The sequence below is a fragment of the Exiguobacterium sp. E17S genome (assembly GCF_057772545.1).
Window position 1 is genome coordinate 1,146,356 of record NZ_JBYLRU010000001.1, and the last position, 230,686, is coordinate 1,377,041.

The window sequence follows — 230,686 nt, forward strand, 5'->3', positions numbered from 1 at the left end:
GTAATGGACGCCGATGGAACATATCAGCATCAACTTGTGTCGAATGGCTAAAATCTTCATAAAAATCACGTGTCAGTTCATGGACAGAGTTCGTTCCATATAAGAAAGCATTCACTTCGAAATTCAAATGAAAACTACGTAAATCCATGTTCGCTGTCCCAATCGTTGCGATGGCGTCATCAACGACGATAACTTTCGAGTGCATGAATCCTTTATTGTACTCGTAAATTTTTACACCAGCTTGTAGCAAATCATCAAAATAAGAACGGCTCGCATAAAATACGATTTTATGATCCGGGAAGCTCGGTAGTAGAATACGGACGTCAATCCCTGCCATTGCAGCTGTCTTCAGCGCTGTCATGAGATCTTCGTCCGGTATCAAATACGGGGAAGCAATATAGACCGATTCACGCGCTTCCGTGATGAGCCCGAAGTAAAGTGATTTCATTGCCTCATATGGCTCATCAGGACCGCTCGCAATGATTTGAACACCTCCTGTTGCTTCTTCAACGTACTCAAGTGGCTCCATGTAAAACGGTGTAAACAGCCGTTCACCGGTCATGTAATACCAGTCTTGCAAAAAAATCAGTTGGAGTTCAGAGACAGCCTCTCCCCTTACGAGAAGATGGGTATCACGCCAAAAACCAAAATGTTGATCACGACCGATATACTCGTCGCCAATGTTTATTCCACCCGTAAATGCAACCGTTCCATCGATGACGACGATTTTCCGATGATTCCGGTAGTTTGATTTACTCGAAATAAACGGTAAGACGACGGGGAAAAACGCACGAACCTCAACACCAGCTGCCTGCATCTTCTTGAAATAATGTTTATCCGTCGAAAAACAACCGACGGCATCATAAAGAAAGCGGACCTCGATTCCTTGCTTAGCCTTTTCAATCAACGCTTCCTGTAGCTGAAGCGCAAGTTGATCATCGCGTACGATATAGTACTCCAAATGAATATGATGCTGTGCTTGACGAATCTCTTCTAAAAGAATCGGAAACTTTTCCTGACCATTCGTCAAGATTCTTGTATGTGTATTATACGAAATCGGAAGGCGACTGATTGAATCGATAAGTGTCACAACTTTTCCATAACGTCCTTCTTGGAACACTGATTGGTGTACCCCTGCCTTAAACTGGGTACGATACTTAATGTAAGACTCTTCATCAAGCATTGCCTTCAGTCGAAACATTCGTTTTCGGCGGTAGTTCTGACCAAATGTGAAATACACGAACACGCCAACGACAGGCAATGCCATCATGACGAGTGCCCAGACGAGCGTTCGTTCTGGGTTTCGATTTTCGAGTAGAATGATGACAAACACGCTCATGACGACCAAGATGATGACGATGGACAGCCAACCTACCATATAGACACTCCAATAGTAGGATAAAAAGGCAATCAAGCCGATGGTCAAGATGAGGGTCATGAGAAGTTGTACACGTCGTAGCATGAATCCCCCTCCTTTTATGTAAGTAGTACTAATTGTATTTAAACTGATGACAGAAAGGAAGCGTTTAAATGGGTACGTATATCATTACTGGTGCAACAAGTGGAATTGGTGAGGCAACTGCCCTTCAACTCATTCGGGAGGGACATACTGTCCTTGCGATTGGTCGTAATGAAGAAAAAGGATCCTCGCTTGAAGCAAATGGAGAAGGACGTTTATATTTCTTCCCTGTCGACTTAACTGATTCCTCTGCAATCGATGCGTTCTTTGAAGAAACACAAGAAGATTTCCCAGAAATCGATGGTATTTTCAACAATGCAGGTACTTTCGGTAAACCCGTCGCACCTGAACGTGTCTCCGATCAACAAAAAGAAGTGTTCCAAGTGAACTATCACGCACCCGAACGAATCATCCAACTTGCGACGAAACGCTTTTCAAAAGGTGCTTCCATCGTCAATAATAGCGCCATCGTAGGTCATGTTAAGTTTCCAGCAATGCTACTGCCTTACGCTTCATCTAAGAGTGCTTTACTGACGCTAACAAAGACATACGCCGCCCGCTTCCATGGTAAGTACCGATTTAATGCTATTTGCCCGGGACCAGTCGATACAGCGCTCAGTCATGCCTTATATGGCGGGAAAGATAAATTTGACCTCGCAATGAAACATCATCTTCGAGGCGAGCCTGCACAACCTTCTGAAATCGCTGAGGTCGTTTGTTTCTTACTATCAAACAAAGCGAGTTACATCAACGGTCAAGCGCTCATCGTAGATGGAGGCTATACCCTCACTTAATACCAGAACAAAAGGAGGTATCACGATATGTGATCCTCCTTTTCCTCGCACTTTTTCTGACCTTAGTTCGGAAAATGTTTCCGAATGAACGGAAAGACATCTGAAGCAATGATCTGTTTCCCGTATTCAGCTACAGGATGTATCGTTTGTTCGCTGAACTGGAGATACTCTGCGATTAAACTCATGACGTTTTCTTGCGCTTCTACGTTCACATCATCTTCGAAATGAACATGCAGTAAATAGAGTCCATCTTTTTGATAAAGCGCTGTTTCAAGTTCTGCGAATACAGGAGCATTCGCATATTGGCTGAGCGCGATGATATGTTCGAAATCGCGAGTTTCAAATAAAACATCTTGGCTTAACTCTGTATCTTTATCTTCTGTCTCAGACATCGCTGATCGTAAAAGTGAATCGAGTTCGTCTTCATCGACTTGCTCACCATCAACTGCATTTTTCGCGATCGTTACAGTGACTTCAAGACCTTTTTCAAATGCTTGCACTTGTATCCATAGTGGACCTTCGAAGGAGATGGACTCTTTTTCATTCGCTTCGTCCATCATCTGCCAGAATAACTGTTCTCCCCGTTCCCGGTTATACCAAATCTCATCTCGGGCAAAACCACGGCGTTCGATGTCGGTGTACGTGATGAAGAACTTGACCGTATTGTCATTGACGCGTTCGATTTTCAAACTGTCCACTCCTTTCTTCTCGTTCCTTATCTAGAATACGAACGAGGACATGACTTGGATTCATAGTTTTGAATCCGAAGGATATATTTCTATTCCTTTGTTATCTTTATTTTAACCTTTTTTATCGGTAACAAAAAGCACACTGCTCACGAAGCAGCGTGCTTTTCAAAATTACTCGTTTACAAGACGCTGTGCTTCCAAAAGTTGGAATGTACGCACCTTGCGCGGTAAGAATCGACGGATTTCATCCTCGTTGTATCCCACTTGAAGGCGTTTTTCATCAATCAAGATTGGGCGACGCAATAATCCCGGATATTCTTGAATCAAATCGTATAGATGCTGCAACGATAAGTTTTCAACGGAAACATCGAGTTTCGAGAAGACTTTTGAACGTGTTGAGATAATCTCGTCCGTTCCATCTTCCGTCATACGAAGAATCTGTTTGATTTCATCGAGCGATAATGGTTCTGAAAAGATATTACGTTCAACGAACGGGATTTCATGTTCTTCAAGCCACGCGCGTGCTTTCCGACAAGAAGTACAACTTGGTGAAGTATAGAGTGTTACCATTGAAAAACATCCTCCCCCTGATTTAACATCATTCAATACCTATGTGAATAAGCAGATATTGATGATGGTTCTATTACTTGACAGTTTACATCTAATAAAGCAGAAAACCTAGCTTTTTTATAAAGATGAAAGAACTTTTCGTAAAAAAGCTTGTTAAAGCCACCACGTGGCTTTAACAAGCTGGCGTGTGATCAAATGGCTGAGAAATCGTCTCTTTTGCTTTAGGAAGTTTCATTTCTTTCAGTTTTTTCTCTAAAATATCCCGCAAAAGGCGCTTCTTCAGCTTTTTCTTCTTGTCACGTTCTTTCATATTCCGACACCCCAATCGGCCCGAAACAGAATTAACAACCTACGAAAGCGAAATAATCATCTTCTACATTAGTAAGTATACCACGTAAACTAAAAATCTATTCCTACTTTAAGCAATTAAATATGTGAGATTGTCGATTGAGGAATGAAAAACAGTTGCAATTTCTTTCAAATTTCTGTAGAGTGTATAGAAATATCAACGCTCAGAAAGGAGTTTTTCATTCATGGCATTAACACTCGTTACGATTCTCGATCATCCGATCGCTCAAAAATATTTATCTCGTTCTGGCTTGAATCATGCGATTTCAGTAGCGGAACGCGCACTGACGCTTGCTACGAAACGCGGCTTAGATGCTGACACTGCTACGAAGGCAGCACTCTTACATGATATCGGTCATTACGAATGGTATACCGATGGCACTTGGAACTATGATTTATATCGCCAAAATGATATTCATGCCATTAAAGGAGCTGAACGTGCTCACAAACTATTGATTCGCCTTGGTGAAGAACCAGCACGTGCAAAAGAAATTGCTCTCGCTGTTCTTTTGCATACGGATTCTTATCTTCCACCAGGTGCGATCAATCGAACACCTCTTCAACAACTTGTCCATGATGCGGATACGCTGGAAGAACAGCCGGGCGGACTCCATCATTACGAAAAAATTGACTTTGAAGAAGCCATGCGTCGTCTTGATGCAATCGATGCAGTCGTCCATCGATTTGCTCATCTACCGCGTATCGCATCAGAAAATTAAAAGGCATTTCCACGATCAACGTGGAAATGCCTTTTTGCTTTAACGATTATACGAGTTGCGCTTGGTACGCTTCAAGTTCTGCATCCGTCATCGAAACGAAGTGACCTGGCTCGATTTCACGAAGTGGTGGAATGCTCGAATCTTCATCCGATTTCCCAACCGGTCCACTCGTCGGACGATCAAAGATGATCCGTTTACGTGTCCGCTCGTGCTCTGGATCCGGAAGCGGAATCGCAGATAAAAGTGACTTCGTATAAGCATGAACAGGATTCTCATACAGACGATCCGCATCACACAATTCAACGAGGTGACCCTGATACATAACACCAATCCGGTCTGAGATATACTTAACCATCGATAAATCGTGGGCGATGAACAAGTATGTCAAACTGCGATCACGTTGCAGTTTTTTCATCAAGTTGACGACTTGGGCTTGAATCGATACGTCGAGTGCTGAAATCGGCTCATCCGCAATGATGAAGTCCGGCTCTACAGCAAGTGCGCGTGCGATACCAATCCGTTGACGCTGACCACCTGAGAACTCGTGCGGGTAACGACTCGCATGTTCTTTCGTCAAACCAACAGTCTCAAGCAAATCATATACACGGTTATTGCGCTCTTCTTTTGAGTTTGCTAAACCATGAATATCGATTCCTTCAGCGATGATATCACCAACCGTCATCCGTGGATTTAACGATGCATACGGATCTTGGAAAATCATTTGCATTGCACGGTTGAATTTCAATTTGTCTTTACGTGATTTCTTACCATGAACGTTTTCACCTTTGAAGATGACTTCGCCGTCTGTCGCTTCGTATAAACCAATGATCGAGCGACCAGTCGTAGACTTACCACAGCCTGACTCTCCAACGAGGCCAAGTACTTCGCCTTCGTAGATATCAAATGAAAGTCCATCAACCGCTTTAACGACGCGTCCACGTCCAATATTGAAATGTTGCTTCAAGTTTTTTACTTCAAGTAATTTATTACGGTTTTCCATTATTTCAGACCGCCTTTCAGAAGCGATTTTGAGAACACGCTGTCCGGACGGTATTTTAACGCCAAGTCACGGATTGCAGCGGGTGGTTCAACGTATGGAGCTTGTGGATGTAGCAACCACGTCGCCGCTTCGTGTGTATCTGAGATTTTGAAGAAAGGTGGTTCTTTCTCGAAATCAATCTTCATCGCGTATTTATTACGCGGTGCAAACGCATCACCGACTGGTGGATGCATCAGGTTCGGTGGAGTTCCTGGAATCGCAGGAAGGTCTTGCGAACGGTCATCAGATGGACGCGGCATTGAACCTAGTAGTCCCCAAGTATATGGATGACGCGGCTCATAGAAGATCTCATCTACTGTACCTTTTTCAATCAATTTACCAGCATACATGACAGCTACACGGTCAGCCATGTTCGCTACAACACCTAAATCGTGCGTAATGAAGATGATTGCTGTACCCGTTTTTTGCTGAATGTCTTTCAATAACTCAAGAATCTGAGCTTGAATCGTAACATCGAGGGCAGTCGTCGGCTCATCGGCAATCAATACTTTCGGATTACATGCAAGTGCGATTGCGATGACGATCCGTTGACGCATCCCACCCGATAATTGGTGCGGATATTGTTTCAGACGCGCTTCTGGATTCGGAATTCCTACGAGTGTCAAAAGTTCGAGTGTACGCTTTTTCGCTGCGTCGCCTGTTAAGCCTTGGTGACGTTTTAATCCTTCAGCGATTTGTTTATAGATCGTCATCGTCGGGTTAAGTGATGTCATCGGATCTTGGAAGATCATTGCGATATCACGACCACGGACTTTTTGCATTTCTTTATCGGAAAGCTTAACAAGGTCACGACCTTCAAATAAGATTTCACCTTGTGTGATTTCACCTGGTGGGTTTGGAATCAAACGCATGATTGCTTTTGAAGTAACCGATTTACCAGAACCAGACTCACCAACGATTGCGAGTGTCTCGCCTTTTTTTAAATCAAACGATACACCGCGGACGGCTTGTACCGTCCCGGCATACGTATGGAAAGCGACATTCAGGTCGCGAACAGATAAAATAGTTTCCATTGTGAATGAGCTCCTCTCTAGTTTCCGTTAGCGTCGTAAACGTGGGTCGAACGCATCACGCAGTCCATCTGCCAACATATTGAAGCTGACCATGAGGAGTACGATGACCGTCGATGGAACAACGAGCAAGAATGGGAACGTTTTGAGTTCTTTGTACCCTTCGTTGATCAATGTACCGAGTGACGGTTGTGGTGGTGCAAGTCCTAAACCGATGAAGCTTAAGAACGCTTCGAAGAAGATCGCACTTGGAATCGTGAACATGAGTGAGATGATGATCGTTCCCAAGGTATTTGGAATCAAATGTTTAAAGATCAATCGTGCGCTAGAAGCACCAAGTGTTCGTGCTGCAAGTACGAATTCTTGGTTCTTTAGTTTCAGGATCTGACCGCGAACGAGTCGGCTCATACCGATCCAGCCAGTGATTGTCATTGCGAGAATGATCGTCGTAATACCTGGTTCAAGGATGAGGATGAACAGAATGATCAAGATCAAGTTTGGTACACCTGTCAAAATCTCTGCGATACGTTGCATGATGTTATCGACACGCCCACCGTAATAAGCAGAAATTCCACCGTATGTGACACCAACGAGAACATCGATGAGTGCTGCCATCAAACCGATGAATAACGAAATCTTTGTTCCTTCCCAGACACGTGACCAAAGATCACGACCGAGGTGATCCGTACCAAACCAAAAGTTTTCTTTTACTTGTTTTTGTTCATAGAAATCAATCGGTGTATCTCCAAGTGTTGCCATACCGTCAAAACCTGCCCACTCTAAACCAGTAATTTTAGGTGGGAGTTTAGCTTGCGTGATTGTTTGGGTATAAGGGTCATTACCAGACAAAGCAGGTCCGACCAATGACATGATCGCGATGATGATGATGACAGCAAGTGAGAGAATTGCCGCTTTGTTCTTGCGTAGACGCATCCAAGCATCTTGCCAGAAGTTTAAGCTTTTACCAGCAAGGCGTTCCCCTGCTTGTTCATTGAACTCAACGTGTTGGAACAGCGATGAATCAAACTGTTCTGCTTTTGCATTTGAATTTTGTTCAGCCATTATTTGTTACCCCCCAAACGAATCCGTGGATCAACGACACCGTATAGTAAGTCGACGATCAAAATCATAAGAATGAAGACTGCTGAGAAGAATAATGTCGTACCCATGATGACCGTGTAGTCGTTTTGTGTAATCGACGATACGAATAACTCACCAAGTCCTGGTACAGCAAAAATTTTCTCGATGACGAGTGTTCCCGTAATCAACGCTGCTGTCATTGGTCCAAGAATCGTGATGGCAGGAATCAAGGCGTTCCGAACCATGTGTTTCCAAGTAATCGACTGACCATCTAGGCCTTTCGCTCTAGCTAACGTGACGTAATCCTGACCTGTAACTTCTAACATCTCCGTTCGGACGAATCGAGCAATCGAGGCTGTGACCCCAAGTGATAACGATATGGTCGGCAAGATGGTATGCGCCGGGCTTTCCCAGAACGCGACTGGCAAAACGCCCCATTTCACGCCGACATAGTACTGAAGGAGTGAGGCGAATACGAAGGACGGTACCGAGATTCCGATAACCGATACGAACATCGCACCGTAATCGACAACTGAGTTGTGACGAAGTGCCGCGATGACACCAAGTACAAGTCCAAGCAATACACCAAGAATCAATGCTTGAATTCCGAGTTGAGCCGATGGTCCGATCCGTTCAGCAATTAAATCCGTAACTGGACGGCTATCGTATTTGAATGATACCCCAAGGTCTCCTTGGAACAAGTTGACCATGTACGCTGCGTAGCGTTGTGGCAGTGGATCATTCAAGTTGTACTTATCCCGAAGTATATTCAACTGTTCAGGAGAAAGTTTCTCCTGGTTTTGGAACGGTGAACCTGGTAGCAGATCCATCAGGAAGAAAGTGAACGAAGCGATGAGTAAAAACGTCAGTACGCCGTAAACTAGGCGTTGAGCTAAATAACGGCCCATAAGATGGCACCCCCTATAAAGATTTTCTGTTTTTTTCGAAACATCAATAAAATCAGTATGACCCACAATTGTCGGAACATTCAAGAATTTTGTTATAAAAATTTAAAAATTCTTTTTTTATTGTGCTTTGATTTGATGTTCGTTTGGATGTTTTTCTAATTTCATCCAATAGTCAGAATTTTTCGTTTGATTCCATTATACTTTGCTAACAAAGTAATTAGAACTACTTTTTTACGAAACTTTCACATTTTCGATAAAAATGAGTTTCCATTCATAAAAAGTAGTATAAAACAGGAGCGTACCCGAACTGATCAGGGGACGCTCCCATTCTCGATTACTTAATATCAACGTATTTGTATTGGAAATCTGCTCCGAACAACTGACGGTTGAAATCTTTAACCGTCGGACGGCTCAAGTATGCAGAACCAGCTTGATAGATTGGCGCGATGGCTTGATCTTTTTCAATCAATTGTGCTTCCGCTTGTTTAAAGAGATCAAGACGTTTATTTAAATCAGACTCTTCATTTGCTGCGTTCAACAATTTATCATAAGCTGCAGACTTGTAGTTGACGTCGTTTTGGCTGTTCGTTGATTCGAAGATGGAAAGGTTAGACATTGGATCTTGGTAATCCGGACCCCAAAGTGAGTAAGAGATTTGGTAATCTCCTTTTGTTTCAAGATCGAGTTTGTTTTTGAACGGTTGTTGTTTGATTGAAACAGTAACGTTCGGAAGATTTTTCTCGATCTGACCTTTCATGTACTCACCGATTTTCTTCGCATCTTCACTATCGAACGACAGAAGTTCAATCGTCGTTTTCTTATCGCCGTTTGCTTTTTTCCAAAGATCTGCTGCTTCTTTTCCATCGCGGTCGAACCAGTTGATGTCGCTCGTATAGTCTTTACCAGACGCATCTTTGACGAATTCCTTTGGAATGAAGCTTGTTGTTGGAATCGAACCGTTCGCAAGAAGCGTATCTGTGATTCCTTTTGGATCGATCGCACGAGCGATCGCTTTACGTGCATCGACATCTTTCATCGTCGCATCTTCGTTATTGAATTTTAGATAAGCGATCGAAGAACGAAGCGCTGTCTTGAATTCAGGCTTCGATTTGTAAGCTTCAACTTGCTCTGAAGTCAAAACTGCGTAATCGACATCGTTTGAATCATAAAGATTTACTACTGTCGAATTATCTTTAACGACACTGATTGTAACTTCGTCGAGTTTGACAGCATCTTTATCCCAGTAGTTATCGTTTTTCTTCAGGACACGTTTTGAATCCGTTTTCCAAGATTCCCAAACGAAAGGACCGTTATAGAGTAATTTATCTGGTTTAAGCGAGAAGTCTTTTTCATTCTTTTTGTAGAAGTCTTCACTGATCGGTGTGTACGTACCGAACGATGTCAGTGAGAGGAAATACGGCGCTGGACGCTCGAGTTTTACTTCTAATGTTTTGTCGTCAAGTGCTTTAACACCGAGTTCGTCGACAGCTTTTTTACCTTGTGTGACATCAGCGCCGTTTTTTAACGTGTCAAAGATGTACGAGTAACTAGATGCTGTTTTCGGATCAGCAGCACGTTTCCAAGCAAATTCGAAATCTTGTGCTTTGACGGGTGAACCATCTGACCATTTTGAGTCGCGAAGTGTGAACGTATACGTCAAGTTATCACTTGAGATATCTGTTTTTTCTGCAAGTGCCGGAATCGCTTTTCCGTCTTTATCGAGACGGTAAAGACCTTCCATCGTGTTCCCGATCATGTTGAAAGCAACAGAATCCGTAGCCTTCGCTGGATCGACTGTCGTAATGTCAGAAGTATCCGTTAAACGTAGATTTTTCTTTCCGTCTGTTGAACCTGAATCACTGTCTCCGCCACCTGTCGAACATCCAGCAAGCACTGCGCTTCCTGCAAGCATGACTGATAATGCGAGACCGACTGTTTTTTTCTTCATCGGTAGGTCATCTCCTTTTCAATTTCCAAGTTGCCATAATGCCTATGACATCAATAACGTCCCGCCGAAACTGCAATGTATTCCCCAAAATGCATTGACCTAGTTTCAAAAACTTAAACGAAGTGATAAATTGATTTTATGTGAGAATAGCATTAACGTCAAGTAAATAGTCACACTATTTGCTATTTTGCATCATTCGTCTGTTACCGATTCGTAACAGGATTAAAAGTTTCGTATACTAAGATTATCAATGCATTAAAGGGGGATTTTCATGCGATCGACCTATTTCCGACCGGTCATCATTGCGGTCATTCTGTTGTTAATTTATACGATATGGGCGACTATCATCGATTCGACGCACGGTATTTTATACCATCTATCCGGTGGGTTGTTCATTGGAGGCTTTTTGCTTATGGCAATCGGATTCTTTTCCAACATGTCGGCTAACGGCTTCTTCCGTGGAATGACAGCTGGATTTAAAAAACAACGGGAAGCGAAGCTTCGAGAGATTGATGGCGATTACTACGAAGAGGATGACGAAGAGGAAGAAGTCCTCCGTAAAAAGCAAAATCGGGCTTCTGCCCGAACGAAACCCTATGTTTCTAGTGGTATTATCTTCATCATCGTATCGCTGATCATCTCTTACTTTTAATCGAAATCACCGTGACGTACCTTCTATCGTATGGTAAACTTAAGTGAATTAAACAAGAAAACACGACGACAAAGAGTAGTAACTTAGATACATCCCTCTCAGAGAGTCCATGGTGCTGGAAATGGACAGGTGATGCCTACGTGAATGGACTTTCGAGTGGCTGATTCGAATCAAGTAGAGTCAGATGGGTTTGCCCATTACAGCAAATTGAGCGGCTATGCGAATAGCAACTTGGGTGGCAACGCGATGAATCGTCCCTTGATTTTCAAGGGGCGTTTTTTATTTTGATTTTATTATTTGGAGGGATTTCATTATGAAAACGATTTTCTCAGGTATCAAACCAACGGGAACAGTAACACTCGGAAATTACTTAGGTGCGATGAAACACTTCGTTAACTTACAAGATGGTCATGATGCGTATTATTGTGTCGTTGACTTGCACTCGATCACGGTCGATATCGATCGTGTCGAACTGATGAACAATACACGTGCACTCGCAGCTCTTTATATCGCAAGTGGTCTGAATCCAGAAAAATCAACAATCTTTGTTCAATCAGAAGTCAAAGCGCATGCACAACTCGGCTGGATGTTGACGTGTCTTTCTGGAATGGGTGAACTAGAGCGTATGACACAGTATAAAGATAAATCACAAGGAAAAGACCGAATCGGTGCAGGATTGTTTGTCTATCCGACACTCATGGCAGCTGATATCCTACTCTATGATGCGGAACTCGTTCCAGTCGGTGATGATCAAAAACAACATATTGAGTTAACGCGTGACTTGGCTCAACGTTTTAATAGTCGTTACTATGAGACGTTCACATTACCAGAACCAATCATCGCTGAATCAGGAGCACGAATCATGAGCCTGACGACGCCAGACAAAAAGATGTCAAAATCTGATCAGAATCCGAAGGGCTTCATCTCGATGCTTGACGCACCAGAAGTCATTCGTAAAAAAGTAAAATCAGCCGTCACGGACTCAGAAGGGATCGTCAAATTCGATCGGGAAAATAAACCAGGTGTATCGAATTTGCTTGAGATTTACTCACTACTCGCTGGCATCTCGATTCCAGATCTCGAAACCAAATACGAAGGTTCGAACTACGGAACATTTAAAGCAGATGTCGCGGAAGCGATCATTTCGGAACTCGAACCGATTCAACAACGCTACTATGAGTTGATTGATTCTGAAGAGCTCGATCAGATTCTCGACGCTGGACGAGACCGTGCTGAAGCCGTTGCTGCTAAAAAACTCGCGAAAATCGAGAAGGCAATGGGACTACAACGGAAGCGTGCCAAAGTAAAAAAATAAGTCTTACTCCAAAAGAGATCGGAATGCTCCGGTCTTTTTTATTGCCGCAAACAAAAAACTGCTTCCGAATTAAATCGGAAGCAGTTTTTATTTTGCTTATTTTCCTTCGATTGAAGCCCATTTGTACGAGAAGTCTGCGCCGAAGTTATGCTCGACGACTCCTTTGACGTATGGTTTAACGAGGAATGCACGTCCACGCTGATAAACAGGTGAGATCGCTGCAGAGTCGAGAAGGATTTTCTCAGCTTCTTGCAATTCAGACCAGCGTTTTGCTGCATCTGTTTGTGTTTGAGCATCTTTGATGAGTTTATCGTACTCTTCATTTGACCACTTACCACGGTTGTATGGTCCGTCTGTCAAGAAGAGATCGAGGAACGTCATTGGATCTTGGTAGTCAGGTCCCCAGCCCGCGAGCGAGAATTGGAAGTCCCCTTTATTTTCAAGATCAAGTTTGTTTTTGAATGGTTGTTGTTTGATTGTGACCTTCATACCTGGAAGGTTTTTCTCAAGTTCACCTTTCAAGAACTCACCGATTTTCTTCGAATCATCGCTATCATAGTTCAAGAGCTCAAGATCAACCGATTTTTGACCAATTTCTTTGAGACCCTCTTCCCAAAGTTTTTTCGCTTCGTCAGCATTGAATTCATTGAATCCAGGGTACTTGTCGCGGAAATCTTTTCCGTCAGCATCTTTCGCGAAATCTTTTGGTACGAGATAGTTCGCTGGAAGTGATCCGTTTGCGAGGATGACATCCGTGATCCCTTTTTTATCGTAACCCATGTCGATTGCGCGACGGATTTTTTCGTTATCAAGCGCTTTTACCTTCGTGTTGAGGTAGAGGTAGAAGATTGTTGATTCACCTTTTGTTTTGAATTCTTTATTATCTTTGAACTGGGCAACGAACTCAGATGTTAAACCTGTGCGATCGATATCACCTTTTTCGTACAAGTTAACGCCTGTCGCTGTCTCTTTAACGACCTTAACGTTGATCGTTTTAAGTTTAACGGCATCTTTATCCCAGTAGTTATCGTTTTTGACCATTTTCCAGCCTTGCTCACGTGTCCACTCTGTTAATTTGAATGGTCCGTTATAGAGCGACTTGTCTGCAGTCGAACCGAAGTCTTTCCCGATCTTCTTCGAGAGTTCTTCTGATTTCGGCATGAATGGACCGAATCCAGTGAGTCCGAGGAAGTAATCTGCAGGTGCTTTTAACTTAACTTCAAACGTTTTGTCGTCGATTGCTTTGACGCCGACAGCATCACGCTCGCCTTTTTTCGTATTGTACTCTTCTGCACCTTCGATGTTGTAGAAGACGTATGCATACTGTGAAGCGTTCTCCGGGTTGAGAACTTCTTTCCATGCATATTCGAAGTCTTTAGCTGTGATTGGAGTACCGTCAGACCATTTCGCATCACGTAATTTGAACGTGTATGTTAATTTGTCATCTGAGACTGTATGACTTTCAGCGATACCTGGCGTTGGTTGCTGTTTGTCATCAAGACGGTAAAGACCTTCCATCGTGTTGTTCAACACGTTGAATGAAACCGAGTCTGTTGAAGTCGTCGGGTTAAGTGTCGGGATATCCGAACCTTCGATCAAGTTAAGTGTTTGATCACTAGATTTTTTGTCTGAACCTGTGTCGCCCGATTTGTCGCCTGAATCCGTTGTCGAACAAGCTGCGAGGAACGCACTTGATACGAGAGCTACCGATGTAGCTAAAGCAAAACTTTTCTTCTTCATGTTACGATGACCCCCCTAGGTTTCTAAAAAATGATACTGTCAGGTTTTTGACCGAAAAAAAAAGAATTACTATATTCGAATCAAACCCTTCGTTACAAATAGTTTACAATGTTCTGATAATTTTGCAAACCTTTTATCCGATTTTTCTAAATATTTTTTCAAAAAAGACTGGGACCTCACGAAAAAATGGTCCCAGCTCAGTGATTATTTTAGTATTTTCATTGCGCGAAGTAGGTATTCCGGTCCATAAATCGGTACTTCGATTCCTTGAATAGTATCAGAAACATATAATTTCTCTGTCGTCTGATACAAAGGAACGATGACGGCATCTTGATTGATCAACTGTCTTTCAGCTTGATGATACAATGCCTGTTTTTTCTTCATATCTCGTACCTGCCGTGCTTTTTCGATCATTTGATCGTACGTGTCGGATTGATAGTTTACGGAATTCAACGGATTATCTGAGACGAACTGATTCAAATATGCAAGTGGACCTGGATAATCCGGCATCCATCCCGTTAACGTCATCGCGTACTGAGCCGACTGTTCTTTATCGATCTTCTCTTCAATCGCAACGGGTTTAAGAACGATATCAATATCAGGCAACTGTCTCTCAAGATACGTCTCAAGTTGTTGGCCAATCCGCTTCGCCTGTGGGTCCTCGAAGTTCAGCATCTCGATTCGTTGTTTCTTCTGTTGTTTACCATTTTCTTTTTTTACTTGTACCGGTTCTGTCATTAATACATTCGTATCTGTGACGACGAATCGATTCGTCGGAATGCCTGCATATCCTAAAGGAAGTTGAACGGACTCTTTTTCCATCAAGGCGTAAGCAATTCGTTTTCGGAGTGTCTTTTCGCGGAAGGCTTCATTTCTTTGATTAAATGCGATATAAAAGACACCGCTCCGCTTTTTTTGATAGGTTGGTCGAGAGACTTGATCTTCTTGTGTCTCGACACTCTCTTGTAACGGAAGAATCGCTGCTTTACTGTTCTCATACGTACTCCATTGCGTCTGATGATCAGAGATGATGCGACTTTTCACTTCCTCGACTGTGACAACATTTTGTTGATGATACTGGTTGTTTTTCTTGAGCGTATATCCGTTTTTCGACATCTGTTCTAGTGTAAACGCACCATTACCCGTGAGGTCTTGCCACTTCTTAGATTCGGGTTGTGGATAAAAGACGGACATCGCGAGTAATTCTTTTAGATTCGAAACCGGCTGATTCAGCGTGATGACAAGTTGGTCGCGTCCTTTCGCCTTTACACCTAAACGCTCTGGCTTCATTTTTCCGTCATTGACGGCACGTCCATTTTCAAACACTTCAAATAAAAAACCATAAGGAGAATTCGTTTTATTAGCTGCGACACGTCGGAAACTATCGACAAAGTCTTGTGCCGTGATCGGCTGACCCTGCGCATTTTTCGTTTGTTTGAGTTGAATCGTATACGTCAGACGATCCTTTGAGACTGACATATCCTGTGCTAATCCTCTACGGACGGATGTCCCAGAAGTAAAGACGTATAACCCTTCATACAGTTGTGCTAACAGTGTCTGAGAACGACTATCCGTCGCTAACGCAATATCGGATGTCTTCGGAAGTGATGATTCAATTAATTCAACCTTCACTGCTTGTGACTCCTGATCTGTTTTCGTTTTTTGAGATGATGATAGACGGTATATGAGCGTACCACTAAGACCAATCAATAAAAATAGGATCAGTATCATGATTGATGTTTTTCTTGTGATGTTAGTCATAAACGACTCCTTTCTGCGTCAAACACGCATTTCTCTATTGAATCAGAAAATCAGCAAAAAAGCGACCCCCTCGTTTTTCCAAGGGAATCGCTTAAGCTTAAGCTTCGTAACGTTTGAAGACGAGTGATGCGTTGTGTCCACCGAACCCGAGCGAGTTGCTCAGGGCGTAATTCAATTCGACGCTCCGTGCACCTTCCGTCACGTAATCAAGATCGCAGCCTTCACTCGGCTGTTTGAGATGAATCGTCGGGTGAACGGTTTGTTCTTGTAACGATTTGATCGTCGCAATCGCCTCGACGCCACCAGCGCCACCAAGTAAGTGACCAATCATCGATTTCGTCGAGTTGACGACGAGTTGTTTTGCCTGTTCACCGAAAACACTGTGGATTGCTTTTGTTTCAAGAATGTCGTTCATCGGTGTGCTCGTTCCGTGTGCATTGATGTATCCGACTGCTTCTGGTGCGATACCCGCATCTTGGATTGCCATTGCCATCGCACGCGCTCCACCGTCTCCATCTGGATCTGGAGCTGTGATGTGGTAGGCGTCAGCTGTTAATCCATACCCACTGACTTCAGCATAGATTTTTGCGCCACGTGCGACCGCATGCTCGTACTCTTCAAGAATCAAGATGCCTGCCCCTTCTCCCATGACGAATCCATCACGTCCTTCGTCAAACGGACGGCTTGCTGTCTCAGGATCGTGATTCGTTGACATCGCTTTGTTGGAACAAAAACCAGCAAACGCTAAGTTCGTGATTGGTGCTTCCGCTCCACCAGCGATCATGACATCTGCATCGCCCCGTTCGATGACACGAAGTGCTTCCCCGATGGCATTCGTTCCTGAAGCACATGCAGTGACGGAACAGTTATTCGGTCCCTTGGCTCCGGTATAGATCGATACCTGACCGCTTGCCATGTTCGGAATCATCATCGGAATGAAGAACGGGCTGACACGACGGTGTCCACGCTCGAAGTAAATTTTTGCTTGTTTCTCGATTGTCTCAACGCCACCGATTCCTGATCCAATCCAGACACCTGCACGTTCAGCAATCGACTTGATATCAATTCCAGCATCTTTTACAGCTTCCATGCTTGCGACAAGTGAGTAATGAACGAAGCGGTCCATCTTGCGTGCTTCTTTCGCCTCGATGAATTCTGTCACGTCGAAGTTCTGCAATTCGCCAGTGACCTTCGTTGGATATTCATCGATATCGAGACGCTCCATCGGTCGAATCCCGTTCGTTCCTTCTTTTAATGCTTCCCAGAATGTATTGGCATCGTTCCCGATTGGTGTCAGTGCTCCGATTCCTGTGACTACAACGCGTTTTCTCATCATCTTATGTGTTCTCTCCTTTAGTCCAAGTAATGTATGCTGCTCCCCAAGTCAATCCGGCACCGAATCCAGCAAGTACGAGCTTCGTACCAGGTGTCAGGCGTCCTTGTTGACGTGCTTCTTCGAGTGCAAGTGGGATTGAAGCAGCCGATGTATTCGCATGCTCATCGATGGTGACGATGACTTTCTCTTGCGGTATATGCAGCCGTTCGCACGCTGCATCGATAATTCGCAGGTTTGCTTGATGCGGGATCAAGATATCGATGTCTTCGAGCGTACTATCCGCTTTTTGAATGACTTTTTCAACGATTTCCGGTAATTTGCGAACAGCGAACTTAAAGACTTCACGACCATTCATTTCGATCGGTCCATCGATGTCCTTAAATAATAAATGTGCTCCGCGTCCATCTGTTCCAAGTTCAAAGGCATTAAGACCCGCTTGCTCAGTTGGTCCGATGACGACTGCCCCTGCACCGTCTCCAAATAAGATGGCAGTTGACCGGTCTGACCAGTCGACGATACTCGACATTTTTTCAGCACCGATGACGAGCGCATGTTTTCCTTCGACTGTTGCTAACATGCTAGCAGCTGTTTGTAATGCAAAGATGAAACCACTACATGCCGCACTAATATCGAATGCAGTCGCTCCTCGTGCTCCAAGACGCTCTTGAACGATACAGGCAGTAGATGGAAACGCCCGTCCTGTTGCCGTTCCGACGACAATCAACCCGATGTCCTCTACTGTCAATCCAGCATCATCAAGCGCTTTCTGAGCAGCTTCTGTCGCTAAGTCAGTGACATCCACATCATCGGCTGCAATCCGTCGTGCCCCGATTCCTGTCCGTGTCCGAATCCATTCATCGCTCGTATCGAGCGTCGTTGCTAATTCATCGTTCGTCACGCGGCGTGACGGCAAAGACGTTCCTAATCCTACAATCCCGATCTTCATAAGGCATCCCCTTTTGTTATTAGTATCTGGTACTAATATAAAGCGTTAAAATGCTTTTGTCAAAGAAAAAAGGAAGAGCATGGTCTCCCGTGCCCTTCCCCATACCTCATTCTGCTAACGTCCGTACGACTTCCATGACCATTTTAGCGGAATTGATTGACGCAATCTCGAGGAACTCATCAAACGAGAGTGACGCTTCTTCATTGGCGCTATCTGAAATCGAACGCGTTACGACGAACGGAACACCGAACTGATGACAGACTTGTGCGATTGGTGCTGCTTCCATCTCGACGGCTGCGACTTCTGGGAAGTGCGCCTTGATTTGAGCAGAGCGCTCTGAATCGTGGATGAACGAATCACCTGTCGCAATCAATCCATGAACGACGCGAATTGCATCCATCCGCTCGATGACGGCTTCTGCTGTCGCAACAAGCTTCGGATCTGCTTGATAGGCAGCTGGCATTCCAGGTACCTGTCCATATTCGTATCCAAATGCCGTCACGTCGACGTCGTGATGTCGCACTTCTGTTGAGACGACGACATCCCCGACCGTTAACCCTTCCTTGAATCCGCCTGCTGAGCCTGTATTGATGACAGCACTTGGTTTGTAGTGGTCCAGCAATAATGTCGTCCCGATCGCAGCGTTCACTTTCCCGATTCCTGACTTCAAGATGACGACAGGAACGCTATTCAAGAGCCCTTCATAAAAATGATAGTTTGCGATGACTGTATCTTTACGTTCTGATAACTCATTACGCAATAAGTTGACTTCCTCTTCCATTGCGCCGATGATTGCGATTGGCATAATTCATTCCTCCATCAAACAGAAAGCCGGATTGCTCCGGCTCCTGTGTTCTTTATTTGATCGATGTAATTTTTACTGCGTATTCGCCGCCTGGTGCTGGTACAGAGACTTGATCTCCGACTTGGTGCCCCATTAAACTTTTCGCGATTGGTGATTCGTTCGAGATTTTACCCGTGAACGGATCTGCTTCGGCACTACCGACGATCGTGTACGTATCTTCTTCGTTATCTTCGACACTTAAGAAAGTGACTGTCGTTCCGATACTGACGACCGAGATATCCTTCTCTTCTTCTGAGATGATGGCAACATTACGAAGCATCTCTTCAAGTTGAGCGATCCGGCCTTCGACCATCGCTTGCTCTTCTTTTGCTGAATCGTACTCTGCGTTCTCTGAAAGGTCACCGAACGAACGGGCGATCTTGATGTTCTCGACGACTTCTTTCCGGCGGACTGACTTCAATTCATTCAATTCATTTTCAATGTTCGCTTTACCTTCAAGCGTCATGTAGTATTGCTTTTCTGCCATTTTTGTCACGCTCCTTTTTATTCCACTAGTATAGTATATTCACATCTTTTTTGGAATCAATATCCTCTTTGATCGAGTGCTGAACGATAATCAAGAATCGCTCGAATCTTCGTCACGAGTAAATCGATCGCGACATGATTCTCGCCGCCTTCCGGTACGATGATGTCCGCATACCGTTTTGTTGGTTCACAGAACTGCAGATGCATCGGACGAACGACGTTCGTGTACTGCTCAACGACTGAGTCGATTGAACGTCCACGTTCGTTGATATCGCGTTGCATCCGACGCAGAATGCGAACGTCCGCATCCGTATCGACGAACACCTTGATATCCATTAGTTCCCGTAACCGTTCGTCTTCAAGCGCTAAAATTCCTTCTACGATGATGACATCGCGTGGTTCGAGACGAATCGTTTCTTGTGCCCGTGTGTGGGCGACATAATCATATACCGGTTTTTCAACGGCAATGTTTTCACGGAGCGACTGAATGTGCTCGATCAACAGACCATTATCAAAAGCGAACGGGTGATCATAGTTTGTCTGATACCGCTCCTCCATTGATAAATCACTTTGATCTTTATAATACGCGTCCTGCTCAATCATGACGATTGATTCACTTGGGAACGCATCGACGAGTGAACGTGCCACCGTCGTCTTCCCTGAACCCGTTCCGCCCGCTACACCAATTACTACCGGTTTTTGCATGTCATTCGTTCCTCCATCATTTCGACTTTTTCCGACTGACGGATACACCGTCACCGAGCGGAAAAATCGTCGTATCGTATTGTTCTTGTTCCATCATCCAGACCGTGAATTCCTTGACGAGACGCACGAGTCGACGTCTTCTTCGATCGAATGTCTTCGGATCGGACTCGAGGACATCTCCGTGTAAGAAGAGATTATCCGTATAGAGCACGCCGCCCTCAGGAATGAGTCGCCCATATCCTGCAAAGAATTTTTTATACTGTCCTTTAGCTGCATCAATGAAGACCGCATCGAACTGGTCTTCAAGCGTTTCGGCTAATTCTACTGCATCACCAAAAATGATGTCAATCCGGTCCGCCACATCTGACCGGGCGATGAAGGTTTTTGCTTCTTCATACCGCTTCGCATTTCGTTCAATCGTCGTAATACGCGCATCCGGTAGCGCACGCGCCATCCGAATCGCACTATATCCGATTGCAGTTCCGACTTCTAGAATGCGCTTCGGTTGTTGTAATCGCAGGAGCGATAACAAGACCTCGGAACCTGTCAGTTCGATGATTGGTATATGATGTTCTTCCGCATAACGCTCCATTTCTTCTAACAGAGCATCTCGAGGATGAATCATTGATTCGACATAGGTCGTGAAATCATTCACGCCATTCACTCCCTCTTCCGCATAAACAGGTTGACTTGAAGCGAACTTCCCGCTTCAACCCAACCCGTTGCTCATTGCTCTTTACTCGCTTCGTATTCCACCCATTCCGGCTTATACTTAACGACGTTTCGTTGATGTTCTTCATATGTCTCTTCGTATAGAATCTGTCCGCGTGGATGTTTATCACTTGGTGGACGAGCGAAGAAATAGACATATTTTGTTTTATTCGGATTTAACACGGCAAGTACCGAATCTTTACTGACCGTTGAAATCGGACCGATCGGAATGCCTTCGTACTTATACGTATTGTACTTCGAATTATTCTCGAGATCCTTCAGCGTCGTTAAGGCCGTATTTTCACCTGTGCCATACCAAACCGTTGGATCCGACTGTAACTTCATGCCGTCATCCAATCGATTTTTGAAGACACCAGCGATTTCACGACGATCATCTGGTGTCGCCGCTTCACGCTCGACCATGGAACCGAGACTGAGTACTTCATGGAAGGTCATGCCTGATTTTTGAATGGCATCCTCATTCTCATCGTAGACTTTTTCTGTTTCATCGAGCATCGTCTCGACGATTTGATCAATGCTTTTTCCTTTATCAAATTCATATGTTGCTGGGAAGAGGTACCCTTCAAGTGCATACAAGACACCATTCTTCTTCACTTCATCCGTCAACATCGGATATTTTTCAATCATGCTGTCGATGAATGTCGCATCCGTCAATTCTTCACGGACCGTCTCTTCCTTGAAGTTCGTTGCTTTCGCGATCAAAGCAATTTGACGATCCATCGTGATGCCTTCAGGTAACGTGATTTTCACATCCGCTGCCTTCATGACCGTTCCCGTCTTTAATTCATTGATGATTTCATCCGGGGACATGGCTTGTGACAGTGTATACGTACCCGCCTGGAATGACGATTCATTCTTGTAACGGACGTAGTAACGGAAAATCGTCTCGTTTGCAATCAAGTCTTTTTCCTTTAGTAAAGAAGCAATCGAACTCGTCCCTGCTCCTAAAGGAATTTCGACTTTGACGGATTTCGTCGCTGTTTCATCGACTGGTTCAAGCGCATTTTTCAAAAAGACATAGACGACCGCACTGGCAACTAGAAAAATCGTCAACAATACAGAAAGGATGATTAGCGTAATCCGGCGTGATGTCCGGCGTCGCCTTTTTTCGATTTCAGCATTTTGCTTCCATTCGTTCTCCATCGGTTCCTCCTTCTTCTCTTAAAACAAGGTGACATCGTAAGAGAAAGTCTCTTACGACGTCACCTGTCATGAGTCGGGTTAGTCTAACTGGTCTTCGAGCGTGTTAAAGACTTCTTCGATTTCATCCCAAGTCGCTGTATCGTCTTCATCGATTGGTACGAGGTTGAAGTCGTTATCTCCATCACCGTATTCGTCGAGTTCGTAAACGAAGATGTCGACTTCTTCTGCTTCGTCATAGTCTGCTCCGATTGGCTCGAGGAAGATGTATGTCTTGCTCGAACGTGGGCTTTCATAACGCAGACGTTCTACGAATTCGAAATCATTTCCTTCGCCGTCCGGAATTACGTAACGTGTTGGTTCATTCTGTTGCATCAGTGATCCGCTCCTTTAACGCAAGCTCGAGTTCATCCCAAGTTTGCTCATCATTTTCATCGATCAGGCTCAATTCGAAATCATCTTCGCCTTCTCCATATTCATCGATCTCACAGATGATCAGATCATCTGCTCCTTCGTCAGGGTTACCGATCATTTCAAGAAACAGATAGGTTTTTCCTGTACGTTCACTCGAGTAACGGTACCATTCTTCGAAAAGATGTTCGCCGCCCTCTTCATCTGGAAAGAGATACTGACGTTTTTCTTCAGCCATCGGTTTCTCCCCCTTCATCGGTTCGTCCGATCCAAGTACGATTGCAGGATCATGACGGCAGCCATCTTATCGATGACTTGTTTACGCTTTTTACGGCTGACATCGGCATCGATCAGCATCCGTTCTGCTTGCATCGTCGTCAACCGTTCATCCATGAAGACGACTTCAAGCCCGGTATGCTGTTCGATTTCCTTCGCAAAAGCTTCACTTGCTTCTGCGCGGGGACCGATGGAACCGTTCATGTTTTTCGGAAGACCAATGACTAGGATTTCGACATTGTATGTCTTCATGATGACATCGAGCCGTTTGAAGGCTTCTGGGTAATCCGGTTCCGTCCACTTGACCGTCTCGACGCCTTGCGCCGTCCAGCCCATCAAGTCACTGACCGCTACCCCGATCGTCTTCGAACCGACATCTAGTCCCATTGCACGTTTCATTTTGAATTTCCACTCTCCGCCAAATAAGATTTCACGAGTTCTTCGAGCAATTCGTCGCGTTCAATCTTACGAATTAAATTACGTGCGTCATTATGACGAGGAATGTAAGCAGGATCTCCTGAAAGGAGATAGCCGACGATTTGGTTGATCGGATGATATCCTTTTTCTTCTAAAGCATGATAGACCGTCAACAACACATCACGTGTCGCTGCTTTGTTATCGTCTTCCGGAAAGTTGAATTTCATCGTTTGATCCATCTGACTCACGTTCATCACCTCTTTCATATACACTACGTTTCTATTATGCCAGTGATTGCACGTATTGTGAAGCGTACGCGAGTGCTTCTTCTAATTTCGACGCATCTTTTCCGCCAGCTTGAGCCATGTCAGGGCGACCGCCACCGCCACCACCGCAGCGTGTTGCGACTTCCTTGATCAATTTACCAGCATGATAGCCTTGGTCGATTAAATCTTTTGAGACGCTTGCGACGAGATTGACTTTCTCACCTTGCGCACTTCCGAGAACGATGATTGCTGATCCAAGTGAACTCTTCAACTCGTCCATCATACCGCGAAGGGCGTCCATATCTGAGACGTCGACACGTTTCGCAAGCACACGCACACCGTTGATTTCCTCAACATCGTCCTTGAGCGAAGCAGCTTCGATGTTCGCGAGTTTTGCTTGCAACGATTCATTCGCCCGTTCCGTCTCACGGAGCTGTTGTTGCAGTGCTTCGATGCGAACAGGAACTTCTGTCGTCTTCGTCTTCAAGACAGCTGCTGCTTGTTCGAGTGTTTCCAAGTGTTGATTCATGACACGATACGCGCCTGCACCCGTTACCGCTTCGATTCGGCGTGTACCTGCACCGATACCCGACTCTGAAACGATCTTGAACAAGCCGATTTCTGCTGTGTTCCCGACGTGGATACCGCCACACAACTCGATTGAGTATGTGCCTGCTGAGACGACACGGACCGTTTCACCGTATTTCTCACCGAACAATGCCATTGCGCCTTTTGCTTTTGCATCGGCGATGTTCATCTCTTCGATATCAACCGGTAGTGATGCCCAGATTGCTTGGTTGACGTCTTGTTCAATCTTCGTCAACTCTTCTTGTGTCACTGCACCGAAGTGTGAGAAGTCGAAACGAAGACGATCTGGAGAAACGAGTGATCCCGCTTGGTTGACGTGTGTTCCGAGCGTATCTTTCAATGCTTTATGAAGCAAGTGTGTTGCCGTATGGTTTTTCGTGACGGCTTTACGCTCTGCTGCTTCGACTGTTGCAACGACGTCTGCCGCTTCCGTTGCGATCCCTGTACGAACGATGACCGTATGCAAGTTTTGACCGTTTGGTGCTTTTTGAACATCTTTGACATCAAGAACGAAGTCTTTGCCTTCGATTGTTCCTGTATCCGCGACTTCACCACCACTTTCAGCGTAGAACGGTGTGATGTCGAGAATGACTTGTGCTTCTTCACCAGCAGCGACTTCTGTGACTCGTTCTCCATCATGCACTAAAGCGATGATTTTCGCATCCGCCTTAAGGTCGGTATAGCCGACGAACGTACTTTTATCTTTTAGCGTCGAGAGGACTTCCGATTGCTGTTGCATCGAACCACTCTCTTCACGCGCTGCACGTGCCCGCTGACGTTGTGCATCCATCGCTAGTTTGAAACCTTCTTCATCAACAGACATCTGATGATCTTCCGCATACTCGACTGTCAATTCGAGTGGGAAACCATACGTGTCATACAGACGGAACGCATCTTCACCACTGATGACATGCTCACCGTTTGCCTTAGACGTCTGAGCGACTGTGTTCAAGATTGCAAGACCGTCATGCAGTGTCTCGTGGAAACGTTCTTCTTCGTTTTTGATGACACGCTTGATGAAGTCTGCTTTTTCTGGAACTTGTGGGTAGAAGTCGACCATGACATTCCCGACCGTATCGACGAGTTCATACATGAACGGACGCTCGATTCCAAGCATCTTCGCATAACGAACCGCACGGCGTAGTAAACGACGAAGGACATATCCGCGTCCTTCATTCGAAGGAAGCGCACCATCACCGATCGCGAATGATACGGTACGGATGTGATCTGCGATGACTTTGAATGCTACATCGAGTTTCGAATCATCACGGTAGATTTTACCGCTGATCTCTTCTGTTTTGTGAATGATCGGCATGAACAGATCCGTATCGAAGTTCGTCGGCACGTCCTGCATGACACATGCCATCCGTTCAAGTCCCATTCCTGTATCGATGTTTTTACGTGGAAGTTCCGTGTAGTTGCCGTGTCCATCGTGGTTATACTGACTGAAGACGATATTCCAGATCTCGAGATAGCGTTCGTTTTCGCCACCTGGATAGAGTTCTGAATCGTTCGGATCGTCTCCAAAAGCAGGTCCACGGTCGAAGAAGATTTCCGTGTTCGGACCAGATGGACCTTCACCGATTTCCCAGAAGTTATCTTCAAGTGGAATGATCCGTTCAGCCGGTACGCCGAGTTCAAGCCAGATTTGACGCGCTGCGTCATCTTCCGGGTGAATCGTGACCGAGAGACGTTCCGGGTCAAGACCGTACCAGTCATCACTCGTCAAGAGTTCCCAGCCCCATTTGATCGCATCTTCACGGAAGTAATCACCGACAGAGAAGTTTCCGAGCATCTCGAAGAACGTATGGTGACGTGCTGTTTTCCCGACGTTTTCGATATCGTTCGTCCGGATTGATTTTTGTGCGTTGACGATACGTGGATTATCAGGAATGACACGACCATCAAAATACTTCTTGAGTGTCGCAACCCCTGAGTTGATCCACAAGAGCGATGGATCCTCGACCGGTACGAGTGAAGCACTCGGTTCGATCGCATGCCCTTTGCTTTGGAAGAAATCAAGATACATCTGACGGATTTGTGCACCCGTTAATGGTTTTAGAGCTTTCATGAACAGTTACCCCCATTGGTTTTATTTGGACGCAAAAAAGCGATGCCTTCATCCCTGAAAAGGGACGAAAGCATCGCTTCCGTGGTACCACCCTCGTTCGTAAGCAATCCATTGCTTACCTCGAACATCTGATAACGGGGATGACCCGCAGGTGTTTACACCCGACTCCGGAAGGAGCTTCAAAGGAACTCGAGAAAGTGATTGCAGCAGACTCACTTCTCTCTGGACTCGAGTTTTCCTTTTACTTATCTTCCATCAACGTGTTACGTCCATTCATCTATCGTGATTATTACCTATCGCACAGCATCCGTCAAGTCTTTGTCACACCACCGAGTCGTTCAATCAATCGTGTTCGGCGCCGAGGCTCTTCTTCTTGTGACGCTTTATGAAACGCTCGTGGGTCGCCGAACAATAATAAACTCGACTTCGCACGGGTGACCGCCGTATAAATCAAGTTTCGGGAATGCTTGAATGCCCCCGTGAAATAGACCGGCATCAAGACGATCGGAAACTCGGACCCTTGTGCCTTGTGAATCGTAATCGCGTAGGCATGCGTGAATTGATCCCAGTCACTTCGGTTGTACTCGACTTCCGTCTGGTCGAAGCGGGCGATGATCTTATCCACCTTGTCGACGTTTTCTTTGGCGAAGAAAATATTGACGATTTCGCCGATATCTCCGTTATAGACGTTCTCTTCCGCATTGTTGACGAGCTGAAGAATCTTATCCCCGGTCCGGTAAATCCGCGTCCCTTGTTTGACTTCGCGTTTCTTTGGTTCCTCCGGATTGTAGACGCGTTGCAAGGCGACATTCAGTTCGTCGATTCCGACCTGACCACGGTAAGTCGGTGCCAGAACCTGAACATCGAATTTCGAATACCCTTTTGCAAGTGCTTTTTCCGCGAAGGCTGAGATGCCGCGTAACGTCTCTTGCGGAGACGCGGTGTAAAAGCGACGATCCGCAAGTGGTGATAACAAATCAGCTGACGTCGTCCGGTTCTTCAAATCGTGCGCGAGCCGTAAAATCGAAGAATCTTCCGCTTGGCGATGGACGACGTTCAAACGAACGACGGGAATCCCTTCCGTATCCATCAAATCTGCCAGCACCTGCCCTGGACCGACGGATGGTAACTGATCGCGGTCACCGACGAATAAGATTTTCATGCCGTTCGGCACAGCACGGAGCAGACTTGATAACAAGTAGATATCAATCATCGACGACTCATCGATGATCAGTACTTTTCCCGTGATCGGCTGATCTTCATTCAGCTGAAAGTTCGTTCCGTCATACTTCAATAGACGATGAATCGTCATCGCTGGGACGTCCGTTGCTTCCGATAGACGTTTAGCGGCGCGTCCGGTCGGTGCGACAAGAACGTACGGATAGACATCCCCCGTCTTGACGCGACTTTTCTCAAGCGGCCAATCATGAATTTCTTGGAGGGCATGTAAAATTCCCTTGATGACGGTCGTCTTACCGGTACCGGGTCCACCTGTCAGAACCATTAACGGTGCTTTGACCGCTAACTCGATCGCTTCCCGCTGTTGCGCCGCATATTCCATGCCAAACTGTTCTTCGAGGTGCCCGATTGCTTCAAGGATCGTCGCGACATCGACTTCCTGTTCGGCACCGTTCGCCATGACACGCGCGAGTTCCTTCGCCGCCCGAACTTCCGCATAAAAGATCGTCGGTAAATACAGACAGCCTTCTTCGAGCTTGACCTTATCTTCAGCGAGCAACAGTTCAATCGCTTGTTCTAGCCGTTCCCCTGGGTCTTCACCAAGCAACCGGGGCGCCCGTTGCAATAGCGAGTCGACTGTCGCAAAGGCATGTCCCTCTCCTGCTTCTTGTTCTAATATGTGCATGATCGAAGCAGCGACGCGCTCCGGGTGTAATCCGACAAGTCCAAGATGTGATGCAATATGATCGGCTGTCTTAAAACCAATCCCATTCACTTCATACATCAAGGAATATGGATTCTCTCGTATTCGCGCCATGGCGTCCCCTTCGTAAGCAGCATAAATCTTTGCCGCTAGCTTCGGTGTGACATCAAATGGCGCTAGAAACAGCATTAACTGATCGACACCGTATAACGTGGCGAGTCGACTCAATATGATGTCAGCTTGTTTTTGTTTTAACCCAGGCACCTGATTCAGTACCCGTTCATCCTTCAAAATGAGATCCACTGCCTCTTCTCCGAGAGCATCGACGATATTTTTCGCTGTCTTCGGACCAATGCCGGTGAACGAACCATTCGTCAAGAAGCGGATCGTCGCATGTTTTGTCATCGGAACCGATCGACGAATCAGCTCCGCCTTCAGTTGTTTTCCGAATCGGGGGTGATCAACGAGACGACCGAATGCTTGATACGTTCCTCCGAGTTCGATTCCAACTCCTGTACCCGTGATGACGAGCTCGGTTTCTTTCAGTTCAAAGTTCTTTTCTTTGACGGCGACCAATACAATGGAGTGTGCTTCTTCTTCAGAAGAAAAGAGCACACGTTTGACGCGCCCGACGACTTGATGGGGGTGCTCCATCACTCCACCTTCTTTCTCTCTTTTTCATTCGCTGCTTTCATCATAGCATTCGTTTACCGGATTTTAAATCAGGGAAAGATACCCTGAAACATTTCGTTAAGAGGAGGAGTTTAAGGATGGCACGTTTACCGATTGCAGGATTGTGTGAATTAGTACTTGAAGTCGAGGATATGGATCGTGCGGTCGGCTTTTGGAATGGGACACTAGGCATTCCAGTCGTCGAGCAATGGGCTCCTGAGGACGCTGAACCGAGCAAAGAACAATCTAAGCAAGACGGGGTTTGGGCAACGTGGCTCTACATTGGCGGTAACACTCGACTCGGTCTGTGGCTGAAACGGGACTTTACGATGGAAGAACGGACCGTCAAACACTTACCAGTGTCCGAATGGGACACGTTGTACGATGAAGGTGGTGTCCATGTCCACTGTGCTTTTTACGTTGAGAAGGACGAGTTCCAGCAAGCCTTGAATCAATTGCGGGAAGCATCGATCACCGTAAAGCTCAGAGAATGGGACGAACAGGAGACCTCGAATCAAAAAGAGCATTCTGCTTATTTCAAGGATACGGAAAATAACGTCATCGAACTGTACACGAAAAACATGGATGAAGCCTATGAAGACTTTTCCGGTCCACCACTTCGTGTCATCCGTGAAGTTGGGAATTAAATAGCATAAAAAAGACGACTCCAGGCGGAATCGTCTTTTTTATATCAGTCTGCTTGTTTTAATAACGCATCCATCTTCGCTTTCGCGTCCCGCGCAAGGGCGTGTTCCGGCTGGTAGGCAAGAACGGCTTCGAGTTCTGCATAACAGGCTTCCTGTTGACCAAGGAAAGCAAGGGCAATCGCATAATTGTATCGTGCATCTGTATGCGTTTCGTCAAGCATCAAGACGTGCTCGAACATCTCGACCGCTTCTTCCAACTTCTCGTTTTGCGCTAAGGCAAGTCCGTATTGGAATGCGATCTCGATATCGACACCGTTTAGTTCTGACGCACGCTGTAAACGGGGCAACCCGCGGACTGGATCACCGAGTTTTTGATACGTCATCCCAAGCATGAAATGGAGATCCGCGTCGTCAAGTCCATATAATAACGCTGCCCGCAATGATTCCTCTGCTTCGACGAGTTGATCGGCAGCAAAGAACAGCGCCCCTTTTGCATAATAGGCACTCGCAAACGTATTATCGATCATCAGTGCCCGGTCATAAAAACGAAGGGCACGATCAGCGTCGTTCATCGATTGGAGTAATGTTCCAAGATTGACGTACGCTGTCGGATCTTTTGGATTTTCTTCGATCGCGTCGTTAAACGCTTGCGCTGCTAATTCATAATTTCCAGCTTCTAGATGCCGGAATCCTACTTCATTATAGTTCATCTTCTTTTGCTCCTTACGCTAGATAAGCGAGGCGTTCGCCTGCTTTATAGGCTGCATCGATCGTCGCACCACCAAGACAGATATCCCCATCATAGAACACGACTGCTTGTCCTGGTGTGATTGCTCGTTGACGCTCATCAAATGAAACATCGAGTCCATCTTCGAGGACACGAACCGTGACGGCTGTATCTTGTTGACGGTAACGAAATTTCGCCGTACAACGGAATGTCTCACCGACCGGACGCTCAGATGTCCAGCTGACATCTGAAGCAAGTAATCCTTCCGAATACAACAATTCGTTATGGAATCCTTGATCGACATAGAGGATGTTCTCCTCTAAATTTTTCCCGACGACGAACCAAGGCTCTCCGTCGCCACCGATACCGAGTCCATGACGTTGCCCCATCGTATAGTACATCAATCCATCGTGACGTCCCATGACGTTGCCGTCAAGCGTCCGCATCTCACCGGGTTGCGCCGGTAGATATTGACCGAGGAACTGTTTGAAGTTCCGCTCCCCAATGAAGCAAATGCCTGTTGAATCTTTTTTCTTCGCCGTTGCGAGGTTCGCTTCTTCTGCGATCCGGCGCACTTCTGATTTTTCCATATGACCGATTGGGAACATCGCCTTCGCGATTTGCTCTTGCGACAATTGATTCAAGAAATACGTTTGATCCTTGTTCGTATCCACGCCTCGAAGCAATTTGTGTTCTCCGTCCTCATAGACGGCACGCGCATAGTGTCCTGTCGCGACGAAATCGGCACCAAGACGCATCGCGTGATCGAGGAAGGCTTTGAACTTGATTTCCTTGTTACACATGACGTCCGGATTCGGTGTCCGACCGAGTTTATATTCATCGAGGAAGTACGTGAAGACTTTATCCCAGTACTCTTTCTCGAAATTGACCGCATAATACGGAATGCCGATTTGGTTGGCTACGGCGATGACGTCTTCATAATCTTCCGTCGCCGTACAAAAGCCGTTTTCATCCGTGTCATCCCAGTTTTTCATGAAGATCCCGATGACGTTATAGCCTTGCTCTTTTAATAAATGAGCCGTCACAGAAGAATCGACACCGCCCGACATCCCAACGACGACTGTCGTTTCACTCGGGGCTTTCGCTCGTGTATTCATTTACTTCACCTCTTAGTTAATTCTGAAACGATTTTACGACATCTTGCAAGGCTTGTGCGAGTAGTTCGACTTGCGTGACCTCATTTCCGTGACCAAAACTGATCCGGACCGATGCCCGTGTTCGTTCATCTTCGCCATACATCGCCGATAAGACATGCGAAGGTTCGACGGATCCTGCCGTACATGCACTCCCGCTCGATACGGCCATCTGACGCATATCGAGCATGATCAAGAACGGTTCGATCTCAATCTGCGGGAAGTAAAGATTGAGGACATTCGGTAATCCTTCCACACCATTGACTTCGTAAGTGACGCCACTTTCATCCAAACGCGTTAGCAAAATGCTACGCAGTTGTTTGATGTGGTCCTGTTGTTGATCACGCTCTGCTACCATCAGTTCGAGCGCTTTCGCTAAACCGACGATTCCCGGTACGTTCTCTGTACCAGCACGACGCTTGCGTTCCTGTTCTCCTCCGAACGTTTGAGGCGCTAACTTCACACCAGTCCGTACATACAACAATCCGATTCCTTTTGGACCATTGATTTTATGACCAGACGCGGATAAGAGATCGACCTGTAACGCTTCGACATCGATTGCTTGTTTTCCGAACACTTGCACCGCGTCCGTATGGAACAAAATACCGCGTTCTCGTAAAAATTGACCGAATGCCGCAATCGGCTGAATCGTTCCAACTTCATTGTTGCCGAACATGATCGAGACGAGTGTCGTATCTTCCCGTACCGCTTCTTGCAAGGTAGCCATTGAGACGACGCCTGTATCTGGAACATCGAGATACGTGACGTCATAGCCTTGTTTTTCGAGTTCTTCGAACGCATGCAATACAGCATGGTGCTCAAACCGTGTCGTAATGAGATGACGCCCTTTTTCACGCGCCGCCTCAGCCGCACCGAAAATCGCATAATTATCCGATTCCGTTCCACCACTCGTAAAAATCAGTTCGGTTGGTTTCGCGTTCAATTCTTGTGCGATCTGCCGGCGTGCTTTGTCAATTGCTGCACGAGCAGACCGACCAGCCGCGTGGACACTTGATGGGTTGCCGTACTGTTCGAGCAAATAAGGCGTCATCGCCTCAAGGACTTCCGGACGCATCGGCGTCGTCGCCGAATGGTCAAAGTAATTCATTCGTTTTCACCTCTCAAATATAGAACATGTATCCTGTATCTTCTTCCGCTAAGTCTTGTAGCGTTGTTGAATCGAGTACTTGATCGACTGCTTGCTGGATTTTATCCCAAAGTTTGCGCTTCGTGACCTCGTCACACGCATCGCCTTCGACGACCACGAGTGGTCCTTCAAGCAGACGGATGATTTCACCCGCTGTGATGTTTTGCGCTTCACGACCGAGCTTATACCCGCCGTAAGCACCACGGACACTTTTGACGAGACCTCCATTACGAAGGGGGGCAATCAACTGTTCAAGATAATGCTCAGATAAGTCATACATCTGCGCGATTTTTTTAGGGATAATGGTTTAGATTCAGCTTCTTTCGCGAGTGCGATCATGATCGTCAGACCATATCGTCCTTTCGTCGAGATTTTCATCATGCGAAGGATCATCCTTTCTAGTATAGTAGTAGCTAAAAGTGGAAGGAGCGTATGTGTATGGCACATTTATTTGAATCCCAGTCACCTGCCGGACCGCTCGCGAATCGAATGCGTCCGCAGAATCTGGATGAAATCGTCGGACAACGCCATCTGATTGGAGAGACGACGCTCCTGCGGCGTGCCATCTTAGCCGATCGTCTCGGAACCGTCATTTTTTACGGTCCACCCGGAACCGGTAAGACGACGCTCGCGCGTGTCATCTCTAGTTATACGAAATCAGCGTTCGAGCAATTGAACGCGGTCACAGCGAAACTGGAACAATTACGGGAAATTCTAAAAGCGGCCGAAGCCCGTCTTCAGTTCGAGGATCAAAAAACGATTCTCTTTCTCGATGAGATCCATCGATTCAATAAGATGCAACAAGACGCCCTACTTCCGGCGCTTGAAGCAGGTACGATCACGTTGATCGGGGCGACGACTGAAAATCCGAGTTTTGAGGTCAATGCCGCTCTCCTGTCGCGGGCAACGGTTTTTCGTTTCGAACCCCCGACGGCAGATGACTTACGGATTGTCCTCGACCGGACCCTAAAAGACGAAGAGCGTGGTCTTGGCAAATATCCGATCACGATCACGGATGACGCGATCGATCATTACGTCAAGTTGTCGGATGGCGATTACCGGGCATTGTTGAATGCGCTTGAACTCGCCGTCTTAACGACACCGGAAATCGATGGTCAGATCACGATCGATCTCGCTGTCGCCGAGGAATCGATTCAACAAAAAGCATTGAAGTACGATAAGGACGGCGATCGGCATTATGATGTCATCTCCGCCTTCATCAAATCGATTCGGGGTTCCGATCCCGACGCTGCGCTCTACTGGCTCGCTGTCATGATTGAAGCGGGCGAAAGTCCGCGCTTCATCGTACGGCGTCTCTACGTCCATGCGGCAGAAGACATCGGTCTGTCTGATCCGCAAGCGTTATTGATGGTCGATGCCTGTGCACGCGCGTGCGAGTACGTCGGTTTCCCTGAAGCAAGGATTCCGCTCGCTGAAACCGTCTTATATCTCGCGACGGCACCGAAATCGAATGCTGTCATCTCAGCGATCGATCAAGCATTGACACTCGTCCGTCGTTCAGACGGTGGTCCGGTACCGCCGCACTTGCGCGATGCCCATCATCCAGGGGCAGCAGCACTTGGAAATGGCGTCACCTATCAGTATCCGCACGACTTCGAACATGCCTATGTGCCACAGAATTACTGGCCCGAGAACCTTGCCCGGACAAAACCGGTCTTTTATCGTCCGAGCCCACGCGGTTTTGAGAAACAACTGCAAGCTCGACTTGATTTTTGGAACAAACAAACAGCCACACATCAGAAAAAGCGACCATAAGGTCGCTTTTTTTAACGAACGCGTTCGATCGTCACGCCGGCTTCACGGACAATCTCGTTGATGACGTAGCTCGCTGCGATCAATCCACCAACTGATGGAACGAACGCATTTGAACTTGGCGGCATCTTTGCCTTACGAATTGCAGCCGCATCGTTTCCGACGACTTGACGGACTTCTTCGATGATCTTAACGGGCGGTTCATCGGAGAAGACGACAGGAACACCTTTATGGATGCCGGCTTTCCGAAGTTTCGTCCGAATGACCTTCGCTAACGGATCATAACTTGTATCTTTGATGTCAACGATCTTGATGCGTGTCGGATCCATCTTGTTCGCCATCCCCATGCTTGAGATGATCGGGATGTTGCGTTTCTTACATTCCTGAATCAAGTGAATCTTGAACGATACCGTGTCCGATGCATCGATGACATAATCCGGCTGCTGTTCGAAGAACGACTCGAATGTTTCTTCATTGTAGAACATCTTCAAGCGAACGATTTCAAGATCCGGATTGATTAACGCAAGACGTTCTGCCATCGCATCGACCTTCGGTTGACCAACCGTCGGAAGCAAAGCATGGATTTGTCGGTTGACGTTCGTGATGTCAATATCGTCTTTATCGACGAGAATTAAACGACCTACACCACTGCGGGCAAGTGCTTCTGCTGAGAACGATCCAACACCACCGATACCCAGAATAGCGACGGACTTGGATGCCAATGCGTCAAGTCCAGTTTTACCGATTGCTAGTTCATTACGCGAAAATTGATGTAACATCTCATAACCTCACAATACTCATACTGTTTTACTCGGAATTATATCATAAAAAAAAACGTCATGCGACGTGTCAAACAACAAAATAATAAGACGATGGGACCCGAAGTGCCGTGTCGATACCTTATTTTTGAACCTGCTGTGCAGGTGGGTGTCTTATCCGATTCCTATTCGTACGTCCTCCTGCTGTGTTACGAGGCATGTACTACTAGTTGGAACGTCAAACTCCCTATCAAAAAAGAGTGGCTCAAAGATAAAAGGCGGCTCTCGTACAATTCAGGAACCCCATCTGATGCATTTAATATAGCATCCTCCCCTCTGAAATGCAACTACTTCCCACTCCAGAAAAAGATGCTTTTTTCAGGTCCAACGTTTCGTGAACTGTTGCTTCGGATCATATCGTTGTTGTTGGAATGCGGGATCGAATCGTGGTGTGCGTGTTGCATTTCCGACACCCGCGATGAACGCCCAGTTGCCATAGTTCGAAGCGACATCATAGTCGATCAACTGCTGTTCGAAATATCGCGCTCCGATACGCCAGTCCTGCTTTAATTCATGAATCAGATAACTGGCAACGATCTGCCTGCCGCGATTCGACATCCATCCCGTCTCGCGAATCTCGTTCATGAAAGCATCGACGAACGGCACACCGGTCTTTCCTTCTATCCAACGTTCGACAGCTAGCTGGTCCGCCTTCCACGTGTATTGACCTTCTTGTAATCCACTCGCACGGAACAGACGGCTTCCTGTCTCACGCATCGTCAAATGGAAGAAGTCACGCCATAACAGTTCGAAATACAACCAGTACGTCGATTCATTCGCTCCTTTTTTTCGCTCGGCTTCCTGCAATTCAGCCATGACGCGACGCGGTGAGAGTGACCCGTTCGCTAGCCAGGCAGACAGCTTCGAAGAATCATTTCGTAAGAACCCATTCCGTGTTTCTTTATAGGTGAATACAGGCTCAGAAAGGTATTCCTGAAGGCGCGCTCTTCCTGCTGACTCTCCACCACGGAACGGGAACGCGATTTCGGGATTCGCTTCGACCGATTCTTCTTTTACTAACTGAATACCGGTTGGTGGATCGAGTGGATCGTAGAAGGTCCCTTTCGCCTCGACACGTTTTCGAAATGCCGTAAAGACACGCTTTAATTCATCACTTCCGATATCTTCCCGTCGATGTAATGTCTGTGTCTCAAAAGAACGGACGGCATACTTGTCTTCGATATACTGTTCACTTGCCACTTCTTCTGTGCCGGTCATCTTATGGAAATAGACGGTATCATCCGCTTGGAGATAAGAATCGAGTGTCTCATTTATCTCCCCTTCTACTATATCTAACGCAATCCCGATTTGAGACAGATGATCTGCTAGGCTCTCTAATGTCTCTTGTTCGAACCGTGCTTGTTGTGTACCTCTTTTAAAATCGCGTTTCTTTTGGTCTTTAACGTATACGGCACGAATGACGTCATGTTCTTCACAGGCACTCCGAAGTGCCTCATGATCATCGACACGTAAATCATGACGATACCAAACGACTGCTCCCATATTGATCGACTCCCTTCTACTTATACTATGACCCGACCAAGGTAGATAGAAAACCACTTGATGTGCCGATGAGGTTTTAAGACGTTGTTTTCGTGGAATATGATTAGTACAACAAATCAGAGGAGTGAATGAATCAATGGCAGCAAAACGCGGTAAACTCAGAACATTAATGACGCTCGTAACGACGGTTGGTCCAATCGTCTATAAATTCTATAAAAAACAGCAGTCGAAAAAATCAATCAACAATCCTAAATAAAAAATGGACGTCTCCTTATCGGAGCGTCCATTTTTTAACGTTTACTGACCCCTTCACTCGCCTCTACATAAAACCGCCATGGATAGGCTGTCGCTTCTCCTGCGTTCGGAATACCGATCCGTGTCGTCTGGACGATCGCATCGACCGGGTCAGCAACAAGTCGGAAACGGGTTTGATAGAGATCCTGACCTGAATCCGCTGTCGTGAGACCGAATCCTTGGCACAGTTTCGCTGGTCCATTGACGAGATTACGTCGTTGCACCGCTGTCAACTCTGCGTAGGAACAACCAAAACGACGTTCCGCGACGAGGTCGTGCCCACTGATGATTTCCGCACCTCGTAGCAACAGTCCGTATCCTTCCCCTTCATGTCCACAAACGATATTCATGCAGTGATGCATACCATATGTGAAATACACATAGAGATGCCCCGGTGGACCGAACATCGGTGCCGTCCGTTTCGTTGGTTTTCCGGAAAACGAATGCGCTGCTTGATCGTGAGGACCGAGATAGGCTTCGACCTCGACGATCCGCATCGTCACCTCATCGACTGTGATCTGTGTTCCTAAGAAGTCTGGACCGACTTCAACCGGAGACCGTTCAAAAAAGTGTCGTTCCATCCGTTCATCCTCCTTCATGAAACAAGCGAATCTCCCATACCGGAAGATTCGCTTGTCGTATCTTAAGATTGTTTGACCGCTGTTCGAATCGAGAGATCGTTTAATTGTGCATCCGAGACTGGGCTTGGTGCTGCCGTCAACAGATCGCTTGCTGATGCTGTTTTCGGGAAGGCGATCGTATCACGCAAGTTCGAACGCCCTGCGAGTAACATGACGAGACGGTCTAGACCAAGTGCGATACCCGCATGTGGTGGTGTTCCGTATTCGAATGCTTCCATCAAGAAGCCGAACTGCTCGTTTGCTTCTTCTTCTGTGAAGCCAAGCAACTTGAACATCCGCTCTTGGATATCCCGTTCGTAGATCCGTTGTGATCCACCGCCGAGCTCGTATCCGTTCAAGACGAGGTCATACGCGACGGCGAGGACTTTTCCAGGATCCGTCTCGAGCAATTCGAGATCTTCGCGACGTGGCATCGTGAACGGGTGGTGGTTCGCGTAGAAACGACCTTCTTCTTCTTCGTACGTGACGAGTGGGAAGTCCGTCACCCAAAGGAAGTTGAAGATCGACTCATCGATCAAGTCCAGTTCCTTCGCTAACTTCTGACGGAGCGCACCTAAGCTGTCTGCTACGATCGATGCTTTTGCTGCGACGAACAACAATAAGTCGCCTGCTTCCGCATCTGTCGCCGCTGTCAGGCGAGCAGCTGCTTCTTCGTCGAAGAACTTCGCGATTGGACCGTTCAGTCCGTCTGCTGTCACTTTGACCCACGCGAGACCTTTTGCACCGTAGATCGCCGTGAATTCTTGTAACTTATCGATGTCTTTACGCGAGAAGCGCTCAGCTGCACCCTTGACGTTCAAGGCTTTGACTTCGCCACCTGCTTCTAGTGCCATATCGAATACTTTGAATCCTGCCCCTTTGACAGCTTCCGCGACATCAATCAATTCGAGACCGAAGCGTGTATCCGGTTTATCCGAACCATACCGGCTCATCGCTTCTGCGTACGGCATCCGTGGGAATGGTGTCACGATGTCTTTGCCAAGTGTTTCTTTCATGACACGCGTCATCATCGATTCCATCATCGCATATAAGTCTTCGATGTCCATGAAGCTCGTCTCGATGTCGACTTGCGTGAATTCAGGTTGACGGTCTGCCCGTAAGTCTTCGTCACGGAAACAACGTGCAATTTGGAAGTACCGCTCAAAACCAGACACCATCAGCAATTGTTTGAACAATTGCGGTGATTGTGGCAAGGCATAGAACTCACCTGGGTGAACACGACTCGGAACGAGATAGTCACGTGCGCCTTCTGGTGTTGATTTCGTTAAGATTGGTGTCTCGACTTCCAAGAAGTCTTGCTCATCGAGGAAGTTCCGCATGATGTTCGATGCTTTCGAACGGAGACGGAATGTCTCTTGAAGCGACGGACGACGCAAGTCAAGATAACGATATTTAAGACGTAAATCTTCTGACGTCTGCTCTGCTTCTTCACTGATCGGGAATGGTGTCATCTTCGCTGCATTTAAGATGACGACTTCATCCGCGACGACCTCGACTTGCCCAGTCGGGATGTTCGGGTTCGGATTCTCACGGGCGATGACGTGTCCTTTGATATCGAGGACATACTCCGAACGAATCGATTCCGCAAGGCGGTGTGCCTGCTCGTTTTCCGGTTGGAAGACGATTTGGACGATACCACTCCGGTCGCGGAGATCAAGGAAGATCAATCCTCCTAAGTCACGTCGTTTTTGAACCCATCCTTTAAGTTGAACGTGTTGTCCGATGACTTCTTCTGTCACCTGACCGTTCATATGCGTGCGTCCGATCATTGTGCTTCCTCCTTTAATTTCGCGACGATCGTATCAGCGACTGCTGATAACGGAACGTCCGTCTGTTCCCCTGTAGCCATGTTCTTCAGCGCTGCTGCACCACGCTCAACTTCTTCATCCCCGAGGATAACCGTATAGCGTGCTTTCAAGCGATCGGCTGCCTTGAATTGTCCTTTGAACTTTCGACCGAGATAATCCCGATCCGCGACAAGTCCTTCGAGACGCATCAATTGTAGGAGACGTGTTGCTGTCTTTTCGACTTCGTCACTGCCTTGCGCGACGATGAAGACATCGATTTGATCGTCGACTGGCGGTAAGACGTTCTCATTCTCAAGCGCCATTAATAAACGCTCGATGCCGATTCCAAATCCGATACCCGGTGTTGCCGGTCCACCGATCTGTTCGACGAGACCGTTGTATCGTCCACCACCACATAATGTCGTGATCGCTCCGAAGCCTTCTGCTTCTGACATGATCTCGAATGCCGTGTGATTGTAATAATCGATTCCGCGGACGAGCGTTGGATCAACGACATACTCGATGCCGAGTGCATCTAAGTGAAGCAGTACTTCATCGAAGTAGGCTTTTGATGCCGGGTTTAAGTAATCGAGAATCGATGGTGCCGTTGCCATACTCGGGTGATCGCGGTCGACCTTACAGTCAAGGACACGAAGTGGATTCGTTTCGAGACGGTTCTGACAGTCCTGACACAACTCGTGAACGACCGGTTTGAAGTGATCGACGAGTGCTGCCCGGTGTGCGGCGCGACTTTCGTTATCCCCGAGTGTATTGATGACGAGCTTGAGGTGCTTCAATCCGAATGAACGGTAGATGCTCATCGCGAGACTGATGACTTCCGCATCGATCGCTGGTTGTTCACTACCAAGTGCCTCGACTCCATATTGGTGGAGCTGACGGAAACGACCTGCTTGCGGACGTTCATAACGGAACATCGGTCCAATGTAGAACAATTTCGTCGGTTGGTTCGGTGAACCGAACAGCTTGTTCGTCACGAATGAACGAACGACAGCAGCCGTTCCTTCTGGACGTAACGTCAACTGGTCTTTTCCGCGTTTCTCAAGCATGAACATTTCTTTTTGAACGATATCCGTCGTCTCACCGACGCCACGTTTGAAGAGTTCTGTCTCCTCAAAAATCGGCGTCCGGATTTCCTTATAGTTGTAACGCTTACTGATATCACGTAATTGTTGTTCGATGTACTGCCAGCGTTCGACTGTTCCTGGAAGGACATCAAACGTACCGCGTGGTAATTTCATCTCAAATTCCTCCTTTTTTGAATACAAAAAAGTCCTCGTCCGCAAAGGGACGAGAACTTGAAGATCCCGTGGTACCACCCTGGTTGTCAAATCACATTTGACCACTCGGTGCAGTTAACGCCTGCGTACGACCTTCCCTACTATCAGTTCAGGAAGATACCTCGGAAGGGTCTTTCATCGAGTTCGTCTGTTCGCCCTTCCAGCCAAGGGGCGACTCTCTAAGCAGACAAGGTCTTGATTACTCCTCTTCGTCTTCGGTCGTATGAATCATTTGGTTACGTCTAATATTGCCTCGTCTCTCGGTTCCTGTCAAGCGTTTGCTTCTTTTTCAAGAATCAATGTCACCGGTCCATCATTGACGAGCGCGATATCCATCATCGCACCGAACTGACCTGTCTCGACCGTCAGTCCTTGCGCACGAAGACGTTCATTGAACGCTTCATACAATTCGTTGGCAAGATCCGGTTTCGCCGCTTCCGTGAACGCTGGGCGACGTCCTTTTTTGACATCACCATACAGCGTGAACTGCGAGACGGATAGAATCTGACCATCGACATCTTGCAACGAGCGGTTCATCCGTTCTTCTTCATCTTCAAACACGCGGAGTCCTGCGATTTTATCAGCTAACCAGTTCACCTGATCGATCGTGTCTTCGTGCGTAACACCGACAAGCAAGAGAAAACCTTGCTTGATTTGACCGATGACCTCCTGATCGACTGTGACACTTGCTTCTTTGACTCGTTGTAATACGACTCGCATGACTCATCCGCTCCTTACGTCATCATGACGCGATGCACAGCATACACGTCAGAGATTTGTTTGATCCGATCGACGACTTTTTGTAAATGGTTGACGTTGTTGATCGCGATCGTCATCGTGATTTTGGCTTGTTTACTGTCGTCGCCTTTCCCGCTGACGGCAACAATGTTCGTATTCGTCGCAGATACCGACTGCAGGACATCGTTCAATAATCCAGCCCGGTCGAATCCAGAAATTTCGATTTCGACGTTATAACTCTTAACGGCTTTGCCTTCGTGTTCCCACTCGACTTCGAGCAAGCGTTCTGGATTTTGTTCATGAATGACGTTCAAACAATCCGTCCGGTGAATCGAGACACCCCGTCCACGTGTGATGTACCCGACGATATCGTCCCCTGGTACTGGATTACAACAACGACTCATGCGAACGAGCATGTTATCGATTCCTTTGACACGAACACCTTCTGGATTTTCCTTCTTCGGACGATCAAACGTCTTCATCTCACTGATCGCTTCGTTCAGTTCAAGATTTTTGGATTCTTTGTCTTTGCGTAACTTTTCCGTCAATTTATGAGCGACTTGGGCAGCTGTCAGACCATGATACCCAACGGCAGCATACATGTCTTCTTCTTGCGCGAAGTTGAACTTCCGCGTCACGTCTTCGAGCGTCTTCTCATTGATGACTTCCTTCGGCTCGAATCCGAGTTTCTTGACTTCTGCTTCGATCAGTTCCCGTCCTTTAGAGACGTTCTCTTCGCGTTGCTGACGTTTGAACCATTGACGGATCTTGTTCTTCGCCTGACTCGACACACAAATCTTGAGCCAGTCCTTACTTGGACCATAGCTGTGTTTTGATGTGACGATTTCAATGATGTCACCTGTCTTCAGCTTATAATCAATCGGTACCATCCGTCCGTTGACTTTCGCTCCGATCGTTCGGTGACCGATCTCTGTATGAATCCGGTAGGCATAATCAATCGGAACAGAGCCTTTTGGCAATTCGATGACGTCGCCTTTTGGTGTAAAGACGTACAACATGTCACTAAAGAAGTCGACTTTGACCGATTCCATGAATTCTTCAGCATCCGCCGTATCCTTCTGTAACTCAAGGATTTCTCGGAAATGGGCAATCTTATCCTCAAAGCCTGATTTCGCTTCCTGTTCCTTGCCTTCTTTATACGCCCAGTGAGCGGCAATCCCGTACTCGGCAATAAAGTGCATGTCCCGTGTCCGAATTTGGACCTCGAGCGGCTCGCCTTTCGGTCCGATGACCGTTGTATGCAGCGATTGATACATGTTCGGCTTCGGCATCGCGATATAATCCTTGAAACGTCCCGGCATCGGTTTATATTGCGTATGAATGATTCCGAGAACAGCGTAACAGTCCTTGATTGAATCGACGATGATGCGCACAGCCATCAAGTCATAAATTTCGCTGAACTCTTTTTTCGAGTTTTGCATCTTGTTATAAATGGAATAAATATGCTTCGGACGTCCATCGACTTCCGCTGCGATTTGTACATCATCGAGTACTTCGTTGACCTCTTCAATGACCGAACTGACGAGCGCTTCGCGTTCCGTCCGTTTTTGTTTCATCATTGAGACAATCCGGTAGTACTGTTGTGGATTGATATAACGCAAACTGATGTCTTCGAGTTCCCACTTGATCGTCGAGATCCCGAGACGATGCGCAAGCGGTGCAAAGATTTCGAGCGTCTCTTCTGCCTTTTGCACCTGCTTTTCCTTGACCATATGTTGCAACGTTCGCATGTTATGCAAACGGTCAGCCAGTTTGATCAAGATGACGCGAATGTCTTCTGCCATCGCGATGAACATCTTCCGGTGGTTCTCAGCCAATTCTTCACGTTTCGATTTATATTTGATTTTCCCGAGTTTCGTGACGCCGTCAACGAGCATCGCGACGTCGGGTCCGAATCGTTCCGTTAATTCTTCGAGTGTAATGTCCGTATCTTCGACGACATCATGAAGAAGCGCAGCGACAATCGTCGTTGCATCCAAACCAATATCGACTAAGATACCGGCAACTTGTACCGGATGAATGATGTAAGGTTCACCAGAACGGCGGAATTGCCCATCATGTTCGTCTTTCGCGAATTGGTAAGCCCGTTCGATGTCTTTGACTTCAGCTTGCGTCATGTATTCCGCACATCGAGCGAGAAGGTCTTCTACATTTACGATTTGTTTGTTTGTCATCCCTTTTCCTCACCCAGTCCCCGGGATCGTCTGCAACGGAATCCCTAATATATAGTTCTTATTATCGTGAAATCTTGAGAAGATGTCAAAATAAAAAGAAATACCCCCTTGGTCACCATCTACCAAGAGAGTATATATGCTTTAGTCTTCGTAGCGAATCAATGAGAGAACGTCGTATCCTTCGAGTTTCTCACGTCCACCAAGACCATCGAGTTCAATCAAGAATCCGATTCCGGCAACCGTTCCGCCTAATTTTTCAATCATTTGGATCGTCGCTTCGATCGTACCACCTGTTGCAAGCAAGTCGTCAAGGATGACGACGCGTTGTCCTGGTTGAATCGCATCTTCATGCATCGTCAAGACGTCTTTTCCGTACTCAAGACCATACTCGACACGGACTGTCTCACGTGGTAATTTTCCTTCTTTACGGACAGGTACGAATCCGATCTCCATCGCGTAAGCGGCTGGGCAACCAACGACGAATCCACGTGCTTCCGGACCCGCGATGACATCAGCACCTTTACTGCGCGCATATTCGACAAGTGCATCAACTGATTGTTTGTACACTGGTCCGTTTTGCATGAGTGATGTGATGTCTTTGAAGCTGATTCCTTCTTTCGGCCAGTTTTCGACCTCTTTTATATGCTGTTTGAACTCCATGTCTTTTCCTCCTGCTTCGCCGCTTCTACCAAAGTATCAAAACGCTCTTTCAACTGAGCGAGTGACGAATAAATGTATTGTTGCTCGAGCTCTTGACGCGCTTCATGACGCTGATACGTCGGAGCTTCCGTCAGATCTCGTTTTGCAGCATTTGGGTTCACACCCGGCAGCCCGTCCTCCATTGTAACAAGAAAATCAAGTTCCGAGAATACCGAATGCATAAAGTTAATCGATCGTTTCGTCCATTTTCGCGATTTCGACAAACGTACGAGACCAATCCGGAGCTCGTCACGTGGACATTTCGCAAAATACTGGAAGTAATGCTTGAAGTCCTCCCGCGACGGAATCGTCTCAAAATAATAGCCCTCATCCTTAAAGGCACAATAAATCCGCTCTGCCTGTTGGACATATGGATGAAATGCGTCTTCTTCTTCCGGTAGATCGAGAAAGACGATATTTTGACGGATCGGGCCGTTCAACGGACGTTCCGCGTACTTCTCTTTCACCTCATCAGTGAAGGCGACGAACGTCGTCGTCTCATGCGGTAAGGCGAATAGTTCGCTCAGCGGGCGCTTACCACCACGGTAATCAAATACTTGGACATCTTCGACAGCGACATCTTGAATCATCAATTGTGGTTTACGGAACCCATTCCACTCATTGATGTTCAGACTGCCCATCAAGTGAATCTCCGATAATGTCGAGACTTCATCGACAAGGTCGCCGAAGCCGAAGCCGATCGCATCGAGTTCCTTCCCGTCGCCTGATAATAGTGCTTTGACATGCGTCAAATCACGACCGATCCGTTTCATGTCACGGATCTTCGCTTGCTCGATGACGATTCGTGGCGCAGGATTTCCCATCCCGAACGGCGCGAGTCGCTGAATATCCTCAATCAACTGAATCGAGACATCGCTGACCTGTAGACGTAAATCGACATCAATTGTCGCGATGAAGGCATCGTCCGGCAACGTACTAGCCTGTTCATTCAAGCGTTGACGTAACGTCTCGACGTCATCGGAAGAGAGCGTCATACCAGCAGCAGCCGGATGTCCTCCGAAGTGCGGCAAGATATCTTCACATTTCGTCAGTTCAGCGAAGAGATCGAAGGCAGGGATTGAACGTCCAGATCCTTTCGCTGTTCCTTTTTCAGCATCGTGACACAGCATGATGACGGGACGATGATATTTTTCAACAAGTCGCGAGGCGACGATCCCGACGACACCTGGATTCCAGTCTGCCGCATCGACGACGAGCACGCGGTCCTCTTTAAAACGTTCTTCGACAAGCGCCGTTGCTTCTTCCGCAATCTGCTTGACGATATCTTGACGTTGTTTATTTTGTTGGTCGAGTTGTTTCGCGAGATGAAGTGCCTCGTCCTTGCTTTCCGCTAGTAACATCTCAAGCGCTGGCATCGCCGAATCCAGACGACCTGCCGCATTGATCCGCGGACCGAATGCAAATCCGACCGATTCTTCCGTCAGTTCGTCTTCCGTCAAACTACAGACGTCACGTAACGCAAGAATACCCGGACGTTCACTTGCATTCAGCGCCTCGATACCGCGAATCGCAAGCAACCTGTTCTCGCCGACGAGCGGTACGAGATCGGCAATCGTTCCGAGCACCGCAAGATCGAGTAATTCGACCGGTTCCCGGTCAAGCAGTGCATGTGCGACTTTAAAAGCAACGCCTGCCCCAGCAAGTTTTGAGAATGGATAATCTGAGTCGACACCCGGATGAATTAAGGCAAAGGCATCAGGTAACGTTTCTTTTGCTTCATGGTGATCAGTAATGATTAAGTCGACACCGAGTTCCTTGAGGACATCTGCTTCGTGGATTCCGGAAATCCCACAGTCGACGGTGATGACGAGGCTGAACCCTTCTTCCGCTGCCCAGCGAAACGCGGCTTCGTTTGGTCCATAGCCTTCCGTGAATCGGTTCGGGATATAACACTCTGCCATTCCTCCGATTTCAATCAAGGCGTGCCAGAGAATCGCAGCGGAACTCACGCCGTCGACGTCATAATCACCATAAATCAAAATCATTTCGCCTTCGTTGACGGCACGTTGAATCCGTTCGACGACTTTTGGCATGTCTTTAAAAGCAAATGGATCATGGAATGTCATTTGATCCGTCTCTAAAAAATCACGGGCGGCTTCACGAGTCGTGAATCCCCGTTGGACAAGTAGTTGTGCGACGTGCGGTGAGATCGTGCCATCCGCCGTCAATTGTTCGATTTGTTCTGAATCGATGACTTTATCAAGCCATATTTTTTTAGCATGGTACATCTCAAACCCTCCAATCAACTTCCCCATTATAATAGAAAATCCGCACCAGCGATAGCTGATGCGGATACTCTTTTAAGAAGCACGTTTTGTCCGACCCAGTGTCCGACCTTTCATGACGAGCCAGAGTTGCGCGGCGATGAAGATCGAAGAATACATTCCCATGATCAACCCGACGAGCAGGGCGAGACTGAATCCACGGATTGCTTCGCTACCGAAGATGTAGAGTGCCGCTGCCGTCATGATGACCGTAACGACCGTATTGATCGAGCGAATGATCGTTTGTTGGATCGATTCATTGACGATGTGTGCCAATTCATCAAATGAGACTTTCCGTCCACCTTTTTCAGCAAGTCCGAGATTTTCTCGTACCCTGTCGAAGGTAACGATCGTATCGTTGACCGAGTAACCGATGATCGTCAAGACGGCTGCGATGAAGTACAGATTGACTTCGATCTGGAACAGCGAGAAGAAAGCAATGATCATCAACGCATCATGTAGCAATGCGAGTACTGTCGCAATCCCGTAGAGCGGTTGGAACCGGAACGAGACGTAGATGACGATCCCGAGTGACGCAAGTAAAACCGCATAAATCGCGTTACGCGCGATTTCCCGACCGACTTGTGCCGAAACTGTCGAAATGCTTGGTTCTTTTTTGTATTTGGCTTCAATCGTTTGTTTCATTTCAGAAATTTGTTCTTGGCTGAATTCACCAACGAACGTGACGTTCGCTAACTTTCCGCCTTGAGCGAATTGAATACCATCGATTTCTTCCGCATCAATCCCGGCATCTTCAATGACAGAGCGGACGTCCGCTTCCTTGATTTGATTCTCAGAAGAAATCTCGACACGCGTTCCTTGCGTGAAGTCGATCCCGAGGTTCAGACCACGGAACGACAACAAGAGGACCGACACGATGACAAGCGCGATCGTGATTGCGAAATAGATTTTACGATGTTTGACGTAATCGAATTTCGTAGGATTAAAGCTCACGGATTTCACTCTCCTTTACACCGAACCATGATTTCTTCTTATCGAACCATCGGCTACTGACAAGGAGTTGCATCAGGTAACGTGAGACAAAGACGTTCGTGACGAACGTGACGGCAATCGAAACCATCAACATGATGGCGAACCCTTTGACCGTACTTGTACCAAAGTAGTACAACACGCCAGCAGAGATCAACGTCGTCAAGTTGGCATCAAGAATCGTACCGAACGAACGACGGTTACCGGCTTTAAATGCGGACAAGACAGATTTACCACTTCGTAATTCATCCTTGATCCGCTCAGCAGTGATGATGTTCGCATCGACCGCCATCCCGACTCCAAGAACGAGTGCCGCAATCCCCGGTAACGTGAGGACGGCATTGATCCCGTTAAAGAAGATCATGACGAGATAGATGTAGAACAGTAACGTAATGATCGAAACGAATCCAGAGATCCGGTAGAACAGTAGCATGAACAAGAAGACCGCAGCTACACCAATCGCTGACGCGAAGAGCGTCTGATCAAGTGCGTCTTGTCCAAAAGCAGCAGAGACCGACGTCGAGTAAATCTCCTCGAGTTTGACCGGTAATGCGCCGGCGTTTAGGATCGACGATAATTGTTTCCCGTACTCGGCATCAATATCGCCACCAGAAATGATCGCTTTATCCGAATTGATCGGTTGTGTGACCGATGCATCCGAGACGATCTTCGAGTTTGCTTTTTGAATTTCTTTTTCATACGAATCGCCTTTCTCGTAATCGAGCCAGATGACGAGACGATTCGCAGGTGGTTGCATTTGTGAGACTTTTTGTGTCACTTCATAGAATTTCTCTTTTGATTTCATCGTCAACTCGACGAGTGGTTCATTCGTGTTCGGATCATACCCGACTTTTGCCCCTTTGGCTTTTAAGTCTGATCCATCGAGCAACAACTTATCGTTGATGTCACGGAATGACAATTGTGCTGTCGAAGAGAGGATTTGACGCGCTTCCGTCTGATCCTTGACGCCAGCAAGCTGAACACGAATCCGGTTATCGCCTTCGATCCGGATGTCTGGTTCAGAGACACCGAGGACGTTGACACGGTTCTCGATTGCCGTCAGCGTCGCACTCATCGCATTTTGATCGATGACGTCTCCTTCTTTCAGCGGTTGTACTTCATACAAGACTTCGAAGCCACCCTTAAGGTCAAGGCCGAGCTTCGTATCCTTCAACAACCATGACGATGTCGTACCGATCAGTACGAGCAACGCGATGACGACGATGAAGAATGTGGCAAGTTTCCCTTTCTTGATCATGCTACATTGTCCTTTCTCTAGTTCCCAGTATATTTTCAGACAACTTTGTTCTCCTATCCTAGCTTACAAAAGAAATGGTAATCTTAGCAAACGTTTTTCTCATATATAAACAGAAAAGACGCTCCGGAATCCGGAAAGCGCCTTTTCAATGCCTTATTCGACAGTTTCGTCGTCCATGACAGTCGTTGATTTTTTCGTCACTTCTGCGACAGCACTTCGGTTGAATGTCAATTGTGCATTACCTGACTTCAATGTCACCGTCATGTCGTCAACTTTTTGGACAACCCCGTGAAGACCACCGATCGTAACGATCGAGTCGCCGCGTGAGAGTTCATTTTGCATCTGACGCACTTGCTTCTGGCGTTTGTTCTGTGGACGGATCAACAAGAAATAGAACACCACGAAGATCAAGATCATCGGGAGGAATGTGATTAAGCCTTCCATCTGATTCAGCTCCTTTTATCATTCAAATCACGTTCATTATACCGTGAAAGAATTGATTTGTCAGACGATTTGTTAGAAATTCTTTGCGTTCGGTAAATTGTAACCGTATTCTTCGAAGAATTCTTCCTTGAAATCGAGCAGACGATCCTCACGAATCGCTTGGCGAACGCCTTCCATCAACTTGACGAGGAAGTGAAGATTGTGTGTCGAACAGAGATGCAGACCGAACGTTTCTTGCGCCCGGATCAAGTGATGGATGTACGAACGCGAGTAATTCTTACACGCGTAGCAATCACATTTCTCATCGAGCGGACGGAAATCACGTGCATATTTCGCGTTCCGGACGACGAGACGTCCTTGTGATGTCATCAATGTGCCGTTTCGTGCGATCCGTGTCGGCAAGACACAGTCGAACATATCGATTCCGCGGATCGCACCCTCGATCAATGCGTCCGGTGAACCGACGCCCATCAAATAACGTGGTTTGTCTTCCGGCATGAGTGGTGTCGTGAATTCGAGCGCACGGTACATGACGTCTTTTGGCTCTCCGACTGATAGACCACCGACCGCATAACCCGGGAAATCAAGGGCAACGAGGTCTTTTGCACTTTGACGACGTAAGTCTTCGTATTCTCCACCTTGGATGATACCGAACAGCGCTTGATCGTGTGGACGTTCATGCGCAGCAAGACAACGTTCCGCCCAGCGGCTCGTCCGTTCGACAGATGCTTTCATGTACTCGTGAGAAGCTGGGTACGGCGGGCACTCGTCAAACGCCATCATGATATCTGAACCGAGTGCATTTTGAATTTCCATCGCTTTTTCCGGTGACAAGAACAATTTGTCCCCGTTCAAGTGGTTACGGAAATGAACACCCTCCTCAGAAATGTTCCGGAGGTCAGCAAGTGAGAAGACTTGGAAACCACCTGAGTCCGTCAGAATCGCGCCATCCCAGTTCATGAATTTATGCAGACCGCCCGCTTCCTTGATGACATCATGTCCTGGACGCACCCAGAGGTGGTACGTGTTCGCGAGGATAATGTTCGCGTTCATGTCCTTGATTTGTTCCGGTGCCATCGTCTTGACCGTCGCTTGCGTTCCGACCGGCATGAAGACCGGTGTCTCGAAACTACCGTGCGGCGTGTGGACGATTCCTAACCGCGCTCCGGATTGTTTACATGTCTTGATATGTTCGTATGTTACCGCGTGTTTTGTCATTAGTTTCGTTCCTCTCTCGTTAAGAACATCGCATCACCGAAGCTAAAGAAGCGATAGCCGTTCGCGACTGCTTCTTCATAGGCATGCAGAATGTGTTCCCGTGTCGATAATGCGGACACGAGCATGATCAATGTTGATTTCGGTAAGTGGAAGTTCGTGATCAGACCATCAATCCCTTTGACTTCCTGACCCGGGAAGATGAAGATGTCCGTCCAGCCCGTTGCTTCGACGAAGTCGCCATGGTCACGGATGACCGTTTCAAGCGTCCGTGTCGATGTCGTTCCGACCGCGATGATTCGTCCGCCTTGTTTCCGTGTTTCGCGTAGCAAGGCTGCTGAACTTTCCGGCAGTTCGTAGTACTCACTGTGCATCTTGTGACTATCGACGTCGTCGACCGAGACAGGACGGAATGTGCCAAGTCCTACGTGTAGCGTCAACGGTGCGATCCGGACGCCTTTCGCTTTAAGCGCTTCAAGCAATTCCGGTGTGAAGTGAAGACCGGCCGTCGGTGCTGCCGCACTTCCGCGTTCCCGAGCATACACCGTCTGGTAACGATCTTGATCCTCGAGTTGTTCATGAATGTACGGTGGCAGTGGCATCGTTCCGAGTTGGTCGAGCACTTCATAGAAAATGCCGTCATAGAAAAACTTCAGGATTCGTCCCCCGTCTTCAAGTGCTTCGACACACTCAGCACGGAGTAACCCGTCACCAAACGACAAAATCGTTCCTGGTTTAACGCGTTTTGCCGGTTTCGCCAGTGTTTCCCAGACATCGTCACTCGTCTGCTTCAAGAGTAACAATTCGATCTTCCCACCCGTCTCTTCCTTCACACCAAAGAGACGTGCCGGTAAGACTTTCGTATCATTGATGACGAGTGTATCGCCTTCCCGGAAGTGGTCGACGATATCATGGAAATGCTGATGCTGAATCGCACCTGTCTCCCGATCGAGAACCATCAATTTCGAACTCGTCCGGTCGAGCAATGGCACTTGAGCAATTTGTTCTTCTGGTAAATGAAAATCAAATAAGTTTACATCCATTGGTTCAATTTCCTTCTTTCAGTCCTAAATGTTGGCGGGCGAACGGTGTTAAGACACGTCCGCGCGGAGTACGTTGTAAAAATCCTTGTTGCAGTAGATATGGTTCATACACATCCTCGATCGTCTGCGCGTCTTCCCCAATCGTTGCAGCGATCGTCTCAAGACCAACCGGACCACCGGCAAATCGTTCAGCAAGCGATCGAAGTAAACGATGGTCGACATCGTCGAGTCCAAGCGCATCGACATGCAAGCGATCAAGCGCACTTGTCGCAAGCACAGCATCGATCTCGGTTTGATGGGCGACTTGAGCGAAGTCACGGACACGCCGTAACAACCGGTTCGCGACACGTGGTGTTCCACGTGAACGAAGCGCGATGGCTTCTGCAGCGAGACGATCCGCTTCGAATCCGAACAATCGTGACGTCCGGGTCACGATGGCAGACAACTCTGACATCGTATAATATTCAAGCTTCAGCGTCACGCCAAAACGATCACGAAGCGGTGCCGATAACATCCCGGCACGCGTCGTTGCACCAACGAGCGTAAACGGTGGTAAATCAATTCGGACGCTGCGGGCGAGTTCCCCTTGACCGATGACGATATCGAGACAATAATCCTCCATCGCCGGATACAGAATCTCTTCGATTGATCGACTCAATCGATGAATCTCGTCGATGAACAGGACATCGCCCGGTTCCAGTGATGAAAGGATTGCCGCTAGATCACCCGGTCGTTCGATTGCAGGACCGGCTGTCGTCTTGATGCCAACTCCCATCTCGTTCGCGATGATCGTCGCAAGCGTCGTCTTCCCGAGACCCGGAGGACCGTAGAGAAGCACGTGATCGAGTGTTTCTTGACGAATTTTTGCCGCCTCGATAAAGACACTCAAGTTTCCCTTAGCTTTCTCCTGCCCGATATATTGCTCGAGCGTCTGAGGACGCAGGCTCCACTCTTCTTGATCTTCCGCATGGGCGGATTCTGACAAAATGCGCTCTTCCATGTCCTCACCTCACATTCAATAACAACTGGAGTGCCCGTTTGACATATTGATCCGTCGACAGGACTTCTGCCTGCAACGCTTTTTTGACTTTCTCGACTTCTCGGTCACTGTAACCTAGCGCCGTCAAGGCTTCACAAGCTTCATTCAATTCAGCATTGCCTTGCGCGAACAAGCCTTCGCTCGGTACGTAATCCGGTGCGAGCTCGGCTAACTTTCCTTTTAGGTCGAGTGTCATTTGTTTTGCTGTTTTCTTGCCGACACCTGGGAACTTGACGAGATAACTTTCTTTCTCTTGTTCAATCGCTTCAACGAGCGCATCGACATTCCCTGATGCGACGATTGCAAGCGCTCCTTTCGGTCCGATTCCTGTGACACCGAGCAACTTCGTGAACAAGGCACGCTCACGACGGGAACGGAATCCAAATAAGACTTCTTGGTCCTCACGGACATAATGATACGTATATACGATGATCTGTTCGTCTCCGGTCCGATAAAAAAACGGGTTCGGTGCTACGATTTTGTAGCCAATCCCGCCAACTTCTACCGTCACGAATTCCGCACAGACATAAGCGACTTCGCCGCGTACGAATTCTATCAATGTGGAACGCTCCCATCCTTAAACAAACTCTCGTGTTATTGTAGCATACATCTTCGTTTGGCTTCAAAGCGTTCTTCAGCAAAAATCAATACATATGTTCGCTCTCTCAAACAGAAGACAAAAAAGCGTGATCGTTCGCACGACCACGCTCTCCCTCTTTATTTTATGAACGCGCAAGCATCCGTTCGAGTGCCAACACGGCATGCCGCGTCGTCTCTGCATCGACCGTGATGATGTTGACCGGGTCACCTGCTTCGACTTGTTCGAGCGCCCACGCCAAGTGCGGTAAGTCGATCCGGTTCATCGTCAGACATGGACACATGAATGGATTGAGCGACACGATATCGAGTTCCGGATGCGTCGTCGCGAGTCGATTGACGAGATTCATCTCTGTTCCGATCGCCCACTTCGTTCCAGGAGCAGCCTGTTCGATTTGTTGAATGATGTACGCCGTTGATCCGTTGAGATCAGACGCTGTCACGACTTCGTGCGAACATTCCGGGTGAACGAGAATCTTTCGCTCCGGATCCGTCTTGCGGAACTGTTCAATCTGACCGACCGTGAATTTTTCATGGACCGAGCAGTGTCCTTTCCACAAGATGACGCGGACGTCCTGGTCTTCCCCGTCAAAAACGAGTTCGTCCTTGATCGGATCCCAAATCGCCATCTGTTCTAACGGAATTCCGAGTGCGTGCGCCGTATTGCGACCGAGGTGTTGATCCGGCAGGAAAAATAAGATGTCGCGTTCAGCAAGCGCCCATTCGACCATCTGGACAGCGTTTGATGACGTCACCGTCGCCCCACCATGACGACCAACGAACGCTTTGATGGCTGCCGTCGAATTGACATATGTCAACGGTAAGATCGACTCCCCGAACCGTTCCGTCAAGATCGTAAAAGCACGCTCCGTTTGCGTATCGTTCGCCATATCCGCCATCGAACAACCCGCACGCATGTCAGGCAAAACGACCGTATGTGACGCATCTGTCAACATGTCTGCCGTCTCTGCCATGAAGTGGACACCACAAAAGACTGTATATTCCGCTTCTGTCATCTGCTTCGCGACTTGCGCGAGCTGGAGCGAATCTCCCGTCGCATCCGCGAACTGGACGACTTCATCCTTTTGGTAGTGGTGGGCAGGTAAGAACAAGCGACTGCCCATCCGTGCTTTGACCCCTTCGATGATCGCGATCAAGTCTGCTTCTGTTTGCTGTAAGTACGACGCCGGAATTCCCTCGTGACGTAATAGATCAAATGACATCTTTTTTTCCTCCTTCGATTTTCATGCTGATATCAAGTGCTGTTGCTGAATGGGTGAGTGCCCCGAGTGAGATGACGTCTGCTCCGCTATCCGCGAAGTCTGATAACGTGTCTATCGTGATCCCGCCGGATAACTCGACCGTGATATGCGGTGGAATCAATTGGCGGAGTTGTTTGATTTCTGCTGGTGTCCGGTTATCGAGCATGATGATATCGACTTTTGCAGCCACTGCCTCCAGCACTTCCGCTTCCGTCTCGACTTCGACTTCAATTGGTGTCGTATGACCCGCGACACGTTTTGCTCGCGTTACCGCCTCTGTAATCGATCCCGCTACTGTGATGTGGTTGTCCTTGATCATGACGGCGTCATCGAGACGTCCGCGATGACTATAGCCACCCCCGACGCGAACGGCATGTTTTTCGAGCATTCGTAATCCAGGGGTCGTCTTTCGTGTATCCGTGATTCGGATTCGTCCTGCTGCTACCTCGACCGCTTGACGTGTCTTCGTCGCAATCCCGGATAAGCGTTGCACTAGGTTCAAGGCGACCCGTTCTCCGCTTAAAATGTCCTGTAACGAACCAGACCACTCGGCAAGGAGTGTGCCTCGCGTGACGACCGTACCTTCCGCTACATGAATCATCACGTCGACTTGCAACAGATGCGCCATCTCCTGAATGATGTCGACTCCGCAAAAAACACCGTCTTCCTTAGCTAGAAAACGACCGGTCCCACGTTCTTGTCCCGTCAGACATCCTTCACTCGTGATATCCCACTGTCCGATATCCTCGATTAAAAATGCCTCCAGTTGTTGCCGTAACTGCCACTTGTTCAACGTTCTCATCCTCTCCTGTCAATCGACTTCGCGCCCCTTCAAGCAACAGACATGCCGTTACGTGACGTAATCGATTCTCTTCTGCTTCCTGTCCGGATTCGTCTAATGTCCAGCGTTTTAACTCTTCTAAACTATCTTCTATTTGCTTAACATCCATTTCGACACCAATGACCTGTGATAGACAGTCTGTTACGGAACGAAGTGTTCCCGGGCGTCGTTTCACTTGTTTGACTGAAAGTTCCGGTAACAACTTGAGCTGTTCTGCTACCGCTTTCCCCATGACGACACATTCAAGGAGCGAGTTCGACGCCAGACGATTTCGACCGTGTAGTCCAATCGATGCTGTCTCACCGACCGCGTATAGTCCTTCGACATGCGTCTGCCCCGTCAGATCCGTTTCGATCCCACCCATTAAGAAATGGATGCCTGGTGCAATTTCAACGAGATCTGGATTTATGTTCAGTTTTTCACATTTTTCGACAAACGTTGGAAACCGTTTCGTCCGATCGATGACGTTTGACGTATCGAGATAGACCGGTTCACGCTTTCGCACCTCGTGGATTCGTTTTGCGACTTCATCTCGCGCTGCTAAATCTTGCATCGGATGATCCGCCATGATCCGGTCGCCATTTTTCGTTACAAGCGTTGCTCCCGCACCACGTAATGCTTCCGTGATCAAACCTTCCGAACGACCTGCATGAACGAGTACCGTCGGATGATGCTGGATATAACCGAGATCACGAATCGTCGCCCCCGCTTCAAAGGCGAGTGCAATCCCGTCTCCTTGAATCAAAGGGTCATTCGTCGACGCCGCGAATAATCCACCCACTCCACCAGTCGCAAGAATCGTCGCGCGCGCCACAATCTCGATCGGCTCCCCATGGCTATATCCGACTGCACCTACTACCTGCCCGTTGACTTGAATCAACTCTGTGATACGCGTCTGCTCGAGAATCGGAAATGGTACTTGCGGCATCAACGTCTCCATGATCCGTTTACCAGTCTCGTCCCCGCCAGAGTGATAAATCCGCGGCAAGCGATGTGCTCCTTCACGACCGAGCAAAAACTCTCCCTCGGATTGATCGAATGGAACGCCTTGTCGTAACAAGAATTCCATCGCCTCGGTTCCCGATCGGGTGACGTAATCGACGACGGACGGATTGATACGCCCTTTTGCTGCTTGGCACGTATCTTCAAAGTGACCACGATGATTGACTTCTGCATAAGCGGAAGCAATCCCACCTTGTGCTCGAACAGAATTTGTCTCAAACCGCGTACCTTTTGTGACAAGTAACGCTTCCGTTCCGGGTGGAAGATGCAGAGCAACCGAAATTGCAGCAAGTCCTGTTCCAATGATCAACACATCCGTCTCAAGTCTTTTATGTAAAGACATATGTTTTACACCTCTATATCTAAATGTTTACTATTGACTTGACAATAAGTTTGGCATACTTTTAGCTGAGTGACAAGACGAAAGGACAGGATTTTTTCATGATCTATCTCGATTACGCAGCGACGACTCCGCTGCATCCACAAGCACTCGATCATTATAAACAAGCCGCTCAGTCGTTCTACGGCAACAGTTCTTCTCTTCATGACATCGGTGGCAACGCTGAACGTTTACTCGAACGAGCCCGTCAGTATCTGATGCAACAATTGGCTCAACAAGAAGGAACCGTCATCTTTACAGGGAGCGGATCTGAAGCAAACTACATCGCGTTGACCCATCTGATGCGACAGAGTAATAAATCAGTTGTCTTGACACTTCGATGTGAACACGACTCGGTCTTGCTTCCGCTTGCGCGCTGGGCACAAGAAACACGACACCTTTCTTTATTACCGGACGGAACGTTCGATTGGGAACAATTCATCGCAGCTTGTACGGATGAAATCGGTGTTGTCTCGATTCAACACGTCAATTCGGATACCGGTTTTCGTTTTCCGGTCGAACGGATTGCAGCATATTGTCAATCGCGCGGGATTCTGTTTCATTGCGATGGTGTCCAAGGATTCTTAAAAGATGCAATCAACATCGACGCCTTTGATGCCTACACGATGAGTAGTCATAAAGTATATGGACCAAAAGGATTGGGTGCCCTGTATTTGCGGCGTCCTCTCTTCAGCCCTTATTACGAGGGACACCACGAATTCGGAATCCGTCCAGGCACAGTGGACGTTCCAGGAATTGCCGCGTTCATCGCTGCCTGTGAAGCGTCGCGATTAGAAAATCCAGGAATCCAAGCTTCAAGCCGTCGATTTCGTGGTATGCTAAAAAAAACATTGTCTTCGTCTCGTTACACGATGATTGAGTCGCCAACGCAACTCGCTTCCATCTGCGCCATCCATACGAAGCAACGGGACGGTCAATACGCGTTGCTCGCCTTGAATCGTGCTGGAATCGCGGTTTCCGCTGGTAGTGCCTGCCGGGCTGGAGAAAACGGTCCGAATGCGACATTACGTGCCATCGGCTTCGATGAATCAGCGGCTCACGGGTTGATTCGGCTCAGTTTTGGAAGACACACGACGAACGAAGAAATCGAACAGTGCATTGATGTGTTGAACACGATTTCATGACACTGGAGAAAGGTAGGAGACATGATGGGGAAACGCATCTCCGGAGAAGAACGCCGGAAATCATTACTTCGTATGATTGAGGAAAGTGAGCAACCTGTCACAGGAACAGCACTGGCGAAACAAGCAGGTGTCAGTCGCCAAGTGATCGTGCAGGATTTATCATTGTTAAAGGCAAAAGGATATCCTGTCATCGCGACAGCTCGTGGCTATTTCATCAATGATCCGGAAGTTGACGGTTCAAAATTACGTCGCAAGATCGTTTGCCGTCACGGCATCGATCAGTTAAAGGATGAGTGTGACGCCATCGTTGACGAAGGAGTCGTCGTCCGCGATGTCATCATCGAACATCCCGTCTACGGCTTCATCACTGGAGAATTGATGCTAAAGAGCCGCCGAGACGTCCGTGTATTGCTAGAGCAGCTAAAAGAGACGCAAGCCACTCCGCTCTCGAGCCTGACGGACGGAGTCCATATCCACACGCTGGAGGCGGATCATGAAGACGCACTGGAAGCAGCCATTGCGAAACTCGATCGTCTCGGAATTCTCGTTTCAGAGCTCGATGTCTGAACATACAAAAACCGCCTATTCCAAAGGAATAAGCGGTTTTTTTTATCGTTCAATCGGTTCAAGTCGTGTCTCCGGCATCGTAGATGGCGGATCGAACGTTGCTAAGACTTTGCGGACGCGTCGGTTTTCGATATGCAAGACGGTCAACGTGACACGTTCATAACGCATCGCCGTTCCGACGTCCGGTAATTGTCCGCTCTCCTCCATAATCCATCCCCCAAGTGACTGGGCATCGGTGTCTGGCATTGTCAATTGAAATTGCTGACAGAAGTCTTCAATGTCGTACTCTGCTAGACATTCGTATTGCTCTGGACCAATCCGTTTCGTATATTCCAATGATTCATCGTGTTCATCCCAAATCTCCCCGACGATTTCTTCTAAAATATCCTCAAGGGTGATCAGACCTGCCGTACCTCCGAATTCATCAAGGACAACTGCCATGTGGGACTGCTTGACTTTGAGTTCCGGTAATAAATCCATCAATCGCGTCTGTGGTACGACGAACGATACCGGTCGAATCCATTCTCGGATATCAACGGAGCCGTTCTTCACGTATGCACGCAGAAAGTCCCGCTCCGATAATACACCAATGACGTGATCAATCGAATCTTTATAGACCGGTAGACGAGAATAGCCACCCTTCTGGACCTCTGCAAGGATGTCTTCAAGCCGCGCATCAATATCGATCGCTTGAATATCCATGCGAGGCGTCAGCGCATCCTCGACCGTCGCATGTTGAAAATCAACTGCTTGATGAACGAGTTCCGCCTCTGCAAGCCCCATGATCCCCTCTTCCTGACTAATATCAACGAGTGCCTTGAGTTCCTGTTCGGTCACGAGCGGACCTTTCGGATCCGCTCCAATCAACCGTAGCGCCAACTGGCGTAAGCGGAGTAACAGGAAGACAAGTGGTCGAAAGCACAGTAAGAAGAAACGAAGCGGACGTCCGATTAATAACACGTAACGTTCCGTATGCTCACGGGCATACGACTTCGGAATCAATTCTCCAAACAATAGCAACAGGAAAAACAGCGCAAGAAAGGCGACGGTTTGTGTTGCGATCGTCTCGACGAACTGGATGATCCACCAGCCACCAAATAAGATAAAGGCGACGTTGACGATCGTATTCCCAATCAAAATCGAAGTCAGTGTCTCTTCGTAGCGTTGAAGTAAGCGAAACACACGGGACGCACGCGCGTCCCCTGCTTCCGATTGGTGCAACAATCGCAACCGATTGACACTCGCGAGTGCCGTCTCGGCTGAGGAAAAGAATGCGGATAACATGAGAATCGGAATTAACCAAACGACTGAAATCATGGGCAATGGGTCCACGATGCTTTCACACTCCGTTTCCTAATGGAATGAACCGCTTAGAATGATGACTCGACGAATTCGAACTCGAAATCGCGGATTCGAACGACGTCGCCGTCGATCGCACCAAGACGACGCAACTCTTCGTCGACACCCATTTGACGCAGTGTCCGAGCGAAACGTTTAATCGATTCTTCACGCATGAAGTTCGTCATCGTGAAGAGTTTTTCGATGCGTGGTCCTTTGATGACGAAGCAATCGTCTTCATCTTTCGAAATCGTAAAGCCAGCTTCTGGTGCTTCGTAACCGTAGACGACACGTGGTGTCGCTGTTTTCTCTTCGAGTTCCTCAAGACCGAATTCCGGAGTTGCATCGACGAGGTCAGCGATTCGGAATAACAGATCGCGTAAACCTTGACGTGTTGCTGCTGAAATCTCGAATACTTCAAGCTCTGGGAAAGCTTCCTTGAAGGCTTCAAGATGTTCTGCCGCATCTGGCATGTCCATCTTGTTCGCGACGACGACTTGCGGACGTTCTGTTAAGCGGAGATTATAGTCCGCGAGTTCTTTATTGATGATATTGTAGTCTTCGATTGGATCGCGACCTTCCATCCCGCTCATGTCGATGACGTGGACGATGACTTTCGTCCGCTCGACGTGACGGAGGAACTGGTGACCGAGTCCGACACCTTCACTTGCACCTTCGATCAATCCTGGCAAGTCAGCCATGACGAAGCTTCGGCTATCTTCCGTTTCGACGACACCGATGTTCGGTGTGATCGTCGTGAAGTGATATGCGCCGATTTTCGGACGTGCGGCTGAAACGACCGATAACATCGTTGATTTTCCGACACTCGGGAAACCGACGAGACCGACGTCTGCTAGCATTTTCAGCTCAAGTTTCAAGTACTTCTCTTCTCCTGGCTCACCGTTTTCCGCGTGCTCAGGTGCTGGGTTGGCTGGTGTCGCAAAACGTGTATTTCCACGTCCGCCACGTCCGCCTTTTGCGACGATTGCTTGTTGTCCGTGATGGACGAGGTCAGCGATGACCGCATTCGTATCGTCATCGTAGACGACCGTGCCCGGTGGAACCTTGACGATTAGATGCTCGGCTTTACGACCGTGCATCCCTTTTGACATACCGTTTTCACCTTGAACCGCTTTAAAGTGACGTTTGTAACGGAAGTCCATCAATGTCCGAAGTCCTTCGTCGACTTCGAGGACGACGTGTGCCCCGTGACCACCGTCACCGCCGGCAGGACCGCCGTCCGGAACGTATTTCTCACGACGGAACGCTACTTGCCCACGTCCTCCGTCACCTGCTTTTACATAAATATTTACCTGATCGACAAACATGTCGGATCCCTCCTCTTACTTCTCTTCCTCAAACGGAAGACTTTCAATCTCAATCACACACTCATTTTCCGTCTGCGACTCGATTTCCATCGGCGTCACTAGATCCTCAAGGCGCGACATATCTAGTAGATCCCGATAGATCTCGATGGTCACGCCCTCGTGGAAGGTCACGGATACTTCTCCTACTCCTACATCAATCATGGCGATGGCTGCTTCGACGAGTTGCTTCAGCCGCTCATCTTCCATGTGGGGTGCTCCGATGACATCATACGTCACAGTTTTGCCTGACCATTCAGCTTGCAGTAACGCCAGTGCGGTTTTCGGCAATCCGATTCGCGCTAGACGTCCTTCCCGAGATGCTTGCTCCCGGTACGCCGAACAGATTGACTCGACTGCTTGTTCGTCTCCGATCGCGCCATACGAACGGACGAGTTGTATCCGGTTCAACCACTCGTGACGAAGAGTCTTTAAAAGATCAAGTACCTGCTGTTCCTCCATCGGTCGTTCCCTCCTAAAAAAAACAGACCCTAACCCTCGAAAGTGGCTAGAGTCTGCTTCGTCGATCCTTATGCTGGGTAAACGCTGACTTGTTTCTTGTCGCGTCCGAGACGTTCGAAACGAACGACACCAGTTGCAGTTGCGAAAAGTGTATCATCGCCACCACGTCCGACGTTCATACCTGGGTGAATCTTCGTACCGCGTTGACGGTAGAGGATTGAACCAGCAGAAACAGTTTGACCGTCTGCACGTTTCGCCCCAAGGCGTTTCGATTGCGAGTCACGACCGTTCTTTGTCGAACCTACCCCTTTTTTCGATGCGAAGAACTGAAGATTAAGTTTCAACATGTGGAATCCACCTCCTATACTTGTTCAAGTTGGATAAACTCACCGTAACTTTCAGCGATGGTACCAAGTTGGACCAAAGTCGCTTCCAGTAACAATTGGGTGCGCTCACTGACATCCGGTGCTAAGTCAGCGTACGGTTCTACATAAAAGTAGCCACCCTCTTGTTGTTCTGCCATTTCAAGGAGCAGGACCTGCCCGAGTAATGCTTCTATGGCATTGTATGCCCCGAAGATCACCGACGAGACGCCGGCACAGACAAGGTCGAGACCTGGTTCTGCGAACTCGGCATGTCCTGTCACTTCGATGGAGCGGACGAGTTCCGCTTCATCTCGTCGAATCTTGACACGTATCATGGCTTACGCTTCGATTTTCTCGATGCGGACCTTCGTGTAAGGTTGACGGTGACCTTGCTTACGACGGTAGTTCTTTTTCGCTTTCATTTTGAAGACAGTGATCTTTTTCGCGCGAGCGTGTTTGATGACCGTTGCTACGACCTTCGCACCTTCTACGAGTGGAGCGCCGACTTTAACATCGTCACCACCAAGGATCAATACTTCACCAAATTCAACTGTGCTGTCGACGTCTGCGTTTAATTTCTCAACGTAGATTTCTTGGCCAGCTTCAACTTTGACTTGTTTACCACCTGTTTTGATAATTGCGTACATTACGTGCACCTCCTCTTAGGAACTCAGACTCGCCATCACGGGCAGCGAATGCTTTAAAACCCGGTCTGTGCGGTTGTAGTCATTTGGGTGCTTCCAAACGAACTAACGTTATTCAGAATACCAAACGTTCTTCTACCTTGTCAATGCTGTTCTGAAGGATTATTCCGATCGCTTGATGAAATCGAGACAGTCCTGTGACGACCCCGTGAACAGGACCGCCGGATCGCCTTCGAGCACATGGACTTCGAGCGGTTGACGGGAGATGAATTCGTCCTGCAACAGATGCCGTGGTGCGCGAATCACGACCGCTTCCGCATAGGTCGCAATCTCAAGTAACTTCGGTTCAATCAAGCGATAGACACTCAATCGCGTCCACTGCCCGGATTCCTGTGAGCGTTCCTGTAGCGATTTCCCGTGACGTTGTCGTGTCAGTTCGCATAAGCCCATCTTCGTAAACCCGTAGACTTCGATTTGTTTCGTCTCGAGCGCCGCCCGTTCTTTGAGGAGTTGTGTCACCCGTGTCTGACCTTTACTAGAGCCACGTAAAAAATCGATCGCAATCATACCGCTAATGTTGCGCAACCGTAATTGTCGCATGACTTCGACGGCAGCCGCTTCATTGATTTGATCAAACGTCCGCTTTTGTTCCTTGACGGAGATCGTCTTCCCACTGTTGACGTCGATGACAGTCATCGTCTCGACCTCTTCAATCAAGAGATACGCTCCCCCGTCAAGCCAGACGACCCGTTGCATCGCCTTCTCGATTGCGCCATCGATCGCTTCCATCTCAGGTAAGCGTCCTTTTCGTAGCGACCGTTCGACGGACAGACCAAGCAATTCCAGGCGTTCCTTTTCCTGACGCGTCATGACGAGCGCATCGGTGACATGTGGAAGTCGTTTTGCTTCCTGAACGATCAGTGCCTCGTCTTGTTCAAGACGCGGCGCCTGCATGAGTTCTTTGTGCCGTGTCCGTAATGACTGCAGCTCTTGCTTCAATTCGTCAATTGATGCTTTTGCTGCCTCCGTCCGGTAGAGAATCCCCTCTTCGTCCGTCGTCGTCAATTGCTCCGCCAGTTGACGCTGAACGACGAGATCCAGCTTTCGACTGAAACGGATGCGCCGCCCGTACGGGAAATAAACGAGATAACGTCCACCATAGGTGATGTTCTGCGTCACTTTGTGTTGTTTCGGTGCGACTCCTTCCTTGACGACCTGGACGAGTAACGTCTGTCCGACCTGGACGGCTTGTCCGATCGTCGGTACGTCCGGATAGCGACGAAGTGCTTCGACCGTCTCATTCAGCGGTAAGTAAAGCGGTGTGCCGTCAGTCGCAATCAAAAAGGCTGCTCCGAGCGTCGGATGCAACCGGTCGACCTTGGCATAGACGAAAGTGCCAACCCGGATCTCGTCGCGCATCCGCTCATGATATTCAATCAATCGACCACCTTCGACCAATGCCAATCGTTCAAGCGAAGCGGTCTGTTCACTAATCCATCGCATACTGATCCCTCCAAAAAAATTAGACTAGGCGCGACGATGTCGTCCTAGTCTAATTTCCCATTCTTATTTCATCCCAAGCATCTTCTTCAATTTGACGAAGAACCCTTTTTGCGGTTGTTCATTTAAATCAAGCAGTGGTACAGATTCGCCGAGAATCCGGCGAGCAATGTTCCGGTAGCCGAGTCCAGCCCGGTTATCCGGATTCATCGTCACCGGCACACCACGGTGGGAAGCGGCGATGACTTCTTCATCATCGATGATCAGACCAAGTAGATCAATCGAAAGGATACGCATGATCTCATCGATGTCGAGCATGTCACCTGATGCCATCATGTGTGAACGCACCCGGTTGATGACGAGTTTCGGAACGATGTTTCGTTCTGAGCGCTCGAGCATCCCGATGATGCGGTCCGCATCTTGAACGGCTGCTTTTTCCGGTGTCGTCACGACGACGGCTTCATCGGCTCCAGCGATTGCATTCATGAAGCCTTGTTCGATTCCGGCAGGGCAATCGATCAAGACGAAGTCGTATTCGAGTTTCAGTGTATCGATGATTGCCTTCACCTGTTCGGGTGTGACGGAGGATTTATCCTTTGATTGAGCAGCAGGCAACAGATACATCTCTTCAAAACGTTTATCGCGGACGAGTGCTTGGTGCAATTTACATTGCCCTGTCACGACGTCAACGATGTTATAGATACTCCGGTTATCAAGACCAAGCACGATATCCAGATTACGTAACCCGATATCCGTATCAACGAGGCAAACGGAATGTCCCATCAATGCAAGTGCTGTTCCGATGTTTGCAGTCGTCGTTGTCTTTCCGACGCCACCTTTACCGGATGTGACGACGATGGCGCGTCCCATGTTCGTCTTCGCCTCCATATGTACCTGTTCTTTCACTTGTTCCATATCCGTCACCCTCTTTCACTATCAATCGCAAACTGATCCATCCGCGCGAGCGGAACGGTTTGAAGGCGGGAGAATTCGACCCCGTCTTCGCCTAAAAATGCACAACCCATATCGAGAGCAGGAATCGGTGCGTCGTCCGGTTCTTCGTGGACGGTGCCAGCGACTGCGACCCATTTCGGTTGCAATACACTCGCAGCGATGACGGCTTCCGTATTGCCACCTTTACCTGCGTGAACGGTACCACGTAAAGCACCGAGACAATAGATACTTCCTGTCGCATGGACGACCGCTCCCGGATTGATATCTCCGATGATGACGATCGAGCCTTCGACGTCTAATACGTGCCCACTGCGTGCCGTGCCACCGAAATAGTGGAACGTTCGCTCTCCGTACAAGGCTTTTGCCTCGTCCTTCGTGATGCACTCACTGTCATAACCTTTGAAAGAGAAGGAATCATGTCGCGCGACGATAGATTCGACGGCCGTCAACACCCCTTCATCGACATAACGTCGACCGAAGAAGAAGGTGATCGGTACGGCGCGTCCGTTCTCGACGGATTTGTCCGCAAGCGTCAACTCTAAATCGTCAAGAAATTCATCCACACTGCACCTTTCATTCACATAGACGGCGAGGCCACCACGATGACCTTTCATCGTTACATAACGTTTACGCTCAATCATGACTCATCCTCTTTTCTCGTCAAGGGTCGACTGCACGAGCCGGGTCATCGGATAATACAGGATGATGATCCCGATCAGCTGCGCAACTAGACTCCTTGGAATGATCTGTGTCGCGAGTTCCTGGAAGGAGACTCCGACACCCACGACCGAAGCCGTGAAGAAATATATATCGAGCTCATACAAAATGGCACTGAACGTGAACGTGACAAGAATCGTCAATACGTTCTCCTTTACATATTTTAGCACGAAGCTACTAAAAAGCGGAATGGCGGATAACGCAAATAAGTAAATGCCGATGATATCGGAGTAAACGAAATCATACAGCAATCCGAAAACGAGTCCGAATCCGAGTGCCTGTTCAAGTTTTCCGTACCGACCGAGGAACATCAGACCAATCAATGTCGCATGGATAACGTACGGCGAACCATCTCCGAGTGGTCCTGCGAACAACGTTCCTTCTAAGATAAAAAGAAGGAACACGGCGAAAAACAACTTAACGTTATTCACGAGTGTCCCCTCCTTTATCGGTCTCAGCGAAAGGTTCCTTCGCTTCGCGTTCAATCACGAAGACATGACCGAACTGTTCGAAGTCTGCTGCCGGTTTGACGTATGCGATTTTCGAAGCCCCATACTGATCGGCTTTCACTTCCTCGATTTTTCCGATGACAATTCCGCTCGGATACTTCCCACCGAGACCGGACGTCGTGACGGTCTGCCCTTTTTTCAGCTTCGCATCATTCGGAATTTTCGTGAACTTGAGTAATTTCGTCTCTTCATCAAAGCCTTCGATCGTACCGAAGACCCCTTTTCCTTTCGTGTCGTCTGCCGTTGCCGAGACGTTATTCGTTCGACTCGTATCCGACATCAACTGCACGAGGGATGTATAAGCACTCGCCTGGATGACGCGACCGATCAGTCCATCTGCTGTTACGACGGCCATGTTCGGCTTGACTCCTTTTTGTTCGCCGATGTTAATCGTGACGAACCGTTGCCATTCGGACGATGTCCGACCGATCATCTCTGCCGGTAACAATTTGTAGTCGCGAATCGATCCGTTCAGGTCGAGCATGTCTTTCAATTCTTTATTCTCACGTTCAAGATCACGGACTTTGACGGCATTGCCGGCATAGTCACTTAAGCGTGATTTCAAGTGTTCGTTCTCTTTGTACACGTCACGCACTTCTTTAATCGAAGTGACCGTATCATCAATCCAGCCAATCGGTGTCGCGAAAAGGCGTTGACCGACGCCCACGGTATCACGCACGAAGCTTTGATACCAGTGGGATTGGTTACGCCCTTGTAGCGAAATCCCGATCAAGATCACCAAAAGGAGAAAACTAAGGAGTGTGATGAGCAGTTTTCGATTATTTAAAAATCGCTTCATCGCTCATCCCGTCCTTATCTTTTTTGCGAGATGCCTGATTTCGAACGAAGAACATTCATCATCTCGAGTGATTTTCCTGTACCGATCGCGACACAATCGAGTGCATTTTCTGCAACGAGTGTCAAAATACGTGTTTCGTCTTCGATGACAGCGTCGAGGTTCTTCAAGAGTGCCCCACCGCCTGTCAAGACGATTCCGCGGTCCATGACGTCTGCTGATAATTCAGGAGGCGTCTGCTCAAGCGTGTGCTTGACACCTGCAAGAATCGCTTCGACCGTATCCGAGAGTGCGTCACAAATTTCCGCACTTGTGACTTCAATCTGTTTCGGAAGACCTGTGACGAGGTCACGTCCACGGATTTCCATCGTTTCGTTCTCTGACTCTTCATCGATGCGAGCGTAACCGATCGTCATTTTCAACGTCTCAGCTGTCCGCTCCCCGATCATCAAGTTGTACTTCGATTTGATGTAACGAATGATCGACTCATCCATCTCATCACCACCGACACGGATCGATTGGCTCGTGACGATACCACCGAGTGAGATGACAGCAACTTCTGTCGTACCACCACCGATATCAACGACCATCGATCCTGTTGGTTCTGAAACCGGAAGACCAGCACCGATTGCTGCTGCGAATGGTTCTTCGATCGTGTACGCTTCACGCGCACCTGCAAGTTTCGCTGCATCTTCGACCGCACGTTTTTCGACCGATGTGATACCACTTGGTACACAGATCATGACGTTCGTCTTAGAAGAGAACAAGCCTTTTTTCTTCGAAGCTTGATCCATGAAATATTTGATCATCGTAGCGGTTGTTTCATAATCCGCGATAACCCCGTCTTTCATCGGGCGTCGTGCAGTCACGTTACCCGGCGTACGACCGATCATGTTTTTCGCCGCGTTACCGACAGCTTCAATTTTCCCTGTATCCGTACGGAAGGCGACGACGGACGGTTCGCGGACGACGATTCCTTGCCCCTTTACATACACAAGCGTGTTAGCCGTACCTAAGTCAATGCCGATTTCACGGCTGAATGATCCAAACATTATTCAAAAAACCCCTCTCTGAGAATACACTTCACTAATTATAACGGAAAAGCCTTCATTGGAAAGCGTTAAAACGTTACAGCTTGTTTACAGTTCGCCTTAGAAAACACACAAAAAAACGTCTGACGGAAAGAATCGAAGCTTTCCCTTCAGACGTTATTCTTACATAAATCCGCGCTGTTTCATACTAATAAATTGTCCATGCCCGATGATGATGTGGTCAAGACAACTGATTCCAATGAGTCGTCCCGCCTCAACGAGTCGCTCTGATACCTCGATATCTTCCCGACTTGGCGTCGGGTCACCAGACGGATGATTGTGGACGGCGATGAAGTTCGCAGCCGAGCAGCGAATCGCTTCCCGGAAGACGTCTCGCGGGTGGACGATCGACGTGTTCAATCCTCCGATGAATAACGTCTTTTTCGAGACGACCTCATTTTTCGTATTCAAATACAGACAGATGAAGTGTTCCTGCTGATAGAGGCGCATCTCTTCTAACAACAGTTCCGCTGCGTCTTCCGGTGAGCGGATCGTCGGCCGCACCCATTTCGGTTCCGTGACGAGACGACGACCAAGTTCTAGTCCAGCCATGATTTGTAGTGCCTTCGCCTTCCCGACCCCAGGTGCTTTTTCAAGTCCGCCGACTCCCGCTGCCTCGAGTTCGATCAATGAAGGATAAATGTGCAGTAATTCTTCCGCGATTTCAAGTGGTGTCCGGTCGCGCGTCCCACTTCGGACGAGACACGCCAGCAACTCGACTGTCGTCGCTTGTGCCAAGCCTTTCAACTGAACCATATCCTTCGGCCATTCAATCACAGCATCCGACCTCTCTGTTTCAGAATTACGCAAACATCGGCTTGATTTCAAAGGACGCGAGACGTTTTGTGATCTCGTGGATCGGCAGTCCGACGACATTATAGTAATCGCCCTCGATCGCCTCGACGAACAGACCACCCATCGCTTGGATGCCATAGCCACCCGCTTTATCATAGGGCTCGTTCGTCGCGATATAGCCTTCCATCCACTCGTCTGGTAATACACCAAAACGGACGTGCGTCGTCACGTCGAACGTCTCTTCCTTCTCCCCGAAGCGAATCGTCACCCCTGTCACGACTTCATGAGCGCGTCCTGACAGACGAGCTAGCATCGCCCGCGCTTCAGAAATATCCGCCGGCTTCTCAAGAATCATGTCATCGATCGCGACGACCGTATCAGCAGCCAGAATGACACCATCTGCTGTAATCGCTCGCGCTTTCTTTTGTGATAGATGACGGACGTACTCGTGTGGTGTCATCGGGTACGGCGCTTCTTCGACGATATTCGCTGGTACGACTTCATGAGGAATGCCGATTTGTTGTAGGAGCTCCGTCCGCCGTGGTGAAGCCGACGCGAGAATCAAGTGTGGTTGCGTTATCATCAGTATCACGTTCTTTCCCGTTAATTTCGAATCGGATAATTCGAGTCATCGTTTAGTCTAACAAAAAACAAGCGGTCCCTAACAGAGTAGGAACCGCCAAATGAACCTTAATTTCCTGTCACATCGACAAATGGATCCGACTTCGGTGTCTTCTCCTCGAGTGGCGTTTGTTTATCCGGCGTCAACTTCGTCAAATCCGGACGATAATACGACTCGATCTCGACTGTGAATGAGAGCATCTCATCCTCAAGTAAGACTGTTCCACTGCCTGGACCCGGCTCTTCCGGTCCCGACAACTGGATTTGGCGTAAGACCGTGATTCGATCCGTCCGCTCGATTTGCTTCAGGAATGCCATTAATTCAACATACGACGGGGCTTCGACTGTTAGTGATGCCGGAAGCGGTGTTGCATTCGCTGTGGTCGTTCCCGTCGTTGCAGATGAAGCTGCAGCTGCCTGATCAGACTCCGTCGCCATCGCTCCGTCAACAGCAGGTGTTGAGGTAACCGGTGACTGTGGTGCTGTCTCTGTCGCCTGACCAAACGTGATCGACTGGACTTTGACACCGGCAATCTGACTCGACGCATTGATCGCATCGATGACGTCATCGTTTGACGCCGTCACCGGGACTTTTTGCTGGAGGAAGCTCGATTCAGCGACGTCGACTTTCTGTTCGTTCGCTTTCGCTTGCTCGAGTATCATCTGTTCTCGCTTTAACGTCGCTTCTTTTTCTTGAAGCGTTTGATGCGTCGTATAGGTCGTATAACCGAAGTAACCAACCGCACCGAGGACGATCAAAATCGTTAGACCGAGGAGGATGAAGCTACTATAACGTTTCAATTGTCCGGCACCTCCTCGATTTCAGTCGTTACATTCGGATCAGTCGTCTCCGTCGTATCGGTCTCAGGAGTCTCTTCCGTCGAGCCATCCGTTTCCGATTCAGACGGCTGATCTTCTTTTGGTACTTCCGGATCAGCCTCGTTCGTCTCACCTTTGACGACTTCCGTCGGGTTGACGTTTAACGAGAATTGTCCGATATAACGGGGTTCTTCTGATTTGGCATCGTCAGACGGTGTAATTTCCGTCGTCGGGACTTCTTGTCCGGTCGTCGGATCAACCGTCGTTGTCGTGACGACGTCGGCCTTTTCGTTCATCGTCCGTGTCGTCACGCTCGCAAGATTCGTTCCTGAGAAGACTTTATCCGTCAACAGCTCACGATAAAAATCGTTCAGTTCATCAAGCGTCTCGAACTGTGTCGTCATCGTCACGGCATGATCTGCCCCATAAGCGAATTGAAGAATGTAACCACGCTCCGGGAGATAACGGGTAATCCGCTCAAGTGTTGGTACAGCAGGACGAGGAGTCGTCTCAAGACCTTCAACCGTTTGTTTAAGTTGCGCGACTTCCTGTTTTGCCGATTGATCCGATTCCGACTGCAATTGACGGACGATCTGAATTTGATCGTTCGTTGATTCGACGCGATCCGCGAATTGATCCGTTTGCCAGTAGAGATAACCACCGACGAGTCCGCCGAACAATAAGAGGATCAATGAAGCGACGAGTGGATACTTCGGTGCTTCATCGTTTTCCGGTAACAAGTTGATGCGGTCTTTTCGCGGTGAAGCAAGACCAGCGAGTGGTAAGTAGGCCCGTGGAATCGACTGTCCGTCGATTGTCATCATGTCAGGAATTTCGTCTAAACTTAAATCAAAGTTCGACCGAAAACGCGTCGCCAGTTCATCACGGAACGGGAAGTCGCCGGCAAGGACGACGTTCGTGATTTCCCGTCCTTCGCGCGCGAGTGAAAAACGATAGAAATCAAGCACACGTGAGAACTCGAGTAACATCTCATCTAAGACAAGTTCGACCGTCGGATCATCCGAACGGTAACGGTAATGTAGTTGGTCGTCGATGACATCAACATCCCACGCGTCAGCCGCAAACGTATCAACCGAGCGAATCAGACGCGGAACATGGTCTTCGATGATGATCAGCTGATGGTTCGTCGCATTCGCATTCCAAATCAATAACGTATCGGCTTCCGTCGCGACCGAATGATGGGCTTCGATCCCGAAGTAGGTCGCAAGCGGTTGGGGTTCGGCAGCAACGAGGCGCAAGTGTTTTTGTTTGAACAGTTGTGTGTATTGCTTGAGCGCCTCGTTTGGCGCGGCATATAGCATGATTTCCCGTTTCCCGTCTTCTTCCAGAACCGTGTAATCAAAATACGGTTCTTCAAACGGCAGGACGATACTATGTCCGATTTCCATGAACAAGTAACCGCGGATTTGATTCGTCTCAATCGTCTCCGGAATATCGAGCTTCCGGGCGAGAACGAGTGAACCATCAAGCGCAAGTACCGCTTGCGAGCCGCGTGGTACTTTCAGCTTCGTCAATAACCCGTCAAAGATGAAATCAAGCGAGGCTTCCGGTTGTAACCAGCCTCCTTGCAGTGTTCCTGGCGGCAGTGCGACGACTGCCCGGCGCTTAATGACGCCTTTTTTGACGACTGCACCGAAGATTGCGACATCGGTGAAATTAAAGTAAATATAAGTACCTTTACGCCGTTGCGCCATATGTACGTTCTTCCTTTCTTAAAGCAGTAAATCGAGGTACCACGACACCCAATCATCCGCAAAATAATATGTCAGTAATGTTCCGACAGCAATCGACGGAACGAAGGGAATTGGTTGTTTCCGTTTCACGCGTCCGAGTCCAAGTAACGTTAACCCAAGAACGGAACCGACGAATGCTGAGACGAACAAAGCAATGACGACGTGAAGCGGTCCGAGGAAGATTCCGAGCAGTCCGAACAGCTTGACATCGCCTGCCCCCATCCCACGCCGGGAAGCAAGAAAGATGACGAACAATAGAACGAATCCGACGATTCCACCAATAATTGGATTATACCAGTTTTCGAGTGGAGAAAGGTAGCGCACAATCAAGGCAATCGGCAAAAAGATGAGCAAAATTTTATTCGGGATCAGCATGTAGGCTAAGTCCGACATCGTCAGGATGAACAACAAGCTCGTCAGGACGAGCGTCAATGCGAGTTCCATCGACCAGCCGAACTGCCAGAAGGCATAGGCGTAGAGGATCCCTCCGAGTAATTCAAGCGCTGGATACTTGATTGAGATCGATTGTCCGCAAGAGCGGCACTTCCCACCGAGTACTGCGTAACCGAGTACCGGTGTTAATTCGAGCGGTCTAAGAACATGTCCACACGTCGGACAATGGGAGCGCGGATGAACGATCGACTCCCCGACCGGAACGCGCAGACCGACGACGTTCGTAAACGACGTGATGAGTAAGCCTAACAAGAAAAAATAAACCGTGAAGACGATCGTCATGACACGACCTCCCTTTCAAAAAAGTTCAGAAAAAAACCCCCGAGGAGGGGGTGGGAATTATGGTGTTGTTGTTGTAGCTGTTTCTTCTTTGTCAGATACTGCGGCACGCTTCAAACCAGTATCTTTAACATTTTCGAAATAAGCAATTCCGTTAGCTCCAACTAATTTAACTGTATAAGTAAACTTACCACCAGTAGTTTTCGCTACGGTAACCGAAGCAGTCTTATAATCCTTATCTTCGTTCATTGGATCTTTTAACGAATCAATATAGTTATCTAATTCGCCAGTACCATCGTCTTTAAAATCAAGTTCGTCCCCTGTTTTAATTCCTACAGCATCAGCAGAAGCTTTCAACTTTGCTGCACTAACAAGTTGTTTCGCATTCGATACTTGCGCATCCTTACGTGAGTTCTCAATCAATCCACCGATTGCGACGACAGCGATTGCTGCAATGATTCCTAAGATAACGACGACGACGAGTAACTCGATCAACGTCAGTCCGCGCTCATCGCGCATTTGTTTTGCATCTAACCAGATTTCTTTTAAACGTTCTACCATTTTCGTTATGCCTCCCTAGTACTTTTTCACTGTTTTTGGCTAGTAGGTAATACTATCCAGATGAATACTATTATAGTAGCACCATATTTTTTGTAGAATATGTCTTTTTTTCACATCAGGTAAATGTTTTTACAATTGTCAACTCGCTTGTATATCCGAGTAAATTTTAAACATTGGTACGACGACTGCGATGACGATAACACCAACTATTGCCGCTAATACAACGATCAATAACGGTTCAATGATCGACTTCAATCGGTCCGTCGTCGTCTCAACCTCTGTCTCATAGAAGTTCGCGACCTCTGTCAACATCGAATCAAGACGTCCTGTCTCTTCGCCGATGGCGATCATCTGTGTGACGAGAGGTGGAAAATATTTGTTTTTCTCGAGCGGCTCGTGCATCGGAATCCCGCGTGCCATCGCTTCGTTGGCACCCGCGATCCCTTTACGGATGATCCGATTCGTGACGATCCGTTCCGTAATATCAAGCGATGCCAAAATCGGGACCGATGCGTTCAATAATACAGATAAACCACGCGTCATCAAGGCGATTTGTGACTTTTGAATCAGTGGACCAAATACAGGGATAATTAGTAAAAACCGATCAAAAAAGAGACGTTGTCGTTCGTTTTTTAAATTAAAGTAAAGTAATCCAATCAATCCAAAGGCAACTAACAACATGACCCACCAGTACGCGACGAAGAAATCAGAAACCGCGACGACAAGTTTCGTGATCAATGGCAACTCACTCCCGAGTTGATCAAAGATCGACGCAAACGTCGGTACGACGTTCATCATCAGGAACACGACGACCCCTACAGCAACCAGCGAAACGACTGCTGGATAAATCAGTGCCGAGATGACCTTTCGTTTGATTTCATACTGTTTTTGGAGCTGCGTCACGATATTCTCAAGTGCTTCCTCTAAGTTACCACTCGCTTCCCCCGCCATTGCCATACTGACGAAAAACGTGTCAAAGACACGAGGATGTTTCTCGATCGCTTTTGAAAATTGAATCCCACTGCGTAAGTCATCCTCGACTTCGATCAATGCTCGCTCAAGCGGCTTTGATTCCGTCTGTTTTCGAAGGATTTCCGTTGCCTTGACGATTGAGACACCCGATCGCACAAGCGTCGCGAACTGACGTGCATACATGACAAGATGTTCGATTTTCGGTTTAGGACTAAGAAACGTAATCTCCGTATTCAGTCCTTTTGACTCCTGTTTCTCAAGCGATGTCACGGCGATTTGATCCGTTCGCAGTTTTTCAGCGGCTTCTCGTTTCGTCAGCGCCGTGATTTTACCCTTCTTTCGTTTACCGGCCATCGTGCGACCTTCATACGTGAATACTGCCATGTTTTCACCCCGATATGTACGGTGTTGCAGCAGATGATGGAATCAAGCCTCGACTGACGAGATCCTGTAACGCCATTTGCATCGTCTGCATACCGTATTGTTTACCCGTCTGCAGGACGGATTGAATTTGATATTCCTTGCCAGTCCGAATCAAGTTCGAGACGGCTGGTGTATCGACCATGATCTCGAGTGCCGCGACACGTCCTGACCCGTCCGTGCGAGGCATCAGTCGTTGCGAGATGACACCTGCAAGAACGTTTGCCAGCTGAGCCCGAATTTGGTCTTGTTGCTCTGACGGAAAGACATCGATGATCCGACTGACCGTTGAGGCCGCGGTCGACGTATGGACCGTCGCAAAGACGAGGTGACCGGTTTCGGCAGCCGTAACGGCAGTCGCGATCGTCTCAAGATCACGCATCTCACCAAGCAAGATGACATCCGGATCTTGACGGAGCGCCGACCGTAATCCGGTCGCGAAACGTGGCGCATCTATTCCGATCTCCCGCTGATCAATCAGACTTTTATGATGACTATGTAAGTATTCGATTGGATCTTCGAGCGTGATGATCCGTTTATACATCGTCTGATTGATTTCATTGATCATCGCAGCAAGTGTCGTCGATTTCCCGGAGCCGGTCGGACCCGTCACAAGAATCAAGCCGTGCGGTTTCGTCAAGAAACGCTTCAGAACAGGAGGCAATGCTAATTGCTCAAGCGTCGGTACTTCCGTCGGGATCGTCCGAAAGGCCATCGATAATGCGCCCCGTTGATAAAAACAGTTGACCCGGTACCGAGCGACGCCCGGTACTCCAAACGAAAAGTCAATGTCACGATCTTGTTTTAATTGCTGATACATCTCGTCCGTGATCAACGAGCGAACGAATCCATCAATGATTACTGGTTTCATTTTTTCCGTCCCAAACGGTGCTAACGTTCCATTGATCCGAAAAACGGGTGGTGATCCCGCCGTGATGTGGACATCTGATGCATCTTGTTCTTTGGAGGAGCGTAGGATATCCTCGATTTGGGCACGTTCAATCGTACTGTTCATTCAGAAATCACCGTCCGTAATATTTCTTCTGTCGTCGTGATACCTTGAGCAACTTTTGATAATCCATCTGCAAGCAAGAAGCGTTGTCCTTGTGATTTGACATGCGCGGTAATTTCGCCCTCTGTCGATTGATTCATGATCATCCGCCGCAAGACTTCATCGATCATGATCACTTCCTGAATCGCGACACGTCCACGGTATCCGGTCATGTTACATGACGGACAACCACGTCCCCGCATGACCGTCGTCGCCTCGATTTCTTCTTGATCAAACAATTCTTGTTCTCGCGTCGAAATTGGATGCACTTCTCCACAATCGCGGCACACTCGACGAACGAGTCGTTGCGCGATCAATCCACTGACGGATGCAGCAACTAGGAACGGTTCGACCCCCATATCAATCAATCGCGTGATGGAGCTGACGGCAGAGTTCGTGTGCAAGGTCGAAAGAACCAAGTGTCCTGTCAGCGAGGCACGAATTGAAATCTCCGCTGTCTCGATATCCCGGATTTCCCCGACCATGACGACGTTTGGATCCTGACGTAGAATCGAGCGAAGACCACTCGCGAATGTCAGACCGATCTTCGCGTTGACTTGCACCTGATTGATGCCGTCGACTTGGTACTCGACCGGATCTTCAACAGTGATGATATTGCGTGACTCGTCATTCAACTCATTCAACGCTGCATATAACGTCGAGGATTTCCCGGAACCGGTCGGACCGGTGATCAAGATGATCCCGTTTGGACGCTTCAGCATCTCCCGGAACTGCGACTCGTTACGCGCACTAAAACCAATTTTTGAAATCGAGATGTTCGAGTTCGAGCTGTCGAGAATCCGGATGACGACCTTTTCACCATAAACAGTCGGTAAGGTCGAGACCCGGAAGTCATATGGCAAACCATTGAAGACATACTTAATCCGTCCATCTTGCGGTAGTCGAGACTCTGTGATGTCAAGTTCACTCATGACCTTGATTCGTGTCGTTAAAATGTTCTGCACTTGTTTCGGATAATTGTTTTCCGTCCGGAGTTCTCCATCGATTCGAATCCGAATCGTCATCGACGATTCTTGCGGGTCCATATGAATATCCGACGCACGTTGCGCAATCGCATTTTCAAGAATTTGATTGACGAGACGAATGACTGGCGCTTCCTCTCGGTTGACGACGTCGGCAATCTGTTCATTCGTCATGACATCGTCTGATTCGAGTAATTCCCGTAAGGAGGAATCAATGTCGTAATACTTTAGGATCGTTCGTCGGACTTCTTCACGGGTGGCAATACCGACGTCAATCAGAAGACCGGTCTGCATCCGTAAGTCATCAATGGCAATCAAGTCCAAGGGATCAGCCATCGCGATGAACAGCCGATTTCCTTCCCGGTAAATCGGAACAAGATTATGACGTTGAGCTAAGTCTTTCGAGATCAGTTTCGTGACAGCGACATCTACCGGGTAGTTATACAAATGAATGATCGGGATATTAAGTTGATGATGTAAAGCTTCCAATAACTGTTGTTCCGTCAAATGACCTAATCGTAACAGGGCATCTCCCAATTTTTCCGTCGATCGTTTGACGGTCAACGCTTCATTCACTTGTGCTTCTGTCACGACACTCTCTTCGATCAACATTTCACCCAAACGCTTACGCTTCATTGCCATTTAAATCGTCATCCTTCCGCGTGCCATGTTTCTTCTGCCTCTAACACATCCGGTCGTTGTTTCTTTTCATCAATCACACTCGTCACAGCAGCCGTGATGACACATAACATGAAAATTCCGACCGGTACAAGTGGGTTCGTCATCCAGTCGAGCTGAATGCTGAAATAAATCAAGGTCACGATGACAATCGTTGCCATCGATAAAATCGCTTTAGCTGCCATCGAAGTCACATATGGAATCGTGACGGCGAACATCAACCCACATACAATCGTAGCTAGTCCGATGATGATTCCTAATTCAATCGCGATTGTCGTCCAGTTCATCGCTATTTCCCCTTTCTTAGCCGACAGGTTCACCTGTTGTTTCGTCATCGACAGGTGATGCGGGATCACCCGTCTCATCACTACTTGGAGATGTTGGTGATGTCGGATTATCCGGTGTCGTTGGTGATTCCGGTGTATCTACGTTCGTATCAGGTTCTGTCGTGTCAGTTGCTGGTGTATCTGTAGATGGTGTATCAGTCGCCGGTTCTGTCGTATCCGTTCCGTTATCATCTGTCGTTTCATCGACGGGTGGCGTCACCGGTACAGGTTCAGCTTGATTACTTTTCGTGACGATTGCCGGGATTGCCGCGTAAAAGTCGAGCGCTAACAATTGTTTTTTCTCGCCTTTCGCTGATTTCACGACGCGATAGACCTCGATGGATTTCCCTTCTTCCCCAGCTTGTGTGTCACTTGTTGATCCGGCTGTCAATGTCGACGAATAACGTGTGATCGTCCGATATGGAATCGTTTTTTCGCCTTCTAAGACTGTAGTGACCGTCTCTTTGAATGGTGTTCCCCGAAGTTCCAACGTGACATCACTGCCATTTTGAAGCGCGACCAATCGATACGTGACGGCTTGTGTGTTACGGACAGCAAAGTCTGTTTTTTCATCAATTCGTACATCATATCCGAGTGTGATTCCGTCTGGTAACGTAGCATGCGGCATCCGCTCGACGATTTCAAACGGTGTTTTTGCAAACAATTCATACAATTTACTACCGACATATGATCCCGCTACAGCATCCATGCCGTACGTCTTAACGTTCATCAGTTGCCCTGCTTTAATCTCGACGTTTGCCATTGCTGTGATCATTTGCTCTTCTGCAGCAGACCGTGTCGTAAAGGCGACACTTGAAACGACCGTCTCAGAAGCATCCGACGTCGTGTCCGTTTCAGAAGGATCATAGTTGCCCTCTGCTAACGTTTTACTTGTTTTGATCAACCAACCTTCAAATGCTTGTTTTTGTTCTGGTGTGTAACTAATCGGTTGCGACGCTAAATAACTTTCCAAATTCACTTCGTCAATCCGAACGACCAAATCTCCACCTTTTTTTAATGACGCTTTTTTGACAGTCGTCGCAACATCAATCGCTACAACGTTGGTCGGAATCGGTGTCGTCTCTTCTCCGGTCCCTGTCGTCAACGGTGTCTTTTTCGTCCATTCTGTCACTGCTTTTTCCACAGTAGACTTCGCTTCGTTCCTTTCCATACCACTGACGGGTACAGATCCGATTCTTGCCGTTTCAGAGAATGTCGTAGTTTCTGTCGCTTTGCCCGTAAATGAAATCAAGGCAAACGAAGGGACATAGATAAGGGCGACGAGTAAAAGGAGCAAAAGAGTATGTACAGCAAAACGCTTAAAGTTAATCATCATCTGTTTCCTTTCTGTATCAATTAATCATTTCAGGTATCTAGTATTTCCATTATAATGAATGAATAAGTGAAAGCGTAGCCTTTTCCTTACATATACTGTTTTCTTTTGCATTTTAAAAATATGAGGCGTTATATCTATTCTTCAAAAGGAGTTCATTTCATGGTCCAGAAAGAAAACGGGTTTTCTTTAATTGAGGTACTCGTCAGCGTCGTCATCTTGTCGATTGTGTCGATCGCCTTGATCAGTATTTTTTCTCAATCTTTACGTTCGAGCCACTCTAGTATGGACGAGACGACAGCGGTTAATCTGACTTCCTATGCGGCTTCTTATTTACAGCGGGAAACGCTCGTCAAGACGTCTCCTTTATACTTCAATCAATTAAAGACTCAAGTCGGAAAAAGTACGTTTGATATCTGCCCAGCGTCGGATACTAACGTAGCGATCTGTAATCAAGTATTCGCACCTGTCGTCAACGGAACGCAATACCGTATCAATTTACAAGTCAACTCAACTACAGGTAACGATCCTCGCTTGTTGAATACCACCTTGACGATCAAAAAGGACCAATCAAGCGACATTCTATTTTCCTTAAAAGGAGTCTTAAGTAATGAACAGCTTAATCAAGAATTTCCGTTTGATTTATCGGCGCGATGAAGGCTTATCACTGATTGAGATTTTAGTCAGTATCGTCATCGCCTCGATACTGAGTGCGGTTATTTTAACCGTTTTCCTACTCGGTGCAAAAAGTTTTAAACAAACCGACGCCATCAGTGACGTCCGGTCAGAGGCTGATATCATGATTAGTTCCGTCTTATCTGATATTACGACGAGCGGATACGATTTCGTACGATTAAGCGACGACGGTCAAACGTTATCGCTTTACGACGCAACGCCGTTAAACGTCGATCCCGATTCCGGATTACTCGTTCGAATCAATGATCAGAACATGATCATGAATCCGAAGCCGATCAAGGTCCTGCGGTTTGGTGAAGGAGCACTGACATTGACTGATCGAGAAGACGAGTTACTGTTATCGAATACGGGTGATGCTTCTCAGTTTCGGATCAAAAAGGCGACTCCGATGACAATCAATGGTGTCACCTACTACCAACACGGAATATTAGAAATTGCTTTAAAAATTCAATCCACACAAGAAGAGAAATTACTTTCCCTTCAAAGTGGTATCGGCTTCTAGAGGTGAAATATTAACTATGAAAAAACAAGAAGGGTACACATTGATCTTTGTCCTCGTCACACTAGCAGTCGTCTCAACGCTTGCCCTTGTCGTCATCGGTATCAATCTGCAGACGAAACGCTCAACAGAAATCCGAAAAACAGAAGTTTCCATCTCTTACGAAGCCCGCTCGCTACTGAACGAAGGTGTCGCGAAACTGTACAACACCTTTCCGACGACACGTCCTGTCTCAGCTGATTTCAAGCAACAACTCGAACAATTGATGTACACACCGAACACGACGACACCCGTTACATACGAAAGTCTGTTGAAGAAGGGCTCACAATCGATTGGAACATATCAATATAAACTCGTGACTTCAGCGAATGCGTCAGCAAAGGATCTTGATAATGTCAAGATCGTCGAAATCACAGCTATCGTCTCTTCGCATATTTCAGATCAGCCTGAATTGAAACGCACGTACACACAACGTGTCTCACTCTCGACACTTCCAAGCTTTTTGTATCATGTACTCGGCTCGGAAAATCAGCTGACACTCAACGGTGCCCCGAGCATCAAAGGAAATGTCTTTTCGACTAAACCGATTCGCTTATCACAAATCCCACTTTTCTCTTACAAAGGAACTGCTTATTCGCCATCTATCGCTGGCAACTGGACAGCAAAACCAATCATCGAAGGCGTTATCAATGTCAGTCCGCCAACGCCAAACCCTACTTTAAAACCGTTTGAGATTTGTAATACGGCGAATAAGTTCTGTAGCGAATCCGTCTCTTCTTGGCAAGACGCTTCGGAACCCATCTCCTCATGGCTTGATGCTTCTGAATTGACACGCGTCGTCTCAACGCCGTACGAGTTCTCGTCACTCAACTATCTATACTCGTTTATCGAGTATTTACATCGACATAACTTACCGATTCAGGAATCAAACATCGCTACAGCCGATAAACAAATCGATGTAGAAAAACTACGAACTGCATTGCCACAAACGAATGGGATTAAAGTTCTTCCGATTACTGCGACAAGTACCGTCTTTGACGAGAGTCTGACCATCGACAATCCAAACGATAATTTGCTCGTCACCAACGCTAGTTATACAACGCCTTTATCAGCAATTTTACTCGATCAAGATATCGGTTTCTCAGAAAGTCCACTTATTCTAAATGGTAATCTATCGATTCAAAGTGTGCGTACGTTAACGAATCCATTGAAGATTTCTCGTCCTTTGATCGTCATCGGTGATCTAAAAATCAGTGGAAACGTGGCGTTTAATACGACAATTTTTGTTCTTGGGAAAACTACGATTGACGACGCGAACATCTCATCGATTGAAAACAACTCGATGGTTCTGCTCAGTAAAGGCGAGTTGTTGATTAATCGATTTGATAAATTCTCGCAAGCTACGAATGAGATTGAAGCCTTTTTATACAGTGATGCGATGACGAATAATCGAATTTATACCGTTGGATCGAACTTATCGATTTCCGGTGGATTATTTACGAAAGGTAATTTAACGATCAATACATTCCGTGGTAGCTTTACGACGACGACTAATCCGACAGATTTAACAGAGTTCGTCTCCCGGATGCGTAGTTCGAGCGATCGTCAACAATCACGTCTTCAACTGAATTACGATGCCAACATCATTAAAAATCAACTTTCTTCATTACCTGTGACCGATCGCATTCATCTGTACGTCGAACCTCCTCAACGAAAAGATACCCAATAAAAAACACACAGCTGCGGCTGTGTGCTTTTCGTTTTAATATAAATCGCTTGTGTTGATCTGCGTCGGATCCTCATAAACGAGTACTTTGAAGCGAGCGGACACTTCGCTACCGTTCACCTGTTTCGGTTGTAACTGATCCACTGCGGGTGTTGACGGATTATTATCCGTATCAACCGCAACCGTTTCAAGAGCTGTCAACCGGACATACACTTTCCCGCGTGACTTTCCTTTAATCATCGGTCGATTGGCAGTCGTTGATGACACGATTTCGATCGCATCCGTATCTCCCGATTCAATCGTTAAACGATATCCGGAGAACCAGGTCGGAATTGCGCTGCTCCCTGCTTGATCACGGAATCCATACAGAGGTGTTGCATTCGAGCCGACTTGAACTTTCAACTCGTTTGCACTCAGTGTCAGTCCATCTTCAATGATCTTCAGTTTCTTCTCGACAGTACTACCTGAAAAATCTTTCAATCCAATCGTCACCGTGACTTCATTGGCGCTTGTTTTAGCGTTTAAAGGTACCGTCAATAAGTCAGTCGGTGATGTGACAGGGAGAGCTGTCGGAAGAGACGATGTCACCGTGAACGTAAATGGTTTAGTCGGTGTAAACGATTGATTCTCTTGTGTCACTAGACGAAATGCAAGAGTATCTGGTTGATTCACTTTGATTTCCTTTTTCAAGGCATCCGCAAAAGATCCCGCTAAAACGATTTTCGGCAACTTGACGGCAATCGGTACAGAATGATTCAAAGAAATAGACGTACCATTGATTTTCTTGAAATCGGAGAAAACAGTCGTCACATTGATGGCAGATGATTCTTTCGGTCGAACACCGGAAAGACTCGTCGCAATTTGTGGTGCTGTGTTAGTTGGTGTACTAAACGTTAAGTAGCTTGTATCCGTTGTAAACGTCGACTTTGTATTGGCAAATGCTTCACTCCATTTAAAAGTATAAGCAGCTGTTTCGTTGACATACAAATCAGATCTAGAACTGCTCAGCGTCGGTCGATTGTAGAGTTGAAGTGTTGTAGTCTCAAAAGGTGTCTCATACTCGATCAATGAACTATTTGATGTACATTTTTTATGGTTAGCGAACTTACAATACCCCCACGCATTTCCGTTCGGACGTGACATCGATTGACTTACAGATGCTGTCGAATTAAACAGGGCTTGTGTCCCGTTAAACGTAACTGTCCCGGCTTTTGGTGCTGTCCGTAAAATAAAACGCCATGTCAGTGTGTTTCCTGCCGTCTTGCTAATCGAGTTTCCATTCTCATCATAGCGAACGATATAGGGATTCCATGACTTAATTGCTCCATTTCCACTTTTCCCGGCTCGAACCGGTTCGAACTCCACGACATGTGGGAAATGCAACATTACTTTTTGTTGTGTTGTTGTACTGTTTATTTTTTCAAAGAAGACGGTCTTACCGTCTTGGATGAGATCAGTCGAAGATAATAGTTTCGTGCTTAGACCTTCCATGACAACACCTTCAAACGTAAATCCATCAGGTAAAAGTTCTTCGAAGTTGAGTTCCCCGATCGCAAACGTCCCGGACTTTGAATTTCCGCAATTACCGGTGATGTATTTTTGACCGATTCGATTTAACTCAATCGAATAATCCATCGCGACTAAATCGTCGTCGCTATTAGGCGTTACGTTTTTCACGAATGCTTTTTGAACGTTTAAATCACGGGAGGCGATCGGTGTTCCATTGTCAAAACAACTGTTTTTCGCACTCGTGTAACCAAGACCTATCCCGAGTAAGAAGACGATGAATACAAGTGAAGCCAGCAGTTTATAAGCTCTCATCAAGGACGCTCCTTGTACATGAATTTTATAATGACACTATTAGTTTCATTGTACGCCCTTTTACGACTTTTTACCTATTTTTTAATTAATTCCCAGTATCTTCGTACTTCACTAATGAAATAGAGTGATCCCGTCACGACGTATGTTCGCTCAGCGCTTAATTGATTGAAGAACGCTTCGACCGTCGTCACGTTGGCGCCTTCTTGCTGCAACTCCTCTATCGTCCGCGCTCGTGGAAAATCAAACGTCGTCTCATAAATATCTGGTGTAATGCTACGTAACTGTGTTAGCATCGCCGTCCGATCTTTGTCACGCAAAATCGAACAGAGCAACGTCACGGGTTTTGATTCCTCTTTTAACCGTTCAACGAGTGCCGTGATGCCTTCCGGATTATGCGCACCATCGAGAATGATCCGTGGTTTACGCGAGATGATCTCAAACCGTCCCGGATGTTTTGCCTCCCGTAGTCCTTTTCGGATTGCCGCTTTCGACCACCCAAGTCGCCGCGCACAAATGACGGCATTCGCCGCATTATGGACTTGATGATGACCTTCGAGCCCTAAGCGTGTCTCTGGTATTCCATCATACGTCGCCCAGGTCCCCGTCTCTTTTAAGCGGTAACGAATGATGGCTTCCTGACTCCATTTCAACGTCGCATTCCGGTCCCCGCAATACGCCATTAACGGCACGGTCAGCTCTTCCTGCAGTTTTCCGGCGATGACCGGTGTTCCTTGTTTGATGATGCCGAACTTTTGTAAAGCAATCTCTTGGAGCGTATCTCCGAGAATCGCTTGGTGATCGTGCCCGATTGACGTGATGATCGCGGCGACCGGCTTCTTGAAGACGTTCGTCGAATCATACAGTCCACCGAGACCGACTTCATAGATGACGAAATCGGGACGAATCTGATCAAAATAATAGAAGGCAAGTCCTGTTAATGCCTCGAACTCAGTGACCGTACCGAGTGCCGGATCGATGCGCCCGATGGCCGCTTGAACAGCGATCGCAGATGCGACGAGATCGTCTTCTGCAATCGGTATCCCATTCAACATGATCCGTTCCTCGAACTGAATGATATACGGCGACGTAAACGTCCCGATTCGTAATCCTTCCGCAATTCCCATCTCACGTAAGAACGCAACCGTCGATCCTTTTCCGTTCGTGCCAGCGACATGAATCGTCGGAATCGCGTCTGGGTCAATCTGTAATTCCAGTAACATCGCCTGCATCCGTTCAAGGCCTGGTTTAACACCGAATGCTAGTAAGCTCGATAACCAATCCAATACATCTTCTCGCGTCCTCATGCTGTTCGCTCCTTTAAAAAAAGTGGCTCAAGGAGACTTGAGCCACTGCTGTAATTAGTGTGAGAGTTCGTTGATGCGTGCTTCGACAGCTTGACGTTTTTCCGTATAATCAAGTGCCTTCGCTTTTTCTTCATCAATGACATGTGCTGGTGCTTTGCCGACGAAGCCAGGGTTGTTGAGTTTTTTCTCGACCCGTTCGACTTCTTTCGTATACTTGACGAGTTCTTTATTCAAGCGCGCGATTTCTTCCTCGATGTTGATCAAGTCCGCGAGTGGGATGAACAATTCTGCTCCCGTTACGATCGCACTCATTGCTTTTTCTGGCGCCGGCATCTGTTCTTCAATCCGGAGTTCAGACGCGTTCGTGAACTTTTGCAAGTACGAGCTGTTTGACGACAAGTCGTCTTGAACACGTGCGTCATTCGTCGAGATGAACAGTTGGATCTGTTTCGACATCGGTGCGTTCACTTCGGCGCGGATGTTACGAACCGAACGGATGACGTTCTGAACCGCTTCGAATGCTGGAACAGCTTCCGGGAAGTCGAGTGACGTCTCGCGTGTTGGCCACGCGGCACGTGTGATCGTTTCGCCTTCATGCGGTAAGTGTTGCCAGATCTCTTCCGTGATGAACGGCATGAATGGATGCATCAGACGCATGATCCGGTCGAGCGTATAGGCAAGAACCGAACGCGTCGTCTGCTTCGCTGCTTCATCTTCCCCGTTGAGTGGTAATTTCGCCATCTCGATGTACCAGTTACAGAAGTCTTCCCAGATGAAGTGATAAAGAATTCGTCCCGCTTCACCAAATTCATATTTATCCGACAGACGCGTCACATCGTCGATCGTCGTCTGTAAGCGTGTCAGAATCCATTTATCTGCGAGTGACTTCTCGCCTGTCAAATCGATCTGATCAAACGTTAGACCATCCATGTTCATCAAGGCAAAACGGCTTGCATTCCACAGTTTGTTCGAGAAGTTCCATGTTGCTTCGATTTTTTCCCAGTAGAAACGGAGATCGTTCCCTGGCGTTGATCCTGTCGTTAAGAACCAACGGAGTGAATCGGCACCGTACTTCTCAATGACATCCATCGGGTCGATTCCGTTCCCGAGGGATTTCGACATCTTGCGTCCTTCCGAATCACGAATCAATCCGTGGATCAAGACGTCTTGGAATGGACGTTGTCCTGTGAATTCGTACGATTGGAAGATCATCCGTGATACCCAGAAAGCGATGATGTCATAACCCGTAACGAGTGTCGATGTCGGGAAGTATTTTTGATAATCAGCAGCGTCCGTATTCGGCCACCCCATCGTCGAGAACGGCCAAAGCGCTGAAGAGAACCATGTATCGAGGACATCGTTGTCTTGCTCCCAGTTCTCGATATCGGCTGGTGCTTCCTTGCCAACGTAGACTTCACCTGTTTCTTTATGGTACCAAGCCGGAATCCGGTGTCCCCACCACAGTTGACGGCTGACACACCAGTCACGGATGTTTTCCATCCAGCGTACATATGTGTTCTCAAAGCGTTGTGGAACGAAGTTAACCTTGTCTGGTCCTTGTTGCTCCTCAAGTGCTTTTTGCGCGAGTGGCTCCATTTTAACGAACCATTGGAGTGAGAGATACGGCTCAACGATCGCGTCTGAACGCTCCGAGTGACCGACAGAGTGCAAGTGTGGTTCGATTTTGATTAGAACACCTTCTGCTTTTAAATCTTCAACGATTTGTTTCCGGCATTCGAAGCGATCCATACCTTCGTATTTCCCTGCGTTCTCGTTCATCGTTCCATCTTCATTCATGACGAGGACACGTGGTAACTCGTGACGGTTACCGACTTCGAAGTCGTTCGGGTCGTGGGCTGGTGTGATTTTAACGACACCTGTACCGAACTCCATGTCGACATAGTCATCGGCAACGATCGGAATCTCGCGACCAACGATTGGTAACGTGATCGTTTTTCCGACGAGGTGAGCATAACGCTCATCCTTCGGATTCACGGCAATCGCTGTATCACCGAGCATCGTCTCAGGACGTGTCGTCGCTAGTTCAACGTGACCTGAACCGTCCGTTAGTGGATAGCTGAAGTGATAGAACGCACCTTCAATATCCTTATAGATGACTTCGATATCTGAGATCGCTGTTTTTGTTGCTGGGTCCCAGTTAACGATGTATTCGCCGCGGTAGATCAAGCCTTTTTCGTAAAGTTTCACGAAGACTTCTTGAACCGCTTCTGACAATCCTTCGTCAAGCGTGAAGCGTTCACGCGAATAATCGAGTCCGAGACCAAGTTTTGCCCATTGTGCACGGATCGTTGACGCGTACTCTTCTTTCCATGCCCATGATTGCTCGAGGAATTTCTCACGACCCATTTCAAGGCGTGATTGTCCTTCTGCCCGCAGTTTTTGTTCGACTTTTGCTTGCGTCGCGATACCGGCATGATCCATTCCTGGTAGGTAAAGGACGTCGAACCCTTGCATCCGCTTCATCCGTGTCAGCATGTCTTGTAACGTCGTGTCCCATGCGTGACCGAGATGCAATTTACCTGTGACGTTCGGTGGTGGAATGACGATCGTGTACGGCTCTTTTTCTGGATCCTGATCGGCTTTGAAATAGTCACCTTTCACCCAAAAGTCGTACCATTTTTCTTCCGTTGCCTGCGGATCATACTTCGTTGGCATTGATAATTCCTGCATCCTGATCGCTCCCTTTTTGTCCATAATAAAAACGGCTTCTCTCGTCCTATGCTAAGGACGAAAGAAAGCCGTTGCTTTTTTCCGCGGTACCACCTTAGTTCATCCATAATCGGATGCCCTCGAGCCACGTAACGTGTGGAGGACGGATATCGCTCGTAAGACTTACGATACCAGCTCGTGGGGTGACCTTCCTCCTGTTCGCCCGTCACATCTTTCAGCCAAGGATGTGTTCTCTACACCGGTACGAATACAGGACTACTCTTCCCGTCATCGCTGTTGCCATTTTCTTCTTTACTCATTTTAGCCGAGACTTCAAGTAATCGTCAAGAACTGCTTAACGACCAAATTCAACTTGGAGTTCTTGGAACGTCAATTCGACGGCTTCAATCGTCCGCTCGATGTCTTCGTCCGTATGGGCGATCGACAGGAAGAGACCTTCGAATTGTGACGGTGGTAAGAAAACACCACGCGCCGCCATCTTTTGATAATACGAACGGAACATCTCAAGGTTCGATGTTTTCGCTTTTTCGAAGTTCGTGACACGTTCATCCGTAAAGAAGACACCAAACATCGCGCCTGCGCGGTTCGTCGTCAGCGGAATGTTATATTTCGCCGCAGCGTTCAGGTAGCCTTCTGACAAACGGCTCGCTTTTCGGTCGAACTCTGCATAGTGTTCTGGTTTCAATTGTGTCAATGTCGCTAGACCCGCTGCCATCGCGAGTGGGTTCCCGGATAATGTACCCGCTTGATAGATTGGACCTTGTGGTGCGATCTGTTCCATGATGTCACGACGTCCGCCGTAAGCACCGACTGGCATTCCGCCGCCGATGACTTTACCGAGACACGTGATGTCCGGTGTGACACCGAAATGTCCTTGCGCACAGTGGAATCCGACACGGAAACCGGTCATGACTTCGTCAAAGATCAATAAAGCGCCGTTTTCCGATGTGATCTCCCGTAAGCCTTCGAGGAAGCCTGGTTCTGGTGGCACGAAGCCCATGTTCCCAGCAGCCGGTTCGACGATGACACCAGCGATATCGTCGCCGTGTTTTTCGAACGCGATCCGGACAGCGTCCAAATCGTTGTATGGAACCGTCAGCGTCATGCTCGCGATTTGCGCCGGAACGCCTGGTGAATCTGGTAATCCGAGTGTCGCGACACCTGAACCTGCTTTGATCAAGAGCGAGTCACCGTGACCATGGTAACAGCCTTCGAACTTGAGGATTTTCGTCCGACCTGTGTAACCACGCGCGAGACGAAGCGCTGCCATCGTAGCTTCTGTTCCTGAGTTGACCATCCGGACGACTTCGACTGACGGCACACGACTGATGACGACTTCCGCCATCGCTGATTCGATTTCCGTTGGTGTCCCGTAGCTCCAGCCACGTGTCGCTTGTTCTTGGATCGCTGACGTGACGATTGGATCGGCATGACCGAGAATCATTGGTCCCCATGACAAGACGTAATCGATATACTCTTTTCCGTCGATGTCATAGAGCTTTGATCCTTTCGCATGATCTGCGAAAATCGGTGTCATCCCGACCGATTTATAAGCACGGACCGGGCTGTTTACACCACCCGGCATGAGCGGGAGTGCCCGCTCGAATGCTTCTTTTGATTTTGAGTTCTGGTTAATTAAGCTCATTTCGACCCCTCCAGGTAACGACAAATGTCTTTTGCGAAATAGGTGATGATTAAATCAGCGCCTGCTCGTTTAAAGCCAAGCATCGTCTCAAGGACGATTCGTTCTTCATCAATCCAGCCGTTCAAGGCAGCAGCTTTGACCATCGCATACTCACCCGATACGTTATACGCGACGATCGGCAGATCAATTCGCTCGCGCACATCGCGAATGATATCCATGAACGCAAGCGCAGGTTTGACGATCATGAAGTCAGCTCCTTGATCGACGTCCGCTGTTGCTTCGCGGAACGCTTCGCGACGGTTTGCTGGATCCATTTGATAACCTTTCCGGTCGCCTTCTCCCGGTGCCGAATTCGCTGCATCACGGAATGGACCGTAATAAGCAGACGCATATTTAACACCATAGCTCATGACTGGAATATGGCTGAAGCCGTTCTCGTCTAATCCTTGACGAATCGCTGCGACGAATCCGTCCATCATCGATGATGGAGCGATGACGTCGGCACCCGCTCGAGCTTGTGAGATCGCTGTCTTGACGTGAAGCGGTAATGACGCATCATTATCGACCGTACCGTCAGCGACGATCCCACAGTGACCTGTCGACGTATATTCACATAAGCATGTGTCAGCGATGACCGTTAGCTGCGGGGCAACCTTCTTGACGAGACGTGTCGCTTCTTGAACGATCCCGTGATCGTGAAACGCACCTGATCCTTGCTCGTCTTTCAAGTGGTCATGCGGAACACCGAATAAAATGACAGATTCAATTCCGAGTGCGACGACTTCTTCAATCTCAGCCGTCAGATGATCAAGTGATAAGTTGAAGACGCCAGGCATCGAACTGACTTCGCGTTTAATATCTTCACCTTCAGCGACGAAGATCGGATAAATCAAATCTGATTTATGCAACTGGTTCTCGCGGACGAGTGACCGGAGTGATGCGGTATGGCGCAAACGACGGTGACGTGCGTATTCTAATGTGTTCATGCTGATTCCTCCTCAATGATACGATCAATCATGCCGTCTACCGTGAATTCACGGGCGACATGGATCGGTTGAAGTCCGGCTGCTTTTGCTGCTTGCTCCGTAATCGTCCCAATGACGATGAACGTCGTCTGCGGGGATAGTGGAGCAATCGCTTCGACAGCGGAAGGACTCTGCAGTCCAATATAGGTTGCTGTTCTGACAAGTGCTTCAGGTAGCCGACGAGTGACGGTTTCATAGGTGATGATATCTTCGATCGTATATCGATTCAGGTTTCGTAACTGATCGACCGGCGCTTGCCGCGATCGGTTCCCTCGCGCAAAGACGATATAATCGCCGTCAGACAAGTGTGGTCCGAGTTCTGCGACGAGTGCGTCTCCTGTAAAGGTCGACGGACAGAAATCGGCTGTTCGACCGTACTTCGCAAGTGCGTCTGCCGTCTTTCGTCCGACGACCGCGATACGCGTTGCTGCTAATTCAGGCAACGCATCAGCAATCCGGTGGACACCATTCGGACTCGTCACGATGAGCCAATCAATTCCCTTCGGCAATGTAAACGAAACCGGTAGCGTTTCAATGACAGGATAGTGCACTGACTCGATCGCGACGGCGCGCAGTCGCGCGATCTGCTCGGTCGTCGGTGGTCGGCTGCCCGTGAAGAGTACCTGCTTACAAGTCATCCGGAAGTGTCGCGAGAATCTCACGACCGCCCGAAGCAAGCAGACGTTCGGCAACATCTTGACCGAGTTGCATCGGGTCTAGACCTGATTCGCGCTCGAGTAGAATTTGCTCTCCATCGACGGATCCAATGAATCCGACGAGTGTCGTTGACATGTCTTCGTTGATCGTTGCAAATCCACCGACCGGAACGTGACAGCTACCTTCGATCGCCGCTAAGAACGCGCGCTCTGCGTAAGCTACTTTTTCTGTCATCTGATCATGGATCAGGTGCAGGAGGTCACGTACTTCTTGGTCATGTTCGCGACATTCGATACCGAGGATTCCTTGACCGACGGCTGGAATCATGTCATCTGTCGAGAGATATTCCGAGACGACGTCTTCAGACCAACCCATCCGTTGTAGACCAGCTGCTGCGAGCAAAATCCCGTCAAACGGACCATTTTTTAATTTATCGAGTCGTGTGTCGATGTTTCCGCGAATCGATTCGATCTTTAAATCAGGGCGGAGTTTTAGCAATTGCGACCCACGACGTAAGCTACTCGTGCCGACAACTGCACCTTCTGGCAAGGAAGCAAGACCTTCGCCTGTTTTCGTGATCAAGGCATCACGCGCATCGACACGCGCTGGTGTTGCACCGATGATGAGACCGTCCGGTAATTCAGAAGGTAGATCCTTCATGCTGTGAACGGCAAAATCGATTTCTTCGTCAATCATCTGTTGCTCGATCTCTTTTACGAATAATCCTTTACCGCCGACTTTCGAGAGCGTCACATCCAAAATACGGTCCCCTTTTGTGATGATGTTCTTAATTTCGAACTCATACGGCGCGCCGGCTTGTTTCAACTGGTCAATGACCCATTTCGTCTGTGTCATCGCTAGCTTCGAGCTTCGCGATCCAACAATGATTTTTCGCATGCTAAAATCCCCCTGTACAATGATAAAGGGGCGGCACAAGTCCGCCCCATGCATTTTCTATTGTAACACAAATCGTGCTTTGTTCACCGGTTCACAGCTTTTGCGGAAGGTGCCGTCTCTTCTGATGTCATGACGTCATCTTCGAGCCCTTCGAACAAGTCTTCGTTTAATGCAAACGTATCCATGAACTGCGCAATCCGCTCATCGGCATCTGGCTTCGCTGCCGCATCTTTAATATAAGATAACGGTTCACGCAACAACTGGTTGATGATTGATTTCATGTGTTTGCCAATGACGGTTTTTTCACGTTTCGACATCTCCGGTAATTTCCGTTCCAAGCTTTGCATCGTTTCTTGTTGAATGCGTAACGCCTGGTCTCGTAATTCCGTGATGATCGGTACGACACCAAGTGTCGTCATCCAACCTTCGAACTCAGCGATTGCCGCTTCAATCCGTTGTTCGATCTTCGCCGCTTCCTTCATTCGTTCCGCCATATTTTGTTGGACGATCGATGTCAGATCATCGACATCATACAAATGAACACCTGGCAAGTCACCGACGGTCGGTTCGATGTCGCGTGGTACGGCGATATCGATCAAGAGGAATGGACGATCGTGACGGAACAGCTGTGCAGCCGCGATGTCTTCCCGTTTGATGATGGCCCGTTTGGCACCCGTTGAAGAGATGACGATGTCTGCCCGAAGCAAACCGCACTGCATCTCGTTGATCGAATGTGCCGATCCTTCGAACCGATTCGCGACCTCTTCTGCTTTAGCTAACGTCCGGTTAAAGACCGTGATATCGCGTGCCCCTGCTTCATATAGGTTAAGCGTCGTCAATTCGCCGGTTTCTCCCGCACCGATGACGACGATTGATTTATCTTCAAGCGACCCGAGTAACTGTTCGGCAAGCGTGACAGCTGCAGCACTGACAGAAACGGCATTTTCACCGATTCCAGTTTCTGCGTGAGCCCGTTTGGCGAGCGTGACCGCTTCTTTGAAGAGTTTATTGAAGACCGTTCCTGTCGTTTCAAGCTTTTGCGCCATGAAGAAGCTTGTCTTGACTTGACCAAGAATCTGCGTTTCACCGACGATCATCGAATCAAGCCCACTTGTCACGCGGAACAGATGCTTCATCGCATCAAACCCTTCATGAATGAAGAGATACGGCTCGAGTTCCTCCATCGTCAAACCGAACCAGTTTGCAAGGAAACGTTTCGTATAATACCGTCCTGTATGTGGCTGATCCGTCACGACGTACAGTTCCGTCCGATTACATGTCGAGACGATGACACTTTCAAAAATACTTTTTTCATCGCGCAATGCGACGACCGCTCCCTTCATCTCATGCTCCCCAAATGAGACTTGTTCGCGTATTGATACAGGCGCTGTTTTGTTATTCAAGCCGACCACTACGATATGCATGCGCTCTACCCCTTACGTCCAAAGATTTCGTTCCGATCTATCTTTTCGTTCTCTATCCTACATTATAACCATTATAAAAAAGATTCCAATCAATTTATAAACTAAAATGAGTCGAAGTTGTGAAATCTTCTTCATTTTTTCTCTTCTTCTACCTTATCCCTCTCTCATGAAAATCACAAACCCTCTGCTCCTAAAAAGAGCAGAGGGTTACACTTTACTTCAAGGATTCAGGTGATACCGTCACGTCCGGTACGTCGAGACGCTGCTGACGTAAACGATAGATCCGAGCGATATTTTGAACGACGACTTTTGAAACTGCGTATGTTGGAACCGCCAAGATGACACCGATGATTCCACCGATTTTCCCAGCAACGAGCAAGACGATAATGATCGTCAACGGATGAACCTTGAGTGTCTTTCCTTGGACATAAGGAGAAATCAAGTTCGACTCGATTTGCTGCGCGACGACGATCGTGATGATCGCATAGACGGCTTTGATCGGATCATCGATGAACCCGACGATGACTGCCGGTACGGCACCGATGTAGGGACCAAGATACGGAATGATGTTCGTGACCGTACAGAATAAGGCAAGCAGTAACGCATATTGAATATCTGCGATGAAGAAGCCAATCAATGACATGAGACCGACACAGATCGAGACGATGACCTGTCCATTGACATAATGCTTCACTGTCACGTGCATGTCGTGCAAGATTTTACGCGTTTCTGTTTCATAGCTTTTCGGCAACAGCTTGACGACGGAATCCGGAAACTTATAGCCGTCAAGCAACATATAAACTAAGATGAACGGCACTAAGACGATGATTAAAACGGTCGAAGAGATGACACCGAAAATCGTTCCGACAGACGTCGAGACAGACTTAAAGACGGTACCGATATACGACGTTGCTTCATTCGTCCACTTGTCAAACAAGTCCGTATTCTCGTGAACCCATGTCGAGATGAAGCGATTGTTCATCAATTGATCGCGTAAATTTAACGTCTGATCGCGCAATTCAACGACGAGTGTCGGAATGCTTGTCGCAAAATCCGTCACCTGCTCGACTAAGATCGGTCCGATGGATGCGACCGCAATCGTCAGGATGGTAATGAAACCAAGCAGGACGATCAAGACGGCAAGCCCACGCTTCTTAACCCGTTTTTGTAGTGCGTCCACGATACCGAGCGTAAAATAATAGAAAATCCCTGCGATGATCAATGGCGGGAAAATCAAGGCCAACATGACACGAATCGGCTGGAATAAAAATGAAATTTTCGTTCCAACCCAGATGACGAGAAAAATCACTAATATCCAGATTAATGCTTTAAACCACTTGTTTCGTAACAACTCCACCTAACTTATCCCCCTCATACCTATTCGTCAGCCGACTTTTTCCTCGGTGACGTCTTCGAGACGTTGGCGCTCCATCTGCCCCCAGTGTCCTCGACCAGTCAAGAATTGAATCAATCCTCCTAGCTTGAAGAAGACGAGAATCGGACGGTACCAGAACGACTCGGTTAAGGACCATAGATACAACCGAATCAATTCCTTGACGTTCTTGAATCGGTGCATCGTCCACTCTTCCAATAATACGGCACCTGCTGACAATAGGGAACCATAGAGTAAAGCGACGATCAGCAAGACGATTCCAAATTCAAAGTTGAGTGTACCGACGAGTAGGTTAAGCGGAATGATGAAATAACCGATCAGTTCGACGATTGGTCCGAGTAGTTCAATCAAAAAGAAATACAACATCGAGACGCTACCAACAGAACCATATTTCGGATTGCCAATCATCCGTTTATGCGTCCACAACGTCTCAGCAAGACCACGATGCCAACGTGTTCGCTGTGAACGTAACACTTCCATCGATTCTGGAGCTTGTGTCCAGCAGACTGGCGCCGGAACGTACTCGATCCGTTTATCGAGCTTGTTTTCCTTCATGTATCGGTGTAAACGAACGACAAGTTCCATGTCCTCACCGACAAGCCCTTCTTTATATCCGCCTGCCTGTACGACGATGTTCTTTTGGAACAATCCGAAGGCACCGGAGACGATCAACAAGATGTTGAAGCGGCTAAGACCAAGGCGCCCGAACAAGAATGCTCGGAAATACTCAATCATCTGCATCAGGACGATCCGTTGCTTCGGTGTCCGAATCTCGACGATTTCGCCGCCTTCGATCGTACATCCGTTAACGAGGAAGATCGAACCACATGTCGCGACGACTTCTTCATCTGACTCGACAATTGGCTTCATGACTTTCAACAACGCATCACGCTCTAAAATCGAATCCGCGTCGAGTGAACAGAAATACGGATAACTCGAGTGGTCGATACCGGCATTCAGGGCATCTGCCTTTCCACCATTCTCTTTATCGATGACGATCAAACGACTGTCAATCCGGGATCGATAGACCTGCTTGATTGGTTTTGAACCGATCAAGATACGTGGATACTGGATTTCTTTCTCTAACTCATACGCACGAAACAGTTCATCCATCGTTCCGTCCTTTGAACCATCGTTAATGACGAGTACCTCATGCTCCGGATAGTCAAGCGCTAGCAAGGCCTGGACACTTGAGACAATCGTATATTCTTCATTATAGGCCGGAACAAGGATACTGACCGGTCGTGTATAGAGAGACCGCATCAACGGTAAATAAGAACTTTCTTTCCGGCGGAAACGTTGCCGACGCACCATCTGAGCAGAAATTAAATAAAGCGTCGAATAGAATACGATGACGAGTAACATATAAATCAATACGGTCCAGGAAAGGACTTCAATAATGGCTTGGATTGTCTCAGACGACATGATGCTTCATCTCCTTTGCCAACCGTTCTGTAGCTTTTTGACGCGCATAGCGGTCGGGATGTGTACTTGATACCTTCGCCAACTGTTCGATTCCACCACAAGCAAGTAGTGCATCAAAGGCTGCCGTCCGAACCCACCAAGAGCGACTACCGACGAACGGCAGGATCGCTGGTATCGCATCGTCTGGAACGACGTGCTCTAAGAAACGAAGGGCAAGCATCTGCTCGACCCAACTCGATTCTTCTTCCAAGTAAGGGACATACAATTTCCAGTCTTCCTCAAGTCCAATCCGAGTGAGCGCGCGAAGGGCACGTTTTCGAATTTCCGGATTTTCATCCGTTGTCTTGTCACGGACGAGTGCGATATAACGGGTCTCATCCCGATCAAAGATCAGCTGTAGAATCGCTAACTTAAACGATAACGTCAATTCTTCAAAAGCAGTCACCCATTCTGTCAAATCTTGACTACGACCGACAGCAAGGATAGCGCCAAAGAAGCTAATCTCATTTTCTTGTTTAGCAATCGCAATCGCATCTTGCGGGGATAAGGAGACAAGTGTCCGGACGATGACATCGCTCTCCTCTTTTTCAATTGCCTTCCCCCAACGCGCATGAATCATTGGTGCGACTGCAACCAAACGGAATTGTGAAACGGCTTCATAGGCGTTCAAGCGGCGGTCGATCCGCCGATGCTTCAATTGTTGCTCATAATATGCTTGCATATTCGCAGCGACGAAAGCTTGTATACGTTCAAGATGAACCGGTGTTGCCGTCAAGTTAGACAACGCGAACAATTCAAGCTCCGCTAAATCTTCGTTTCCTTTTTGAATCGCTGGCATATCTTGACGTTCACTTGTCGCATAGTCATAAATGTCATCTCGAAAGGCAAGCTGCCAATCGCGACGCGCATGCTCACGATTGGCGCGTTTTCGTTTTTGAACGACAAGATAGATCAATGCTCCACCTTGTAAGAAGATGAGTACGACGATGAATACTAGAATCGCCTGCATCATCGGCCGTCCTCGACTTTGCGAATCCAAGCACGAAACTCTTCGATTTTCAGTGGAAGCGTCATGATGTAATCAACACCACGATCAATCGCTAGGACATGATCACGTTCACGGTTATACATCGAGATCATCATCGATTGGAATGGTGCGACACTCTGTTGTTTTGCTCGCAGCAGCAGTTCCAGTCCATCCGCTCGCGGCAATGCGGACGTGAACACGAGTAAGTACGGACGGGATGCCACATACTCATCAAGGAACGTCTCCGCTCGCTCGAACGTCACGAAGCGTTCGAAACGGTCCGTCAATTCCCGTTCCATCATCCGACGAATATGCGGATCTTCCGTTACGACGACAACGTCTGCGATATGATGGATCTTCTTATAACGCGCAAGGCGATCGAGAACAAGCTCCCGCGACAGCGTCGCCGGCAGAACTTCACGTGCGTTCTCTAACCCAAAGAAAGAGGGTTCCGTATTAAAGTAAACGACAGGAATCCGCTCCTCGATGACGGGTTTGCTCGCGAGAACGACATCAGCATAAGAGATGTCCGTCCGCACGCACCACCCTTCCTCGATCAGACTATTGACTGTTTCCGGCATTTGTCCGACCGTGTGTACGAATAAGGTATTCGTCGTCGATTCTCGGACAGCCTCTTCCGTCCATTCAATCGTCGAACTGACCTCACGATCTTGAGTTGTTGATTCAAACGACTGATTGATTAATTTCCACATCTCTTCACGTCGCATTTAGTTTCCTCCCTCAGTGAATGCTTTTTTCATCGTATGATAGATAGGTTTCAATTCTTCCCGTTGCTGTGGATTCGTCCACTCGGCCCAGTTGTAGAAACCACGATCCTTCTCTGGAATACGTGTATCACCGACTTGACCTGTGACTTCGATTCCTTCCGTGATCATCTTCGCTTCGAGTCCATCTTTCCAAAAGTCTCCGATGATTTCATGTTTACTTGGATCACGCATATTCAAGACCATCCATGGAATACGGAGTTCAACGGTTGGTTTCGTGACATCTGAGATATCCGTTAAAATGTCATCTGGTTCTCCTTCATGTAAAACACCTGTGTCCCATTTGACGGCTGGTTTGACGATTTTTTTCGTCACTGGGTCTCGTCTTGCATAATCGAGCATTTGATAGATCGGAACGAACTTGCCGCTGTCTTTTTGATCAGACGGAGGTTTCACCATTTCAAACGGCATCTTCAGACCGTAGTGGTATCGGAAGATGTCATAGCGAGCATCGACATCAATACGCGCTGACTGATCGATCGTCAGACGGTATTCGGCTCCTTCGTCAAGCGTCAACGGACCGACTTTCGTATTCCCATCATTCGGTTTAGTCGATAGTGCAAGTGTCGTCGGTTCTGCTTTCTTCCGGTCGATGCGCAAGTAGAGATATGCCTCGTCGGAAGTCATATAAATCGCTCGATCCTTATTTTCAGCAACTGGAGCATACCCTTTCCAGTCATCCAGTTTCCCGTCAATGACGATATCCGAACGGAGGAATCCAAGCATCCCGAAATGTTGTTCACTTGTTTGAACATTCGACCAACGTGGACGGGTATCCGCATCGTCATAATCCATTGTGTTCCATGTTCGTTTGAACCATTCGTCTTGCCAGATGAAGACCAGTCCACCAGCCGTCTTGACGTCTTTGATGTCTTGATAGAGCTGCGCGACGAGTTCGCCTTGTTTCTTTTCACTGACATGTCCTTGGTCGAAACCGTTCGGTCCAAGGTGTGTCTTCCCGCGAGAACTCGGAATACCGAATTCCGATACAAGTAACGGCATATCATGATAGTCTTTCATTTCTTTCAAATAACGAGCGTAGGATTCAGAGCTCTTATCTGCTTTTTGACTGTATTCTTCCTTGATGAACGAAGGGTAATACGGATAGATGTGATAAGACGCAAACAAACCACCTGGGAAATCCTTCGTTGCTTTTAAATGATTGAAGTCGATCGAGACGAGATCCTGCTCTTCTTCGACCTCTTTCGGGTGTTTCAATGGATCCGTCGTCGGCCAGTTCGTCGAACCAATTGGTCGAGTCGTGCCGTACTCTTTGATTTCGTGTGCTGTCGCTGTATCCATTCGACCAGCAAGCCACGATTCGAACGGTGACGCCTCTTGTGTCGTCGTCACGTATTTCCCTTCGAATCGTGTGCCTTTATTTTTTTTATTCGTCTCGACGACGGCTTCCGGTAACCATTCGATTCCGAAGACGAACGCTGAAACGTATTGCGAGACGTCTGAAGTATATGTTCCGGAAGCATGACCGACGACTTCCTTGACGACCGCGTTACCATGAATGACATCGACCATTCGTTTGGCTTCCGTATCGGTCATCTTCAAGAAGTCTGGCTCAAAAGCGTTCTTCAACTCTTCGAATGGTTTTTCCTCGACCCACATACCTTGCATCAAATAAATCGGTTGCTTCGCCCGTTCGTTATACGCTTTTAATGCATCGTAAAAAGCAGGAGGATGCAATGTATACACGCGAATCGTATTGACACCCAACTCGCCGATTTCCTTTAGCCAACGATCGTATTCATTCCGACTGATGGCATGTTCCCCGGGAAATGCACCCGGTCGACCGAGTCCGACGTTAACGCCTTTGACGAAATACGGCTTCCATTCGCCATCTTGATACATCTCAAGCGTGTCTTGTCCTTCACGTGCTCGAGTTCGTAGTTCTTGATTACCAACTTTCGTTTGAGAGAGTGGCTTTACTTTCGCAGCCTGCGTCGAGACACGTTTTGTATCCTCAAGGATTCGCGTCAATGTCGGGGCATAAATCTTCCAAAAGAATGCTGATTCACTCTCTGCACTATCGAGAATGAACTGTTTACGGAACCAATCAAGCCCACTATATCGATAGTAGCGCGGGATATCCGCGACGTCGGTGTAGTCACCCGCAAAATAGTGTCCACTTCCTTGCGTGACATACGCTGGGAACTCAAGCGGCAACTGATACTTCCGAAGCATCGCTTGTGTCTGCTTTGACGGTTTCCAAGAAAAATGCGCTTGTTGCTCGCCACCATCTAGCTCTAAAATCTCGAACCAGTAGTTATAACGGACCTCATCTTTTGCACTGCCCTTGTTTTTATCCCATTTATAAAGTAATGGTGTATCATCATTGACGAAAAAAGCTTTTTCCGTTGAGTCATTGATGAAGACATAACCTGGACCAGATAGTTTGAATTCTTTTTCTTTCGCCTGCGCTTTTAATTGAGCTACGACGTTCTTCTCAAGACCTTGCAGTTTTGTTAAATCCGGGAAAAATCGACCGATCCATCCTGTCCAAGCCGTTCCGAACAACTGACGGAACGCATTGGACCGTTCGACTGACGTCGGACTTGCCGCCGTATTGAACTCCGCCACGACCGTTTTCCCTTGCGAAATGGCTTCGGTCGCGAGCTCGACGTCTTCCGTCGTCAAGCCACCACGATGTTCTTTTTTTCCGTTGACGTCATATGACTTTCCATACGTATCCGTAAACAACAGCACATCTGCTTTCGAGGCTTGTTGTAACATTTTTTCACCTTGTGTACCGTCATAACGGTTGATGTAGTCCGAATATGCATAATCCTGCCCTTGCGTATTTCGGATCTTTAAGTGATTCAATAACCACGTCGTTCCGGCATGCTCTCGTTCCTCCGTTCCGTTCGTGTAATCAAATAGTGCAATGTTTAATGTCTTTTCCTGTTTCAAGAACCAAATGGCAAATGGTGTCAGAATGAGTAAGACGACGATTGCGAACGTCCATTTATAACGCCTCATATTGGCATAGCCTCCCACTAGAACAATTTGTTCCTATCATTGTAACGTGAATTAAATGATGTTCATATATTGGAAATCAAATATGATGGAAGGAAATGATTAGATGCTACTTTTAGATTACTTTACCCCTAACAAAAAAACGTTCTGTTCTCCTATTGTCGGAGAACAGAACGTTTCGTTATTTTACAGTAGACGATAAATCGCTTCCCATGCGGCATCGACGCCTTCTCCTGTCTCAGATGAGAAAGGAATCAAGGTATCTTGACCGTCAAATTGCAATTTACGTTTGATTGCCGCGATATGTTTATCACGTTGACTCTTTTTGATCTTATCGAGTTTTGTCGCAACGACGATGACCGGTAGATCGTAATACTTCAAGAAATCATACATCGTCACATCATCCGCAGACGGATCGTGTCGGATGTCGACGAGCTGTACGACACCTTTGAGGATTTCCCGTTGCGTGAAGTACTTCTCCATCATCTTGCCCCATGCTTCACGCTCCGTCTTCGAAACTTTCGCATATCCGTAACCCGGTACATCGACGAACATGACTTCATCATTGATGTTGAAGAAGTTCAAGGTTTGCGTTTTACCTGGTTTCGAAGATGTCCGCGCGAGTGCTTTACGCTGGACCAGTTTATTGATGAAAGAGGACTTTCCGACGTTCGATCGCCCTGCGAGTGCCACTTCTGGCAACAATGGCTCCGGATAATGTTCCGGATTGACGCCACTCGTAATAAAATCAGCTTTATAAATTTTCATGTTACTCTCCTTTTAATGCATGTTCGAGCACTTGCTCCATCGTCGCGACCGGAATGAATTCCATTCCTGCGCGGACGCTTTCCGGGATATCATCGATGTCCCGCGTATTGTCTTGTGGCAACAGAACGGTCGTCAAGCCCGCACGATGTGCTGCGAGTGACTTCTCCTTTAATCCACCGATCGGTAAGACACGTCCACGCAACGTGATTTCACCTGTCATCCCGACATCCCGGCGAACCGGGCGTTTTGTTAAAGCGGAAATCAATGCTGTCGCGAGTGTGATCCCAGCAGATGGACCATCTTTCGGTACGGCACCTTCAGGAACGTGGATGTGGATGTCTTGCGTTTCGTAGAAGTTCGGTTCGATGCCAAGGGACGTCGCATTCGCTCGGACGAAGCTGTACGCGGTCTGAGCCGACTCTTGCATGACATCACCGAGTTTTCCGGTTAACTGCAATTTCCCTTTACCCGGAGCAAGGCTGACTTCGATCGTCAACGTATCGCCCCCAAAAGCAGTATACGCTAAACCAGTCACCGCGCCAATCATATCTTCGAGCTCGCCTTGACCATAGCGGTAGATCGGTTTGCCTAGGAAATCGTCCAGATTACGTTTTGTCACCGTCACCCGTTTCTTCTCACCCATCGCGATTTGTTTCGCTGCTTTCCGGCAAAGTGAGCCGAGGACACGTTCGAGATTCCGGACACCGGCTTCTCGTGTATAACGACGGACGACTTCTTCTAGCGCGTCTGCTTTGACCGTCAATTGACTCTTTTTCAGACCGTGTTCAGCCAGTTGCTTCGATAAGAGATGACGAACGGCAATTTCCGTTTTCTCTTGTTCCGTATAGCCACCGATTTGAATCAATTCCATCCGGTCGAGCAATGGTCCGGGGATATTCGAGACATCGTTCGCTGTCGCGATGAACAGAACGTTCGATAGATCGAACGGTTCTTCGATATAGTGATCAGAAAAGCTGTTGTTTTGTTCCGGATCAAGAACTTCAAGCATTGCGGACGACGGGTCACCACGGAAGTCATTTGACATCTTATCGATCTCATCGAGCAGGAAGACCGGGTTGTTCGTTCCTGCTTGTTTTAAACCACGAATGATCCGTCCTGGCATCGCACCGATATACGTCCGGCGATGTCCACGGATCTCCGCTTCGTCGCGCACGCCACCAAGTGAAACGCGGACGAACTTCCGCTCAAGTGCTGTGGCAATCGAACGGGCAAGCGACGTTTTCCCGACTCCCGGAGGACCAGATAGACAAAGAATCGGTCCACGTAATGAGTCCGTCAATTGACGAACGGCAAGATACTCAAGGATCCGTTCTTTGACCTTCTCTAGACCGTAATGGTCCTTTTCAAGCTGTTCCGAAGCAGCCGAGACGTTCAAGAAATCATCGGTTGCTTCATTCCACGGCAACGAGAAGAACCATTCGAGATAGTTGCGAATGACCCCATGTTCGGGACTCGTCGCCGGTACGACCGCTAAACGACTGATTTCCTTCTCGACGTTCGCAACCGTCGTTTCTGGTAAATCAAGCATCGCAAGCTGCTCCCGATATTTCGTCGCATCGCTTTCAACAGAAGCCGACTCGCCACCTAGTTCTTGTTGAATCGTCTTCAATTGTTCCCGCAAGTAATACTCGCGTTGCGATTGTTCAATCGTCTTCTTCGTCCGTTCACGCATCTCACGTTCGAGTTCGACGACTTCATATTCGTGTTTCATGACATCAAGCAACATCAATCCTCGTTCGACCGGATCCTGTTGTTCGAGAAACTCCTGTTTTTTCGAGATATCGATTGGTAACTTCGACGTGATATAGTCCGTTAATGAGTCGAGACGTTCGTATGTCTCGAACCGACGACGTTCATCCGTTCCGATTCCTTTAATCCGAGAGACGAGCTGACCGAACTGTTCTTTAATCAGACGAACGAGTGCTTCTTGTTTCGCCCCTTTGATGTCCATCTTCTCGATTGGTTCGATGACGGCTTGATATCCCTCATCCGTCTCCTCGACATTTTCAATCCGGACGCGTTCCTTCCCGATGACGCGGACACGGACCGTATCATTCCCGAGTTCACTCATCTTCGCGATTTGAACGAGCGTACCAACTTGGTGCAGCCCGTCAACAGACGGCTCTGCCTCTGGATCACGTTGCGTGACGACGACGAGATCGATTTCGTGTTCCTTTGATGCAAGTAAGGCTTTTAAGGATACCGGACGCCCTACATCAATCGTCAATCCGATCAACGGATACGCGACGACACCGCGTAACGGTAAAAGTGGATATTGTTTTTTCTTCATTCGAATTCCTCCTAAACAAAAAGACTCGGAAAGGCGTACAAGTAGCCTCCGAGCCGATTTGTCACGGTGTTACGCCGTTTCTTTTTCTTTCCCATGTTCAATTGTACCATCTTTCAACTCAAGCGTTGGACCGCGTTTACCAGTCAACGTTTCTGCTGTAATGATGACTTTCGCGATGTCTTCACGTGATGGGATTTCGAACATGATATCAAGCATAGTTTCTTCGATGATCGAACGAAGACCACGCGCACCTGTTTTACGTTCGATTGCAAGTTTTGCAATCTCAAGAAGTGCATCTTCCGTGAAGTCGAGTTCGACATCATCGAGTTGAAGCATTTTCTTATATTGTTTCACGAGGGCGTTTTTCGGTTTCGTCAAGATTTGAACGAGTGCCTCTTCATCAAGTGGCTCGAGCGTCGCCATGACCGGCAAACGACCGATGAACTCCGGAATCAAACCGAACTTTTGAAGATCTTCTGGTAATGCAGCTGCCAGAATTTCTTTTTGTGTAAGGTTACGGTTCTCTGAATCGTTTCCGAATCCGATGACTTTTTTACCAAGACGACGTTTGATCGACTGATCGATACCATCGAATGCGCCACCGACGATGAACAAGATGTTCGTCGTATCGATTTGGATGAATTCTTGATGTGGGTGTTTCCGTCCACCTTGTGGCGGTACACTCGCAACCGTTCCTTCCAAAATCTTCAGCAAGGCTTGTTGGACACCCTCACCAGATACGTCACGTGTAATCGACGGGTTTTCTGATTTACGAGCAATCTTATCGATCTCATCAATGTAGATGATTCCTTTTTCAGCCTTCTCGACATCGTAATCCGCAGCTTGGATGAGTTTCAATAAGATGTTCTCGACGTCTTCACCGACATAACCGGCTTCCGTCAAACTTGTTGCATCTGCAATCGCAAACGGTACGTTCAAGATACGTGCCATCGTTTGGGCAAGAAGTGTCTTACCGCTACCTGTTGGTCCAATCATGACGATGTTCGATTTTGAGAGCTCGACATCATCTGCGCGACCACCAGCATTGATTCGTTTGTAGTGATTGTACATCGCTACAGACAACGATTTCTTCGCTTTCTCTTGACCGATGACATAATCGTCAAGTGTCGTACGAATTTCATGCGGTTTCGGAACATTCTTCAGCTCGACTTCTTCTTCAGTACCGAGTTCTTCCTCTACGATTTCATTGCAGAGTTCGATACACTCGTCGCAAATGTAAACGCCAGGTCCAGCAACAAGTTTGCGTACTTGTTCTTGTGTCTTTCCACAGAAAGAACATTTTAGCTGACCTTTTTCTTCGTTAAATTTAAACATAAAGGTCCACCCCTTTAACGTGGAAATTGTATGGACGCCTGTAGCATCCCGTCTCACGTTTTACTATTTATGATTGTAGCATGAACAAGGAAAGTCTTTCAAATCCTGGACGAACGATTTACAGTTTGATGTTCTGAACCAAGGATCGTTTGTCCTTGTTTGACCTATCGTACAAAAAAATCGACTCCAAGACCAGAAATTGGGCTTGAAGTCGATCGAAAACCATGAAATGGCTTATTTTGCTTTTGCGTTGTCGACGAGAACATCGATAGCTTTACGGAATTGAAGATCGCCTTTAAGCGTTTCAAGACCACCTTGTGGTGCAAGCATCGTTTCAAGTTGATCTGCAGGGATGTTGTAGAGTTCTGACATTGATTGAAGTTCAGCTTGAGTTTCCTCATCTGTTACTTCGATTTTTTCGTCAGCAACGATTTGCTTGAGGACGAGACGTGCTTTAACGCGCTCTTCCGCTTGCTCTTTCATTTCAGAACGCATTGCCTCTTCTGTCGTTCCAGTCAACTGGAAGTACATGTTGAGGTCGATGCCTTGTGATTGAATACGTTGTGTGAACTCTTGAACCATACGCTCGACTTCGTTTTCGACCATGACTTCTGGAAGATCAACTGTCGCATTTTTCGTAGCCGCTTCGACTAACTCATCGCGCATTGAAGCATCAGCTTCTTGTTTGCGTGTGTTTTCGAGACGCGTACGGATTTTTGTTTTCAACTCGTCGAGTGAAGAAACTTCTTCATCCATTTCTTTTGCGAACTCATCTGTCAATTCAGGGAGCTCTTGTGCTTTAACTTCGTGGATCGTTACTTTGAATGTAACTGGTTTTCCAGCGAGTGATGCTTCGTGGTATTCCTCTGGGAATGTCACTTCAAGATCTTTTTGCTCGCCAGTTTTTAAACCGACCATTTGCTCTTCGAATCCAGGAATGAAGTTTCCAGAACCGATGACGAGTGAGTAGTTCTCAGCAGTTCCGCCGTCGAATTGGTTTTCCCCATCGAAACCTGCGAAGTCGAATACGACTGTATCGCCATTCTCGATGACGCCATCTTCTTTAACGACGAGTTCTGCACCGCGTTCTTGTAATGTTTTGAGTTCAGCGTCGACGTCTTCGTCAGTAACGTTCGTTTCAACTGCTGTGTACTCAAGACCTTTGTACTCACCGAGTGTAGCTTCTGGCTCGATGACGAACGTGATTTTGAATTCGACTGGCTTGCCTTTTTCGAGTGTTTCAACGTCGATGTTCTCAAGCGCGATTGGCTCGATTCCTGATTCGACGACTGCACCTTCGATTGTGTCCTTGTAAAGGATATCGAGTGCATCTTGGTATAGTGCTTCTTCACCGTACATTTTGTTGAACATTGCGCGTGGCATTTTTCCTTTACGGAAACCAGGTGTGTTCAAAGTCTTAACGACTTTCTTGAACGCTTGGTCTACCGCTTTATCAAATGCTTCAGCAGGCGCTTCATACGTGAGGACGCCGAGGCTACCTGATTGTTTTTCCCATTTTGCAGTCATGCTGAGTCCCTCCAAAATTGTCAATTAGCGTACATGTGTGTACAACAAGTCACATTATAGCACAATCGTTCTGACGATTACCACTGTTGAACGAATCGTTTCCAGATGTCTCAATCGAAGTAAATCTGCTCGAATGCGATGACTTCTGGATAAAGGATATGTGCCGCTCGATATAACCGCTTCGCCAGCGGACTGAGGATACGTTCAGGTTCTTCACGTTCAAATGTCAGACCTGCGAGTTCTTCGCATGCTGCGAGCCACTTCTCCATGTCTGATCCGATTCGTTCTCGTTCTTCAAGATGAATCAGTTGATCTGATCGCAAGACGAGCAACGCTCGGAACGGATCCATTCGCTCTAACGTATGCATCGATGCCAGTAACGCTTGTTGCTCCTGTTGATGTACCAGCAGGATTTCTTCTAAATCTTCGCGTGACGAGATCGTCCAGTCTACATCTACGTGTGGCACATGAATGCTTACCGGATATGACACGTGATCAAGCACGCTTCCTAATAACTGATCAATGACGAGTAGACTTTGATGTTCTGTCTCTTGCGCCTGAAGATATTTCTGGGTGATATATGCAATGAGCTCAGATGTCCGTTCGAATTCCATACCGGTCAATTGGCGCATTTGTTCGACCCAACTGCCATGTCGCAACACATGCATCAATTCCGTTGCTGATGTTACCTCACGCTGCGCAACAGGATTGTTTTGAACTGCCGGCTTTTGTTCGCGAACACGCATCTGTTGTTTGATTTCATCTAATCGAAGCGCGAGCCCATAAGGCAGATACGGTGATGCCGAGCGCAAAGCGAGTTTCATCGGATAACGTTCTCCGAGTTCATAAAGAAAGAGTGCGAGCACTTGCTCGACACCCTCGACTTCAAGAAATCGTTCTGCCACTGTTTCAAATCGTTCACGGTCATGCATTAAGAGTGGTTGAATGACATAGAGCCGGTGTAAGACATCTTCTCCTGTCAATTGGTCAGTCTCTAATTCCATAATCAATTGTTCTTGTTTAGAAGCGGGCAAACGAAGAATCCGCGCTCGTTCTACTTCTAGTTCATGTTCCATCCAGCGCGATGTCCCCATATTCCGGCACTCCTTCATGTTCAACTTCTTATTTCGTAAATGGATTGAGTAAAGACGTCCAGTTCGTGATCGCTTCTTGAAGTTGTCCCGCCTGTTCGATTCCTAATCGATTCAATGTATCTAATGAGACGTCAGCTTCAAGTAATCGAGCGATGTCTTCCGATTGATTCACGTACTGCTCGAGTTTTGCACTTAAATTCTGCAATTCTTGCGGCGGATTTTCAAGTCCCGCTAATCGTTGATCGATTTGATCCAGTTCTTGATTGAACTGATCAATCGTTCCGTTTTCCTTCAACTTTTCGATTTGTTGATCAAGTGCTTGTTCAGGGTTCGCGGATTCACGCGCTGTCGTAGCCGCCTCATTCAAGGAAGCCGACAAATCTGACGTGACTTGCGCTGTATCTTTCGCAATGCCTTGAAGTTCTCCAGCGTAATCGACACTATTTTTTACATCGTTGACTTGTTGTTTTGCATCGTCGACTGTATTTGAAATCTCACTACATCCAGCAAGAAACGTACTTAGCACGAGGACTGCTCCAACTTTCTTCCACATAGCATTCATCCCTTTCGAGTTCATGATACCTTAATTATAATCGAAAATCGGAATAAAAAAAAGAGACCACCCTCGTAAGGGCAGTCTCTATTTTAATTATAGCGTCCCAAGAGGGATTCGAACCCCCGACCGACGGCTTAGAAGGCCGTTGCTCTATCCTGCTGAGCTATTGGGACGTGTCAACACGAATAAACTATACTAGAACAATTCTTTCGTGTCAATCACATTACAAACATTGCATTTATTTTATTACAAAAATGTTCCGTCCAGATGCAGGGCATTCACTCGATCGCCATTCACATCGAGAAAATCGACAGAATAACGGTTTTGATCCACTTCAAGAATCGCATACGTCTTGTCTGGTCGATGACGTGGCATCCGGATTGAACCTGGATTGATGAATAACACGCCGTCCCGATATTCAGCCTTCGCAACATGGGAATGACCATATAAGACGATGTCCGCCTGCTTTTCCTTCGCATGATGCTGCAAGACATCTAGACTGTATTTGACGTCCTGACGATGTCCGTGGACACAAAGGATGGTACGACCATCCATTTCCGACATGACTTCTTCCGGAAAATCGTGTCCGTAATCGCAATTTCCTCGGACAACACGATATGGATATAATGATTCGATGTCGCGCGTCAATTGGGAGTCCCCACAATGAAATGCCAAATCCACGTCTTGGTGACGTTCGAATATCGTAAGCAGTTCTTGTTCTAGTCCATGGCTATCACTAACGATCAACGCTCTCATCTTCATCACACTCCTAAGAAAGTAGTTAAGTCCTGTTCGAGCTTGCGCAATGCATTGCCACGATGACTAATCATCGCTTTTTCTTCTTTCGTCAACTCAGCAGCCGTCTGTCCGCTTGCCGTGACGAACAATGGATCATAACCGAAACCGTTCGAACCCGCCGCTTCAAAACCGATTCGCCCTTCCATCGTTCCACGAACCGTCAATGTCTCGCCTGTTGGTTTCGCTAGCGCGAGGACACAAACGAAGCGCGCTGTCCGCTCTTCCTCCGGAACACTTTTTAACTTTTCAAGTAGTAGAGCGTTATTCGCCGCATCCGACTTTTCAAGACCCGCGAAGCGTGCCGAGTAGACACCTGGAGCGCCATCTAAAGCATCGACTTCAAGACCTGAATCATCAGCAAGTACTGCGTGACCAAAGTAGGCGGCAGCCTCTGTTGCTTTTAAAAGTGCATTCTCCTCGAATGTCTCACCTGTTTCATCCGTTTCCGGAGCATCGGCGTGATCGAGTAACGACTCGACCGTATAACCGAGACGACCCAGCATGCTTTCAAGTTCCTTCACTTTACCTGCATTGTGTGTTGCGACGATGACCTTCATCTATGTTCCCCCACTTCTTCTCCTACATACCACCAAGAGACACCGAGTGCCTCACGGCCAGCATCAATCAGTTCCTTAATTCCTTTTTCCCCAAGTTCGAGCATTTCGAGCATCTCTTGACGGGAAAATGTCGACTCTTCCCCTGTCGCCTGCATTTCGACGATTTTCCCCGACGAGGTCATGACGAGATTGAAGTCGACTTCCGCCGCAGCGTCCTCTTCATAGCATAGATCGAGCAAGACATTCGACTCGACGATTCCAACCGAGATGGCTGCGATGCCCTCTTTAATCGGTGTATCTGTCAGTTTTCCCGCTTGAATCAATTGATCGACTGCTCGGACGAGTGCCAAAAAACCACCAGTGATCGATGCCGTTCGTGTGCCGCCATCTGCCTGAATAACGTCACAATCGATCCAGATCGTTCGTTCCCCGAGCTTCTCTAAATCAACGACGGCCCGAAGCGAGCGGCTGATCAGACGTTGGATTTCCATCGTCCGTCCCGTCTGCTTGCCACGGACGGCTTCTCGTGCGGTCCGCTGAGCCGTCGCACGTGGTAACATCGAATATTCCGCATTGATCCAGCCCTGGCGTTTACCGCGAAGGAACGGTGGCACCTTCTCCTCGACGGTCGCCGTACAGAGGACTTTCGTATCGCCCAGTTCAATCAAGACAGAACCTTCTGCGTGTTTATTGACATCAATCGATAATTGAATAGGACGGAGATGGTCCGCCGTTCGTTGGTCTATCCGCATTTAATCTTCCTCCGTTCCAAGCACGATGCGCTCCGCATGGATGGTCTGATCGAGCCAGTCCGTCGCAATCTGATCAAATGAGCGGATATCGCCTGTCGCATAATAACGATGTTCCGGAATTTGTGTCACATCTGCTGAAATCGTATTGTAATCAAGTAGTGCTGCTACCTCGAGCGCTGTCTCGTCTCCTGAAGAGATTAGCTGGACGCCTGGTCCGATGACCCGTCCAATCACATCTGCTAGGAGCGGGTAATGAGTGCACCCGAGGATCAATGTATCCATATCGTAATTCATCAATGGTCGTAATGTATTGGCAACGACACGTTCAACGTACGCACCGTCTGTCTGCATCGACTCGACGAGCGGGACGAACGGCGGGCACGCTAACGATTCGACAACGACTTGTCCTTCGACGTGGCGTAATGCCTTCTCGTAGGAATTACTTGTAATCGTCATCTTCGTTCCAATGACACCGATTCGTTTCGTACGCGTCACCTTAACTGCCGCGCGGGCTCCAGGATCAATGACACCGATGACAGGTATATTTAAACGTTCTCGCGCTTCTTTTAAGACGACAGCCGTGGCTGTGTTACAGGCGATCACGATCAATTTCACATCTTGTTGCACGAGATAATCAATCATCTCCCACGTAAACTCACGAATCTCCTCCTCTGGACGAGGACCATACGGACACCGTAATGTATCCCCGACATAGATGATTCGCTCATGGGGCAACTGTCGCATCAATTCACGTGCGACCGTCAACCCACCGACTCCGGAATCCAGTACTCCAATCGCTCGATTCACTCTTCTCCACCTCTTTCTCTCATTCCTATGGTAACAAAAAAGGACGACGGTGCAAGACCGGCGTCCGAGAATGTACGATTACAGGATTACTGAGCAAGACCTTCGCTAGTCAGCATATCTGAAAGAGTCGTGATTGCTTCAGAAGCATCGTCACCGTTTGCAACGATTTTGATATCTGAATCTTTCGCGATTCCGAGTGAAAGAACACCCATGATTGACTTCAAGTTGACAGTCTTCCCGTTGTATTCCAAGTTGATGTCTGATTGGAATTTAGAAGCTGTGTTGACGAGCTGAGTAGCCGGACGAGCGTGAATGCCTGAATCCGCGATGACTTTGAATGTTTTTTCCATGATTAAGAAATCTCCCTTCACTAATAACGTACTAGTGAGTCGTTTTCGAATATGTGAACTCATTATCAAATGATAACGGATTCGAATCGATTCTGCAAGGAATTTTTATATGCTTCACTCCACGGGAATGCTTTCCCAGCACGGTCGATTTGTACCATCGATGTCCGTCCTGTGAACATCAGTTCACCTTGCTCATCAAATGCCGCATAGTGGACGTCACACGATGCACTACCGACATGTACCGGATACGCATAGACAGCGAGACGTGCCCGTGGGTAGACTTGGCGAATGTAATTACACTGGGCATCCGCAACGACGATGATGCCGTCTTCTGCAAGCGAATATCCTGTTTCCTCTAACATCAATGTACGAACGTCCTCAAAATAGACGAACGGTACCCGGTTATTCATATGACCATAGGCATCCGTCTCCGCAAAACGAACGGCGACATCGAGTCGTGTGCCATGTTTCATCTGTTCAAGCCATGATTCAAGTTCTGGAATATAAGCTGGTACGCGCACAATGAGTTCCTCCTGTCTGAATGAAAAAAGAAGGAGCAAGCTCCTTCTTTGATAAATCATGAACTAACGGCTTCACCTGTCCGTCCTTCGTCACTACCGAAGAACTTCTTGAATGAATGAAGTGTCGTCTGACGGTTCATCGCTGCGATCGAAGTCGTCAGCGGAATCCCTTTCGGGCAAACCTCGACACAGTTTTGAGCGTTACCGCACTGCATGATCCCGCCGTCTTCCATTAACGCTTCAAGGCGTTCTTCCTTGTGGAAGGCACCTGTTGGATGCGAGTTGAATAGACGAACTTGTGAAATCGATGCCGGTCCGATGAATGTCGAACGATCGTTGACGTTCGGACATGCCTCGAGACACACGCCACACGTCATACATTTCGATAACTCATATGCCCATTGACGTTTGTTTTCTGGCATACGCGGTCCTGGTCCTAAATCGTACGTTCCATCGATTGGGACCCATGCTTTGACCTTTTTCAACGCATCGAACATGCGTTGACGGTCAACTTGAAGGTCACGAACGATCGGGAACGTCTGCATCGGTTGCAGACGGATCGGTTGTTCGAGTTTATCGACGAGTGCCGTACACGACTGACGTGGTGTGCCGTTGATGACCATCGAACAAGCGCCACAGACTTCTTCTAGACAACCCATGTCCCAGTTGATTGGTGTCGTTTTTTCACCAGCTGCATTGACAGGATTCCGGCGAATCTCCATTAAAGCAGAGATGACGTTCATGTTCGGACGGTACGGAATTTCAAACGCTTCATCATACGGTTTACCATCAGGTCCATCTTGACGTTGAACGATGAATTGAACCGATTTTTGCGTAGTAGATGATTCGAGTGGTGTCGCCATTATGCTTTCACCTCTTTCTTCGACTTCTTGCTGTAGTCGCGTTTCCGTGGTGGAATCAACGACGTGTCGACGTCTTCATAGAAGATTTCTGGATGACCGTTCGTATAACGTGCCATCGTCGTCTTCAAGAACTGTTCATCATTACGTTCCGGGAAGTCCGGTTTATAGTGCGCTCCGCGACTCTCGTCACGTTTTAAGGCACCAAGCGTGATTGCTTCAGCTAGGTCGAGCATGTGATCGAGCTGACGGATGAACGATGCCCCTTGGTTACTCCAACGTGCTGTATCCGTTGCCGAGATGCGTGTGAAGCGATCGCGGAGTTCCTTGATTTTTGTCAGTGTCTCTTCGAGCTTATCGTTGTAACGGACGACCGTGACGTTATCCGTCATGATTTCTCCAAGCTCACGGTGGATTTGATACGCGTTTTCCGTACCTTCCATGGATAGGATATCGTTGAAGCGGTTGATTTCTTCGATCTTATGCGCTTCGACGACGTCCTCGCTCATCTCATGAACCGATGTCTCGAGTTCATTCATATAAGCGATGGCTGATGGTCCGGCGACCATTCCGCCGTATACCGCAGAGAGAAGTGAGTTCGCTCCGAGACGGTTACCACCATGCATCGAATAATCACATTCACCAGCTGCGAACAATCCAGGGATGTTCGTCATCTGATCGTAGTCGACCCATAGTCCACCCATTGAATAGTGAACAGCCGGGAAAATCTTCATCGGTACTTTTCGTGGATCATCACCGACGAATTTCTCGTAGATTTCAAGGATCCCACCGAGTTTGACATCGAGTTCTTTTGCGTCTTTATGTGATAGATCCAGATAGACCATGTTTTCCCCGTTGACGCCGAGTTTTTGATTGACACAGACGTCAAAAATCTCGCGTGTCGCGATATCTCGTGGAACAAGGTTTCCGTACGCCGGATATTTCTCTTCAAGGAAGTACCAAGGTTTACCGTCTTTATACGTCCAGACGCGACCACCTTCACCTCGTGCTGATTCACTCATGAGACGTAATTTATCGTCTCCAGGAATCGCTGTCGGGTGAATCTGAATGAACTCACCGTTCGCGTAGATTGCTCCTTGACGATAGACAGCTGCTGCTGCTTGTCCTGTGTTGATGACCGAGTTCGTCGATTTTCCGAAGATGACCCCAGGACCACCCGTCGCGAGGATAACAGAATCCGCGGCAAATGCCTCGATTTCCATCGTCCGGAGGTTTTGACAAACCGCTCCACGACAAATGCCATTGTCATCGATGATGGCACGAAGGAATTCCCATCCTTCATATTTTTCTACCAAACCTTGCGCTTCGAACTTACGAACCTGTTCATCCAATGCGTACAACAGTTGTTGCCCAGTCGTCGCTCCAGCGTATGCCGTCCGGTGATGCAACGTTCCTCCGAAACGTCGGAAGTCGAGTAAGCCTTCCGGTGTCCGGTTGAACATGACACCCATCCGGTCGAACATATGAATGATCTTCGGCGCTGCTTCCGCCATTTTTTGAACAGGTGGTTGATTTGCGAGGAAGTCCCCACCGTATACCGTGTCATCGAAATGCTGGTATGGTGAATCTCCTTCCCCTTTTGTATTGACCGCTCCGTTGATGCCACCTTGTGCACAAACAGAGTGTGAGCGTTTGACGGGTACGAGTGAGAATAACTTAACTGGTACGCCTTGCTCCGCTGCTTTTATCGTAGCCATCAGACCGGCAAGCCCTCCGCCGATGATGACAAGATTCTTGTTCGCCATGTTGTCAGTTCCCCTTTCCTTACAACACGCCTGCAAACGTTAAGATCGAGCGTACGCCTACAAACGATAAACCGATGAATACGAGTGCTGCCACGTAAGACATCGCCCGTTGAGATGCTGGTGACTGCGTGATTCCCCATGTGATGCAGAACGTCCAAAGTCCGTTCGCAAGGTGGAATGTCGTCGCCAAGATCCCGACGATATAGAACGCGAGCATGAATCCGTTATCGACGATGTTCTGCATCATGCTTGCATCCACTGGTGTTCCCATCGCAGCGGCAATCCGTGTTTCCCAAACGTGCCACGTGATGAACACGACAAGGAATACACCGCTGAACCGTTGCAGTACATACATCCAGTTCCGGAAGTATGTATAACGCCCTGTGTTCGCAGAACCGGTGAATGCGATGTACACACCGTAGACACCATGCAAGATGATCGGAATGAAGATGACAAAGATCTCTAAGAACAATCGATACGGAACGTTCCCCACGAATTCCGCGGCCTTATTGAAGTCTTCCTCACCACGTACGATGAAGTAGTTCGTCGTTAAGTGCGAAAGTAAAAATAACCCGATTGGAATGACGCCGAGCAGTGAGTGTATCTTACGACTCACGAAATCACGATGATTCGCCATCCAAATCCCCCCTTTTGTTTGCCAATCAACCGTTGGCGCATTTTGGTAGAAAAGCGCTTTCATAAGGAAATTCGTCTTTTCATCACTTATTCTACTCCTGTCCTTTTTAGAAGACAACCCGAGCCGTTGCATTTAACTGCAAATTTTTTTAGGAAAACAATGACCGACAAGAATCATCTCGGTATAATGGTTCACAGATAGGAGTGAATCATGATGGATGCTACACCAAATCAAACACCACTTTTCGGCATCGAATTGATCCGAGATTATGTGCTGACTGATCTTTTAGGATCGGATTATCGGCAAGTCATCTACTGGGCAGGTAAACGTCTAGCGCGTCAATTCCCTGTCGTAGATGAATCTGAATTAGCCTCATTTTTTGAACAAGCAGGTTGGGGAACGCTCGAAATCAAGAAACGTAAAGGAACTGCTATCTCATTCGTTCTGTCTCCTCCTGATACGACGAGAGATGAACGACCACAAGGGTACTTCCAACTCGAAGCGGGTTTCCTCGCTGAACAGTTCTCTCGTTTTAACGGATGTGTCGCGGAAGGATATGCCGAGTTAAATAAAGAGCTCGTTCAAATCACGGTCCAAATCGACCCTAAAGATCCACTTGAACCGCTCAAGTGAAATTTACATAAAACGTGACAGGAATCTTAATTTTCAACATCGAAATAGATTCATGAAACCTTTTGCAGTAAATGCTCGTAAAATCATTCGTACACAAATCGCGAGGAGGAACTTCACATGTTCAAAAAACTAGCAGCAGATTTAACAGGATTCAGTGATATCGGACAAGTCATTCATCCTGATGATTTCGACAAGGCAGCCGCTGACGATTATGTCTTACATGAAGACGGCGAGAAAATCTATTTCTTGATCAAATCTAAATCTGACGAGTATTGCTTTACGAATCTGGCTTTAATTCACCTCGATGGTGAAAGTGCCGTCAGTTCGAAACGCGTCTTGTATCGTTATCCGTACGCACACTATCCGATTCGCCACGTCATGTTCGAAACGGCGGGAACGGTCGATCTTGATGTCGAGATTAAATTCGAGATCGGTGGCAAACATTATTCGATCGACGTCGATAAGAAACAACTCGAACATGTGAAAGATCTTTACAAAACACTTCTTGCGATCGCTGAAAAACAGTATGAAGGACAAAAGATGCTCGAGTTCGCAAACAGCTCATTGAATCATTCGGTCACGATTCTCGGCGGACTTCGTCAAGGTGACATGAACGTGCCGCAAACATTCAAGGAGTTGTCCGAACAATCCTTCGAGTGGCTACAAGGTCACTACCATCAGTGGAACCAGCGTGACTTCGGTTCATACTACGAGAAGTACATCAACAACTAATTATTTTAAAATGCCGCCCTCTTCAAGAGGACGGCATTTTTTCATTCTTCATTCGCTTGACTCAAGTATTCAGCGACGGTTTCCGCTAACTTGACAGGTAATCCTGCTTCCGCCAACTGTTCGATCGTTGCGCGTCGCAAGCTACGCATCGATCCGAAATGACGAATCAACTGCTGGCGTCGTTTCGGTCCGACTCCTGGTATCTCGTCGAGCAAGGAACGGGTCATCCCTTTTGAACGGAGCGAGCGGTGGAACGTGATCGCGAACCGGTGGACCTCATCTTGCATCCGTTGAAGTAGATAAAACGCACTCGAACGCGGACTTAGTTCGACGAGACGGGCATCTTCTCCAAACAACAATTGACTCGTCCGGTGTTTGTCATCTTTTTTTAATGAGCCGACCGGCAGGGATAAGCCGAGTTCATCTTGAATGACTTCTAAAGCAGCATTCAACTGTCCGACTCCTCCGTCAATCAAAACGAGGTCCGGAAGGCGCGCTCCTTCGAGTAACAACCGTCGATAACGCCGACGTACGATTTCCCGCATCGATTCATAGTCGTCCGGTCCTTGAACCGTCCGGATCTTGAACTTCCGGTATTCTTTTTTCAGTGGTTTACCGTCTTCAAAGACGACGAGCGCCGAAACGGCGTCTGCTCCTTGAATGTTCGCATTATCGATGATCTCAATCCGGGACAATGGATGAACGTCGATCGCGTCAGCGAGTTCTTCGACTGCTTGAACGGTCCGTTTCTCGTCTTTCGCTAACAACTCGAAGCGTTCAGAGATCGCATTTTCAGCATTCTTCGTCGCTAAATCAAGTAATTTCCGTTTTGATCCTCGGACCGGAACATGAATTTTAATCGATAGCGCCTCTTTGAGCAACAGCTGATTGACGAGTGGCGGTACATAGACTTCACTTGGCTTGATATTCTTTTCGTAGAACTGGACGATGAAACTCTCGAGCTCTTCTGCCGGTGTACCATAAATCGGGAAAAGCGAGACATCACGTTCGATCATCTTTCCGCCGCGAAGGAAGAAGACTTGGACACACATCCAGCCTTTATCGACATGGATTCCGAATACGTCGCGTGACGTCAAATCCGCTGTGATCATGTTTTGTTTGTTCATGATCGACTCGATCGCCCGTACTTGATCGCGCAATTCTCCGGCACGTTCGAATTCCATCGTTTCGGCCGCGTCCGCCATCTTCTGTTTCAAGTCTTCGACAAGCTCTTTCGTGTCGCCCGACAAGAAACGTCGGATTTCTGAAACGAGCGCTTTTTGTTCCGACTCGAGATTCGGGATTTCGCATGGACCGAGACACTGACCGATATGGTAGTACAGACAAAGTTTTTTCGGCATCGGTTGGCATTTACGTAGCGGATATAAACGATCTAGCAGACGTTTCGTCTCGTTTGCCGCATACGCATTCGGATAAGGACCAAAATAATGACCACCATCTTTTTTCAACTTACGTGTCGTGATCAGGCGAGGATATGTCTCATTCGTAATTTTCAAGTACGGATACGACTTATCATCCTTCAACATGATATTGTACTTCGGATCATGTTTCTTAATAAGCGTCATCTCAAGCAACAACGCTTCTAGTTCACTAGCTGTGATGATGTATTCGAAGTCACGGACTTCCGCGACGAGACGTTCCGTCTTAATATCATGTGCTCCCGTGAAATAGGAACGGACACGATTCTTTAGATTTTTTGCTTTTCCGACATAGATGACTTCGCCGAATTCATTTTTGTGCAGATAACATCCTGGCTCATCAGGCAAAAGGGATAGTTTCGCTTTGATATGTTCTTGATGTCCCAAATAAATGTCTCCTTTCACCGTTTTTAGTTTTATTCGTTCGGGTAAATACCATACATTGATTATGACATACGGAGGATGAAAAATGCGTACATATGATTGCATTGTGATCGGAACAGGTTCCGCTGGAAATCAAGCGGCTTATAAATTCGCTGAAAAAGGACTACGTGTTGCCATCGTGGAGAACTTCACTCCAGGTGGCACATGCGCACAACGTGGATGTGACGCCAAAAAAATCTTACTGACGGGTAGTGAGACGAAAGACGCTGTCGAGCGATTGCTCGGATACGGCGTAAAGGGTCTGATTTCGATTGATTGGCGCCAATTGATGGAGCGAAAGAATGAATACACACGCGCCATCCCGGAGCAAACACGAAAGCGGTACGCGGAAACGGACATCGACTATTTCCATGGAGAACCGCATTTCGTGTCTTCACATCGCCTTCGAATTGGTGAAGAAGAAATCGAAGGGAAACAGTTTTTAATCGCAACCGGTCTAAGACCTCGCGAATTAACTGTACCCGGTAGTGAGCGTTTCATAACAAGTAATGAGTTTCTTGAACTGAAAGAACTTCCACGACGACTCGTCTGCATCGGCGGTGGTTATATCTCGTTCGAGTTCGCCCATCTCGCTCGTATTGCTGGCGCAGACGTCACGATCGTCTTACGTTCTAACCCCTTAAAACAATTCGAGAGCGAATTGGTCGATGTGCTGTTAGAAGCCACACGGGCACTTGGTATCTCCATCATCAAAGAAGCAGAGGTCGTCGCTTACGAAGAGGAATCACTTCATTTATCGAACGGCGACGTATTGAAGACCGACGTCGTCTTGAATGCGACTGGACGTGTCGCAAGTATCGACCAGCTTGGTCTCGAAGCCATCGGCGTTGCGCATAACGAAAAAGGAATCCATGTCAATGCGTACCTTCAGTCTTCCGTCGAACATATCTATGCCGCAGGAGATGTCGCTGTCAGCGGGAATCCCGCATTGACGCCGTTTGCTGGAACCGAAGGACGACTCGCTGCCGATAACATGCTCGAAGGGAACAACCGGAAACTGGAGCTGCTCCCTGTACCTAGCGTCGTATTCACTGCTCCGAACCTCGCCCTCGTCGGTGAAACGGAAGCTGCTTTGAAAAAAGCAGGTATTCCTTACCGTGGTCGCTTGATCGATACGTCCTCCTGGCAAACGAACGCACGGATCAAAGACAGTTTTGCTCGGGCGAAAGTGCTCGTCGGGGAAGATGATCAAGTACTCGGCGCACACTTCATCGGTGTCAATGCAGCGGAACTAGCAAACTATTTCTCGTTTGCGATGCAACACCGGATTCCAAGTACTTCGATGCAACAGACTGGATTCGCTTACCCGACACCGGCTTCAGACATCGCTTCGTTATTCGAGGATTGACAGGAGGCTTTTTAATGATTCAATACGGCTATACGATTTTATACGTTGAAGACACTGCGCAGACGCTGACATTCTATCGAGACGTTCTTGGCTTATCCGTCAAGGCGGAGCACGGGAGCTACATCGAGTTCGAGACCGGTCAGACGACACTCGCCTTCAATACGCGTGAAGACGTGCAACAGTTGATTCCGGATTACACGATACCGAGTGGAAAAACACAACAGACGTTAGAGATTGGTTTCATCACGGATGACGTCCCTACTCTATTTCAGAAGGTGGTGGAGGCAGGATATGAGACCGTCCTCGCGCCTGCACAAAAACCATGGGGGCAAGTCGTCGCCTATGTCCTCGACCCCGATGGTCACCTGATTGAACTTTGTACGCCAATGTAATCTAAAAAAAACAGACCGTTCTGCCTGTGCAGAACGGTCTGTTTTGATATGCAGGAAAGAATTAGTTAGATGTTTCAACGAATTCTTTAAGTGCGTCTTTTGGCATGAAGCCCATTGTTTTGTTGACAGGTTGTCCATCTTTGAAGAGAACGAGTGTCGGGATACTTTGAACTTGGAATGCTCCAGCTACTTCTGGGTTTGCATCTACGTCGACTTTGACGATTTTTACATCTTGCATGTCAGCATCGAGTTCTTCAAGAACAGGTGCGAGCATACGACATGGTCCACACCATGTTGCCCAAAAATCAACAAGGACGAGTCCTTCTTGTGTTTCTTCTTTAAATGATTGGCTAGTTGCGTGTACGATTGCCATTGATCATAACCTCCTAATGAGTAGATCGACCCGGTAAAAAAATGGGTGATCTCTTTATTGATTCGAGTATATCATAGCAGTCTCTTCCAACAAACGAAACTGCTCACGCGAAAAATCCGCAAAAACAACCGGCACCATGATAATGGCACCGGTCTTCAAACTCATCCGTGAACGAGCATTTTTTTGAATTCAGCTGTCAATAGTGGCACGACGTCGAACAAATCACCGACGATGCCATAGTCAGCGACAGAGAAGATGTTCGCTTCCGGGTCCTTGTTGATCGCAACGATCACTTTGGCATTTGACATCCCTGCTAAGTGTTGGATCGCACCTGAGATCCCACACGCGATATAAAGATCCGGTGTAACGACTTTACCTGTCTGACCGATTTGAAGCGCATAGTCGCAGTAATCCGCATCACAAGCACCACGCGAAGCACCCACTGCTCCTCCGAGGACATCTGCTAGTTCTTGTAACGGTGCGAAGCCGTCCGAACTCTTGACGCCTCGTCCACCTGCGACGATCACTTTTGCCTCTGACAAATCAACGCCGCCTGTTGCTTTGCGTACGATGTCTGCGACGATTGTCCGTAAATCCTTCAGTTCAACCGTAACCGACTCGACCATTCCTTGTGAACTACCTGCTTCGAGCGGATCGATGTTGTTCGGACGGACTGTAAAGAGTGTCTTGCCTTCTGCGACTTTGACTTTTTCAAATGCTTTCCCCGAGTAGATCGGGCGAATGAATGACGCATCTGCGCCTTCCCCTTCAATCGCCGTCACATCACTGATCAAACCGGCTTGTAGTTTTGCCGCGATCTTCGGTGATAGATCCTTGCCGAGCGACGTATGACCGAAGACGAGCACGTCGGGTGACGTTCGATTCATCAACTCGAGGAAGACTTGTCCATAACCGTCTGGCGTGTAGTGTAAAAGACGCTCATCCTCGACGACGAGGACTTGGTCCGCTCCGCGTGATGCTAGAGCATCGGCATCCTTTGCGACATCGTGTCCAATCAGGACCGCGATGACTTCATCTGCGACACGTCGCGCTGCTGCGATTGCCTCAAACGACACATTCCGTAAACTACCATCCCGTGATTCTGCGAGTACTAATGCTTTTGTCATTCGTTTCTCCCCCTTAGACCACTTTTGCTTCGTTACGTAATAATGATGCGAGCTGCGCGACTTGCTCGTTCAGTTCACCTTCGAGGATCTTACCAGCTGCTTTGTTCGGTGGTAAGAAACGCTCAATCGTCTCTAGACGTGGTGCGAGTTCGTCTTCATCAAGTTCGAGATCATCGAGTTCGAGTTCTTCAAGCGGCTTTTTCTTCGCCTTCATGATCCCTGGAAGACTTGGATAACGTGGTTCGTTCAATCCTTGTTGCGCAGTGACGAGTAACGGAAGTGTTGTTTCGATCGTCTCCGTATCCCCTTCAGCGTCGCGTGTCACGACAGCTTTCGTACCGTCGAGCTCTAGTTTCGTGATCGTCGTCACGTAAGGGATATCAAGTAGTTCTGCGACGCGAGGCGCCACTTGACCACTTCCGCCATCGACTGCGACGTTTCCGGCGATGACGAGATCAACCGTTTGTTCCTTCAAATAACCAGCGAGCACTTCAGAAATCGTGAAATGATCTGCCTCTTCGATATCATCTTCAATCGAGATACGAACTGCTTGATCCGCTCCCATTGCGAGTGCTGTTCGTAATTCTTTGTCCGCATCTTCCGGTCCGACCGTCACGACCGTTACCGTTCCCCCTTGTGCATCACGGACACGAATCGCTTCTTCTACCGCATACTCATCGTATGGGTTAATGATGAACTCAGCGCCATCCTCATCGATTTGACCATTCTCGAGTTGGATTGCTTCTTCCGTATCGAATGTGCGTTTCAACAGTACATAGATTTCCATCTCATGCTCCCCCTTGTCGTCTATTCACCATCATTCTTTGTATCCGCTTACATAGTTGTTGTCATGAAAAGGGCTTAACTCAGCCCTTTGATCAACATCCGATGAATCCCGTCGCGTGTCTCAAGCAACTCATATTTGAATCCACTTGCCATCCAGCTCGTCACGACCTCATCGATCGTTCCGAAAATCATCTGACGTGCTAATCGATAATCCAGATCGTTTGAAAACTCACCTGTCGTCATCCCGTGCTTAACGACCCGGTCAATCAGATGCAAGTACGGCTTTAAGACGGCAGCGATGTTTTGACGCATGTCTTGGTTCGATTGACGCAACTCAATCTGCGTGACGACCGCTAAATCATAGTCGACGGATAATTGCTCGAGGTGTGCCTCAATCAATGCTGCCAATTGTTCCGTCGCTGATGTATGGCTCGCGATTTGTCCTTCGGAATATTCGATGAAGCTTCCCATTTTCGCTTGGAATAGCGAAATCAAGAGATGTTCTTTATTCTTGAAGTACAGATAGATCGTTCCATCCGCAACCCCGGCTTCCTTTGCGATGGCAGTCACTTTCGCTCCATGGTAGCCGTTCTTGGCGATGACTTTTACGGCGGCATCAATGATGCGGTCACTCTTTGACATTGTTCGTTTCATTCCACTATCTCCTAACGCATAAAATGAATGATGGTTCATTCATATTTATTCTATCATGTCATTTTATCCTGTCAACTGCTTTCTTCGAGTTGTTTGGCACGTTCTTCTTCAACGAGAACACGGCGGAGAATCTTACCAACGAACGTCTTCGGTAACTCTTGCCGGAATTCATACTGCTTCGGCACTTTGAACGATGCTAACTGTTTACGACAGAATTGATCGAGTTCTTCTTCCGTGACCGTCATCTCATCCTTGACGACGATGAACGCCTTGACGGTCTCTCCGCGGTAGACATCCGGAACACCGATGACGACCGCTTCTTTGACGGCTGGGTGTTCATATAGGATTTCTTCGACTTCACGTGGATAAATGTTGAATCCAGAAGCAATGATCAAATCTTTTTTCCGATCGACGATTCGGAAATAATGATCCTCACCGATATATCCAAGGTCTCCCGTATGCAACCAACCGTTTCGCAGAACAGCTTGCGTATCTTCTGGTCGTTTCCAGTATCCTTTCATGACTTGCGGACCTGTGACGATAATCTCACCAATCTCACCTGGAGCAGCTGGTGTCTCTCCGTCCGCTTGGACGATTTTCGCTTGCGTATCGGGTACCGGAATACCGACCGTTCCAGGAATCCGACGATCCCAGATACAGTTCGTATGCGTCACCGGACTCGTTTCAGACAGACCGTATCCTTCAACGATCCGCCCACCCGTCAGCGCTTCGAATTTTTCCTGCACTTCGACTGGTAGAGGAGCTGAACCAGAAATACAGGCTTCAATCGAAGAGAGATCATACTTCTTCAGCTTCGGATGATTCAATAGACCAACATACATCGTCGGAGCACCTGGGAACAGATTCGGTTTTTCCTTATGAATCGTCTTGAGTACCTGTTCGATATCGAATTTCGGAACGATGATTTGTTCATAGGCATTAAATATGCCGAAATTGAGGTTACACGTCATGCCATAGACATGGAAATAAGGAACGACTGCTAACAGCTTCCGTCCATCTCCTCGATTGTATTTATAGAACCAGTTGTCGATCTGTTCGACGTTTGCACTCAAGTTAAAGTGTGTCAACATGACACCTTTTGGAGCGCCTGTCGTTCCACCCGTATATTGGAGAACCGCGACGTCCTCCTTCGGTTGAATCGCGACTGGTGTAATCGGTTCATACCCCCGCAAAGATAAAAACGGGATCGAACCTGTCGTATCAATGATGATGTTGTTATCTTTCCGTGCTTTAATCGGATAGAGTTTATTTTTAGGGAAGGGAAGGTAATCCGCGATACTTGTCGTCACGACGGTCTTGAGTGTCGTCGACGCCTTGACACGAGACGCTTTCGGATAGAGTAGATCGAGCGTCACGAGCATATGTGCTCCTGAATCGACGAGAATCTGTTCAAGTTCACGGTCTGTATAGAGTGGGTTCACTTGGACGACGATACCACCTGCATAGAGAACAGCATAATAACTGATCATATACTGGGGACAGTTCGGTAACATCAGTCCGACGCGATCCCCTTTTTTTAGTCCGTGCTCTTGTAATAGGCTCCCAAGTGCGCGGGCCTCGTCACGTACTTCACGAAACGTCATACGTTTTCCTAAGAAACTCAAGGCACGTTGTTCTGGAAAATCAGTCGCTGCCTCATCGAGTGCCTGATAAAGAGGTAATTCTCGATAATCAATCGATGCGGGTACTTGCTCGGGATAATCAGATAACCAAACGGATTCCATACGTTTCCCTCCCTGATAATGAATTACTATTCATTTTTATTATACGTTGAATCGAATTCGACATGCCAGTAAAATCCAAAAAAGAAATCAAATCTGCTTGTTTTTTTCGATTCGTTCAATTAGAAATCATCATACAAAAAAGCAGCACCACCCTTTCTCGTTTCCGAAAAAGAAGAAGCACTGCTTTTTAATAGACATCACCGGGATGGATACGTAAATCCTTCACCAATGACTTCGCGCACTTTATGAATGACGACGAAGGCGCGGGGATCCGCTGCTTCGACGATCTGTTTCAACGGTGCCAGTTGTCGTTTATCGACGATCATATACAACATATCATTCTTTTGTTTCGTGAAATGACCGTGACTGTGGATGACCGTCGCGCTACGACCGAGTGTCTCTGTCAGGATCGTCGCGATCTCCTCTTGGCGATGACTGATGATCGTGACCGCTTCGCGGACATTTAATCCTTCGCTGACGAGATCAATCAAGTACGAGCCGATGATGATTGCAATCAACGTGTATAGCATCGTCTCTTCTCCGAATAGGAACCCTGATGCACCGACGACCGCGACATCGATGATAAACATCGAGACCGCGATACTGAGATTCAAGTATTTATTCATCAGTCGAGCGATGATGACTCCCCCGCCCGTCGTTCCTCCAGCACGAATGACAAGTCCGATTCCGACGCCAATCAGAATTCCCGCATAGACCGTACCGATTAAACGGCTATCTGATGAAGTTGCAAGACTTGCTGTTGAGGAGAGGACAAATGATGTGACGGCGACCGAGATGACGGAGTAAAGCATCGTCTTCCGGCTGAGGAATCGATAACCGACGACGAACAGCAAGGCGTTCGCAATCAGGGAAACAAGTCCCGTATCCCAGCCATAGAGGTAGTAGAAGATGACCGTGATCCCGATCAATCCACCTTCAGATAAATCGTTCGGAATCGTAAAGTAGTTGATTCCAAAGGCGAGAATCGCAGACCCGATGATGACCCAGAAGATGTCCTTCCAAGAAATCAATTGCATCGCCTCAAAAGCACGGCGTCTCGTTTCTGTCGTTGTTGATGTTTTTCTTACGTTCATATGCGTTCCTCCTTTTTTGATTAGGCGTGGCTTCCAATAAAAATTCCGTACTGAAACGATGTCAGTACGGAATGATCACACGGTAAGACCGGTTCTTTTAATTAAATACAATCCAAAGGATACCGACGACCAAAAAGGCAATCGAAACCCCGAACATGATTTTCGCTAAACGTTCTAACACGGATTCACCCCACTAACGCTGATCCGATGACGTAGGACATGCCGATCGATAAGGCACATGAAATAATGCCGACAGCAATGTTGCCGTTCTCGATTTCACGGTCTACCGGCAAATTCGGTGTCAGGAATTCAAAGATCCAGTATGTCGATATCAACAGTAAGAAGCCAAAAGCACTTTCAAGAAATATCGACCCGACCCGTTCTTCCCCTTGAACAGCGAAATGAACGATATTGGCGAGTCCGATGATTTTTCCACCTGTTGCTAACGCAACGGCGATGTTGCCACTCTTGATATGTTCCCAGTTTTTATACCGGGTTGTCAACTCAAAAAGTGCAAGTCCTAAAATGATCAGTAATCCCGCGACCGAATAGAGCGCTGTCGTGTAGACATAGACGTTCTCAAAAATGTTCATCCTGCTTTCCTCATTTCAGTTCGATGATCGTCACACCGTGTCCGCCTTCACCTTGACCGCCTAAGCGGTGACCTTTGACGTGACGATGACCTTTCAAGAATTCTTGGACACCTTGACGCATCGCTCCCGTACCCAAACCATGAATGACACGAATATGGTCGTAGTTCGATAACAGAGCTTGGTCCATGAAGCGTTCGAGCTTCGATAATCCTTCTTCAACACGGACACCACGTAAATCCAGTTCAGCTGAAGGCGCCGATTGTTTCGTCACACTCGTACCACCAGAACGCCCTTTTGTTTGAGAACGTTTTGGAGTACTGCCGATCTTCGCAAGATCTTCCGGTTTGACGTTCACCTTCATGATGCCGACTTGAACGGTATACTCGCCGTTCGCCTGTTGGTTGATGATATAGCCTTTTTGATTAAAGGTCGTAACTTTAACTTCTTCCCCTTTATCAAACCGTGGCGTTTGATCATATTTCGCTTTTACTTTAGCGATCCGTTTCTCTTGCAGACTCGGCTTCGCATCTTCAAGTTTTTACGTGCCTCGATCAATTCATGCTCTTTGACGGCACCAGCGTCTCGTAATTCCTTCAAACGTTTAATGACGCCTTCCGCTTCTTTTTGGGCACGTTCGACTGCGCGTGCTGCTTTTTCTTCCGCTTTTGCCAGAATCTCATTTTTCTCTTCTTGAATTTCTGCTTGTTCTTGCTCGAATTGCTCACGCTCTGCAACGAGTCGTTTCTTCTCTTCCAGCAACTGAGCCTCTAACGTTTCAGCACGCTGTTTCGCCTCTTCCAGTCGTTCGATCATCGTTTCGACGGACTGTGCGTCGCTACCGATTTGACCACGTGCCGCATCGATGATCCGGTCTTCGAGTCCGAGACGTTTTGAAATCTCGAACGCGTTCGAGCGTCCCGGTACACCGATGAGTAAGCGATACGTCGGACTGAGGGATTCGACATCGAATTCCATCGACGCGTTGACGACTCCTTCTCGGTTATAGCCGTACGCTTTTAACTCCGAATAGTGCGTCGTCGCTGCAACACGTGCTCCGCGCCGTTTCACTTCATCAAGAATCGCGATCGCCAGGGCAGCCCCTTCTGTCGGATCCGTTCCCGCCCCTAATTCATCAAACAGCACCAAACTCATGAAATCGATTTTCTCCATCATCGAGACGATGTTCGTCATATGCGAACTGAACGTCGACAAGTTTTGTTCAATCGACTGTTCATCTCCGATATCGGCATAAATCGCATCGAAGACACTGAGCTCCGTCTCATCTGCTGCCGGCACGTATAGTCCTGATTGCACCATCAATTGCAAAAGACCAATCGTCTTTAAAGTAACTGTCTTACCCCCGGTGTTCGGACCGGTGATGACAAGTGATGTAAAATCGCCACCCAGCGAGACAGTGATCGGTACGACCTCTTCTTTTGGAATGAAGGGATGTCGTGCTTCCTTCAGAATGATATGGCGATTTTCATTCAAGCGTGGTTCGACCGCTCCGATCTGATGACCATACAACGCTTTCGCCATGATGAAATCAAGTTCTGCTAGTACATCAAGGTTGATGCGTAGCGAGTCGCCGACACTCCCGACAAGTGCTGATAATTGTGCGAGGATTCGTTCGATTTCCGCCCGTTCTTTCAAACGCGCTTCTTGAATCTCGTTGTTCGCAGAAACGACGGCTTGTGGTTCGATGAATAACGTCGCACCGGATGCCGACTGGTCGTGGACGATCCCACCAAACGCTTGACGATATTCTTGTTTGACCGGGACACAGTAGCGATCATTTCGCATCGTCACGATGGCGTCAGACAGCATCTTCGCTTTACTACGTAAGACACTATCGATTTTTGAACGAACTTGTCCTTCGAGCGAACGCAACTGACTACGTAACGCTCGTAATTTATCACTTGCCGAATCTTGAACAGTTCCTTGATCGTCAATGGCATGACGAATCCCCTGTTCGATCTCAACGAGCTTCGTGATCTGTTCGATTCGACTGTCGAGTCGTGGTAATCGTAGATCCGGATGATCTTCATGCAATCGTTCTTGGAACGCCTTCACTTGACGTCCTGAATAGACGACGTCTGCAACGGATAAGAGTTCACTCGTCGAGAGGACCGAACCAATTTCTGCCCGTTTCACTTCACTGCGGACATCTGTCAAACCACCGAACGGGTAACGGTCACGCAATCGGTAAACCGTCGTTGCTTCCGTCGTGACGGCTAACAATTCCTTGACCTGCTCGAACTCTTCCGCCGGGCGCATCGCTCGAACGAACTGTGCTCCAAGTGAGCTTGCCGTGAACGATAACATGTTTTCTTTTAACTTCTCATATTCTAAGACGCGTAATGCGTTGGCATTCATTTAATCCACTCCTAAACGTTTTCGACCGAAGAAGGCAAGTGCTGCTTCGGCGCTCCACGTATTGATGACATCAGACGCCTCCAAATAGGCTTTACGTGCATGGAGGACTCCAAGTTTCATATCTTCTAACATTTCTGGTCGGTGTGTATCCGTATTGATTAGAATTTTCACACCAGCAGCCTTCGCTTTTGCTAGGGAACTTGCCGTCAAATCGAATCGTGCCGGGTTTGCATTCATCTCAAGCGCTGTTCCTGTCTCGGCTGCTAGTTCGATCAAGCGATCGATGTTAACCGCATACCCTTCACGTCTACCGATGATTCGTCCTGTCGGATGGGCAATCAGAGAAACGTAAGGATTACGACACGCATTCTCAAGCCGTTGCATGATCTCTTCTTCCGTCTGATCGAATTTCGAGTGAATCGAGGCAATGACGTAATCCATCTCTTTTAAGAAATCATCTGCATAATCGAGCGACCCATCAGGCAAGATATCCATCTCGACGCCACATAAAATCGTCATCTCGGGATGTTTCTTGCGTGCCGCTTCGATTTCGACCCGTTGCGCACGTAGACGTTCTTCCGTCAATCCATTGACGAACTTCATATACTTACTATGGTCGGTGATCGCCATCCATGTATACCCTCGTGCAGCACACGCATCGACCAGTTCTTCAACAGATAATGTGCCATCTGACCATGTCGTATGCATGTGCACATCTGCTTGAATATCCTGTTCCGTCAAAAGGCGTGACAAATCCTGCTCGAACTCTTGACGCCCTGCTCGTAATTCAGGTGCGATGAACGGTAAGTCGTACCGTGCAAATAATTCTTCTTCCGTCTTCGGCTGCACTAACCCGTTCTCCGTCTCGACACCATATTCAGAAATGCTCTCTCCCTGTTCTTTGGCAAGTTGACGCATCCGGACATTGTGATCCTTCGAACCCGTGAAGTGATGTAACGTTGACGCGTACGCCGCGTCATCGACGATTCGGAAATCAACCGCGATATAATGGACATCTCGTTTTAAGACGAGTGATACTTTCGTGCTGCCGGCAGCGATGACTTCATCGATGAGCGACAGTTCCAATAGTTGCTCCTTGATCCGTTCCGGTTCGTTCGTCGAGAGGATGAAATCAAGGTCCTTGCACGTCTCTTCTGCTCGGCGGAAGCTTCCACCAACTTCGAAGCGAATGATTTCATCGAACGACGCAAGGGTCTGATTTAATTCCGTAACGACCTTCCGCATGACACCATACGGTAATCGTTCCGGTCGTGTTTCAAACGTTTCGAGCGCTTTGACGTACTTTTCGACCGTCTTCTTACCGAATCCAGGCATCGTTTCGACTGTACCATCCGCTAATTTCTCTGCAAAGGAATCCGCATCAATGACGCCGACTTCATGCAATTTAGCAAGTTTCTTCCCACCAAGACCTGGGATCTTCAGTAAAGCAATCAGTCCTTCCGGTACTTCTTGTTCGAGTTCCGTCAGTGCCGTACTCGTTCCCGTTTCCCGGTACTCCTCAAGAACAGCAGCCGTTCCTTTACCGATCCCCTTCATCGCCGTGAAATCGTCGATTGCCATGAAGTCAGCATCAGATGCCTCGAGGATACTTGCTGCTTTTCGGAAAGCATTGATCTTAAACGGATTTTCCCCTTTAACCTCTAGATAGACTGAGATTCGTTCTAAGTGACGCATTGCATCTTGAATCGTACGCATGTGCAATTCTCCCCTCAAAAAAAAGCTCCCATTTAACGGGAGCATGTTTATTTTATCAATCCAACTTGATCCATCAGCCAATTCGCAAGGAGCGGTGTATGTTGGATGATGAAACTTGCCAAACTCGAGTCTGCGATCGCATCCTGTATCGACTGAATCGGAACGAATGCTGCGAGGAACAAGAGTAAGAAAATGAAGATGTACATCTCGATGAAGCCAAAGACGCCACCTAATAATCCTTTGACTTGTTTTAAAATCGGAATATTCGTCAACGAATCAAACATCGATAACAAAATCGCTAAGATGATTTTTGTACCGAAGAACAGGACGACGAACCAAAAGGCTTTGTAGAACACCTCATCGAGTCGTGCTGAACTTGGAATTGCGAACATCGTCAAGTCGATTCCCGCATCATCCAGTGTCGACGGATATGGAACCCACAAACGGAATTTCGTCGCCAGTTCCTCATAGAACGACAAGGCGACGATGAAGGAAATGATCAGGCTGAGCAAATGCCCGGCCTGCAATACGACTCCCCGTCGGACACCCGTCATGACGCCTAAGGCGAGAAGTAATAAGATAACGAAAGAAATCATAGTTTATAGTTCACCCAAATTCTTTTTTATTTTTACGTAATCACTACCAATATTAAGCGCCGCTAGGACGGCGATTTGACGAACGTCGAGTTGTGGTGCTTGTTCTCGGATTTCTCGAATTTTCGTATCCACGAGGAGACCCACTTCGCGTACGTGTTCTGGCGACTCCGTTCCGACAATCGTATAATCATTGCCTGCGATATGAATCGTCGTCCGGTTCAACCCTTCTGAATCAGCCATTTTTCTGTCCTCCTCATACTTTGCTTCTTTCATATAGTACCATCATTTTCGTTTTAGGAAAAGAAGTCCCCCATCGGTCTTAAGGATGGTATGCTTAATCCCGGAAAGGGAGGTTATCTCGTGGGAACTACCGTTTTACGCTTATCTAAAGAAAAGCAAGACCTCGTCATACAAGAGTTTAAACAAGGACAGACGAAGAGTCCACCGTATGCCCGCTTCGCCGCTAAAGTACCCGGATGTGTCATCACGATTTACAATTCTGGAAAAGTGATGTTTCAAGGAACGGAAGCTGAAACCATCGCTTCACGGTTCGGCACGGCTACACCGACTAAATCGAAGGAACCACTTGTTTCAACGTTACCAAATGGTTTTGCAGAATGGTCCGTCGCTGGCAGTGACGAAGTTGGAAAAGGCGATTTCTTCGGTCCACTCGTCGTCGTCGCTTCCTTCGTTGATCGAAAGCAGATTGCACTTCTTCAGGAACTCGGTGTTCGGGACTCCAAGCACTTGAATGACACGGAGATTCGAAAGATCGCCCGTGATCTCCATGCTGTCATTCCGTACACATATCGTATCCTACACAATCCAGAATACAATCAGATGCAACGAACGATGACACAAGGAAAGATGACTGCCTTGATGCATAATGATGTACTCGAGCGACTTCTTGAACAACTGGAGACGAAACCAGAAGCGATCTTGATTGATCAGTTCGCTGAAAAGACCGTTTACTACAAACACTTGTCTGGTGTCGTCAATCCCGTTCGAGAAAATGTCTACTTCTCGACCAAGGCGGAGCAACTTCATGTCGCCGTCGCTGCCTCCTCGATCATTGCTCGCGCCATCTTTTTGAAGGAGATGGACAACTTGAGTGAAACAACAGGTGTCATCATTCCGAAAGGTGCTGGTGCCAAGGTCGATCAAGTCGCTGCCTCACTGATTTTACGTTATGGAGCTGACAAACTTCGTGACTGGACGAAAGCCCATTTTGCGAATACGAAAAAGGCACAACAACTAGCTGCGAAACGAAACCGACCATGACCTTAACGGAATGGTCGGTTTTTTTAAATGACGGACTCCCCTTCAGACAGTCGTTCTAATTCCGCAAGAAGTATGTGTTTTTCATTAAAAGGAATCGTTTTTGTACCGATTCGTTCTACCTCATCATGACCTTTCCCGACGATGACGATGCGTTTTCCTTTGTGCGCCAGATGCGCTGCTTGTACGAGCGCTTCGTGACGGGATGTATGGCACCCTACTAAGTGTTCACGTGGAATATCGATGATTAGTTCTTCGATGATTCGATCCGGATTCTCTGTCCTCGCATCATGGACCGTTGCGATGATGTGTTCACAATATTTGCTTGCGATTCGCCCCATCTCCGCTCGTTTCGTTCGATCACGCTCTCCAGCTGCGCTTAAAACGACCGATAGCGACTCTCCGGAAGAAGTGAGTGCCTGTAAACATTTTTCTAGACCATCCGGTGTATGGGCATAATCGATATAAACCTCACAAGGTGCCCAGTCCAGTCGTTCGAGTCGCCCTTTCGGCAATTCCAGTTCTGGAATGTGACGAATCAACGTATAGAGATTAGCATCGCCTGCCCGCAACAATCCCATCGCCGCCGCTAAATTCGCTGCATTGAATTCACCTAGTAAAGCTGTCGGCACACGCGTCGTCGTCTCGTCGATCCGCACATTGACGGTGTCTGTCAACCATTCGACCGCGATTTGCGACGTCCGGTGTGGTTGCGTCGTATACCAGATGACAGGTTGTAAAGGCGCAGCTTCTCGCATGACGCGACTCCAACCATCTTCTCGATTCAAGACGATGGTCCGACCATTTGACGCGGCGACTTGTTGAAACAACAACGCTTTCGTCTTGGCGTAATCCTCCATTGAATGATGGTAATCCAGATGATCATGCGTCAGGTTCGTAAATGCTGCCGAGTGGAAGGAGACTCCCTCGACTCGACCTTCAGCTAATGCATGAGAAGACACTTCAATGATGCAATCCGTCACGCCTTTTTCAACCATTTCATACAACAGTCGATGTAAGATGATGGCTTCAGGCGTTGTATTCGGCGTCTCAATGAGTTCCTCATCAATTCGTGCACCGACCGTGCTGATCATGCCGGCTTTCACACCTGTTGCTCGAAAGAGATCATACGCCAATTTCGTCGTCGTCGTTTTTCCGTTCGTTCCGGTTACACCGTAGACACGCATCTTTTGACTCGGTTGATCGTAAAAGCGATTCGCGACTTGACCTGCAAGTCGTTTCGTATCCGGCACGGTAATGACGGGTACCGGGCAAGCCGGAAACGATCGTTCAGCTAAAATCGCCACAGCCCCGTTTTTGATTGCCTGATTGATATAATCGTGACCATCAACCGTGTAGCCGTTGATACAGATGAATAATCCGCCAGGTGTGATTTGTCGCGAATCGGTTGCGATATTCGTAATGAGTGGATTGATTGCTTCCTTTATAGTGAGTGGTAATAGTTCATTCAGAAGCTTCGCTAGTCGATTCATGATGTACTCTTCCCTTCTTGTCTCTTCTCTATGTCAAGATGAATTAGTCAACCAATCACATAAACAGTCGTATCCATTGTTTCAAGTAAATCAAATACTCTTTTACGGAACATACCCGTTTTAAGACCTGCTTAATCTTTTATCATGCTAGAAAATTATTCTCTTCAATGCATGAAATGAGCGTTTCTTCCCTTGCACCTCTTAATCAGCTTTGATACACTCTTAAAGTTAACTAGTTAACTAAAAGGAGAAATAGGATGCTCTACACACAAGAAGATGTACTCGGACAACTATCAAAAGTCTCACGTCTCGTTAAACGAGAGATTGATGCTACCTTGCTTCCCTACTCGTTACATACGGGTCAATGGGCACTAATAAAAGCAGTCGCATTACTACAACCTGTTTCACAAGTCCAACTGGCCGATTATCTAATCATTGAAAAACCAGCTGTGACGAAAACCGTCTCACGTCTTGAGACGCTTGGTTTCATCACTCGGATAAAAGAAGGACGAACACACTTTGTCTCGTTGACACCTTTAGCCATTGAACGGTTCGACCAAATCGATGCTGCGGTCCAAGAGACCCACCAACGCTTACTCGCCTCCTTCTCCCTTACCGATCAGCAACAGCTTGGTGAATGGATGACGCACCTACTTACTCTACATCGACAGGAGGAATCTTCATGACCGCTCGGTTATTCTCGCGTCATTACGTCATGACGCTGATCATTAACCTATTGCTCTTCATCACGTTTTATCTACTCAATGCCTCACTTCCTTTACTCGCTGCTAAACAGTTTCCAGTCTCCGCTTCAGCACTCGGGTGGATCGTGACGAGTTTCATCCTGGCAACCGTCTGTTCTCGTCCATTGATTGGTCACTGGTTAGATCGTTACGACTTAAAGCGCGTCTTGATGATCTCTGCAAGTCTCTTTACAGTCATGAGTATCTGCTACATGCTCGTCCTACCTTTGGAATCATTTTTCTATCTAATCATCATCCGTATCATCCACGGATTTAGTTTCGGGATGTTATCTTCTTCGATCAGCCTCGCCGTCACGACATTGATTCCAAAGACACGTCAAGGCGAAGGGATGGGATATTTCGTCCTGTCGATGAACTTGGCATCCGTCCTTGGTCCTGTCATCGGTCTTGCCTTTATTCAAGAAAAAGCATTCGTCCTGTACTTCGTGACAGTTGCTGCCCTAGCAGTCATCGCCTTGTTGTTAATGATGCGTCTACCGCTGACGAGTCAACATGTTCCAAGCACGTCCGCGTTTCGTCTAAGCCAATCCCTCTTCTTATCGCGTCCGCTTTTGTTGGTGGCGACTCTTTTGGCAGGCGTTGCGATTTCTAGTACATCAGCGTTCATCTCATTGTATACGGATTCGATTGGACATATCGCATATGCTTCTTATTTTTATGCGTTAGTCGCTCTCGGAATGGTCGGGATTCGACCAATTGCCGGAAAATTGTTTGATCAGCGAGGTGCTACATTCGTGCTGTTGCCCTCGTATGCCCTTTATATGATTGGCTTTGTCATTCTCGGCATGTATCCTTCGTTTGCTGGTTTATTGACTGCTGCCATCATCATTGGTATCGGTTCTGCTTCCATCTTCCCGGGACTTCAAACTGTCCTTTTGAACTTCGCACCTCCCGCACAGAAAGGGAAAGCCATCTCGACCTTTTTCCTTGCTTACGACACAGGTTTTGGAATCGGTGCCTTGATTCTTGCTACGGTCGCAAGCGGTATCGGCTATTCCAATATGTTCTTGTCCTGTAGTCTGATCGTTCTCGTAAGTGGTCTACTGTATTTCACCTTTACGAAACGACAAGCTGCGTCATCTGAAACAGAAGAACTTGCTTCTTGAATCTGTCGTCAAACGAAAACAGCCGCCTTCCTCTGAAAGGAAAGCGGCTGTTTGTTTATCCTGATTATGCGCGAAGTTCCGCATTGAACGTTTCTTTCACTGCATCTACGACTCGCTGTTGCGCTGTCGTGATTTCTTCATCGACTAACGTCCGTTCTTTGTTTTGATAACGGAGGGAGAAAGCGAATGATTTTTCATTCTCTCCGACGTTCTCACCCGTGTAGACATCGAACAATTCGATCGTCTGAAGAAGTGGACCGGCTGCTTCCGTCATGACATCGACGATGGATTGCGCCGTCACTGATCGCTCGACGACGATAGCTAAGTCGCGTGTCATCGATGGGAAACGTGAAATTTCCGAGTAGACCTGCTCTTCTTTCGAACGTAGTGCCATCGCCTCTAATTCAAAGACGTACACTTCTTTTAGACCATACTGTTCTTTTGACAGACCAGGATGCACTTGACCGACGAATCCGATCGCTTCTCCGTCAAGCAAAATGCGCGCCGTCCGTCCTGGGTGCATCGATGGAATGCTCGCTGCCTCGAACGTCAACGTGATACCGACTGCAGAAGCGAGTGTCTCGACGATTCCTTTCATGACGAAGAAATCTGTTTTGACGAGCGTTCCGTGCGCACGGTGTTGTTCTGACACACCGACTGCGACGCCACCGATCATTTCTTGTTCAATCGGGAGTGTCTCAAGTGACGCATCCCGTTGCAGATAAACACTGCCGAGTTCATAAAACGCGACATCGGCATGCTGTCGTGCGACGTTATGCTGCGCGACTTCAAGGAGTCCCGGAATGAGTGACGTCCGCAGTGTCGAACGGGCTTCACTGATTGGCATCGCCAGTTTGACCGGATGCAAATCTTCTCGTTCATTGAATTGCATCGCGCGTTGTTCGCTCGTCAATGAATACGTGATGGCTTGCGAAAGACCTGCTCCCTGCAATGTCCGGCGTAAATGACGACGGTGAATGTTCCGTTTTGGTAAGAAACCACGGCTCGCTTCAGACGGTAAGCTTGAAGTCAGTGCATCATATCCATAGAGACGAGCGACTTCTTCCGCTAAATCAGCTGGAATTTTCAAGTCTTGACGGCGAGTCGGTACGCTGACTGTCAAGGCATCACCCGATAATTCAACACCGAGACCAAGACGTTCGAGTAACGTTTGCATGACCGTTCCTTCAATCTCCATACCAAGACGGTGATTAATGTACGAGACACTCGCTTCAATCAAGTGATCGTCAAGCTCGAGCGTTCCAGCTTGAGCGACACCAGCCTGAACCGTTCCACCCGAGAGTTCAGCAATCAAAGTTGCAGCCCGATCGAGTGCTAACAAGACACGACGTGGATCAACTCCCTTTTCGAAACGAGCACTCGAGTCCGAGCGAAGTCCAAGAACACGGCTCGTCTTCCGAACGGAAATCGGTGCGAAGTAAGCTGATTCTAAAATGATCGATGTCGTGTTTTCATCGACTTCGGTATTCGCTCCACCCATGACACCAGCAAGCGCGACCGGATGTTCACCGTCAGTGATGACGAGCATCGAAGAATCGAGCGTCCGCTCTACTTCGTCGAGCGTCGTGAACGACTCTCCTGCGTGCGCTTGACGCACGACGATCCGTTTTCCGAGTTTTTCAGCATCAAATGAATGAAGCGGTTGACCTGTCTCAAGTAAGACGAAGTTCGTAACGTCGACGACGTTGTTGATCGGACGAATGCCGTTCGCGATCAAGCGGTTTTTTAACCAAGTCGGTGACTCTTGAATCGTCACGCCTTGAATTTCTCGTGCCGCGTAGAACGGGCAGTCCTCTGAATCAAGCGTCACGTCGACTGCCGTCGCAGTTTCTGCTTCGTTGACTTCAACGATCGGGAAAGTCGGTGTCGTATCGTAAAGCGCCGCCACTTCGTATGCGACACCATACATGCTGAGGCAGTCCGAACGGTTCGGCGTTAATCCAAGTTCGAGGATTTCATCACGTAGACCGAGTAACTCCAAAACGTCTTGTCCTGGTGTGACTGGTTCACGGAACGTATGGATCCCGTCCTGCTCATCTTCTCGGATATATTTCTTTTCAAATCCGAGTTCTTCGAGTGAACAGATCATCCCTTCTGAGACGACACCTCGCAATTTGGCACGTTTGATTTTAATACCTGGCAGGCGAGCTCCGACGCGTGCGACGATGACATCTTGTCCGGCTTCGACGTTCGGTGCACCACATACGATTTGCACCGGTTCGTCTTGTCCGATGTCGACTGTCGTGACGTTCAATTTATCTGCTTCTGGATGTTTTTCTTTCGTTAACACACGTCCGACGACGATGTTGTTCAACGCTTCATCCCGGACATCTACGCCTTCGACTTCGATTCCGCTCTTTGTAATCAAATCAGCCAAATCTTGTCCTGATGTGTGACTGACATCCACATATTCGTTCAACCATTGTTTTGAGACTAACATCTGCGTTCCCCCTTAAAACTGTTCGCTGAAGCGAACGTCATTCGTATAGAAGTGGCGAATATCATCGACACCGTATTTCAACATGGCAATCCGTTCGATACCCATTCCGAATGCGAAACCTGACATTTTCGTGCTATCATATTCGGCCATTTCGAGAACGTGAGGGTGAACCATTCCAGCACCCAGAATTTCAATCCATCCCGTCTGTTTACAGATGTTGCATCCTTTACCGCCACATTTGAAGCACGAGACGTCGACTTCGACGGACGGCTCCGTGAACGGGAAGAAACTTGGGCGTAAGCGGACTTCACGTGCTTCACCGAACATCTGCTTCGCGAAGGCTTCAAGCGTTCCTTTTAAGTCTGCCATCGAAATCGATTCTCCGACGACGAGTCCTTCGACTTGCATGAATTGGTGCGAATGTGTCGCATCATCTTCGTCTCGACGATAGACTTTACCTGGGCAGAGAATGCGGATCGGTTCACCTTTAGAAGCGAGCATCGTCCGTGCTTGGACCGGTGACGTATGCGTTCGCATCAAAATTTCTTCCGTAATATAGAACGAGTCTTGCATATCACGTGCTGGGTGATCCTTCGGCAGATTCAACATCTCGAAGTTGAAAAGATCTTGCTCGACTTCTGGACCTTCGGCAATCGTATAACCGAGTCCGACGAAGATGTCTTCGATCTCATCCGTCACCTGTTGCAAGAGATGCGCATGACCGACCTTTTTCGGACGTCCTGGTAACGTGACGTCAATTGCTTCCGCTGCCAGTTTCGCATCCATTTCTTGTTGTTTGACAGCTGTCAGACGTTGTTCCAATTGCTCTTGGATCGCTTGACGAACTGTATTTGCGATCTCACCGACGACTGGTCGTTCTTCCGCTGATAACTTTCCCATTCCTCGTAATACTTCCGTGATTGGTCCCTTTTTCCCGAGATACTTGACTCGGACATCATTGAGATCTTTTTGTGTTGTTGCCTGATCGACTAATGTCAACGCTTCATCGCGTAATGCTTCTAATTGCTCGCGCATCTTTCCCACTCCTTTAGTTGAAGATATAAAAAAAACGTCCCTCCGGCAAATGCCGAAGGGACGATGTAAACACCGTGGTACCACCCTTGTTTGACTTTTCAATCGAAAAGTCCTCCAATTGCGCGATAACGGGCGCATCCCGTCACGATCTCTCGTGCGACTCCGGAGTGAATTCGGTTAGCAGATTCACGAAGCAGTTTTCAGTCTACGACCGCTTCTCCCTGATTGAATCGTTCCCTAACGTACTCTGTTCCATCAACGTCCATGATGTATTCCTGATGTTCACTTTAGCATGAACGCTTGTCGGTTTCAATCCACGCTTGCAAAATGATAGAGCAAAATGCCAGCCGCTACTGCCGCATTCAATGACTCCGCTTTACCACGAATCGGGATGTAGGCACGCTCATCACAGTACGAGAGCAATTCTGGCGCAACGCCTTGTGCTTCGTTCCCGATGATTAAACCGAGTGCATCCATCGGTGCGATCGCTTGATAAGACGTTGCTCCTTCTAACGCTGTGCCGATTACCGCAATTCCTTGTTCGTGCAGGGCATTGACTGCCTCTTCGAGTGGCATGGAGATGACCGGTAGGTGGAACAGCGATCCTTGCGTCGCACGGATGACTTTTCCGTTATAGACGTCAACTGTTCCCGGTCCGACGACGACCCCATCGAATCCAGCTGCGTCAGCTGTCCGAATCATCGTCCCGACGTTCCCTGGATCTTGCAGACGATCGAGCAACAAATAGCGTCCTCGCTCTAATTGTGCCGAAGCTTGTTTCATCTCACAGACAGCGAAGATGCCTTGCGACGTTTCCGTTTCAGCCAGTACTTTGATGACGGCTTCATCGATCGTAAAGACATCGGCATTTCGTTTCCAAGAACCGGGTACTTGGTACGATTCACGCACGATCAATTCCTTGACGATTCCGGCGCGAACAGCTTCTTCAATCAGATGTTCTCCTTCAATCAAGAAACGGTTCGTCTGCAGACGTCCTTTTTTCGTTAAGAGTTTTTTCCATTGTTTAACGATTTCGTTCTTTGCTGATGCGATGTGCTTCATTATTTTATTACCCCTCGTAGATCGCTTGGACAGTCTCCGCATCCAGACGTTTTGTCACAGCAACGACTAAATCGACGGCTGCTTCGAAATCGGCTTTATGCATGATTGAGACGTTCGTGTGTAGGTAACGGATCGGTACAGTCAATGCAAGTGATGGAACCCCTGTATTCGATAAGTGGAACTTCGCTGCATCCGTTCCGCCACCTGGTGTTAAGTCCAGTTGATACTTGATATTTTCTTCTGTTGCGACTTTCGTCACGAAATCGATTAATCCACGATGTGCGATCATCGACGCATCGAACATGATGACTTGAACGCCTTCACCTAATTTCGACAATGCTTCACGATCGGTCATTCCTGGCGTGTCACCCGGGATACCTGTATCGACAGCAAAGGCAATTGATGGTTTGAGTAGGTGTGCGACAGTTTGAGCCCCACGTAACCCGACTTCTTCTTGAACAGTCGCTCCCGCGAAAATCGTGTTCGGATGTCCGTCTGCTTTTAAGCGCTTGATTGCTTCGATTGCGATGGCACAACCAATCCGGTTGTCCCACGCTTTTGCCATCAAGAAGTTCTCATTTTTCATCACAGTAAATTCGCAATGTGGAACGACCGTATCACCCGGACGAATTCCCCAACCGTCGACTTCTTCTTTTGATGAAGCACCGATATCGATGAACATCTCTTTAATGTCGACCGGCTTATTGCGCGCTTCCGGTGGTAAAACATGAGGTGGTTTTGCACCAATTACACCTGGAATGACTTCACCAGATGACGTCACAATATTCATACGCTGTGCCAAGAGGACCTGACCCCACCAACCGCCGAGTGGTTGGAAACGAAGGAATCCTTTTTCATCAATCTTCGTGACCATGAATCCGACTTCATCCATGTGACCCGCAATCAATACACGTGGCGCATCTTCGCCTGCGCCTTTATGTTCAGCAAAGAGGCTACCGAGACCATCTTGGTGGAATGCTTCTGCATGAGGTTCTAAATATTCACGCATGAGGCTCCGGACTTCTTTTTCGTTTCCCGGTACACCTGTTGCGTCCGTGAGACGTTTTAGCATATGTAATTGTTCGTTCATCTGATTTCCTCCTTAGTAACCGTTGTCTTGTCGCACATGGTTTGCTTCATTTTTAGAAATGTAAGCCTTGAAAATCATATCCTGTGTAAAGCCTAGTGTAGCACCTAATGCAAGGTATGCACCAATCAGAACATCATAACTTTGTTCCGTCCGCGAAATCGCAAAGACGTTCGTTTTGTTATAGACGTCTAAAAAAGCATCTGTTGCTGTCAAATAGAAGTCACCTTCTGTAAAATGACTTTTCTTGTAATCAAGTGCTAGACCTAGTGAGAGTAGAAAATGGACGCCATCGACATATTCCTCAAGAATTGTGACTTGAGCGGATGGTCCCTTCTTCGACCAGAACTTAAAGCAACGTGTCTCGTTCGCAAGTTCACCGAGTTCGACCAGTAAGGCGAGCAGACGCTCGTCGAATTGATTGCCTGTCAATTGATGTTCTGACTGAATCCGTTTATCCAACTGTTCTTGCATCTCAAAAAGTGTCAACCAATCCATCTTTAATTCTCCTTCTATCTAAAAAAATCATATGACCGTCTCATCGACGTGCCTTCTTATTTTATCATTAAATCGAAAAAAACGTCGGAGAATTAAATTCCCCGACGAATTGTAGAACTTAAGCGTTCAATTTTGCTTTTGCTGTGTCAGCAAGTGAAGCAAATGCAGTTGCATCTGTAACTGCGAGGTCAGCGAGCATCTTACGGTTAACGTCGATACCTGCTAATTTAAGACCATGCATCATGCGGCTGTAAGAAAGACCGTTGATACGTGCTGCCGCATTGATCCGAGTGATCCAGAGGCGACGGAAGTCACGTTTCTTTTGACGACGGTCACGGTAAGCGTACATGAGAGATTTCATGACTTGCTGTTTCGCAACCTTGAAGAGTGTATGTTTCGAGCCGTAGTAGCCCTTAGCTAATTTGAGTTGTTTTTTACGACGTTGACGAGTCGTATATCCGCCTTTTACGCGTGGCATATAAATTCCCTCCTAAATCTGTATACGATTGGATAAATTACTTCGCGATCATGTGACGGATGCGTTTGAAGTCACCCGTAGATACCATGCTAGCTTTACGTAATTTACGTTTCGCTTTTGTTGATTTGTTACCGAACAAGTGGCTTGTGTAAGCACGACCACGTTTCAATTTGCCAGAAGCAGTACGTTTGAAACGTTTAGAAGCACCGCGGTGCGATTTCATTTTAGGCATGAGAGATTCCCTCCTACTTCGATTCGATTAGTCTTCTTTCTTAGGAGCAAGCACGAGGAACATGCTGCGTCCTTCCATCTTCGGTCTCTGTTCCACAACACCGAACTCACTTAAATCCGTTGCGAGGCGTTCGAGAACGCGTTTACCGATTTCCGAGTGAGTGATGGCACGACCGCGGAAACGAATGCTCGCTTTCACTTTGTTACCATTCTCCAAGAATTTCTTCGCATTACGGAATTTCGTTTGGAAGTCGTTCTCCTCGATCGTCGGGCTAAGACGAACTTCTTTCATCTGAATCACTTTCTGATTCTTCCGAGTTTCTTTGTCCTTCTTTTGCATCTCGAAACGGTATTTACCGTAGTCCATGATCTTACAAACTGGCGGCGTCGCTTGTGGAGCGACCATGACGAGGTCAAGTTCCGCTTCCTCTGCGAGACGTAGCGCTTCGTTGCGTGATTGGACACCTAGTTGAGCACCATCCGCTCCGATAAGACGAACTTCCCGGGCACGGATGCTTTCATTGATTAACAGATCTTTGCTAATGGTTAGCACCTCCATCGTGCATTGCACGAAAAATGAATGATAGAAAACGCTATAAAAAAAGCGTCGGCAGTTCTTCCCGCCCACACTCATAAGGAACGTCAAAGCATAGCAGTCGCTACACATTGCGTATCTTCATGATGAACCAGTACGAGTCGTCATACATGGTGAGAAGCGGGATGCTTCTGCTTTGTTGTCATTTCACTTTGCTATCATAGCACTTGTTTTCCCGTGATGTCAAGCCGCTTTCTATGTTCTTACAGAACGTTGCTCACATACTTGATTATAATAGCAATCCTTTGACGGATAAGCAAGAAGTTTCTAACCTGTTTTTCATGGGTACACTCTTAACATATCAAAAAGATTCAGAACATTCGCAAGCAAAATTGTTTATTTAGAATGATTATTGTTTTATAATCAATGTAATCTTACATAAGGGGGAGAATAACAGATGACTGAAAAACGATTAACGACCAATCAAGGTGTACCAATTGGAGACAACCAGAATTCACGCACGGCTGGACGTCGTGGACCTACATTATTAGAAGACTATCAATTGATTGAAAAATGGCCCATTTTGACCGGGAACGTGTACCTGAGCGCGTTGTACACGCTCGTGGATTCGGTGCTCACGGTGTCTTCACTGTCAAAAATTCGATGAAAAAGTACACGAAAGCTGCGTTTTTACAAGAAGAAGGGACAGAAGTTCCTGTCTTCGCCCGTTTCTCGACTGTTATTCACGGCACGCATTCTCCAGAGACGCTCCGCGATCCACGTGGATTCTCTGTCAAGTTCTATACAGAAGAAGGAAACTGGGATTTCGTCGGGAACAACCTTCCTGTCTTCTTCATTCGTGACGCTATGAAGTTCCCGGATATGGTCCATTCACTTAAACCAGATCCACGCACGAATATTCAAGATCCTGACCGTTACTGGGACTTCATGACACTTCGTCCGGAATCGACGAACATGCTCATGCATCTCTTTACGGATGAAGGCATTCCTGCAAGCTACCGTAAAATGCGTGGTTCTTCCGTCCATTCATTCAAATGGGTGAACGCTCATGGCAATACGGTTTATGTCAAACTACGTTGGGTACCGAAAGCTGGTATTCATAATCTCTCAGCAGAAGAAGCTACAGAGATTCAAGGAAAAGACTTCAACCATGCTTCAAACGATACGTTCCAAGCGATTGAAGATGGCGATTACCCGGAATGGGATCTGTTCGTACAGGTGCTCGATCCGGCTGACGTCGATCAGTTCGATTTCGATCCGCTCGACGCGACAAAAGACTGGTTTGAAGATGTCATTCCATTCCAACACGTCGGTACGATGACACTGAACAAAAACGTCGATAACTATTTCGCTGAAACGGAATCTGTCGGCTTCAACCCAGGTGTCTTGATTCCAGGAATGTTGCCATCTGAAGATAAGTTATTACAAGGTCGCTTGTTCTCCTATTCCGATACGCAACGTTACCGTATCGGAACGAACTACCAACAACTTCCGATCAACTGTCCGTTCGCACAAGTGAACAACTATCAACGTGATGGTGCAATGCCAGTCGGTCAACAAACGAGTCCGGTAAACTACGAACCGAACCGCTATCAAGAAGAACCAAAAGAAACACCAGAGTATACGGAAGAAAACCAGCCGTTACTTGATGATAAACACGGTCGTCTCGAAATCGAGAAGACGAATAACTTCGGTCAAGCCGGTGAAGTATACCGTCGTCTGACAGAAGACGAGCAAGCAGCTCTTCTGAAGAACCTCGTCAATGATCTCGAGCAGGTTCGCCATGAGAACACAGTCTTGCTCGCAATCTGCAACTTCTACCGTGCTGATGCTTCACTCGGTCAGAAACTATCAGAAGCGCTTCAAGTCGATATCGAACCGTTTTTGCAACAAATGCGTTCGTAATATGATACAAGCACCCTCGACGCTAGTCTTGGGTGCTTTCTTGTGTCTTAGTATGGAATGAAATCATATCGTTCTGCTGTTTTATATGTGAACTCATTGAGTTTTTTAAATAAGACGATTTGATCGAGTCCAACCTGCTTGACTGTATTTTGTTGCATGTAACGTTTTTGCTCTGCCGTAAACGTATTATAGATCGGAGCATAGCCATTGCTTTGGAACGGTTGCATTTGAATCGCTCGATCCGCGTCTTCAAATCGATTGTAGCGAATCGTCCCTCCGACAACTCCTCTACCGAGAATCGTCATCGCTTTTCCATCCGCCCGGTGCACGTTTCGAATCGTATTGTAACGGACCGTCGGATTCTTCCAGTTCATCATCGAAATCGCATAATCCTTTGTTCCGTCAATCGTATTTTTTTCGATCCGCACATTCGTGTGTAATCGATTTTCTGTGTATTGATGTGTGCCGATTGCCACGTTGATGTTACGGAACAGGTTATTGCGAATCGTGATATCTGCGTTCGGAGTTCCGTCTTGTTTCGACCACTTCCAGTTGAACCCTTTTGTGATTGGGTCTGGTGTATCGAGATTAATCGATTCATTCGGACCTGTATTCGGTATCATGACGGCGTCGACGAATTTCATGTTTTCGATGACTGCCTTTTTCGTCGCATCAAGTTCCATTGCATGTGAACCCTTTTGATTCCGTACTGTGATGCCACCAATATACAAGTTTTGATTATGGGCAATAGCGAACGCTGAACCACGCGTATATCGATTCAAGTCGATTTGTGCATTCCCTTTTCCGATGATTTTAACGTTTTGTGAGCCATCATACTTTCCGACCTTTTTGTTCAAACGCAATACGGATGGAGCAACAAGATCAAATACACTGGTTGTTGAACTAATCTTCGTCGTTCCTGTCTCCGTCGTCTTCTTGATGATGACGCCATCTTCCAAGATCACCGTCGTATTGGACGGAATACCGACACGTAGTGGAGACAGATATGTTCCTTTCGTCAAGACGAGTGTCCCGCCTCCCTCTTTTTCAAGACGTTCCAAATAAGAGCGCATCGTATAGTGATTGCGCGTCTTTGCGTTATAGGTCGTATATTTACGAATCGTCGGGTCAATCGCTTCTGTTTTTGGTGTGATCCGGTATGTCTTTTTAGTCGTCGCCGCATCCGCTTTTCCCGGATGAATACCGATTAAAATTGAAGAGGCGATGAGAACAGCAAGAGTCGTCTGTTTCATTTTTTGTAACTTCCTTCCCATCCTTCAAAACATTCCATCCAATGAAGGTTTATTATAGCATTTATCCAATTAAAGGAAAAATGATTTTCGGTTATGTTGGATAGATTTAGCTGGATGATCTATCTTTTTCATCGGCTTGTTTCTTCCTTCTTTTAAGTATCACATCACAAAAAAAGTCCGCCCTACAATAGCAGGACGAACTCTTTCATGCGACTATAATTATTTTGAACGGTTCGCGATTTCTTGCTCTAAGTCGGCAACGAATTGTTCAAGTGATGCGTTGCTTGAGTCTTTTGAACCGTAGCGACGAATGTTGACTTCGCGCGATTCGACTTCTTTGTCACCTAAAACGAGCATGACTGGTACTTTATTGACTTGTGCTTCACGAATCCGGTATCCGAGTTTCTCGTCACGGAAATCTGTTTCGACACGAATTCCTTTTTTCAGCAAGATCGCTTTGATTTCACGGGCATAGTCTTCATGCACTTTAGAAACCGGAATCAATTTCACCTGGACCGGTGCGAGCCATGTTGGGAACGCGCCTTTGTATTCTTCGATCAAGTATGCGACGAATCGTTCCATCGTCGAAACGACACCACGGTGTAAGACGACCGGACGGTGATCTTGTCCGTCATTTCCTTTGTACGTCAATTCGAATCGCTCTGGTAAGAGGAAGTCGAGTTGGACTGTCGAAAGCGTCTCATCTTTACCAAGTGCTGTCCGAACTTGCACGTCAAGCTTCGGTCCGTAGAAGGCAGCTTCGCCTTCTGCTTCGAAGTATTCGAGTTCGAGCTCATCCATTGTTTCTTTCAACTCACGTTGCGCCATTTCCCAAATCGCATCGTTATCGAAGTACTTCTCTTTATCCGCTGGGTCACGGTACGAAAGACGGAATTTGTAATCCGTAATTCCGAAGTCAGCATAGACTTCTTGAATGAGGTGAACGATGGCTTTGAACTCATCTTTCATTTGGTCAGGACGGACGAACGTATGTCCATCGTTAAGGACCATGTAACGAACGCGCTGAAGACCAGTCAAGGCACCAGACATCTCATAACGGTGCATACCACCAAGCTCCGCGACACGAAGCGGTAAATCACGGTACGAACGCGGTTCGTTCTTGTAGACCATCATGTGGTGTGGACAGTTCATCGGACGAAGAACGAGTTCTTCATTGTCCATCTCCATTTTCGGGAACATGTCATCTTGATAGTGATCCCAGTGACCCGATGTCTTGTATAGATCGACTGAACCGAGAACCGGTGTATAGACGTGCTCATATCCAAGTTCGAGTTCTTTATCGACGATATAACGTTCGACCGTCCGACGGATCGCCGCTCCTTTTGGTAACCACATCGGGAGTCCTTGACCGACTTCTTGAGAAGTGAAGAACAAGCCAAGTTCCTTCCCGAGTTTACGGTGATCCCGCTCTTTCGCTTCAGCAAGGAAGTGGAGATGTTGTTTCAACTGATCTTTTGTCGCCCATGCTGTACCGTAAATCCGTTGTAACATCTTGTTTTTTGAATCGCCACGCCAGTAAGCACCAGCAATGCTCATCAATTTGAAGACTTGTAGCTTCGCTGTCGCTGGAACGTGTGGTCCACGGCAGAGATCGAAGAATTCGCCTTGACGGTAAATCGTCAAATCCTGATCAGCAGGAATCGATTCGATCAATTCGACTTTCAACGGATCATTGAGTTCTTTATAAATCGCGAGTGCTTCGTCACGCGAGACGACTTCCCGTTCGATTGGCAAATTCTCACCGGCGATTTTATTCATCATTTTCTCGATTTCTGGTAAGTCTTCTTCTGTCAGACGACGTTCCATATCGATGTCATAGTAGAAACCATTCTCGATTGTCGGTCCGATTCCGAGATGAATCGTTTCATCCGGATACAGACGTTTGATGGCTTGTGCCATCAAGTGAGCTGAAGAGTGACGAATCAAATCGAGCCCTTCTTCTGAATCCGGCATGATCAATTCGATTGTGCCATCCTCTTCGATTGGACGACGATAATCGATTGCGTGCCCGTTTAGTTTTGCAGCAAATGCTTTTTTACGAAGTCCTGGGCTGATTGAAGCAGCGACTTCTTCTGCTGTCGTACCGACTGCAAATTCCTTTACGGCGCCATCTGGAAATGTAAGTGCGATGTTTGACATGACTGTTTCCCCCTTTAACTAAATAAAAAAGACTCATCCCTAAAAAGGGACGAGTCTTAATCTCGTGGTACCACCCTCGTTCCCGGACCAATGTTGGTTCGGCTCGAACACGCGTTAACGGGCGTGAGGCGCAAACGGATTAGCCCCGTTCGTGCTATGAGGGAGTAAAGACATGAATGATGCCATGAGAAGCTTCCACCATTCTTCTCTCGCTAGTTTGGTTCATTTCATACTTCATATCCTCAATCGTTGCATCGTCTATTGACGTGTCATTAGTATAACGAATCGGTCGCTTCCTTGACAAGGAAAATTAGTAGCGACGTCGATTTTCACCAAGGAACTCAATCGGTTGCGTCGTCGTCCGGATCCGTTCCATCAGTCGTGCGGCCTTTAACTTATCGCCTTGATCGTTCGTGATCCCGAAATGAAGCTCGAGTTCGTCATACGATAAGTTCGAGCTGAACAATGTCGGCAGACGATGCATCATGCGGTATTGCAAAATGATTCCGAACAACTCATCCCGTACCCACGGACTGATCGATTCTGCACCGATATCATCAATTAATAAGACTGGAATCGTTTGGAATCCTTCGAGGAACGTATCGAACGAGTCCGACCGGATCCGTCGTTTCGCTTCAGCGACGAAACCAGGAGCATGTACGAGAATCGTTGCAATCCGTTCTTTCTTCAGTGCATTCCCGATCGCAGCCAAGAGATACGTTTTCCCGACACCAAAGCTACCGTGCAGGTACAGTCCCTTTACATGCTCTTTTGAACGCAGATGATTGAGGAACTGAGACGCCGCACGTAAGGCGAGCTTCCGGTCCGTCGTCGACAAGTCGAAATCACTGAAGTTCGCATCACGCACTTCATCCGGCAGGAACAGGCTCTTGAATTTCTTCTCAAGTGCACGTTCATCTTCTCGGTCTTTGAGTGCTTGTGACTTCTCATACGAGACGACGATCTGTCCTTTTTCGACGTGCAGGATCGGCTGATAGCCTTCGATGACGGCTTTACTTTCAATCAGTCGATTCCCGTCCATCTGTTCCGCGTATTCGTTCAGCTTGAGCATTCCCCGCTCGATCATCCGTTGATCAATCTCCGGATGGGTCCGTAAGAACATGACGACCCCCGGATGAGACAACACCCGTTGTTGAATCGCTCGAACCGATTCTGCGACGTCCGGTCGACTTAATATTTTTTCGATAGATGATTGGATATGTTCCATGTCTCGACTCCTTTAGTTCCCCTTCAGTTCTCGTAAGATTCGTTCCATCTCTTCATCGTCTGGAACATCCGCTTCGAAACTCGCTTTTTTAGAGGCCTCATACTGTTGCTGTTTCGCCTTCTCTTCTTGCAACCATTTCGGGTTCGGACCACCGTTCGTATTGCTGGTCCGTCCCCGACGTCCACCAACGGTCTGACGCGCGCGTTCTTGTTTTTGCTCCTGCTTCTTCGCAATCAAATCATCTTGCTCCTGCGTCTTCGCCAGTGCCTCGGATGCTGTCACGTACCCCTTCTGTTTCCAATCATCGACGATGGATAAGAGGAAGTTCTTACTGAAGCGATTGTCTTTTTTGACGACGAGCGCATAGTAGTAGGCGGCATTGACGATCCCGGATGACATTTCATAATCGATGATCAATTGCTGGATCAACTCTTCATCTCGTTCAGACAACGCTTTGACTTTTCGTAACTTCGCGACATAATGCTTCGGATGGGTGCTTTCCATCGTCTCCGTTGCTTCGACGTCTCCGACCTCGATCGTATCGAGTGAGGCAACCTTCGCTTTTTTCTCACGGCTGAGCTTTTGTTTCGCTGACAGCATCATCTGTTTGCAACGTTCTTGTTTCTCAGCATCGGTCATCGGCAAGTATGCTTCGTGACGGAAACGGGCGTTCAACAGTTCCGCCATCAACGCTTCATTCGACTGCGTGACGTACGCAAGCTTTACGAGCAGATGATCGATCGCCTTTGAATAAAACGAGCGTGGCAAAAAGCGATCGGTTTGACGTTTCATCTCTTCTAAATCAAACGAATAATCGAATTCATATACTGCTCGTTCCTGTTTCGCATAGGCCTTCGGCTGATGCGCGGAAGCAAGACCAGCTTTCACATCGAACACTTGATCAAACCGGACCGTCCGATCAACGATGTTCTTCGGAAGCGGTTCTGTCCGGAAACGATGCTGGAGTGAGCGGAACCGGATTTCACCGACACGGTAGAATAGCAGACTCGATAACACCCCGTCATTTAAGAAAGTGTTCGGCGCAAGCGGCACCCGGATTTGATAAATGTAGCGATACGCGGCTTGGCGCGCTTCGAACGTCCGGATCAACCCGATCCCTTCTAGCTTGAATAACTCTTCCTTGAACTCATCGACGGAAAAACCGAGTAGCGTTCCGAGTTCTGCATGGGAGATGTATTGGGATTTTGTCTTTCCCGGAATCATCTCGCTCCAAAACGTTTGATAGAGTCCAAGTGCTTTGACACCAATGATCGGCTGGTACAAATAATATAAAGATTGATAGGCTTCACGGTCGACGACACCATTGCTCATCACTAAGCAAAGATCGGTACCGGAAAGTTCACGTTCTACCATCTGACTCGTCCTTTCCTTAGGGAGAAAAAGAGAGGTGCGCTGACCGGACAGACGACCTCTCTTATATCACGTTCAATTTTCACGGTCATTTTCTTGATGTCGCTCCATCAGTTCAGAGAGCTCTTGGAAGAAGACATTGATGTCCTTGAATTGTTTATAGACACTCGCAAAGCGGACGTATGCTACTTCATCGACGGAAGCTAATTCATTTAACACGAGACGTCCTACCTGCTCACTTGGAATCTCATGCTGAGCCGTCGCCCGCAATGCCTTTTCGACCCGACTGACGACTGTTTCTAGCTGTTCAATCGAAATCGGTCGTTTTTCACAGGCACGCACTAGTCCCCGCAAAATTTTATCACGATTGAACTCGTCGCGCGTTCCGTCTTTCTTTACGATGATTAAAGGGGTCTGTTCGACCATTTCGAAAGTCGTAAAGCGATAGCCGCAAGACTCACATTCACGTCTCCTCCGAATCGAACCGAAATCCTGGACCGGTCTTGAGTCCAGTACTTTTGTTCCGTTAAAATTACAGGCTGGACAGCGCATGCCGTACCTCCGTTCACGTGATTTCTTTTGTTCCAATCATTTTTAATCGATATCCCGCGTCAAGTGATGCATAGATGCGCTCGATGTGTTTTTCGAGATCAGGTCCGAGAAGACTTTCACGATGTAAGAATAGATCGACGGCTGTACGTCCGCCCGCCACCATGATGACGGTCGCGAGTCCGTCGACTTCTTTTAATGTAAAAGCGAGTTCTCCACGTTCCGCGTCAACACGACGCACCGTTCCGCCCTCTTGCTTTAAGATATTTTCTAAACCAGCAAACAACATCTCGACTGTTGCCGCATAGTAGTGTGTGCGTAAATTTTCGTTTTTATGTGTATCGGATGTCTCTAGCTGTTTTTGCAAGCGTTCCTTCAGTCCCATGGTCATCCTCTTTTCTTTGTTTCTTCTACTATTAAGAATAACAGACGTCAGACATATTAAAAAGCCCTCGTCTGAACGACGAGGGCTTGACGAATTCGTGTGTGTTGTCAGTTGACGTGCTGGACAGTAGCCGCTGGAACTTGAACAGGTCCCATACCACGTGGAATTTCGACATTTTCACGGATTTTCGCATCGAGCTTTTCAGCAATGTAGTTCGCTGCGATGGCTGGATCGATCCGATCCCCACAAGTAAAGACATCAACCGATGCATACCCGTGCTCTGGGAAACTGTGAATCGTCAAGTGCGATTCAGAGATAATGACGACGCCACTGACGCCGTGTGGTGCAAACTTGTGGAATGCTACTTCTCGTACTTCTGCACCTGCTTGAAGTGCTGCGTCAACGAAAAGTCGTTCAACGAATTCCATGTCGTTCAATTTTTCAGGATTACAATCCCAAAGTTCTGCAATAATGTGTCTTCCCATAGTATCCATTTGTGGATCCCCCCTACATTCAATGGTCTTCAAAGTAGTTGATCACTTACTTTGCGCCTGAGTCGTTCGCACCCACGGGGGAAAGTTAGTCCAGAGAGGTCCTAACCCTTTAAGCTGCGATTGCCAGACCGATTGAAGTTCACGATTTGAATTATAGCGAGTATCAAAAAGATACACAAGGATAAATTTCAAAAATTAATACATTTCTAGAAAAAAAAACGGGACAGGTCCCGTCGTTACTGGGATCTGCCCGTTGTCATTAATTCAATTCAAGTTCTTTTTCAACCGTTCCCATCGCCTCTAAGTGCGCCGAAACAAGGTGTACGAGGTCGACGACGCGGCAGGAGTAACCCCACTCATTATCGTACCAAGCGAGGACCTTCACTTGACGACCGCCCATGACCATCGTCGAGAGTCCATCGACGACCGTCGAACGCTCTTCTCCGTTGAAGTCGATTGAAACGAGCGGTTCCATCGTCATTCCGAGAATCCCTTCAAGCGCACCGTCCGCTGCTTTCGTGAACGCTTCGTTCACTTCAGCAACTGTCGTATCGCGACTGACTTCAACGACGAGATCGACGAGTGAGACGTTTGGTGTCGGAACACGAAGCGCGAGTCCATTCAATTTTCCTTCCAAGTGAGGCAAGACGAGAGAAATCGCCTTTGCCGCACCTGTCGATGTTGGAATGATGGATGAGCCACATGCACGGGCGCGTCGTAAATCCTTATGTGGATTATCAATATTATTTTGATCGTTCGTAAACGCGTGAACCGTCGTCACGAGACCCGATTCGATTCCGAATGCCCGGTCGATGACTTGCACGACAGGTGCGAGACAGTTCGTCGTACACGATGCGTTCGAAACGATAGCATCTGTTTCATGATCATACATGTCGTCATTGACACCCATGACGATCGTCCGGACATCCCCTTTAGCAGGTGCCGTGATGACGACCTTTTTTGCGCCTGCCACTAAATGCTTCGCAGCACCCGTATCTGAGTTGAACTTTCCTGTCGCTTCGACGACGATATCGATGCCGAGTTCCCCCCACGGCAATAGTTCAGGATTACGTTCACTGACGATTTGAATTTGTCTTCCGTCAACCATCAACGCCCCATCGATGATGTCGACCGGATAATTGAATTTCCCATGTACCGTGTCGTACTTGATTAAATGTGCAAGTGTTTCGACTGGATAACTTGCATTGATTGCTACGACTTCGCTTTTCCCCTCAGCGATCAGACGTCGAAAGACCATTCGACCAATTCGACCAAAACCATTGACTGCCACCTTGACTCCCATGTGCGGATCCCCCTTCAATGTGACGGATGTAGCTCCGTTTACAGATAGAACTATATCATGAAATGTAAGCGATTTCATTATGTTCTCTAAAAAAAGTGAGAGAAGATGGAAACTTCTCTCACTTCACACTTTTCATATGTCACTCTCATGCTTATCGGTGTCATATAATACTAACCATTTATCGATTTGTTGATATAACGAATCAAGACTCCCATCATTAAAGAACACATCATCCGCAAGCTCTTTTTTCTGTTCAATGCTAAGTTGCGAATGAATACGTGCATATGCTTCTTCTTCCGATAGATCATTACGTTGCATCAATCGTCTTAACTGCATGCTTTCCGGACAATAAACGACTACGACACGGTCGAACAGCGTCCGCCAATCGCCTTCAAGTAATAACGGAATATCAAATACGACGAGCGAATGTCCTGAACGTTCATAGGCATCTGCTTCATCAAGCATCTGTCGTCGAATACTTGGGTGCATCAACTGATTCAGCTGTTGTCGTTTTTCGCTATCCTGAAAAATGATTTGTCCAAGTTTTGGACGAACGAGACGTCCTTCCTCGAATGCTTCCGGGAAGGCCATCTTGACCGCCTCATAGGCTCGCCCTCCTGGCTCAACGACTTCTCGCGCAACAAGATCCGCATCGATGATCGCTATTCCTTTTTGCTTCAGATAGCTAGAGACCGTACTTTTACCGGTGGCGATACTGCCCGTCAGACCAACCCTCATAAGGCGACCTGTTGGCACGTCGGACAGAAGTGCGTTCCTCGTCCACCGACTTTGATTTTTTCAATGGCAGTGCCGCAACGGGGACATGGTTCGCCCTTTTGACCGTATACCGCGAGTTGAAGCTGGAACTCACCTTTTCCGGAAGGTGAGACATAACTTCTGATCGTACTTCCCCCTGCTTCTACCGCTTGTCGTAAGACGTCGACACCGGCTTGATGGATGCGTGAGATATCATCAAGCGTCAAGGCACCAGCCTTCGTCAACGGATGGACACGTGCCGCATGAAGGGTCTCATCGACATAGATGTTACCGAGACCGAGGAAAATCGATTGGTCGAGCAATGCCGTTTTGATTGGACTTCTTTTTTACGAATTAAATTCTCCGCTAACACTTCTGCTGTGAACTCCGGATCAAACGGTTCACGCTCCAGCTGTGCCAGTGGAGCAGTCTGCATCGCTGTTTCCTTATCACGCAATTCCATCGTTCCGAACTTCCGGACGTCATTGTAATGCAGCTCCGAACCATCCGTGAATCGGAAGACGACATGGGTATGTTTATCCCGCTCGACCGGTTGTGGATACGGGAAGTACTTCCCTTCCATCCGCAAATGGCTGACGAGATAAAAACGATCAAAATCAAAGAGTAGGAACTTACCGCGACGTTCGACGCGTTCGATCCGTTCTTGATGTAAGGCATCTGCAAATGGTGCCACTTCCATCCCCCGAATCATTTTCGGGTGGTAGACTTTGACGGAAGAGACTGTTTTTCCAGAGACCGAACGTTCTAAACTGCGGCGAACGGTCTCGACTTCAGGTAATTCAGGCACGTCTATTCCTCCTTGCTTACTTCGTTTCGTACCACGTATGTCCTGCGCCCCCATCGACGCGTAGCGGTACGGATAGTTCGACGGTCTGCTCCATCGCTTGTTTGACAAGCGCTTGTAGCGCATCGAGTTCTTCGTCTGGTGCTTCAAAAATCAATTCATCGTGTACTTGTAGTAACAAACGTGCTTTCAGATCAGATGCCTGTAAGGCAGCATGCACATCAAGCATCGCTTTTTTAATGATATCCGCAGCCGAACCTTGAATCGGCGTATTGATTGCCGTACGTTCCGCAAAACCACGTAAGTTGAAGTTTTTCGAATTGATATCCGGGATGTTACGGCGCCGGTTCATCAACGTTTCGACGAATCCATTCGCTCGTGCCGTCTCGATTGCCGTGTCCATGAACTGTTTGATTTGCGGGAACAGCTCGAAATAACGATCGATGAACGATTGTGCTTCCTTCCGCGTGATGTTCAAGTTTTGTGACAGTCCATAATCGCTGATGCCATAAATGATGCCGAAGTTGACGGCTTTCGCCTGACGCCGCATATTTCCTGTGACATCCTCTGGTTCGACACCAAAGACACTACTTGCCGTTTGAGTATGGATGTCCTCATCATGTAAGAACGCATCGACAAGCGTCTGATCCTGCGACATATCGGCCATGACACGTAATTCGATTTGTGAATAATCGGCAGCGTACAGTGACCAGCCTGATTCACTTGGAACGAAGGCTTTTCGAATCTTCCGTCCTTCTTCGATCCGAATCGGGATATTCTGAAGGTTCGGATTGACCGAACTTAAACGACCGGTCTGGGCAATCGTCTGAGCAAAACGGGTATGAATCTTTCCGTCTTCCTTGATGACTTTTTGTAAGCCTTCGACATACGTCGACTGTAATTTTTGGAGCTCCCGATATAACATGATGTGATCAATGACCGGATGCAACGGACGCAGTTTTTCAAGAACGTCTGCGGCAGTCGAATAGCCGGTCTTTGTTTTTTTGAAGGCTGGTAGTTCGAGTTTTTCAAACAGAATCACACCGAGTTGTTTCGGTGAATTGATATTGAACGACTCACCTGCAGCTTCAAAGACCAGCGTTTCAAGTTCTGTAAGACGCCCGGCAAGATCCGCTTGCATCGATTGGAGCGTCGCGACGTCGACACGAATCCCGGTCCACTCCATCTCAGCGAGGACACCTGATAGCGGACGTTCCAGTGTTTCATACAGCTCATATTGCTGATTCGCCTTCAACTCTTCCCGGACTTTCGGGAACAATAATTCGATCATCCGTGCCTTCTCTGCAAGATAAGGGTGTAATACGTCATCCGCTGGGGCTAGACGTTTTGCTCCCTTGCCGAGGACTGCTTCTTCGTTCGGTGCCATCAATGCATAATGACCAGCAATGGAAGCGAGCGTCGTGCCGCCACTTAAATTCAATAAGTAACCAGCTAATAACAAATCCTCATAACCGTTTAAGGTTAAGCCGTGCTTACGCAACGCGAATGCGACTTGTTTGGCATCAAGACAAATCTTCCGATGTTCCGACTCGATCCATTGGCGGAATGCCGGATCCTCGACAAGCGTTGGGGCAGCAACATAGATCGTGTCAGGCGTTGCGATTGCAAACCCGATGATGTCCTCTTCCATGTAATCCTCTCGCAACTGTTCAGCAAGCAACACCGCATCGGTGACGTCTTCAGGAAGTGAAGTGATCGTCACGACGTTCAACTGCTCTTTATCCTCTTCTTTGACGACAGGGGCGAATCGATTCGTCAACGACTTGAAACCGAGCGACTGGAACAACGAATACGGCACTTGGGTATCAACGTCGCGGATTTGCAAATCATCTAGCGTCGTCTCGAGCGGGACATCGACTTTAATTGTCGCAAGTTCTTTCGACAGTCGTGCTAACTCTTCGTTCGCGATGACTTTTTCCTTCTGCTTACCTTTTAAGTCTTCAACATGTTCATACAGTCCTTCGACAGAACCATATGCCGAAATCAATTTAACTGCCGTCTTTTCACCAATCCCAGGAATCCCTGGAATATTATCCGACTTATCCCCCATTAACCCTTTCAGGTCAATCATTTGAATCGGTTTGAGACCACCATATGTCTCAGCGAACAGTTCCTCCGTCATGCACTGGACGTCCGTGATCCCACGCTTCGTGATCAAGACTTCGACCTTATCCGTGACAAGTTGAAGTAAATCTTTATCACCTGTGACGATCCGCGTCCGATCCGTCGGCATCGTTCGTGCGAGCGTACCAATCAAATCATCTGCCTCATAACGATGGAGTTCCATCATTTGAATACCGAGCGCTTCACAGATATCCCGGACGATCGGGAATTGCTCACGTAGTTCGGACGGTGTCTTTTCCCGACTCCCTTTATACTCCTGATAGACATCATGACGGAACGTTTCACTCGAAGCATCGAAGGCAACGAGCATATGTGTCGGTTGTTCTTCCTCGAGCAACTTCAATAACATCATCGTAAAGCCATAAGCTGCGTTCGTATTTCGTCCTTGCGCATCCGTCATTGGTGGTAAGGCGAAAAACGCCCGATAGGTCAACGAGTTCCCATCAATCAATAGCAATTTATTTTCCATCATCTACGCCCCTTTAATCGATTTTCTGTTCCTATTGTATCACTCTACACACATTTGTTCGCTAAAAATGACCAAAAAAAGACGATTGACTCACGGGGAGTCAATCGCCAAGGGCATGACGACATGGGAGCTGATCCAGTCGCCATACAGATGATGAAGAAGGTACTTTCATCATAAGATATGTCTATTAAGGAAATGTGAATCCACTGTGAAATTCAGCCATGTTTTGGTAAACGAATCGTAAATGTCGTCCCTTTCTGCTCTTCTGAAGCGACTTCGATTTCACCATGATGAAGGTCGACGATGTGTTTGACGATGGCTAGTCCGAGACCCGTTCCCCCAGAATTGCGGCTTCTTGCCTTATCGACGCGATAGAAACGTTCGAAAATCCGTTGGGTTTCTTTCGGATGAATGCCAATTCCATCATCTTTGATGATGAGCTGGACAGACTCTTCCCCATCCTCGAGCTGAATCCAGACGTTGCCGCCATTTGGCGTATAATTCAACGCATTCGCGACCAAGTTGACGACGACCTGTTTCAATCGATTCAAATCTGCCCGAATGAAGACTTCCTCTTCCGTTTCGATATGAATCGTCATCTCTTTTTCTGTTGCTCGTCGGTCCAGGAGTGCTGCCGTTTCCCGAACGAGACTTGTCACATCAACGATTGCGGTCTCGAGTTGATAATTATCCTGTTCTAGACGAGAGAGTTCAAGCAAGTCTTCCACCAATGTCTGCATCCGTTCCGATTCGTCATGAATGATCCGTAAAAATTGTTCTCGGATTTCCGGAACCTCTTGCGCACCATCGAGTAACGTTTCCGCAAACCCTTTGATGGACGTCAACGGTGTCTTTAATTCATGGCTGACATTCGCGACGAAGTCTTTACGCATTTGTTCCAGTTTTTTGATTTCCGTGATGTCGTTAAAGACGACGGTCGTTCCCTGCACGCGACCGTTCTTATCGAAAATCGGAGCGGCACTGACCATGAACGTCCGACTATTGATGCCGAATCGCACACTCGACTGCTTTCGATTCGGTTTTTCCGTCAGATAGACATCTTCAATCACCTGGCTCATCTTTTCGTTTGGAAGTACACGATAGTACAGCTTCCCGCTAGACGGTTCATGAATGTTGAACATTTCCCGATACGTCCGGTTGACGAGCAGGACATAGCCTTTTTCATCAATCAACATGAGACCGGCTCCCATGTACTCGATCAAGGATTCAAGACGCGCCCGTTGCATCGCCTCACCAGACGATGCGTTCTCGAGATTGCGCGCTAGTAGATTGATGGAGCGCCCTAAATCGCGTGATTCGTCGGGTGCCGACAACTCATAGACGCGTGACTTGTAATTTCCATGCGACAGTTCGTGCAGGACATCGGTTGCCTCCGCGATCGGTCGAAGGAATCGTTTCGTCGACCGATAAATCGTCAAGAATATAACCAATAACGACGCAACGAGAGAAAGGATGATGACCGTCCAAATCCGTGAATAAATGACGTTCAAGTCTTTTGCGTAACGAATGAAACTGACGTACACCTCGCCACCGTCCGCTGTCGGAACAGGCTTCGTGAATTGGACGACACTGTCATCTGTTTTCGATTCAAACGTCCCCTCATCAGGAATCGCTGAAAAATTAAGAGTCGCGACTTTTAGTTTCGTCACATCAACCGGTGTACCAGCAATGATCTCACCGCGACCATTGAATAAAATCATGTCGAAGTTCGATTCAGCGTACAATTGATTCACGTACTGGGCCATCTCCGAAACATCGCGTCCTTGTAAAATCGTCTCGACAAGAGAAGTCTCATCCATCAATTTTTCTTTTTCATTTTGGACATAGAATTCTTTGAAGGATTGTCCAAGTAAGAAACCGAGTGCAATCAGCACGAGACTGATGAACGAAAACATTTTAAAGATGAACCGCTTGCGATACTTACTCATTCCGGTTTCGGCTCCTCCATCTTATACCCGAGACCACGAATCGTTTTGATATAAATCGGTTTTTTCGTATTCGGCTCGATTTTTTCACGAACATGACTAATATGCACATCCACGATTCGTGTATCACCAACGAAATCATAGTTCCAGATTGCGGATAACAGTTGATCTCGTGTCAGGACACGTCCCTTATTTTTAGCAAGATATACGAGCAATTCGAATTCTTTAGGTGTCAGTTCAAGACGCTCTTCTGCTTTGAAAGCTTCGTAGTTATCTGGAACGATCTTGACATCACCAATCAGAATCGTCCCATCCGTCACTTCTTCCGAAGGTGTTGTCTGATGACTCATTCGTCGTAAAATCGCTTTCACACGGGCGACGACTTCACGTGGGCTAAATGGTTTTGTCAGATAATCGTCCGCACCGAGTTCAAGACCAAGGACTTTATCGAACTCATCATCCTTTGCCGTCAGCATCAAGATCGGCGTATTGATTTTCTGTTGGCGTAGCCGTTTACATACTTCCAGACCATCGAGTTCCGGCAACATGAGATCCAGCACGATCAGTGCGGCATCTTGTTTTTCCGCTAATTTTAAACCTGACATCCCATCATGTGCCGTTTCGACGATGAAACCGGCCTGTTCTAAATTAAACTTCAATAGTGTTGCAATCGACAATTCATCATCTACCACGATAATTTTATCTTTCAAACCTTGCATCCCCCTCAAGTTTCGTTCTTTCGAATGAGGAATTCCGTGGAATCCGCTTCGTCTGTCTTCATCTTACCGACTTTCACAGGAAAATCACAAATCTTTCTGCTGTTTCTTTACATAATCTTTAAAGGAGATGCCGAATCCAACTAGATCGTTCGTGTAAAAGCTAATAAAACGGGGAAACAATACATATCGTTAATTGTAGGAGGTAGAATGTATGGAATGGAACCATCCCCTTTTTGCAGCCATCACGGCGTGGTTCATCGCTCAAGCAGCGAAGCTTGTCACGAGTTTGGTTCGGACACGAAAGTTCGACCTGGAAATCATGTTTGCTTCCGGTGGTATGCCTAGTTCACATAGTTCGACTGTCGTCGCCTTAGCCGTTGTCATCGGTTTTCAGGAGGGCTTCTCGTCTTCGATTTTCGCACTGGCTGTCATCTTTGCGACAATCATCATGTATGATGCGACAGGTGTCAGACAAGCAGTCGGTGTTCAGGCAAAACTACTCAATGATTATTTCAAAGGAATTCGCCATGAGACTCCTCTCCTGAATGAGCTCGTCGGTCATACCGAATTTCAGGTGTTCGTCGGTCTGTTGCTCGGACTAGCCGTTGGTCTTCTATGGCCCGTCTTCTTCTTTTAATCCTATGATGTACAACAGCCCATCCAAAAATCGGATGGGCTGTTTGAGTATGATATAGCTTATGGTTTCAAGACGACCTTGATGCATCCATCTGTCCGATCATTAAATGTCTGATAGGCAGAAGCAGCATCCTCAAGTGCCACTCGGTGTGTCACGATATCCGTCGGATCAAATTCTTGATTGATGATTTTCTGGAACAGTTCCGGCATCAAATGGACGACTGGTGCTTGTCCCATTTTCAGCGTAATATTTCGGGTAAAGAAATCGCCAAGTGGAAACTGATTATATTTTTTAGCGTAAACGCCTGTCAACTGTACAGTACCAAATTTCCGGACAGCGTCCTTTGCAATATCAATGGCACTCAACGTTCCACCTTGCAGACCAATCTTTTGTTCAATTTTTTCTACAGGGGACATCTTCCCGTCAAAACCGACGCAATCAATGACGACGTCTGCTCCACCTTGTGTCAGCTCTTTAATATACGCACCACTTTCTGCGTGATCTGAGAAATTTACTGTCTCGACTTTATTCGTGACTTTAGCATGATTCAATCGATACACTTGATCATCCACCGCAATGACTCGCTTTGCCCCTTGCATCCATGCAAATTTTTGTGTCATTAGTCCAACTGGTCCTGATCCGAGTACAACGACCGTATCTCCTTTTTTCACACCCGCATGCAGGACACTCCAATACGCCGTAGGTAAAACGTCAGATAAGAACAATAATGCCTCATCTTCTAATTCACATGATTCTGGAATCACGAGTGGCATGAAATTCCCGAACGGAACTTTTAAATATTCCGCCTGACCACCGGGATGTCCACCAAACTCTTCTGTGAAGCCGAAGTACCCACCTGTATCGACATGGGGATTTCCGTTCGAGTTATCACATTGACTCTCCATATCATGTTCACAAAAGAAACAGTGACCACAAGCAACATTAAACGGTAACACGACGCGGTCGCCACGCTTGACCTTCGTCACACCTGGTCCAACCTCTTCAACGATGCCCATCGGTTCATGACCAATGACATAATCTTTGTGAGCCGGCATATTTCCTTGATAGATGTGTAAATCTGATCCACAAATTGCAGTCGATGTGATTTTGACGATAATATCATCGTTTTTATCAATCGATGGATCCTGGACTTGTTTGACTTGAACATCTTTTGCTCCTTGGTACGTTACGGCGCGCATGTGGCATCCCCCTTAGTGGAATAAAATGACGTACCTTTTTCCTTACCCTAATACAATCATCTTTTCTACATGTTTATTAAAATTGGAACTTTTCGCCTATGTGTATCGTATGTTGTGAAAAACACACTTTACACAATAAACCTATGAATGAAAGGAGGCACTCACGTGGCACGATGCACCGTTTGTCGTCAATCCTGGTCTGCTCGAACAATCTATCGTTTAATCTGGTCTGCTCACGGACTGCCCTGTCCACATTGTCAAAACTCACAACACCTACATATGGAACACCAAGGTTACTTCCTTCGAATCGGATACTTGATTCCTTGGCTGACATTTCTTCTTATACTGGTCTGCCCTTGGTATGCCAAGTTATCGCACTATGCTTCTCCCCATCGGTTATGACGAGACAAAAAAGACGAACTTGTCGAAAGTGACAAGTTCGTCTTTTTTTAGAATCAAGATTTTAATAAGTCGAGTACAGAGCGGACTGTAGAGGCAGAGCGACTCAAAGCCTCTTGCTCTTCAGTCGTCAGTTCGAGTTCATAAACATGCTCGACACCGTTTCCGCCAAGAATGACCGGTACACCGAAATACATATCGTCATATCCATATTCGCCTTCGAGATAAGCAATGGCAGGTAGAATACGTCGCTGGTCCTTCAAGATTGCCTCGACCATCTCAGCGATTGCCGCTGCTGGCGCATAATAAGCAGAGCCGTTTCCGAGTAACTGAACGATTTCACCGCCCCCTTTACGGGTTCGATTTACAATCGCATCCAGTCGTTCTTTCGATACGAGTTTCTCGATTGGGATTCCTCCCGCCTGAGAATAGCGCAGTAGCGGCACCATGTCATCCCCGTGTCCTCCGAGTACGAATCCCGATACATCCTTTACAGAAACGTTCAGTTCCTCTGCTAAGAATGTCCGGAAGCGTGCCGTGTCGAGGACACCGGATTGACCGATGACACGCTCTTTTGGAAAACCAGATGCTTGATAGACCGTATACGTCATCGCATCAACGGGGTTCGTCAAAACAATGATGATTGATTCCGGCGCATGCGCGACGACTTCCTTCGTCACAGCTGTCATGACTGCAGCATTCGTACTTACGAGATCTTCGCGGCTCATGCCTGGCTTCCGAGCGATACCGGCAGTGATGACGACGATATCTGCACCTTTAATGTCTGCATAATCCGATGTCCCTTTTACCGAAGCATCAAACCCGAGGATCGGCGCTGCTTCTTGCATATCGAGCGCCTTTCCTTTCGTCGGATTCTCTTGCTCTGGTCGGTCGACGAGGACGACATCTCCTAGCTCTTGCTGGGCAAGATAGAGTGCCGTCGTCGCTCCCGTAAAGCCACTTCCTATGACTGCGATCTTCTTCCGTCTGTTCATCGACTCATTCCTCCTGATCGGATTACATGTTTTTGATGAGTTCGTCCGCGAATTCAGAACACTTCACTTCAGTCGCACCATCCATGAGACGCGCGAAGTCGTATGTGACGACTTTCGATTCAATCGATGTTTCCATCGATTTGATGATGAGATCTGCCGCTTCGTTCCAGCCGAGGTGACGGAACATCATTTCGCCTGACAAGATGACAGATGATGGGTTTACTTTATCAAGTCCAGCGTATTTCGGTGCTGTACCGTGAGTTGCTTCAAAGATTGCGTGACCTGTCATGTAGTTGATGTTTGCTCCAGGTGCGATTCCGATACCACCGACTTGTGCAGCAAGTGCATCTGAGATGTAGTCACCGTTCAAGTTCATTGTCGCAACGACATCGAACTCTTTTGGACGAGTCAAGATTTGTTGTAAGAAGATATCAGCGATTGAGTCTTTCACGATCAACTTACCAGCAGCTTCAGCGTCTGCTTGTGCTTTGTTGGCAGCATCTGTTCCTTCTTCTTCCTTGATGCGATCGTACTGGTTCCAAGTGAAGACGTGCTCTGCGTATTCACGCTCAGCAAGCTCATAACCCCAGTTTTTGAAAGCTCCCTCAGTGAACTTCATGATGTTTCCTTTGTGAACGAGCGTCAACGAAGCGCGCTTGTGCTCAAGTGCGTATTCGATCGCTGCACGAACGAGACGTTCTGTTCCCTCTTTTGAAATCGGTTTGATTCCAAGACCAGATGTCTCAGGGAAGCGGATTTTATTGACACCCATTTCGTTTTGAAGGAACTCAAGCAGTTTTGCAGCGCCTTCGCTACCTTCTGCGTATTCGATTCCTGCGTAGATGTCTTCAGTATTTTCACGGAAGATGACCATGTCTGTATCTTCTGGGCGTTTAACCGGTGAAGGAACACCTGTGAAGTAACGAACTGGACGAAGACATGTGTACAAATCAAGCTCTTGACGTAGAGCAACGTTCAACGAACGGATTCCGCCGCCGACTGGTGTCGTCAGTGGTCCTTTGATTGCGATGATGTGCTCACGGATGAGATCGAGTGTCTCTTCTGGTAACCAGTTGCCTGTTTTGTTGAATGCTTTTTCACCAGCGTAGACTTCTTTCCATTCGATTTTCTTCTCACCGTTGTATGCTTTTTCAACTGCTGCATCAAACACACGTACAGCTGCGTTCCAGATGTCAGGTCCTGTTCCGTCACCAATGATGAACGGAATGATTGGAGCGTTTGGAACTTGAAGTGTACCGTTAGTTACTGTGATGTTTTCGCCTTGAAGTGTAGCCATGTCTAAAAATCCCCCTTAAGTAATTGTAATCTACATCAAAAATCAGGAGAGGATTGCTCCTCCCCGTCCTTTTAACGTTCTTCGATGGACACGTATGTCCGGTGCGTTTCACCCGTGTAGTCTGCACGCGGGCGAATCAGACGGTTATCGCTATACTGCTCTAAAATGTGCGCCAACCAACCTGACATCCGACTTACTGCAAAGATTGGAGTGAATAGTTCTGTATCAAGTCCAAGTGCATGGTACGTAGAAGCGGAATAGAAATCAACATTTGGTTTCAATCCTTTTTCCGATTGGACGATTTCGTCAATCTTAACTGACATCTCATACCATTTCGGCTCCCCGATTTGAGCAGTCAGCTGACGACTCATTTCTTGAAGGTGCTTCGCACGTGGGTCGCCGTCCTTGTAGACACGGTGACCGAAGCCCATGATTTTTTGCTTGTTCTCAAGTTTATTATGAACATACTCGTCAACCTTTTCAACCGAATCAATTTCTAACAACATCTTCATGACGGCTTCGTTCGCGCCACCGTGAAGTGGTCCTTTTAATGCGCCCATCGCTGCCGTCACACCTGAGTAGACGTCAGAGAGTGTCGCGACACACACGCGTGCTGTGAACGTCGAAGCGTTCAACTCGTGGTCAGCGTGAAGAACGAGCGCTTGGTTAAAGGCTTTTTCTGCAACTTCCGTTGGCTCTTCACCCGTCAACATGAACAAGAAATTTCCTGCGTATGAAAGACCTGTTTTAGGTGCGATCGGCTCTTGTCCTTTTTTGATACGAGCGTAAGCTGTGACGAGTGTTGCGATTTGTGCCTGTAATTTGATGGCTTTAGCGTAATTCGCCTCAGTCGACATATCTTCCGATGTCTCATCGTAAAGCGCGAGTTGAGAGAGCGCTGTTCGAATCGTCGCCATCGCATTCGCCGACTTCGGTGCTGCCTTCATCGTTTCAAGAACGGCAGTCGCAACCGTTGCTTCGGAAATAAGTGCTTCCGATAGTTGCTTCAATTCCTCTTCTTTTGGTAGACGGTCGTTCCACAACAAGAAGACGACTTCCTCAAATGAGGCGTGCTCCGCCAAATCATCAATCGTATAACCGCCATACGTCAATTGACCATCGATGATCGAACTGATTTTCGATGAAGTCGCGACGATTCCTTCTAAACCTTTAGTTTGCGTCATGACAATAATCCCCCTTTTTTTCCCCAGAAATTTAAAACGCTTTCATTTCCGTATTGAAAAAAAGACGTCCACTCAAGAGTCGTTCCCCATGCTTGTAGCGCTGTACTCTTGAATAGACCATCTTGTTTCTGTTCTTAGTATAAACAAAAATACCCAAAAAGTGAATGAACTTGCATACTATTATCAAAAAATTAATTCAGTTACTTTGCTGATTCGGCTCATCCTGTGAACGCTTTTGTGATGACATCCCACATTCCGATGACGAGCGCCGCGATTCCAGCACCAATCAATGGTCCGACCGGTACCCCACGGAAAAGTCCGACTGCAAGAATCGTTCCAGCTAGCAAGGCTGTCGTCACGAGTGGATCTTCTTTCATTAGTCCAACACCGTGTGCCGCGACGATTGCAACAAAAATTCCTGATAAAAATGAGATGATGCCGATATGTCCCCGAATACTTTGGAGCAACTCCTTAAATCCGATATCCCCTGCTGCAATCGGTACGAGGATCGCTGCCGTGATCAATGTGACGCCCCACGTGATCCCTTTTGCCTGCAAGGAAGGAAACAGTCTACCATCCAGCCCGATTGCCTTGATGATCAGCAGGAAGGCTGCAGCGATGATTAATGATTTATTTTGTGCGATGACCCCGATGAAGACGAGGGCAATCAAAAAAAGATAAGCTTCCATACGTCCTCCTCATACAAAAAAAAGACGGACATGACCTAAGTCACGTCCGTCATGAATGGATTATGCGTTATATAGTTTACCTGTCAATGGATCGATTGAGATCATTTGACCGTCTTTGAAGACTGTCAATGCATCTTCGACACCAACGATGACTGGTTTACCGAGTGATGGTCCAACGATTCCAGCATGGCTTGTCAATCCGCCATCAACTGTGATCATCGCTGCAGCCATCTCGATTGCAGGCATCATGTCACGATCAGTTGAGTTCGTAACGAGGATCATGCCTGGCTTCGCTTTCGCGTTTGCTTCTTCTGCGTTGTTTGCGATGACGACTTCGCCAACGACTCCACGCTCACCGATTCCACGACCGTTTGCAATCTCTTTACCGACGATGTGGATTTTCAACATGTTCGTTGTACCAGCAGTCAAAGCAGGGATACCTGCTGAGATGACGACGAGATCACCATCTGTGACGAAACCAGCGTCTTTTGCTGTGTCCGCAGCAAGTGTCAACATGTCATCCGTGTTGTCTGAAAGATGATCAACGACGATCGGGTACACGCCCCATACGATGTTCAACTGACGTGCGACACGTGCGCTTGGTGTAACAGCGACGATGTTTGGCTCCGGACGGTATTTCGAGATACGTGCAGCCGTGTAACCCGATTGTGTCGGTGTCAAGATTGCTTTTGCGTCCAAGTTGATCGCAGTGTGCGTAACCGCTTGAGCGATTGCATCCGTCACTGTGTGCTCACTACGTGTCTGACGATCTTTCAACAAGAGCTTGTAATCGAGCATTTTTTCTGTACGTTTTGCGATCGAGTGCATCATTTGGACAGATTCGATTGGGTAGTCCCCTGCTGCTGTCTCACCTGAAAGCATGATTGCATCCGTACCATCAAGAATCGCGTTCGCGACGTCTGATGCTTCAGCACGTGTTGGACGTGGGAAACGTTGCATCGAGTCAAGCATTTGTGTTGCTGTAATGACTGGTTTACCGAAGTCGTTACAAAGCTTGATCAAGTCTTTTTGAGTTGGTGTGACTTCTTCCGTTGGAATCTCGATACCGAGGTCACCACGCGCTACCATCAAACCGTCCGAAATCGCAAGGATTTCTTCGATGTTATCGACACCTTCTTGGTTCTCGATTTTCGGGAAGATTTTGATGTGGCTCGCGTTGTTTTTCTCAAGCAATTGACGAATCGCAACGACGTCTGACGCACGGCGTACGAAAGATGCCGCGATCAAATCGATATCGCTCTTGATACCGAACTCGATATCCGCAATATCTTTTTCTGTCAAAGCAGGAAGGTTAACCTTCACGTTTGGCAAGTTAACGCCTTTTTTCGTCTTGATGACGCCTTCGTTTTCGATTGAACAACGAAGCTCACGGTTCGGAAGTTTTTCAGTGACACGAAGACCGATGAGACCGTCATCAAGCATGATCATCGAGCCAACTTCGACATCATCATAGAGTCCTTCATATGTGACAGAGAATTTATCTTTCGTTCCGACGATTTCGTTTGCGTCTCCGCTGACGATGATGACTTCTTGACCACGTGCGAGAAGCGCTTTTCCTTCTTCAAACGAATGTGTCCGGATTTCTGGTCCTTTCGTATCAAGAAGAATCGTAACGATTTTGTTTGCTTCTTTCGCTGCACGACGATATCCGTGATACGTGCACCGTGTTCTTCATAATCGCCGTGTGAGAAGTTCAAACGAGCGACGTTCATACCTGCTTCAATCATTTCTGGAAGACGTTTTTCTGACGCCGGTCCAATCGTACATACAATTTTAGTTCTACGCATATTCCATAAACCTCCTACGGTGTTTGGCCAAGTTCTCTTGCCCATTCCAATCCTATCGACGTTTGTTAAATCGAAAGCTGTTTTGAAAGCTCGAGAATATCAAGATCCAGCTCATGTTTATTTTCGTCGAGTGCCTCATCGATGTCGAGATCGATCATCTTACCACCACGTACACCTACGACACGTCCTTGTTTTCCTTGAAGTAGGATTTCGATGGCATGGGCCCCCATCCGACTTGCAAGTACACGGTCCGCTGCCGTTGGTGCTCCACCACGTTGAACGTGACCAAGTACCGTGACGCGTGTATCGAGACCTGTTTCTTTTGCGATCGCGTCTCCCACGTCCTGAGCACGACCTGCACCTTCAGCGACGATGACGATTGAGTGTTTCTTACCGCGATTGACACCACTTTGAATGCGATCGAGGACTTCTTTTAAATCTTCAGGACGCTCAGGAACAAGAATCGATTCTGCTCCACCGGCAAGTCCTGCATATAATGCGATATCACCCGCATCGCGTCCCATGACTTCAATGACATACGTCCGCTCATGCGACGATGCCGTATCACGGATTTTATCGATCGCTTCAAGCGCCGTGTTGAGCGCTGTATCAAAACCGATCGTATAGTCCGTTCCAGGAATATCGTTATCGATCGTACCTGGAAGTCCAATTGTCGGGAAACCAAGTCCCGTCAATTTTTGGGCACCACGATACGACCCGTCTCCGCCTACGACGACGAGTGCATCAATTTCAAATTTCTTAAGATTGACGACTGCTTTTGCTCGTCCTTCTTCTGTACGGAACTCAGAGCAACGTGCTGAACGTAGGAACGTTCCGCCTCGTTGAATGATGTCACCAACTGATCCAAGGTTCAACTGGACGATGTCCCCGTTGATTAATCCTTGATAGCCGTTATAGACACCAAATACTTCTAAGCCATGAAAAATCGCTTTACGCGTGACAGCACGCACCGCGGCATTCATACCTGGTGCATCGCCGCCACTCGTTAAGACAGCAATCCGTTTTAAACTCACGTTAATCACCTCTCCATTAATCTGAATCTAAAATAGCACGTTGTTTTCTTGTTTTACAACAGGGCAGATTGCATAAACTTTCACTAGCTTTTTCATCATCGATTCCGGAAATGAGGAATATCAATCATGATAGCGATTACATGGTGCTTATGTGCCAATTTGGTGATATTTTTCGGTCCGCTGATCGATGAGCTCTTCCTTGGTCAGATGAACCAATGATTCAAGTTTCTGTACCAATACAGTTTTTAATTTATCCGCCTGTAATGACACATCGAGATGCGCCCCTCCGACGACTTCTGGAATGATGGCATCCGCGATCCCGAGTCTTAATAAATCAGGTGCTGTGATCTTCATCGATTCCGCCGCTTTCTCCGCAAGACTTGCATCTTTCCATAACAATGCTGCAGCACCTTCAGGAGAGATGACCGAATACGTTGAATTCTCGAGCATCAAGAGTTGATCACATACTCCGATTCCTAAAGCACCACCTGATCCACCTTCACCGATGACGATCGAGATGATTGGAACCGTCATACCAGCCATCTCAAATAAGTTTTTCGCGATGGCCTCACTCTGACCGCGTTCTTCTGCTGCACGTCCTGGGTAAGCCCCTTTCGTGTCGATGAACGTAATGATCGGTCGATTGAATTTCTCTGCTTGTTGCATGAGACGTAGTGCTTTTCGATACCCTTCCGGATGTGGCATCCCGAAATTACGACGAATGTTTTCTTTTGTATCTTTTCCACGTTGATGACCGATGATCGTCACCGGACGACCATTCAGTGTTCCGATTCCACCGACGATTGCCGCATCATCATATCCATGACGATCGCCATGCAGTTCGATGAAATCTTCACAAATGGATTCAATGTAATCGAGTGTCGTTGGACGTTCTGGATGACGTGCCAATTGAACACGATTCCACGCTTTCATATTCCCGTAAATATCGAGTTCTAACCGATGAAGGCGTTCTTCAAGAAGTTGGAGTTCTTCCTTGAAGTCTAGTCCTTGTGTTTCCGCCATATCATGGAGCTCAAGAATTTTTTCGCGTAACGCGATGACTGGTTGGTCAAATGGTTGCATGGTTCGTTCCCTCCGCATGTAGCTTTAAGATTCGCGTATAGTACGTTTTCAGATCATGTCGTGATACGACATCGTCCAGTTGACCTGCTTGTAATAAGAATTCTGCTGTTTGGAAATCTTCCGGTAGTTTTTCACGTATCGTCTGTTCGATAATCCGTCGACCTGCAAACCCGATCAACGCCCCCGGTTCAGCGATATTAAAGTCACCGAGCATCGCAAAACTTGCTGATACCCCGCCGGTCGTCGGATGAGTCATACAAGAAATATAAAGTAATCCAGCATCTGAATGCTGTTTTAAGAAGAGACTCGATTTCGCCATCTGCATGAGACTAACCATTCCCTCTTGCATCCGTGCCCCACCTGAAGCGGAAAAAATCGTGACAGGTAGACGATGTTTCGTTGCGTAACGAACCGCTTCAGAAATCGCAGCACCGACCGCTGCACCCATCGAGCCCATCCGGAATCGTGCATCCATGACACAAGCGACGAGTGGGTGACCATTCACATTCCCGACGCCACAGACGATCGCTTCCTCAAGACCCGTTCTGACTTGGTCGCCCTTTAATTTTTCCGGGTAATCCTGGAATCCAAGCGGATCCGCTTGAACTGCCGGTAAGTCGAAATACGTCACCGAACCTTCATCGAATAATTGCGTAAAACGTTCTTGCGCGGTCAACGGGTGATGATACCCACATGAACAGACACGTAAGTTCGCCTCCAGTTGTTTCGTATATTGGATTAATTTACATTTCGGACATTTCGTCATTAGGCCAACTGGCACATCGACACGCTGCTCCTTCGAAGTCAGCGTGACGAACTTTTTAGGTTTTCGAAAAATGCTTGCACGTTCAGTTCCCCCTTGTCATCCTATGGGCGGGTCAAGAGTTGTTCCCGTTCCGCCTGCGTATAGAGTTCCCCTTGACCGAAGCTTTTATGGAAGGCATTGACTTGTCGCCAGATTCGTTCAAACAAATCGTTATCGACCGTCTGAATCAACGTCTCACGAAACGCTGCATCGGATGATACGGCTGGTGCAAGCACCGAAAGGTCATCCAGCTGCGCGAGCGCTGCTTGCTCAAGCAAGCGGAGCGTTCCTGCCAAGTCTTCGAACTTCGAATCGCCAGTCACTAAGAATTGAGCGATGATTTGAATATAGGTATGATCGTCACGGTTCAATAGAAAGCTTCCGCCTCCATGTCGTGTCTCGACGATTCCTAAATAAGCGAGCGTCCGTAATGCTTCTCGTACGGACGGTCGACTGATGGATAGTCGTTCTGCCAGTTCCCGTTCTGATGGAATACGGTCTCCTGGAACTAATCCATCTTGTTCGATCATCAATTTAATCGCCGCGATATTGGCTTCAAACGCATTTCGTTTCTTCTCCATATCGATACGGCACCACCTTTCTGACCCTTCAGTCGGTTGCTTCAATCGGTGGCATTGGTCAGACCAATTACCCCTTATTATAACAAATCTTATTACCTAGTACTAGTTTGAGCGGGGGACATTTTTCAGGACGACATGATCCTCACCAAACCGAATACGTAGCCGAGCTAGTAATTCCTCATCATGCTGCACAGCATAAAGCGGCGGTAACGATTTCGTCTCACGTGAATCCGCGTAGCGGACGACGACTGGAATATCGCCTGGTGCCACTTCAAGCAACTGTTCAAGTGCGGCCAGCTCATTTTTCGATGTTAACTTGACGAATAGCACATCTTGTCCAAGCGGACGAAGACGTTCCAAAATGAACTGACGCTCCCCTTCGCGATCCTGCACCTTTAATTCAATCAATAAAACGTTCCCTAAATAAAGTGATCGACGGAATCGTTCATATTGATTCGGGAAGACGACGACCTCTTCATTCGAATACCCGTCGACTGCCTGAATGACCGCCATCGTTTGACCGCGTTTCGTCTTGAACTCTCGAATCTGATCAATATAACAGACTAAATAATGTGTTTCCGAACCGACGCCAAGGTCATGAAAATAAGCAGATTCAACCGGAGCTTTCATTGCTGTCGTCAACGGCGAATACGTCAACCAGAATCCAAGCACTTCCCGTTCTAATCGTGCCCAGTCGGAATCACTTCGTTTCGATGACTTCTGTGTCCGGCGTTTCCCGAGAATTGCCAACTCGTCTGGAAGTAATGTATTCGACGACTCGGTGAAATACTCGAGCACCTCTTGTTCAGCGAGCCCGCGATCGCCGTGCGTCGCTCGGTCTAGCGCACCACTGTAGAGTAACAATTCAATTTTTGCGCGCTCCTTCTTGCCCCATCCGACGTGGGTCAACAGATCAGCAATCGTCGCTGTGTGCTTCGATGCTTCCTTTACACGCTCGAACTCACGCTCGGAAATACCTTTAATGACATGGATACCGAGTCGAATCCCTTTGCCTTCTAGTGAAGAACGGTAATCGGAAATCCAGACATCCGGCGAGTGGACCGGGAGACGTCGTTCGCGCATCAATCGGACGAGACGCTCCGGTTGTTCGACCGAGACGAGTAAGAAAATGTGCGGGAAATGCGCTTTGATATATCCGAGGGCATAACTAATCTTTGAATAGGCGACCGCATGGCTTCGATTGAATCCATACCCAGCGAATCGCTCAATTTGTTCATAGAGTGATTGTGCGATCGCATCATCGAATCCATTCGACTTTGCTCCTTCAAGAAAACGAACCCGTTCCTGTTCGAGCGAATCCGTACTTTTTTTAGAAATCGCACGTCGTAATAAATCTGCTTGTGCGAGTGTAAATCCAGCTACTCGACGGGTGATTTCCATGACTTGTTCCTGATAGACGATGATGCCATACGTTGGTGCAAGTACGTCTTCTAATACGGGATGCAACATCTGATAAGGTTGACCAGCTTTTCGTTTCGCGTACAGATCAATGAATTTCATTGGTCCCGGACGATAGAGTGACATCGTTGCCACCAAATCTTCGAACCGATTCGGTTTGACTTCGCGCAACGTCTGTTTCATACCTGTCGACTCGAATTGGAAAATATCATCCGTCTCGGCGCGGGCAAAGACTTGGAATGTCGCGCGGTCTTCTTCTGGAATTTGCGTGAGCGTAAAGGATGGCTGTTCTCGACGAATCAATTCTTCCATCCGACGCAAACGACTGAGATTTCGTAATCCTAACAAGTCAATTTTCAACAATCCTTGACGTTCCAATGCCTGCATCAAAAACTGCGTCACATAGCGTTCATTTGGTCCCGTTTCAACGGGTGTCGTCTCGACGAGCTGTTCAGATCCAATGACGACACCGGCCGCGTGAACCGAACGTTGTCGCGGGAGACCCTCGACTGCTTGCGCTAGTTGCAACAGTTGCCGGCGCTTTTCGCTTCCAGAGAACCAGCGATATGTCTGTTTGTTTTGTTCAATCCCTTGTAACGTCGTTGATTTTCCAAGCTGTTTGACCGCAGCATCTAACTCATCCTTCGAAAACTCTAGCGTCCGTCCGACGTCTCGCAAAGCGGCTTTGGCACCGAGCGTCGACAATGTACCGATTTGAGCAACGTGATCTTTTCCGTAACGCATCACGAGATCCTCTAATACTTCTTCGCGTCGTTCATCTTCGATATCGATATCGATATCCGGCATGGAAATCCGCTCAGGGTTCAAGAATCGTTCGAATAGTAATCCATATTTCAATGGATCTACCGTCGTGATCCCAAGCGCATAGCTGACAAGTGATCCAGCTGCTGAACCTCGACCGGGTCCAACGAAAATGCCTTTCGCTTTTGCACTACGTACGAGTTCTTCAACGATTAAGAAATAATCAGCAAATCCTGTCTTATCAATGACTGATAGTTCATAAGCGAGACGTTCCCGCGCTTCGTTACTTTCATGACCATGTGCCAGTAACCCTTCCTCAGCACGTTTCCGTAATAACGCATTCGAGTCTTCCGCGACACGCGGCAGTGGACGTTGTTGAAACGGTAATTCCAAGCGTTCAGATGTCGTAGCAAACTGCTCCGCCATCGTAATTTCTCGCTCGGTAAAGTCTTCGAGTAACTCTTCCCGGGTCTTTAAATGCATCAGGCGATCTGTCTTTTGGTCTTGGAACGTCGTCGCTTCACTAATCGCACGTATTGCTTGATACGCTGGCGCTTCATCTCGACGAATGTAACGAACAGGATCGACTGGGATGGTCTCAACACCAAGCGCTGCTGCTACTTCGCGGTAACGCGCACGACTCTCTCGTTCGACCGTTGAGCGGCTAGAGGTCACGCCCATATATGTACGCGCTCCTTGAACGCGTCCCATCCATTGAACGAAGGAACGACGTAGACGCGTCGCATCTTCAGATGCTTGACGCAGTGGAACGAGCACCGCGATCAGTGATGAAACTTCAGTCTCCCCTTGTTGACTGGCTAGTCGATACAGTTGACGCAGTCCATCAGAAGAAAAAGCAAACCATAAGATACAAAATTCTTCTTCTTCGATTCGCTGCTCCCATCCGACGATCGGTTGCATATCTCGACGCTGACATGCATCGATGAATGCGGGAACTCCTGTCAATGTCGTTTCACAGATGACCGCTCGTCCGATGTGTCGACGGACTAGTTCATCGAGATAGGGCTCGATTCGAACTAAACTCTGCAATGGACTAAACTGCGTTCGAACATTTATATGCATCTTCCATTCTCCTTTCTCTTCTGATGGATGTTTTTAAAAGTTTTCAGAACATTCATATCTAACTGACTCAAGTACTCGCCATCTGATTTATTATTCGATACAATAAGTATAGAAATATCATGACGGGTACGGAAGGAGCGTTTCTCATGATTTTGAATCGCAGTCAAATCGCACGTGAAAAAGTCGAACAACTAAAGCTCGGTGTTACCGCTTTTACTGAAACGGAAGAAATCGCTGAGAAGATTCGCAAATCTGTCGCTGAACTTCAACTGAATGTCATTGAAGACCACACAGATCGTGGCGTTTGGTTCATTCCGCAAGACGAAACAAAGACGCAATAAGCGTAAAAAGGCTGTTCGCTTCGCTTCCTCTACGAGAGGAGTGAGACCGAGCAGCCTTTTTCCGTTTAAAACTGGAAGTTAGCAGCGACCTCGTCCAGACGACGGATGACACGTTCGACTTCACTCAACTGTCCAATCGTTGCACCAGACGCCATCGGATGTCCACCACCATTGAATTCTTTTGCTACTTCATTGATGACGGGACCCTTCGAACGAATCCGGACACGGACTTCCTTGTCCGTTTCAAGGAATAACGCCCAACACTTCATTCCTTTTAAACCAGCAAAACTATTGACGAGCAACGATGCTTGCTCAACCGTCGCGCCAAACTGCTTCAACGTATCTTGTGTCAATACGACATAACCGACACCTTGATCCGTCAATTGAATATGTTGAAGGACGTATCCTTGTAAGTGAAGCGCCGCAAGTTCTGTTTCGTACATATTGCGATACAACCAGTCCGTATCGATTCCTGCATCAATCAATTGTGCTGCGACTTCAAATGTTCGTTTCGTCGTACCACGGAATTGGAAGCGTCCCGTGTCACCGACGATCCCAGCGTAGAATTGAATGGCAGCTGATGCTGGAATCTCGTATCCCCATTCGTTCAATAAATGAACGAGCAATTCCGATGTCGAACTCATCGTCGTATCGACGAGTTGCACTGGTGCGTATGGATCTTCATCCGGATGATGGTCGATTTTAATGACGTCTTTTCCTGTCATCGCAACCTTCCTGTCAATCCGCGCTTGATTCGCTGTATCCAGAATCACGACTAACGCCTCTTTGTATAATTCATCGTCTACTTGATCGAGCTCTCCCATGAATGACAATGATGTCGCCATCTCTCCGGCCGTTAATACCGTTTTGCTAGGGAATTGATGTTGTAACGTCAATTGCAAACCGAATTGACTACCGAGTGCATCGGGATCTGGACGTTCATGACGATGAATGATGATCGTATCTGCCGCTTCAATCATTTGTTTGATTTGCTCTTTCACTGTGCACAGCTCCTCTAATCTTGATATGATATGAGATGAAGACAAAAAGGAGGTCCTTTTAACATGCAATTCATCCTCATCGCCCTCATCGTTTTCTCGCTTGGTGGGTATTTGTTAGCAAAACGCCGCGCGTTCCATACGAAAAGCACGAACCGAAAATACTTGTTCAATACGCAAGCGAGCATTTGGTTGAGCTTGTTCGTCATCCTATTCGCCGTCAACCAGTTCGTTTCCGGAAACGGATTAACGACACTCGTCGGGAAAATCGTTTGTTCCATTTTAATCATCGTCGGTGTTGCTTCATTCATCGCCGGATTCATCCGTTACAAAAAGATTTATCCGTATGTCGTCCGCGAGATGGAGCAATCCTGAGCTAGATTCAGAGGAACCGAAGTCCATTGACTTCGGTTCTTTTTGATTCATTTAACGATCGATGAGTTGGGATGTCACGAGTGCCTTCGCAACGATTTGTGTGCCTTGATACATCTCGACATCGACTTTCCCGAATTTTCGACCGACGTCAAAGACATTCGCCCGGATCGTTACCGTGCTCTCGATTTGAACAGGTTTAATGAAATAGATGCTGACGTTCTCGATGACAAGGTCACCTTTTTTCATATGGCGCAACATTCGCGTCGCTCCTTCGACTAGAAGCGTCGTCAACACCCCACTCGAAGCAGTCCCCATGAAGTTCGTCATTTGCGGCGAGACCTCAAGCGATAAGTACGGTCCCCGTTCGTCCTCTGCCGCCTTGATCTGTCCTGTAATTAGATCGTCGAACGTCTCTCCGACTTGTGGCTGACGATTCGCGAGTTGCAGTGCCTTGAGGACGTCTTGCCGACTAATGATCCCGAGCAATCGACCGTACTGGTCGATGACCGGTAGCATCTCGATTCCTTCCCAGACCATCTGATGCGCGGAATTCGTGACACTCGTTCGAATACCGACCGTGATCGGGTGACGGGTCATGACTTTTTCAACAGCCCAGTCATGTGGACGGTCAATGATGTCCTTCGCTGTCACGACACCGACGACCTTCATTTGTTCATCGATGACGGGATAACGGTTGTGTTTCGTCTGCTCATTCAACTCATGCCAGCGTGAAATCGGATCCGTCGTCTGTAAATAGAACGTATCATGCAACGGAATTAAAATATCCGAAACGAGTAAAATCTCCTTTTTGATCAATCGATCATAAATCGCACGGTTGATCATCGTCGCCACCGTGAACGTATCATATGACGTCGAAATGATCGGTAACTCCATCTCATCCGCTAATCGTTTCGCATCTTCTGTCGTATCAAAGCCACCGGTAATCAATACAGCAGCTCCTGCTTCAAGCACGAGTTCATGTGCTTTTTCGCGGTTTCCGATGATGACGAGACTATCGACATCGATATAGCGCATCATGGCTTCGAGCTTCATTGCGCCAATGACGAATTTCGTCAACGTCTTGTGTAATCCATTTCGACCACCGAGCACCTGACCGTCAACGATGTTCACGACTTCCGCGAATGTCAGCTTCTCGATATTTTCTTTTTGTTTCTTTTTAATCCGAATCGTTCCGACTCGCTCAATCGTCGAGACGAACCCTAAATTTTCTGCTTCCTTGATGGCGCGATAAGCCGTCCCCTCGGATACGGTCAAATCCTTCGCGATTTGTCGGACGGAAATCTTTGTTCCGACATCAAGATCTTCGATATGTCGAATGATCTGTTCGTGTTTCGTAGGCATACTGTATCCCTTCTTTTCCTTTTTTCTACTCTCCTGTCATTATACTGTACTACTCTAAAGATGAAAACGTGTACTAGTCTGATTTACGATAAATGTTTTTCGAACCGGACGATGATATACTTATGTAGAAAATGAGTAGAGAGGTGGAATCATATATGAGCGAACGTACGAACCAAATCAGTGAATTCCTGAAAGAACAAGGAATCGACTTAGCCGTCGTCACTTCGAAGGCAAATGTCTTTTATTTCTCAGGAGTCTACGCTGAACCCCACGAACGTGTCATGGCGGTCCTCGTCGATGTAACCGGCAAACATGTATTATTCTGTCCGGCACTCGAAGCAAGTATCGTTGCAGCGAGCCCTTGGGAAGGAGACGTCGTGACGTATGAGGATCACGAAAACCCGTTTGATCGATTAGCAGAATTATTCGCGACATTCGAGCACTCGAATAACCGAATCGGTATCGAAGGGGAACACATGACGTTTAGTCGCTATCAGGAACTAAGCTCACGTCTCGAGAACGCAGCCATTCTTGATATCGGTGAGTCTTTACAAGCGCTTCGTCTGAAGAAAACACCGGAAGAAATCGCTATTCTTCAAGAAGCAGCCGCACTTGCGGACGAAGCAATCGAAATCGGTAAACAAGCGATCCGCCCAGGAATCACGGAAATCGAAGTCATTGCAGAAATCGAATATGAAATGAAGAAAAAAGGTGTCCGTGAGATGTCATTTGATACGCTTGTCCTATTTGGTGCAAACAGTGCTGATCCGCACGGTGTACCTGGCGACCGTGTCATCCAAGAAGGCGATTTCGTCTTATTCGATCTCGGCGTCGTTTGGAAAGGCTACTGTTCCGATATTACACGGACCTTCATTTATGGCGAAGCGAACGAAGAACAGAAAAAGATTTATGAAACAGTTCGCCAAGCACTTGAAGCCGCGACAGAAGCGAGTCAGATCGGCACGACACTCGGTTCTTTAGATAAAGCAGCCCGTGACGTTATTACAAACGCTGGCTACGGGCAGTACTTCACACACCGTGTCGGTCACGGACTCGGAATCGAGGTTCATGAATTCCCGTCTCTCGCGTCAAACAACCTACTGACGGCTGAAGCTGGTATCGTCTACACACTCGAACCAGGCATTTATGTTCCAGGTGTCGGTGGCGTCCGTATCGAGGATGATATCCATCTCACTGCGGAAGGTCCAGTTGCGTTAACTCGCACACCAAAACACCTTCAATCCATTCCGTCATCTTAACTCAAGAAAAATGGAGCTGACTCAACAGTCAGTCTCTACAAAGATAAGGGTGGCAGAATGATAATCTGCCACCCTTATCTCGTGGATGACGCGCCACACGCCACTCCTACAGGAAAAGCGCATTTATGCGCTGTCAGAGACGAACAAGACCCGCTTTCCTGCTTAAATGAAGCAGGAAAACCGGCTTGTGTCTCGCCTGAGGAAAGGGCGTGAAAGACGCGTCATCCTTTTTTTGAGTCAACCTCATTTTCTCTTACTTACGGGATTGATGGACGACATTGACGCCACCTGTCACATCGAGGATTGCTCCCGTGATCATACTTGATTCTTCTGCCAACAAGAAGGAAATCGCGCGAGCGATATCTTCTCCGACACCCGTTCTTCCGACCGGCGTCGCCTCATCTTGCTCCGCTTCAGAAATTTGCTTCGTCTTATTGTCACCGACGATGTTTCCCGGGTTGACCATGTTGACCGTGATGCCGTGTTCCGCTTCTTCAAGCGCTACACTCTTCGTCAAACTCACCATCCCGCTTTTAGCAGCAGCGAACGCCGCCCGGCATACCCATCCTGGCGCTGTTGCACTCTCCGGGAAACCGTACGTAATGATTCGACCGTAGGCTTGCTTACGCATGACAGGCAATACTTGACGCAACAGCCAAAAACTAGCTGTCAGATTTCCGGTGATCACTTCATTCCATTCCTGATCGGTGTAATCCACTAACGCTTTTCGTTCAAATATATAAGGTCCTGCATTAAGTATCAACGCATCAATCCGACCTTGCTCATTGATTGCTTGTTGGGTTGCGCGTTCCAATTCTTCTTGATTCGTCACATCTGCTTGAATCGTTATGAGATTCGGATGTGTAAATTCGGGTTCGGAACGATGAAACGCTGTCACTTTCCAACCTTCTTCCAGTAACTGGCGCGTCACTCGTTCTCCCAGTCCTTTTGTACCTGCTGTAATTAACGCGTGCCTCATCTTGGCATCGCCCCCTTTCACTGTCTCCATCTTACGACGGAACGGAAAGGAAGGACAATTTTTAGAACTCACTGAATGTTTCATCCGCTCCCAGTAAGAGAATGGTATAATTAGGGTGTACTCATCATATCGATTACGAAGGGATGGATTCATTATGGCAATCGTCTATCATAATGTACTCGTAGCAGTAGATGGCTCAAAAGAGGCAGAACGTGCCTTCGAGACGGCAATCGATGTTTCATTGCGAAATGATGCAAAATTGATCATCGCACACGTCATTGATACACGGACATTCGCTACAGTAGAAGCCTATGACCGCACCATCACGGAACGTGCCGAATCTTACGCGAAGGAATTGCTAGACGAATACGTCAAGACCGCTCAAGATCGCGGTGTACAGGAAGTCGAAGTAGCGATTGAATACGGCTCACCGAAAGTAACGATCGCCAAAAAGCTTGCCCCTAATCACGATGCCGATTTAATCATCTGTGGCGCAACTGGTTTAAACGCTGTTGAGCGTTTCTTCATCGGTAGTGTCTCTGAAAGTATTACGCGTTACGCAAAATGCGACGTCTTGATCGTCCGTTTATGAATCACTCTTCTACAAAAAGCCTTTCTTCCTTCATTTCAAAGGAAGCGAGGCTTTTTTGACGACCTACTTAATCAAAAAAACCATCGAACCAATGTCCGATGGTTTAAAATCATTTGTATTTTACTGTGACCGTACGACGACCCCAGTTGAATGCTTCTGAACGAGAGTAGTAAAGGATATCCATCTTCTTCCCTTTGATGGCACCGCCAGTATCAGCAGCTGTATACGTCCCTTTTAATTTCCCCTTGTAATACACTTTCACTGTCGAACGAAGTGGAATGACACGTGGATCAACCGCTACGACTTTCTTTTTCGAGCTTTTGATGTTCCAGCCGATTGCTGTCAGATTACCACTACCTGGATCATACGGTGTGTAGGCCGTTGCGCTTACGTTCGTGATTGTTTTCCAACCACCTGTCGATTGTTTTTTCGAACTGCTTGACGTCACGACTTTCGAGTAGCTTGCGCTAAGGTAAGCTGTTTTACCTTTGTAACTTACTTTATACCAGTTACCTGTTTTTGCTTTGTACGATAACGTTTGGTTCTTATATAGAAGACCGAGCTTTTTCGAAGAGGTAGTAGCTTTCTGACGAATGACTAGGCTATCGACTGTTGACTTGACGCTTTTCTTAGTTGCAGCCTCTGCTTGAAGACCTGCGAACGAACTGAGTGCTAACACGACCGTTAAAACACTTGCGAGCATCCGTTTCATCATGTATTTTCTCCTCCATCATTGTTTCGTGTTTGTTAACTGAGATTAATATACATGACAAAGCGAGGGAGTGCCGTTACATATAGACCACAAAAATATGTCTGTACTATTACTTTTATGTTACAAACGACTCATTTTTTTAAGAAATCGATCGTTTTTGGGTTTATTTTTACAAGGATGACGATTCATTTTTCGTTATATGACAAACACCGTAACAATAGATCGTATGTTCGTATATTATATTTCTTAGATTTTATAAAAAAAGACTGAATCGTCGGAATGACGACTCAGTCTTTTTGATTGAAACGATTATGCGTTTTGAGCAACTAATCCACCAACACGAACCGTGTCGCGTGCAATCATCAATTCCTCATTCGTTGGAATGATGATGACTTTAACTGGTGAGTGTGGGTAGTTAATGAAGAGTTCTTCTCCACGAGCTCCAGTGTTGAGTGATGGATCCCAGTAAACGCCCATGAATTCAAGACCACGTAAGACACGCTCACGGATTGAATCTGAGTTTTCTCCGACGCCGGCTGTGAAGATGATCGCATCGACACCATTCATCTCAGCAGCATATTGCCCGATGTAACCGTGGATACGGTTCGCAAAGATACGGAGTGCCATCTCTGAACGATGGTTTCCTTCTTTAGCAGCTGTCTGGACATCACGCAAGTCACTTGAAAGACCTGAAAGGCCATAGATTCCAGACTCTTTGTTCATGACGTTCAAGACGTCTTCTGCTGTTTTCCCTGTTTTCTCCATCAAGAATGGAATCAACGCTGGGTCAAGTGAACCAGAACGTGTTCCCATTGTGATCCCTTCAAGCGGTGTGAAGCCCATTGTCGTATCGATTGATTCGCCACCCGAAACTGCTGCGATCGATGCTCCGCTACCTAAGTGACATGAGATCAAACGGAGGTCTTTTAACGGACGACCGAGTAATTCAGATGCACGTTCCGTAACGTATTTGTGGCTCGTACCGTGGAAACCATATTTACGGATACCGTATTCTGTATAGTAATCATACGGCAAGCTGTAAAGGAAGTTTTCTTCTGGCATCGTTTGGTGGAACGCCGTATCGAAGACTGCCACTTGTGGTACTTCCGGAAGCAATGCTTGGAATGCCCGGATTCCGATCAAGTTTGGTGGAATGTGAAGTGGTCCGAGTTCTGTGTACGACTCGATATCGTGCATGACTTCATCTGTAATCAATACAGAGTCAGCATATTTTTCTTTACCATGAAGAACGCGGTGTCCAACACCTTTAATCTCATCGTAAGACGAGATGATTCCGAACTCCATCAATTTTTCGAGTGACAACTCGACTGCTTCTTTATGTGTTGCAAGTGGGAGGACATCTGTATACTTTTGTCCTTCACCATATTTAATCGTAAAGATTGCATCGTCTTTACCGACGCGTTCAACGAGTCCGACTGCGATCATCGTTTCGTTCGGCATTTCGAGCAATTGGAACTTCAAAGACGAACTACCTGCGTTTACCGCCATAATTTTTGCCATGATTTTTCCCCTTTTCCATTTGAATCCAATGAACATTCACATCTGTTTAGGTTTTCTTCTATTTCTGTTCTACAACTAGAATAGTCAAATTAACGACAGATTTCAATCACTTTGCGTAATTCATTTTAATTCTGTGTTAATCCATTCATCAATCTGTTTCACCATACCACCAAACGCGCGGGCATCTGTGAACGATGGCAACTCAGCAAGCAATGCTTGTTTTGGCATCTTCATACCGGCTAAATGATTACGGACGATCAAATAACTTTTTGCCGCCTGTTCTTGTTTGAACATCGTGAGCGGCAACTGCAAAATACCGATGACATGCGCTTTGGATTCGAAGTACTGTTTCAACTTCCCTTCCGTATCATGCTGGAACAGACCGTTCGGGATGACGAAGACACCGAATCCACCTGGTTTGACGTATTGCATCGCTTGTTCAATCAACAAGAAATGACTGTAGCTCATGCCTTCGTCTCGTTTCAAGATGTAAGAAGCGGCAGCCTCTTCATCCGGATAATAACCGACAGGAAGATCAGCCATCGCAAGATCAACTGGATCTAACAATAATGGTCTTAACGCATCTTGATGGGTATACGTGACTGGATAGTCGAGTAATTCCGTTACCGCTGCCGATAAACGAATCAATGTCTCATCCACCTCGACCGCCTCAGCAGATGTACCTGTCGAAAGTTGACTTAAGACAGCATGTAACATGCCACCTGTCCCACTCCCCAACTCAAGTAGTCGGATGTCCTCCTTACCTACCAATTTCCCGATTAGATAACCAGCAAACAAAGCGACGCTATCTGGCGTCGGCAAATGGTTCGGTTGCGCTTGTTTCATCCCTTCTAGAATAGCAAGCGATACTGCCTTACGAATGACTTCTTTGTCTACATTTTCAGTATGACGATCGTTCAATCGATCAATCACCGTCGTCAACGCTTCTAAATAGGGCATATCAAGATCACGTTCGATTTGTTTTGTTTGACGTGTTAATTCCTTATATAACTTTTCTAACGGTTCCATGTACGTCATCCTCTCCAAAACGAAACGGCCCCCCGTAGAGCGGGAGCCGTTTCTATCATTAGTTCCATTGTAACGCTTCAGCGGCGTTTGTAAACCATTCTTACTTCGCTTCACGTGCTGCAGCGAGTGCTGCTTCGAAATTGACTTCGTCTGTTGATTCTTCAAGATATTCAACGTACGTAATCTCGTTGTTTGAATCAAGAACGAAAACAGAACGGGCAAGCAGGCGTAATTCTTCGATGGCTACGCCATACTGTGTACCGAATGAAAGATCACGGTGATCAGACAACGTCACGACTTGATCGAGACCGCTTGATGCGCACCAGCGACGTTGTGCGAATGGAAGGTCGTTTGAAACCGTCATGACCGTCACACCTTCGATTGTTGCTGCTTCTTCATTGAATTTGCGTGTCTGCGCATCACAAACGCCTGTATCGATCGATGGAACGACGCTGATGATCCGGACACCTTGATATGTATCACGTGTTACCGGTGATAAGTCGTTAGCTAACACTTGAAAGTCAGGTGCTGTTTGTCCGACTTGAACCGCTGTACCTTGAAGTGTGATTGGATTTCCTTTAAATGTTGCCATTATGAATTCCCCTTTTCCCCTGATTGGATATACTGTATTTTCTATTTAACTATAGGAATGATCCGCGAAGATGGCAAGCGTTCTGCCATAATTGATGGACTTCAGTACCCGTCTTTCCAAAAAACAGGTATAATGAAAGAGTTCATGAAACGCTTTCAAGGGGGAATTGACCATGGCTCGAAATAATGTCTACCTGTACTACCGAAATACACAAAGACACGAGACGCAGGTGCGAAAGTTGATTGATGTCGGTACACGATACGGACTGAACGTCGTCCAAGATCACCGACAAGCAAACATCATCGTCTCGATTGGTGGAGATGGGGCTTTCTTGCAAGCGGCACGCTTCACAGGTTTCCGTGATGATGCGATCTATGTTGGATTCGCTGAAGGACCCAACTCGTTCTACTGTGATTTTGATATCAATGATCTTTCTGCGGTCGAAGCCATCTTTAAAGAGACAGGCAACCGTGTCTCGGATGGTGAAATCGAAGTACGTCGTTATCCACTGCTCGAAGCATCCATCAACGGTGGACCACCGATGCTCTGTCTGAACGAATGTTCCGTGAAGTCGAGCATCATCAAATCACTTGCAATCGAAGTCTATATCGACGACTTCCTGTTTGAGACATTCCGTGGGGATGGAATGGTCATCTCAACACCGACGGGTTCTACAGCTTATAATAAGTCACTCTCTGGTGCGATCGTCGATCCGTTGATCCATTGTCTTCAAGTCAGCGAAATTGCTTCCGTCAACAACAACCGGTACCGGACACTCGGTTCTGCTTTCCTATTGAACCGTGGACGGAAACTTTCGTTACGCATCATCGAGGACGGAAACGACTATCCGATCATCGGGATGGATAACGAAGCACTCAGTCTCACACGAACAGATTCAGTCGATATCCAGCTTTCTGAAAAAGAACTGAAAACCGTCAAATTGACGAACAATACATTTTGGCATAAGATTCAACGCTCGTTCTTATGACAATAAAAAATCTGCCTCCTCGGGGCAGATTTTTTTATTGCGTCTTCCGTTACGTCACCCTTTATACTCCAATCAAAGGAGGTACACAAATGATGTATTCCACTCAGGAAATCTCCAAACTGACCGGCGTCACAAAACGAACACTCTATCATTATGAGACGATCGGTCTCCTCGTGCCAAAGCGTACCAATGCTGGTCACCGAAGTTACAGCAGAGAGGATCTTTTACGTTTACAACAAATCCTGCTCTACCGCTCTCTTGATTTCCCACTGTCAGAAATCCAAAGATTACTCACGCAATCTGATTCCAATCATCATACGACACTGAAAAAGCAGATTGCACTCCTTCAAGAAAAAGCTTCGCATTATCAAATGCTTGCTCGACTCGCTGAACAGACATTACTCACCTTAAAAGGAGGACTCCCGATGAAAGACGAACAATTATTCCGCGGTTTGCGCCACGAAGAGATCGTTACGCATGAAAAGCAACATGCAGATGAAGTTCAAAAACACTATGGCGACACAGACGCTTATCGAATCAGTGCAAAAAGACAACAACAACGAACGCCGAAAGAGAAAGAACAACTGAGCAGCATGCATAAGCAACTCGATCAGCGCTTGACGACCCTTTACCGCGAAGGGCACGCGACGACGGATCCGGACGTTCAACAAGTCGTCAAAGAACAACATGATTTCATCGATACGTACTATTACCCGTGCGCATTATCTCTCTTTGCCTCACTCGGTCAGATGTATGTGTCTGACGAACGATTTCGTGCCTATTACGATGCGTATGCACCCGGACTTTCGACGTTCTATTCGGAAGCTATTTCACACTATGCGCAAACATCACACTAACGCGGCTTCCTCCTGATAAACGGTTTTTCCAGCTTGGACTGTCTCGACCAAACGGTTATTCAAGATGGCTTCCCCACGCAAGCGATAGAAGTCTTCTTCAAAGATGACGAAGTCGGCATCATAGCCTGGTAAGAGCAATCCTTTTCGACCGTGTGTTTCCGTCGCGAGATGTGGATTTTTCGTAAAGAGCAACAAGGCTTCAAACATCGATAACGTCTCGTTCGTCTTATTGACACGCCCTGCCATTCCTTCCGTCGCTGCATAAAGCGACCGCCGGACATCGGGGTCAGAGATCGGTGCATCTGCTCCGCCGCACAATAGTGCGCCGGTCTCAGCTAACGAACGTAAACGATAACTCCAGTCTAAGCGGTTCAAGCCGAGTCGATCGACGATGAAGTCGGCGTCATCTAGTAAAAAGACTGGTTGAACGTCAATCAAGACCGGTAACTTCCGAATTCGCGCAAGCGTTTCTGGTCGGACGACCGTCGCATGAATGATGCGATCTCGTTTCCCTTTTGGTGCCGGATACTTCTCGAGCACCTGTACGAACCGCTCGATCGCTAAATCACCGATGACATGTGCCGCGACTGTGAATCCGTAACTACGTGCGCGTTTGACGAGTTGTTCGAGTTGTTCTGGCGTATGCACTTCGATGCCGCGTGTCGTCGGATCATCGGAATAACCACGACCGAGAAGAGCTGTTCGTCCTCCGAGCGCGCCATCGACGAACAGTTTCATCGCACCGATTGACATCGTTGACGGTAAAGTAGGTTGTTGTTGCACGAACTCATCGATGACAAGATGATGCACGAGCAAATGCGTATGGAAGCCTGTCTCTTGCGTCACTTCCTTATAGGCTTGCAAGATGTCCGCGACATCCCCGTGATACGACAAGTCTTCTGTGTGTGCCGCAATAATGCCATATTGGTATAAGTTCTTAATCGCTGACCGAAGGGACGCTTTATTCCGCTCCAAGTTTCCAGCTTGTAACGCATATAAAGGTTCAAGCGCCGCATCGTACAAGAATCCGTCAGCTTCACCATTATCCGATAAACCGACCTTTCCACCTTCGATGACGGTTGACGCTTTATATCCGAGCTGTTGGAATAAGACATCGTTAACGAGTGCTGTATGCCGGTCTGTCCGTTTCAACAAGGCAGGTGCGTCAGGGAACAACTGATTGAGCCATGCTTTCGTTGGTGTACGATCAAGCTTCGTTTCGTCATAGCCTTCTGCCACATGGATCCCATTGACTGGTTCCGCCTTGAGAAAAGCTTGTCCTAACGCTTCAAGCGTCGTATAACGCGAGGCATCAACACGATTGATCGCTTCCCCGTAACCGATCAGATGAATATGCGCATCCGTAAAGGCTGGATATACAGCTTTTCCGTTCAAATCGTGAATCTGATCAATTCGTCTACCGAAACGGCGGCGTAGTTTTCCTTCTTCTCCCATTGCAATGATCCGCGTCTTTTCGACGAACATCGCTGAATGGACATCCTCTTCATGTGCCATCGTTCGAATCAATCCGTTTACGTATAGTGTTCCCATTCCACTCACTCCTCTTTTTACAAAAATAGGGTGACCATGACGGTCACCCTGAATTGTCGATCCTGATTTAAACGTGCAATGTTTCCTCTGGTGCACACGACCGTTTAATACGTTCGATCGCGGCCGGATCGTATTCATTTAGGACACGTTCCGCTAAGACAATCGTTCGTTCATAGTCTCCCGCTAAGAACTTCGTTTCCGCGATCGTCAGCGACATATGTATCTCGTTGTCGTGGCGACGGTACCGGTTCGCATACTGGACGAGCCGTTCGGCATACGTGACTTCGAACACTAATGTATCTAACCGTTCTTGCACATGTTTAAACGTTTCTTGGACGTCTTGACTTTGTGCGACGATCGATCGAACGTTAAACGGTAACTCCTCTAACCGTGTTTCAAGCGTCTGCAGTGAACGATTCGCATTTCGGAGCGCTTCTTCCACCTCAGCCGGTAAGTTCGGTAATCCGAGTCGTTTCAGACGGAGACGTGTCTGCGACAGCTGATGACGCCATTCGACGATTCGTTCGCGAACTTCCGTCTCTTCTTTTCGAAGCGCCTGGAGTTCGACCGTGAAGCGTTCGTACTGAATCATCAACTGTTCTTCGAGGCGAATCGCATCGCGCATCTGATCTTCGAGCATACTGAACGGGATGATTTTTCCGGCAATCGACTCATCAAGATCTTTTGCTGCTTCAAACAGTAGCTCTTCGTCACGCTGGATCGTTTCATAGTGAATCCCTAAATCTGCTGAGATTTCATATTTTTCACGTAAGATACTGAACTCTTGTGCCAATTGATGAATCCGTTCACGCATCCGTAGCGCTTTTTGTTTCAAGAATTGGTTTTCCTTTTTCACTTGATGACGCGCATCGACCTCACGACGGAACGTATCATACATTTGATCCACATCGGCCGATAACTGTTGAATCGCCTCTTCCAAACCGTCGACTTCTAGCATTTCGATTTTTTCAGCAAGGCTCAGACGTTGTTCCTCGAACCGTTTGATCTCGGATTGGAGACCGAGTGGTTCAAGCGGATACCCATCTAACGACATTTCCTTATAGCCTGCTCCGAGCTGATCAATCCGTTGACGTAATTCATGAGCGAGAATCTTCCATTGTTTCGGTACAAGTTCGACGAGTTGACGCGTCGTTGCTACTTCTTGCTCGAGTAGCAAGCTTGTCTCATACGCCTTCGTCACTTCACCTGAAGCTTCGTACTGACACATCTCATTCCAGTGCGCATCGATTTGTTCACTTCGTTCTTCCAGACGCGCAAGCGCCGGACCGAATGAGTTCGCTTGAATCAATAATGATTTCCGAACTTGCCCTGAATCGGCTTCCCCTTGCGCTTTTAGTTCGGCTAGAACCGATTGATTCGTTTTGAACGTCGACATCTCGACGAGCATCTCATCGATCAACCCTTCGAGTTCTACAATCAATTGTTCCGTTACTTCGAGGTCATTCTTGACGGCGATGAACCGATATTTATCGAGCGCTTCCTCCGCCCGGTAAAGGGTCTCATCGATTTGGGCGACGTGGACCGTTAATAACTCTTCCCACGCTTGATGCCAGGAGCTGAACTTCGTCTCCGTCTCACCCGCCATCGGTAGTTGCTTTAAGTCCTGCAACTCCTTTGGAATCGATGCACTGACGATGCCTTGTTTGCGCATATCAAGTTCATCGATTTTCGTGTAGTATTTTTTTCGACTGATCATGCTAAATAGCATGACGAGTAATACGATGACGATGACTCCGATCACCCATGCCCACATTTGTCACGACCTCCACTCTGTCCTACGACTTTAGATTTTCTCTAAATCGCAATAATCTTATCCTTATAATAGTATAGCGCAACCGTTTTGCATAGATTTACAAGGGCTTTTCCTGATTTCTTCCGCTGTTTTGAATCCTTTTTCCAAAAATCAATTGTTTGTCAGCCACGCGAAAACTCGTTAAACTAAAAAAAATACGCTTTTTACGGGAGGAATTTTTATTATGTTCGAAACAAAGACATATGAAGGTGACCGGACGAAACAATACGACATGCTCTCAAAACAACTCGATGCGCTATTAATGGGAGAAGACAATCAAGTTGCAAACTTATCGAATGCAAGCGCGTTGCTCAACCAGTTCCTCGACCGTATCAACTGGGTCGGCTTCTATTTGACGGATACGGAGCAAAACCAACTCGTCCTCGGACCGTTCCAAGGACTTCCAGCTTGCGTCCGTATTCCATTCGGTCGTGGCGTCTGCGGAACGTCCGCAGCAGAACAGACGACACAACGAATCGAAGATGTGCATCAGTTCCCAGGTCACATCGCATGTGACGCAGCTTCGAATTCAGAAATCGTCATTCCACTCGTCAAAGACGGACAAACGATTGGTGTCCTCGATATCGACAGCCCAGAATTCAACCGTTTCGACGAAGTCGATCAAGCTGGTCTAGAAGCATTCTGTACGACACTGCTTCGCCATCTGTAATTCTGATTGACAGTCGATTGTCCACACCGTATACTTGTAAAAGTGCAGAAATGATAACGATAGCGGTCAAATCGCTTACGTATCACATTTCATGACTCGGTGAATAACCGGAGGGGCATCGTGTAACTTTGCTATCAAGCGAGGGTGCCACATCATGAAATGGGCGTAATGTGGGTTTGATGGCGTTATTATTTTTATGCAAATAATAACGAACAATAAGGAGGAGTCTTATTATGGCTCGCTATACAGGTCCAGCTTGGAAACTCTCACGTCGTCTCGGTATCTCACTTACTGAAACAGGAAAAGAAATCGCAAAACGCCCTTACGCACCAGGTCAACACGGTAACAGCCGTCGTAAAGTATCTGAGTACGGTCTTCAACTTCAAGCGAAGCAAACACTTCGTCACATGTACGGAGTAAACGAACGCCAATTCAACCGTATCTTCAACGATGCTGGCAAAATGCCTGGTATCCACGGTGAGAACTTCATGTTCTTACTCGAAGCACGTCTTGATAACGTCGTTTACCGTATGGGTATGGCTCGTACACGTCGTGCTGCTCGTCAGCTCGTCAACCACGGTCACATCCAAGTTGATGGACAACGCGTTGATATCCCATCATTCCGCGTGAAACCAGGTCAAACGATCTCAGTTCGCGAAAAATCGAAGAACTTTGTCGTTATCAAAGAAGCACTCGAAGTTGCTCCAGCAACTAAAGACTTCGTTACTTTCGATGCTGAGAAGCTCGAAGGAACGTTCGTCCGTCTTCCTGAGCGTTCTGAATTGAACGATCAAATCCAAGAACAACTCGTCGTCGAGTACTACTCACGTTAATCGATTGTTTTTGTTATTAAATTTAAAAAGTCATAATTCCTTTGTTTAAAGGAATTATGACTTTTTATTTTCGTGTTTCTTTTCAATTTAAATTAGTAATTAGTATTACGTCATAAAGTGTTTTTTATTTTACTTATCAAATATTAAAACCAAATAATGCTAAAGTTTTTTCAGTTAAAAACTTGGTCCGTGCGTCAATATCTTCAAGAGTCCACTCATTTTTAGTATCCTTGTTTTCATAATCACCAAAAATAGAATCATTTAAAAATAGATTGGTTTTTAATCCTGTTTCAGCATTAGTACTAGGATCTCTGTAATTTTTTTTATCCACAAAAGACTTCGAACTCATACCAGAATTATAGCCTGTAAGAGTTAAATTACCGATTTTATGCACATGATTTTCAAGCAATAAAGCAATTTGATCTTCATTTGAAGTTTTTTTAAGGAGAATGTCTTTCCAATCTTTATTTCTCTCAGCTGATTGAGGCATTATATGTTCCAGAGTCCAAATGTAACTTCCTTTATCAGTTATGCTATCTAATGAATCTGTAACTTGTTTATTGAAAAATGTACCGTATTTTCGTTCTAAATATATTAAAATTATTCTTGTAGCATTTTTGGAATTTAAATACACAGAACCTTCTAAAGCAACTTTAAATTCTTCCTCATTAGCTGCTATTGACAAAAAGTATTCTTTTGTTTGTTTTATATTTATTTCCTCTACATTTTCAACATCTGCTAACTTCCTAATGCTTTGAATAGATTTCGATCTAATATTTGATGCTTTAGGTTTTAAAATAATATTTCTTCTTACAAAATAAATAATTAAAAAATCAAAAAAATCGTTAATTAAATCAACAGTTATTTTGTCTTCATAATATTTATTTAATAAATAAAAAATAACTGGATAAGCTTGAGTAGATTCTAATTTATCAAGATACAGCAATTTTTTTTGAGTGACTTTATTTAGATTTAAGATATTAATGCTGTCTACCTTACTACTCATATTAGTAAAAATTTTTCCTCTTATTATAAGATCATTATATAAGTATGACCTTTCTCACTAAATATTTTATCATAAATATTTAGTGCAGAATTTTGTGTGATTGATGCTTTACTCGTAGATTCGAATGTATCGTAATTATTTAATAAAAATTGAGATACTACACTAGGAATAATTTCATCATTCTCATTGTAAAATAACGAAATCAATTCTTCCCATTTTTTTACAGCTTCTTGTTTTGTCAAAAAGTTACTCGTTTCTCTTAAATAAAATGATTTAAATAAGTCAATTAATGTTAGAGGAACACCTTTTGCGTTAAATGATGTAAAAACGTTAAAAGCGTCATTCAAATTAGGAACTCGTATTCTAAGTATTTCAGCATAATTCAGCTTATTATAAAATTCCAACAGCCGTCTAGTTCCTAAATTATATTTTTCTTCATCTAACTCTTCTTCACCGTAAAATTTACTTTTGATTAATTTTTTAGTATAATCATATCTTTTTCCGAATACTTTATTTTTATGCGGCTTTGAATTTTTATCTCCTTTTAAAATTAAATTTAGTAATTCTCCATAGATCATATTGTCTGGAGCTAATAATGACAGTTTGGGATTCGAATCTGTCTTTAATAATTTGTCCTTTATTCTACTTTTTATTGCGCTTGATTCCTCAATTAACTGTTCATTTAACTTTCTACTTTTAAGAGATTCACTTAAATTTTCAAAAGTAGCCAAAAGAATAAGAGCTATAGTTGTAACTCTTTGTTGACCATCCACAATATCAAAATAATTCTCTTTATCCGAGTATTCTGTAACTATTATGTTTCCTAAATAGTATCCTTGTGGTTCTTCTAAAATATCCTGTATTAAAGTCTCAATGTTTTCTTCTTTCCATGAATAATTTCTTTGATAAACAGGCACTTCATAGGTGATATCTAATTCCAATGGAAATAATTCTGAAACGGTTTTTTTATCTGGTTTTAAGTCCATAATAAACCTCCTAATAATTACTAAACTAATTATAGCCTTTTTGTAAGAAAAAAGTGATTTGAAATATTTATTTTTAATATATAGGTTTCTCTCATAATTTGTGTTAACCTTTAAATATACATAGTTAACACAAAAAGAAAAGAGGACTTCATTCATGAAAACTAGAGATTTAACTTTCATCGCCCTTGGTGCTGCCATCATCGCAGCCGTCAGCTCTTTGCCACAAATTCAACTCGTCGGCGCTGTTCCAATCACGCTTCAGATGCTCGCGATCATGACGGTCAGCGCGATTCTCGGTGGAAAACGTGGTGGACTCGCTGTCCTAATCTTCTTATTACTCGCAGCAGCTGGTCTACCGGTGCTTGGCGGAAAAGGCGGACTAGCCCCATTTGTCGGACCAACCGTTGGTTATTTGATTGCCTTTCCGATCGCTGGATTCTTCATCGGACTTGTTGCTGAAAAAACGCGTCGCTTCGTTCCCCTCTTCATCGGGATGATCGTCTTTGGTCTTGGTTTAGTCTACCTGCTTGGAACATTTGGTCTAATGGCTGTACTCGATCTATCGTTCAAAGATGCTTTTGCGATTAACTATCCTTTCATCTTATGGGATACGATCAAAGCTGTCATCGCCACGACGATTGCCGTTCGCTTGTTGCCACTCCGTTTATTCCGAACAGCTTAAAAAAACGCTCTCTGCATCTAAGTGCAGGGAGCGTTTCGTATATCATCAAGCATGCTCGACGACGAAGTATTTTTTCTTTCCGCGACGTACGATCGTAAAGCGACCGATTGCATCAGCTTCCGTGATTTCTTTCGTTAAATCTTGCTCGCGTTCTCCGTTTAGGTAGATTGCACCGTTCGTGACGTCTTCACGTGCTTGACGTTTTGACGGACTGATCTTCGCCTCAACGAGAACGTCGACGAGGTTTGTCGCTTCACCGAGTGTAAAGCGTGGCATTCCTTTGAACGCATCTTCGATATCTTCGACTTGCAACGATTTAATATCTCCACTAAAGAGTGCCGTCGTAATACGTTGTGCTTGTGTCAGACCTTCTTCACCATGGACGAGAACGGTCATCTCTTCTGCAAGACGACGTTGCGCGACACGCTTCTCTGGTGCTGCCTTGACTTCTTCTGCGAGCGCGTCGAGTTCTTCGTGCGTTAAGAACGTGAAGTATTTCAAGAACTTGATGACGTCAAGATCGTCAACGTTGAACCAGAATTGGTAGAACTCGTACGGTGACGTTTTGTCAGCGTCTAACCAAACCGCACCACCTGCTGTCTTACCGAATTTCTGACCGTCTGCTTTTGTAACAAGCGGTACCGTCAAACCGAATGCTTTTTCTTCATGACCCGCACGACGAATCAATTCCATCCCTGCTGTGATGTTCCCCCATTGGTCACTTCCTCCGACTTGAAGGCGGCACCCTTTGTCTTCGTAGAGTTTCAAGAAGTCAAACGATTGAAGTAACATGTATGAGAACTCAGTGAATGAGATCCCGTTTTGAAGTCGTGAGTCAACAGAGTCTTTTGCAAGCATGTAGCTGACCGGGAAGTGTTTTCCGATATCGCGTAAGAAATCGATGATCGTCAAATCTTTCGTCCAGTCCAGGTTATTGGCGATCGTGACCGGGTTTTCTCCTTCAATTGGTAAGAAACGTGACAACTGGTCCTTAATCCGATTCGCGAACTCTTCGACGATATCCGATGTATTCAACGAACGTTCTGTTGCGCGACCACTCGGGTCTCCGATCATTCCCGTTGCTCCACCAACGAGACCTACGACATGGTGTCCTGCTTGTTGGAATCGTTTTAAGACTAAAATCGGCAACAAGTGCCCGATGTGCAATGAATCAGCTGTTGGATCGAAACCCGTGTATAGCGTTGTTGGTGTCTCGAGTAATGTCTTCAATCCTTCTTCATCCGTCATTTGGTTAATTAAACCGCGAAATTCTAAATCCTCTAATAACGTCATTGTGTCTCCTCCTAAAGTTCACTTTTAACAATAAAAAACCGTCCCTTCGTCTAAGACGAAGGGACGGAAGATTCCGTGGTACCACCCTGATTGCCCTTTACATAAAAGGACCACTTGGTTCGTCGATAACGGGACGGACCGCTTGATTTCTCAAGAAACTCCCGGAAGCGTAATTCGTAAGTTCACTGTGTCCTAGTTCGCAGCACCACTAGGTCTCTGTCACAGGGAGTGACTTACTACTGTATTCCGATCACTGTTTAACATAATATATGAAAATAAGATGGTTTCATGATACGTCGAAGGCGAATCCGCTGTCAAGTCCGATTTCACTGGTGGATTTATGGTATAATACGTCTATCTGTGATTTAATATTAATTTACACCTAAGTTTAAGATGCAAAGGAGATCATTTATGCGCGAGAACTGGTTCAAGTTTTGGAATCACCCCCGGACGAAAGCCGTTCGGCACTGGTCGAATATCACATACGATGTTTCATGGAACATCATTTTATTCCTCATCATAGCAGTCCTTCTCATCGGCAGCTTCTCTGTCGGAGCGGCTGGAGGATATTTCGCTTCCCTAGTCAAAGATACGAAAGCCCCACCTTTGACTGAGATGAAACAAGAAGTGAACAGTTATGCGGTGACAAGTCAAATTTATTGGGGAAGTGGCGAAAAGCTGACGAACATCTCAACGGATGAAGAACGTCAGCCGGTTGATATCAAGAATATCTCTCCTTATTTAATTGATGCGCTTCTATCAACGGAAGACGTAGATTTTTATCAACATGATGGAGTCGTTCCAAAAGCGACTTTGCGAGCAGTCTTACAAGAATTGACGAATTCAGCGTCACGCACAGGCGGAAGTACGCTGACACAACAATTAATTAAAAACCAAATCCTGACGAATGAAGTTTCATTCGAACGGAAAGCAAAAGAGATCATCTTAGCGCTCCGCCTTGAAAATGCGATGTCAAAAGATGAAATTTTACAGGCATATTTGAATGTCGTCTCATTCGGACGAAATTCACTCGGGCGTAACATCGCTGGTATCGAAGCTGCTTCCCAAGGGGTCTTCAACAAATCAGCGAAAAAACTGACGTTACCACAAGCGGCTTTCCTCGCTGGTATTCCGAAAAACCCTTACTACTACACACCTTATCTACAAGGCGGTGTCGTCAAAAAAGACTTGACGCCAAGTGTCAATCGGATGAAGACCGTGTTGAAGCGGATGTATGTTGCAAAAAACATTACAAAAGAACAATATGAAAAAGCAATCAAACACGACATCACGAAAGACTTCGCGAAACAGTCGAAACGTTCGCGTGACACGTATCCGTATGTCTATGATTTAGCAGAACGTGAAGCGACGAAGATCATGACGAAGTACTTGATGAAACAAGATGGTGTGAAAGAAGACGAAGTCAAACCGTCTGAACTGGCAGAAGTCCGGGCAAACTATCAAGATCAAGCACTGGTTGCACTCCGTCAAGGTGGATACAAAGTTCACATGACGCTAGATAAAAAAATTCATGAATCGATGCAACAACCTGCGAAGAACAACGGGAACTTCCCTGGTGGCATGCAGTACAAACAAGTCGTCGATCCAAAAACGAAAAAAACCGTTTCGAAACAAGATCCAGAAGAAACAGCAGCAGTCATGGTTCAGAATGAGACGGGGCGTATCCTCGGATTCGTTGGTGGACGTTACCTTGATGGAAAAGCCGATGATTTTAACCGAGCATTCCAAGCGAAACGTCAAATCGGGTCAACGGCAAAACCAATTCTCGTCTACTCGAACGGAATTGAAAATCGTTTGATCACTCCGGCATCTACCGTCAATGATGAAGAGTACTACTACCAGACCGTACCACGTCAACCAGGTGATCGTCCGATCAAGAATGAAGGTGGACGTTATCGTGGAAACGTGACGGTTCGTACAGCACTTGAACTCTCATTAAACGTACCTGCCGTTAAGATTTACGAGAAGATGAACATGTCGAACTCGATTCAAAAACTCGTCGATATGGGTGTTGAAGTACCGGATGCGATTCGTTATGCTCCTTCGGCGGCACTCGGAACGATGGAGATTACACCAGTCGAACTTGCTGGTGCTTACGCGACACTCGCCAACTATGGTGAATTCGTGCAACCATACGTCATTTCGAAAATCACGAAAGACGGAAAAGATATCTATAAAGCAAAACCGAAGAAAAAACGAATTTATGAACCACGAACAGCTTACCTGACGCTTGATATGATGCGTGGCGTCTTCTCAAAAGGTACAGCAACGTTTGCTAAAGATCGGTTGAACGTTCCTGGAGATTGGGCTGGTAAGACAGGTACGACGAACGATGTCAAAGACTCTTACCTTGTCGGTTCCACTCCTGGTGTGACGCTTGCCGTTTGGACAGGACACGATCAGAACAACTCACTCATCGGTCCAACAACGTATTACCAACGAACACAAACGCTGTGGTCACAAATGGCGAATGCGACGTATGCCGCGAACAGTAGTTACTTCAAATCCGGTGCCCGCTTCACGCAACCATCTTCTGTAACAGCAAACGACTTTAAGAACAGTGGTCGCTTCAAAGAAGAAGATAAGAAGAAAAAAGCGGAAGAGGCAAAGAAAAAAGCCGAAGCGAAGAAAAAGAAAGAAGCAGAAGAAAAGAAAAAAGAAGCGGACGCTCAGAAGAAAGAAGAGCAACAAAAAGAACAAGATCAGGCGAAAGAAAAAGCGGAAGCTGATGCTAAGAAAAAAGCAGCCGATGACGCCAAGCGTGCTGCCGATGCAAAAGCAAAAGCCGAAGCAGAGGCAAAAAAGAAAGCGGAAGCGGACGCTAAGAAACAAGAAGCTGATGCTAAGAAAAAAGAAGCAGATGCGAAGAAACAGCAAGAACAACAGAAGAAACAAGATGAAAAGAAAAATGATGCTGCTTCTGAAAACTAACAAAAAGGATGAATCACCTGTCACGGTGATTCATCCTTTTTTACGTTCAATCTTCCATCGTCGACAAATCGCCTGTTTCAAGATTCAACTCCCATGCTTTCAGGACACGGCGCATGATTTTACCACTTCGTGTCTTCGGCAATTTATCTCGGAAATCGATTTCTCTCGGTGCCGCGTGAGCAGCAAGCCCCTCTTTAACGAATGCTTGGATTTCTTGTTTTAGCTCATCCGTTGGCTCGTAACCATCACGCAAGGCAATGAACGCCTTGATGATTTCACCGCGGACTGGATCTGGTTTCCCGATGACACCGGCTTCTGCGACAGCTGGGTGCTCGACGAGACGACTTTCGACTTCGAACGGACCAACCCGTTCTCCAGCCGTCATGATGACATCATCGACACGTCCTTGGAACCAGAAGTAACCTTCGTCATCCATATAGGCAGAATCCCCTGAGACATACCATCCTTTAAAGAAATACGATTCATATTTCTGCGGATTGTTCCAAATTTGACGCATCATCGATGGCCATGGTGTTTTTAAAGCAAGGTTCCCCATTCGGAATGGCGGTAACTCATTTCCTTGATCATCAATGATCGCAGCCTGAGTTCCTGGAATCGGTTTCCCCATCGATCCCGGTTTGATGTCCATCGACTTGTAGTTACAAATCATCATCGCGCCTGTCTCCGTCATCCACCATGTATCATGAATCCGTTGATCAAAGGCTTCTTTCCCCCAACGAATGACTTCTGGGTTCAACGGTTCGCCGACAGACAATACATGACGAAGACTTGAGAGATCATGATGATTTGCAACATCCGCTCCCGCTCCCATCAACATCCGGAAAGCCGTTGGTGCGCTATACCAGACCGTTACCTTATACTTCTCGATGACACTGTACCAGAAATCCGGATTGAAGCGTCCACCGACGACGATGTTCGTCGCGCCATTCAAGAATGGTGCGAAGATACCGTAACTTGTTCCTGTGACCCACCCCGGGTCAGCCGTACACCAGTAGACATCATCTTCTTGGAGATCAAGTACCCAGCGACCTGTCATTAAGTGCTGAATCATCGCATTTTGAACGTGGAGCACACCTTTCGGCTTCCCTGTCGATCCTGAAGTGTAGTGCAGGATCAATCCGTCTTCACGATCTAACCAGACCGGTTCGAATACATCGGATGCTTGCTCGAACGCTTTGCGGAAATCGAGTAATGTGTCCGATTCTTCGATATCTTCGTCAACAAGTACTACTTTTTCAAGTGATTCCAGTTCCCCAACCGGAACACGTGGGAGCAATGCCTTCGTCGTCACGAGTAACTTCGCTTCAGAATCAAGCAAGCGATCACGGACCGCTTGTTCCATGAATGCTTCAAATAACGGACCGACGATTGCGCCTACCTTCAGTGCGCCAAGCAAGGCAAAATACAATTCCGGTGAACGTGGCATGAAGATGAAAATACGGTCACCCGTTTTGACCCCTGCATCGACTAATACGTTTGCCGCTTTATTCGTCAATCGTTTCATATCTGCATATGTGAAGCGTTGTTCCGTCGTCCCATCGAAATAGATCAGCGCATCCTTGTTCGCCCGCTCGCCTTCTGCGTGACGGTCGATTGCTTCATGAGCCATGTTGACTTTCCCCGTTGTCGCCCATGAAAAGTACTGCTCAGCATCTTTCCAGTCGTACGTGTTCGTTTCATCATACTCTGCTAACCAATGCTTCCCCGGAAGCGCTTTCAAAACTTTCATGTCTCGTTCCTCCCCTTCTATGTTTTCCTCTTTATTATAAGCTAGTTATCCGTCAGTTCAATCCATTTGCCGTCAATTTGTTAAAAAATCCCTCTCTTTGCTCAAGCGCTTTCGTCTATAATGAATAGGAAGGTGGTGACGCTTACATGTTTGAAAAACAATTCAATCATCGGATGCATGAAACATCACTCGGTCCTGTTGACATCGAAGGTCCCGTACCGAGTCAAACACTAGCAACGTATACACTCGATTCAGGGTTGACGGCTTTTCGTCCACCCGCTGAACAACATCAAGCACTCGTTGAGATTGCAGACCTTGAGGAAGGACGGATCATCGTCGCTCGTCAAGGAACGGAAATCATCGGTTATGTGACTTACTTATACCCTGATCCTTATGAAACGTGGAGCGAAGGAAACAATCCGTACATCTTGGAACTCGGAGCGATCGAAGTCTCCTCTCGGTTCCGCGGACAACAGATCGGTAAAAAATTGCTTGAAATCTCTATGCTCGATCCTGCTATGGAACACTATTTGATTTTAACGACTGAATATTATTGGCATTGGGACCTAAAAGGGAGTGGACTATCGGTCTGGGATTACCGAAAGATCATGGAGAAGATGATGAACCATGGTGGTCTTGTCTTCTTCCCGACCGACGATCCGGAAATCGCCTCCCATCCTGCCAACTGCCTGATGGCACGTATTGGAAAACACGTCTCACCTGAAGTCGTCGCTCATTTTGATGCGCTACGCTTGAGAAGACGCTTCATGTATGACTGAGCTCGAGGAGGAATCGTCATGTTAATCGAACAAATCATGAATACGACGTGCATCACGATGCAACCGACGAATTCCATCGCGCATGCGGTCGAACTCATGCAACGTCATCAGATTCGTCATGTTCTTGTCGTCAATGCCCGCCATGAACTCGTCGGTCTTGTCGGACTAAAGGAAATTCAAAGCGCAACTAGTATCTTTCATCCGGATACAGCAAAACAAGACCTACAGTATCCGGTCTCAAGCATCATGATTGAAAGTCCTGTCACGGCTCATCCGCTCGATTTTCTCGAAGATGCGGCTGTGCTGTTTTATGAATACCGATTGACGTGTCTGCCAATCGTCCGCGGTCGACGCCTTGTCGGTATCGTCACGGAAACGGATTTGTTGCGGACATTCGTTCAATTGACGGGTGCACTCGAACCAAGTTCTCAAATCGAAATCCGTGTTGAGAACACTGCTGGAACATTAGCAAAGATTGCCGCACTGCTTGCCAAAACGAATATCAATATCTTAAATGTACTCGTATATCCAACAGACGATCCGTATGTCCGGATCGTTGCGTTTCGTGTCCAGACCATGAATCCGATTCGGATCATCGAAAAGTTGCGCAAAGAAGGATTCGATGTACTTGGACCGGATGTGAGCAGATGAAGGATTTTGCCTATCTGTACAGTCCTGAAGAGGCGACTTATCGGTTTTCGGAGACACATCCATTCAATCCGATTCGCCTCGAATTAACGGTTTCTTTGCTTGAAGCGATGCATCAATTAGATAACATTCCTTGTATCGCGCCACGTCATGCGACTGATGAAGAATTGTCACTCGTTCATGATCAGGATTATATTGCTGCCGTCAAAGCAGCCGGGACCGGAGCATTAACGCCTCTCAAGGCACAGATGTATGGTCTCGGGACAGAAGACACCCCTTTGTTCCAGGGGATGCATTCGGGCGCTTCTCTCCTTGTCGGCGGCACGATCGAAGCATGTGACCTCGTCTTATCTGGTCAATATAAACGGACCTTTCATATCGGTGGCGGATTGCATCACGGATTCCGTGGGCGTGCCTCTGGTTTTTGTGTCTATAACGATACCGCTGTCGCCATGGCAGCCATGATTGAAAAATATCACTGTAAAATTCTTTATGTCGATACGGACGCTCATCACGGTGATGGTGTACAATGGGCCTTTTATAATCGAAAGGACGTCATGACATTGTCTCTCCATGAGACGGGTCGCTACTTGTTTCCAGGAACGGGAATGGTGACGGAACGAGGGTCTGAAGAAGGATATGGATTTAGCTGGAACGTGCCACTGGACGCCTTTACGGAAGATGATTCGTTTTTACTCGCTTATGAGACGGCACTCTTTGAAGCCTGTGAATTGTTCCAACCGGATCTCATCATTACGCAAAATGGTGCCGATGCACACGCGCTTGATCCATTGACTCATTTATCCTTAACGATGAAAAGTTATGAGCAGATCCCTCAAATCGCCGTCGCTGCAGCAAATAAATATACGAATGGAAAAATCGTTGCTTTAGGAGGCGGTGGCTATGACTGGTATCGTGTCGTCCCCCGCGCGTGGAGTCAAGTTTTTGCTGCCATGACCGGACAAGCTCCGTTTCGTGGAGAGATTCCTACTTCATGGCAAGAACGTTGGAGTGGACAGGAAACACCCCCACCAACACACTGGCATGATCCAACACCACTCTACCCCGCCATTCCGCGACGACCTGAAATCGAAGAAAAAAATTGGGAGACCGTCAAACGACTAATTTGGCCGTTCGTGAGCGATGAGCGTAAGAAACAATTGACTGCGACTTCCCCTTACTCCGTTGATTAATCGACTTTATATCTTCACATTTATTTCGTTCGGAGTTCACAACTTGTTGCTATACTAAATATGGAATTTTTACTTAGTAAATGAATAATAGTTGGGGGAATCATCATGAAAAAGACATGGCTTTATTCCGGTCTTATTCTATCGACGGGGATCGTACTCGCAGGGTGCGGCAATGAAAAACAGGCAATGGATCACGATAACATGCAAGGGTCAGGAAAACCGACGGTCGAGGTCAACGTCAATGTTCCGGCCAAGACAATGGAAGAAGATAAAGTTGTTTTTAAAGCGTCAGCTGTCGAACAAAAGAAACCAGTCAATCTTGAGGACGTGACATTTGAAGTTTGGGAAGCCGGAAAACAAGACGGTGCCCATCAAAAGTTCAAGGCAACCTTGAAAAAGACAGGTTCTTATCAAGCAGAAGCTAAGCTTGCTGAAGGTGAGTATGAAGGACTGTATCATATCAATGATAAAAAAGGACTCCATCATATGGATAAGATCTCATTCGTCGTCATGGATCATTCACATGAAAAAGAGGAAGCATCGCACGAACATGGACATGATCACGAAGCCGTCGATGGTCTGTCTGTCCATTACATGGGCGCAACAAAAGCGAAAGCTGGTGCTGAACTTCCCGTCTCCTTTCATGTTTTCCTCGATGGGAAACCGCTAAAAGCGAACGTACAAGTGGAAGTCATTGAAACGGGCATTGAAAAACATAACTACGTTCCTCTAGAAAAAAAGGGTGATGCCTACAGCGGGAAAGTGACATTGACTGCACCTGGTCAGACGACGGTTCGACTCCATGTCGAAAATGACCAACTCCACCATCACCAAGACGAACTTATCACCGTCGCGAAATAAAAAAACGTCTCTTTTTTCAAGCAGCTTGCTTGAGAGAAGAGACGTTTTTTCGATTAAGGACGTGTCGAATCCCGTTGTTCGATCCGGTGTGGCAACGTGACATCGTTCGTTTCAATTTCTTCTTTGTTCAAGATTTTCGTCAATAGACGCATCGAGACTGCTCCGATATCATACATCGGTTGAACGACAGTCGTCAGTTTCGGACGAATCATCGTCGCAAGACGTGTGTTATCGTGTCCGATAACTTCGAAGTCTTCCGGTACACGATGTCCAGCATCCTGTAAGGCATGGATGACACCAAGAGCCATCTCATCCGTTCCAGCAAAAATCGCGCGTGGGCAATCTTCTCCAAGTTCAAGCAATTGATTCATCGCCTTCATTCCTGAATCATACGTATAGTTTCCAAGGACGACATTTTGCTCGTTAAACGGAAGATTTGCTTCTTCGAGTGCTCGGCGATAACCCGCAAATTTCTTTTCACCATTGATTTGCTGTTCGAGTGGTCCAGTGATGAATCCAATCCGTTCATGTCCACGGTCGATCAAAGACTTAACAGCATCGTGCGCAGCACTCTCATAATCGATGTTGACGGCAGGAAGATCATAATTTTGATTCAACGTCGCAGCAAGAACGATCGGAACTGGTGATGTTTTGAACTCACGAACGAGATCCTCATGCAAACGTCCGCCCATGAAGATGATTCCATCCACCTGTTTTCCGAGTAATGTATTGAGCAAATGAATCTCTTTTTCCCGATTTTGGTCGGAGTTACATAAAATGATGTTATATTTATACATTGTCGCGACGTCCTCAATCCCGCGTGCTAAATCCGCAAAGAAGATGTTCGAGATATCGGGCACGATGACACCGACCGTCGTTGTTTTTTTACTTGCCAGTCCACGGGCAACAGCGTTCGGACGATAACCAAGCTGTTCGATTGCGTCTTGGACCTTCTTTCGTGTAGATGGTTTGACATTCGGGTTTCCGTTGACGACACGCGATACAGTCGCCATCGAAACAGCAGCCTCTCGCGCGACATCGTAAATCGTAATATTACTATTCAAAACAAATTCCTCCTTTAGTATGATCCATCTCAAGTGTTTTCATTTCGTTTTCATTTTTAGGCAACACGAAAGGAAGACAGGAAAAGATAGTTTTCTTTTCCCATTCTTCCTTCATTGTAAAACGTTTTCATTCGCTTTAGGTTACCCTTTTTCGGAAATCATTGAACGTTTAGTGCCGGAAAGGTAGTCGTCAAGTTTTCGATGAACGTATCGAATTCTTGGAAATCGAGTTGTTGGTTCGCATCAGACAACGCAAGTGCTGGGAACGGATGGACTTCGACCATGACAGCGTCTGCTCCAATCGCGTATGCCGCTTTTGCTGTTGGCAAGAGTAAATCCTTACGTCCTGTCGAGTGCGTGACATCAACCATGACAGGGAGATGCGTCTCTTGCTTCAGAATCGGAACTGCTGAGATATCAAGCGTATTCCGTGTTGCACGTTCATACGTCCGAATACCACGCTCACATAAGATGACTTGATCGTTACCACTCGCCATGATGTACTCAGCCGCGTACATGAATTCCTCGAGTGTTGCAGAAAGACCTCGTTTTAAAAGAACCGGTTTATTCGTACGACCGACTTCCTTGAGTAAATCGAAGTTTTGCATATTGCGTGCGCCGACCTGGATGATGTCGACATATGGTAAAGCAGATTCAACGGCGCTCGGTGTCATGATTTCAGTGATGACATGCAAACCGTGCGCGTCCGCTGCTTTTTTCAACATCTTTAGACCTTCGAGTCCTAGACCTTGGAAGTCGTAAGGCGATGTACGTGGTTTGTACGCTCCGCCTCGCATGAACTTCACGCCATGTTTCGCGAGCTGTTCCGCGACCTCAAATACTTGTTCTTCGCTCTCGACCGCACACGGTCCAGCGATTAATTGTTGCGAACCGTCTCCGATGACGGCATCTCCGATCCGGATGATCGTATTCGTCGGTTTTTGTTTCCGTGATACGAGTAATTTCCGAGTCCGATCTTCTCCTTGTAATTCGAGAGAAGCTTTGAAAATTTCTTTAAATACATGCTGAAGGCGTCCTGTTTCAAAAGGTCCATGGTTATTAGCGGCAATTGATTCGAGCATTTGACGTTCTCGAACAGGGTCGTATCGATCAAGCCCTTGTGCTCGTTTGACTTTTCCGATTTCAACGGCAATTTGACCTCGTCTGTTCATCAATTCCAATAATTCTGCATTCACTAAATCGAGTTCATCACGTAATCTTTTTAATTCTGCATGTTGATCCATGTCCTACCACTCCCTAATCAGCATATAGCTCGTAATAGCAACTAATTATAGCGAACTCTTTCCCTGTTGTACATAAAGAAGCTGCATGATTTCTTAAAATATGAAAATAAATTACGTTTTTTCATATAATTTTTTTGTGTTTTCTCTATAAGGAAACATAGAAAAAGAGCCCTCGTGATGAGAGCTCCTCATATATTGATTATTTCTTATGATTCACATCAGACTGCGGATCATTGTCTTCCTCTTGTTCGTCTGCTAACTGTTCGCGTAACTCCGAAAGTTCAACGACCGTCTCCGTGTCGATCTCTTCTGCAACAGACGCCCCATCCACTTCGTCGCCGATTTCACGTTCGATGTCACGTACGAGTTGCTCCGCTTCTGCGAGAGCAGCATCAATGCTTGCTTGATCCTTCTCAAAGCCCGCATATTGTGCCGCTTCTTGAACCGTTGAATTATTCTTCGCTTTTTCAATGACAGGTGCTGCCTTATCTTTCGCTAGTTGAATCCACTCACCTACGAGTGGCTCCGCTTTTTCACGGACAACTTGTGTCTGTTCCGTCAAACGTTGACGCGCAGGCGCCGTACGCTCGTCAATCAGATTGCGTACTTCACGACCTGATTTTGGGCTAGAAAGGAGAGCTGCCGCAGCACCAATCAATCCACCAATGATGACTCCGGCAAGGAAGCCTCCTCCTTTAGAAGAATCTTGTGCTTGATATGGGTGTTGTTTCGTCATGATTTACGATCTCCCTTCAACTCATCTGGAATGCTTTCAACGTCCGGTACTGACACGACTTCCGGTGTGACCGGCGCCTCTGCCTTTTTCCGGAATCGACGACGTGGCTTTTTCTCAACCGTCGTCGTTGCCGTCGAATGATTTTGAACCGTAGTCTCTGCCGGTTTATTTTTCTTAAATAACTCTACAGCGACTGAGCCCCAACGGACTGCTTGCGCAATCTGTTCTTTATTCGTATCCGCTGCACCAGCAACCGTATCGGATACTGTCCGGACAGAATCTGTCACTTTGTTTAAAGACGTACCGAGTTCTTCGATCGAGTTTGCGACAGGTGCAAGCAATTCTGTTTTTTCTTCAATCGTATCGACCAGACGATTCGTCTTATGTAACAACGCTGTCGTCTCCATCATGATACCGTCTAATTGACGTTCAAGTCCTGCTGTCGTGTTGGCTACATTGTTGAGCGTCTTACTCGCAGCACCTAATACACGGGCAAGGAAAATGACGAGCACTACGAATGCGATCGCAGCGACTAATCCGGCGATTCCGCCTAATGTGATTTCCATGGTTCTTGCCTCCAATTTTTTTGCATAGTCTTTTGTTGTTAGTTCGACATGTAGCAAGTCGTTCCTGCTACTCCAAATGGTTTATTTCCGTTACAATGATAAATGAAACCTACATAATCCATTTCGAGGGGGAAATTTCATGCGTGACCCACGTCTTACTCAACTGGCAACGAATCTCATTAACTATTCGGTTGCCCTTGAACCTGGTGAAAAAGTATTGATTGAAAACTTCGGCATCGAACGCGAACTGGTCGAGGCACTCGTTGAAGCTGCCTACGCGGCTGGCGGACATCCGTTCGTTTTACTTAAGGATAATCGTATCCTACGAAAATTATACCGAAATGCTTCAGAAGAGCAACTCCAATTGATGGCAGACATCGAACGCAAGCAAATGCAAGCGATGGACGCATACATCGGACTACGTGCTGGTGATAACATCAATGAATTGTCAGATGTGCCGGCTGAACAGATGAAACTTTACGGTCAAACGATCGGTAAGATGCACACACAAGATCGTGTCAAAGGAACGAAATGGGTCGTACTTCGTTTCCCAACTGCATCGATGGCGCAACTTGCGAATCAATCGACAGAAGCATTCGAAGACTTCTACTTCGATGTCTGCACGCTTGATTATGAAAAAATGGGACAAGCGATGGAACCACTCGTCGACTTGATGAACCGGACGGATCGTGTTCGTCTCGTCGGACCAGGAACGGATCTAACGTTTTCAATCAAAGACATCCCAGCCATCAAATGCGCCGGAAATGCTAACATTCCAGACGGTGAAGTCTTTACGGCACCCGTCAAGGATTCGGTCAACGGTGTCATCTCATATAACACACCATCTCCGTATCAAGGGTTCACGTTTGAAAACGTCAAACTGACGTTCAAAGATGGTAAAATCGTCGAAGCGACGGCGAACGATACGGATCGGATCAACCAAGTCTTCGATACAGATGCTGGTTCTCGTTTTGTCGGCGAATTCGCGATCGGCGTCAATCCCTTCATTCAGCATCCAATGAAGGATATTCTATTCGATGAAAAAATCGATGGCAGCTTCCACTTCACACCAGGTCAAGCTTACGAAGAAGCCTACAACGGTAATGACTCATCCGTTCACTGGGATCTCGTCAACATCCAACGTCCTGATTACGGTGGTGGAGAAATCTGGTTCGACGACGTATTGATCCGTAAAGACGGTCGTTTCGTTCTTCCAGAACTTGAAGTCCTCAATCCTGAAAACCTGAAATAAGAAAAAGCGGATGGCTCGTCCTTCATTAGGACGGGGTCATCCGTTTCTTTATCTTATTTTTTCAATGTCGCACGAAGCATCCAAATTTGTTTTTCGATTTCCTTCGCTTGACCAAGTAGATCATCTTCAACCGTCACGTCTTGTGCCTCAAGATGTTCAATCGCATCGAGCATCTCTTTTCGGACTTGTTGGAAGTCTTTGATGACGGAATCAATCATCTCATCTGCCGATAATCCCGATTTCGCTTCTTCAAGCGTTGTTTGCTCTAAATACTCTTTTAGTGTCGCAGAAGGTGTTCCGTTATTCATCAGGAGACGTTCTGCAACGACATCATATTGTTCAGACACCCATGTATAAAGTTCTTCAAGCTTCTCGTGAAGCGTTAAGAAGTCTGGTCCTTTAATGTACCAATGATAATTGTGGAGTTTGACGAACAGTACCCCATAGTTTGCTACCTGTTGATTCAAAGCTGATTTTGCATGATTACTAATCATCTGATATTCCCCTTTCCTGATTTCAAATGACGTTCTATTTCATCTTTATCCTTAAATAACAAAGAATAAACATCATTCTCAGGAAAAGTGCTCTATCGAGGACGCTTTAATCCTTTCAACATATACCCACCTTTGAAGTCGACAGAATCGAATGCGACGAGGAATGCTTTCGGTTCGTATTCTTCGACGAGATTACGAAGCACTTTCATACGTGTTCGAGCCGCGAGCACATCTAACCGATAACGGACACCGTCTCGTCCTTGACCTTGATAATGTGTCACACCAAAACCATTATCGCGAATGACTTGAATCAGTTCCGCTGGAAATTCTTGCGTATGCACTTGAATCATATTGTAACCGATGGCGAGTTTTCGCTCGACATATCCACCGACGAGTATTCCTAGACCAAATCCAAGCGCGTAAACGACCATACCGAGTGTCGTTAAGTCTTGGAATACGATTCCTAGTGCAAAAATGTAAATCAATGTTTCGACTGTGCCAAATAATCCGGCAATGACAGTTCGCCCTTTGACGAGCATGATCGTCCGTAATGTCAAAACAGGAACGTAAATCAACTGGAGCAATAAGATGAGTAAAATCTGTCCCATGGTGTCTTTCCTTTCTGTTAATAACTTCAACACATACACACTATTTCAAACTTTTTTTCAAGATGCAATCCTATTTTAGATTTTCCTCATCGGTTTTTTGAAATTACTATCATAATTCAAAAATACGACAAAAAAAGTGCCACTCGAGTCGAGTGACACTTTTGATTCTCGCTTATTTCACACTTTGATACTGATGCTGATACGTTTGGATATCGCCCGCTCCCATGAACAGAAGCACAGCATTTTCATGCTGACGTAGAACAGACACGTTATCGCGCGTCAGAATAGAAGCTTGCGGGATTTTCTCCTGCAGATCTTCGACGCGAACTTGCCCTTCCTGCTCACGTGCCGATCCAAAGATTTCGCATAGATATGTCGCATCTGCTTCACGTAAAGAAGTCGCGAAATCATCCATGAATGATTTCAAGCGTGTGTACGTATGCGGTTGGAAAATCGCAATGACTTCGCGGTCCGGATATTTCTTCCGTGCCGACTCAATCGTCGCGCTGATTTCCTTCGGATGGTGCGCGTAGTCATCTACTAGGATTTGTGTGCCGAATTCCGACTCACTGAAGCGACGTTTTACACCACCAAATGTGGCTAAACGTTCAGCAACGTCGTCTTTGCTCAATCCTTCGTACTGACAGATCGCAATGACAGAGAGTGCATTCAAGACATGATGACGACCGAATCCTGGAATGAGGAACGTGCCGTAGAAATCATCACGTAAATAAACATCAAATGATGTACCATCTGGCGTTGACGTCGCGTTTTCCGCGCGGAAATCATTGTTTTCTCCAAATCCATAATAGAGAACAGGTACATTCGCTTGAATGTTTTGAAGATGCTCATCATCTCCACAAGCAACGATCGCTTGCTTAACCTGCATCGCCATTTCTTGGAATGCCGAAACGACGTCATCGATTCCTGTGAAATAATCCGAATGATCGAAGTCGATATTCGTCATGATAGCGTAGTCCGGCTTGTAATATAAGAAGTGACGTTTGTATTCACATGCCTCGAAGACGAATGCTTTCGCATCCTCTACTCCTGCCCCTGTCCCGTCTCCGATCAAGAAAGCTGTCGGCGTGATACCGCTCAAGACGTGTGAAAGCAAACCTGTCGTCGACGTTTTTCCGTGTGAGCCTGTAATGGCGACCGAACGATATTCATTTGCTAGGTGTCCTAAGAAATCGTAATAATGATGGATGGTTAAACCAAGTTCATTTGCCCGTGCGATTTCTGGATGATCATCTCCAAAAGCATTCCCTTGGATGATGACATAATCTTCTTTGATGTTATCCGCATTGAACGGGAAAAATGGAATTCCCTTAGCCCGTAACGCGTCTTCAGTAAAAATGTGCTTTTCGATGTCTGAACCTTGCACCTCATGATTCATCTCATGTAGTACTTGGGCGAGCGCACTCATCCCTGTTCCTTTGATTCCAACAAAATGATACTTTGTCATATAAAAGCCCTCCAATTCACGTTCCGGTCCGTACCATCGGGCTCGGGTACAAAACCTGTACCATTATAGCAAACCGATTTATTTTTTACCATGTAAATTATTTTGTTCTCGACGTGCGCGATACATCGCCATTAAGTCTTTCGTCGTCATGACGACGTTAACAGGCGGTCCGACCGGTTTTTTCACTTCCGACTGAACAGGCTTATCCACCTCAGTAACAGATGGATCTTGATCTACTTCAACAGCAGATGGATCAAAAGTCGGTGCGAAGCTCTCCGCTTGTTGCTCAGCTTCTTTTTCATCAGCAGACTCTTCACTTGATGTCTCTGTCGGAACAACTAATTGTTCCACCGTCTCACTGTTGGAAGATGTTTCAGTTCCGTCCGTTTCTTCTACTTCGGTTACGGTCGGCACTTCTTCTCTCACGAGCTCTTCACTTGTGTGAGGTTCCGGTACAAGTAATTCGACGTCCGTCACCGGTACAAGACCAGCATTCGCTTCGTCTGATACGACTTCTGTCGGATCAACTGATTGTTCCATCGTCTCACTGTCGGAAGATGTTTCAGTTCCGTCCGTTTCTTTTACTTCGGTTACGGTCGGCACTTCTTCTCTCACGAGCTCTTCACTTGTGTGAGGTTCCGGTACGAGTAATTCGACATCCGTCACCGGTACAAGACCAGCATCTGCTTCCGCTTCTTCTAATACGACTTCTGGCGCGATCAGTTCTTGATCCGTCAAAGCAACCTCATCAGTATTTCCCTCTTCGACTGTTTCCGAAACCTGCTCACTCATTTCCGTTTCTTCCGCAGCTTTTACGGTTTCCGATGCAGATTGCTTCGGACGTTGGAATCCATAAATCGGTGAAGGCACATCCGTTAAAACGAAGCGATCTTCACGCTCCTCTTTTTTCGGACGTTCCACCGGCTTTGTCTCACGTTCCCCTGCAAGCTCTCGACGAATCCGGGCAGCCTGCTCTTTTAGTGACTGTTCATAACGATTACTCATACGTTCACCCCTCCATCTTGTTAAAAAATCGGTCGAATCATCGACCGATTGAGAATGCTTCCCCTACTGCTTTTGTATCATCGAGTACAAGAATCCCTTTTTCTTGTGGTGCATCGACAAGTCCAAGCTCACGCGCTGAACAGAGCATACCGCTTGATGGTACGCCGCGTAACGCTGAAGGACGGATGATTAACCCAGACGGCATGACCGCTCCCGGTTTAGCAACGACTACTTTTTGACCCGCCGCTACATTCGGTGCTCCACAAACGATTTGTAAAGTTCCGTTATCTACTTCTACCTGACAGACCGATAATTTATCAGCATCCGGATGCTTCTCGCAAGAAGCAACGAACCCAACAACGAATTTCGGAGAATAATCCACTTGTTCGAGTGACAATTCGATATCTCGACTCGCCAGTTCCTTTTGGATGCGTGTTGCCAATTCTTCCGTCAATTCAACCGGTCCTTGTGTCTCAATCGTAAACGTAGTCGAAGCATCAAACAGGTTGTAACCGACGACACGATCACCATGCTTGATAGTTGCTAAGTCTCCTTCACGAGTCGCTGTCACTTCCGCACGTGGTGCGTCTTCCAAAATGATCATTAAGACGTCGCCGACGCCCTCTTTATTATAAAACACATTCATTCAATCCATGACTCCCTTCCGTCTTTCTCACAATGCCTATTGTATCAGATTCTTCACTCTTTCGGCTGCTTGTTTTTCGCAAGGACGAAGACCGGCTCCAGATTGCCATCTTCATATAAGAATGGCAGTGCCGTGACCGGTACACGACCGTTCGAGAAGAAGTCAAACATCAATTGCTGTAAGACATCATATCCGGCGTCATTCCGAATATCAGCGAAAATCAGGACATCCTGATGCGGAATTCCGACTGCGAATTCTCCTTCGATTTGCGCCGCATAATCGGCTAATAAAGTCTTGTTCAAAACACGACTCGCCTCATATCCGTCGCCGAGACTCAAGAAATAAAAGATATTCCCTGCAACTTCGTCTTGTTTAAATGGCGCTTCAAGCGATTTCACATTAAAACGCGCTGCTTCTGATAACTGTTCAGCTGTCCATTCAGCAGATGCCAGTAACTCCTCATCAATCAAACGATACGTCGCCCCTAAATCAAGTGCGTACATGATTTTCGTCTCACCCGTATGTGGTGTACTGACGAGCGTCTTCCCTTCTTTTGTCGTATCGGCAAACGATTTAGCGCGAATGACAGGAAAGATTTTTTGTTCTTGTCCAACGAGTGAGATTTGATCCGTTTGTCCGAGTACAGCACGGATATATTCGATCGTCTCTTCGACTGCGATGACACCTCTTCGTTTTGCTTTTGCGACAAGCGGATTCAATCCGACATCAACGCCTGATTTATCGTGCTTTCGCTCAATTCGTAATACAGACTTTTCACGATCGAAATATGTCGTGTACCCTTCTTCTTCAAATGTTTGTGTCATCATTCTTCGGATTTGTTGTAGTTCCATTCGAATTCATCCTTTCTATCATGAAAAAAAGCGAGTCAGCGCTCGCTTTTTTCTTAAACCGTCTCTAAAAATGCTGTCACCTGTTCTGGTGTCTTCCGCTCTTTCCCGACATAACGCCCTGTCTCTTCACCATCGCGGAATGCAACAAAACTCGGAATTCCGAAGATGTCCATTTCCTGGGCAATTTCAATATGATCGTCGCGATCGACGTAGTAAAACTCGAAGCCGTTAAATGTTTGCTCGATTTCCGGCATGAACGGATCTAAGAAGCGGCAATCCGGGCACCAGTTTGCTGAGAATAAAAAGACGGCATTTCCTTGTTTTGCTGTATCGAATTCTTGTTTGGATTGTAATGTTTTCATGATGATTTCCTCCTTTGATTTCCCTAGAAGTCATTGCCCTCATCATAGCATATTCAATTGTGGCTGTGCGTTTTCGTGCTTGGTTTGCTATACTGCAACTAGAAAACACCTGGAAAGGACTTCACTATGGCAGATCAACCAATCAAACACCCGTTCGAACGCTTCGTCGGCTTCGTTGGCATGACGAGTTGTTTACGTTACGGCTATTCCTTCATTGACTCTGAACGAAGCTTACCCGAAATCTTTTTGTATTTGGTCGTCGGTTTTGCGATCATCATTTTACTCGAAGCACTCGGAAAACGACTCGCTCGAAAATTGCCTATCGTACGCATGCGGTATTTGACTCCACTTTACCTCATTTACCTCTACGTTTTCCTTACGAGTTTTTATTCAAGTTCATTCGGATTCTCTTTATGAAAAAAGCTGATTCAAAAAGTCATATGCTTGTTCGTCCACCATCCGGTCAAACAGGCGTATCCTTTAGAATCAGCTTTTTGTATTTAATATTCGATTTTTAAATCGCCATCTTGAATCCGACCGAGACGTCGTAATATGCGATAAATGAAATAACTGATGATGCCGGGCGCAAGGAAACAGAGGACAGCGACTGCTAGGTAATACTCCATTTCGAACCCCATCGTTTTTAATAACATCAATGGACCAACGAATCCGCTCGTACCCATACCAGAACCTTCCGGATTGCTCTCAAGCATTAACAGAACAGTCGCAAATGGCGCTAGTATAGCACCGGCTGCAGTCGGTGGTAGAAGAATCCAAGGATTTCGAATGATATTCCCTACCTGTAACATCGATGTTCCAATCCCTTGAGCAACCACACCACCGATTCCGTTATCACGATAACTGATGACGCCAAACCCAATCATCTGTGCCGCACAACCAATCGTCGCCGCCCCTGCAGCAAGTCCATCCAAACCAAGCATGATTCCAAGCGCAGCACTCGAAATCGGCGCTGTCAATGCAAGACCCATGACGGTAGCAACGAAAATTCCCATGAATAACGGTTCGCGTTCCGTTCCCCAACGAATCAACTCACCGAGATCCGTCATGCCTTTTCCAATCCACTTTCCTGCGTAACGTCCGGCAACGAATCCGGCTAGTAACGTAACGAACGGCGTCAATAAAATATCGAGTCGCGTCGTCTTTGAAACGAGTTTTCCGACCTCTGTCGCAAGAAGCGTTGCAATGTAACTACCTGCTGGTCCTCCTGCTTCATATCCGAACGCACCAACGGCAACTGCTGCGAACAAGATCAGCGGTGGTGCCTCAAGTGCAAACGCTACAGCCACACCGATTGCTGGCCCAGTCAGTGCGATCGCCTGCTCTCCTAACTGAATGAGGAACTTCGCCTCTACACCACGATCGACCAGTCCCTCACCAATCGTCCGGATGATGAGACCCATGATCAACGAACTAAACAAACCAAGTGCCATATAACTTAATACGGTGATGAAATATACTTTAGGGCTAAGTGAGATCCCTTTTTGTTTGAACATCTTGTCACGTCCTTTTCTTAACATCGCGTATCATTATATCAAATCTCCTTTCTATCCGACTACATTGTTTTTCCAACTGACAAGACAGTTCATGCTTACGTCGTTCTTATTAAACAAAAACAGACAGCGGATTCACATCCACTGTCTGTCATGTCATTCACTTGACTTGTAGCGTCGCGAGCGTCGTCGTATCGAGGTTCGTGACGAGTTTCCGAAGCAATTCCTTCGCCGCATCATAATCATCTGTATGCATGATCGATGCATGCGTATGGATGTAGCGTGCTGGTAAACCAACGACTGTCGTTGGAATCCCATTATTCGAACGATGGATGACACCACCATCGGTTCCACCTGCACCGACATAATATTGGTACGGAATCTTGTTCGATTCTGCCGTATCGAGGACGTAATCCGTCATCTCTTTTGAGAGGATCATGACACTGTCTTTAATTCGAAGCAATGGTCCTTGTCCGAGTTGACCAAATTCCGTTTTGTCTCCTGACGCATCATTGGCAGGAGAAGCGTCGACGACGAACGCGACGTCGGGATCGATGAGTGCCGTCGCTGTTTGCGCACCGCGCAATCCAACTTCTTCTTGAACCGTTGCACCCGAGAACAAAATGTTCGGATGATCCGCCGCTGTCGTCTCTTCCAACAATTCAATCGCCATTCCGACACCATAGCGGTTATCCCATGCTTTCGCCATGATCTTCTTCGGATTCGCCATCGGTGTGAACGGGAAGAATGGTACGGCAGGAATACCTGGACGTACTCCAAACGATTCCGCCTCTTCTTTTGAGTCTGCACCGATATCGATGAACATGTCTTTGATCGCCATTGGCTTATTGCGCACTTCTTCTGTCAATAAGTGTGGTGGAATCGATGCGATGACACCAGGGATGACACCGTTGTCCGTACAGATCGAGAAGCGTTGCGCAAGCAACACTTGGCTCCACCAGCCACCGAGCGGTTGAATCCGCAACATTCCGTTCTTCGTGATTTGCGTCACCATGAATGCCACTTCGTCCATGTGCCCGGCAACCATGACTTTCGGCCCTGTCGCATCGCCTGTTCGTTTTCCAAAAATCGAACCAAGCCCATCCGTAACGATCTCATCCGTGACAGGTGTGATGCGCTCGCGAACGAACTGACGAACGTCGTGCTCAAACCCCGGTGCCCCGTTCAATTCCGTCAGTGTTCGAAATAACTCTCTCGTTTTTTCATTCATATGTATCGCCTCCTGCTTCTCATTATACAAAAAATTGCTTCTATCACTTAACCTTTTGTTTCTCTCTGAACGAATTATTTGGTACAGTAGGAATAGAACCTGTAAGGAGGGGAATTTTAATGAAAAAACGCTATTGGATTATCGGATTGGCAGCAGCTGTCGTCGCCGCTTTCGCAGTGAAGAAAGCCGTTGATAACAAACAACTTTCTGCCGAGGAAGCGCTCGAAATCACGAAACGCACATTTTCAGCAAAAGGACGTGTCCAAGGTGCATGGATCTCTGCAACACCAGAGGCTTACGCATATGAGTCACGTGACTACCAAAGCTACAAAGGTGGCATCTCGGTCCTTGAAGGTGATGACGAAAAAACGTATCAATTCACAGTTGATGCCGAAACTGGCGCTTTACTCGAATACGCTTAATCAAAAGACCGTGCTTCGATCGACGAAGTACGGTCTTTTTTCCACGTTCATCTGAAGGAGGTATGATTCATGTCGATTCTTGCTACGCTGTTCGTTATCCTCGTTGCTTTGGAACACTTTTATATTTTAGCACTTGAAATGTTCTTTCTTTCTTCCAAAGCGGCTCGTCGAACGTTCGGTTTAACGGACGAAGCTGTTGCATCACAACAAATTCGGACACTTTTTGCGAATCAAGGCTTATATAATGGATTTTTAGCAGCCGGACTAGTATTTGGTCTGATTCGTCAGGATGTGGCTGTTCAATTGTTCTTTTTAGCATGTGTCATTATCGCTGCGTTTTATGGCGCCGTGACTGCCAATCGCTCCATTTTACTCAAACAAGGCTTGCCTGCCATACTTGCTTTCATCTTCGTGTTGCTTGCATGAGAAAAGCCCCTATCCGATTGGATAGAGGCTTTTTTCTTAATTAACGCGGGTTGTCGTTGCGTTCGTAGATCGGGTTCATGTATTCCGTCGTCGAGTATAGACGTGGAACAACGATGTATAAGATGACCGCTGGTACAGCGATGATCAACAACATCAAGAGTACCGGTAACCAGTAAACAACTTTTTGATGAAGATTATCCGAGTTACCGTCGATGTATTCTTTTACGCCATCAACTTTTGCAGCATCGGCACTCGTCAATAATTTACCGCTATCGGCATTGAAGAAGTGGATTTCACGTTTGATTGTGATGAAGATGCCGTCACGGACTGTCTCGATGACAGCGATCCCGCCGATGACTTCTTCTCCTTTTTCATTCGTGAACGTCTTCGGATCCTCGATTTCGACCGAACCTTTTTTATAATCGTAATGCGTCGTTGGTAATTCCTCATTTAATGCTTTCGTCATTTCTGAGGTATCAACCGCAGCAAGTACCGATTGACCGATACTTAATGCGAGAAAGAGCGCCGTTACGAAGGCTAAGCTTTTCTGCCACATCCCCAAATTCCCCCTTTACCTATAAGTACAAGTTCTTCAGTCAACAACATTGTACCAATTAATAAGAAAAAAGTGTGAAAGAAATACCAGGAAAATAAGAAAACTTTTTGTCTAAATTAATTTTGGTACGTTGCTTCCATCCGATAAATCGGTTGACCCATTGATGAAAAACGCTCTTCGTACTCTGTCCGGACGTTATCTTCCGGTTCATTCGCATGTAAATCAAGCGACATCCAGTCGAAGCGCATACCGTATGCTGACATCGTCATCAAACTCGATTCGAACAACTTCCGATTATCTGTCTTGAAGTGGATTTGACCTTTCGCCGGTAAAATATCTTCATATGTCGAGAGGAATGTTTTATACGTCAAGCGACGTTTCGCATGACGTGTCTTTGGCCATGGATCAGAGAAGTTCAAATATACGCGGGACACTTCGCCTTTTTCAAAGTAATCACGTAGATCTTTTGCATCGACCGTCAAGACGCGAACGTTCGATTGTGGTGTTTCGACCAATTTTTGAACGATCGTCACGGCAACGCTTTCGAATAATTCGATTGCGATGAAGTTGATATCCGGGTGTTGGTGCGCCATTCCGGTAATGAAGGCTCCTTTGCCTGATCCCACTTCGATGTAGATCGGGTTATCATTCTTGAACTCGCTAGCCCATGCTCCTTTAAGAGATGCTGGTTCTGCTATATAGATCGAGGATTGTTCCTTCATATAATCCTGCGCCCATGGTTTATGTCGTAAACGCACTATCGTTCATCCTTTCCAAACTTAAATTATCCGCAGATAAGTTTATCATGATTCGGGTAATTATATAAGAACTTCTTCGTTTCCCGTCGAAGAATGTTCAGCAGTTCGTCACTTGAGAAATAGTGAGCATTCTAATACACTTAAGGTACGTAAGAACCGAAAAGGAGGGCTATACTGTGGATGATTTCTTGATTAGTTGGGCATCTCCCATCGTTCTCGTCTTGGGAATCACTGCTTTGTTCGTCTGGGCGACTTTCGGAAAAGTCGACGTCGAATAAGGGCAATCTCTGTACCTTGTGTAATCGTACACAAGGTACTTTTTTTATTTTCTAAACGATTTTAGGTTGGTTTTACCATGAAACAGATGTATACTTTTTTCGAAACAGATAATTTATTACAGCTATCGAACACCAAAAACGTTGGTAAAAAGGAGAATTGTAATGAACGAAAATAAAAACAGTGATTCAAAAGAACTAGTACAGAAGAAAACAGGTGCGGATCTAGTTGTCGATTCACTCATCGAGCAGGGTGTCGATTACATCTTCGGTATTCCCGGCGCCAAAATCGATTCCGTCTTCAATGTGTTACAGGACCGGGGACCTGAACTGATTGTTGCACGGCACGAACAAAATGCTGCATTCATGGCTCAAGCCATCGGACGCTTAACGGACAAACCGGGTGTCGTCCTTGTGACATCTGGTCCTGGGGCATCAAATTTAGCGACTGGTCTTGTGACAGCGAACTCTGAAGGTGACCCTGTTGTCGCAATTGCCGGAGCTGTCACGCGAGCCGATCGTTTAAAACGAACACATCAGTCGATGGACAATCAGGCACTCTTTACACCGATTACGAATTTTAGTGCTGAAGTGCAAGATGCCGACAACATTCCAGAAGTATTATCGAATGCTTTCCGAACAGCTGAAACGACAGCTGGAGCTGCTTTCGTCAGTATCCCGCAAGACGTCGGGCTAAGCGAAGCGAACGTCACGGCGTTCCGTGCAGTTGAAGCACCAAAGCTTGGTGTTGCACCAGAAGCATGGGTCGATGAAACAGCCCGTCTGATTCAAGAGGCAAAACTCCCTGTCTTGTTACTCGGTATGCGTGCGAGTCAACCAGACGTCGTACACGCGATTCGTTCGTTACTCAAAAACGTCTCGATTCCTGTCGTTCAGACATTCCAAGCAGCCGGCACATTATCACGTGAGCTTGAATCGAATTTCTATGGACGTGTTGGATTGTTCCGTAATCAGCCAGGAGATGCGTTACTTGCAGAAGCGGATCTCGTCCTCTCAATCGGATATGACCCAATCGGTTATGACCCGAAATTCTGGAACCAACCAACGCACGACCGGACGCTTGTTCATATCGATCAAATGCGTGCTGAAATCGATCATTTCTATCGTCCAGATCATGAGCTTGTCGGTGATATGGCGAAAACAGTCGACGCGATCGCTGAACGCCTGCAACCACTCACATTACCTGAAAGCTCGGTTCAGTTCCTTGAAGGATTGCATCAACGTCTTGTCGATCGTGATGTTCCTCCTGTCGCGGATTCTCCATTGACGCATCCACTTTATTTCATGAAGACGTTGCGTGAAAAAATTGCGGACGATGTCACCGTCACGGTCGATGTCGGCTCACACTATATTTGGATGGCACGTCACTTCCGTTCGTACGAACCGCGCCACCTCCTCTTTAGTAACGGAATGCAAACGCTCGGCGTCGCACTTCCATGGGCAATCGCAGCTACACTCGTTCGTCCCGGAAAGAAAGCTGTCTCGATTTCAGGTGACGGCGGATTCCTCTTCTCTGCAATGGAACTTGAGACAGCTGTCCGTTTGAACTCACCACTCGTCCACTTCGTCTGGCGCGACAGCGGATTCGATATGGTCGCGTTCCAACAAGAGATGAAGTACAAACGGAAATCCGGTACGTCATTTGGTGACGTCGATCTCGTCAAATATGCGGAAAGCTTTGGAGCAAAAGGACTCCGCGTCAATCATCCTTCGGAACTCGCAGCAATCATGGATGAAGCACTCGCGACAGACGGTCCCGTCATCGTCGATGTACCGATCGATTACCGTGACAACATCGCGCTTGGAGAACAAGTTCATCTCGATCAATTGAACTAAGGAGGATTCACATGGCACACGATAAAACACTCGTCCAGATTTCAACGATGATGGCACTGCTTGACGGCGTATTTGAGAGTGAAGTCACGTATGCTTCCGTCCTTGATCAACGTGATTTCGGTATCGGAACGTTTGACCACTTAGACGGTGAGATGATTGGATTCGATGGTCAATTCTATCAACTCCGCTCAGATGGTAGTGCTCGACCGCTCCAACCTGAGACGACGACACCTTTCGCGACATTAACCCGTTTCGAGCCGGAACAAACCCTGACCGTGACGGAAGAGATGTCAAAAGCGACGTTTGAGCACTGGCTGAACGAACAACTCCCAACGGTCAATAGCTTTTATGCTATCCGGATTGACGGAACATTCACGGAGGTTCAGACACGAACCGTCGCACGCCAGGAAAAACCGTTCGTTCCAATCACGGAAGCTGTCGCTTCTCAAAGCGCTCGTACGTTCGAGCACACGGAAGGAACACTTGCCGGATACTATACACCACGATTCGGTCACGGTATCGCCGTCGCCGGATATCACCTTCATTTCATCGATGCTGCCCGCGCAGGTGGTGGTCACGTCTTTGACTACACAGTTAAGAACGTCACCGTCACATTCGAAGAAAAGCCACAACTTGATTTACGTCTACCGACGACAGAGGCTTATCGATCGGCAGATCTCGAAAGTCACGATATTGAAAAAGAGATTAAAATCGCAGAAGGTTAAGCAAAAAGCGTGTCGTTCCTTTTCGGAATGACACGCTTTTTAGTCGTTTGAGTATTCAAGTAGCTGTTCAAGAAAATGATAACTGTCGTCGACATCCGGATGACGCGTATCTTCATACCAGTAGAGTGACAATACCGCTTGCGCTACGACATACCAGTGCATGCGTCGCTTCAAATCACTCGTTAAAGGATGTCCATAATGTTCGAACCATTCTGGCCAAGCCGCTTCGTCGACATAACTGTATAACATCATTCCAAGATCGTACGCACGGTCAGCAATGATTGCATCATCCCAATCGTTCAGATAGAGTTGACCGTCTGCTCCCGTCAACCAGTTATTGTGGTTCAAATCTGAATGACAAACGACCTGCTCATCCGTTCTGACCTGCTCCAGATTTTGTTCGAGGTAAACCATCGCATGTTCCACGAGCTCCGGATCCTCTAAATCATCCGGTTGGAAGTACAAACGACATTGTCGCAATAACTCATCAGGTTCGATCGGGCGCTGGTCAAGCTGTTGTAGCATGAACAGTAATTCCTTCGAATCATGGATTTTCCCAAGCAAACGTGCTACTTCAGGACGTTCCATCATTTCAGGCTCTAACTCGTCGCCTTCAATGAACTGTTGGGCACTGATGACGTCCCCACTATAAATCCGTTTCGTCCATAATAACTTCGGAACGATTCCGTCTGCGGATAAAATCGCCAAAAAAGGCGATGAATTTCGTTTTAAGAACAACTTCGATTGTCCGGTTGAAGCGATATACGCTTCTCCTGTGATTCCACCTGCTGGCGTAAGGGTCCAGCCTTCGCCAAGCGCATCTAAAATATCTAATTCCATTATAATCCGCTCAACTTTTTTAGTAGATTTGCCTAAGGCACAATGCTTATCTTAACACGTTGCGATCGTTGTTGACAACGGAAGGACCTGAATCCTGTCGACACCTTTCAGAAGCGGGTCGACCGAGGCCTCATCCCCTTGTACATGCACATTCCAGCGCGAATGATCAAGTGAGACTTCAACGATTTCGCGCGTCGTATTGTAAACGATGAGCGTGCGTTGCCATGCATCATACGAGTGGACCGCTCCAAGTTCATAAGCAATGACACCCGGACGTAAGTCGATGAAATGAAGCAACTCGCGAATCTGATTTGCTCGGTGCAACCGGAATCCGCCATGCATCCTACGAATCTGCAAAATCGTCTTGATGTATGTGACAAGGGACAAATGATCATCTCGGCGCTCCCAGTCCATTCGATTGATCTCGTCTGGTGCGTTATAGCTGTTTTCAACACCTTGTTTCGTACGCAAGAACTCTTGACCTGCGTGAAGAAACGGAATCCCTTGCGCAAACAAGGCAATCGTCTGAGCTAGACGACTCATCCGCAATAATTGCTGTTCATCCGCCTCTGGACAAGATAATTTTAATTTATCGTATAACGTATGATTGTCATGCGCCTCGACATAATTGATGGAATAGGTAGGTTCCGGAAAACGTCCGTACGTTTGATTGTCGATGTGGATACTTCCCGCAATCCCGTTTCGGACCTCCCCTTCCTTCCATCCATCTCCGGCAACGAATCCTCGGTCGAACTCACTGAACGTCGATCCTTTTAACGCGTCACGGAACACATCATTAAAATGGGCGATCCGCGGCATTTGCGCAGCGGAGGCACTCATCGCCTTTAATCGTTCCGGTAACGCTGTCGCAAGATCCCATCCTTCTCCATACACCAGAATCGTTGGATCAATCGCATCGAGCGCCGCACGAACATCGTTCATCGTCTCAATGTCATGAATCCCCATCAAATCAAATCGAAAGGCATCAATCCGGTAGACTCGAGCAAAGTACGTCAAACAGTCAACGATCAGGCGGCGCATCATGAATCGCTCGGATGCGGTATCATTTCCGACACCTGTTCCGTTCGATAGTGTTCCGTCTACTTCGTAGCGGAAATAATAACCAGGGACAAGTTGTTCGAGAGAGGAGCGTTCTCGAATGAAGACGTGATTCATGACGACATCGAATGTGACACGAATGCCTGCTTCATGGAGTCGCTCTACCATTTCCGCGTATTCTCTGACGCGAACGAGTGGTTCAACCGAACTCGCATAACTCCCAGCTAGCCCGAACCAAAGCATTGGGTCGTATCCCCAGTTATATGGAGACCGTGTCCGTTCATCGGTCGTCTCAAAAAAGTGGACTGGTAGCAATTGCAGATGGGTAATCCCGAGATCCAGGAGATAATCAAGTCCCGTCGCATGACCTCGAGGAGAGCGCGTTCCTTTTTCCGTCATCCCTGCGTATTGACCCGGATGACTTGAACCAGCTGAGTGATCGATCGTGAAATCACGGATATTCGCTTCGTAGATGACAGCGTCTGACGGTTTGACGAACAGAGGACGCGCGACACGCTTCGGGAACCACTTGGTCATCGTCCGTTCGACGTCAACGATGACGCCGTATCGACCATTCTCCGATATCGCACTAGCGTACGGATCGACGACCTCTTGTGTGCCAAGGTATGTCGTCACTTCATACCGATACCAGCACTCTGCGATATCTTGTTCCAGTTGAAGATGATAGGCGCCTTGCTCTTGTCGCTCCATTTCGTGCTTTTTGAGTAATCGTTCATCTTGATCGTACACGACACACATGATCCGTTCTGCGACCGGTGACCAAACAGCAAAGTGAAATGCTCCCTCTTCTTCCCAGACACCGAGCTTCCCTTCGTAACGGTACTTGCGCTCGAATGCTTCCGTCCGGACTAACCGGTCGGGAACAACGCGTATTGACCGACCTGCTCCGAATACCTCATATCGGCATTCTAGCTCGATCGACTCCAGAACCGTCAATTCATAAACCACCAGTTGTTCCTCACGGTGTGTCTCGACTTGCTGGATCGCAAGTGATTGTCCATCACATTCAAGCGACCAGTGGATTGACGGATTGCCTTCGACCTCGACCCGGATGCTCTGGAACGATAAGAACTCCGCCCGGATCACTGGTATCGCTACTTCTTGATTCGTCATCTCTTTCGCAACGACAATGCCGTCGCTCCCTCCCTTACTCTTGGATTCGAGACTGTCCCTCACTTTGAATCGCCATGTGAAACGGAATCGATACCGTCTCTTTTAGGATTTTTTCACACACCCGCATCTGAAATGCCTTTGTATGTGTCGCATTCGCATTTATCCGTTGCACCCAGTTCGGAAAATCAACTTTATTGATATACGTCGTCGTCGTTTCCTTTGGAATTTGATCAAAATAACCTGAAGGGGCGAGAATGACTCGTTCGATCGGCAAGACGTAATCTCGACCGAGTACGACCCGTAAAATATCTTCTGTCCGCTTTAAACCGATGTTCGGATTCAAAATTTGTTTCGCAGAAGCCTTAAACGGCTGCTCCCGCCATAACTTATCTCGCCGGATATGATAGATACTTTCGTCGCCATCGAGCCATTCCATGATATAGATCGCGGACGGACCGACGACAAATGGGCTCAACTCGACTTCTCCGACTTGATATTGGATGACCGCTCGATAAAACATCGCATATTGTTCATTTAGTAGATGCAGCATCTGATAGAAGTCTAAATGACGTTTTAATGGAATCCGCCAAATGTCCTCCTCTCCTGCTCCGCCAGTGACGTTCAAGAGCTTTTGTAACTCGAGACGTTTTTTGTACCATTTATCAAACGCTCTTCGGGATAATTGTTTACCCGGAAGTTGAATGACTTCACTTTTTTTCATCACTTGCCACCACTTCTTCGGACGGATGAGCGTCTCCCCTGGAAACAACTCTCCTGCCTCCCATCTGCGGTAGACATGGGCATAATCAAGTGCCTGGTGTTCACCGAATCGTTTCGTCATCTCTAGCGGATTTTTTTCAAATCGACTATCTAAGTCATATAGTTTCATCAAAATTGCGATGGGGATCACCTCATTCCTCTTCACCTAGATGAATCCGATAAACCGGCTCATATCGCGGTGAAACCTCTGGTCGTACTTCAAATAGAACGAGTTCACGAACAGTCCACTCTACTGATCGGATCGGACTCGTCTCCCATTCGGCTGCCTCAGTCCGCCATTTTTTCGCGATCGTGACATGCGGAACGAATGGTCTGGTCGAATTCGGATCAATCTGTTCCACTAATTGAAACAATTCTTCCGATTCCGTTCCAAATCCTACGACGCGTGGTCGTTCATCCCGACCGAACGTGATCAAACGATCGAATCGTAGCACGAACGGTTCCATCGTACGCGCGATCTGCTGTAACTGCTGTTTCCACGACTGCTGTTCTTTTTCCTCCAATGGACCGAAAAAACGAAGTGTTAGATGATACTCTTCTAACGTATAGACGTTACGAAAGTACTCAGGTAGCGATAATCGTTCAGCAAGATTCGCTAAATCTTTAGAAGGAATCGGTAAGGCAATGAAAAAGTGTCGTTCTTGTCTCATCGTCGCGTTCACTCCTTCATACGACCACTGATACCATACAGAATCGCGCCTAGGATACTACTACTTGTATATACCCAAAAGACGATATAGATTGTACTCTTCTCGAGTACAAAACCACTCATCAGATTAAACAACGCTGTCGCGAGTCCCGTCGTCGTTGCCATATATGTACTGACGGCTGTTGCGACCATCGTCTCTGGAACGAGCGATCGGACATAGTCTAAGGCGACAGGGATCAACAGACCTACGATCATTCCTTGCATCGCAGATAATACCCACAGCATGACGATTGGAAGTTCTAAAGCAATCATCGCCGTCCGCGCAGCCGACAACAAGGAGACGAATACAAGAACCGGAATCGCTCCGAATCGTAATAACAGACGCGTGGCGATGCGCATGAACGGAATTTCGCACAGAACGGCGACAAAGAATAATGTTCCGACGAGTGCCGTCGTCTCGCCACGAATCGTGACGTAGCTGCCAAAGTAATAATTGTTGGCGAAGATGGGTCCGAAGATCAAACTCCCCCCTGCTAGGAACAACAGGAAGCGTCGATTCGAAAAGAGCTGTTTTAACGGTACGGGTTGCTGATGTGAAACATGGACGCTGCCCGTCTCTTCAATACCGATCAGCACAAGGAAACCGAGAACCCATGCTGCGCCAGTTGCGTAAAAAATCAGATTTAGTCCGCCACCCTCAGTGATTTGCCCAAGAACAAAAACAGCTAAAGCGAACCCTGCTGAGCCGAAAAGACGTAAAGCGCCGTAATCCACTTTACGCTTTCGCGTGTACTCAATCGCTAATGTATCCACGAGCGGAATATGCGCACACTGGAACAACGCCCAGACACAAGAAATCAACAATAAAAGCAGATAAGCAGACGTCAGTAAGTAACTGAGTGTAAAAATACCGGCAGCAAGCATCGCGACGAGTAAGAGTCGTTTCGGTTTCCCGAGTCGATCCGCCGCGATTCCCCAGATAGGTTGTAGGAAAATGGAGAGAATCGGTCCAATCGCAACGATTGTTCCGATCTCTGAAGCCGACAGTCCGAACGCGTCGTTTGAGAAATAAAGTGCGAGATACGGAATGAGTGCTCCTTGCCCAAAGAAAATAAAGAAATATAAGGCTTGGAAATGATAGGTTTGACGATTTTTCACACGGAACTTCCTTTCAAGAAGCAATCCCCCCATCTTTACGATGCGGGGATCATCAATCATTATTTTGCGAGCTCATAAATCGCTTCTGCATAGATCGCGACAGCAAGCAATAGTTCATCAAAATCAACATATTCATCGACTTGGTGGGCAACTTCAGGACCACCCGGGAAGACTGGACCAAAAGCAACTCCCGCCGTCAATGAACGCGCATATGTGCCGCCACCAATTGCTATCAAATCAGCTGATTGGTTCGTGTGGCGCTCATAAACGGCACTTAGCGTCTTGATCAATTCATGGTTTGGATCGACATGGTGCGGTGTCATATGCGTCCGCGTCTGCAATTCAAAACCATATCCTGCCGCGGCTTCCTTGATGATTTGCAGACGTTCCGTGAAGTCTGCTGTATACGGGTAACGGATATTGATCGATGCCGTTCCTTGCTCTTCAGCGTAACGGAATACACCGCCATTGATTGTTAAGTCACCTGTCTCGTCTGAAGCAGCGACACCAATCGCTACACCGCGAGAATCCCGGAACATATGCGTCACGAGTTGAATGTAACGACGACCGTTATAATCCAAGTGAAGCGTATTGAGGAAACGCGCCAAATGTAAAGCAGCATTTTTACCATTGTCCGGCTCCATCGCATGGGCTGCGACACCGTTGACATCAAGGACGAGACCTTCCGTTTCTTGCTTGACAGTTCCCGTCAAACCTTGTTCTTCAAGATAACCATGGAAATCCGTTTCAAGCGTTCCTACTTCGACGACACGAAGAAGCGCTTGGGCATGACCTGGAACCATGTTCGGACGTTCACCACCTTCAAAGCGAACGAGATGGTAGCCTGTATCAGATGCTTGCGCTGGTTTCCCTTGAATCAATAATCCGTCATAGAGTCCTTTTTCCGCATTGATAATCGGGAAGTCGGCATCTGGGGCAAAACCGAGTGTTGGCATCTCTTCATGTTTGAAGTAATGATTGACACAACGCCATTCACTCTCCTCATCCCCTCCTGCAATCAGACGGATTCGCTTCGAGAGTGGTAAGCCAAGCTCTTTGACGATTTTCAAAGCATAATAAGCTGCCATCGTCGGTCCTTTATCATCGATTGCTCCACGCGCATACAGTTTTCCATCTACAAGCGTCGGATTGAACGGACCGTATGTCCAGTGATCGCCACCAGCTGGTACGACGTCTAAGTGACAAAGAATACCGAGTAACTCTTCCCCTTGACCATACTCCAAATGTCCTGCATACCCATCGACATTTTTTGACGTGAACCCATCGCGTTCCCCTGTCGCGAGCATCCAATCGAGGGCACGTTTGACTTCATGACCAAACGGTGCGCCCTCTTCGATCGTGGATTCGTCGAGTACACTCGGAATCCGTAATAGTTCTTTTAAATCTTCTAATAAGTCCTCGCGACGTGCGAGGACTTCCTCTTTCCAATTCACCATCTGATTTCGCTCCTTCATTACGGGTTTTGGATTCGTTTCCTATACACCTTCCTAGTATAGCGAATATTCGTTCAGATACGAACATCCAAATTCTGTTTTCTTTTTTATTTATTTAAATGACGAACATTAATCTAAAATAAAACCCTAATCATCGACTTTACAAACCATTTGAATATATTTTTTATGAAAACGTTCGGTTAAATTACTTGCATTTTAATATCAAAACGTTATACTAAAGGCGAAACAACTGGATATTGCATTGTCTTTTGTCACCCGAAGCTTTAGAACACTATTCTATCCATTGGGGGAGTGGTTATACCAATGAAAGATTCTACAGACCGTATGTTGACCCGGATTAAATCGATTTATCTCTACATCCAAGAGAACGGAGCTACTACGACAGCAGAGTTGGTTGAAGAGTTTGGCATCACTTCAAGAACCGTCCAGCGGGATTTGAACGTGCTCGAATACAACAATCTCATTGTGAGCCCTCGACGCGGTACATGGACGTCGAGTAAGAAACAAAAGCAAGCGGGTTGATCCACTGTTTCACTATGTATATCTTTCGATGACGCGATCCTTCGCGTCTTTTTTTTGTTATCTTTTTTAAAACGTGGGGTATAGCTATTG

Annotated in this window: 212 protein-coding genes, 1 tRNA gene, 1 other RNA gene, 6 pseudogenes and 6 other annotated features (1 of these 226 only partly in view); of the genes and pseudogenes, 42 read left to right on the plus strand and 178 right to left on the minus strand. The window is 47.1% G+C overall.

Going from position 1 to position 230,686, the window contains the following annotated elements; genetic code table 11:
• Positions 1 to 1,462: the 5' portion of a cardiolipin synthase gene (gene cls, locus AC3B4V_RS06030; protein ID WP_214858073.1), read on the minus strand. 50 nt of this gene lie to the left of the window's left edge; only the first 1,462 of its 1,512 coding nucleotides appear in the window; the start codon lies at positions 1,460 to 1,462; the stop codon falls past the left edge of the window.
• A 68-nt stretch (positions 1,463 to 1,530) separates the two neighbouring features.
• Here cls and AC3B4V_RS06035 point away from each other — a divergent pair, with 68 nt between their 5' ends.
• Positions 1,531 to 2,253, plus strand: a complete 723-nt coding sequence (locus AC3B4V_RS06035) for an SDR family NAD(P)-dependent oxidoreductase (protein WP_064299581.1) — start codon at positions 1,531 to 1,533, stop codon at positions 2,251 to 2,253.
• 62 nt (positions 2,254 to 2,315) lie between these two features.
• On the opposite strand, the gene mecA is transcribed toward AC3B4V_RS06035, so the two are convergent.
• From mecA to AC3B4V_RS06050, 3 genes are all read right to left on the minus strand, one after another.
• Positions 2,316 to 2,942: an adaptor protein MecA gene (gene mecA / locus AC3B4V_RS06040; RefSeq protein ID WP_023468889.1), complete on the minus strand. Its 627-nt coding sequence runs from the start codon at positions 2,940 to 2,942 to the stop codon at positions 2,316 to 2,318.
• Between the two features lie 171 nt (positions 2,943 to 3,113).
• Positions 3,114 to 3,512 carry a transcriptional regulator SpxA gene (spxA, locus tag AC3B4V_RS06045; protein ID WP_012370920.1) on the minus strand — a complete coding sequence of 133 codons (399 nt, stop codon included), beginning with the start codon at positions 3,510 to 3,512 and terminating at the stop codon, positions 3,114 to 3,116.
• 172 nt (positions 3,513 to 3,684) lie between these two features.
• Entirely contained in the window at positions 3,685 to 3,822 is a 138-nt protein-coding gene (locus AC3B4V_RS06050) for a hypothetical protein (protein WP_023468890.1), read from the minus strand.
• Between the two features lie 223 nt (positions 3,823 to 4,045).
• On the opposite strand from AC3B4V_RS06050, the gene AC3B4V_RS06055 reads away from it, so the two are divergent.
• A complete protein-coding gene (locus AC3B4V_RS06055) occupies positions 4,046 to 4,579 on the plus strand; it encodes an HD domain-containing protein (RefSeq protein ID WP_029342203.1) in 534 nt (177 codons plus the stop codon).
• A gap of 46 nt (positions 4,580 to 4,625) precedes the next feature.
• Here AC3B4V_RS06055 and AC3B4V_RS06060 read toward each other — a convergent pair whose 3' ends face one another.
• The 5 genes from AC3B4V_RS06060 to AC3B4V_RS06080 form a co-directional block, all read right to left on the minus strand.
• Positions 4,626 to 5,579: an ABC transporter ATP-binding protein gene (locus tag AC3B4V_RS06060; protein WP_029342202.1), complete on the minus strand. Its 954-nt coding sequence runs from the start codon at positions 5,577 to 5,579 to the stop codon at positions 4,626 to 4,628.
• Entirely contained in the window at positions 5,579 to 6,652 is a 1,074-nt protein-coding gene (locus AC3B4V_RS06065) for an ABC transporter ATP-binding protein (RefSeq protein ID WP_029342201.1), read from the minus strand. The genes AC3B4V_RS06060 and AC3B4V_RS06065 overlap by 1 nt, the downstream gene beginning before the upstream one ends.
• A gap of 27 nt (positions 6,653 to 6,679) precedes the next feature.
• On the minus strand, positions 6,680 to 7,711 hold the full coding sequence (gene opp3C, locus AC3B4V_RS06070) for an oligopeptide ABC transporter permease (protein ID WP_064299580.1): 1,032 nt from the start codon (positions 7,709 to 7,711) through the stop codon (positions 6,680 to 6,682).
• Entirely contained in the window at positions 7,711 to 8,637 is a 927-nt protein-coding gene (gene opp3b / locus AC3B4V_RS06075; protein WP_064299579.1) for an oligopeptide ABC transporter permease, read from the minus strand. Before opp3b ends, opp3C begins: the two co-directional genes overlap by 1 nt.
• A 334-nt stretch (positions 8,638 to 8,971) precedes the next feature.
• Complete coding sequence (locus tag AC3B4V_RS06080) at positions 8,972 to 10,585, minus strand: peptide ABC transporter substrate-binding protein (protein ID WP_064299578.1); 1,614 nt, start codon at positions 10,583 to 10,585, stop codon at positions 8,972 to 8,974.
• 271 nt (positions 10,586 to 10,856) lie between these two features.
• Between AC3B4V_RS06080 and AC3B4V_RS06085 the strand changes: the two genes are divergently transcribed.
• Complete coding sequence (locus AC3B4V_RS06085; RefSeq protein WP_064299577.1) at positions 10,857 to 11,237, plus strand: DUF3899 domain-containing protein; 381 nt, start codon at positions 10,857 to 10,859, stop codon at positions 11,235 to 11,237.
• Between the two features lie 56 nt (positions 11,238 to 11,293).
• Positions 11,294 to 11,499 (plus strand) — a binding site (T-box leader).
• A gap of 51 nt (positions 11,500 to 11,550) precedes the next feature.
• Positions 11,551 to 12,552 carry a tryptophan--tRNA ligase gene (trpS, locus tag AC3B4V_RS06090; RefSeq protein WP_064299576.1) on the plus strand — a complete coding sequence of 334 codons (1,002 nt, stop codon included), beginning with the start codon at positions 11,551 to 11,553 and terminating at the stop codon, positions 12,550 to 12,552.
• Positions 12,553 to 12,648: 96 nt separating this feature from the next.
• Here trpS and AC3B4V_RS06095 read toward each other — a convergent pair whose 3' ends face one another.
• From AC3B4V_RS06095 to recD2, 15 genes are all read right to left on the minus strand, one after another.
• Entirely contained in the window at positions 12,649 to 14,292 is a 1,644-nt protein-coding gene (locus tag AC3B4V_RS06095; protein WP_488377975.1) for a peptide ABC transporter substrate-binding protein, read from the minus strand.
• A 204-nt stretch (positions 14,293 to 14,496) separates the two neighbouring features.
• Entirely contained in the window at positions 14,497 to 15,924 is a 1,428-nt protein-coding gene (locus AC3B4V_RS06100; protein WP_488377976.1) for a peptide ABC transporter substrate-binding protein, read from the minus strand.
• Between the two features lie 226 nt (positions 15,925 to 16,150).
• Complete coding sequence (gene fabF, locus AC3B4V_RS06105; protein WP_133207561.1) at positions 16,151 to 17,389, minus strand: beta-ketoacyl-ACP synthase II; 1,239 nt, start codon at positions 17,387 to 17,389, stop codon at positions 16,151 to 16,153.
• 1 nt (position 17,390) lies between these two features.
• Positions 17,391 to 18,335, minus strand: a complete 945-nt coding sequence (locus tag AC3B4V_RS06110; RefSeq protein WP_050677578.1) for a beta-ketoacyl-ACP synthase III — start codon at positions 18,333 to 18,335, stop codon at positions 17,391 to 17,393.
• 106 nt (positions 18,336 to 18,441) lie between these two features.
• The gene (gene mtnN, locus AC3B4V_RS06115) at positions 18,442 to 19,140 is read right to left on the minus strand and encodes a 5'-methylthioadenosine/S-adenosylhomocysteine nucleosidase (protein WP_023468903.1); all 699 of its coding nucleotides are present in this window, start codon (positions 19,138 to 19,140) and stop codon (positions 18,442 to 18,444) included.
• A gap of 52 nt (positions 19,141 to 19,192) precedes the next feature.
• Positions 19,193 to 19,666, minus strand: a complete 474-nt coding sequence (gene greA / locus AC3B4V_RS06120) for a transcription elongation factor GreA (protein ID WP_023468904.1) — start codon at positions 19,664 to 19,666, stop codon at positions 19,193 to 19,195.
• A 56-nt stretch (positions 19,667 to 19,722) separates the two neighbouring features.
• A complete protein-coding gene (gene udk / locus AC3B4V_RS06125) occupies positions 19,723 to 20,370 on the minus strand; it encodes a uridine kinase (protein ID WP_023468905.1) in 648 nt (215 codons plus the stop codon).
• Positions 20,371 to 20,386: 16 nt separating this feature from the next.
• Positions 20,387 to 21,025 (minus strand): O-methyltransferase, encoded by a 639-nt coding sequence (locus AC3B4V_RS06130; RefSeq protein WP_023468906.1) that lies wholly within the window; start codon positions 21,023 to 21,025, stop codon positions 20,387 to 20,389.
• Between the two features lie 71 nt (positions 21,026 to 21,096).
• Positions 21,097 to 22,245 (minus strand): endolytic transglycosylase MltG, encoded by a 1,149-nt coding sequence (mltG, locus tag AC3B4V_RS06135; protein WP_488377977.1) that lies wholly within the window; start codon positions 22,243 to 22,245, stop codon positions 21,097 to 21,099.
• Between the two features lie 78 nt (positions 22,246 to 22,323).
• Positions 22,324 to 22,617: a DUF1292 domain-containing protein gene (locus AC3B4V_RS06140; protein ID WP_023468908.1), complete on the minus strand. Its 294-nt coding sequence runs from the start codon at positions 22,615 to 22,617 to the stop codon at positions 22,324 to 22,326.
• Positions 22,604 to 22,891 carry a DUF1292 domain-containing protein gene (locus tag AC3B4V_RS06145; RefSeq protein ID WP_023468909.1) on the minus strand — a complete coding sequence of 96 codons (288 nt, stop codon included), beginning with the start codon at positions 22,889 to 22,891 and terminating at the stop codon, positions 22,604 to 22,606. Before AC3B4V_RS06145 ends, AC3B4V_RS06140 begins: the two co-directional genes overlap by 14 nt.
• A 14-nt stretch (positions 22,892 to 22,905) precedes the next feature.
• Entirely contained in the window at positions 22,906 to 23,328 is a 423-nt protein-coding gene (gene ruvX, locus AC3B4V_RS06150) for a Holliday junction resolvase RuvX (RefSeq protein WP_023468910.1), read from the minus strand.
• The gene (locus AC3B4V_RS06155; RefSeq protein WP_029342229.1) at positions 23,325 to 23,594 is read right to left on the minus strand and encodes an IreB family regulatory phosphoprotein; all 270 of its coding nucleotides are present in this window, start codon (positions 23,592 to 23,594) and stop codon (positions 23,325 to 23,327) included. The genes ruvX and AC3B4V_RS06155 overlap by 4 nt, the downstream gene beginning before the upstream one ends.
• A gap of 34 nt (positions 23,595 to 23,628) precedes the next feature.
• A complete protein-coding gene (gene alaS, locus AC3B4V_RS06160; RefSeq protein WP_290720438.1) occupies positions 23,629 to 26,271 on the minus strand; it encodes an alanine--tRNA ligase in 2,643 nt (880 codons plus the stop codon).
• Positions 26,272 to 26,328: 57 nt separating this feature from the next.
• Positions 26,329 to 26,539 (minus strand) — a binding site (T-box leader).
• Between the two features lie 42 nt (positions 26,540 to 26,581).
• On the minus strand, positions 26,582 to 28,807 hold the full coding sequence (gene recD2, locus AC3B4V_RS06165) for an SF1B family DNA helicase RecD2 (RefSeq protein ID WP_023468913.1): 2,226 nt from the start codon (positions 28,805 to 28,807) through the stop codon (positions 26,582 to 26,584).
• Positions 28,808 to 28,923: 116 nt separating this feature from the next.
• Between recD2 and AC3B4V_RS06170 the strand changes: the two genes are divergently transcribed.
• Positions 28,924 to 29,472: a VOC family protein gene (locus AC3B4V_RS06170; protein WP_023468914.1), complete on the plus strand. Its 549-nt coding sequence runs from the start codon at positions 28,924 to 28,926 to the stop codon at positions 29,470 to 29,472.
• A 44-nt stretch (positions 29,473 to 29,516) separates the two neighbouring features.
• On the opposite strand, the gene AC3B4V_RS06175 is transcribed toward AC3B4V_RS06170, so the two are convergent.
• The 4 genes and pseudogenes from AC3B4V_RS06175 to cymR all read right to left on the minus strand — a co-directional run bounded on the left by AC3B4V_RS06175 (position 29,517) and on the right by cymR (position 32,878).
• Positions 29,517 to 30,182, minus strand: a complete 666-nt coding sequence (locus AC3B4V_RS06175) for a tetratricopeptide repeat protein (RefSeq protein WP_023468915.1) — start codon at positions 30,180 to 30,182, stop codon at positions 29,517 to 29,519.
• A gap of 13 nt (positions 30,183 to 30,195) precedes the next feature.
• Positions 30,196 to 31,317 carry a tRNA 2-thiouridine(34) synthase MnmA gene (gene mnmA / locus AC3B4V_RS06180; protein ID WP_050677584.1) on the minus strand — a complete coding sequence of 374 codons (1,122 nt, stop codon included), beginning with the start codon at positions 31,315 to 31,317 and terminating at the stop codon, positions 30,196 to 30,198.
• Positions 31,318 to 31,333: 16 nt separating this feature from the next.
• Positions 31,334 to 32,461: a cysteine desulfurase family protein gene (locus AC3B4V_RS06185; RefSeq protein WP_488377978.1), complete on the minus strand. Its 1,128-nt coding sequence runs from the start codon at positions 32,459 to 32,461 to the stop codon at positions 31,334 to 31,336.
• A gap of 13 nt (positions 32,462 to 32,474) precedes the next feature.
• Positions 32,475 to 32,878 (minus strand): annotated as a pseudogene (cymR, locus tag AC3B4V_RS06190) (cysteine metabolism transcriptional regulator CymR).
• A 60-nt stretch (positions 32,879 to 32,938) separates the two neighbouring features.
• Between cymR and AC3B4V_RS06195 the strand changes: the two are divergent.
• The gene (locus AC3B4V_RS06195) at positions 32,939 to 34,276 is read left to right on the plus strand and encodes a replication-associated recombination protein A (RefSeq protein ID WP_047393656.1); all 1,338 of its coding nucleotides are present in this window, start codon (positions 32,939 to 32,941) and stop codon (positions 34,274 to 34,276) included.
• 11 nt (positions 34,277 to 34,287) lie between these two features.
• On the opposite strand, the gene AC3B4V_RS06200 is transcribed toward AC3B4V_RS06195, so the two are convergent.
• From AC3B4V_RS06200 to AC3B4V_RS06290, 19 genes and pseudogenes are all read right to left on the minus strand, one after another.
• The gene (locus AC3B4V_RS06200) at positions 34,288 to 35,052 is read right to left on the minus strand and encodes a tRNA threonylcarbamoyladenosine dehydratase (RefSeq protein ID WP_023468920.1); all 765 of its coding nucleotides are present in this window, start codon (positions 35,050 to 35,052) and stop codon (positions 34,288 to 34,290) included.
• A gap of 93 nt (positions 35,053 to 35,145) precedes the next feature.
• Positions 35,146 to 35,335: non-coding RNA, 6S RNA (gene ssrS / locus AC3B4V_RS06205), on the minus strand.
• Between the two features lie 74 nt (positions 35,336 to 35,409).
• Complete coding sequence (locus AC3B4V_RS06210; RefSeq protein WP_488377979.1) at positions 35,410 to 36,594, minus strand: DASH family cryptochrome; 1,185 nt, start codon at positions 36,592 to 36,594, stop codon at positions 35,410 to 35,412.
• A gap of 290 nt (positions 36,595 to 36,884) precedes the next feature.
• Positions 36,885 to 37,469, minus strand: a complete 585-nt coding sequence (locus AC3B4V_RS06215) for a DNA-3-methyladenine glycosylase (RefSeq protein ID WP_214859640.1) — start codon at positions 37,467 to 37,469, stop codon at positions 36,885 to 36,887.
• Positions 37,470 to 37,531: 62 nt separating this feature from the next.
• A complete protein-coding gene (aspS, locus tag AC3B4V_RS06220) occupies positions 37,532 to 39,298 on the minus strand; it encodes an aspartate--tRNA ligase (protein WP_488377980.1) in 1,767 nt (588 codons plus the stop codon).
• Positions 39,295 to 40,575 (minus strand): histidine--tRNA ligase, encoded by a 1,281-nt coding sequence (gene hisS, locus AC3B4V_RS06225; protein ID WP_064299563.1) that lies wholly within the window; start codon positions 40,573 to 40,575, stop codon positions 39,295 to 39,297. Before hisS ends, aspS begins: the two co-directional genes overlap by 4 nt.
• A 42-nt stretch (positions 40,576 to 40,617) precedes the next feature.
• Positions 40,618 to 40,839 (minus strand) — a binding site (T-box leader).
• A gap of 45 nt (positions 40,840 to 40,884) precedes the next feature.
• Positions 40,885 to 41,334 carry a D-aminoacyl-tRNA deacylase gene (dtd, locus tag AC3B4V_RS06230; protein WP_058713802.1) on the minus strand — a complete coding sequence of 150 codons (450 nt, stop codon included), beginning with the start codon at positions 41,332 to 41,334 and terminating at the stop codon, positions 40,885 to 40,887.
• Between the two features lie 14 nt (positions 41,335 to 41,348).
• A complete protein-coding gene (locus AC3B4V_RS06235; RefSeq protein WP_023468927.1) occupies positions 41,349 to 43,547 on the minus strand; it encodes a RelA/SpoT family protein in 2,199 nt (732 codons plus the stop codon).
• 141 nt (positions 43,548 to 43,688) lie between these two features.
• On the minus strand, positions 43,689 to 44,207 hold the full coding sequence (locus tag AC3B4V_RS06240) for an adenine phosphoribosyltransferase (protein WP_023468928.1): 519 nt from the start codon (positions 44,205 to 44,207) through the stop codon (positions 43,689 to 43,691).
• Entirely contained in the window at positions 44,186 to 46,495 is a 2,310-nt protein-coding gene (recJ, locus tag AC3B4V_RS06245) for a single-stranded-DNA-specific exonuclease RecJ (protein ID WP_214859626.1), read from the minus strand. The genes AC3B4V_RS06240 and recJ overlap by 22 nt, the downstream gene beginning before the upstream one ends.
• 72 nt (positions 46,496 to 46,567) lie before the next feature.
• Positions 46,568 to 48,779, minus strand: a pseudogene (gene secD, locus AC3B4V_RS06250) (protein translocase subunit SecD).
• Between the two features lie 153 nt (positions 48,780 to 48,932).
• Positions 48,933 to 49,223 (minus strand): preprotein translocase subunit YajC, encoded by a 291-nt coding sequence (gene yajC / locus AC3B4V_RS06255; RefSeq protein ID WP_029342244.1) that lies wholly within the window; start codon positions 49,221 to 49,223, stop codon positions 48,933 to 48,935.
• Between the two features lie 72 nt (positions 49,224 to 49,295).
• Complete coding sequence (gene tgt, locus AC3B4V_RS06260) at positions 49,296 to 50,441, minus strand: tRNA guanosine(34) transglycosylase Tgt (RefSeq protein ID WP_029342245.1); 1,146 nt, start codon at positions 50,439 to 50,441, stop codon at positions 49,296 to 49,298.
• A complete protein-coding gene (queA, locus tag AC3B4V_RS06265) occupies positions 50,441 to 51,481 on the minus strand; it encodes a tRNA preQ1(34) S-adenosylmethionine ribosyltransferase-isomerase QueA (protein WP_023468934.1) in 1,041 nt (346 codons plus the stop codon). The genes tgt and queA overlap by 1 nt, the downstream gene beginning before the upstream one ends.
• A gap of 4 nt (positions 51,482 to 51,485) precedes the next feature.
• The gene (gene ruvB, locus AC3B4V_RS06270; RefSeq protein ID WP_023468935.1) at positions 51,486 to 52,481 is read right to left on the minus strand and encodes a Holliday junction branch migration DNA helicase RuvB; all 996 of its coding nucleotides are present in this window, start codon (positions 52,479 to 52,481) and stop codon (positions 51,486 to 51,488) included.
• Between the two features lie 4 nt (positions 52,482 to 52,485).
• The gene (gene ruvA / locus AC3B4V_RS06275) at positions 52,486 to 53,079 is read right to left on the minus strand and encodes a Holliday junction branch migration protein RuvA (RefSeq protein ID WP_023468936.1); all 594 of its coding nucleotides are present in this window, start codon (positions 53,077 to 53,079) and stop codon (positions 52,486 to 52,488) included.
• A 163-nt stretch (positions 53,080 to 53,242) separates the two neighbouring features.
• Positions 53,243 to 54,340: a quinolinate synthase NadA gene (gene nadA / locus AC3B4V_RS06280; protein WP_488377981.1), complete on the minus strand. Its 1,098-nt coding sequence runs from the start codon at positions 54,338 to 54,340 to the stop codon at positions 53,243 to 53,245.
• Positions 54,330 to 55,181 carry a carboxylating nicotinate-nucleotide diphosphorylase gene (nadC, locus tag AC3B4V_RS06285; protein WP_488377982.1) on the minus strand — a complete coding sequence of 284 codons (852 nt, stop codon included), beginning with the start codon at positions 55,179 to 55,181 and terminating at the stop codon, positions 54,330 to 54,332. Before nadC ends, nadA begins: the two co-directional genes overlap by 11 nt.
• Entirely contained in the window at positions 55,096 to 56,565 is a 1,470-nt protein-coding gene (locus AC3B4V_RS06290; protein WP_488377983.1) for an L-aspartate oxidase, read from the minus strand. Before AC3B4V_RS06290 ends, nadC begins: the two co-directional genes overlap by 86 nt.
• Positions 56,566 to 56,663: 98 nt before the next feature.
• Between AC3B4V_RS06290 and AC3B4V_RS06295 the strand changes: the two genes are divergently transcribed.
• Together AC3B4V_RS06295 and AC3B4V_RS06300 are read left to right on the plus strand one after the other, a co-directional pair.
• Positions 56,664 to 57,746, plus strand: coding sequence for a cysteine desulfurase family protein (locus AC3B4V_RS06295; RefSeq protein WP_488377984.1), 1,083 nt, complete (start codon positions 56,664 to 56,666; stop codon positions 57,744 to 57,746).
• A gap of 24 nt (positions 57,747 to 57,770) precedes the next feature.
• Positions 57,771 to 58,313 (plus strand): transcription repressor NadR, encoded by a 543-nt coding sequence (locus AC3B4V_RS06300; RefSeq protein WP_149427668.1) that lies wholly within the window; start codon positions 57,771 to 57,773, stop codon positions 58,311 to 58,313.
• A gap of 42 nt (positions 58,314 to 58,355) precedes the next feature.
• Here the strand turns inward: AC3B4V_RS06300 and AC3B4V_RS06305 are convergent, their stop codons facing one another.
• The 23 genes from AC3B4V_RS06305 to AC3B4V_RS06415 form a co-directional block, all read right to left on the minus strand.
• The gene (locus AC3B4V_RS06305; RefSeq protein WP_488377985.1) at positions 58,356 to 59,630 is read right to left on the minus strand and encodes a hemolysin family protein; all 1,275 of its coding nucleotides are present in this window, start codon (positions 59,628 to 59,630) and stop codon (positions 58,356 to 58,358) included.
• A 53-nt stretch (positions 59,631 to 59,683) separates the two neighbouring features.
• Positions 59,684 to 60,979, minus strand: coding sequence for a GTPase ObgE (gene obgE, locus AC3B4V_RS06310; RefSeq protein WP_023468943.1), 1,296 nt, complete (start codon positions 60,977 to 60,979; stop codon positions 59,684 to 59,686).
• A gap of 15 nt (positions 60,980 to 60,994) precedes the next feature.
• Positions 60,995 to 61,477: a Spo0B domain-containing protein gene (locus tag AC3B4V_RS06315; protein WP_023468944.1), complete on the minus strand. Its 483-nt coding sequence runs from the start codon at positions 61,475 to 61,477 to the stop codon at positions 60,995 to 60,997.
• 68 nt (positions 61,478 to 61,545) lie between these two features.
• Positions 61,546 to 61,824 (minus strand): 50S ribosomal protein L27, encoded by a 279-nt coding sequence (rpmA, locus tag AC3B4V_RS06320; protein ID WP_012370976.1) that lies wholly within the window; start codon positions 61,822 to 61,824, stop codon positions 61,546 to 61,548.
• 14 nt (positions 61,825 to 61,838) lie between these two features.
• Positions 61,839 to 62,177: a ribosomal-processing cysteine protease Prp gene (locus tag AC3B4V_RS06325; RefSeq protein ID WP_023468945.1), complete on the minus strand. Its 339-nt coding sequence runs from the start codon at positions 62,175 to 62,177 to the stop codon at positions 61,839 to 61,841.
• 3 nt (positions 62,178 to 62,180) lie between these two features.
• Positions 62,181 to 62,489: a 50S ribosomal protein L21 gene (gene rplU / locus AC3B4V_RS06330; RefSeq protein WP_012370978.1), complete on the minus strand. Its 309-nt coding sequence runs from the start codon at positions 62,487 to 62,489 to the stop codon at positions 62,181 to 62,183.
• 15 nt (positions 62,490 to 62,504) lie between these two features.
• Positions 62,505 to 62,574 (minus strand) — a sequence feature (ribosomal protein L21 leader region).
• A 74-nt stretch (positions 62,575 to 62,648) separates the two neighbouring features.
• Positions 62,649 to 63,989 (minus strand): ribonuclease E/G, encoded by a 1,341-nt coding sequence (locus AC3B4V_RS06335; RefSeq protein WP_064299552.1) that lies wholly within the window; start codon positions 63,987 to 63,989, stop codon positions 62,649 to 62,651.
• A 63-nt stretch (positions 63,990 to 64,052) separates the two neighbouring features.
• Positions 64,053 to 64,856: a septum site-determining protein MinD gene (minD, locus tag AC3B4V_RS06340; RefSeq protein ID WP_029342255.1), complete on the minus strand. Its 804-nt coding sequence runs from the start codon at positions 64,854 to 64,856 to the stop codon at positions 64,053 to 64,055.
• A 50-nt stretch (positions 64,857 to 64,906) separates the two neighbouring features.
• Positions 64,907 to 65,581, minus strand: a complete 675-nt coding sequence (locus tag AC3B4V_RS06345) for a septum site-determining protein MinC (RefSeq protein WP_035406484.1) — start codon at positions 65,579 to 65,581, stop codon at positions 64,907 to 64,909.
• A gap of 3 nt (positions 65,582 to 65,584) precedes the next feature.
• Entirely contained in the window at positions 65,585 to 66,088 is a 504-nt protein-coding gene (gene mreD, locus AC3B4V_RS06350; RefSeq protein ID WP_023468949.1) for a rod shape-determining protein MreD, read from the minus strand.
• Positions 66,081 to 66,965 (minus strand): rod shape-determining protein MreC, encoded by an 885-nt coding sequence (gene mreC, locus AC3B4V_RS06355; protein WP_195864665.1) that lies wholly within the window; start codon positions 66,963 to 66,965, stop codon positions 66,081 to 66,083. Before mreC ends, mreD begins: the two co-directional genes overlap by 8 nt.
• Positions 66,966 to 66,979: 14 nt before the next feature.
• Entirely contained in the window at positions 66,980 to 68,014 is a 1,035-nt protein-coding gene (locus tag AC3B4V_RS06360; protein ID WP_029342258.1) for a rod shape-determining protein, read from the minus strand.
• Between the two features lie 162 nt (positions 68,015 to 68,176).
• Entirely contained in the window at positions 68,177 to 68,809 is a 633-nt protein-coding gene (gene radC, locus AC3B4V_RS06365) for a RadC family protein (protein WP_050677672.1), read from the minus strand.
• Positions 68,810 to 68,855: 46 nt separating this feature from the next.
• Positions 68,856 to 69,431 (minus strand): Maf family protein, encoded by a 576-nt coding sequence (locus tag AC3B4V_RS06370; protein ID WP_488377986.1) that lies wholly within the window; start codon positions 69,429 to 69,431, stop codon positions 68,856 to 68,858.
• Between the two features lie 107 nt (positions 69,432 to 69,538).
• Positions 69,539 to 70,270, minus strand: a complete 732-nt coding sequence (locus tag AC3B4V_RS06375) for a hypothetical protein (RefSeq protein ID WP_488377987.1) — start codon at positions 70,268 to 70,270, stop codon at positions 69,539 to 69,541.
• Positions 70,267 to 72,003 carry a fimbrial assembly protein gene (locus AC3B4V_RS06380; protein ID WP_488377988.1) on the minus strand — a complete coding sequence of 579 codons (1,737 nt, stop codon included), beginning with the start codon at positions 72,001 to 72,003 and terminating at the stop codon, positions 70,267 to 70,269. The genes AC3B4V_RS06375 and AC3B4V_RS06380 overlap by 4 nt, the downstream gene beginning before the upstream one ends.
• Positions 72,004 to 72,021: 18 nt before the next feature.
• Entirely contained in the window at positions 72,022 to 72,777 is a 756-nt protein-coding gene (locus AC3B4V_RS06385) for a prepilin peptidase (protein ID WP_488377989.1), read from the minus strand.
• A 57-nt stretch (positions 72,778 to 72,834) separates the two neighbouring features.
• On the minus strand, positions 72,835 to 73,335 hold the full coding sequence (locus AC3B4V_RS06390; RefSeq protein ID WP_488377990.1) for a type II secretion system protein: 501 nt from the start codon (positions 73,333 to 73,335) through the stop codon (positions 72,835 to 72,837).
• 138 nt (positions 73,336 to 73,473) lie between these two features.
• Positions 73,474 to 74,691 (minus strand): type II secretion system F family protein, encoded by a 1,218-nt coding sequence (locus tag AC3B4V_RS06395; RefSeq protein WP_488377991.1) that lies wholly within the window; start codon positions 74,689 to 74,691, stop codon positions 73,474 to 73,476.
• A 4-nt stretch (positions 74,692 to 74,695) separates the two neighbouring features.
• Positions 74,696 to 75,742, minus strand: a complete 1,047-nt coding sequence (locus tag AC3B4V_RS06400; protein WP_488377992.1) for a type IV pilus twitching motility protein PilT — start codon at positions 75,740 to 75,742, stop codon at positions 74,696 to 74,698.
• Positions 75,739 to 77,403: a GspE/PulE family protein gene (locus AC3B4V_RS06405; RefSeq protein WP_488377993.1), complete on the minus strand. Its 1,665-nt coding sequence runs from the start codon at positions 77,401 to 77,403 to the stop codon at positions 75,739 to 75,741. The genes AC3B4V_RS06400 and AC3B4V_RS06405 overlap by 4 nt, the downstream gene beginning before the upstream one ends.
• Positions 77,404 to 77,411: 8 nt before the next feature.
• Complete coding sequence (locus AC3B4V_RS06410; RefSeq protein WP_488377994.1) at positions 77,412 to 77,726, minus strand: hypothetical protein; 315 nt, start codon at positions 77,724 to 77,726, stop codon at positions 77,412 to 77,414.
• A gap of 16 nt (positions 77,727 to 77,742) precedes the next feature.
• A complete protein-coding gene (locus tag AC3B4V_RS06415; protein ID WP_488377995.1) occupies positions 77,743 to 78,909 on the minus strand; it encodes a G5 domain-containing protein in 1,167 nt (388 codons plus the stop codon).
• A gap of 351 nt (positions 78,910 to 79,260) precedes the next feature.
• Between AC3B4V_RS06415 and AC3B4V_RS06420 the strand changes: the two genes are divergently transcribed.
• From AC3B4V_RS06420 to AC3B4V_RS06430, 3 genes are read left to right on the plus strand one after another with little or no spacing between them, the layout of a single operon-like run.
• A complete protein-coding gene (locus AC3B4V_RS06420; RefSeq protein ID WP_488377996.1) occupies positions 79,261 to 79,755 on the plus strand; it encodes a type IV pilus modification PilV family protein in 495 nt (164 codons plus the stop codon).
• A complete protein-coding gene (locus AC3B4V_RS06425; protein ID WP_488377997.1) occupies positions 79,709 to 80,296 on the plus strand; it encodes a PilW family protein in 588 nt (195 codons plus the stop codon). Before AC3B4V_RS06420 ends, AC3B4V_RS06425 begins: the two co-directional genes overlap by 47 nt.
• Before the next feature lie 16 nt (positions 80,297 to 80,312).
• Complete coding sequence (locus AC3B4V_RS06430) at positions 80,313 to 82,022, plus strand: type II secretion system protein (protein WP_488377998.1); 1,710 nt, start codon at positions 80,313 to 80,315, stop codon at positions 82,020 to 82,022.
• A gap of 33 nt (positions 82,023 to 82,055) precedes the next feature.
• Here AC3B4V_RS06430 and AC3B4V_RS06435 read toward each other — a convergent pair whose 3' ends face one another.
• From AC3B4V_RS06435 to AC3B4V_RS06575, 29 genes are all read right to left on the minus strand, one after another.
• Positions 82,056 to 83,840, minus strand: coding sequence for a hypothetical protein (locus tag AC3B4V_RS06435; RefSeq protein ID WP_488377999.1), 1,785 nt, complete (start codon positions 83,838 to 83,840; stop codon positions 82,056 to 82,058).
• Positions 83,841 to 83,914: 74 nt separating this feature from the next.
• Positions 83,915 to 85,144 (minus strand): bifunctional folylpolyglutamate synthase/dihydrofolate synthase, encoded by a 1,230-nt coding sequence (locus AC3B4V_RS06440; RefSeq protein ID WP_488378000.1) that lies wholly within the window; start codon positions 85,142 to 85,144, stop codon positions 83,915 to 83,917.
• 54 nt (positions 85,145 to 85,198) lie between these two features.
• Positions 85,199 to 87,835 carry a valine--tRNA ligase gene (locus tag AC3B4V_RS06445; RefSeq protein WP_410755937.1) on the minus strand — a complete coding sequence of 879 codons (2,637 nt, stop codon included), beginning with the start codon at positions 87,833 to 87,835 and terminating at the stop codon, positions 85,199 to 85,201.
• Between the two features lie 50 nt (positions 87,836 to 87,885).
• Positions 87,886 to 88,115 (minus strand) — a binding site (T-box leader).
• A gap of 54 nt (positions 88,116 to 88,169) precedes the next feature.
• Positions 88,170 to 89,480: a glutamate-1-semialdehyde 2,1-aminomutase gene (hemL, locus tag AC3B4V_RS06450; RefSeq protein WP_055968728.1), complete on the minus strand. Its 1,311-nt coding sequence runs from the start codon at positions 89,478 to 89,480 to the stop codon at positions 88,170 to 88,172.
• The gene (gene hemB / locus AC3B4V_RS06455; protein WP_023468970.1) at positions 89,477 to 90,466 is read right to left on the minus strand and encodes a porphobilinogen synthase; all 990 of its coding nucleotides are present in this window, start codon (positions 90,464 to 90,466) and stop codon (positions 89,477 to 89,479) included. Before hemB ends, hemL begins: the two co-directional genes overlap by 4 nt.
• Positions 90,463 to 91,143 (minus strand): uroporphyrinogen-III synthase, encoded by a 681-nt coding sequence (locus tag AC3B4V_RS06460; protein WP_488378001.1) that lies wholly within the window; start codon positions 91,141 to 91,143, stop codon positions 90,463 to 90,465. Before AC3B4V_RS06460 ends, hemB begins: the two co-directional genes overlap by 4 nt.
• A complete protein-coding gene (hemC, locus tag AC3B4V_RS06465) occupies positions 91,133 to 92,059 on the minus strand; it encodes a hydroxymethylbilane synthase (RefSeq protein WP_023468972.1) in 927 nt (308 codons plus the stop codon). Before hemC ends, AC3B4V_RS06460 begins: the two co-directional genes overlap by 11 nt.
• Positions 92,060 to 92,142: 83 nt before the next feature.
• Complete coding sequence (gene hemA, locus AC3B4V_RS06470) at positions 92,143 to 93,483, minus strand: glutamyl-tRNA reductase (RefSeq protein WP_050677617.1); 1,341 nt, start codon at positions 93,481 to 93,483, stop codon at positions 92,143 to 92,145.
• A gap of 214 nt (positions 93,484 to 93,697) precedes the next feature.
• A complete protein-coding gene (locus tag AC3B4V_RS06475; protein ID WP_215083824.1) occupies positions 93,698 to 94,840 on the minus strand; it encodes an AI-2E family transporter in 1,143 nt (380 codons plus the stop codon).
• A 27-nt stretch (positions 94,841 to 94,867) separates the two neighbouring features.
• Entirely contained in the window at positions 94,868 to 96,301 is a 1,434-nt protein-coding gene (locus AC3B4V_RS06480) for a glycosyltransferase family 2 protein (RefSeq protein ID WP_488378002.1), read from the minus strand.
• The gene (locus tag AC3B4V_RS06485) at positions 96,291 to 97,310 is read right to left on the minus strand and encodes a HEAT repeat domain-containing protein (RefSeq protein ID WP_488378003.1); all 1,020 of its coding nucleotides are present in this window, start codon (positions 97,308 to 97,310) and stop codon (positions 96,291 to 96,293) included. Before AC3B4V_RS06485 ends, AC3B4V_RS06480 begins: the two co-directional genes overlap by 11 nt.
• Positions 97,310 to 98,056, minus strand: coding sequence for a response regulator (locus tag AC3B4V_RS06490; protein ID WP_488378004.1), 747 nt, complete (start codon positions 98,054 to 98,056; stop codon positions 97,310 to 97,312). Before AC3B4V_RS06490 ends, AC3B4V_RS06485 begins: the two co-directional genes overlap by 1 nt.
• Positions 98,057 to 101,104 (minus strand): hypothetical protein, encoded by a 3,048-nt coding sequence (locus tag AC3B4V_RS06495; protein ID WP_488378005.1) that lies wholly within the window; start codon positions 101,102 to 101,104, stop codon positions 98,057 to 98,059. It abuts the gene before it with no gap.
• 183 nt (positions 101,105 to 101,287) lie between these two features.
• Positions 101,288 to 101,869, minus strand: a complete 582-nt coding sequence (yihA, locus tag AC3B4V_RS06500) for a ribosome biogenesis GTP-binding protein YihA/YsxC (RefSeq protein ID WP_023468975.1) — start codon at positions 101,867 to 101,869, stop codon at positions 101,288 to 101,290.
• A gap of 1 nt (position 101,870) precedes the next feature.
• A complete protein-coding gene (gene lon / locus AC3B4V_RS06505; protein ID WP_023468976.1) occupies positions 101,871 to 104,180 on the minus strand; it encodes an endopeptidase La in 2,310 nt (769 codons plus the stop codon).
• Between the two features lie 69 nt (positions 104,181 to 104,249).
• Complete coding sequence (gene clpX / locus AC3B4V_RS06510) at positions 104,250 to 105,515, minus strand: ATP-dependent protease ATP-binding subunit ClpX (protein ID WP_023468977.1); 1,266 nt, start codon at positions 105,513 to 105,515, stop codon at positions 104,250 to 104,252.
• A gap of 234 nt (positions 105,516 to 105,749) precedes the next feature.
• Entirely contained in the window at positions 105,750 to 107,042 is a 1,293-nt protein-coding gene (gene tig / locus AC3B4V_RS06515; RefSeq protein ID WP_029342286.1) for a trigger factor, read from the minus strand.
• A gap of 110 nt (positions 107,043 to 107,152) precedes the next feature.
• Positions 107,153 to 108,136 carry a hypothetical protein gene (locus tag AC3B4V_RS06520; protein WP_488378006.1) on the minus strand — a complete coding sequence of 328 codons (984 nt, stop codon included), beginning with the start codon at positions 108,134 to 108,136 and terminating at the stop codon, positions 107,153 to 107,155.
• A 28-nt stretch (positions 108,137 to 108,164) separates the two neighbouring features.
• Entirely contained in the window at positions 108,165 to 108,689 is a 525-nt protein-coding gene (locus AC3B4V_RS06525) for a hypothetical protein (RefSeq protein ID WP_488378007.1), read from the minus strand.
• Between the two features lie 102 nt (positions 108,690 to 108,791).
• Positions 108,792 to 108,865: transfer RNA gene (locus AC3B4V_RS06530), tRNA-Arg, on the minus strand.
• A gap of 73 nt (positions 108,866 to 108,938) precedes the next feature.
• Complete coding sequence (locus AC3B4V_RS06535) at positions 108,939 to 109,448, minus strand: metallophosphoesterase family protein (protein WP_488378008.1); 510 nt, start codon at positions 109,446 to 109,448, stop codon at positions 108,939 to 108,941.
• Positions 109,449 to 109,453: 5 nt separating this feature from the next.
• Positions 109,454 to 110,047 (minus strand): XTP/dITP diphosphatase, encoded by a 594-nt coding sequence (locus tag AC3B4V_RS06540; protein ID WP_488378009.1) that lies wholly within the window; start codon positions 110,045 to 110,047, stop codon positions 109,454 to 109,456.
• Entirely contained in the window at positions 110,044 to 110,799 is a 756-nt protein-coding gene (gene rph / locus AC3B4V_RS06545; protein WP_064299531.1) for a ribonuclease PH, read from the minus strand. The genes AC3B4V_RS06540 and rph overlap by 4 nt, the downstream gene beginning before the upstream one ends.
• On the minus strand, positions 110,800 to 111,606 hold the full coding sequence (gene racE / locus AC3B4V_RS06550) for a glutamate racemase (protein ID WP_023468984.1): 807 nt from the start codon (positions 111,604 to 111,606) through the stop codon (positions 110,800 to 110,802).
• A gap of 86 nt (positions 111,607 to 111,692) precedes the next feature.
• Positions 111,693 to 111,956 carry a phosphocarrier protein HPr gene (locus AC3B4V_RS06555; protein ID WP_012371023.1) on the minus strand — a complete coding sequence of 88 codons (264 nt, stop codon included), beginning with the start codon at positions 111,954 to 111,956 and terminating at the stop codon, positions 111,693 to 111,695.
• Between the two features lie 65 nt (positions 111,957 to 112,021).
• Positions 112,022 to 112,477, minus strand: a complete 456-nt coding sequence (locus AC3B4V_RS06560; RefSeq protein WP_058713782.1) for an acyl-CoA thioesterase — start codon at positions 112,475 to 112,477, stop codon at positions 112,022 to 112,024.
• Positions 112,478 to 112,533: 56 nt separating this feature from the next.
• The gene (sdhB, locus tag AC3B4V_RS06565; RefSeq protein WP_023468986.1) at positions 112,534 to 113,340 is read right to left on the minus strand and encodes a succinate dehydrogenase iron-sulfur subunit; all 807 of its coding nucleotides are present in this window, start codon (positions 113,338 to 113,340) and stop codon (positions 112,534 to 112,536) included.
• Positions 113,340 to 115,103: a succinate dehydrogenase flavoprotein subunit gene (gene sdhA, locus AC3B4V_RS06570; protein WP_023468987.1), complete on the minus strand. Its 1,764-nt coding sequence runs from the start codon at positions 115,101 to 115,103 to the stop codon at positions 113,340 to 113,342. Before sdhA ends, sdhB begins: the two co-directional genes overlap by 1 nt.
• Positions 115,104 to 115,122: 19 nt before the next feature.
• Positions 115,123 to 115,740: a succinate dehydrogenase cytochrome b558 subunit gene (locus AC3B4V_RS06575; RefSeq protein WP_029342294.1), complete on the minus strand. Its 618-nt coding sequence runs from the start codon at positions 115,738 to 115,740 to the stop codon at positions 115,123 to 115,125.
• A gap of 213 nt (positions 115,741 to 115,953) precedes the next feature.
• Here AC3B4V_RS06575 and AC3B4V_RS06580 point away from each other — a divergent pair, with 213 nt between their 5' ends.
• A complete protein-coding gene (locus AC3B4V_RS06580; RefSeq protein WP_050677628.1) occupies positions 115,954 to 116,373 on the plus strand; it encodes a YslB family protein in 420 nt (139 codons plus the stop codon).
• Between the two features lie 117 nt (positions 116,374 to 116,490).
• A complete protein-coding gene (locus AC3B4V_RS06585; protein ID WP_023468990.1) occupies positions 116,491 to 117,105 on the plus strand; it encodes a PH domain-containing protein in 615 nt (204 codons plus the stop codon).
• A gap of 41 nt (positions 117,106 to 117,146) precedes the next feature.
• Here the strand turns inward: AC3B4V_RS06585 and uvrC are convergent, their stop codons facing one another.
• Entirely contained in the window at positions 117,147 to 118,931 is a 1,785-nt protein-coding gene (gene uvrC, locus AC3B4V_RS06590) for an excinuclease ABC subunit UvrC (RefSeq protein ID WP_064299530.1), read from the minus strand.
• 82 nt (positions 118,932 to 119,013) lie between these two features.
• Between uvrC and AC3B4V_RS06595 the strand changes: the two genes are divergently transcribed.
• Positions 119,014 to 120,336: a dihydrolipoyl dehydrogenase family protein gene (locus AC3B4V_RS06595; protein ID WP_326187564.1), complete on the plus strand. Its 1,323-nt coding sequence runs from the start codon at positions 119,014 to 119,016 to the stop codon at positions 120,334 to 120,336.
• Positions 120,337 to 120,350: 14 nt separating this feature from the next.
• Positions 120,351 to 120,728, plus strand: a complete 378-nt coding sequence (locus tag AC3B4V_RS06600; protein ID WP_050677629.1) for a VOC family protein — start codon at positions 120,351 to 120,353, stop codon at positions 120,726 to 120,728.
• A 61-nt stretch (positions 120,729 to 120,789) separates the two neighbouring features.
• Here the strand turns inward: AC3B4V_RS06600 and trxA are convergent, their stop codons facing one another.
• The 11 genes and pseudogenes from trxA to zapA form a co-directional block, all read right to left on the minus strand.
• Positions 120,790 to 121,101 carry a thioredoxin gene (trxA, locus tag AC3B4V_RS06605; RefSeq protein WP_023468994.1) on the minus strand — a complete coding sequence of 104 codons (312 nt, stop codon included), beginning with the start codon at positions 121,099 to 121,101 and terminating at the stop codon, positions 120,790 to 120,792.
• 161 nt (positions 121,102 to 121,262) lie between these two features.
• The gene (locus tag AC3B4V_RS06610; RefSeq protein WP_215147314.1) at positions 121,263 to 122,228 is read right to left on the minus strand and encodes an electron transfer flavoprotein subunit alpha/FixB family protein; all 966 of its coding nucleotides are present in this window, start codon (positions 122,226 to 122,228) and stop codon (positions 121,263 to 121,265) included.
• A gap of 13 nt (positions 122,229 to 122,241) precedes the next feature.
• The gene (locus tag AC3B4V_RS06615) at positions 122,242 to 123,015 is read right to left on the minus strand and encodes an electron transfer flavoprotein subunit beta/FixA family protein (protein ID WP_050677631.1); all 774 of its coding nucleotides are present in this window, start codon (positions 123,013 to 123,015) and stop codon (positions 122,242 to 122,244) included.
• A gap of 74 nt (positions 123,016 to 123,089) precedes the next feature.
• Positions 123,090 to 123,668: a fatty acid metabolism transcriptional regulator FadR gene (gene fadR, locus AC3B4V_RS06620; protein ID WP_050677632.1), complete on the minus strand. Its 579-nt coding sequence runs from the start codon at positions 123,666 to 123,668 to the stop codon at positions 123,090 to 123,092.
• A gap of 71 nt (positions 123,669 to 123,739) precedes the next feature.
• Positions 123,740 to 125,413, minus strand: a complete 1,674-nt coding sequence (locus tag AC3B4V_RS06625) for an AMP-binding protein (protein ID WP_050677633.1) — start codon at positions 125,411 to 125,413, stop codon at positions 123,740 to 123,742.
• 197 nt (positions 125,414 to 125,610) lie between these two features.
• On the minus strand, positions 125,611 to 126,507 hold the full coding sequence (locus tag AC3B4V_RS06630) for a YitT family protein (protein ID WP_050677634.1): 897 nt from the start codon (positions 126,505 to 126,507) through the stop codon (positions 125,611 to 125,613).
• A gap of 185 nt (positions 126,508 to 126,692) precedes the next feature.
• Positions 126,693 to 127,100 carry a DUF350 domain-containing protein gene (locus tag AC3B4V_RS06635; protein WP_023469001.1) on the minus strand — a complete coding sequence of 136 codons (408 nt, stop codon included), beginning with the start codon at positions 127,098 to 127,100 and terminating at the stop codon, positions 126,693 to 126,695.
• A 10-nt stretch (positions 127,101 to 127,110) separates the two neighbouring features.
• Positions 127,111 to 129,476 (minus strand): annotated as a pseudogene (locus AC3B4V_RS06640) (endonuclease MutS2).
• A complete protein-coding gene (gene polX, locus AC3B4V_RS06645; RefSeq protein WP_488378010.1) occupies positions 129,477 to 131,192 on the minus strand; it encodes a DNA polymerase/3'-5' exonuclease PolX in 1,716 nt (571 codons plus the stop codon). It lies immediately after the preceding pseudogene.
• A gap of 47 nt (positions 131,193 to 131,239) precedes the next feature.
• On the minus strand, positions 131,240 to 131,788 hold the full coding sequence (locus AC3B4V_RS06650; protein ID WP_214805256.1) for a CvpA family protein: 549 nt from the start codon (positions 131,786 to 131,788) through the stop codon (positions 131,240 to 131,242).
• Positions 131,789 to 131,791: 3 nt separating this feature from the next.
• Positions 131,792 to 132,028, minus strand: a complete 237-nt coding sequence (gene zapA, locus AC3B4V_RS06655; protein WP_029342308.1) for a cell division protein ZapA — start codon at positions 132,026 to 132,028, stop codon at positions 131,792 to 131,794.
• A 120-nt stretch (positions 132,029 to 132,148) separates the two neighbouring features.
• Between zapA and rnhC the strand changes: the two genes are divergently transcribed.
• Positions 132,149 to 133,069 (plus strand): ribonuclease HIII, encoded by a 921-nt coding sequence (gene rnhC, locus AC3B4V_RS06660; RefSeq protein ID WP_488378011.1) that lies wholly within the window; start codon positions 132,149 to 132,151, stop codon positions 133,067 to 133,069.
• A 23-nt stretch (positions 133,070 to 133,092) separates the two neighbouring features.
• Here the strand turns inward: rnhC and AC3B4V_RS06665 are convergent, their stop codons facing one another.
• Positions 133,093 to 134,559: a UDP-N-acetylmuramoyl-L-alanyl-D-glutamate--2,6-diaminopimelate ligase gene (locus tag AC3B4V_RS06665; protein WP_488378012.1), complete on the minus strand. Its 1,467-nt coding sequence runs from the start codon at positions 134,557 to 134,559 to the stop codon at positions 133,093 to 133,095.
• Between the two features lie 257 nt (positions 134,560 to 134,816).
• Here AC3B4V_RS06665 and AC3B4V_RS06670 point away from each other — a divergent pair, with 257 nt between their 5' ends.
• Entirely contained in the window at positions 134,817 to 135,245 is a 429-nt protein-coding gene (locus AC3B4V_RS06670) for a MarR family winged helix-turn-helix transcriptional regulator (RefSeq protein ID WP_023469008.1), read from the plus strand.
• Positions 135,242 to 136,429, plus strand: coding sequence for an MFS transporter (locus AC3B4V_RS06675; protein ID WP_488378013.1), 1,188 nt, complete (start codon positions 135,242 to 135,244; stop codon positions 136,427 to 136,429). The genes AC3B4V_RS06670 and AC3B4V_RS06675 overlap by 4 nt, the downstream gene beginning before the upstream one ends.
• Before the next feature lie 64 nt (positions 136,430 to 136,493).
• Here the strand turns inward: AC3B4V_RS06675 and pheT are convergent, their stop codons facing one another.
• The 8 genes from pheT to infC all read right to left on the minus strand — a co-directional run bounded on the left by pheT (position 136,494) and on the right by infC (position 143,840).
• A complete protein-coding gene (pheT, locus tag AC3B4V_RS06680; RefSeq protein ID WP_488378014.1) occupies positions 136,494 to 138,890 on the minus strand; it encodes a phenylalanine--tRNA ligase subunit beta in 2,397 nt (798 codons plus the stop codon).
• 12 nt (positions 138,891 to 138,902) lie between these two features.
• Positions 138,903 to 139,925, minus strand: coding sequence for a phenylalanine--tRNA ligase subunit alpha (gene pheS / locus AC3B4V_RS06685; protein ID WP_035396564.1), 1,023 nt, complete (start codon positions 139,923 to 139,925; stop codon positions 138,903 to 138,905).
• Positions 139,926 to 140,234: 309 nt separating this feature from the next.
• Positions 140,235 to 141,020: a TrmH family RNA methyltransferase gene (locus AC3B4V_RS06690; RefSeq protein WP_488378223.1), complete on the minus strand. Its 786-nt coding sequence runs from the start codon at positions 141,018 to 141,020 to the stop codon at positions 140,235 to 140,237.
• Positions 140,995 to 142,077 (minus strand): M42 family metallopeptidase, encoded by a 1,083-nt coding sequence (locus AC3B4V_RS06695; RefSeq protein WP_087681222.1) that lies wholly within the window; start codon positions 142,075 to 142,077, stop codon positions 140,995 to 140,997. Before AC3B4V_RS06695 ends, AC3B4V_RS06690 begins: the two co-directional genes overlap by 26 nt.
• A 12-nt stretch (positions 142,078 to 142,089) precedes the next feature.
• Complete coding sequence (locus tag AC3B4V_RS06700; protein ID WP_023469014.1) at positions 142,090 to 142,572, minus strand: dUTP diphosphatase; 483 nt, start codon at positions 142,570 to 142,572, stop codon at positions 142,090 to 142,092.
• Positions 142,573 to 142,690: 118 nt separating this feature from the next.
• A complete protein-coding gene (gene rplT, locus AC3B4V_RS06705) occupies positions 142,691 to 143,050 on the minus strand; it encodes a 50S ribosomal protein L20 (protein ID WP_012371057.1) in 360 nt (119 codons plus the stop codon).
• Positions 143,051 to 143,087: 37 nt separating this feature from the next.
• Complete coding sequence (gene rpmI / locus AC3B4V_RS06710) at positions 143,088 to 143,282, minus strand: 50S ribosomal protein L35 (RefSeq protein WP_023469015.1); 195 nt, start codon at positions 143,280 to 143,282, stop codon at positions 143,088 to 143,090.
• A 27-nt stretch (positions 143,283 to 143,309) separates the two neighbouring features.
• The gene (gene infC / locus AC3B4V_RS06715; RefSeq protein WP_029342318.1) at positions 143,310 to 143,840 is read right to left on the minus strand and encodes a translation initiation factor IF-3; all 531 of its coding nucleotides are present in this window, start codon (positions 143,838 to 143,840) and stop codon (positions 143,310 to 143,312) included.
• A gap of 433 nt (positions 143,841 to 144,273) precedes the next feature.
• Here infC and AC3B4V_RS06720 point away from each other — a divergent pair.
• Positions 144,274 to 145,742: pseudogene (locus AC3B4V_RS06720) on the plus strand (catalase).
• 47 nt (positions 145,743 to 145,789) lie between these two features.
• Here AC3B4V_RS06720 and AC3B4V_RS06725 read toward each other — a convergent pair.
• The 13 genes and pseudogenes from AC3B4V_RS06725 to AC3B4V_RS06785 form a co-directional block, all read right to left on the minus strand.
• A complete protein-coding gene (locus AC3B4V_RS06725) occupies positions 145,790 to 146,995 on the minus strand; it encodes a glycoside hydrolase family protein (RefSeq protein WP_488378015.1) in 1,206 nt (401 codons plus the stop codon).
• Positions 146,996 to 147,214: 219 nt separating this feature from the next.
• Positions 147,215 to 149,155, minus strand: coding sequence for a threonine--tRNA ligase (gene thrS, locus AC3B4V_RS06730; RefSeq protein ID WP_029342321.1), 1,941 nt, complete (start codon positions 149,153 to 149,155; stop codon positions 147,215 to 147,217).
• Positions 149,156 to 149,465: 310 nt separating this feature from the next.
• Entirely contained in the window at positions 149,466 to 150,383 is a 918-nt protein-coding gene (dnaI, locus tag AC3B4V_RS06735) for a primosomal protein DnaI (protein ID WP_023469020.1), read from the minus strand.
• Between the two features lie 12 nt (positions 150,384 to 150,395).
• The gene (locus AC3B4V_RS06740; protein ID WP_064299518.1) at positions 150,396 to 151,757 is read right to left on the minus strand and encodes a replication initiation and membrane attachment family protein; all 1,362 of its coding nucleotides are present in this window, start codon (positions 151,755 to 151,757) and stop codon (positions 150,396 to 150,398) included.
• Positions 151,758 to 151,829: 72 nt separating this feature from the next.
• Entirely contained in the window at positions 151,830 to 152,306 is a 477-nt protein-coding gene (gene nrdR, locus AC3B4V_RS06745; RefSeq protein ID WP_023469022.1) for a transcriptional regulator NrdR, read from the minus strand.
• Positions 152,307 to 152,319: 13 nt separating this feature from the next.
• The gene (locus AC3B4V_RS06750) at positions 152,320 to 152,688 is read right to left on the minus strand and encodes a hypothetical protein (RefSeq protein ID WP_023469023.1); all 369 of its coding nucleotides are present in this window, start codon (positions 152,686 to 152,688) and stop codon (positions 152,320 to 152,322) included.
• Positions 152,689 to 152,795: 107 nt separating this feature from the next.
• Positions 152,796 to 153,182 (minus strand): adenosylmethionine decarboxylase, encoded by a 387-nt coding sequence (gene speD / locus AC3B4V_RS06755; RefSeq protein WP_023469024.1) that lies wholly within the window; start codon positions 153,180 to 153,182, stop codon positions 152,796 to 152,798.
• Positions 153,183 to 153,441: 259 nt separating this feature from the next.
• A complete protein-coding gene (locus AC3B4V_RS06760) occupies positions 153,442 to 154,485 on the minus strand; it encodes a glyceraldehyde-3-phosphate dehydrogenase (protein WP_023469025.1) in 1,044 nt (347 codons plus the stop codon).
• Between the two features lie 132 nt (positions 154,486 to 154,617).
• Positions 154,618 to 155,223: a dephospho-CoA kinase gene (coaE, locus tag AC3B4V_RS06765; protein ID WP_488378016.1), complete on the minus strand. Its 606-nt coding sequence runs from the start codon at positions 155,221 to 155,223 to the stop codon at positions 154,618 to 154,620.
• Positions 155,220 to 156,049, minus strand: a pseudogene (gene mutM / locus AC3B4V_RS06770) (DNA-formamidopyrimidine glycosylase). The gene coaE and the pseudogene mutM overlap by 4 nt, the downstream one beginning before the upstream one ends.
• Before the next feature lie 16 nt (positions 156,050 to 156,065).
• On the minus strand, positions 156,066 to 158,663 hold the full coding sequence (gene polA / locus AC3B4V_RS06775) for a DNA polymerase I (RefSeq protein ID WP_488378017.1): 2,598 nt from the start codon (positions 158,661 to 158,663) through the stop codon (positions 156,066 to 156,068).
• 212 nt (positions 158,664 to 158,875) lie between these two features.
• Entirely contained in the window at positions 158,876 to 160,609 is a 1,734-nt protein-coding gene (pnpS, locus tag AC3B4V_RS06780) for a two-component system histidine kinase PnpS (protein ID WP_050677648.1), read from the minus strand.
• Complete coding sequence (locus AC3B4V_RS06785; RefSeq protein ID WP_369815309.1) at positions 160,606 to 161,325, minus strand: response regulator; 720 nt, start codon at positions 161,323 to 161,325, stop codon at positions 160,606 to 160,608. The genes pnpS and AC3B4V_RS06785 overlap by 4 nt, the downstream gene beginning before the upstream one ends.
• 211 nt (positions 161,326 to 161,536) lie before the next feature.
• On the opposite strand from AC3B4V_RS06785, the gene AC3B4V_RS06790 reads away from it, so the two are divergent.
• The gene (locus AC3B4V_RS06790) at positions 161,537 to 161,962 is read left to right on the plus strand and encodes a divergent PAP2 family protein (RefSeq protein WP_047393552.1); all 426 of its coding nucleotides are present in this window, start codon (positions 161,537 to 161,539) and stop codon (positions 161,960 to 161,962) included.
• Between the two features lie 59 nt (positions 161,963 to 162,021).
• Here AC3B4V_RS06790 and AC3B4V_RS06795 read toward each other — a convergent pair whose 3' ends face one another.
• The 11 genes and pseudogenes from AC3B4V_RS06795 to dnaE all read right to left on the minus strand — a co-directional run bounded on the left by AC3B4V_RS06795 (position 162,022) and on the right by dnaE (position 176,300).
• On the minus strand, positions 162,022 to 163,161 hold the full coding sequence (locus tag AC3B4V_RS06795; RefSeq protein WP_064299514.1) for a zinc-dependent alcohol dehydrogenase: 1,140 nt from the start codon (positions 163,159 to 163,161) through the stop codon (positions 162,022 to 162,024).
• A gap of 455 nt (positions 163,162 to 163,616) precedes the next feature.
• A complete protein-coding gene (gene mdh / locus AC3B4V_RS06800; RefSeq protein WP_488378018.1) occupies positions 163,617 to 164,555 on the minus strand; it encodes a malate dehydrogenase in 939 nt (312 codons plus the stop codon).
• A 22-nt stretch (positions 164,556 to 164,577) separates the two neighbouring features.
• A complete protein-coding gene (gene icd / locus AC3B4V_RS06805) occupies positions 164,578 to 165,852 on the minus strand; it encodes an NADP-dependent isocitrate dehydrogenase (RefSeq protein WP_058703891.1) in 1,275 nt (424 codons plus the stop codon).
• Positions 165,853 to 165,923: 71 nt separating this feature from the next.
• Positions 165,924 to 167,036 (minus strand): citrate synthase, encoded by a 1,113-nt coding sequence (citZ, locus tag AC3B4V_RS06810; protein ID WP_053454034.1) that lies wholly within the window; start codon positions 167,034 to 167,036, stop codon positions 165,924 to 165,926.
• Positions 167,037 to 167,254: 218 nt separating this feature from the next.
• Complete coding sequence (locus tag AC3B4V_RS06815; RefSeq protein ID WP_406747434.1) at positions 167,255 to 167,725, minus strand: DUF441 domain-containing protein; 471 nt, start codon at positions 167,723 to 167,725, stop codon at positions 167,255 to 167,257.
• 60 nt (positions 167,726 to 167,785) lie between these two features.
• Positions 167,786 to 169,533: pseudogene (gene pyk / locus AC3B4V_RS06820) on the minus strand (pyruvate kinase).
• A 65-nt stretch (positions 169,534 to 169,598) separates the two neighbouring features.
• On the minus strand, positions 169,599 to 170,567 hold the full coding sequence (gene pfkA / locus AC3B4V_RS06825; protein ID WP_488378019.1) for a 6-phosphofructokinase: 969 nt from the start codon (positions 170,565 to 170,567) through the stop codon (positions 169,599 to 169,601).
• Positions 170,568 to 170,714: 147 nt separating this feature from the next.
• A complete protein-coding gene (accA, locus tag AC3B4V_RS06830) occupies positions 170,715 to 171,650 on the minus strand; it encodes an acetyl-CoA carboxylase carboxyl transferase subunit alpha (protein WP_023469039.1) in 936 nt (311 codons plus the stop codon).
• Entirely contained in the window at positions 171,637 to 172,488 is an 852-nt protein-coding gene (accD, locus tag AC3B4V_RS06835) for an acetyl-CoA carboxylase, carboxyltransferase subunit beta (protein ID WP_488378224.1), read from the minus strand. The genes accA and accD overlap by 14 nt, the downstream gene beginning before the upstream one ends.
• Before the next feature lie 29 nt (positions 172,489 to 172,517).
• Positions 172,518 to 173,036: a FadR/GntR family transcriptional regulator gene (locus AC3B4V_RS06840; protein WP_488378020.1), complete on the minus strand. Its 519-nt coding sequence runs from the start codon at positions 173,034 to 173,036 to the stop codon at positions 172,518 to 172,520.
• Positions 173,037 to 173,138: 102 nt separating this feature from the next.
• Entirely contained in the window at positions 173,139 to 176,300 is a 3,162-nt protein-coding gene (dnaE, locus tag AC3B4V_RS06845) for a DNA polymerase III subunit alpha (RefSeq protein ID WP_488378021.1), read from the minus strand.
• A 146-nt stretch (positions 176,301 to 176,446) separates the two neighbouring features.
• Between dnaE and AC3B4V_RS06850 the strand changes: the two genes are divergently transcribed.
• The gene (locus AC3B4V_RS06850) at positions 176,447 to 176,641 is read left to right on the plus strand and encodes a YtzJ family protein (RefSeq protein WP_023469043.1); all 195 of its coding nucleotides are present in this window, start codon (positions 176,447 to 176,449) and stop codon (positions 176,639 to 176,641) included.
• A 65-nt stretch (positions 176,642 to 176,706) separates the two neighbouring features.
• Here AC3B4V_RS06850 and AC3B4V_RS06855 read toward each other — a convergent pair whose 3' ends face one another.
• Positions 176,707 to 177,642, minus strand: a complete 936-nt coding sequence (locus AC3B4V_RS06855; protein ID WP_488378022.1) for a DHH family phosphoesterase — start codon at positions 177,640 to 177,642, stop codon at positions 176,707 to 176,709.
• 63 nt (positions 177,643 to 177,705) lie between these two features.
• Between AC3B4V_RS06855 and AC3B4V_RS06860 the strand changes: the two genes are divergently transcribed.
• The gene (locus AC3B4V_RS06860; protein ID WP_023469045.1) at positions 177,706 to 178,014 is read left to right on the plus strand and encodes a YtpI family protein; all 309 of its coding nucleotides are present in this window, start codon (positions 177,706 to 177,708) and stop codon (positions 178,012 to 178,014) included.
• Positions 178,015 to 178,065: 51 nt separating this feature from the next.
• Here the strand turns inward: AC3B4V_RS06860 and AC3B4V_RS06865 are convergent, their stop codons facing one another.
• Complete coding sequence (locus AC3B4V_RS06865) at positions 178,066 to 179,376, minus strand: DRTGG domain-containing protein (protein WP_023469046.1); 1,311 nt, start codon at positions 179,374 to 179,376, stop codon at positions 178,066 to 178,068.
• Positions 179,377 to 179,531: 155 nt separating this feature from the next.
• On the opposite strand from AC3B4V_RS06865, the gene AC3B4V_RS06870 reads away from it, so the two are divergent.
• Positions 179,532 to 180,635 carry a M24 family metallopeptidase gene (locus AC3B4V_RS06870; RefSeq protein ID WP_149427715.1) on the plus strand — a complete coding sequence of 368 codons (1,104 nt, stop codon included), beginning with the start codon at positions 179,532 to 179,534 and terminating at the stop codon, positions 180,633 to 180,635.
• Positions 180,636 to 180,888: 253 nt separating this feature from the next.
• On the opposite strand, the gene AC3B4V_RS06875 is transcribed toward AC3B4V_RS06870, so the two are convergent.
• The gene (locus tag AC3B4V_RS06875; RefSeq protein ID WP_195864613.1) at positions 180,889 to 181,614 is read right to left on the minus strand and encodes an SDR family oxidoreductase; all 726 of its coding nucleotides are present in this window, start codon (positions 181,612 to 181,614) and stop codon (positions 180,889 to 180,891) included.
• A 154-nt stretch (positions 181,615 to 181,768) separates the two neighbouring features.
• Here AC3B4V_RS06875 and AC3B4V_RS06880 point away from each other — a divergent pair, with 154 nt between their 5' ends.
• The gene (locus tag AC3B4V_RS06880) at positions 181,769 to 182,206 is read left to right on the plus strand and encodes a universal stress protein (protein ID WP_029342342.1); all 438 of its coding nucleotides are present in this window, start codon (positions 181,769 to 181,771) and stop codon (positions 182,204 to 182,206) included.
• 109 nt (positions 182,207 to 182,315) lie between these two features.
• On the opposite strand, the gene AC3B4V_RS06885 is transcribed toward AC3B4V_RS06880, so the two are convergent.
• From AC3B4V_RS06885 to tpx, 4 genes are all read right to left on the minus strand, one after another.
• A complete protein-coding gene (locus AC3B4V_RS06885; RefSeq protein ID WP_050678579.1) occupies positions 182,316 to 182,921 on the minus strand; it encodes a 3D domain-containing protein in 606 nt (201 codons plus the stop codon).
• 306 nt (positions 182,922 to 183,227) lie between these two features.
• A complete protein-coding gene (locus AC3B4V_RS06890; protein WP_047393528.1) occupies positions 183,228 to 184,439 on the minus strand; it encodes an acetate kinase in 1,212 nt (403 codons plus the stop codon).
• Between the two features lie 120 nt (positions 184,440 to 184,559).
• Positions 184,560 to 185,468, minus strand: a complete 909-nt coding sequence (locus AC3B4V_RS06895) for a class I SAM-dependent methyltransferase (RefSeq protein WP_023469052.1) — start codon at positions 185,466 to 185,468, stop codon at positions 184,560 to 184,562.
• A 100-nt stretch (positions 185,469 to 185,568) separates the two neighbouring features.
• Positions 185,569 to 186,060, minus strand: coding sequence for a thiol peroxidase (gene tpx / locus AC3B4V_RS06900; protein ID WP_035396538.1), 492 nt, complete (start codon positions 186,058 to 186,060; stop codon positions 185,569 to 185,571).
• Positions 186,061 to 186,232: 172 nt separating this feature from the next.
• Here tpx and AC3B4V_RS06905 point away from each other — a divergent pair, with 172 nt between their 5' ends.
• Positions 186,233 to 187,048, plus strand: a complete 816-nt coding sequence (locus AC3B4V_RS06905; RefSeq protein ID WP_023469054.1) for an NAD kinase — start codon at positions 186,233 to 186,235, stop codon at positions 187,046 to 187,048.
• Between the two features lie 89 nt (positions 187,049 to 187,137).
• Positions 187,138 to 187,905, plus strand: coding sequence for a MerR family transcriptional regulator (locus tag AC3B4V_RS06910; RefSeq protein WP_488378023.1), 768 nt, complete (start codon positions 187,138 to 187,140; stop codon positions 187,903 to 187,905).
• Here the strand turns inward: AC3B4V_RS06910 and AC3B4V_RS06915 are convergent.
• Together AC3B4V_RS06915 and ezrA are read right to left on the minus strand one after the other, a co-directional pair.
• Positions 187,897 to 189,456, minus strand: a complete 1,560-nt coding sequence (locus tag AC3B4V_RS06915; protein WP_488378024.1) for an amidohydrolase — start codon at positions 189,454 to 189,456, stop codon at positions 187,897 to 187,899. The two genes, AC3B4V_RS06910 and AC3B4V_RS06915, sit on opposite strands and share 9 nt — an antisense overlap.
• A gap of 67 nt (positions 189,457 to 189,523) precedes the next feature.
• Positions 189,524 to 191,230 carry a septation ring formation regulator EzrA gene (gene ezrA, locus AC3B4V_RS06920; RefSeq protein WP_406747421.1) on the minus strand — a complete coding sequence of 569 codons (1,707 nt, stop codon included), beginning with the start codon at positions 191,228 to 191,230 and terminating at the stop codon, positions 189,524 to 189,526.
• Between the two features lie 223 nt (positions 191,231 to 191,453).
• On the opposite strand from ezrA, the gene AC3B4V_RS06925 reads away from it, so the two are divergent.
• Positions 191,454 to 191,939, plus strand: a complete 486-nt coding sequence (locus AC3B4V_RS06925) for a GAF domain-containing protein (protein ID WP_023469058.1) — start codon at positions 191,454 to 191,456, stop codon at positions 191,937 to 191,939.
• Positions 191,940 to 192,172: 233 nt separating this feature from the next.
• Positions 192,173 to 192,772 (plus strand): 30S ribosomal protein S4, encoded by a 600-nt coding sequence (gene rpsD / locus AC3B4V_RS06930; protein WP_023469059.1) that lies wholly within the window; start codon positions 192,173 to 192,175, stop codon positions 192,770 to 192,772.
• A 136-nt stretch (positions 192,773 to 192,908) separates the two neighbouring features.
• Here rpsD and AC3B4V_RS06935 read toward each other — a convergent pair whose 3' ends face one another.
• Positions 192,909 to 193,778, minus strand: a complete 870-nt coding sequence (locus tag AC3B4V_RS06935; protein WP_488378025.1) for an HNH endonuclease family protein — start codon at positions 193,776 to 193,778, stop codon at positions 192,909 to 192,911.
• A 23-nt stretch (positions 193,779 to 193,801) separates the two neighbouring features.
• Positions 193,802 to 194,764 carry a DUF262 domain-containing protein gene (locus AC3B4V_RS06940; protein WP_488378026.1) on the minus strand — a complete coding sequence of 321 codons (963 nt, stop codon included), beginning with the start codon at positions 194,762 to 194,764 and terminating at the stop codon, positions 193,802 to 193,804.
• 154 nt (positions 194,765 to 194,918) lie between these two features.
• On the opposite strand from AC3B4V_RS06940, the gene AC3B4V_RS06945 reads away from it, so the two are divergent.
• Positions 194,919 to 195,446 (plus strand): biotin transporter BioY, encoded by a 528-nt coding sequence (locus AC3B4V_RS06945; RefSeq protein WP_058703902.1) that lies wholly within the window; start codon positions 194,919 to 194,921, stop codon positions 195,444 to 195,446.
• 45 nt (positions 195,447 to 195,491) lie between these two features.
• On the opposite strand, the gene tyrS is transcribed toward AC3B4V_RS06945, so the two are convergent.
• Entirely contained in the window at positions 195,492 to 196,739 is a 1,248-nt protein-coding gene (gene tyrS / locus AC3B4V_RS06950) for a tyrosine--tRNA ligase (RefSeq protein WP_488378027.1), read from the minus strand.
• A gap of 56 nt (positions 196,740 to 196,795) precedes the next feature.
• Positions 196,796 to 197,002: a binding site (T-box leader), on the minus strand.
• 148 nt (positions 197,003 to 197,150) lie between these two features.
• Between tyrS and AC3B4V_RS06955 the strand changes: the two genes are divergently transcribed.
• Positions 197,151 to 199,691, plus strand: coding sequence for a transglycosylase domain-containing protein (locus tag AC3B4V_RS06955; RefSeq protein ID WP_488378028.1), 2,541 nt, complete (start codon positions 197,151 to 197,153; stop codon positions 199,689 to 199,691).
• 46 nt (positions 199,692 to 199,737) lie between these two features.
• Here the strand turns inward: AC3B4V_RS06955 and acsA are convergent, their stop codons facing one another.
• Entirely contained in the window at positions 199,738 to 201,441 is a 1,704-nt protein-coding gene (acsA, locus tag AC3B4V_RS06960) for an acetate--CoA ligase (protein WP_058703905.1), read from the minus strand.
• A 146-nt stretch (positions 201,442 to 201,587) separates the two neighbouring features.
• On the opposite strand from acsA, the gene AC3B4V_RS06965 reads away from it, so the two are divergent.
• The 4 genes from AC3B4V_RS06965 (at position 201,588) to AC3B4V_RS06980 (ending at position 204,922) form a co-directional block, all read left to right on the plus strand.
• Complete coding sequence (locus tag AC3B4V_RS06965; RefSeq protein WP_488378029.1) at positions 201,588 to 202,220, plus strand: GNAT family N-acetyltransferase; 633 nt, start codon at positions 201,588 to 201,590, stop codon at positions 202,218 to 202,220.
• 18 nt (positions 202,221 to 202,238) lie between these two features.
• The gene (locus AC3B4V_RS06970) at positions 202,239 to 202,871 is read left to right on the plus strand and encodes an acetoin utilization AcuB family protein (protein WP_488378030.1); all 633 of its coding nucleotides are present in this window, start codon (positions 202,239 to 202,241) and stop codon (positions 202,869 to 202,871) included.
• Positions 202,868 to 204,061: an acetoin utilization protein AcuC gene (locus AC3B4V_RS06975; protein ID WP_488378031.1), complete on the plus strand. Its 1,194-nt coding sequence runs from the start codon at positions 202,868 to 202,870 to the stop codon at positions 204,059 to 204,061. Before AC3B4V_RS06970 ends, AC3B4V_RS06975 begins: the two co-directional genes overlap by 4 nt.
• Before the next feature lie 105 nt (positions 204,062 to 204,166).
• Positions 204,167 to 204,922 (plus strand): maltotransferase domain-containing protein, encoded by a 756-nt coding sequence (locus tag AC3B4V_RS06980; RefSeq protein WP_488378032.1) that lies wholly within the window; start codon positions 204,167 to 204,169, stop codon positions 204,920 to 204,922.
• Positions 204,923 to 204,975: 53 nt separating this feature from the next.
• Here AC3B4V_RS06980 and ccpA read toward each other — a convergent pair whose 3' ends face one another.
• From ccpA to AC3B4V_RS07000, 4 genes are all read right to left on the minus strand, one after another.
• On the minus strand, positions 204,976 to 205,986 hold the full coding sequence (gene ccpA / locus AC3B4V_RS06985; RefSeq protein ID WP_488378033.1) for a catabolite control protein A: 1,011 nt from the start codon (positions 205,984 to 205,986) through the stop codon (positions 204,976 to 204,978).
• A 158-nt stretch (positions 205,987 to 206,144) separates the two neighbouring features.
• Complete coding sequence (locus AC3B4V_RS06990) at positions 206,145 to 207,230, minus strand: bifunctional 3-deoxy-7-phosphoheptulonate synthase/chorismate mutase (protein ID WP_023469069.1); 1,086 nt, start codon at positions 207,228 to 207,230, stop codon at positions 206,145 to 206,147.
• Positions 207,231 to 207,429: 199 nt separating this feature from the next.
• On the minus strand, positions 207,430 to 207,966 hold the full coding sequence (locus AC3B4V_RS06995; protein WP_488378034.1) for a YtxH domain-containing protein: 537 nt from the start codon (positions 207,964 to 207,966) through the stop codon (positions 207,430 to 207,432).
• Positions 207,963 to 208,532: a DUF948 domain-containing protein gene (locus AC3B4V_RS07000; RefSeq protein WP_029342359.1), complete on the minus strand. Its 570-nt coding sequence runs from the start codon at positions 208,530 to 208,532 to the stop codon at positions 207,963 to 207,965. Before AC3B4V_RS07000 ends, AC3B4V_RS06995 begins: the two co-directional genes overlap by 4 nt.
• 139 nt (positions 208,533 to 208,671) lie before the next feature.
• On the opposite strand from AC3B4V_RS07000, the gene AC3B4V_RS07005 reads away from it, so the two are divergent.
• Positions 208,672 to 209,784: an aminopeptidase gene (locus AC3B4V_RS07005; RefSeq protein ID WP_029342360.1), complete on the plus strand. Its 1,113-nt coding sequence runs from the start codon at positions 208,672 to 208,674 to the stop codon at positions 209,782 to 209,784.
• A 53-nt stretch (positions 209,785 to 209,837) separates the two neighbouring features.
• On the opposite strand, the gene AC3B4V_RS07010 is transcribed toward AC3B4V_RS07005, so the two are convergent.
• The 7 genes from AC3B4V_RS07010 to AC3B4V_RS07040 form a co-directional block, all read right to left on the minus strand.
• Positions 209,838 to 210,278: a Dps family protein gene (locus tag AC3B4V_RS07010; RefSeq protein ID WP_023469073.1), complete on the minus strand. Its 441-nt coding sequence runs from the start codon at positions 210,276 to 210,278 to the stop codon at positions 209,838 to 209,840.
• Between the two features lie 92 nt (positions 210,279 to 210,370).
• The gene (locus tag AC3B4V_RS07015) at positions 210,371 to 210,886 is read right to left on the minus strand and encodes a DUF2179 domain-containing protein (RefSeq protein ID WP_023469074.1); all 516 of its coding nucleotides are present in this window, start codon (positions 210,884 to 210,886) and stop codon (positions 210,371 to 210,373) included.
• A gap of 172 nt (positions 210,887 to 211,058) precedes the next feature.
• On the minus strand, positions 211,059 to 212,354 hold the full coding sequence (murC, locus tag AC3B4V_RS07020; protein ID WP_023469075.1) for a UDP-N-acetylmuramate--L-alanine ligase: 1,296 nt from the start codon (positions 212,352 to 212,354) through the stop codon (positions 211,059 to 211,061).
• Between the two features lie 78 nt (positions 212,355 to 212,432).
• Complete coding sequence (locus tag AC3B4V_RS07025) at positions 212,433 to 213,359, minus strand: hypothetical protein (RefSeq protein WP_488378035.1); 927 nt, start codon at positions 213,357 to 213,359, stop codon at positions 212,433 to 212,435.
• Positions 213,360 to 213,396: 37 nt separating this feature from the next.
• Positions 213,397 to 214,005 carry a YtpR family tRNA-binding protein gene (gene ytpR, locus AC3B4V_RS07030; protein ID WP_488378036.1) on the minus strand — a complete coding sequence of 203 codons (609 nt, stop codon included), beginning with the start codon at positions 214,003 to 214,005 and terminating at the stop codon, positions 213,397 to 213,399.
• A gap of 53 nt (positions 214,006 to 214,058) precedes the next feature.
• Positions 214,059 to 214,856 (minus strand): DUF1444 domain-containing protein, encoded by a 798-nt coding sequence (locus tag AC3B4V_RS07035; RefSeq protein WP_055968792.1) that lies wholly within the window; start codon positions 214,854 to 214,856, stop codon positions 214,059 to 214,061.
• A gap of 53 nt (positions 214,857 to 214,909) precedes the next feature.
• Positions 214,910 to 215,218: a thioredoxin family protein gene (locus AC3B4V_RS07040; RefSeq protein ID WP_023469079.1), complete on the minus strand. Its 309-nt coding sequence runs from the start codon at positions 215,216 to 215,218 to the stop codon at positions 214,910 to 214,912.
• Positions 215,219 to 215,344: 126 nt separating this feature from the next.
• Between AC3B4V_RS07040 and AC3B4V_RS07045 the strand changes: the two genes are divergently transcribed.
• Positions 215,345 to 215,635 (plus strand): hypothetical protein, encoded by a 291-nt coding sequence (locus tag AC3B4V_RS07045; protein WP_488378037.1) that lies wholly within the window; start codon positions 215,345 to 215,347, stop codon positions 215,633 to 215,635.
• 83 nt (positions 215,636 to 215,718) lie between these two features.
• Here the strand turns inward: AC3B4V_RS07045 and AC3B4V_RS07050 are convergent, their stop codons facing one another.
• Positions 215,719 to 216,732: a PTS sugar transporter subunit IIC gene (locus tag AC3B4V_RS07050; protein WP_290720762.1), complete on the minus strand. Its 1,014-nt coding sequence runs from the start codon at positions 216,730 to 216,732 to the stop codon at positions 215,719 to 215,721.
• Between the two features lie 157 nt (positions 216,733 to 216,889).
• Positions 216,890 to 217,960, minus strand: a complete 1,071-nt coding sequence (locus tag AC3B4V_RS07055) for a M42 family metallopeptidase (protein WP_035396484.1) — start codon at positions 217,958 to 217,960, stop codon at positions 216,890 to 216,892.
• Positions 217,961 to 218,079: 119 nt separating this feature from the next.
• Between AC3B4V_RS07055 and AC3B4V_RS07060 the strand changes: the two genes are divergently transcribed.
• Positions 218,080 to 218,382, plus strand: coding sequence for a PepSY domain-containing protein (locus AC3B4V_RS07060; RefSeq protein ID WP_012371126.1), 303 nt, complete (start codon positions 218,080 to 218,082; stop codon positions 218,380 to 218,382).
• Between the two features lie 69 nt (positions 218,383 to 218,451).
• The gene (locus AC3B4V_RS07065; protein WP_488378038.1) at positions 218,452 to 218,808 is read left to right on the plus strand and encodes a DUF1304 domain-containing protein; all 357 of its coding nucleotides are present in this window, start codon (positions 218,452 to 218,454) and stop codon (positions 218,806 to 218,808) included.
• A gap of 40 nt (positions 218,809 to 218,848) precedes the next feature.
• Here AC3B4V_RS07065 and AC3B4V_RS07070 read toward each other — a convergent pair whose 3' ends face one another.
• Together AC3B4V_RS07070 and trmB are read right to left on the minus strand one after the other, a co-directional pair.
• Positions 218,849 to 219,364: a hypothetical protein gene (locus AC3B4V_RS07070; protein WP_223040700.1), complete on the minus strand. Its 516-nt coding sequence runs from the start codon at positions 219,362 to 219,364 to the stop codon at positions 218,849 to 218,851.
• Between the two features lie 116 nt (positions 219,365 to 219,480).
• Positions 219,481 to 220,122 (minus strand): tRNA (guanosine(46)-N7)-methyltransferase TrmB, encoded by a 642-nt coding sequence (gene trmB, locus AC3B4V_RS07075; protein ID WP_023469086.1) that lies wholly within the window; start codon positions 220,120 to 220,122, stop codon positions 219,481 to 219,483.
• A 176-nt stretch (positions 220,123 to 220,298) separates the two neighbouring features.
• On the opposite strand from trmB, the gene cydS reads away from it, so the two are divergent.
• The 3 genes from cydS (at position 220,299) to budA (ending at position 222,979) form a co-directional block, all read left to right on the plus strand.
• Positions 220,299 to 220,400, plus strand: a complete 102-nt coding sequence (cydS, locus tag AC3B4V_RS07080) for a cytochrome bd oxidase small subunit CydS family protein (RefSeq protein WP_023469087.1) — start codon at positions 220,299 to 220,301, stop codon at positions 220,398 to 220,400.
• A gap of 162 nt (positions 220,401 to 220,562) precedes the next feature.
• On the plus strand, positions 220,563 to 222,254 hold the full coding sequence (gene alsS / locus AC3B4V_RS07085) for an acetolactate synthase AlsS (RefSeq protein WP_050678597.1): 1,692 nt from the start codon (positions 220,563 to 220,565) through the stop codon (positions 222,252 to 222,254).
• Between the two features lie 11 nt (positions 222,255 to 222,265).
• The gene (budA, locus tag AC3B4V_RS07090; RefSeq protein ID WP_488378039.1) at positions 222,266 to 222,979 is read left to right on the plus strand and encodes an acetolactate decarboxylase; all 714 of its coding nucleotides are present in this window, start codon (positions 222,266 to 222,268) and stop codon (positions 222,977 to 222,979) included.
• Between the two features lie 39 nt (positions 222,980 to 223,018).
• On the opposite strand, the gene AC3B4V_RS07095 is transcribed toward budA, so the two are convergent.
• Genes AC3B4V_RS07095 through pepV form a run of 6 tightly spaced genes read right to left on the minus strand, consistent with a single transcriptional unit; the run spans position 223,019 to position 230,056 of the window.
• A complete protein-coding gene (locus AC3B4V_RS07095; RefSeq protein WP_087681261.1) occupies positions 223,019 to 223,819 on the minus strand; it encodes a phosphotransferase family protein in 801 nt (266 codons plus the stop codon).
• Positions 223,820 to 223,870: 51 nt separating this feature from the next.
• On the minus strand, positions 223,871 to 226,012 hold the full coding sequence (gene pulA / locus AC3B4V_RS07100; RefSeq protein ID WP_488378040.1) for a type I pullulanase: 2,142 nt from the start codon (positions 226,010 to 226,012) through the stop codon (positions 223,871 to 223,873).
• A 34-nt stretch (positions 226,013 to 226,046) separates the two neighbouring features.
• On the minus strand, positions 226,047 to 226,922 hold the full coding sequence (locus tag AC3B4V_RS07105) for a hypothetical protein (RefSeq protein ID WP_488378041.1): 876 nt from the start codon (positions 226,920 to 226,922) through the stop codon (positions 226,047 to 226,049).
• 1 nt (position 226,923) lies between these two features.
• The gene (gene thpR / locus AC3B4V_RS07110; RefSeq protein ID WP_488378042.1) at positions 226,924 to 227,442 is read right to left on the minus strand and encodes an RNA 2',3'-cyclic phosphodiesterase; all 519 of its coding nucleotides are present in this window, start codon (positions 227,440 to 227,442) and stop codon (positions 226,924 to 226,926) included.
• Between the two features lie 8 nt (positions 227,443 to 227,450).
• Entirely contained in the window at positions 227,451 to 228,599 is a 1,149-nt protein-coding gene (locus AC3B4V_RS07115) for an MFS transporter (protein ID WP_488378043.1), read from the minus strand.
• A gap of 59 nt (positions 228,600 to 228,658) precedes the next feature.
• Positions 228,659 to 230,056 carry a dipeptidase PepV gene (gene pepV / locus AC3B4V_RS07120; RefSeq protein WP_223040705.1) on the minus strand — a complete coding sequence of 466 codons (1,398 nt, stop codon included), beginning with the start codon at positions 230,054 to 230,056 and terminating at the stop codon, positions 228,659 to 228,661.
• 321 nt (positions 230,057 to 230,377) lie between these two features.
• Here pepV and AC3B4V_RS07125 point away from each other — a divergent pair, with 321 nt between their 5' ends.
• Entirely contained in the window at positions 230,378 to 230,596 is a 219-nt protein-coding gene (locus AC3B4V_RS07125) for a DeoR family transcriptional regulator (RefSeq protein WP_023469095.1), read from the plus strand.
• Positions 230,597 to 230,686: the final 90 nt, after the last annotated feature.

What these genes read in the sequence shown, in the direction of transcription:
- rplT (WP_012371057.1), bottom strand. Translation starts at nt 143,050, where the DNA reads ATGCCACGCGTAAAAGGCGGATATACGACTCGTCAACGTCGTAAAAAA.
- recD2 (WP_023468913.1), bottom strand. Translation starts at nt 28,807, where the DNA reads ATGGAGCACCCCCATCAAGTCGTCGGGCGCGTCAAACGTGTGCTCTTT.
- AC3B4V_RS06915 (WP_488378024.1), bottom strand. Translation starts at nt 189,456, where the DNA reads ATGGGAACACTATACGTAAACGGATTGATTCGAACGATGGCACATGAA.
- AC3B4V_RS06895 (WP_023469052.1), bottom strand. Translation starts at nt 185,468, where the DNA reads ATGGAACCGTTAGAAAAGTTATATAAGGAATTAACACGTCAAACAAAA.
- AC3B4V_RS06215 (WP_214859640.1), bottom strand. Translation starts at nt 37,469, where the DNA reads ATGGAACGACACTTTTTTGAACGGTCTCCGGTTGAAGTCGGTCCAGAC.
- AC3B4V_RS06975 (WP_488378031.1), top strand. Translation starts at nt 202,868, where the DNA reads ATGAAGGATTTTGCCTATCTGTACAGTCCTGAAGAGGCGACTTATCGG.
- AC3B4V_RS06145 (WP_023468909.1), bottom strand. Translation starts at nt 22,891, where the DNA reads ATGGCTGAAGAAAAACGTCAGTATCTCTTTCCAGATGAAGAGGGCGGC.
- AC3B4V_RS06675 (WP_488378013.1), top strand. Translation starts at nt 135,242, where the DNA reads ATGACCGCTCGGTTATTCTCGCGTCATTACGTCATGACGCTGATCATT.
- AC3B4V_RS06195 (WP_047393656.1), top strand. Translation starts at nt 32,939, where the DNA reads ATGGCACATTTATTTGAATCCCAGTCACCTGCCGGACCGCTCGCGAAT.
- AC3B4V_RS06210 (WP_488377979.1), bottom strand. Translation starts at nt 36,594, where the DNA reads ATGGGAGCAGTCGTTTGGTATCGTCATGATTTACGTGTCGATGATCAT.
- AC3B4V_RS06110 (WP_050677578.1), bottom strand. Translation starts at nt 18,335, where the DNA reads ATGAAGATCGGGATTGTAGGATTAGGAACGTCTTTGCCGTCACGCCGC.
- AC3B4V_RS06485 (WP_488378003.1), bottom strand. Translation starts at nt 97,310, where the DNA reads ATGCAGGCGATTCTAGTATTCATCGTCGTACTCATCTTCTTACAAGGT.
- AC3B4V_RS06595 (WP_326187564.1), top strand. Translation starts at nt 119,014, where the DNA reads ATGCGTACATATGATTGCATTGTGATCGGAACAGGTTCCGCTGGAAAT.
- dnaE (WP_488378021.1), bottom strand. Translation starts at nt 176,300, where the DNA reads ATGCATATAAATGTTCGAACGCAGTTTAGTCCATTGCAGAGTTTAGTT.
- AC3B4V_RS07050 (WP_290720762.1), bottom strand. Translation starts at nt 216,732, where the DNA reads ATGTTCAAACAAAAAGGGATCTCACTTAGCCCTAAAGTATATTTCATC.
- sdhB (WP_023468986.1), bottom strand. Translation starts at nt 113,340, where the DNA reads ATGGCGACACCACTCGAATCATCTACTACGCAAAAATCGGTTCAATTC.
- obgE (WP_023468943.1), bottom strand. Translation starts at nt 60,979, where the DNA reads ATGTTTGTCGATCAGGTAAATATTTATGTAAAAGCAGGTGACGGAGGA.
- AC3B4V_RS07055 (WP_035396484.1), bottom strand. Translation starts at nt 217,960, where the DNA reads ATGAATGAAAAAACGAGAGAGTTATTTCGAACACTGACGGAATTGAAC.
- AC3B4V_RS06175 (WP_023468915.1), bottom strand. Translation starts at nt 30,182, where the DNA reads ATGAACTATAATGAAGTAGGATTCCGGCATCTAGAAGCTGGAAATTAT.
- trpS (WP_064299576.1), top strand. Translation starts at nt 11,551, where the DNA reads ATGAAAACGATTTTCTCAGGTATCAAACCAACGGGAACAGTAACACTC.
- murC (WP_023469075.1), bottom strand. Translation starts at nt 212,354, where the DNA reads ATGACAAAGTATCATTTTGTTGGAATCAAAGGAACAGGGATGAGTGCG.
- AC3B4V_RS06750 (WP_023469023.1), bottom strand. Translation starts at nt 152,688, where the DNA reads ATGGGACTGAAGGAACGCTTGCAAAAACAGCTAGAGACATCCGATACA.
- AC3B4V_RS07035 (WP_055968792.1), bottom strand. Translation starts at nt 214,856, where the DNA reads ATGGAACTACAACAAATCCGAAGAATGATGACACAAACATTTGAAGAA.
- lon (WP_023468976.1), bottom strand. Translation starts at nt 104,180, where the DNA reads ATGAAGAAAAAACAATATCCACTTTTACCGTTACGCGGTGTCGTCGCG.
- AC3B4V_RS06670 (WP_023469008.1), top strand. Translation starts at nt 134,817, where the DNA reads ATGCTCTACACACAAGAAGATGTACTCGGACAACTATCAAAAGTCTCA.
- opp3b (WP_064299579.1), bottom strand. Translation starts at nt 8,637, where the DNA reads ATGGGCCGTTATTTAGCTCAACGCCTAGTTTACGGCGTACTGACGTTT.
- mdh (WP_488378018.1), bottom strand. Translation starts at nt 164,555, where the DNA reads ATGAACAGACGGAAGAAGATCGCAGTCATAGGAAGTGGCTTTACGGGA.
- AC3B4V_RS06360 (WP_029342258.1), bottom strand. Translation starts at nt 68,014, where the DNA reads ATGTTTGGATCATTCAGCCGTGAAATCGGCATTGACTTAGGTACGGCT.
- AC3B4V_RS07125 (WP_023469095.1), top strand. Translation starts at nt 230,378, where the DNA reads ATGAAAGATTCTACAGACCGTATGTTGACCCGGATTAAATCGATTTAT.
- AC3B4V_RS06430 (WP_488377998.1), top strand. Translation starts at nt 80,313, where the DNA reads ATGAAAAAACAAGAAGGGTACACATTGATCTTTGTCCTCGTCACACTA.
- tpx (WP_035396538.1), bottom strand. Translation starts at nt 186,060, where the DNA reads ATGGCAACATTTAAAGGAAATCCAATCACACTTCAAGGTACAGCGGTT.
- AC3B4V_RS06940 (WP_488378026.1), bottom strand. Translation starts at nt 194,764, where the DNA reads ATGGACTTAAAACCAGATAAAAAAACCGTTTCAGAATTATTTCCATTG.
- AC3B4V_RS06400 (WP_488377992.1), bottom strand. Translation starts at nt 75,742, where the DNA reads ATGAACAGTACGATTGAACGTGCCCAAATCGAGGATATCCTACGCTCC.
- AC3B4V_RS06890 (WP_047393528.1), bottom strand. Translation starts at nt 184,439, where the DNA reads ATGGCAAAAATTATGGCGGTAAACGCAGGTAGTTCGTCTTTGAAGTTC.
- AC3B4V_RS06305 (WP_488377985.1), bottom strand. Translation starts at nt 59,630, where the DNA reads ATGATTTCAGTCGTTTGGTTAATTCCGATTCTCATGTTATCCGCATTC.
- AC3B4V_RS06980 (WP_488378032.1), top strand. Translation starts at nt 204,167, where the DNA reads ATGAAAAAGACATGGCTTTATTCCGGTCTTATTCTATCGACGGGGATC.
- yihA (WP_023468975.1), bottom strand. Translation starts at nt 101,869, where the DNA reads ATGAAAATTTATAAAGCTGATTTTATTACGAGTGGCGTCAATCCGGAA.
- pepV (WP_223040705.1), bottom strand. Translation starts at nt 230,056, where the DNA reads ATGGTGAATTGGAAAGAGGAAGTCCTCGCACGTCGCGAGGACTTATTA.
- rpmA (WP_012370976.1), bottom strand. Translation starts at nt 61,824, where the DNA reads ATGTTGAAACTTAATCTTCAGTTCTTCGCATCGAAAAAAGGGGTAGGT.
- pheT (WP_488378014.1), bottom strand. Translation starts at nt 138,890, where the DNA reads ATGTTAGTCTCAAAACAATGGTTGAACGAATATGTGGATGTCAGTCAC.
- AC3B4V_RS06055 (WP_029342203.1), top strand. Translation starts at nt 4,046, where the DNA reads ATGGCATTAACACTCGTTACGATTCTCGATCATCCGATCGCTCAAAAA.
- AC3B4V_RS06445 (WP_410755937.1), bottom strand. Translation starts at nt 87,835, where the DNA reads ATGCAGGAATTATCAATGCCAACGAAGTATGATCCGCAGGCAACGGAA.
- AC3B4V_RS06460 (WP_488378001.1), bottom strand. Translation starts at nt 91,143, where the DNA reads ATGACTTGTAAGCAGGTACTCTTCACGGGCAGCCGACCACCGACGACC.
- AC3B4V_RS06580 (WP_050677628.1), top strand. Translation starts at nt 115,954, where the DNA reads ATGGATGCTACACCAAATCAAACACCACTTTTCGGCATCGAATTGATC.
- speD (WP_023469024.1), bottom strand. Translation starts at nt 153,182, where the DNA reads ATGGATACTATGGGAAGACACATTATTGCAGAACTTTGGGATTGTAAT.
- opp3C (WP_064299580.1), bottom strand. Translation starts at nt 7,711, where the DNA reads ATGGCTGAACAAAATTCAAATGCAAAAGCAGAACAGTTTGATTCATCG.
- AC3B4V_RS06495 (WP_488378005.1), bottom strand. Translation starts at nt 101,104, where the DNA reads ATGAGGCGTTATAAATGGACGTTCGCAATCGTCGTCTTACTCATTCTG.
- AC3B4V_RS06185 (WP_488377978.1), bottom strand. Translation starts at nt 32,461, where the DNA reads ATGAATTACTTTGACCATTCGGCGACGACGCCGATGCGTCCGGAAGTC.
- AC3B4V_RS06200 (WP_023468920.1), bottom strand. Translation starts at nt 35,052, where the DNA reads ATGTTACATCAATTTTCGCGTAATGAACTAGCAATCGGTAAAACTGGA.
- AC3B4V_RS07060 (WP_012371126.1), top strand. Translation starts at nt 218,080, where the DNA reads ATGAAAAAACGCTATTGGATTATCGGATTGGCAGCAGCTGTCGTCGCC.
- AC3B4V_RS06790 (WP_047393552.1), top strand. Translation starts at nt 161,537, where the DNA reads ATGGAATGGAACCATCCCCTTTTTGCAGCCATCACGGCGTGGTTCATC.
- queA (WP_023468934.1), bottom strand. Translation starts at nt 51,481, where the DNA reads ATGGATGTAAACTTATTTGATTTTCATTTACCAGAAGAACAAATTGCT.
- clpX (WP_023468977.1), bottom strand. Translation starts at nt 105,515, where the DNA reads ATGTTTAAATTTAACGAAGAAAAAGGTCAGCTAAAATGTTCTTTCTGT.
- recJ (WP_214859626.1), bottom strand. Translation starts at nt 46,495, where the DNA reads ATGTACCATGCTAAAAAAATATGGCTTGATAAAGTCATCGATTCAGAA.
- AC3B4V_RS06740 (WP_064299518.1), bottom strand. Translation starts at nt 151,757, where the DNA reads ATGGTAGAACGTGAACTTTCCGGTACCGATCTTTGCTTAGTGATGAGC.
- AC3B4V_RS06955 (WP_488378028.1), top strand. Translation starts at nt 197,151, where the DNA reads ATGCGCGAGAACTGGTTCAAGTTTTGGAATCACCCCCGGACGAAAGCC.
- AC3B4V_RS06925 (WP_023469058.1), top strand. Translation starts at nt 191,454, where the DNA reads ATGTTCGAAACAAAGACATATGAAGGTGACCGGACGAAACAATACGAC.
- icd (WP_058703891.1), bottom strand. Translation starts at nt 165,852, where the DNA reads ATGGCTACACTTCAAGGCGAAAACATCACAGTAACTAACGGTACACTT.
- AC3B4V_RS06080 (WP_064299578.1), bottom strand. Translation starts at nt 10,585, where the DNA reads ATGAAGAAAAAAACAGTCGGTCTCGCATTATCAGTCATGCTTGCAGGA.
- AC3B4V_RS07095 (WP_087681261.1), bottom strand. Translation starts at nt 223,819, where the DNA reads ATGGAATTAGATATTTTAGATGCGCTTGGCGAAGGCTGGACCCTTACG.
- AC3B4V_RS06910 (WP_488378023.1), top strand. Translation starts at nt 187,138, where the DNA reads ATGATGTATTCCACTCAGGAAATCTCCAAACTGACCGGCGTCACAAAA.
- AC3B4V_RS06815 (WP_406747434.1), bottom strand. Translation starts at nt 167,725, where the DNA reads ATGGAAGCTTATCTTTTTTTGATTGCCCTCGTCTTCATCGGGGTCATC.
- tgt (WP_029342245.1), bottom strand. Translation starts at nt 50,441, where the DNA reads ATGACAAAACACGCGGTAACATACGAACATATCAAGACATGTAAACAA.
- sdhA (WP_023468987.1), bottom strand. Translation starts at nt 115,103, where the DNA reads ATGGCGAACAAGAATCTTGTCATCATCGGCGGAGGGCTTGCCGGTCTG.
- AC3B4V_RS06405 (WP_488377993.1), bottom strand. Translation starts at nt 77,403, where the DNA reads ATGGCAATGAAGCGTAAGCGTTTGGGTGAAATGTTGATCGAAGAGAGT.
- pnpS (WP_050677648.1), bottom strand. Translation starts at nt 160,609, where the DNA reads ATGAGTAAGTATCGCAAGCGGTTCATCTTTAAAATGTTTTCGTTCATC.
- AC3B4V_RS06630 (WP_050677634.1), bottom strand. Translation starts at nt 126,507, where the DNA reads ATGAACGTAAGAAAAACATCAACAACGACAGAAACGAGACGCCGTGCT.
- AC3B4V_RS06440 (WP_488378000.1), bottom strand. Translation starts at nt 85,144, where the DNA reads ATGAGGACGCGAGAAGATGTATTGGATTGGTTATCGAGCTTACTAGCA.
- spxA (WP_012370920.1), bottom strand. Translation starts at nt 3,512, where the DNA reads ATGGTAACACTCTATACTTCACCAAGTTGTACTTCTTGTCGGAAAGCA.
- AC3B4V_RS06520 (WP_488378006.1), bottom strand. Translation starts at nt 108,136, where the DNA reads ATGGGGACATCGCGCTGGATGGAACATGAACTAGAAGTAGAACGAGCG.
- hisS (WP_064299563.1), bottom strand. Translation starts at nt 40,575, where the DNA reads ATGAAATTACCACGCGGTACGTTTGATGTCCTTCCAGGAACAGTCGAA.
- acsA (WP_058703905.1), bottom strand. Translation starts at nt 201,441, where the DNA reads ATGAAAGTTTTGAAAGCGCTTCCGGGGAAGCATTGGTTAGCAGAGTAT.
- AC3B4V_RS06760 (WP_023469025.1), bottom strand. Translation starts at nt 154,485, where the DNA reads ATGGGAGTCAAGGTGGCAGTCAATGGTTTTGGTCGAATTGGTCGAATG.
- alsS (WP_050678597.1), top strand. Translation starts at nt 220,563, where the DNA reads ATGAACGAAAATAAAAACAGTGATTCAAAAGAACTAGTACAGAAGAAA.
- AC3B4V_RS06880 (WP_029342342.1), top strand. Translation starts at nt 181,769, where the DNA reads ATGGCAATCGTCTATCATAATGTACTCGTAGCAGTAGATGGCTCAAAA.
- mreC (WP_195864665.1), bottom strand. Translation starts at nt 66,965, where the DNA reads ATGAAGCGATTTTTAAATAATCGAAAACTGCTCATCACACTCCTTAGT.
- citZ (WP_053454034.1), bottom strand. Translation starts at nt 167,036, where the DNA reads ATGACGCAAACTAAAGGTTTAGAAGGAATCGTCGCGACTTCATCGAAA.
- AC3B4V_RS06840 (WP_488378020.1), bottom strand. Translation starts at nt 173,036, where the DNA reads ATGGAGAAGAAACGAAATGCGTTTGAAGCCAATATCGCGGCGATTAAA.
- dtd (WP_058713802.1), bottom strand. Translation starts at nt 41,334, where the DNA reads ATGCGAGTCGTATTACAACGAGTCAAAGAAGCAAGTGTCACAGTCGAT.
- AC3B4V_RS06370 (WP_488377986.1), bottom strand. Translation starts at nt 69,431, where the DNA reads ATGATAACGCAACCACACTTGATTCTCGCGTCGGCTTCACCACGGCGG.
- rph (WP_064299531.1), bottom strand. Translation starts at nt 110,799, where the DNA reads ATGCGGATAGACCAACGAACGGCGGACCATCTCCGTCCTATTCAATTA.
- ruvX (WP_023468910.1), bottom strand. Translation starts at nt 23,328, where the DNA reads ATGAAACGTGCAATGGGACTAGATGTCGGTTCGAAGACGATCGGGGTA.
- ytpR (WP_488378036.1), bottom strand. Translation starts at nt 214,005, where the DNA reads ATGAATGTGTTTTATAATAAAGAGGGCGTCGGCGACGTCTTAATGATC.
- AC3B4V_RS06995 (WP_488378034.1), bottom strand. Translation starts at nt 207,966, where the DNA reads ATGACGAAACAACACCCATATCAAGCACAAGATTCTTCTAAAGGAGGA.
- hemC (WP_023468972.1), bottom strand. Translation starts at nt 92,059, where the DNA reads ATGCGAAAAATCATTGTTGGATCGCGAAGCTCGAAGCTAGCGATGACA.
- mtnN (WP_023468903.1), bottom strand. Translation starts at nt 19,140, where the DNA reads ATGCCAATCGCAATCATCGGCGCAATGGAAGAGGAAGTCAACTTATTG.
- udk (WP_023468905.1), bottom strand. Translation starts at nt 20,370, where the DNA reads ATGCAAAAACCGGTAGTAATTGGTGTAGCGGGCGGAACGGGTTCAGGG.
- alaS (WP_290720438.1), bottom strand. Translation starts at nt 26,271, where the DNA reads ATGAAAGCTCTAAAACCATTAACGGGTGCACAAATCCGTCAGATGTAT.
- AC3B4V_RS06665 (WP_488378012.1), bottom strand. Translation starts at nt 134,559, where the DNA reads ATGAATCGACTAGCGAAGCTTCTGAATGAACTATTACCACTCACTATA.
- radC (WP_050677672.1), bottom strand. Translation starts at nt 68,809, where the DNA reads ATGGTTCAGTTGAAAGGCTTGGCACAAGCGACGACAGTCGAGTTGCTG.
- rpsD (WP_023469059.1), top strand. Translation starts at nt 192,173, where the DNA reads ATGGCTCGCTATACAGGTCCAGCTTGGAAACTCTCACGTCGTCTCGGT.
- AC3B4V_RS07045 (WP_488378037.1), top strand. Translation starts at nt 215,345, where the DNA reads ATGGCAGATCAACCAATCAAACACCCGTTCGAACGCTTCGTCGGCTTC.
- infC (WP_029342318.1), bottom strand. Translation starts at nt 143,840, where the DNA reads ATGGAGGTGCTAACCATTAGCAAAGATCTGTTAATCAATGAAAGCATC.
- AC3B4V_RS06490 (WP_488378004.1), bottom strand. Translation starts at nt 98,056, where the DNA reads ATGCGACGTGAAGAGATGTGGAAATTAATCAATCAGTCGTTTGAATCA.
- AC3B4V_RS06435 (WP_488377999.1), bottom strand. Translation starts at nt 83,840, where the DNA reads ATGAGAGCTTATAAACTGCTGGCTTCACTTGTATTCATCGTCTTCTTA.
- AC3B4V_RS06610 (WP_215147314.1), bottom strand. Translation starts at nt 122,228, where the DNA reads ATGACAAAAGCATTAGTACTCGCAGAATCACGGGATGGTAGTTTACGG.
- nrdR (WP_023469022.1), bottom strand. Translation starts at nt 152,306, where the DNA reads ATGCGCTGTCCAGCCTGTAATTTTAACGGAACAAAAGTACTGGACTCA.
- AC3B4V_RS06935 (WP_488378025.1), bottom strand. Translation starts at nt 193,778, where the DNA reads ATGAGTAGTAAGGTAGACAGCATTAATATCTTAAATCTAAATAAAGTC.
- AC3B4V_RS06650 (WP_214805256.1), bottom strand. Translation starts at nt 131,788, where the DNA reads ATGATTTCTTTCGTTATCTTATTACTTCTCGCCTTAGGCGTCATGACG.
- AC3B4V_RS06870 (WP_149427715.1), top strand. Translation starts at nt 179,532, where the DNA reads ATGAGCGAACGTACGAACCAAATCAGTGAATTCCTGAAAGAACAAGGA.
- thpR (WP_488378042.1), bottom strand. Translation starts at nt 227,442, where the DNA reads ATGAGACAAGAACGACACTTTTTCATTGCCTTACCGATTCCTTCTAAA.
- rplU (WP_012370978.1), bottom strand. Translation starts at nt 62,489, where the DNA reads ATGTACGCAATTATCAAAACAGGTGGTAAACAAGTCAAAGTTGAAGCT.
- AC3B4V_RS07015 (WP_023469074.1), bottom strand. Translation starts at nt 210,886, where the DNA reads ATGGGACAGATTTTACTCATCTTATTGCTCCAGTTGATTTACGTTCCT.
- AC3B4V_RS06395 (WP_488377991.1), bottom strand. Translation starts at nt 74,691, where the DNA reads ATGGCAGTATTCACGTATGAAGGTCGCACGATGGCCGGTAAACGAAAG.
- AC3B4V_RS07025 (WP_488378035.1), bottom strand. Translation starts at nt 213,359, where the DNA reads ATGAGTAATCGTTATGAACAGTCACTAAAAGAGCAGGCTGCCCGGATT.
- polX (WP_488378010.1), bottom strand. Translation starts at nt 131,192, where the DNA reads ATGCGTACGATTCAAGATGCAATGCGTCACTTAGAACGAATCTCAGTC.
- AC3B4V_RS06535 (WP_488378008.1), bottom strand. Translation starts at nt 109,448, where the DNA reads ATGAGAGCGTTGATCGTTAGTGATAGCCATGGACTAGAACAAGAACTG.
- AC3B4V_RS06335 (WP_064299552.1), bottom strand. Translation starts at nt 63,989, where the DNA reads ATGCGATGGATTAGTGAACAGACCGCTTCGCTTGAACGATTGGCATTG.
- greA (WP_023468904.1), bottom strand. Translation starts at nt 19,666, where the DNA reads ATGGCAGAAAAGCAATACTACATGACGCTTGAAGGTAAAGCGAACATT.
- nadC (WP_488377982.1), bottom strand. Translation starts at nt 55,181, where the DNA reads ATGAGAACGTTGAACAAGTGGCAGTTACGGCAACAACTGGAGGCATTT.
- AC3B4V_RS06850 (WP_023469043.1), top strand. Translation starts at nt 176,447, where the DNA reads ATGATTTTGAATCGCAGTCAAATCGCACGTGAAAAAGTCGAACAACTA.
- mnmA (WP_050677584.1), bottom strand. Translation starts at nt 31,317, where the DNA reads ATGAATACACGAGCGAAAGCCCCGAGTGAAACGACAGTCGTCGTTGGG.
- accA (WP_023469039.1), bottom strand. Translation starts at nt 171,650, where the DNA reads ATGCAACCATTTGACCAACCAGTCATCGCGTTACGCGAAAAAATTCTT.
- AC3B4V_RS06380 (WP_488377988.1), bottom strand. Translation starts at nt 72,003, where the DNA reads ATGGCGCAACGGCGTAAAGGTACTTATATTTACTTTAATTTCACCGAT.
- AC3B4V_RS07040 (WP_023469079.1), bottom strand. Translation starts at nt 215,218, where the DNA reads ATGAAAACATTACAATCCAAACAAGAATTCGATACAGCAAAACAAGGA.
- AC3B4V_RS06300 (WP_149427668.1), top strand. Translation starts at nt 57,771, where the DNA reads ATGGGGAAACGCATCTCCGGAGAAGAACGCCGGAAATCATTACTTCGT.
- AC3B4V_RS07000 (WP_029342359.1), bottom strand. Translation starts at nt 208,532, where the DNA reads ATGGAAATCACATTAGGCGGAATCGCCGGATTAGTCGCTGCGATCGCA.
- hemL (WP_055968728.1), bottom strand. Translation starts at nt 89,480, where the DNA reads ATGAGCTTAATTAACCAGAACTCAAAATCAAAAGAAGCATTCGAGCGG.
- AC3B4V_RS06050 (WP_023468890.1), bottom strand. Translation starts at nt 3,822, where the DNA reads ATGAAAGAACGTGACAAGAAGAAAAAGCTGAAGAAGCGCCTTTTGCGG.
- polA (WP_488378017.1), bottom strand. Translation starts at nt 158,663, where the DNA reads ATGATGGAAAATAAATTGCTATTGATTGATGGGAACTCGTTGACCTAT.
- yajC (WP_029342244.1), bottom strand. Translation starts at nt 49,223, where the DNA reads ATGGAAGGCTTAATCACATTCCTCCCGATGATCTTGATCTTCGTGGTG.
- mltG (WP_488377977.1), bottom strand. Translation starts at nt 22,245, where the DNA reads ATGGAGAACGAATGGAAGCAAAATGCTGAAATCGAAAAAAGGCGACGC.
- AC3B4V_RS06420 (WP_488377996.1), top strand. Translation starts at nt 79,261, where the DNA reads ATGGTCCAGAAAGAAAACGGGTTTTCTTTAATTGAGGTACTCGTCAGC.
- AC3B4V_RS06390 (WP_488377990.1), bottom strand. Translation starts at nt 73,335, where the DNA reads ATGGTAGAACGTTTAAAAGAAATCTGGTTAGATGCAAAACAAATGCGC.
- AC3B4V_RS06235 (WP_023468927.1), bottom strand. Translation starts at nt 43,547, where the DNA reads ATGACAAACAAACAAATCGTAAATGTAGAAGACCTTCTCGCTCGATGT.
- fabF (WP_133207561.1), bottom strand. Translation starts at nt 17,389, where the DNA reads ATGATGAGAAAACGCGTTGTAGTCACAGGAATCGGAGCACTGACACCA.
- AC3B4V_RS06695 (WP_087681222.1), bottom strand. Translation starts at nt 142,077, where the DNA reads ATGAACGAACAATTACATATGCTAAAACGTCTCACGGACGCAACAGGT.
- AC3B4V_RS07005 (WP_029342360.1), top strand. Translation starts at nt 208,672, where the DNA reads ATGCGTGACCCACGTCTTACTCAACTGGCAACGAATCTCATTAACTAT.
- AC3B4V_RS06600 (WP_050677629.1), top strand. Translation starts at nt 120,351, where the DNA reads ATGATTCAATACGGCTATACGATTTTATACGTTGAAGACACTGCGCAG.
- AC3B4V_RS06290 (WP_488377983.1), bottom strand. Translation starts at nt 56,565, where the DNA reads ATGTCTTTACATAAAAGACTTGAGACGGATGTGTTGATCATTGGAACA.
- aspS (WP_488377980.1), bottom strand. Translation starts at nt 39,298, where the DNA reads ATGATCGGACGCACGCATATGAACGGTCAGGTGACAGAAGAAGTCATC.
- AC3B4V_RS06635 (WP_023469001.1), bottom strand. Translation starts at nt 127,100, where the DNA reads ATGAACATTTTTGAGAACGTCTATGTCTACACGACAGCGCTCTATTCG.
- AC3B4V_RS06085 (WP_064299577.1), top strand. Translation starts at nt 10,857, where the DNA reads ATGCGATCGACCTATTTCCGACCGGTCATCATTGCGGTCATTCTGTTG.
- AC3B4V_RS06385 (WP_488377989.1), bottom strand. Translation starts at nt 72,777, where the DNA reads ATGACGATCGTCTTCACGGTTTATTTTTTCTTGTTAGGCTTACTCATC.
- AC3B4V_RS06425 (WP_488377997.1), top strand. Translation starts at nt 79,709, where the DNA reads ATGAACAGCTTAATCAAGAATTTCCGTTTGATTTATCGGCGCGATGAA.
- AC3B4V_RS06970 (WP_488378030.1), top strand. Translation starts at nt 202,239, where the DNA reads ATGTTAATCGAACAAATCATGAATACGACGTGCATCACGATGCAACCG.
- AC3B4V_RS06965 (WP_488378029.1), top strand. Translation starts at nt 201,588, where the DNA reads ATGTTTGAAAAACAATTCAATCATCGGATGCATGAAACATCACTCGGT.
- hemB (WP_023468970.1), bottom strand. Translation starts at nt 90,466, where the DNA reads ATGAACACATTAGAATACGCACGTCACCGTCGTTTGCGCCATACCGCA.
- AC3B4V_RS07065 (WP_488378038.1), top strand. Translation starts at nt 218,452, where the DNA reads ATGTCGATTCTTGCTACGCTGTTCGTTATCCTCGTTGCTTTGGAACAC.
- AC3B4V_RS06525 (WP_488378007.1), bottom strand. Translation starts at nt 108,689, where the DNA reads ATGTGGAAGAAAGTTGGAGCAGTCCTCGTGCTAAGTACGTTTCTTGCT.
- AC3B4V_RS06860 (WP_023469045.1), top strand. Translation starts at nt 177,706, where the DNA reads ATGCAATTCATCCTCATCGCCCTCATCGTTTTCTCGCTTGGTGGGTAT.
- AC3B4V_RS06240 (WP_023468928.1), bottom strand. Translation starts at nt 44,207, where the DNA reads ATGGAGTTCAAACAGCATATAAAAGAGGTCGAAAACTGGCCGAAAGAA.
- AC3B4V_RS06795 (WP_064299514.1), bottom strand. Translation starts at nt 163,161, where the DNA reads ATGCGCGCCGTAACGTACCAAGGAGCAAAAGATGTTCAAGTCAAACAA.
- AC3B4V_RS06785 (WP_369815309.1), bottom strand. Translation starts at nt 161,325, where the DNA reads ATGCAAGGTTTGAAAGATAAAATTATCGTGGTAGATGATGAATTGTCG.
- AC3B4V_RS06140 (WP_023468908.1), bottom strand. Translation starts at nt 22,617, where the DNA reads ATGCAACAGAATGAACCAACACGTTACGTAATTCCGGACGGCGAAGGA.
- AC3B4V_RS06585 (WP_023468990.1), top strand. Translation starts at nt 116,491, where the DNA reads ATGTTCAAAAAACTAGCAGCAGATTTAACAGGATTCAGTGATATCGGA.
- dnaI (WP_023469020.1), bottom strand. Translation starts at nt 150,383, where the DNA reads ATGGAACATATCCAATCATCTATCGAAAAAATATTAAGTCGACCGGAC.
- AC3B4V_RS07010 (WP_023469073.1), bottom strand. Translation starts at nt 210,278, where the DNA reads ATGATTAGTAATCATGCAAAATCAGCTTTGAATCAACAGGTAGCAAAC.
- AC3B4V_RS06575 (WP_029342294.1), bottom strand. Translation starts at nt 115,740, where the DNA reads ATGGCGAATCATCGTGATTTCGTGAGTCGTAAGATACACTCACTGCTC.
- budA (WP_488378039.1), top strand. Translation starts at nt 222,266, where the DNA reads ATGGCACACGATAAAACACTCGTCCAGATTTCAACGATGATGGCACTG.
- pulA (WP_488378040.1), bottom strand. Translation starts at nt 226,012, where the DNA reads ATGACGAATCAAGAAGTAGCGATACCAGTGATCCGGGCGGAGTTCTTA.
- AC3B4V_RS06095 (WP_488377975.1), bottom strand. Translation starts at nt 14,292, where the DNA reads ATGAAGAAGAAAAGTTTTGCTTTAGCTACATCGGTAGCTCTCGTATCA.
- AC3B4V_RS06315 (WP_023468944.1), bottom strand. Translation starts at nt 61,477, where the DNA reads ATGGAGGAACAGCAGGTACTTGATCTTTTAAAGACTCTTCGTCACGAG.
- tig (WP_029342286.1), bottom strand. Translation starts at nt 107,042, where the DNA reads ATGACTGCAAAATGGGAAAAACAATCAGGTAGCCTCGGCGTCCTCACG.
- AC3B4V_RS06035 (WP_064299581.1), top strand. Translation starts at nt 1,531, where the DNA reads ATGGGTACGTATATCATTACTGGTGCAACAAGTGGAATTGGTGAGGCA.
- ezrA (WP_406747421.1), bottom strand. Translation starts at nt 191,230, where the DNA reads ATGTGGGCATGGGTGATCGGAGTCATCGTCATCGTATTACTCGTCATG.
- fadR (WP_050677632.1), bottom strand. Translation starts at nt 123,668, where the DNA reads ATGAAACGAACAATGTCAAAGAGTGACCGCATCATTGATGCCGCCGTA.
- AC3B4V_RS06060 (WP_029342202.1), bottom strand. Translation starts at nt 5,579, where the DNA reads ATGGAAAACCGTAATAAATTACTTGAAGTAAAAAACTTGAAGCAACAT.
- AC3B4V_RS06625 (WP_050677633.1), bottom strand. Translation starts at nt 125,413, where the DNA reads ATGGAATCCGTTTGGTTATCTGATTATCCCGAGCAAGTACCCGCATCG.
- AC3B4V_RS06295 (WP_488377984.1), top strand. Translation starts at nt 56,664, where the DNA reads ATGATCTATCTCGATTACGCAGCGACGACTCCGCTGCATCCACAAGCA.
- AC3B4V_RS06945 (WP_058703902.1), top strand. Translation starts at nt 194,919, where the DNA reads ATGAAAACTAGAGATTTAACTTTCATCGCCCTTGGTGCTGCCATCATC.
- coaE (WP_488378016.1), bottom strand. Translation starts at nt 155,223, where the DNA reads ATGAGGGTTGGTCTGACGGGCAGTATCGCCACCGGTAAAAGTACGGTC.
- AC3B4V_RS06170 (WP_023468914.1), top strand. Translation starts at nt 28,924, where the DNA reads ATGGCACGTTTACCGATTGCAGGATTGTGTGAATTAGTACTTGAAGTC.
- nadA (WP_488377981.1), bottom strand. Translation starts at nt 54,340, where the DNA reads ATGTCATTTGATCTATTACGTCACGAGGGAATTCCGGCGTCGTACTTA.
- AC3B4V_RS06325 (WP_023468945.1), bottom strand. Translation starts at nt 62,177, where the DNA reads ATGATACGTGTCAAGATTCGACGAGATGAAGCGGAACTCGTCCGCTCC.
- rpmI (WP_023469015.1), bottom strand. Translation starts at nt 143,282, where the DNA reads ATGCCTAAAATGAAATCGCACCGCGGTGCTTCTAAACGTTTCAAACGT.
- AC3B4V_RS06990 (WP_023469069.1), bottom strand. Translation starts at nt 207,230, where the DNA reads ATGGATCAACATGCAGAATTAAAAAGATTACGTGATGAACTCGATTTA.
- AC3B4V_RS06885 (WP_050678579.1), bottom strand. Translation starts at nt 182,921, where the DNA reads ATGATGAAACGGATGCTCGCAAGTGTTTTAACGGTCGTGTTAGCACTC.
- zapA (WP_029342308.1), bottom strand. Translation starts at nt 132,028, where the DNA reads ATGGCTGATTCAGAAGGGTTGAACCGGACGACGATTCATATCGCAGGC.
- thrS (WP_029342321.1), bottom strand. Translation starts at nt 149,155, where the DNA reads ATGTCAAACATCGCACTTACATTTCCAGATGGCGCCGTAAAGGAATTT.
- AC3B4V_RS06700 (WP_023469014.1), bottom strand. Translation starts at nt 142,572, where the DNA reads ATGGATTGGTTGACACTTTTTGAGATGCAAGAACAGTTGGATAAACGG.
- AC3B4V_RS06875 (WP_195864613.1), bottom strand. Translation starts at nt 181,614, where the DNA reads ATGAGGCACGCGTTAATTACAGCAGGTACAAAAGGACTGGGAGAACGA.
- AC3B4V_RS06865 (WP_023469046.1), bottom strand. Translation starts at nt 179,376, where the DNA reads ATGCCTACGAAACACGAACAGATCATTCGACATATCGAAGATCTTGAT.
- pheS (WP_035396564.1), bottom strand. Translation starts at nt 139,925, where the DNA reads ATGCGCGAGCAATTAGAAGCATTACGCGATGAAGCGTTGACATTAGTC.
- AC3B4V_RS06480 (WP_488378002.1), bottom strand. Translation starts at nt 96,301, where the DNA reads ATGTCGTCTGAGACAATCCAAGCCATTATTGAAGTCCTTTCCTGGACC.
- AC3B4V_RS06615 (WP_050677631.1), bottom strand. Translation starts at nt 123,015, where the DNA reads ATGGAAATCTATGTACTGTTGAAACGCACATTCGATACGGAAGAAGCA.
- ruvB (WP_023468935.1), bottom strand. Translation starts at nt 52,481, where the DNA reads ATGGAAGAGCGCATTTTGTCAGAATCCGCCCATGCGGAAGATCAAGAA.
- AC3B4V_RS06905 (WP_023469054.1), top strand. Translation starts at nt 186,233, where the DNA reads ATGGCTCGAAATAATGTCTACCTGTACTACCGAAATACACAAAGACAC.
- AC3B4V_RS06555 (WP_012371023.1), bottom strand. Translation starts at nt 111,956, where the DNA reads ATGGAAAAAACATTCAAAGTCATCGCGGATTCAGGCATTCACGCTCGT.
- AC3B4V_RS06345 (WP_035406484.1), bottom strand. Translation starts at nt 65,581, where the DNA reads ATGATTGAGCGTAAACGTTATGTAACGATGAAAGGTCATCGTGGTGGC.
- minD (WP_029342255.1), bottom strand. Translation starts at nt 64,856, where the DNA reads ATGGGACGCGCCATCGTCGTCACATCCGGTAAAGGTGGCGTCGGAAAG.
- AC3B4V_RS06725 (WP_488378015.1), bottom strand. Translation starts at nt 146,995, where the DNA reads ATGAAACAGACGACTCTTGCTGTTCTCATCGCCTCTTCAATTTTAATC.
- AC3B4V_RS06065 (WP_029342201.1), bottom strand. Translation starts at nt 6,652, where the DNA reads ATGGAAACTATTTTATCTGTTCGCGACCTGAATGTCGCTTTCCATACG.
- tyrS (WP_488378027.1), bottom strand. Translation starts at nt 196,739, where the DNA reads ATGACGTTATTAGAGGATTTAGAATTTCGCGGTTTAATTAACCAAATG.
- trxA (WP_023468994.1), bottom strand. Translation starts at nt 121,101, where the DNA reads ATGGCAATCGTACACGCAACTAGCCAATCATTTAAAGAAGAAACACAA.
- AC3B4V_RS07070 (WP_223040700.1), bottom strand. Translation starts at nt 219,364, where the DNA reads ATGTGGCAGAAAAGCTTAGCCTTCGTAACGGCGCTCTTTCTCGCATTA.
- AC3B4V_RS06540 (WP_488378009.1), bottom strand. Translation starts at nt 110,047, where the DNA reads ATGAAGGTCATCGTCGCAACACACAATGCAGGTAAAGTGAAGGAACTT.
- AC3B4V_RS06410 (WP_488377994.1), bottom strand. Translation starts at nt 77,726, where the DNA reads ATGAACTGGACGACAATCGCGATTGAATTAGGAATCATCATCGGACTA.
- hemA (WP_050677617.1), bottom strand. Translation starts at nt 93,483, where the DNA reads ATGCATATCGTAGTGGTCGGCTTGAATAACAAAACAGCGCCTGTATCA.